Origin of the sequence: Citrobacter werkmanii, assembly GCF_008693645.1 — a bacterium.
In the GTDB taxonomy this organism is placed as follows: Bacteria; Pseudomonadota; Gammaproteobacteria; order Enterobacterales; family Enterobacteriaceae; genus Citrobacter; species Citrobacter werkmanii.
Map to the genome: position 1 here is coordinate 2128063 of NZ_CP044101.1, position 227198 is coordinate 2355260.

At 51.0% G+C, this 227198-nt stretch carries 227 protein-coding genes, 4 tRNA genes, 2 other RNA genes and 10 pseudogenes (2 of these 243 only partly in view); 150 read left to right on the forward strand and 93 right to left on the reverse strand.

What is annotated here, in order from left to right; all coding sequences use genetic code 11:
* From FOB24_RS10755 to torA, 6 genes are all read left to right on the forward strand, one after another.
* Window positions 1–1488: the 3' portion of a heme lyase CcmF/NrfE family subunit gene (locus tag FOB24_RS10755; protein ID WP_150344890.1), read on the forward strand. 468 nt of this gene lie to the left of the window's left edge; the window shows 1488 of its 1956 coding nt (coding positions 469–1956); the start codon falls outside the window, past its left edge; its stop codon occupies window positions 1486–1488.
* Entirely contained in the window at window positions 1485–2042 is a 558-nt protein-coding gene (locus FOB24_RS10760) for a DsbE family thiol:disulfide interchange protein (RefSeq protein WP_038639592.1), read from the forward strand. The genes FOB24_RS10755 and FOB24_RS10760 overlap by 4 nt, the downstream gene beginning before the upstream one ends.
* On the forward strand, window positions 2039–2506 hold the full coding sequence (locus tag FOB24_RS10765; RefSeq protein WP_077223854.1) for a cytochrome c-type biogenesis protein: 468 nt from the start codon (window positions 2039–2041) through the stop codon (window positions 2504–2506). The genes FOB24_RS10760 and FOB24_RS10765 overlap by 4 nt, the downstream gene beginning before the upstream one ends.
* Complete coding sequence (gene ccmI / locus FOB24_RS10770; RefSeq protein WP_150344891.1) at window positions 2503–3369, forward strand: c-type cytochrome biogenesis protein CcmI; 867 nt, start codon at window positions 2503–2505, stop codon at window positions 3367–3369. Before FOB24_RS10765 ends, ccmI begins: the two co-directional genes overlap by 4 nt.
* 225 nt (window positions 3370–3594) lie before the next feature.
* Window positions 3595–4758 carry a NapC/NirT family cytochrome c gene (locus FOB24_RS10775; protein WP_069323301.1) on the forward strand — a complete coding sequence of 388 codons (1164 nt, stop codon included), beginning with the start codon at window positions 3595–3597 and terminating at the stop codon, window positions 4756–4758.
* A 9-nt stretch (window positions 4759–4767) separates the two neighbouring features.
* Window positions 4768–7287, forward strand: a complete 2520-nt coding sequence (gene torA / locus FOB24_RS10780; RefSeq protein WP_087856998.1) for a trimethylamine-N-oxide reductase TorA — start codon at window positions 4768–4770, stop codon at window positions 7285–7287.
* Between the two features lie 148 nt (window positions 7288–7435).
* Here torA and FOB24_RS24695 read toward each other — a convergent pair.
* The 3 genes from FOB24_RS24695 to FOB24_RS10790 all read right to left on the reverse strand — a co-directional run bounded on the left by FOB24_RS24695 (window position 7436) and on the right by FOB24_RS10790 (window position 7887).
* A non-coding RNA gene (locus FOB24_RS24695) (RtT sRNA) lies at window positions 7436–7573 on the reverse strand.
* Window positions 7574–7617: 44 nt separating this feature from the next.
* Window positions 7618–7755, reverse strand: a non-coding RNA gene (locus tag FOB24_RS24700) — RtT sRNA.
* Window positions 7756–7799: 44 nt separating this feature from the next.
* Window positions 7800–7887: transfer RNA gene (locus FOB24_RS10790), tRNA-Ser, on the reverse strand.
* A gap of 235 nt (window positions 7888–8122) precedes the next feature.
* Between FOB24_RS10790 and ghrA the strand changes: the two genes are divergently transcribed.
* The 4 genes from ghrA (at window position 8123) to FOB24_RS10810 (ending at window position 11047) form a co-directional block, all read left to right on the forward strand.
* The gene (gene ghrA, locus FOB24_RS10795; protein WP_150344892.1) at window positions 8123–9061 is read left to right on the forward strand and encodes a glyoxylate/hydroxypyruvate reductase GhrA; all 939 of its coding nucleotides are present in this window, start codon (window positions 8123–8125) and stop codon (window positions 9059–9061) included.
* Between the two features lie 86 nt (window positions 9062–9147).
* Window positions 9148–9885 carry a phosphatase gene (locus FOB24_RS10800; protein WP_038639608.1) on the forward strand — a complete coding sequence of 246 codons (738 nt, stop codon included), beginning with the start codon at window positions 9148–9150 and terminating at the stop codon, window positions 9883–9885.
* Window positions 9886–9908: 23 nt separating this feature from the next.
* Window positions 9909–10463, forward strand: a complete 555-nt coding sequence (locus FOB24_RS10805) for a TorD/DmsD family molecular chaperone (RefSeq protein ID WP_085048538.1) — start codon at window positions 9909–9911, stop codon at window positions 10461–10463.
* Window positions 10464–10564: 101 nt separating this feature from the next.
* Window positions 10565–11047 carry a DUF1097 domain-containing protein gene (locus FOB24_RS10810; RefSeq protein ID WP_038639615.1) on the forward strand — a complete coding sequence of 161 codons (483 nt, stop codon included), beginning with the start codon at window positions 10565–10567 and terminating at the stop codon, window positions 11045–11047.
* A 46-nt stretch (window positions 11048–11093) separates the two neighbouring features.
* On the opposite strand, the gene csgG is transcribed toward FOB24_RS10810, so the two are convergent.
* Genes csgG through csgD form a run of 4 tightly spaced genes read right to left on the reverse strand, consistent with a single transcriptional unit; the run spans window position 11094 to window position 13439 of the window.
* The gene (csgG, locus tag FOB24_RS10815) at window positions 11094–11927 is read right to left on the reverse strand and encodes a curli production assembly/transport protein CsgG (protein ID WP_003036082.1); all 834 of its coding nucleotides are present in this window, start codon (window positions 11925–11927) and stop codon (window positions 11094–11096) included.
* Window positions 11928–11952: 25 nt separating this feature from the next.
* Window positions 11953–12366 (reverse strand): curli production assembly/transport protein CsgF, encoded by a 414-nt coding sequence (gene csgF / locus FOB24_RS10820; RefSeq protein ID WP_016152599.1) that lies wholly within the window; start codon window positions 12364–12366, stop codon window positions 11953–11955.
* Window positions 12367–12391: 25 nt separating this feature from the next.
* A complete protein-coding gene (gene csgE, locus FOB24_RS10825; RefSeq protein ID WP_038639617.1) occupies window positions 12392–12784 on the reverse strand; it encodes a curli production assembly/transport protein CsgE in 393 nt (130 codons plus the stop codon).
* Window positions 12785–12788: 4 nt separating this feature from the next.
* A complete protein-coding gene (gene csgD, locus FOB24_RS10830; protein ID WP_069323303.1) occupies window positions 12789–13439 on the reverse strand; it encodes a biofilm master transcriptional regulator CsgD in 651 nt (216 codons plus the stop codon).
* A 759-nt stretch (window positions 13440–14198) separates the two neighbouring features.
* On the opposite strand from csgD, the gene csgB reads away from it, so the two are divergent.
* The 6 genes from csgB (at window position 14199) to FOB24_RS10860 (ending at window position 18074) form a co-directional block, all read left to right on the forward strand.
* Complete coding sequence (gene csgB, locus FOB24_RS10835) at window positions 14199–14654, forward strand: curli minor subunit CsgB (RefSeq protein ID WP_032939898.1); 456 nt, start codon at window positions 14199–14201, stop codon at window positions 14652–14654.
* 40 nt (window positions 14655–14694) lie between these two features.
* Complete coding sequence (csgA, locus tag FOB24_RS10840; protein WP_006685125.1) at window positions 14695–15144, forward strand: curli major subunit CsgA; 450 nt, start codon at window positions 14695–14697, stop codon at window positions 15142–15144.
* Window positions 15145–15205: 61 nt separating this feature from the next.
* Window positions 15206–15538, forward strand: a complete 333-nt coding sequence (gene csgC, locus FOB24_RS10845) for a curli assembly chaperone CsgC (protein ID WP_038639625.1) — start codon at window positions 15206–15208, stop codon at window positions 15536–15538.
* 149 nt (window positions 15539–15687) lie between these two features.
* Window positions 15688–16008, forward strand: coding sequence for a type 1 fimbrial protein (locus FOB24_RS10850; protein ID WP_085048537.1), 321 nt, complete (start codon window positions 15688–15690; stop codon window positions 16006–16008).
* Window positions 16009–16108: 100 nt separating this feature from the next.
* Window positions 16109–16651, forward strand: a complete 543-nt coding sequence (ymdB, locus tag FOB24_RS10855; RefSeq protein ID WP_038639630.1) for an O-acetyl-ADP-ribose deacetylase — start codon at window positions 16109–16111, stop codon at window positions 16649–16651.
* Complete coding sequence (locus FOB24_RS10860) at window positions 16584–18074, forward strand: phospholipase D family protein (RefSeq protein WP_369711276.1); 1491 nt, start codon at window positions 16584–16586, stop codon at window positions 18072–18074. Before ymdB ends, FOB24_RS10860 begins: the two co-directional genes overlap by 68 nt.
* 20 nt (window positions 18075–18094) lie before the next feature.
* On the opposite strand, the gene mdoC is transcribed toward FOB24_RS10860, so the two are convergent.
* Window positions 18095–19255: a glucans biosynthesis protein MdoC gene (mdoC, locus tag FOB24_RS10865; RefSeq protein WP_069323306.1), complete on the reverse strand. Its 1161-nt coding sequence runs from the start codon at window positions 19253–19255 to the stop codon at window positions 18095–18097.
* Between the two features lie 270 nt (window positions 19256–19525).
* Between mdoC and mdoG the strand changes: the two genes are divergently transcribed.
* The 3 genes from mdoG to FOB24_RS10880 all read left to right on the forward strand — a co-directional run bounded on the left by mdoG (window position 19526) and on the right by FOB24_RS10880 (window position 23886).
* On the forward strand, window positions 19526–21061 hold the full coding sequence (mdoG, locus tag FOB24_RS10870) for a glucans biosynthesis protein MdoG (protein ID WP_087857802.1): 1536 nt from the start codon (window positions 19526–19528) through the stop codon (window positions 21059–21061).
* Window positions 21054–23582: a glucans biosynthesis glucosyltransferase MdoH gene (mdoH, locus tag FOB24_RS10875; RefSeq protein ID WP_038639642.1), complete on the forward strand. Its 2529-nt coding sequence runs from the start codon at window positions 21054–21056 to the stop codon at window positions 23580–23582. Before mdoG ends, mdoH begins: the two co-directional genes overlap by 8 nt.
* Before the next feature lie 76 nt (window positions 23583–23658).
* Entirely contained in the window at window positions 23659–23886 is a 228-nt protein-coding gene (locus tag FOB24_RS10880; protein WP_150344893.1) for a YceK/YidQ family lipoprotein, read from the forward strand.
* On the opposite strand, the gene FOB24_RS10885 is transcribed toward FOB24_RS10880, so the two are convergent.
* On the reverse strand, window positions 23887–24264 hold the full coding sequence (locus tag FOB24_RS10885) for a MysB family protein (RefSeq protein WP_038643106.1): 378 nt from the start codon (window positions 24262–24264) through the stop codon (window positions 23887–23889).
* 689 nt (window positions 24265–24953) lie between these two features.
* Between FOB24_RS10885 and FOB24_RS10890 the strand changes: the two genes are divergently transcribed.
* Window positions 24954–26285 (forward strand): sensor domain-containing diguanylate cyclase, encoded by a 1332-nt coding sequence (locus tag FOB24_RS10890; protein WP_150344894.1) that lies wholly within the window; start codon window positions 24954–24956, stop codon window positions 26283–26285.
* A gap of 64 nt (window positions 26286–26349) precedes the next feature.
* Here FOB24_RS10890 and mdtG read toward each other — a convergent pair whose 3' ends face one another.
* Entirely contained in the window at window positions 26350–27570 is a 1221-nt protein-coding gene (mdtG, locus tag FOB24_RS10895) for a multidrug efflux MFS transporter MdtG (protein ID WP_038639648.1), read from the reverse strand.
* 155 nt (window positions 27571–27725) lie between these two features.
* The gene (locus FOB24_RS10900) at window positions 27726–28646 is read right to left on the reverse strand and encodes a Kdo(2)-lipid IV(A) acyltransferase (protein WP_150344895.1); all 921 of its coding nucleotides are present in this window, start codon (window positions 28644–28646) and stop codon (window positions 27726–27728) included.
* A gap of 220 nt (window positions 28647–28866) precedes the next feature.
* Here FOB24_RS10900 and trhO point away from each other — a divergent pair, with 220 nt between their 5' ends.
* The gene (gene trhO, locus FOB24_RS10905) at window positions 28867–29919 is read left to right on the forward strand and encodes an oxygen-dependent tRNA uridine(34) hydroxylase TrhO (protein ID WP_087857791.1); all 1053 of its coding nucleotides are present in this window, start codon (window positions 28867–28869) and stop codon (window positions 29917–29919) included.
* A gap of 48 nt (window positions 29920–29967) precedes the next feature.
* Here trhO and FOB24_RS10910 read toward each other — a convergent pair whose 3' ends face one another.
* The 9 genes from FOB24_RS10910 to mdtH all read right to left on the reverse strand — a co-directional run bounded on the left by FOB24_RS10910 (window position 29968) and on the right by mdtH (window position 36712).
* Window positions 29968–30543: a YceI family protein gene (locus tag FOB24_RS10910; RefSeq protein WP_038639660.1), complete on the reverse strand. Its 576-nt coding sequence runs from the start codon at window positions 30541–30543 to the stop codon at window positions 29968–29970.
* Between the two features lies 1 nt (window position 30544).
* Window positions 30545–31111: a cytochrome b gene (locus tag FOB24_RS10915; RefSeq protein ID WP_069323308.1), complete on the reverse strand. Its 567-nt coding sequence runs from the start codon at window positions 31109–31111 to the stop codon at window positions 30545–30547.
* A gap of 262 nt (window positions 31112–31373) precedes the next feature.
* Window positions 31374–31487 (reverse strand): YceO family protein, encoded by a 114-nt coding sequence (locus FOB24_RS10920; RefSeq protein WP_003036148.1) that lies wholly within the window; start codon window positions 31485–31487, stop codon window positions 31374–31376.
* A gap of 50 nt (window positions 31488–31537) precedes the next feature.
* Window positions 31538–32656: an N-methyl-L-tryptophan oxidase gene (gene solA, locus FOB24_RS10925; RefSeq protein ID WP_150344896.1), complete on the reverse strand. Its 1119-nt coding sequence runs from the start codon at window positions 32654–32656 to the stop codon at window positions 31538–31540.
* A 114-nt stretch (window positions 32657–32770) separates the two neighbouring features.
* Window positions 32771–33025, reverse strand: a complete 255-nt coding sequence (gene bssS / locus FOB24_RS10930) for a biofilm formation regulator BssS (RefSeq protein ID WP_003036154.1) — start codon at window positions 33023–33025, stop codon at window positions 32771–32773.
* A 340-nt stretch (window positions 33026–33365) separates the two neighbouring features.
* Entirely contained in the window at window positions 33366–33611 is a 246-nt protein-coding gene (gene dinI, locus FOB24_RS10935; RefSeq protein ID WP_006685106.1) for a DNA damage-inducible protein I, read from the reverse strand.
* 65 nt (window positions 33612–33676) lie between these two features.
* Window positions 33677–34723: a dihydroorotase gene (pyrC, locus tag FOB24_RS10940; protein ID WP_038639670.1), complete on the reverse strand. Its 1047-nt coding sequence runs from the start codon at window positions 34721–34723 to the stop codon at window positions 33677–33679.
* 105 nt (window positions 34724–34828) lie between these two features.
* Window positions 34829–35389 carry a lipoprotein gene (locus tag FOB24_RS10945; protein ID WP_038639673.1) on the reverse strand — a complete coding sequence of 187 codons (561 nt, stop codon included), beginning with the start codon at window positions 35387–35389 and terminating at the stop codon, window positions 34829–34831.
* Window positions 35390–35503: 114 nt separating this feature from the next.
* Window positions 35504–36712: a multidrug efflux MFS transporter MdtH gene (gene mdtH / locus FOB24_RS10950; RefSeq protein ID WP_038639676.1), complete on the reverse strand. Its 1209-nt coding sequence runs from the start codon at window positions 36710–36712 to the stop codon at window positions 35504–35506.
* Window positions 36713–36971: 259 nt separating this feature from the next.
* Here mdtH and rimJ point away from each other — a divergent pair, with 259 nt between their 5' ends.
* The 4 genes from rimJ to murJ all read left to right on the forward strand — a co-directional run bounded on the left by rimJ (window position 36972) and on the right by murJ (window position 40895).
* Window positions 36972–37556: a ribosomal protein S5-alanine N-acetyltransferase gene (gene rimJ, locus FOB24_RS10955; protein ID WP_006685101.1), complete on the forward strand. Its 585-nt coding sequence runs from the start codon at window positions 36972–36974 to the stop codon at window positions 37554–37556.
* A gap of 32 nt (window positions 37557–37588) precedes the next feature.
* Entirely contained in the window at window positions 37589–38236 is a 648-nt protein-coding gene (locus FOB24_RS10960; protein WP_069323312.1) for a YceH family protein, read from the forward strand.
* A gap of 1 nt (window position 38237) precedes the next feature.
* The gene (locus tag FOB24_RS10965; protein ID WP_150344897.1) at window positions 38238–39161 is read left to right on the forward strand and encodes a Gfo/Idh/MocA family protein; all 924 of its coding nucleotides are present in this window, start codon (window positions 38238–38240) and stop codon (window positions 39159–39161) included.
* Between the two features lie 198 nt (window positions 39162–39359).
* Window positions 39360–40895: a murein biosynthesis integral membrane protein MurJ gene (murJ, locus tag FOB24_RS10970; protein WP_038639684.1), complete on the forward strand. Its 1536-nt coding sequence runs from the start codon at window positions 39360–39362 to the stop codon at window positions 40893–40895.
* Window positions 40896–40979: 84 nt separating this feature from the next.
* Here the strand turns inward: murJ and flgN are convergent, their stop codons facing one another.
* The 3 genes from flgN to flgA all read right to left on the reverse strand — a co-directional run bounded on the left by flgN (window position 40980) and on the right by flgA (window position 42452).
* Window positions 40980–41402 (reverse strand): flagella biosynthesis chaperone FlgN, encoded by a 423-nt coding sequence (gene flgN / locus FOB24_RS10975; RefSeq protein ID WP_069323314.1) that lies wholly within the window; start codon window positions 41400–41402, stop codon window positions 40980–40982.
* 3 nt (window positions 41403–41405) lie between these two features.
* Complete coding sequence (gene flgM, locus FOB24_RS10980) at window positions 41406–41699, reverse strand: flagellar biosynthesis anti-sigma factor FlgM (RefSeq protein WP_003832153.1); 294 nt, start codon at window positions 41697–41699, stop codon at window positions 41406–41408.
* A 93-nt stretch (window positions 41700–41792) separates the two neighbouring features.
* On the reverse strand, window positions 41793–42452 hold the full coding sequence (gene flgA / locus FOB24_RS10985) for a flagellar basal body P-ring formation chaperone FlgA (RefSeq protein ID WP_150344898.1): 660 nt from the start codon (window positions 42450–42452) through the stop codon (window positions 41793–41795).
* A 157-nt stretch (window positions 42453–42609) separates the two neighbouring features.
* On the opposite strand from flgA, the gene flgB reads away from it, so the two are divergent.
* The 11 genes from flgB (at window position 42610) to flgL (ending at window position 52491) form a co-directional block, all read left to right on the forward strand.
* Complete coding sequence (gene flgB / locus FOB24_RS10990; RefSeq protein WP_038639692.1) at window positions 42610–43026, forward strand: flagellar basal body rod protein FlgB; 417 nt, start codon at window positions 42610–42612, stop codon at window positions 43024–43026.
* 3 nt (window positions 43027–43029) lie between these two features.
* On the forward strand, window positions 43030–43434 hold the full coding sequence (flgC, locus tag FOB24_RS10995) for a flagellar basal body rod protein FlgC (protein WP_006685091.1): 405 nt from the start codon (window positions 43030–43032) through the stop codon (window positions 43432–43434).
* Window positions 43435–43445: 11 nt separating this feature from the next.
* Window positions 43446–44144: a flagellar hook assembly protein FlgD gene (gene flgD, locus FOB24_RS11000; RefSeq protein ID WP_038639698.1), complete on the forward strand. Its 699-nt coding sequence runs from the start codon at window positions 43446–43448 to the stop codon at window positions 44142–44144.
* Between the two features lie 26 nt (window positions 44145–44170).
* Window positions 44171–45406, forward strand: a complete 1236-nt coding sequence (gene flgE, locus FOB24_RS11005; RefSeq protein WP_150344899.1) for a flagellar hook protein FlgE — start codon at window positions 44171–44173, stop codon at window positions 45404–45406.
* Between the two features lie 20 nt (window positions 45407–45426).
* Window positions 45427–46182, forward strand: a complete 756-nt coding sequence (locus FOB24_RS11010; RefSeq protein WP_038639704.1) for a flagellar basal body rod protein FlgF — start codon at window positions 45427–45429, stop codon at window positions 46180–46182.
* A 13-nt stretch (window positions 46183–46195) separates the two neighbouring features.
* On the forward strand, window positions 46196–46978 hold the full coding sequence (gene flgG / locus FOB24_RS11015; RefSeq protein ID WP_006685087.1) for a flagellar basal-body rod protein FlgG: 783 nt from the start codon (window positions 46196–46198) through the stop codon (window positions 46976–46978).
* 57 nt (window positions 46979–47035) lie between these two features.
* A complete protein-coding gene (gene flgH / locus FOB24_RS11020) occupies window positions 47036–47734 on the forward strand; it encodes a flagellar basal body L-ring protein FlgH (RefSeq protein ID WP_016152630.1) in 699 nt (232 codons plus the stop codon).
* A gap of 33 nt (window positions 47735–47767) precedes the next feature.
* Window positions 47768–48844 (forward strand): flagellar basal body P-ring protein FlgI, encoded by a 1077-nt coding sequence (locus FOB24_RS11025; RefSeq protein ID WP_087857787.1) that lies wholly within the window; start codon window positions 47768–47770, stop codon window positions 48842–48844.
* A complete protein-coding gene (flgJ, locus tag FOB24_RS11030) occupies window positions 48844–49794 on the forward strand; it encodes a flagellar assembly peptidoglycan hydrolase FlgJ (RefSeq protein WP_085048529.1) in 951 nt (316 codons plus the stop codon). The genes FOB24_RS11025 and flgJ overlap by 1 nt, the downstream gene beginning before the upstream one ends.
* Before the next feature lie 64 nt (window positions 49795–49858).
* Window positions 49859–51523 carry a flagellar hook-associated protein FlgK gene (flgK, locus tag FOB24_RS11035; RefSeq protein ID WP_069323316.1) on the forward strand — a complete coding sequence of 555 codons (1665 nt, stop codon included), beginning with the start codon at window positions 49859–49861 and terminating at the stop codon, window positions 51521–51523.
* A gap of 14 nt (window positions 51524–51537) precedes the next feature.
* On the forward strand, window positions 51538–52491 hold the full coding sequence (flgL, locus tag FOB24_RS11040; RefSeq protein WP_110498365.1) for a flagellar hook-associated protein FlgL: 954 nt from the start codon (window positions 51538–51540) through the stop codon (window positions 52489–52491).
* A 77-nt stretch (window positions 52492–52568) separates the two neighbouring features.
* On the opposite strand, the gene FOB24_RS11045 is transcribed toward flgL, so the two are convergent.
* On the reverse strand, window positions 52569–53768 hold the full coding sequence (locus FOB24_RS11045) for an MFS transporter (protein WP_137351519.1): 1200 nt from the start codon (window positions 53766–53768) through the stop codon (window positions 52569–52571).
* Window positions 53769–53789: 21 nt separating this feature from the next.
* On the opposite strand from FOB24_RS11045, the gene FOB24_RS11050 reads away from it, so the two are divergent.
* Complete coding sequence (locus FOB24_RS11050) at window positions 53790–54815, forward strand: LysR family transcriptional regulator (RefSeq protein ID WP_150344900.1); 1026 nt, start codon at window positions 53790–53792, stop codon at window positions 54813–54815.
* Window positions 54816–54855: 40 nt separating this feature from the next.
* Here the strand turns inward: FOB24_RS11050 and rne are convergent, their stop codons facing one another.
* The gene (gene rne, locus FOB24_RS11055) at window positions 54856–58083 is read right to left on the reverse strand and encodes a ribonuclease E (RefSeq protein WP_150344901.1); all 3228 of its coding nucleotides are present in this window, start codon (window positions 58081–58083) and stop codon (window positions 54856–54858) included.
* Window positions 58084–58657: 574 nt separating this feature from the next.
* Here rne and rluC point away from each other — a divergent pair.
* Complete coding sequence (rluC, locus tag FOB24_RS11060; RefSeq protein ID WP_167371252.1) at window positions 58658–59611, forward strand: 23S rRNA pseudouridine(955/2504/2580) synthase RluC; 954 nt, start codon at window positions 58658–58660, stop codon at window positions 59609–59611.
* A gap of 82 nt (window positions 59612–59693) precedes the next feature.
* Here the strand turns inward: rluC and FOB24_RS11065 are convergent, their stop codons facing one another.
* Window positions 59694–60278, reverse strand: a complete 585-nt coding sequence (locus FOB24_RS11065) for a Maf family protein (RefSeq protein WP_038639734.1) — start codon at window positions 60276–60278, stop codon at window positions 59694–59696.
* Between the two features lie 197 nt (window positions 60279–60475).
* On the opposite strand from FOB24_RS11065, the gene yceD reads away from it, so the two are divergent.
* The 14 genes from yceD to ptsG all read left to right on the forward strand — a co-directional run bounded on the left by yceD (window position 60476) and on the right by ptsG (window position 73092).
* Window positions 60476–60997 carry a 23S rRNA accumulation protein YceD gene (yceD, locus tag FOB24_RS11070; protein WP_003036239.1) on the forward strand — a complete coding sequence of 174 codons (522 nt, stop codon included), beginning with the start codon at window positions 60476–60478 and terminating at the stop codon, window positions 60995–60997.
* A 16-nt stretch (window positions 60998–61013) separates the two neighbouring features.
* Entirely contained in the window at window positions 61014–61187 is a 174-nt protein-coding gene (gene rpmF, locus FOB24_RS11075) for a 50S ribosomal protein L32 (RefSeq protein ID WP_003036242.1), read from the forward strand.
* A 122-nt stretch (window positions 61188–61309) separates the two neighbouring features.
* Window positions 61310–62389, forward strand: coding sequence for a phosphate acyltransferase PlsX (gene plsX, locus FOB24_RS11080; RefSeq protein ID WP_087857784.1), 1080 nt, complete (start codon window positions 61310–61312; stop codon window positions 62387–62389).
* Window positions 62390–62466: 77 nt separating this feature from the next.
* Complete coding sequence (locus FOB24_RS11085) at window positions 62467–63420, forward strand: beta-ketoacyl-ACP synthase III (RefSeq protein WP_150344902.1); 954 nt, start codon at window positions 62467–62469, stop codon at window positions 63418–63420.
* Between the two features lie 15 nt (window positions 63421–63435).
* On the forward strand, window positions 63436–64365 hold the full coding sequence (gene fabD, locus FOB24_RS11090; protein ID WP_150344903.1) for an ACP S-malonyltransferase: 930 nt from the start codon (window positions 63436–63438) through the stop codon (window positions 64363–64365).
* Window positions 64366–64377: 12 nt separating this feature from the next.
* Complete coding sequence (gene fabG / locus FOB24_RS11095; RefSeq protein WP_006685074.1) at window positions 64378–65112, forward strand: 3-oxoacyl-ACP reductase FabG; 735 nt, start codon at window positions 64378–64380, stop codon at window positions 65110–65112.
* 155 nt (window positions 65113–65267) lie between these two features.
* The gene (gene acpP, locus FOB24_RS11100; RefSeq protein ID WP_000103754.1) at window positions 65268–65504 is read left to right on the forward strand and encodes an acyl carrier protein; all 237 of its coding nucleotides are present in this window, start codon (window positions 65268–65270) and stop codon (window positions 65502–65504) included.
* An 85-nt stretch (window positions 65505–65589) separates the two neighbouring features.
* Entirely contained in the window at window positions 65590–66831 is a 1242-nt protein-coding gene (fabF, locus tag FOB24_RS11105) for a beta-ketoacyl-ACP synthase II (RefSeq protein WP_038639753.1), read from the forward strand.
* Between the two features lie 136 nt (window positions 66832–66967).
* The gene (gene pabC, locus FOB24_RS11110) at window positions 66968–67777 is read left to right on the forward strand and encodes an aminodeoxychorismate lyase (protein WP_069323326.1); all 810 of its coding nucleotides are present in this window, start codon (window positions 66968–66970) and stop codon (window positions 67775–67777) included.
* A 2-nt stretch (window positions 67778–67779) separates the two neighbouring features.
* The gene (yceG, locus tag FOB24_RS11115) at window positions 67780–68802 is read left to right on the forward strand and encodes a cell division protein YceG (RefSeq protein ID WP_150344904.1); all 1023 of its coding nucleotides are present in this window, start codon (window positions 67780–67782) and stop codon (window positions 68800–68802) included.
* Window positions 68792–69433, forward strand: a complete 642-nt coding sequence (gene tmk / locus FOB24_RS11120) for a dTMP kinase (RefSeq protein WP_038639762.1) — start codon at window positions 68792–68794, stop codon at window positions 69431–69433. Before yceG ends, tmk begins: the two co-directional genes overlap by 11 nt.
* Window positions 69430–70434 (forward strand): DNA polymerase III subunit delta', encoded by a 1005-nt coding sequence (holB, locus tag FOB24_RS11125; protein ID WP_150344905.1) that lies wholly within the window; start codon window positions 69430–69432, stop codon window positions 70432–70434. Before tmk ends, holB begins: the two co-directional genes overlap by 4 nt.
* A 10-nt stretch (window positions 70435–70444) precedes the next feature.
* The gene (locus tag FOB24_RS11130; protein ID WP_038639768.1) at window positions 70445–71242 is read left to right on the forward strand and encodes a metal-dependent hydrolase; all 798 of its coding nucleotides are present in this window, start codon (window positions 70445–70447) and stop codon (window positions 71240–71242) included.
* 416 nt (window positions 71243–71658) lie between these two features.
* Window positions 71659–73092 carry a PTS glucose transporter subunit IIBC gene (gene ptsG, locus FOB24_RS11135; protein ID WP_150344906.1) on the forward strand — a complete coding sequence of 478 codons (1434 nt, stop codon included), beginning with the start codon at window positions 71659–71661 and terminating at the stop codon, window positions 73090–73092.
* Between the two features lie 55 nt (window positions 73093–73147).
* On the opposite strand, the gene FOB24_RS11140 is transcribed toward ptsG, so the two are convergent.
* The 4 genes from FOB24_RS11140 to FOB24_RS11155 all read right to left on the reverse strand — a co-directional run bounded on the left by FOB24_RS11140 (window position 73148) and on the right by FOB24_RS11155 (window position 78115).
* Window positions 73148–74926, reverse strand: a complete 1779-nt coding sequence (locus FOB24_RS11140) for an aminopeptidase P family protein (protein WP_150344907.1) — start codon at window positions 74924–74926, stop codon at window positions 73148–73150.
* 14 nt (window positions 74927–74940) lie between these two features.
* On the reverse strand, window positions 74941–76395 hold the full coding sequence (locus FOB24_RS11145; RefSeq protein ID WP_038639774.1) for an AMP nucleosidase: 1455 nt from the start codon (window positions 76393–76395) through the stop codon (window positions 74941–74943).
* Between the two features lie 119 nt (window positions 76396–76514).
* Window positions 76515–77831, reverse strand: a complete 1317-nt coding sequence (shiA, locus tag FOB24_RS11150; protein WP_038639777.1) for a shikimate transporter — start codon at window positions 77829–77831, stop codon at window positions 76515–76517.
* 208 nt (window positions 77832–78039) lie between these two features.
* Window positions 78040–78115, reverse strand: a tRNA-Asn gene (locus FOB24_RS11155).
* A gap of 325 nt (window positions 78116–78440) precedes the next feature.
* Here FOB24_RS11155 and nac point away from each other — a divergent pair.
* Together nac and cbl are read left to right on the forward strand one after the other, a co-directional pair.
* Window positions 78441–79358: a nitrogen assimilation transcriptional regulator NAC gene (nac, locus tag FOB24_RS11160; RefSeq protein ID WP_069323332.1), complete on the forward strand. Its 918-nt coding sequence runs from the start codon at window positions 78441–78443 to the stop codon at window positions 79356–79358.
* A gap of 101 nt (window positions 79359–79459) precedes the next feature.
* Entirely contained in the window at window positions 79460–80410 is a 951-nt protein-coding gene (gene cbl, locus FOB24_RS11165) for an HTH-type transcriptional regulator Cbl (RefSeq protein ID WP_038639784.1), read from the forward strand.
* A gap of 105 nt (window positions 80411–80515) precedes the next feature.
* On the opposite strand, the gene FOB24_RS11170 is transcribed toward cbl, so the two are convergent.
* Window positions 80516–81388 carry a LysR family transcriptional regulator gene (locus FOB24_RS11170; protein ID WP_038639788.1) on the reverse strand — a complete coding sequence of 291 codons (873 nt, stop codon included), beginning with the start codon at window positions 81386–81388 and terminating at the stop codon, window positions 80516–80518.
* A gap of 108 nt (window positions 81389–81496) precedes the next feature.
* Here FOB24_RS11170 and FOB24_RS11175 point away from each other — a divergent pair, with 108 nt between their 5' ends.
* From FOB24_RS11175 to FOB24_RS11220, 10 genes and pseudogenes are all read left to right on the forward strand, one after another.
* Window positions 81497–82687 carry an MFS transporter gene (locus FOB24_RS11175; RefSeq protein WP_150344908.1) on the forward strand — a complete coding sequence of 397 codons (1191 nt, stop codon included), beginning with the start codon at window positions 81497–81499 and terminating at the stop codon, window positions 82685–82687.
* A complete protein-coding gene (locus FOB24_RS11180) occupies window positions 82684–84546 on the forward strand; it encodes an FAD/NAD(P)-binding protein (protein ID WP_150344909.1) in 1863 nt (620 codons plus the stop codon). The genes FOB24_RS11175 and FOB24_RS11180 overlap by 4 nt, the downstream gene beginning before the upstream one ends.
* Window positions 84536–85876, forward strand: a complete 1341-nt coding sequence (locus FOB24_RS11185; protein WP_038639799.1) for a hypothetical protein — start codon at window positions 84536–84538, stop codon at window positions 85874–85876. The genes FOB24_RS11180 and FOB24_RS11185 overlap by 11 nt, the downstream gene beginning before the upstream one ends.
* A 15-nt stretch (window positions 85877–85891) precedes the next feature.
* On the forward strand, window positions 85892–86095 hold the full coding sequence (locus FOB24_RS11190) for a 2-hydroxymuconate tautomerase family protein (protein ID WP_038639801.1): 204 nt from the start codon (window positions 85892–85894) through the stop codon (window positions 86093–86095).
* Between the two features lie 157 nt (window positions 86096–86252).
* Window positions 86253–86891, forward strand: coding sequence for a 2OG-Fe dioxygenase family protein (locus FOB24_RS11195; RefSeq protein ID WP_085048514.1), 639 nt, complete (start codon window positions 86253–86255; stop codon window positions 86889–86891).
* A complete protein-coding gene (locus tag FOB24_RS11200) occupies window positions 86891–88123 on the forward strand; it encodes an ATP-grasp domain-containing protein (RefSeq protein ID WP_150344910.1) in 1233 nt (410 codons plus the stop codon). The genes FOB24_RS11195 and FOB24_RS11200 overlap by 1 nt, the downstream gene beginning before the upstream one ends.
* A gap of 8 nt (window positions 88124–88131) precedes the next feature.
* Window positions 88132–89214, forward strand: coding sequence for an AbrB family transcriptional regulator (locus FOB24_RS11205; RefSeq protein WP_223851240.1), 1083 nt, complete (start codon window positions 88132–88134; stop codon window positions 89212–89214).
* 48 nt (window positions 89215–89262) lie between these two features.
* Window positions 89263–89355: pseudogene (locus tag FOB24_RS11210) on the forward strand (helix-turn-helix domain-containing protein); the annotation flags it as partial.
* A gap of 76 nt (window positions 89356–89431) precedes the next feature.
* Window positions 89432–89656, forward strand: a complete 225-nt coding sequence (locus tag FOB24_RS11215; protein ID WP_317889575.1) for an AbrB/MazE/SpoVT family DNA-binding domain-containing protein — start codon at window positions 89432–89434, stop codon at window positions 89654–89656.
* Window positions 89616–89705 (forward strand): hypothetical protein, encoded by a 90-nt coding sequence (locus tag FOB24_RS11220; RefSeq protein WP_317889576.1) that lies wholly within the window; start codon window positions 89616–89618, stop codon window positions 89703–89705. Before FOB24_RS11215 ends, FOB24_RS11220 begins: the two co-directional genes overlap by 41 nt.
* A gap of 54 nt (window positions 89706–89759) precedes the next feature.
* Here FOB24_RS11220 and FOB24_RS11225 read toward each other — a convergent pair.
* Together FOB24_RS11225 and FOB24_RS11230 are read right to left on the reverse strand one after the other, a co-directional pair.
* Window positions 89760–89835, reverse strand: a tRNA-Asn gene (locus FOB24_RS11225).
* Window positions 89836–89934: 99 nt separating this feature from the next.
* Window positions 89935–91422, reverse strand: coding sequence for an EmmdR/YeeO family multidrug/toxin efflux MATE transporter (locus FOB24_RS11230; RefSeq protein ID WP_121528886.1), 1488 nt, complete (start codon window positions 91420–91422; stop codon window positions 89935–89937).
* Window positions 91423–91582: 160 nt separating this feature from the next.
* On the opposite strand from FOB24_RS11230, the gene FOB24_RS11235 reads away from it, so the two are divergent.
* The 9 genes from FOB24_RS11235 to FOB24_RS11275 all read left to right on the forward strand — a co-directional run bounded on the left by FOB24_RS11235 (window position 91583) and on the right by FOB24_RS11275 (window position 98139).
* Window positions 91583–91658 (forward strand) — tRNA-Asn (locus tag FOB24_RS11235).
* Between the two features lie 436 nt (window positions 91659–92094).
* Complete coding sequence (gene hinT, locus FOB24_RS11240; RefSeq protein ID WP_003030826.1) at window positions 92095–92454, forward strand: purine nucleoside phosphoramidase; 360 nt, start codon at window positions 92095–92097, stop codon at window positions 92452–92454.
* Between the two features lie 2 nt (window positions 92455–92456).
* A complete protein-coding gene (locus FOB24_RS11245; RefSeq protein WP_038639814.1) occupies window positions 92457–92831 on the forward strand; it encodes a YcfL family protein in 375 nt (124 codons plus the stop codon).
* Window positions 92832–92844: 13 nt separating this feature from the next.
* Complete coding sequence (gene lpoB / locus FOB24_RS11250; protein ID WP_038639817.1) at window positions 92845–93486, forward strand: penicillin-binding protein activator LpoB; 642 nt, start codon at window positions 92845–92847, stop codon at window positions 93484–93486.
* Window positions 93467–94291: a thiamine kinase gene (thiK, locus tag FOB24_RS11255; RefSeq protein ID WP_069323338.1), complete on the forward strand. Its 825-nt coding sequence runs from the start codon at window positions 93467–93469 to the stop codon at window positions 94289–94291. Before lpoB ends, thiK begins: the two co-directional genes overlap by 20 nt.
* Window positions 94292–94301: 10 nt before the next feature.
* Complete coding sequence (gene nagZ / locus FOB24_RS11260; protein WP_069323339.1) at window positions 94302–95327, forward strand: beta-N-acetylhexosaminidase; 1026 nt, start codon at window positions 94302–94304, stop codon at window positions 95325–95327.
* A gap of 21 nt (window positions 95328–95348) precedes the next feature.
* The gene (gene ycfP / locus FOB24_RS11265) at window positions 95349–95891 is read left to right on the forward strand and encodes an alpha/beta hydrolase YcfP (RefSeq protein WP_003030817.1); all 543 of its coding nucleotides are present in this window, start codon (window positions 95349–95351) and stop codon (window positions 95889–95891) included.
* Between the two features lie 235 nt (window positions 95892–96126).
* Window positions 96127–97431: an NADH-quinone dehydrogenase gene (ndh, locus tag FOB24_RS11270; protein WP_150344912.1), complete on the forward strand. Its 1305-nt coding sequence runs from the start codon at window positions 96127–96129 to the stop codon at window positions 97429–97431.
* A gap of 168 nt (window positions 97432–97599) precedes the next feature.
* Entirely contained in the window at window positions 97600–98139 is a 540-nt protein-coding gene (locus FOB24_RS11275; protein WP_003030814.1) for a glycine zipper 2TM domain-containing protein, read from the forward strand.
* 57 nt (window positions 98140–98196) lie between these two features.
* Here the strand turns inward: FOB24_RS11275 and FOB24_RS11280 are convergent, their stop codons facing one another.
* The gene (locus FOB24_RS11280) at window positions 98197–100377 is read right to left on the reverse strand and encodes a TonB-dependent siderophore receptor (RefSeq protein ID WP_150344913.1); all 2181 of its coding nucleotides are present in this window, start codon (window positions 100375–100377) and stop codon (window positions 98197–98199) included.
* Window positions 100378–100624: 247 nt separating this feature from the next.
* A complete protein-coding gene (comR, locus tag FOB24_RS11285) occupies window positions 100625–101260 on the reverse strand; it encodes a TetR family copper-responsive transcriptional repressor ComR (RefSeq protein ID WP_038639835.1) in 636 nt (211 codons plus the stop codon).
* A gap of 243 nt (window positions 101261–101503) precedes the next feature.
* Here comR and bhsA point away from each other — a divergent pair, with 243 nt between their 5' ends.
* A complete protein-coding gene (bhsA, locus tag FOB24_RS11290; RefSeq protein WP_029139491.1) occupies window positions 101504–101761 on the forward strand; it encodes a multiple stress resistance protein BhsA in 258 nt (85 codons plus the stop codon).
* Window positions 101762–101847: 86 nt separating this feature from the next.
* On the opposite strand, the gene ldtC is transcribed toward bhsA, so the two are convergent.
* The 3 genes from ldtC to FOB24_RS11305 form a co-directional block, all read right to left on the reverse strand.
* Entirely contained in the window at window positions 101848–102813 is a 966-nt protein-coding gene (ldtC, locus tag FOB24_RS11295) for a L,D-transpeptidase LdtC (protein WP_150344914.1), read from the reverse strand.
* Window positions 102814–102961: 148 nt separating this feature from the next.
* Window positions 102962–106408: a transcription-repair coupling factor gene (gene mfd / locus FOB24_RS11300; RefSeq protein ID WP_150344915.1), complete on the reverse strand. Its 3447-nt coding sequence runs from the start codon at window positions 106406–106408 to the stop codon at window positions 102962–102964.
* A 118-nt stretch (window positions 106409–106526) separates the two neighbouring features.
* Complete coding sequence (locus FOB24_RS11305) at window positions 106527–107591, reverse strand: acyltransferase family protein (protein ID WP_085048507.1); 1065 nt, start codon at window positions 107589–107591, stop codon at window positions 106527–106529.
* A 261-nt stretch (window positions 107592–107852) separates the two neighbouring features.
* On the opposite strand from FOB24_RS11305, the gene lolC reads away from it, so the two are divergent.
* Genes lolC through cobB form a run of 5 tightly spaced genes read left to right on the forward strand, consistent with a single transcriptional unit; the run spans window position 107853 to window position 112757 of the window.
* Window positions 107853–109052: a lipoprotein-releasing ABC transporter permease subunit LolC gene (gene lolC, locus FOB24_RS11310; protein WP_137351545.1), complete on the forward strand. Its 1200-nt coding sequence runs from the start codon at window positions 107853–107855 to the stop codon at window positions 109050–109052.
* On the forward strand, window positions 109045–109746 hold the full coding sequence (gene lolD, locus FOB24_RS11315) for a lipoprotein-releasing ABC transporter ATP-binding protein LolD (protein WP_137347140.1): 702 nt from the start codon (window positions 109045–109047) through the stop codon (window positions 109744–109746). Before lolC ends, lolD begins: the two co-directional genes overlap by 8 nt.
* Complete coding sequence (gene lolE, locus FOB24_RS11320) at window positions 109746–110990, forward strand: lipoprotein-releasing ABC transporter permease subunit LolE (RefSeq protein ID WP_150344916.1); 1245 nt, start codon at window positions 109746–109748, stop codon at window positions 110988–110990. The genes lolD and lolE overlap by 1 nt, the downstream gene beginning before the upstream one ends.
* Before the next feature lie 18 nt (window positions 110991–111008).
* Window positions 111009–111920: an N-acetylglucosamine kinase gene (nagK, locus tag FOB24_RS11325; protein WP_150344917.1), complete on the forward strand. Its 912-nt coding sequence runs from the start codon at window positions 111009–111011 to the stop codon at window positions 111918–111920.
* A gap of 15 nt (window positions 111921–111935) precedes the next feature.
* Window positions 111936–112757, forward strand: coding sequence for a Sir2 family NAD+-dependent deacetylase (cobB, locus tag FOB24_RS11330; protein ID WP_069323348.1), 822 nt, complete (start codon window positions 111936–111938; stop codon window positions 112755–112757).
* Between the two features lie 102 nt (window positions 112758–112859).
* Here the strand turns inward: cobB and potD are convergent, their stop codons facing one another.
* Genes potD through potA form a run of 4 tightly spaced genes read right to left on the reverse strand, consistent with a single transcriptional unit; the run spans window position 112860 to window position 116687 of the window.
* On the reverse strand, window positions 112860–113906 hold the full coding sequence (potD, locus tag FOB24_RS11335) for a spermidine/putrescine ABC transporter substrate-binding protein PotD (RefSeq protein ID WP_121530002.1): 1047 nt from the start codon (window positions 113904–113906) through the stop codon (window positions 112860–112862).
* 27 nt (window positions 113907–113933) lie between these two features.
* Window positions 113934–114713 (reverse strand): spermidine/putrescine ABC transporter permease PotC, encoded by a 780-nt coding sequence (gene potC, locus FOB24_RS11340; protein ID WP_006684943.1) that lies wholly within the window; start codon window positions 114711–114713, stop codon window positions 113934–113936.
* A complete protein-coding gene (potB, locus tag FOB24_RS11345; protein WP_150344918.1) occupies window positions 114710–115567 on the reverse strand; it encodes a spermidine/putrescine ABC transporter permease PotB in 858 nt (285 codons plus the stop codon). The genes potC and potB overlap by 4 nt, the downstream gene beginning before the upstream one ends.
* On the reverse strand, window positions 115551–116687 hold the full coding sequence (gene potA, locus FOB24_RS11350; protein WP_038639864.1) for a spermidine/putrescine ABC transporter ATP-binding protein PotA: 1137 nt from the start codon (window positions 116685–116687) through the stop codon (window positions 115551–115553). Before potA ends, potB begins: the two co-directional genes overlap by 17 nt.
* Before the next feature lie 250 nt (window positions 116688–116937).
* Here potA and pepT point away from each other — a divergent pair, with 250 nt between their 5' ends.
* On the forward strand, window positions 116938–118164 hold the full coding sequence (pepT, locus tag FOB24_RS11355) for a peptidase T (RefSeq protein ID WP_085048503.1): 1227 nt from the start codon (window positions 116938–116940) through the stop codon (window positions 118162–118164).
* A 96-nt stretch (window positions 118165–118260) separates the two neighbouring features.
* On the opposite strand, the gene roxA is transcribed toward pepT, so the two are convergent.
* The 6 genes from roxA to FOB24_RS24590 all read right to left on the reverse strand — a co-directional run bounded on the left by roxA (window position 118261) and on the right by FOB24_RS24590 (window position 123798).
* Window positions 118261–119382 carry a [50S ribosomal protein L16]-arginine 3-hydroxylase gene (gene roxA / locus FOB24_RS11360; RefSeq protein ID WP_038639870.1) on the reverse strand — a complete coding sequence of 374 codons (1122 nt, stop codon included), beginning with the start codon at window positions 119380–119382 and terminating at the stop codon, window positions 118261–118263.
* Window positions 119383–119473: 91 nt separating this feature from the next.
* On the reverse strand, window positions 119474–120937 hold the full coding sequence (phoQ, locus tag FOB24_RS11365) for a two-component system sensor histidine kinase PhoQ (RefSeq protein WP_150344919.1): 1464 nt from the start codon (window positions 120935–120937) through the stop codon (window positions 119474–119476).
* The gene (gene phoP, locus FOB24_RS11370) at window positions 120937–121608 is read right to left on the reverse strand and encodes a two-component system response regulator PhoP (protein ID WP_042309337.1); all 672 of its coding nucleotides are present in this window, start codon (window positions 121606–121608) and stop codon (window positions 120937–120939) included. Before phoP ends, phoQ begins: the two co-directional genes overlap by 1 nt.
* Window positions 121609–121681: 73 nt before the next feature.
* Complete coding sequence (locus FOB24_RS11375) at window positions 121682–122968, reverse strand: site-specific integrase (RefSeq protein ID WP_085048501.1); 1287 nt, start codon at window positions 122966–122968, stop codon at window positions 121682–121684.
* Entirely contained in the window at window positions 122968–123183 is a 216-nt protein-coding gene (xisR, locus tag FOB24_RS11380) for an excisionase family protein (protein ID WP_032943036.1), read from the reverse strand. Before xisR ends, FOB24_RS11375 begins: the two co-directional genes overlap by 1 nt.
* A 66-nt stretch (window positions 123184–123249) precedes the next feature.
* Window positions 123250–123798, reverse strand: a complete 549-nt coding sequence (locus tag FOB24_RS24590; RefSeq protein WP_032944379.1) for a 3'-5' exonuclease — start codon at window positions 123796–123798, stop codon at window positions 123250–123252.
* A 312-nt stretch (window positions 123799–124110) separates the two neighbouring features.
* On the opposite strand from FOB24_RS24590, the pseudogene FOB24_RS24425 reads away from it, so the two are divergent.
* From FOB24_RS24425 to FOB24_RS11400, 3 genes and pseudogenes are all read left to right on the forward strand, one after another.
* Window positions 124111–124272, forward strand: a pseudogene (locus FOB24_RS24425) (Rha family transcriptional regulator); the annotation flags it as partial.
* A gap of 440 nt (window positions 124273–124712) precedes the next feature.
* Window positions 124713–125081 carry a hypothetical protein gene (locus FOB24_RS11395; RefSeq protein WP_150344920.1) on the forward strand — a complete coding sequence of 123 codons (369 nt, stop codon included), beginning with the start codon at window positions 124713–124715 and terminating at the stop codon, window positions 125079–125081.
* Between the two features lie 101 nt (window positions 125082–125182).
* Window positions 125183–125431, forward strand: a complete 249-nt coding sequence (locus FOB24_RS11400) for a hypothetical protein (RefSeq protein ID WP_150344921.1) — start codon at window positions 125183–125185, stop codon at window positions 125429–125431.
* Window positions 125432–125507: 76 nt separating this feature from the next.
* Here FOB24_RS11400 and FOB24_RS11405 read toward each other — a convergent pair whose 3' ends face one another.
* Window positions 125508–125927: a hypothetical protein gene (locus tag FOB24_RS11405; protein WP_150344922.1), complete on the reverse strand. Its 420-nt coding sequence runs from the start codon at window positions 125925–125927 to the stop codon at window positions 125508–125510.
* Between the two features lie 71 nt (window positions 125928–125998).
* On the opposite strand from FOB24_RS11405, the pseudogene FOB24_RS24430 reads away from it, so the two are divergent.
* From FOB24_RS24430 to FOB24_RS11440, 6 genes and pseudogenes are all read left to right on the forward strand, one after another.
* Window positions 125999–126115: pseudogene (locus FOB24_RS24430) on the forward strand (terminase small subunit); the annotation flags it as partial.
* A 229-nt stretch (window positions 126116–126344) separates the two neighbouring features.
* Window positions 126345–126704, forward strand: a pseudogene (locus FOB24_RS11415) (HNH endonuclease).
* A gap of 97 nt (window positions 126705–126801) precedes the next feature.
* Window positions 126802–127196, forward strand: a pseudogene (locus FOB24_RS11425) (primase-like DNA-binding domain-containing protein); the annotation flags it as partial.
* Between the two features lie 252 nt (window positions 127197–127448).
* A complete protein-coding gene (locus FOB24_RS11430) occupies window positions 127449–127694 on the forward strand; it encodes a hypothetical protein (RefSeq protein ID WP_150344924.1) in 246 nt (81 codons plus the stop codon).
* A 148-nt stretch (window positions 127695–127842) separates the two neighbouring features.
* Window positions 127843–128745, forward strand: coding sequence for a hypothetical protein (locus FOB24_RS11435; RefSeq protein ID WP_150344925.1), 903 nt, complete (start codon window positions 127843–127845; stop codon window positions 128743–128745).
* A gap of 460 nt (window positions 128746–129205) precedes the next feature.
* Window positions 129206–129382, forward strand: a pseudogene (locus tag FOB24_RS11440) (phage major capsid protein); the annotation flags it as partial.
* A 594-nt stretch (window positions 129383–129976) separates the two neighbouring features.
* Here FOB24_RS11440 and FOB24_RS11445 read toward each other — a convergent pair.
* The 8 genes and pseudogenes from FOB24_RS11445 to rluE form a co-directional block, all read right to left on the reverse strand.
* A pseudogene (locus FOB24_RS11445) lies at window positions 129977–130229 on the reverse strand (DinI family protein).
* 78 nt (window positions 130230–130307) lie between these two features.
* Window positions 130308–130964, reverse strand: coding sequence for a class I SAM-dependent methyltransferase (locus tag FOB24_RS11450; RefSeq protein WP_150344926.1), 657 nt, complete (start codon window positions 130962–130964; stop codon window positions 130308–130310).
* 465 nt (window positions 130965–131429) lie between these two features.
* Window positions 131430–131558: pseudogene (locus FOB24_RS11455) on the reverse strand (SOS response-associated peptidase family protein); the annotation flags it as partial.
* 321 nt (window positions 131559–131879) lie between these two features.
* The gene (gene purB / locus FOB24_RS11460) at window positions 131880–133250 is read right to left on the reverse strand and encodes an adenylosuccinate lyase (RefSeq protein ID WP_038639900.1); all 1371 of its coding nucleotides are present in this window, start codon (window positions 133248–133250) and stop codon (window positions 131880–131882) included.
* A 3-nt stretch (window positions 133251–133253) separates the two neighbouring features.
* Window positions 133254–133895, reverse strand: coding sequence for a high frequency lysogenization protein HflD (gene hflD, locus FOB24_RS11465; RefSeq protein WP_032940122.1), 642 nt, complete (start codon window positions 133893–133895; stop codon window positions 133254–133256).
* Window positions 133896–133929: 34 nt separating this feature from the next.
* Window positions 133930–135036, reverse strand: a complete 1107-nt coding sequence (gene mnmA / locus FOB24_RS11470; protein WP_003832402.1) for a tRNA 2-thiouridine(34) synthase MnmA — start codon at window positions 135034–135036, stop codon at window positions 133930–133932.
* A gap of 53 nt (window positions 135037–135089) precedes the next feature.
* The gene (locus FOB24_RS11475; RefSeq protein ID WP_038639907.1) at window positions 135090–135551 is read right to left on the reverse strand and encodes an NUDIX hydrolase; all 462 of its coding nucleotides are present in this window, start codon (window positions 135549–135551) and stop codon (window positions 135090–135092) included.
* Between the two features lie 9 nt (window positions 135552–135560).
* Window positions 135561–136184, reverse strand: coding sequence for a 23S rRNA pseudouridine(2457) synthase RluE (gene rluE, locus FOB24_RS11480; RefSeq protein ID WP_069325366.1), 624 nt, complete (start codon window positions 136182–136184; stop codon window positions 135561–135563).
* A 201-nt stretch (window positions 136185–136385) separates the two neighbouring features.
* Between rluE and icd the strand changes: the two genes are divergently transcribed.
* A complete protein-coding gene (icd, locus tag FOB24_RS11485; protein WP_038639915.1) occupies window positions 136386–137636 on the forward strand; it encodes an NADP-dependent isocitrate dehydrogenase in 1251 nt (416 codons plus the stop codon).
* Window positions 137637–137736: 100 nt separating this feature from the next.
* Here the strand turns inward: icd and FOB24_RS24435 are convergent.
* A pseudogene (locus FOB24_RS24435) lies at window positions 137737–137892 on the reverse strand (integrase); the annotation flags it as partial.
* Window positions 137893–137930: 38 nt separating this feature from the next.
* Between FOB24_RS24435 and FOB24_RS11495 the strand changes: the two are divergent.
* The 10 genes from FOB24_RS11495 to FOB24_RS11540 all read left to right on the forward strand — a co-directional run bounded on the left by FOB24_RS11495 (window position 137931) and on the right by FOB24_RS11540 (window position 145714).
* Window positions 137931–138659 carry a MerR family transcriptional regulator gene (locus FOB24_RS11495; RefSeq protein WP_150344927.1) on the forward strand — a complete coding sequence of 243 codons (729 nt, stop codon included), beginning with the start codon at window positions 137931–137933 and terminating at the stop codon, window positions 138657–138659.
* A gap of 204 nt (window positions 138660–138863) precedes the next feature.
* Window positions 138864–139298 carry a nuclear transport factor 2 family protein gene (locus tag FOB24_RS11500; RefSeq protein ID WP_150344928.1) on the forward strand — a complete coding sequence of 145 codons (435 nt, stop codon included), beginning with the start codon at window positions 138864–138866 and terminating at the stop codon, window positions 139296–139298.
* On the forward strand, window positions 139295–140014 hold the full coding sequence (locus FOB24_RS11505) for an SDR family NAD(P)-dependent oxidoreductase (RefSeq protein ID WP_069324322.1): 720 nt from the start codon (window positions 139295–139297) through the stop codon (window positions 140012–140014). Before FOB24_RS11500 ends, FOB24_RS11505 begins: the two co-directional genes overlap by 4 nt.
* Entirely contained in the window at window positions 140011–141267 is a 1257-nt protein-coding gene (locus FOB24_RS11510; RefSeq protein ID WP_150344929.1) for an NAD(P)/FAD-dependent oxidoreductase, read from the forward strand. Before FOB24_RS11505 ends, FOB24_RS11510 begins: the two co-directional genes overlap by 4 nt.
* Window position 141268: 1 nt before the next feature.
* Window positions 141269–141991, forward strand: a complete 723-nt coding sequence (locus FOB24_RS11515; protein WP_069324320.1) for a DUF1365 domain-containing protein — start codon at window positions 141269–141271, stop codon at window positions 141989–141991.
* The gene (locus FOB24_RS11520) at window positions 141988–143208 is read left to right on the forward strand and encodes an SAM-dependent methyltransferase (protein ID WP_150344930.1); all 1221 of its coding nucleotides are present in this window, start codon (window positions 141988–141990) and stop codon (window positions 143206–143208) included. Before FOB24_RS11515 ends, FOB24_RS11520 begins: the two co-directional genes overlap by 4 nt.
* A complete protein-coding gene (locus FOB24_RS11525; RefSeq protein ID WP_150344931.1) occupies window positions 143205–143687 on the forward strand; it encodes a DUF2878 domain-containing protein in 483 nt (160 codons plus the stop codon). The genes FOB24_RS11520 and FOB24_RS11525 overlap by 4 nt, the downstream gene beginning before the upstream one ends.
* A complete protein-coding gene (locus FOB24_RS11530) occupies window positions 143687–144214 on the forward strand; it encodes a hypothetical protein (protein ID WP_150344932.1) in 528 nt (175 codons plus the stop codon). The genes FOB24_RS11525 and FOB24_RS11530 overlap by 1 nt, the downstream gene beginning before the upstream one ends.
* On the forward strand, window positions 144211–144741 hold the full coding sequence (locus FOB24_RS11535) for a DUF3833 domain-containing protein (protein ID WP_150344933.1): 531 nt from the start codon (window positions 144211–144213) through the stop codon (window positions 144739–144741). The genes FOB24_RS11530 and FOB24_RS11535 overlap by 4 nt, the downstream gene beginning before the upstream one ends.
* A gap of 13 nt (window positions 144742–144754) precedes the next feature.
* On the forward strand, window positions 144755–145714 hold the full coding sequence (locus FOB24_RS11540; protein WP_085049540.1) for a YbgA family protein: 960 nt from the start codon (window positions 144755–144757) through the stop codon (window positions 145712–145714).
* 129 nt (window positions 145715–145843) lie between these two features.
* Here FOB24_RS11540 and yibB read toward each other — a convergent pair whose 3' ends face one another.
* The 4 genes from yibB to FOB24_RS11560 all read right to left on the reverse strand — a co-directional run bounded on the left by yibB (window position 145844) and on the right by FOB24_RS11560 (window position 148291).
* Entirely contained in the window at window positions 145844–146701 is an 858-nt protein-coding gene (gene yibB / locus FOB24_RS11545; RefSeq protein ID WP_150344934.1) for a protein YibB, read from the reverse strand.
* A gap of 185 nt (window positions 146702–146886) precedes the next feature.
* Window positions 146887–147129, reverse strand: coding sequence for a DinI-like family protein (locus FOB24_RS11550; RefSeq protein WP_150344935.1), 243 nt, complete (start codon window positions 147127–147129; stop codon window positions 146887–146889).
* Between the two features lie 200 nt (window positions 147130–147329).
* Window positions 147330–147869 carry a cytochrome b561 gene (cybB, locus tag FOB24_RS11555; RefSeq protein ID WP_150344936.1) on the reverse strand — a complete coding sequence of 180 codons (540 nt, stop codon included), beginning with the start codon at window positions 147867–147869 and terminating at the stop codon, window positions 147330–147332.
* Window positions 147870–148018: 149 nt separating this feature from the next.
* Complete coding sequence (locus FOB24_RS11560; RefSeq protein ID WP_085049536.1) at window positions 148019–148291, reverse strand: hypothetical protein; 273 nt, start codon at window positions 148289–148291, stop codon at window positions 148019–148021.
* Between the two features lie 236 nt (window positions 148292–148527).
* Here FOB24_RS11560 and FOB24_RS11565 point away from each other — a divergent pair, with 236 nt between their 5' ends.
* Together FOB24_RS11565 and FOB24_RS11570 are read left to right on the forward strand one after the other, a co-directional pair.
* Window positions 148528–150051 carry an EAL domain-containing protein gene (locus tag FOB24_RS11565; protein WP_150344937.1) on the forward strand — a complete coding sequence of 508 codons (1524 nt, stop codon included), beginning with the start codon at window positions 148528–148530 and terminating at the stop codon, window positions 150049–150051.
* Between the two features lie 166 nt (window positions 150052–150217).
* Entirely contained in the window at window positions 150218–150424 is a 207-nt protein-coding gene (locus FOB24_RS11570) for a hypothetical protein (RefSeq protein ID WP_150344938.1), read from the forward strand.
* A gap of 128 nt (window positions 150425–150552) precedes the next feature.
* On the opposite strand, the gene FOB24_RS11575 is transcribed toward FOB24_RS11570, so the two are convergent.
* Window positions 150553–150843: a Bor family protein gene (locus FOB24_RS11575; RefSeq protein ID WP_038643122.1), complete on the reverse strand. Its 291-nt coding sequence runs from the start codon at window positions 150841–150843 to the stop codon at window positions 150553–150555.
* 330 nt (window positions 150844–151173) lie between these two features.
* Complete coding sequence (locus FOB24_RS11580) at window positions 151174–153261, reverse strand: TonB-dependent receptor (protein ID WP_150344939.1); 2088 nt, start codon at window positions 153259–153261, stop codon at window positions 151174–151176.
* Window positions 153262–153689: 428 nt separating this feature from the next.
* Between FOB24_RS11580 and FOB24_RS11585 the strand changes: the two genes are divergently transcribed.
* From FOB24_RS11585 to FOB24_RS11630, 10 genes are all read left to right on the forward strand, one after another.
* Window positions 153690–155276, forward strand: coding sequence for an ABC transporter substrate-binding protein (locus FOB24_RS11585; RefSeq protein WP_087857711.1), 1587 nt, complete (start codon window positions 153690–153692; stop codon window positions 155274–155276).
* Complete coding sequence (locus FOB24_RS11590) at window positions 155276–156250, forward strand: ABC transporter permease (RefSeq protein WP_085049564.1); 975 nt, start codon at window positions 155276–155278, stop codon at window positions 156248–156250. The genes FOB24_RS11585 and FOB24_RS11590 overlap by 1 nt, the downstream gene beginning before the upstream one ends.
* Window positions 156240–157052, forward strand: coding sequence for an ABC transporter permease (locus FOB24_RS11595; protein ID WP_150344940.1), 813 nt, complete (start codon window positions 156240–156242; stop codon window positions 157050–157052). The genes FOB24_RS11590 and FOB24_RS11595 overlap by 11 nt, the downstream gene beginning before the upstream one ends.
* On the forward strand, window positions 157046–157840 hold the full coding sequence (locus FOB24_RS11600) for an ATP-binding cassette domain-containing protein (RefSeq protein WP_087857710.1): 795 nt from the start codon (window positions 157046–157048) through the stop codon (window positions 157838–157840). The genes FOB24_RS11595 and FOB24_RS11600 overlap by 7 nt, the downstream gene beginning before the upstream one ends.
* A complete protein-coding gene (locus tag FOB24_RS11605) occupies window positions 157824–158414 on the forward strand; it encodes an ATP-binding cassette domain-containing protein (RefSeq protein ID WP_150344941.1) in 591 nt (196 codons plus the stop codon). The genes FOB24_RS11600 and FOB24_RS11605 overlap by 17 nt, the downstream gene beginning before the upstream one ends.
* A gap of 127 nt (window positions 158415–158541) precedes the next feature.
* On the forward strand, window positions 158542–159153 hold the full coding sequence (zinT, locus tag FOB24_RS11610; protein WP_233593786.1) for a metal-binding protein ZinT: 612 nt from the start codon (window positions 158542–158544) through the stop codon (window positions 159151–159153).
* Window positions 159154–159291: 138 nt separating this feature from the next.
* The gene (gene leuE / locus FOB24_RS11615) at window positions 159292–159930 is read left to right on the forward strand and encodes a leucine efflux protein LeuE (protein ID WP_032940118.1); all 639 of its coding nucleotides are present in this window, start codon (window positions 159292–159294) and stop codon (window positions 159928–159930) included.
* A 173-nt stretch (window positions 159931–160103) separates the two neighbouring features.
* Window positions 160104–160466, forward strand: a complete 363-nt coding sequence (yeaR, locus tag FOB24_RS11620; RefSeq protein WP_038640001.1) for a DUF1971 domain-containing protein YeaR — start codon at window positions 160104–160106, stop codon at window positions 160464–160466.
* A gap of 3 nt (window positions 160467–160469) precedes the next feature.
* Window positions 160470–160652, forward strand: coding sequence for a DUF1869 domain-containing protein (locus FOB24_RS11625; protein WP_003832433.1), 183 nt, complete (start codon window positions 160470–160472; stop codon window positions 160650–160652).
* A 218-nt stretch (window positions 160653–160870) separates the two neighbouring features.
* Window positions 160871–161515, forward strand: coding sequence for a hypothetical protein (locus FOB24_RS11630; RefSeq protein WP_085049529.1), 645 nt, complete (start codon window positions 160871–160873; stop codon window positions 161513–161515).
* A gap of 52 nt (window positions 161516–161567) precedes the next feature.
* Here the strand turns inward: FOB24_RS11630 and fdhF are convergent, their stop codons facing one another.
* Window positions 161568–163715 (reverse strand): formate dehydrogenase subunit alpha, encoded by a 2148-nt coding sequence (gene fdhF, locus FOB24_RS11635; protein WP_150344942.1) that lies wholly within the window; start codon window positions 163713–163715, stop codon window positions 161568–161570.
* A gap of 363 nt (window positions 163716–164078) precedes the next feature.
* Between fdhF and FOB24_RS11640 the strand changes: the two genes are divergently transcribed.
* Complete coding sequence (locus FOB24_RS11640) at window positions 164079–164327, forward strand: GlsB/YeaQ/YmgE family stress response membrane protein (RefSeq protein WP_005120370.1); 249 nt, start codon at window positions 164079–164081, stop codon at window positions 164325–164327.
* Window positions 164328–164375: 48 nt separating this feature from the next.
* Here the strand turns inward: FOB24_RS11640 and yoaJ are convergent, their stop codons facing one another.
* The 3 genes from yoaJ to FOB24_RS11655 are packed head-to-tail and all read right to left on the reverse strand — an operon-like array spanning window position 164376 to window position 165624.
* A complete protein-coding gene (yoaJ, locus tag FOB24_RS11645; RefSeq protein ID WP_099530266.1) occupies window positions 164376–164450 on the reverse strand; it encodes a protein YoaJ in 75 nt (24 codons plus the stop codon).
* Between the two features lie 2 nt (window positions 164451–164452).
* Entirely contained in the window at window positions 164453–164551 is a 99-nt protein-coding gene (locus FOB24_RS11650) for a YoaK family small membrane protein (RefSeq protein WP_038640017.1), read from the reverse strand.
* 47 nt (window positions 164552–164598) lie between these two features.
* Complete coding sequence (locus FOB24_RS11655; RefSeq protein ID WP_150344943.1) at window positions 164599–165624, reverse strand: sensor domain-containing diguanylate cyclase; 1026 nt, start codon at window positions 165622–165624, stop codon at window positions 164599–164601.
* Between the two features lie 186 nt (window positions 165625–165810).
* Here FOB24_RS11655 and FOB24_RS11660 point away from each other — a divergent pair, with 186 nt between their 5' ends.
* Window positions 165811–166062 (forward strand): putative hemolysin, encoded by a 252-nt coding sequence (locus tag FOB24_RS11660; RefSeq protein ID WP_087857707.1) that lies wholly within the window; start codon window positions 165811–165813, stop codon window positions 166060–166062.
* A 7-nt stretch (window positions 166063–166069) separates the two neighbouring features.
* Here FOB24_RS11660 and FOB24_RS11665 read toward each other — a convergent pair whose 3' ends face one another.
* The gene (locus FOB24_RS11665; RefSeq protein WP_038640022.1) at window positions 166070–166417 is read right to left on the reverse strand and encodes a DUF488 domain-containing protein; all 348 of its coding nucleotides are present in this window, start codon (window positions 166415–166417) and stop codon (window positions 166070–166072) included.
* A gap of 198 nt (window positions 166418–166615) precedes the next feature.
* Between FOB24_RS11665 and FOB24_RS11670 the strand changes: the two genes are divergently transcribed.
* The gene (locus tag FOB24_RS11670) at window positions 166616–167323 is read left to right on the forward strand and encodes a CTP synthase C-terminal region-related (seleno)protein (RefSeq protein WP_087857705.1); all 708 of its coding nucleotides are present in this window, start codon (window positions 166616–166618) and stop codon (window positions 167321–167323) included.
* A gap of 37 nt (window positions 167324–167360) precedes the next feature.
* Here the strand turns inward: FOB24_RS11670 and FOB24_RS11675 are convergent, their stop codons facing one another.
* Window positions 167361–168548, reverse strand: a complete 1188-nt coding sequence (locus FOB24_RS11675; protein ID WP_150344944.1) for a CynX/NimT family MFS transporter — start codon at window positions 168546–168548, stop codon at window positions 167361–167363.
* A gap of 99 nt (window positions 168549–168647) precedes the next feature.
* On the opposite strand from FOB24_RS11675, the pseudogene FOB24_RS11680 reads away from it, so the two are divergent.
* Window positions 168648–169440: pseudogene (locus FOB24_RS11680) on the forward strand (AraC family transcriptional regulator); the annotation flags it as partial.
* On the opposite strand, the gene FOB24_RS11685 reads toward FOB24_RS11680, so the two are convergent.
* From FOB24_RS11685 to yeaG, 5 genes are all read right to left on the reverse strand, one after another.
* Window positions 169423–169869: a DUF441 domain-containing protein gene (locus tag FOB24_RS11685; protein ID WP_150344946.1), complete on the reverse strand. Its 447-nt coding sequence runs from the start codon at window positions 169867–169869 to the stop codon at window positions 169423–169425. The pseudogene FOB24_RS11680 and the gene FOB24_RS11685 overlap by 18 nt on opposite strands.
* A gap of 136 nt (window positions 169870–170005) precedes the next feature.
* The gene (locus FOB24_RS11690) at window positions 170006–170509 is read right to left on the reverse strand and encodes a YbaK/prolyl-tRNA synthetase associated domain-containing protein (protein ID WP_121528944.1); all 504 of its coding nucleotides are present in this window, start codon (window positions 170507–170509) and stop codon (window positions 170006–170008) included.
* 44 nt (window positions 170510–170553) lie between these two features.
* Window positions 170554–172044, reverse strand: a complete 1491-nt coding sequence (gene dgcJ, locus FOB24_RS11695; protein ID WP_087857702.1) for a diguanylate cyclase DgcJ — start codon at window positions 172042–172044, stop codon at window positions 170554–170556.
* 154 nt (window positions 172045–172198) lie between these two features.
* Complete coding sequence (locus FOB24_RS11700) at window positions 172199–173482, reverse strand: YeaH/YhbH family protein (RefSeq protein ID WP_038640041.1); 1284 nt, start codon at window positions 173480–173482, stop codon at window positions 172199–172201.
* A 202-nt stretch (window positions 173483–173684) separates the two neighbouring features.
* Complete coding sequence (yeaG, locus tag FOB24_RS11705; RefSeq protein WP_038640044.1) at window positions 173685–175619, reverse strand: protein kinase YeaG; 1935 nt, start codon at window positions 175617–175619, stop codon at window positions 173685–173687.
* A gap of 433 nt (window positions 175620–176052) precedes the next feature.
* On the opposite strand from yeaG, the gene FOB24_RS11710 reads away from it, so the two are divergent.
* The 4 genes from FOB24_RS11710 to FOB24_RS11725 all read left to right on the forward strand — a co-directional run bounded on the left by FOB24_RS11710 (window position 176053) and on the right by FOB24_RS11725 (window position 179010).
* Window positions 176053–176799, forward strand: a complete 747-nt coding sequence (locus tag FOB24_RS11710) for a MipA/OmpV family protein (RefSeq protein WP_038640047.1) — start codon at window positions 176053–176055, stop codon at window positions 176797–176799.
* A 572-nt stretch (window positions 176800–177371) separates the two neighbouring features.
* Entirely contained in the window at window positions 177372–177614 is a 243-nt protein-coding gene (locus FOB24_RS11715; protein ID WP_137347174.1) for a hypothetical protein, read from the forward strand.
* Between the two features lie 10 nt (window positions 177615–177624).
* Window positions 177625–177975, forward strand: coding sequence for a hypothetical protein (locus FOB24_RS11720; RefSeq protein WP_042308899.1), 351 nt, complete (start codon window positions 177625–177627; stop codon window positions 177973–177975).
* A gap of 180 nt (window positions 177976–178155) precedes the next feature.
* A complete protein-coding gene (locus tag FOB24_RS11725) occupies window positions 178156–179010 on the forward strand; it encodes an aldo/keto reductase (RefSeq protein WP_150344947.1) in 855 nt (284 codons plus the stop codon).
* Window positions 179011–179090: 80 nt separating this feature from the next.
* Here the strand turns inward: FOB24_RS11725 and FOB24_RS11730 are convergent, their stop codons facing one another.
* Window positions 179091–179975 (reverse strand): D-hexose-6-phosphate mutarotase, encoded by an 885-nt coding sequence (locus FOB24_RS11730; RefSeq protein ID WP_085049519.1) that lies wholly within the window; start codon window positions 179973–179975, stop codon window positions 179091–179093.
* A 198-nt stretch (window positions 179976–180173) separates the two neighbouring features.
* Window positions 180174–181169, reverse strand: a complete 996-nt coding sequence (gene gapA, locus FOB24_RS11735) for a glyceraldehyde-3-phosphate dehydrogenase (RefSeq protein ID WP_003030697.1) — start codon at window positions 181167–181169, stop codon at window positions 180174–180176.
* A 341-nt stretch (window positions 181170–181510) separates the two neighbouring features.
* On the opposite strand from gapA, the gene msrB reads away from it, so the two are divergent.
* Window positions 181511–181924: a peptide-methionine (R)-S-oxide reductase MsrB gene (gene msrB, locus FOB24_RS11740; protein WP_150344948.1), complete on the forward strand. Its 414-nt coding sequence runs from the start codon at window positions 181511–181513 to the stop codon at window positions 181922–181924.
* A 42-nt stretch (window positions 181925–181966) separates the two neighbouring features.
* On the forward strand, window positions 181967–182242 hold the full coding sequence (locus FOB24_RS11745) for a YeaC family protein (protein WP_003030693.1): 276 nt from the start codon (window positions 181967–181969) through the stop codon (window positions 182240–182242).
* A 43-nt stretch (window positions 182243–182285) separates the two neighbouring features.
* On the opposite strand, the gene yajD is transcribed toward FOB24_RS11745, so the two are convergent.
* Entirely contained in the window at window positions 182286–182630 is a 345-nt protein-coding gene (yajD, locus tag FOB24_RS11750) for an HNH nuclease YajD (RefSeq protein WP_003832478.1), read from the reverse strand.
* 94 nt (window positions 182631–182724) lie between these two features.
* Window positions 182725–183978: a glycoside hydrolase family 18 protein gene (locus tag FOB24_RS11755; protein WP_150344949.1), complete on the reverse strand. Its 1254-nt coding sequence runs from the start codon at window positions 183976–183978 to the stop codon at window positions 182725–182727.
* 295 nt (window positions 183979–184273) lie between these two features.
* Between FOB24_RS11755 and FOB24_RS11760 the strand changes: the two genes are divergently transcribed.
* From FOB24_RS11760 to FOB24_RS11795, 8 genes are all read left to right on the forward strand, one after another.
* Window positions 184274–185350, forward strand: coding sequence for a zinc-binding dehydrogenase (locus FOB24_RS11760; protein ID WP_085049517.1), 1077 nt, complete (start codon window positions 184274–184276; stop codon window positions 185348–185350).
* A 26-nt stretch (window positions 185351–185376) separates the two neighbouring features.
* Window positions 185377–186756: an MFS transporter gene (locus FOB24_RS11765; protein WP_150344950.1), complete on the forward strand. Its 1380-nt coding sequence runs from the start codon at window positions 185377–185379 to the stop codon at window positions 186754–186756.
* 17 nt (window positions 186757–186773) lie between these two features.
* Window positions 186774–187817 (forward strand): NAD(P)-dependent alcohol dehydrogenase, encoded by a 1044-nt coding sequence (locus FOB24_RS11770; RefSeq protein ID WP_069324293.1) that lies wholly within the window; start codon window positions 186774–186776, stop codon window positions 187815–187817.
* 20 nt (window positions 187818–187837) lie between these two features.
* The gene (locus tag FOB24_RS11775) at window positions 187838–188674 is read left to right on the forward strand and encodes a ketose-bisphosphate aldolase (protein WP_150344951.1); all 837 of its coding nucleotides are present in this window, start codon (window positions 187838–187840) and stop codon (window positions 188672–188674) included.
* A gap of 4 nt (window positions 188675–188678) precedes the next feature.
* A complete protein-coding gene (locus tag FOB24_RS11780) occupies window positions 188679–189626 on the forward strand; it encodes a carbohydrate kinase family protein (RefSeq protein ID WP_150344952.1) in 948 nt (315 codons plus the stop codon).
* Window positions 189627–189635: 9 nt separating this feature from the next.
* Window positions 189636–190619 (forward strand): NADH-dependent methylglyoxal reductase, encoded by a 984-nt coding sequence (gene ydjG / locus FOB24_RS11785; protein ID WP_150344953.1) that lies wholly within the window; start codon window positions 189636–189638, stop codon window positions 190617–190619.
* A 135-nt stretch (window positions 190620–190754) separates the two neighbouring features.
* On the forward strand, window positions 190755–191513 hold the full coding sequence (locus FOB24_RS11790; protein ID WP_150344954.1) for a DeoR/GlpR family DNA-binding transcription regulator: 759 nt from the start codon (window positions 190755–190757) through the stop codon (window positions 191511–191513).
* 140 nt (window positions 191514–191653) lie between these two features.
* Window positions 191654–193012: an MFS transporter gene (locus tag FOB24_RS11795; protein WP_069324290.1), complete on the forward strand. Its 1359-nt coding sequence runs from the start codon at window positions 191654–191656 to the stop codon at window positions 193010–193012.
* Window positions 193013–193049: 37 nt separating this feature from the next.
* Here the strand turns inward: FOB24_RS11795 and pncA are convergent, their stop codons facing one another.
* Window positions 193050–193688 (reverse strand): bifunctional nicotinamidase/pyrazinamidase, encoded by a 639-nt coding sequence (gene pncA / locus FOB24_RS11800; protein WP_369708910.1) that lies wholly within the window; start codon window positions 193686–193688, stop codon window positions 193050–193052.
* 14 nt (window positions 193689–193702) lie between these two features.
* The gene (gene ansA / locus FOB24_RS11805) at window positions 193703–194719 is read right to left on the reverse strand and encodes an asparaginase (protein WP_038640081.1); all 1017 of its coding nucleotides are present in this window, start codon (window positions 194717–194719) and stop codon (window positions 193703–193705) included.
* A 200-nt stretch (window positions 194720–194919) separates the two neighbouring features.
* On the opposite strand from ansA, the gene FOB24_RS11810 reads away from it, so the two are divergent.
* Entirely contained in the window at window positions 194920–195855 is a 936-nt protein-coding gene (locus FOB24_RS11810; RefSeq protein WP_223851242.1) for a DMT family transporter, read from the forward strand.
* Window positions 195852–196943: a GlxA family transcriptional regulator gene (locus FOB24_RS11815; protein ID WP_150344955.1), complete on the forward strand. Its 1092-nt coding sequence runs from the start codon at window positions 195852–195854 to the stop codon at window positions 196941–196943. The genes FOB24_RS11810 and FOB24_RS11815 overlap by 4 nt, the downstream gene beginning before the upstream one ends.
* Here FOB24_RS11815 and sppA read toward each other — a convergent pair.
* Entirely contained in the window at window positions 196940–198796 is a 1857-nt protein-coding gene (gene sppA / locus FOB24_RS11820; RefSeq protein WP_087856720.1) for a signal peptide peptidase SppA, read from the reverse strand. The genes FOB24_RS11815 and sppA overlap by 4 nt on opposite strands.
* A 174-nt stretch (window positions 198797–198970) precedes the next feature.
* Here sppA and FOB24_RS11825 point away from each other — a divergent pair, with 174 nt between their 5' ends.
* From FOB24_RS11825 to topB, 3 genes are all read left to right on the forward strand, one after another.
* Window positions 198971–199522: an NAD(P)H nitroreductase gene (locus tag FOB24_RS11825; protein ID WP_038640085.1), complete on the forward strand. Its 552-nt coding sequence runs from the start codon at window positions 198971–198973 to the stop codon at window positions 199520–199522.
* A 116-nt stretch (window positions 199523–199638) separates the two neighbouring features.
* Window positions 199639–200682 (forward strand): selenide, water dikinase SelD, encoded by a 1044-nt coding sequence (gene selD / locus FOB24_RS11830; RefSeq protein ID WP_150344956.1) that lies wholly within the window; start codon window positions 199639–199641, stop codon window positions 200680–200682.
* 4 nt (window positions 200683–200686) lie between these two features.
* The gene (gene topB, locus FOB24_RS11835; RefSeq protein WP_137347313.1) at window positions 200687–202633 is read left to right on the forward strand and encodes a DNA topoisomerase III; all 1947 of its coding nucleotides are present in this window, start codon (window positions 200687–200689) and stop codon (window positions 202631–202633) included.
* A gap of 89 nt (window positions 202634–202722) precedes the next feature.
* On the opposite strand, the gene gdhA is transcribed toward topB, so the two are convergent.
* Window positions 202723–204066, reverse strand: a complete 1344-nt coding sequence (gdhA, locus tag FOB24_RS11840; RefSeq protein ID WP_038640089.1) for an NADP-specific glutamate dehydrogenase — start codon at window positions 204064–204066, stop codon at window positions 202723–202725.
* A gap of 252 nt (window positions 204067–204318) precedes the next feature.
* On the opposite strand from gdhA, the gene FOB24_RS11845 reads away from it, so the two are divergent.
* Window positions 204319–204579 (forward strand): YnjH family protein, encoded by a 261-nt coding sequence (locus FOB24_RS11845; RefSeq protein WP_170973239.1) that lies wholly within the window; start codon window positions 204319–204321, stop codon window positions 204577–204579.
* Here FOB24_RS11845 and FOB24_RS11850 read toward each other — a convergent pair.
* Window positions 204539–204952: a pyrimidine (deoxy)nucleoside triphosphate diphosphatase gene (locus FOB24_RS11850; protein WP_190971857.1), complete on the reverse strand. Its 414-nt coding sequence runs from the start codon at window positions 204950–204952 to the stop codon at window positions 204539–204541. The genes FOB24_RS11845 and FOB24_RS11850 overlap by 41 nt on opposite strands.
* A 79-nt stretch (window positions 204953–205031) precedes the next feature.
* Here FOB24_RS11850 and FOB24_RS11855 point away from each other — a divergent pair, with 79 nt between their 5' ends.
* Together FOB24_RS11855 and FOB24_RS11860 are read left to right on the forward strand one after the other, a co-directional pair.
* Window positions 205032–205601 (forward strand): carboxymuconolactone decarboxylase family protein, encoded by a 570-nt coding sequence (locus tag FOB24_RS11855; protein ID WP_069324284.1) that lies wholly within the window; start codon window positions 205032–205034, stop codon window positions 205599–205601.
* Window positions 205594–206217: a CDP-alcohol phosphatidyltransferase family protein gene (locus FOB24_RS11860; protein ID WP_069324283.1), complete on the forward strand. Its 624-nt coding sequence runs from the start codon at window positions 205594–205596 to the stop codon at window positions 206215–206217. Before FOB24_RS11855 ends, FOB24_RS11860 begins: the two co-directional genes overlap by 8 nt.
* 44 nt (window positions 206218–206261) lie before the next feature.
* On the opposite strand, the gene FOB24_RS11865 is transcribed toward FOB24_RS11860, so the two are convergent.
* From FOB24_RS11865 to xthA, 7 genes are all read right to left on the reverse strand, one after another.
* Window positions 206262–207569 carry a sulfurtransferase gene (locus FOB24_RS11865; RefSeq protein WP_150344958.1) on the reverse strand — a complete coding sequence of 436 codons (1308 nt, stop codon included), beginning with the start codon at window positions 207567–207569 and terminating at the stop codon, window positions 206262–206264.
* A gap of 87 nt (window positions 207570–207656) precedes the next feature.
* A complete protein-coding gene (locus FOB24_RS11870) occupies window positions 207657–208289 on the reverse strand; it encodes an ATP-binding cassette domain-containing protein (protein ID WP_150344959.1) in 633 nt (210 codons plus the stop codon).
* A complete protein-coding gene (locus tag FOB24_RS11875) occupies window positions 208289–209824 on the reverse strand; it encodes an ABC transporter permease family protein (protein ID WP_150344960.1) in 1536 nt (511 codons plus the stop codon). The genes FOB24_RS11870 and FOB24_RS11875 overlap by 1 nt, the downstream gene beginning before the upstream one ends.
* Window positions 209797–210966: an ABC transporter substrate-binding protein gene (locus FOB24_RS11880; RefSeq protein ID WP_150344961.1), complete on the reverse strand. Its 1170-nt coding sequence runs from the start codon at window positions 210964–210966 to the stop codon at window positions 209797–209799. Before FOB24_RS11880 ends, FOB24_RS11875 begins: the two co-directional genes overlap by 28 nt.
* A gap of 31 nt (window positions 210967–210997) precedes the next feature.
* A complete protein-coding gene (locus FOB24_RS11885) occupies window positions 210998–211708 on the reverse strand; it encodes a TVP38/TMEM64 family protein (protein ID WP_137347190.1) in 711 nt (236 codons plus the stop codon).
* Window positions 211705–212361: a TVP38/TMEM64 family protein gene (locus FOB24_RS11890; RefSeq protein WP_170973240.1), complete on the reverse strand. Its 657-nt coding sequence runs from the start codon at window positions 212359–212361 to the stop codon at window positions 211705–211707. The genes FOB24_RS11885 and FOB24_RS11890 overlap by 4 nt, the downstream gene beginning before the upstream one ends.
* 223 nt (window positions 212362–212584) lie before the next feature.
* Complete coding sequence (gene xthA / locus FOB24_RS11895) at window positions 212585–213391, reverse strand: exodeoxyribonuclease III (RefSeq protein ID WP_043016615.1); 807 nt, start codon at window positions 213389–213391, stop codon at window positions 212585–212587.
* 444 nt (window positions 213392–213835) lie between these two features.
* Between xthA and astC the strand changes: the two genes are divergently transcribed.
* The 7 genes from astC to ves all read left to right on the forward strand — a co-directional run bounded on the left by astC (window position 213836) and on the right by ves (window position 221566).
* Window positions 213836–215056 (forward strand): succinylornithine/acetylornithine transaminase, encoded by a 1221-nt coding sequence (gene astC, locus FOB24_RS11910; protein ID WP_121528958.1) that lies wholly within the window; start codon window positions 213836–213838, stop codon window positions 215054–215056.
* Window positions 215053–216087 (forward strand): arginine N-succinyltransferase, encoded by a 1035-nt coding sequence (gene astA / locus FOB24_RS11915; protein WP_038640139.1) that lies wholly within the window; start codon window positions 215053–215055, stop codon window positions 216085–216087. Before astC ends, astA begins: the two co-directional genes overlap by 4 nt.
* Entirely contained in the window at window positions 216084–217562 is a 1479-nt protein-coding gene (astD, locus tag FOB24_RS11920) for a succinylglutamate-semialdehyde dehydrogenase (RefSeq protein ID WP_150344963.1), read from the forward strand. Before astA ends, astD begins: the two co-directional genes overlap by 4 nt.
* Window positions 217559–218902, forward strand: a complete 1344-nt coding sequence (astB, locus tag FOB24_RS11925; RefSeq protein ID WP_150344964.1) for an N-succinylarginine dihydrolase — start codon at window positions 217559–217561, stop codon at window positions 218900–218902. The genes astD and astB overlap by 4 nt, the downstream gene beginning before the upstream one ends.
* A complete protein-coding gene (gene astE, locus FOB24_RS11930; RefSeq protein ID WP_150344965.1) occupies window positions 218895–219860 on the forward strand; it encodes a succinylglutamate desuccinylase in 966 nt (321 codons plus the stop codon). Before astB ends, astE begins: the two co-directional genes overlap by 8 nt.
* A 348-nt stretch (window positions 219861–220208) precedes the next feature.
* Window positions 220209–220694, forward strand: coding sequence for an ATP-independent periplasmic protein-refolding chaperone Spy (gene spy / locus FOB24_RS11935; protein WP_150344966.1), 486 nt, complete (start codon window positions 220209–220211; stop codon window positions 220692–220694).
* 296 nt (window positions 220695–220990) lie between these two features.
* Complete coding sequence (gene ves / locus FOB24_RS11940) at window positions 220991–221566, forward strand: environmental stress-induced protein Ves (RefSeq protein WP_069324272.1); 576 nt, start codon at window positions 220991–220993, stop codon at window positions 221564–221566.
* Here ves and cho read toward each other — a convergent pair.
* Window positions 221526–222413, reverse strand: coding sequence for an excinuclease Cho (cho, locus tag FOB24_RS11945; RefSeq protein ID WP_069324271.1), 888 nt, complete (start codon window positions 222411–222413; stop codon window positions 221526–221528). The two genes, ves and cho, sit on opposite strands and share 41 nt — an antisense overlap.
* Window positions 222414–222539: 126 nt before the next feature.
* Window positions 222540–223370 (reverse strand): ammonia-dependent NAD(+) synthetase, encoded by an 831-nt coding sequence (nadE, locus tag FOB24_RS11950; protein ID WP_038640152.1) that lies wholly within the window; start codon window positions 223368–223370, stop codon window positions 222540–222542.
* 199 nt (window positions 223371–223569) lie between these two features.
* Here nadE and osmE point away from each other — a divergent pair, with 199 nt between their 5' ends.
* The 5 genes from osmE to chbR all read left to right on the forward strand — a co-directional run.
* Window positions 223570–223908 carry an osmotically-inducible lipoprotein OsmE gene (gene osmE / locus FOB24_RS11955; protein ID WP_087856706.1) on the forward strand — a complete coding sequence of 113 codons (339 nt, stop codon included), beginning with the start codon at window positions 223570–223572 and terminating at the stop codon, window positions 223906–223908.
* Between the two features lie 301 nt (window positions 223909–224209).
* Complete coding sequence (chbB, locus tag FOB24_RS11960) at window positions 224210–224530, forward strand: PTS N,N'-diacetylchitobiose transporter subunit IIB (protein WP_003030620.1); 321 nt, start codon at window positions 224210–224212, stop codon at window positions 224528–224530.
* An 87-nt stretch (window positions 224531–224617) separates the two neighbouring features.
* Window positions 224618–225976 carry a PTS N,N'-diacetylchitobiose transporter subunit IIC gene (gene chbC, locus FOB24_RS11965; protein WP_006684840.1) on the forward strand — a complete coding sequence of 453 codons (1359 nt, stop codon included), beginning with the start codon at window positions 224618–224620 and terminating at the stop codon, window positions 225974–225976.
* A gap of 54 nt (window positions 225977–226030) precedes the next feature.
* Complete coding sequence (gene chbA / locus FOB24_RS11970) at window positions 226031–226378, forward strand: PTS N,N'-diacetylchitobiose transporter subunit IIA (protein ID WP_038640158.1); 348 nt, start codon at window positions 226031–226033, stop codon at window positions 226376–226378.
* 13 nt (window positions 226379–226391) lie between these two features.
* Window positions 226392–227198, forward strand: the 5' portion of a protein-coding gene (chbR, locus tag FOB24_RS11975) for a transcriptional regulator ChbR (RefSeq protein WP_003030617.1). The gene runs 33 nt beyond the window's last position; 807 of the gene's 840 nt are visible here — the first part of the coding sequence; the start codon lies at window positions 226392–226394; its stop codon lies beyond the right edge, outside the window.

Here is a 227198-nt window from a genome sequence, read left to right on the forward strand (position 1 = left end):
GAAGGCCGCGATCTGAATCCGATGCTGCAGGATATTGGACTGATTTTTCATCCACCGATGCTGTACATGGGGTACGTGGGTTTTTCCGTCGCCTTTGCTTTTGCCATCGCCTCGTTAATGACCGGACGTCTGGACAGCGCCTGGGCGCGCTGGTCGCGTCCGTGGACGCTGGCGGCGTGGAGCTTCCTGACGGTGGGCATCGTGTTGGGTTCTGCCTGGGCATACTACGAGCTGGGCTGGGGCGGTTGGTGGTTCTGGGATCCGGTCGAAAACGCCTCGCTGATGCCGTGGCTGGCTGGCACGGCGCTGATTCACTCACTGTCAGTAACGGAGAAGCGGGGTAGCTTCAAGTCCTGGACCGTGCTGCTGGCAATCCTCGCCTTCTCGCTCTGCCTGCTCGGCACCTTCCTGGTGCGTTCCGGGGTGCTCATCTCTGTACACTCATTCGCCTCCGATCCGACGCGCGGCCTGTTTATTTTGGCGCTGCTGGTGATCACCATCGGCGGTTCGCTGCTGCTATTTGCCATTAAAGGCGGGAAGGTGCGCTCTCGGGTACGCCATGAGCTGTGGTCGCGTGAGTCTCTGCTGCTGGGTAATAACGTTCTGCTGATCGCTGCGATGCTGGTGGTGCTGTTGGGTACATTACTGCCGCTGATTCATAAATTATTGGGGCTGGGTAGTATCTCAATTGGTGAACCATTCTTTAATTCGCTGTTTATCGTGCTGATGATTCCCTTCTCGCTACTGTTGGGGATTGGGCCGCTGGTGCGCTGGCGGCGCGATGAATTGCATAAGCTGCGTAAGCGGCTGCTGGTTGCGGCGCTGGTGTCGATTGTGCTGGCCGTGGTGCTGCCGTGGCTGATGCAGGACCGTATTAAGGCGATGACCGTGCTTGGCCTGCTGATGTCGCTGTGGGCGTTGGTTCTGACAGTGATGGAGGTAGTGGAACGCGCTACCGATCGCCATACCTTCTGGCGCGGGCTAACTCGCCTGGGGCGCAGCCACTGGGGGATGGTGGCTGGGCATGTCGGGCTGGTGGTGACGGTGATTGGCATCGCCTTTAGCCAGAACTATAGCATTGAGCGCGATGTGCGTATGAAGCCGGGCGATAGCGTCGATATTCATCAATATCACTTTGTCTTCCGCGACGTTCAGGACATTACAGGTCCGAACTATTTTGGCGGTGAAGCGGTGATTGACGTCTCGCAGGACGGGCGGCATATCAGCACGCTGCGGGCAGAAAAACGCGTCTACAGCAGCAGCCGGATGGAGATGACCGAAGCCGCCATCGACGGCGGGTTGGTGCGCGATCTGTATGCCGCGCTGGGTGAAGAACTGGATGACGGCAGTTGGGCGGTGCGCCTGTACTACAAACCGTTTGTTCGCTGGATCTGGTTTGGCGGAATGTTAATGGCGCTTGGTGGCGTAATGTGCATTCTGGACCCGCGCTACCGCTTACGTAAATCGCTGCCGGAGAACGCACAATGAACCGCAAAGTCCTTTATCTGCCGCTGGTTATCTTTCTGGTTCTGGTGGCGGCGCTGATGTGGCAACTGCTGCGCAATAGCGACGGCGATGACCCGACGGCGCTGGAGTCGGCGCTGGTTGGCAAACCGCTCCCCGCGTTTCATCTGGCGTCGCTGGAGAAGCCTGACATGATGCTGGACGCGTCCAGTATTATCAATGGTAAGCCGGTGCTGCTTAACGTCTGGGCGACCTGGTGTCCAACTTGCCGCGCGGAGCACCAATACCTGCGTTCCCTCGCGGCGCAGGGTATTCGCATCGTGGGCATTAACTATAAAGACGATCGCCAGAAGGCGCTGGACTGGCTGCAGGAGCTGGGTAATCCGTACGCGCAGGGGGTGTTTGATGGTGACGGTATGCTGGGATTGGATCTCGGTGTCTACGGTGCGCCGGAAACCTTCCTTATCGACGGCAAAGGCATTATTCGCTACCGCCATGCAGGCGATCTGAACGAACAGGTATGGCAGCAGGAAATCCTGCCGTTGTGGAATAAATACAGTCGGGAGGGCAGCGCGTGAGATTTTTGCTAATGACGTTGCTGACGGCGCTGCTATCGTTTCAGGCGCTGGCGGCGATTGACACTTATCCGTTTAAAAATGAGGCTCAGGAGCAACAGTTCCGCCAACTGACCGCGCAACTGCGCTGCCCGAAATGCCAAAACAACAGTATTGCCGACTCCAATTCGATGATTGCCGCCGATATGCGTAAAAAAGTCTGGCAACTGATGGAGGAGGGGCAAAGCAATCAGCAAATTACCGATTATATGGTGGCGCGCTACGGTAACTTCGTCACCTATGAGCCGCCGGTAACGTTGGCGACGCTGATCCTCTGGCTGCTGCCCGCCTGTTTTGTACTGGGCGGCGCGCTGGTTATTTTCCGTTTAAGCCGTCGCCCGCGGGCAGCGCGGGAAACGGAACTTAGTCCGCATGAGCAGGCGCGTTTGCAAGCGCTTCTCGATGAAAACAAAAGGACCCTGAAATGATCGTCGCTTTTCTTATCATGATGATTTTACTGCTGGGGACGGCGGCACTGCTGTTTATTCCCTGGTCAGGCAGACAGCGCGTTGATCGTAATACGATGAATCATATGATTTTTCGTGCGCGTCTTCAGGAGCTTGATGAAGACATTTCTCCGGTAAATGCGGCTCAGCAACAGCAGTTGGTTGAAGATTTACGCTTGAATTTATTGGAAGATTTGCCTGAGTCGCCAAAAACGGATAACAAAAATAGTAGCTATTGGGTGTATATTCTCGGGGTTATTATACTAACCTCTTTATGCGTAGGGGTATTCGTCCGAACGAGTTACGTCCCCCGTGTAATTGAGTGGCAGCAGGTCGTGCAGCAAACGCCGCAACTGATGCAGCGCGTGATGGATCCCCAGGGGAAACCGCTGTCGGAAGAAGAGCTGTTTCGCCTGGCGCTGGGGCTACGTACTCGTCTGCAGCAATATCCGGCAGACCAGCTAAGCTGGACGATGCTCGGTAGGCTACAACTGGTGCTGAATAACCCCGGGGCTGCGTTACAGGCGTTTGATAAAGCGCGACAGTTGGCGCCGGGAAATGCGGATGCGCAACTGGGCTATACCGAAGCATTGCTGCACTCTACGGATCCGAATGATAGCCGTGAAGCCCAGCAGTTGCTTGATACGTTGCTTAAAAATAACCATAACGATGTACGGGTACTCAGCCTTGTGGCGTTTAACGCCTTTGAGCATCAACAATATGATAAAGCGATAGCAGCATGGCAACTGATGCTGAAACTGTTACCGCCGGACGATAGCCAACGAGAGATCATTATTCGTAGTATCGACCGCGCGAAAAAAGAACAAATCGCTACACTGAAATAATCAAAATATATCAACATTTGCGCGAAGGTTTGTTCGATTTGCAATGTGATACCACGCTGAAATTATCGGCTAATCAACCTCTGATGATTAGCCCGCAGAATCAAACTTCCATAAGCATTGTTGGAGTAGAAGATGACGGTAATCGCTATAAATATTTTTATATAGCGATTGTCATGTGGCAAGGACTATTGCGTCTTTATTTTAGGAAAAGGGTTAAATAATAAGATGAGAAAACTTTCACTGGAACGTTCAGGTAGGCGAAAAATTATATTTATCGCCCTGCTGGTTGGGATCATTATTGGTGTCGTGCTGCTGGCGGGTACGGCAACTATCATGCATAAAACCAGCGACACTGAATTCTGCGTGTCGTGTCATACCATGCAACAACCTCTGGCGGAATATCAGGGCAGTGTGCATTTCCAGAACAATAAAGGTATTCGCGCCGAGTGTGCCGATTGCCACGTTCCCCACCAACCGATCGATTATATGCTGACCAAAATTGGCGCCCTGAAAGATGTCTGGGGTGAAATGACCGGCAAAATCGATACCCCAGAAAAATACGAGGCGCATAAGCTCGCGATGGCCCAGAGCGTCTGGGATGGGTTGAAGAAGAACGACTCGGCAACCTGTCGTTCCTGCCACGACTACAAAGCGATGGATATACTGGCGCAAACGCCTGAAGCCCGTAAGCAGCACCCGGTGGCGATCAAAGAGGGCCAAACCTGTATCGATTGTCATAAAGGCGTCGCGCACATTCTACCGAACATGAGTGGCCTGGCGGCAGCAGGGGCGAGCGAACTGGCGAATGCGGCAGCGAAAACGCCGGCAACGGCGACCACGTTGTACACCATTCAAACCCAACCGTTCTGGCTTAGTGAGAAAACAACCGATCATAACGACGGTAACCTGATGGCTTCCACCGAAGTGCAGGTAGTGAAACGTGACGGTGATATGGTACTGGCTGACGTCAAAGGTTGGCAGCAGGATGGCGTCACCGAGGCGTTCTACGCCGCGCGTGGTAAACGCATCATGAGCGCCCTGCTGGGTGAGGAAGCGCGTAAAGCGTTGAAAGTGAACAGCACGGTAACCGATGAAGAGACGAAACAGGTCTGGCATGAAGTCGATCTGCAGGTCTGGCTGCCGGCGAAAAGTCTGATTGGCGATCAACAAAAAATCTGGAGTTACGCCTCCGAACTCATGGCTAACAACTGTACCGGTTGCCACGGTCTTACCGAGTTGAATCGCTTTAACGCCAACCAGTGGATTGGGGTGGTTAAAGGCATGTCCGGTCGTACGTCGCTGACGCAGGAACAGGTTCGTCTTCTGACCCAGTACGTACAAAAACACGCGAGCGACATGCCCGCAGCAGCCGATCAGGACAAAAAATAAGGAGCCATGATGAAAAAGAATAATGACCATGACATGGCGCAGCAGAGCCAGGAAGCAGGTATGAATCTGACTCGTCGCCGTTTTCTGGCTGGTGCCGGAGCTTTAATGGCGGCGCCGCTGCTGGCGGGAATGTGGCCACGCTCGGCGCTGGCCGAAGCGATAAGCCAGGCGCTGCCGCAGTTTGTAGCGTTACGCCAAGCGGAAAGCGGCATTCTGACCGGTGCCCACTGGGGCGCGTTTGAAGCGATTGTCCGCGATGGCAAAATGGTTGACGTTCGTCCGGTGAAAGACGATCCGTATCCGAACGAACTGATTACCATGGCACCTTATCAGGTGTATGCCGAAAACCGCATCAAGTACCCGATGGTGCGTAAAAGCTGGCTGGAAGGCGGCGCGAAAGACTGTAAACCAGAGCTGCGTGGCCGCGATGAGTGGGTGCGCGTGAGCTGGGATAAGGCGCTGCATCTGGTGGCCGGTGAAATCAGCCGTCTGCAGAAAGAGCACGGACCGTCCTCTATCTATGCGGGCTCTTATGGCTGGAAAAGCGTGGGGATGTTCCACAACCCAAGAACGCTACTGCAGCGCATGATGAACCTGGCAGGCGGTTTTGTCGGCTACTCCGGCGACTACTCGACCGGTGCCGCACAGGTAATTATGCCGCATGTAGTGGGCTCTGTTGAGGTTTACGAGCAGCAGACCGCATGGCCGAACGTCATTGAAAACACCGAGCTGGTGGTGATGATTGGCTGTAACCCTATGATCACGCTTAAAAACAGCTGGAACCTGCCGGATCACGTCAGCCAGACTGGTTTTGAAGCGCTGAAGAAAAAAGGCACCCGGATGATCTGTATCGATCCGGTGCACAGCGACAGCGCCCGCATGCTGGGTGCCGAGTGGATTGGCCCGCACAGCTATACCGACTGCGCGCTGATGGCGGGGATTGCCCATACGCTGTTGGTGGAAAAACTGCATAACGCTGACTTCCTGAAAACCTATACCGTCGGCTTCGATAAGTTTGAAGCGTATCTGACCGGTCAGGACGACGGTATTGTGAAAGACGCCAATTGGGCGGCGGACATCAGCGGTGTTGACGCCGAGGTGATCAAACAGCTGGCGCGCGATATGGCAAAACACCGCACCATGATCATGGGCGGCTGGGGCATTCAGCGCCAACATCACGGCGAGCAGGCGCACTGGATGATGGTGACCCTTGCGTCGATGCTGGGGCAGATTGGTCTGCCTGGCGGCGGCTTCGGCTTTAGCTATCACTACTCTTCAGGCGGTAGTCCGACCGCGCGCGGCGGCATTCTCGCCGGGATCTCGGCGGGTAGCCCAACCTCTCCGGCGGCAAAAGACATTACACCGTTCCCGGTAGCGCGTATTGCCGATGCGCTGGCGAACCCTGGCAAGACCATTGATTATAACGGCACGAAAGTGACCTACCCGGATATTAAAATGGTCTACGTGGCGGGGGGGAATACCTTCCACCAGCATCAGGATACCAATAACCTGGTCAAAGCCTGGCAGAACCCGGAGACCGTGGTCGTCAACGAACCTTACTGGACGGCAACGGCGAAACATGCCGATATCGTGCTGCCGGTTACCACGACCTATGAACGTAACGATTTGGACATGGGCGGCGACTACTCGCAGCTCTACGTCTTCCCGCTACGTCAGTGTGTGCCGCCGCAGCATGAAGCGAAAAATGACTTTGATGTCTTTGCCGGTATTGCCGAGATCCTCGGCGTACACGACGCCTTTACCGAAGGTAAAGATGAGATGTTATGGTTAAAAGGCATGTATGACGACATGAAAGCCCAGGCGCGTAACGCACGCGTGGCGCTGCCGCCGTTTGATATGTTCTGGGCGTCCAACAACTATATCCGCTTCCCGATTCCGGAAGAGAATAAACAGTGGGTACGCTTTGCTGATTTCCGCGAGAACCCGCTGCTTAATCCACTGGGTACCCCGTCCGGCAAAATCGAAATCTATTCTGATGCCATTGCCAAAATGGGCTACGAGGACTGTAAAGCGATCCCGACCTGGATGCCGCCTCACGAGTGGTATCGCGGGCCGGAAGCAGCGAAATACCCGCTGTCGCTGAATACCGGTCACCCGATTAACCGTCTACACTCTCAGCTCGACAACACGCCGCTACGTAAGAAGTATGCAGTAGCCGACCGTGAGGCTATCTGGATCCATCCGAAGGATGCCAGCGCACGTGGCATTAGTGCGGGCGATCTGGTTCGTGCCTTTAACGATCGCGGGCAGATCCTGGTTGGGGCAGTGATTACCGATAACGTCCGTGAAGGGGTGGTGCGGATCAGCGAAGGAGCGTGGTTTGACCCGGCCGATCCGTCACAGCCTGGTTCGCTGTGTAAGAACGGTAACGTCAACTGCCTGACCTTTGACGTCGGTTCCTCCAGCCTGGCGCAGGGGAACTGCGGGCAGATGTCACAGTTGCAGATCGAGAAATATACCGGACCGGTGCTGCAAAATACCGCGCATAATGTGCCAGTAGGCGCATAATCGACAGCCGGTTATAACGAACGGCCCCTCTTGCCAGTGGTGAGAGGGGCCGTTTCTTTTAATTCTCACTATGCCAGCAGTCGAACCCCACGGGCGTGCAATATGCGAAAAAAAAGCCCGTACTTGCGTACGAGCTCTTCTTAAAATATGGCGGTGAGGGGGGGATTGACTCGCTTTGCTCGCCCCTTCGGGGCAGCCCGTTCGCGATGCTCCCGGTCTGTCCAGCTGGCTGCGCCAGCAGTCGAACCCGGTCGGGGCTTTTCATCCCCCCGCAGGCGTGCAATATGCGAAAAAAAAGCCCGTACTTGCGTACGAGCTCTTCTTAAAATATGGCGGTGAGGGGGGGATTGACTCGCTTTGCTCGCCCCTTCGGGGCAGCCCGTTCGCGATGCTCCCGGTCTGTCCAGCTGGCTGCGCCAGCAGTCGAACCCGGTCGGGGCTTTTCATCCCCCCGCAGGCGTGCAATATGCGAAAAAAAAGCCCGTACTTGCGTACGAGCTCTTCTTAAAATATGGCGGTGAGGGGGGGATTCGAACCCCCGATACGTTGCCGTATACACACTTTCCAGGCGTGCTCCTTCAGCCACTCGGACACCTCACCATATTGTTGTTCCTGCGCTACCGGAACGGGCGCTAATTTAGGGAAATACCGTCCCGGCGTCAATCAACTTTTTGAAAAAAACGTGCATTTACACAAACTTCAAACAATCTGGAGCTTAAATAAGCGGGAATTGTTTTTTTTGCCAGCATCCTAAAATTTGCTACTCTGAGGATCCCTCGAAAAATGATGATAATAAGTGCGAGAAAGTTCCGCATGGCAATGCTCAGGAGACAAAATGGATATAATTTTTTATCACCCAACATTCGAAACAACCTGGTGGATTAATGCGCTGGCAAAAGCAATACCAGGCGCGAACGTCCGTGAGTGGAAAGCGGGTGATAATGCGCATGCTGACTATGCGCTGGTTTGGCATCCGCCGGTTGAAATGCTCGCGGGACGAAAATTAAAAGCCGTATTTGCGCTGGGTGCTGGCGTCGATTCCATTCTCAGTAAGCTAAACGCTCACCCGGAAATGTTGGATACCTCGATCCCGCTTTTCCGTCTGGAAGATACGGGTATGGGCCTGCAAATGCAGGAATATGCGGTAAGTCAGGTGTTGCACTGGTTTCGTCGCTTTGATGATTACCAGGCGTTAAAAAATCAGGCGAAATGGCAACCATTGCCAGAGTATACCCGCGATGAGTTCACCATCGGGATCATGGGGGCCGGGGTCCTGGGTGCGAAAGTTGCCGAGAGTTTGCAGTCATGGGGGTTCCCACTGCGCTGCTGGAGTCGTACGCGTAAATCCTGGCCTGGCGTGGAAAGCTTTGCCGGTACCGAAGAGCTGGGTGCGTTTTTGAGTCAAACTCGCGTGCTTATCAATCTTCTACCCAATACGGCAGAAACCGTGGGCATCATTAACGCTGGTTTACTTAGCCAGTTACAAGATGGCGCTTATGTGCTGAACCTGGCGCGTGGCGTTCATCTCAATGAAGACGATCTTCTGGCATCGCTGGACAGCGGCAAGGTGAAAGGCGCCATGCTGGATGTCTATAGCCGTGAACCGCTGCCGGAAACCAGCCCGCTATGGAAACATCCGCGAGTGGCGATGACACCGCACATCGCCGCTGTTACCCGTCCGCCGGAAGCGGTGGATTATATCTCCCGTACGATTTTGAGTCTGGAAAGTGGCAAAGCCGTTACGGGTCAGGTCGATCGCGTACGGGGATACTAATGCCAACCCGGCAAGTGCCGGGTTTCCGCTAATAAATGGCGGCGATACCTGCTATCCTTGACGGAAAATGACTACAGGAGAGAGTTATGTATCCCGTTGACCTGCATATGCATACCGTCGCCAGCACCCACGCCTACAGCACCTTAAGTGATTACATCGCTGAAGCTCGTCGCAAAGGCATCAAGCTGTTTGCCATTACCGATCATGGACCGGACATGGCGGATGCGCCTCACCACTGGCACTTTATTAATATGCGCATTTGGCCTCGTGTCGTGGACGGCATAGGGATCCTGCGCGGAATTGAAGCGAATATTAAAAATATTGAAGGCGAAATTGACTGTTCAGGCCCGATGTTCACTTCCCTGGATCTGATTATCGCAGGCTTTCATGAGCCGGTTTTTGCGCCACACGATAAAGAGACGAATACGCAGGCGATGATAGCCACTATGGCCAGTGGCAACGTCCATATCATCAGCCACCCGGGTAACCCCAAATATCCCGTCGATATCACTGCGATTGCTCAGGCAGCGGCAAAATACCAGGTTGCGTTGGAAATCAACAACTCTTCGTTTTTGCATTCGCGTAAGGGCAGTGAGGACAATTGCCGCGCTGTTGCTGCGGCTGTGCGTGATGCCGGCGGCTGGGTCGCGTTAGGGTCAGATTCACATACCGCTTTCACCTTAGGAGATTTCGGTGAATGTCGTAAAATACTCGATGATGTGAATTTCCCGGAAGACCGAATTTTAAACGTTACGCCAAAGCGCCTGCTGACGTTTCTGGAATCGCGAGGCATGGAGCCGATCGCGGAATTTGCTGAACTGTAATTGTTACTAACTGGAATATATTAATGAACGAGTTTTCTATCCTGTGTCGTGTACTGGGCTCGCTGTTTTACCGCCAACCGCAGGACCCTTTACTGGTTCCTCTGTTTACCCTGATTAGCGAAGGTAAACTCTCCGCCAACTGGCCGCTGGAACAGGACGAACTGCTGGCTCGTCTACAGAAGAGCTGCGATATGCCTCAGTTGGCTGCGGATTATAACGCGTTATTTGTGGGAGACGATTGCGCGGTGCCGCCTTATCGCAGCGCCTGGGTAGAAGGGGCTAAAGAATCGGATGTGCGTGCATTCCTTTCTGCCCGGGGAATGCCGCTGGCAGATACGCCGGCAGATCATATTGGCACGCTGTTGCTGGCGGCTTCATGGCTTGAAGACCAGTCTGCGGAAGATGAAAGCGAAGCGCTTGAAACCTTGTTTGCAGACTACTTGTTACCCTGGTGCGGCACGTTTCTGGGCAAAGTTGAAGCGCATGCGAATACGCCATTCTGGCGTACTATTGCGCCCCTGACACGTGATGCGATTGGTGCGATGTGGGACGAATTACAGGAAGAGACAGACGAATAAATGTGATTTAAATCACGCTAAACTGCAACGCAATTTATCAACTTGCATAATTTGTGTGCGCGATCTCATTCCAATGCCGTTTTTCTGCTAAGATGCGCGGCATGAACATACTTCTCTCAATTGCAATCACAACGGGCATTCTCTCCGGGATCTGGGGATGGGTGGCCGTTTCTCTCGGTTTACTCAGCTGGGCTGGGTTTCTGGGCTGCACTGCCTACTTTGCCTGTCCGCAAGGTGGGCTGAAAGGGCTGTGGATCTCGGCGTGTACGCTGCTAAGCGGTGTGGTGTGGGCGTTGGTGATTATTAACGGCAGTGCGCTTGCCCCGCATATGGATATTGTCGGCTATGTCATGACGGGAATTGTCGCGTTTTTGATGTGTATTCAGGCAAAGCAATGGTTGCTTTCATTCGTGCCGGGCACGTTTATTGGGGCTTGTGCAACGTTTGCAGGGCAGGGGGACTGGCGACTGGTCGTGCCATCTTTGGCGCTGGGTCTGGTATTTGGCTATGCGATGAAAAATAGCGGCTTGTGGCTGGCGTCACGCCGTGAAAACAGGATATCGCCAACCCCGACCAGTAAATAAAACAAGCGTGAGGCTCCCCTCACGCTTTTTATGCTGTAATGACCCATCAGGATTCTGGCGGTACCGACATATGGCGGTATTTAACCAGGATGTCATTATCAACTTGTTTCTTATCCTGCAAATCCCACAACCCGCGATCTATTCCGTCATTAATCAGGAAGATAACGCCGGTTTCAATTGCTGACATCAGACAAAGCATAACCGGTTCGTTAGAGGTATAACCAATTTCACCCTCCAACAGACGCTGGTAGTCAATGAAGCGGAACACCCCTGCCTGTACTTCATAAGACAGAATGGTTTTGCTGGTATTCACCGATGAGAGGATCTCACCGGTACTGACGTTAACCACACGCAGGTTTACCGCTATCTGGTCAAGCTGGTATTGCGTATCGGCGCCTATACCGAAATAGCGCGCGCCGACACCACCTGATTTTACGTTGCTTTCATAACCAATAATGGACCCTTCCACCATGACGTTTGCAGCGGTCAGAGACTGGAGTGGGATCCGGTTATTAATGGCAACCGTACCGTTTTCCTGAGCCGCACGAATGATTTTTCGTTCGTTAAGCAAGTTCTGTAACCCCTGACGTTCCAGCGGGACGAACCAACGAGAATCCTTCAATGCGGTGACGAGCATAGCCGTGGCGCTTTGCGGGACGGCGGTAGAGAAGTTACTTGCCGGGTAAGGCTTAAACTGGCCAGTCTCATCCTGAATGTTGTATACCGACACAAATATCTTACCTGTAGGCATGGGCAGATGCGTCAAATCTTTATAGCTTTGGGCTCGGGGCATTAATGTCGGCTTAGCGGCCTCTTGAGGCGGGGCGGTTAAGCATCCGCTGAGTAAAATTACTGCCACCATGATAAGTAAGCGCTGCATGATATTTTCCTTTCGTGGCTCTCATTTAGAAATCGGTTGACTGGTTTTGTAAACCTGACACTTCAATAGTCGAAGTTCTTCCCGTTTTCCTGTCAGTGACATTCAATTGCAGTTGCCCATCCCGGTTGGCGATATCAACGATAAAGTCACTGGTTACCATCCTCCCCGGCTTACCTGTATTGATATTGGTGAGTAAGCCGCCGAGTATTTGCGACTGAATTGCCTGGGTAAAGTTATCCAGTGCTGTTGGGGTTTCGATCCCGTAGTCGCCAGCGCTCGGATCTTTATATGAGTTTTGCGCCTGAGCGCTATTTAACAAAAAAGAGCCGTTGTTTGGATTACCACCAAAGTTAGGGTTGCGGAACTGGAACGTCATGTTTCCGGCCCAACTTAATGGCGAAATTAGCATGAGCAAAACCACTGCATGTTTGACACGCATGAAAGCCTCCGGACAAAATCATGTTTTAGAATTCATCACGCGCTAAATCGCTTGTGCTTAATAGTGTTTGATCTATTTGCCGGCGATTTAATGCTTCCTCAGTTTCTGCCAATGCGAAGACCACTATTTTGTCGAAGTCTCTTTTCGTCGGGAATAAAAAGGTCTGGAAGATAACGTCCTGATTAACCGTTATCGTAATCCAACTTCCCCAACGTGCACTGGGCCTTTCATTAATGGTTAAGTTTCCTGTGTACTTGCTTTCCCACTTGTCACTAAAGGCGCGATAAAAATCATGGCCAATGGAAGAGACAGTGTGGTCAGTTAACAGTCCGGGAACCTCCACCTCTACAGCCGCGTGTAGATTCCCGGCAGCAAAGAACAAATTTGCTGCCACAATCCAGTTCAAATAGCGTTTCATGGCTTTATCGCCTGAGGTTATCATTGGCCCACGAGACCGCCTGCGTACGATTTTTGACAGCTATCTTTTTGAAAAGATTATAAAGATGCGTTTTCACGGTATTTTCACTGATAAACAGCGAACGCGCGATTTCAATATTTGAGGCACCGATACGCAGTTTATTAAGGATCTCTTTTTCACGGTGAGTGAGTAGTGCCGACTCCGTGCTGTTATAACGGTAATTTCCGGAATGCGTGATCAGGTAGCTGGCGAGCTTTTGCGAAAAGTAGCATTCACCGCGCAACACACCTTGCAAGCCGCTGACTACACGTTGTTCATCTTCGGTTGCGTAAAATACACCATTGATATGCGGCCAGTTTTCAATATCCCGATAGGGATAATCATCAGGGGTATTCAACAATAAAGTCTTTATATTGTTGTTTTTTCTGCTTAAATTATCTTGCCAGTAATGGATCAGTTTTTTATCTGCCTCCATCATATCCATTAAAACAATACAGCCGGAGGAAATATCATCCAGAGAACGTTGAATATTATGTAGTTTTCCGGTTAACGCCAGTGATTGCTTTAAATGTTGTAATAACGCAGTTGCCTGCAGAGAAGGTTTAGTGATCAACAATAATGTATGACCATGAATACTATGGACTTCATTAAACATGATGAAACTCCACTTTTTAGTCGCACACCTGACAGCTGCCGCTACTAAAATAGAGGCACCAGAAGTACTGACAGATGTTGCACTGCTGTGTAGAAATAAAATATCGACCCAACGGGGTGAAAATATTAAAACAAATGGACTTCAACTGTTTTCAATCTAGCTATTACAAATCTTAAAGCAAGTGTTAAATATGTTACATAATGTAAATTTATATATTAAAATGTGATTTTTGGGTTTTAATTGAGTTTAGATTTGATAGTAAAGTTGTACATTTCAGCATTATTGCATAGATTTAAAAAATCATACAAATTATGTTATCGCATTGATATTAAACAAATAAATTTATGGTTTGTTAGTTTTACATTCCTAATGAATTCGGATTGTTTCGCCTGGATTTAAGTTGGACAATTTTAGATAGAAAAAAATGATGCTTGTCACGACTTGTACCTATGCCTATCGCAGCACTAAGCTGGGAGGCCCGGAAATCGCGGAAAATGCACTTTTTTGTTACTGCATAGAAATTCACTTGCAGGGTTAAAAAATAAATAGAACCTGTTGTCGCAGCCGTGTTTTTTACTGTTAATTAATACTTTGGTGTGAATCAGGATATAAAAATACCACTGGCGGGTGAGTTATTTAAAATGTTTCAACGGACATACTCTTCATCGTAACGTGACGTTAACAAATGTAAGTCATGTTAACAACAATTTGAGTGGTAACTAATTTAACTTCATGTACGACCAGGTCCAGGGTGACAACATGAAAAACAAGTTGTTATTTATGATGTTTACAATACTGGGTGTGCCTGGGATTGCATCCGCAACAAGTTATGATTTAGCTAATTCAGAATATAACTTTGCGGTAAATGAATTAAGTAAGTCTTCATTTAATCAGGCAGCCATTATTGGTCAGGTTGGCACTGCGAACAGTGCAAATACTCGTCAGGGGGGCTCGAAGCTATTGTCGGTCATTTCGCAAGAAGGTTCTGGTAACCGGGCGAAAACGGACCAGACGGGATCATATAACTTTGCATATATTGATCAGGTGGGTAGTTCCAATGACGCGAGTATTAAACAAGGTTCTTATGGTAATACAGCTGTAATTATCCAGAAAGGCTCTGGTAATAAAGCGAATATTACCCAGTATGGTACACAAAAAACAGCAGTTGTGGTGCAGAGACAGTCGCAAATGGCAATTCGCGTAACTCAACGCTAATCCATTATCGACGTTTAAATCAATCCGATGGGGGTTTACCATGAAACTTTTAAAAGTGGCAGCATTCGCAGCAATCGTCGTTTCTGGCAGTGCTCTGGCTGGTGTTGTTCCGCAATGGGGCGGTAATCATCATGGCGGCGGTAGCAACTATGGCCCAGACTCTTCGTTGAGTATCTACCAATATGGTTCAAACAACGCTGCGAATGCTCTGCAAAGCGATGCGCGTAAATCAGATGTCACCATCACCCAACATGGGCGTGGTAATGGCGCGGTCGTAGGCCAGGGGGCTGATGACAGTACTATTAGCCTGAAACAGACTGGCTTCCAGAACAATGCCACCATCGATCAGTGGAATGCAAAAAATGCTGATATTAGTGTGACCCAGTTCGGTGGCCGCAATGGCGCGCTGGTTAATCAGACTGCTTCTGACTCCAATGTGCTGATTCAGCAAGTTGGTTTTGGCAACAATGCAACAGCTAACCAACACTAATTCAGTTTTCTGACTGATAATAAACAGGGCGTGAGCCCTGTTTTTTTTTCGGGAGAATATGATGCATACATTATTACTCATTGCCGCGCTGACAAATCAAATAACATTCAATACGACCCAACAAGGCGATATGTACACCATTATTCCTCAGGTGACGTTAGCCCAACCCTGCGTTTGTGAGGTCCAGGTCCTTGCCGTTCGTAAGGGGGAGGGAGGACAAAGCCAATCGCAGCAGAAAACAAGCCTTTCGGTCCCCGCTAATCGGCCGATTGAACTAACCAAACTGAGCTTTAATATTTCACCGGGGGATTCGGTCAAAATTATCGTTACCGTTTCGGACGGGCAGTCTCTGCATTTGTCACAACAATGGCCTGACTCAACCAGTCAGCCATAATTTTTGCTGTATTTGCATTAAGGGTGTGGCTGGGAATGCGGCGCTGTTCTATGAATATAGAAACGTACAGCGTTTTTATTTGATCGTAACTCGCAGTGGTGAAGGATCATTCAGATCCCTCAAGGATGACTAATCATTGAGGAACCCTTATGTGCACATTTTTTAAACGTATTTTTAGCGCCAGTTTATGTACGTTATCTCTTTTCACTTTTCCCATAATGGCCCAACAGATCTCGCCCGGCGGCGTTATCCATTTTCGCGGCGCAATAGTTGAAGCGCCCTGCGACGTTAACACCCAACAACAACAGGTCGAATTGTCTTGTATGCGCAATGGCACCACCCGTAATAGTCTCTATAATCATCAACAGGTCACGGCTGCCCCTCAGAATGTGCAGCAAATTGCTACTGTGAAAATGCATTACCTCAATGAACAGAAAAACATGGCGATCCTTAACATTGAATATAAATGAACCATTCTGGCTTAGACATGCAAACTTGTGGTTAAAAAGTGAGATTTCAAGGAAATCCCTGCTGTACACTTGATGAATCGTGTTTTGTCAGGGGGAATTTATGCATTCACGCGTGCATGTGTTACACGGCGATATTACGACGATCGCTGTTGATGTGATCGTCAACGCGGCGAATTCATCGCTACTGGGAGGTGGTGGTGTTGATGGTGCAATCCATCGCGCCGCCGGACCCGCATTGCTGGAGGCCTGCAAACAGGTTATCCAGCAACAGGGAGAATGCCCGACCGGGCATGCCGTTATCACGCTGGCGGGGGCGCTTCCGGCAAAAGCGGTCATTCATACCGTAGGACCTGTCTGGCAAGGTGGAGGGCATCATGAGGCTGAACGTCTTGAAGACGCTTATCTGAACTCGCTGCAATTGGCCTTGGCCAATGGGTATCAATCCATTGCTTTTCCGGCGATCAGTACCGGAGTCTACGGGTATCCCCGCGCCGCAGCGGCAGAAATAGCGGTAAATACGGTGTTAAAATTTATTACCCGTCGTACGCTTCCCGATCAAATATACTTTGTTTGTTTTGACGAAGAAAACGCTCAACTCTACAAGAGACTACTTTCCCGGCAAGGTGACAAGAACACGGACTGATATGACACGACTTGAGCGGGCCATCACGCCACTTTGTGCTAACCACCCAGGAGATTGTGGCATTCTTACGTTGGATGACAGCCTGGATGCCTTTGCTGCTCGCTATCGACTAACAGAAATGGCGGAACGTACACTGGATGTGCAGTACTACATCTGGGAGAACGACATGTCCGGTCTGTTGCTGTTTTCAGTTCTGTTGGCGGCGGCGAAACGTGGAGTGAAGGTTCGCTTGCTGTTGGATGACAACAACACGCCGGGTCTTGATGACACGCTGCGGCTGTTGGATAGCCATCCTAATATAGAAATTCGTCTGTTTAATCCCTTTTCCTTTCGCATTCTGCGCGCCCTGGGCTATTTGACCGATTTTGCCCGGCTAAATCGGCGAATGCACAATAAAAGTTATACCGCTGACGGCGTGGTGACCATCGTGGGCGGGCGTAATATTGGTGATGCCTATTTTGGGGCGGGTGAGCAACCGTTATTTTCCGATCTGGACGTCATGGCTATTGGTCCCGTTGTCAAAGATGTTGCGGATGATTTTGAGCGTTACTGGCACTGCCGCTCTGTTTCAACGTTACAAAACGTACTTGAGATGTCGGAGTCAGATTCTTCGCAGCGTATCGAGCTGCCTGAATCCTGGTATAACGATGATATTACTCGTCGCTATCTGCATAAGCTGGAAACCAGCCAGTTTATGACCAGCCTCGATCAGCAGTCGCTGCCGCTGATTTGGGCGAAAACGCGTTTGCTGAGTGATGATCCTGTCAAAGGTGAAGGGAAAGCGCCGCGCCATTCGTTATTACCGCAGCGTTTGTTTGATGTGATGGGGTCGCCGGGCGAACGCATTGATATTATTTCCGCCTACTTTGTGCCGACTCGGGCTGGGGTGGCGCAGCTGTTGAGAATGGTAAGGAAAGGCGTCAAGATTGCGATTTTAACCAATTCGCTGGCGGCAAATGATGTGGCTATCGTTCATGCGGGCTATGCGCGATGGCGAAAAAAACTGCTGCGCTACGGGGTAGAATTATACGAACTTAAACCTACCCGCGAACGCGTTTCGGTGGTCCACGATCGCGGATTAACCGGTAATTCAGGTTCCAGCCTGCATGCTAAAACCTTCAGTATTGACGGTCGAAAAGTATTTATCGGCTCGCTTAATTTTGATCCCCGTTCAACGCTGCTTAATACGGAAATGGGGTTTGTGATTGAGAGCGAAGTGCTGGCTGAAGTGATCCATAAACGTTTTATGCAGAGCCAGCGTGACATGGCCTGGCAACTGCGCCTCGACCGCTGGGGTAGAATTAATTGGGTGGATCGCGTTTCCGGCAGCGAACAGGTACTGAAAAAAGAACCCGCCACAGGATTCTGGAAGCGGGTTCTGGTGAAGCTTGCGTCGGTGTTACCCATTGAGTGGCTGCTCTGAACCACGCAATGAGAGAAAAATTAACCAGCGACAGCTTTATTTTTATCTTGCTTAACGGCCGGTTTACCCGAAAAGAGAAACTTCAGCACCGGTATGCGCAAATGGAGTTCGTACAGTATCACCGCAATCCCCACCACAAACAGCAGGCCGCACAAAAAGCCCAGTAGATTCGATGAGATATGCGGTGTGATATACGCGCCAAAAAACAGCGTCAAAGGGTGGTGCACTAAATAGATAAACAGTGACGCGTTGACAAAATAGGTCACGCGGGCCGACTGGAAATTCAGCAAACGGTGGCCAAGCGAAAAGACGACGTTCACCATCCACAGTCCCATGACCATGGTGATGACATATTCGGTTTCATACATCCAGGCATCGCCATTGCCATAACGTTGATTGAGCAGGTAAGCGACAAACGCCAATGCGGCGCCTATCGTGCAGCCACGCGATGACCTGGTAAACAGCGCTTTCAGATTAGGGTTGATAAACGCCAGCGCGCCGAGCATAAAGAAAGGTATATAGAACAGCGTTTGCATAACAATAAAATTAAACATGCCATCGCTGAGAATTGAAGGGTAGAGGATGAAAATCGTCCTTCTGACGGCGGCATAACCGACACCCAATAAAATAAAAATCAGCGTTAATTTGGTCATCGACACAGCAGAGGGGTTAGCACCTTCGCTACGCATCGTCTTATTTTTCATCTGGGTAAATACCCACATGCTTACGGTCGTTAAAACCACCAGAACCAGTAAAAACCACAGATGGGAAATAAGCTCCCATGCCAGCGTGTTGTACTTTTCGTACCCGCTGAGAGTATGCCAGCTGTCTGCTTTGCCCTTCACGTATTGCAGCATGATAAATTGTGGCAGCGTAAGCAATGGAATCGCCGTCAGCATCGGGATTCCCACGCGTTCGACACGCACCTTCCACCACCGCTTTAGCGGATAGCGCAAAAATAACATGTACGAAAAGTAACCCGAAATAACAAAGAAGACCTGCATGCGAAATGCATGGATAAAATCGTTAAAAAGGGTCAACCACCATGACGGCTCTGCGCTGTTCACGTGCCAGGTATGGGTGGAGTAGATCAAAGAAATATGGAAGGGGATCCCTAACAACATTAGCCAGGCACGGATGGAGTCAAGAAAATATTCACGTGGTGGTGATACAGGGCTCATAGACAGTTACGTATTCTCAGACTTTTCGTCTTATCCCTAAGACGAATAATGGTTACATTCGAGGCCAACCCTACACGAAGTCCAACAACCTGTCTCCAGGATAAGCACGCAAAGTGAAAACAGCAGACAAAGCTGCTTAAAGCATGAGCCAGCGCGCGAACAATACAGGGATTCAGTTGTCGGAATACCCGATTATCCATTAAAATGGATCGGATCAATATAAGCACACAAAGGGGGAAGTGCTTACTAATTATGAAACATAAACTACAAATGATGAAAATGCGTTGGTTGGGTGCAGCAGTCATGTTAACGCTGTACACATCATCGAGCTGGGCGTTCAGCATTGATGATGTTGCAAAACAAGCTCAATCCTTAGCCGGTAAAGGCTATGAGGCGCCAAAAAGTAACTTGCCCTCCGTTTTCCGCGACATGAAATATGCGGATTATCAGCAGATCCAGTTTAATCGCGATAAAGCCTACTGGAGCAATCTCAAGACCCCATTTAAGCTCGAATTCTACCACCAGGGTATGTACTTCGACACGCCGGTCAAAATCAACGAAGTTACCGCCACTGCGGTGAAAAGAATCAAATATAGCCCGGATTACTTTAATTTTGGCGATGTTCAGCATGATAAAGACACGGTAAAAGATCTCGGTTTCGCCGGGTTCAAAGTGCTGTATCCGATCAACAGCAAAGATAAAAACGATGAAATCGTCAGCATGCTCGGGGCCAGCTATTTCCGCGTTCTCGGCGCAGGCCAGGTCTACGGTCTGTCTGCGCGCGGTCTCGCGATCGATACCGCTCTCCCTTCTGGTGAAGAATTTCCCCGCTTCCGTGAGTTTTGGATCGAACGTCCGAAACCGACTGACAAACGTTTAACCATATACGCCTTGCTGGACTCTCCGCGCGCAACCGGAGCGTATCGCTTTGTCATTATTCCGGGTCGCGACACGGTTGTTGATGTTCAGTCCAAAGTTTACCTGCGCGACAAAGTGGGCAAGCTGGGCGTGGCGCCGTTAACCAGTATGTTCCTGTTCGGCCCAAATCAGCCTTCTCCGGCAACGAATTATCGTCCGGAACTGCATGACTCTAATGGTTTGTCTATCCACGCTGGCAACGGCGAATGGATTTGGCGGCCGCTGAACAACCCGAAACATCTCGCGGTGAGCAGCTTTGCCATGGAAAACCCGCAAGGTTTCGGTCTGTTGCAGCGTGGCCGTCAGTTCTCGCGTTTTGAAGATATTGACGATCGTTACGACCTGCGTCCAAGCGCCTGGATCACGCCAAAAGGTGACTGGGGCAAAGGTAAAATTGAGTTAGTTGAAATTCCGACTAACGATGAAACGAACGATAACATCGTTGCGTACTGGACGCCGGATCAACTGCCTGAAGCGGGCAAAGAGATGAACTTCAAGTACTCCCTGACGTTCACGCGTGATGAAGACAAGCTTCATGCGCCGGAAAATGCCTGGGTACAACAGACTCGTCGTTCTACGGGTGATGTTAAACAATCCAATCTGATTCGTCAGCCAGACGGTACTATCGCGTTTGTGGTGGATTTTACCGGCGCAGACATGAAAAAGCTGCCACAGGATACCCCGGTTACCGCACAAACCAGCATTGGCGACAACGGCGAGATCGTTGAAAACACCGTGCGTTACAACCCGGTCACTAAAGGTTGGCGTTTGATGCTGCGCGTGAAGGTGAAAGACGTGAAGAAAACCACTGAAATGCGAGCAGCCCTGGTCAATGCCGATCAGACGTTGAGTGAAACCTGGAGCTACCAGTTACCTGCCAATGAATAAGACTACTGAGTATATTGACGCAATGCCGCTTTCGGATATCGAAAAAGCGGCTCTGCCGAAAACTGACATCCGCGCCGTTCATCAGGCGCTGGATGCCGAGCATCGTACTTACTCGCGCGAAGATGATTCACCGCAGGGTTCTGTGAAAGCTCGTCTTGAGCAAGCATGGCCAGATTCTCTGGCGAAAGAGCAGTTGGTTAAAGACGATGAAGGACGCGATCAGCTTCAGGCAATGCCTAAAGCAACGCGTACCTCGATGTTCCCCGATCCCTGGCGTACCAACCCGGTTGGTCGTTTTTGGGATCGTCTGCGTGGACGTGATGTGACTCCGCGTTATCTTTCGCGTTTGACGAAAGAAGAACAAGAGAGCGAGCAAAAGTGGCGTACCGTTGGCACAATCCGCCGCTATACGCTGTTGATCTTAACGCTGGCGCAAACGGTGGTAGCAACCTGGTATATGAAGACGATTCTTCCGTATCAGGGTTGGGCATTCATAAATCCGGTCGACATGATGGGGCAGGACCTGTGGGTCTCCTTTATGCAATTGCTGCCCTATATGCTACAGACCGGGATTCTGATTTTGTTTGCCGTGCTTTTCTGTTGGGTCTCTGCAGGGTTCTGGACTGCGCTGATGGGCTTCCTGCAACTGCTGATTGGGCGAGATAAGTACAGTATCTCCGCCTCAACGGTCGGGGACGAACCACTGAATCCTGAACACCGTACCGCACTGATTATGCCTATCTGTAACGAGGACGTTGACCGCGTATTCGCGGGGCTGCGCGCCACGTGGGAGTCAGTTAAAGCCACGGGCAACGCCGAGCATTTTGATGTTTACATCCTGAGCGACAGTTACAATCCTGATATCTGCGTAGCGGAACAAAAAGCGTGGATGGAACTGATTGCCGAAGTGCAGGGCGAAGGGCAGATTTTCTACCGTCGTCGTCGTCGTCGTGTGAAGCGCAAAAGCGGCAACATCGATGACTTCTGCCGCCGCTGGGGGAATCAGTACAGCTATATGGTGGTGCTGGATGCTGACTCCGTGATGAGCGGCGACTGTCTGAGCGGTCTGGTTCGTCTGATGGAAGCGAATCCTAACGCCGGGATTATCCAGTCTTCACCGAAGGCTTCCGGTATGGATACGCTGTATGCGCGTTGCCAGCAGTTCGCGACCCGTGTTTATGGCCCGTTGTTTACCGCCGGGCTTCACTTCTGGCAGTTGGGTGAATCGCACTACTGGGGTCATAACGCCATCATTCGCGTGAAGCCGTTTATTGAGCACTGTGCGCTTGCGCCGTTACCTGGCGAAGGCTCATTTGCAGGCTCGATCCTCTCCCATGACTTCGTGGAAGCAGCATTAATGCGTCGTGCCGGCTGGGGCGTATGGATCGCTTACGATCTGCCGGGTTCTTATGAAGAGCTGCCGCCAAACCTGTTGGATGAGCTCAAGCGTGACCGTCGCTGGTGTCATGGCAACCTGATGAACTTCCGTCTGTTCCTGGTTAAGGGGATGCATCCGGTTCACCGCGCGGTGTTCCTCACCGGCGTTATGTCCTATCTGTCAGCGCCGTTGTGGTTCATGTTCCTCGCGTTGTCTACCGCATTGCAGGTAGTCCATGCGTTGACGGAACCGCAGTACTTCCTGCAACCGCGGCAGCTATTCCCGGTCTGGCCGCAGTGGCGTCCTGAACTGGCGATCGCGCTGTTTGCTTCCACCATGGTGCTGCTGTTCCTGCCGAAGCTGCTGAGTATTTTGCTTATCTGGTGTAAAGGGACGAAAGAGTACGGCGGATTTATTCGCGTCACGCTGTCGTTGCTGCTGGAGGTTCTGTTCTCCGTGCTGCTGGCGCCGGTGCGTATGCTGTTCCATACCGTTTTCGTGGTGAGCGCATTCCTCGGTTGGGAAGTGGTGTGGAATTCGCCGCAGCGTGATGACGATTCCACCCCGTGGGGGGAAGCGTTTATGCGTCACGGTTCTCAGCTCTTGCTGGGGCTGGTGTGGGCTGTGGGTATGGCCTGGCTGGATCTGCGTTTTCTGTTCTGGCTGGCGCCGATTGTCTTCTCGCTGATCCTCTCGCCGTTTGTTTCCGTAATTTCCAGTCGTTCTACGGTTGGGTTACGAACCAAACGCTGGAAGCTGTTCCTGATCCCGGAAGAGTACTCTCCGCCGCAGGTGCTGGTGGATACAGATACCTATCTGGTAATGAACCGTAATCGTACGCTGGACGACGGTTTTATGCATGCGGTGTTTAACCCGTCGTTTAACGCGCTGGCTACGGCAATGGCGACTGCTCGCCACCGTGTGAGTAACGTACTTGAGATTGCACGCGACCGTCATGTGGAGCAGGCGCTGAACGAAACGCCGGAGAAACTGAATCGCGATCGTCGCCTTGTGCTGTTAAGCGATCCGGTGACCATGGCGCGTTTGCATTATCGCGTCTGGAATTCACCTGATAAGTATTCTTCGTGGGTGAATTACTATCAGGGCCTGACCCTGAATCCGTTAGCGCTCAGGAAAAAATAAGCGTTCTGTAATGTGAAAATACCGGCCTGGTGCCGGTATTTTTTTATACTGAATAAAAAGAGTCATGGGGTACCAGATGCGAATAGCGGCAGTGGCGATAATGGTCTTGTTGCTGAGCGGATGCGGCAGCATCATTAGCCGGACCATCCCAGGACAAGGGCATGGCAACCAATACTATCCGGGCATACAGTGGGATGTCCGGGATTCCGCATGGCGCTACGTCACCATCCTCGACCTGCCGTTTTCGCTGGTGTTTGATACGCTGTTGTTACCGCTCGACATTCACCATGGGCCTTACGAGTAGTTATCGTTCATCCCATTCATCAGCTGCGGTCTGACCCTCTTCGGTATCAAGGGGAGGCTCCAGCTGAAATTCACCTTCGTCCCATTCGTGAAGCGTGTTTTCTTCCTGCCACTCCTGACGAATTTCAATCTCATCATAATCACCATCAAAAACGCTTTGCGCCGCTTCACCGCTTAGCATTGGCAGACATTCGCCATCGACATCATCCTCATCGGCAAAGAATTCTGCTTGCCACATAATGTCGCCATCCTGTAGCACGTATTTTTGTACGCTTAGCTGCTGAACACTGGCATCGTCAGCCTCCAGACCTGGGTTATCTGCCAGAAACACTTCACGAGCAGCATCAATAGCCTCTTCCAGCGTGGCATAAAAATACATGTCATTCTTTGCCATAATCTTCTCCTAAGGTGAACAATAAATGGTGATGATTCAATCTATAGACCTCGATCCGCGGAGCGTCAAACCCATTGATTGCAGAGCTAACCTAAATGAATGCCAGCCGTTGGTAGCGACGACAGGGTTTTATGATGACGTCTTCGATTGGTATGGAAAAATTTACAATGCGAGATACTGAAGTTGGCGTAATGGACGACCGCGAATTTGAGAAAAAAAGGTAATGTGTGTGGTTAGCAGTGGCGTAATGAAAATCAAATAAATAAACGATACTGTTATATAAATGAATCTTCAGATTTAATACGTATTTACTCGTGTTTTTGCTTGCAGTAATGCCCATTGTTCTGATGAGAGGATGTCTAACCTTATTAAAATAAAGGAAAAAATATTTATTAATGTAAAGAAGTCACAGAGGTAATTATTGAGAGATACTGAACTCAAGAGGCGGAAAAGTAATGACTAAGTATCCGCCATGTGCAACATCTGTTAATGGCGTGAGGTGTTTTAAAAAAGGACACATAATAATAGATGATTAATACCAGGTGTTATAAATGGATAAAAAATCATTAAATAATAAATGAATAAATATCACTGAAGTTGTACGGCTATATAGATTGCAAATGCTTATGCTTTATTATATAAAATGCCAACTCAAGAATACTCCTAAGGATGTTATGGAAAACAGTAATTCAAATAACAGGAAGTTGATGGCGTTCTATATAACTTGCTTAATCAGCTATATTCTTGGTGGGTTATGTCTTACACAGTTTAAATTAACAATACAAAGTGTTCCGCAAACAATATATTTGATTATCATAGTAGGTTTATTCTTTTTATATGGAATTATTTTCCTGTTTATGTTGTTTCAGTATTTATGCAGAAAAGATCTAACATGTCTCATAGTCTTAGGTATGGCATTTCTTAGCAATAATATTTTCTTTGTGGAAACTATCTATATCGTTCAGGATTTAATCAATGATCACACTTCGATAGAAAAAAGAACTAACGATATCGCTATATTCTATTATTTTCGCCAGTTGAGTTTTATTGCTTTATTATTTGTATCCTTGAAATCTTATAAAGCATCTTCGACAATCCTTGAAACCAAAGAAAGAGAACCATGCTATATAGCGGTAGCATTTTTGATCATGTTGGCTATCGCTGTCCTGGCGCATAGCCTGGCCAGTTATAATCCGGACATGACCCTTGAGATTACGAGCTTAAAACCCGATAACATAACCGTACACTGGCATATTGGCTATATTTACTCTCTGATTGTTGCCTGGGGATTGGTTCTACTCTATTTGGTCATTAAAACCAAAACGCATAATATCTTATGGAAAAGTATCGGCTTACTGTGTTGCTCAGGAATATTAACCAATGTGCTGCTATTAAGTTTAGATGAATATAGTATGTATATTTGGTATATCAGCAGAGGGATTGAGGTGATCAGTACCCTTTGTATAATATCGATCTTAATGTATAACACTTTTATCATTCTAAAAAAAGAAACGGATTCGGCTATCAAAGATGCCATGACCAAAATATACAACCGGAAACTGTTCTATAGATCGTTAAAAGCATCGCTAGCGAAAGGCGTGGTTTGCGTAATGGTTTTGGATATCGACAAATTTAAACGCATTAACGATACCTATGGGCATCAGGAGGGGGATCGGGTAATCATTAGTATTGTTGATATAATCAACAAGTCAGTTAGAGATTCGGATATCTTTGCGCGCATCGGCGGCGAGGAGTTTGCGATTCTTCTTAAGTGCAAGGATAAAGATGAAGCTATTGTCGTTGCAGAACGAATCAGAAGAAATGTTGAGCATGGAACGACTATACCTAATGCATATGATTTAAAAGAAAAGATGACGATCAGCATCGGTGTATATTGTACTAAAGTTGATGATGACTCAGCGGATAAAGTTGTTTCTTATGCGGATGCTGCGCTGTATGACGCCAAAAACTCTGGCAGAAATAAGGTGTGTTACTACTATCATTAAAAGTAAAATGAATACTGCCTGAAAACGCAAAGTTTACTCTTCGGGTTCAGGCAATATATACAAATTATCCAGCGAGCTCGGCACTCCGGCGACGGCGCAGACTATTCCACGAGTAGATCGCGTTAAACAGTACAACCCCCGCGGTCACGCAGAAGACCGCGCGAAAGCCGTAGTTGGCGGATATTGCCGCCCCCATTAATGGTCCCGTTACGTTGCCGATGTCGCGAAATGACTGGTTATAACTGAAAATACGCCCGGCTATTTGGTTGGTTGAGTTATAAACCAGCAGCGTTTGCACCGCCGGGAGCAGAGCACCGTCGGCAGCACCCAATAAAAAACGCAGAACGCCCAATTGCCAGGGAGTTTGTACAAATGACATCGGGATCAGCAGTAGCACGGAAATAATCAGCGCGACGATTAGAATCTTCTCCGGGCCAATCCGGTCACCGAGTTTGCCAAGCCTTGGGGCACTGATTAACGCTGCTACGCCGGGTACGGAGGCAATCATCCCACTAATGAACGCGATATTACTGACGTTCCCGGCTAACTCCCGCACGTATAACGTCAGGATTGGCGCAATAGAACCGGTCGCCACCTGAATGATTAAGGTAGTGACAAACAGGCTCAGCACCAGTTTGGGGTTTTTTAACGAGGCCACGACTTCGCGTATGTGCAGCATCTCTTTCTTGCTTACCGGCTGAAAACGCTCGCGGATAAAAAATAGCGTCAGGATAAAACAGACCAGCAGTACGCTGGCGGTAATGAAGAACACGGGACGCAATCCATAATGGTCCGCGAGTAGTCCACCTGCCAGCGGCCCTAGCAGTGCGCCGCTGACACCGCCGGTAGAGAGCGTTCCCAGCGCCCAGCCGCTTTTATTGCGTGGAACCTGGGTGGCGATCAACGCATTGGCGTTGGGAATGAAACCGCCGAGCAGACCGAGCAGCGCGCGCAGAACCAGGAACTGCCAGATATTTTGCGCCAGGCCCATCAGTAGCATCACAATAGCCATACCCAACGCGGAACGCAGCAGCATGATTTTTCGCCCTTTGCGGTCGGCAAGGCCACCCCAAAAAGGGGAGGCGATGGCTGAAAACAAAAAGGTGATGCTGAAGACCAGACCTGACCACATGTTCAGGGCGCTATGCCCCGTGACGCCGAGACTCTCAACGTACAAGGGTAAAAAGGGCATGACCAGGCTAAATGCTGCGCCGGTTAAAAAACAACCTATCCAGGCAACGGTGAGGTTGCGTTTCCAGTTTATGGGGGCATCTGAGGGTGACATAACGATCCGCAGTGTGATGCGCTGTATGCGCTATCGATTGAATATAAGTAAGCAGACTAATTATGCGCCCGGTTGATAGTTGCTGCAATGCGGATAGCAGTTAAACCTAAAGCGAGTCAGGAGAGGGTTGCAGCCCACTGGACTGCAACCGTGTTTTAGTACAGGGAAGGGGCGCCTTCAGGACGGGTCTTGAAGCGACGATGCAGCCACATATATTGTTCTGGGGCCATCATGATGCATTGCTCAACGATGTTATTCATCCATGCAGCCGTGGTCTCCGCGTCGTCTAACGGCGGTGAACATTCTGGCGGCAGCATAATCAATTGATACCCTTTCCCGTCGGGCTTACGACGAGGAACAAATGGCACCAGGCACGCATTCGACATGCGTGAAAGCATCCAGGTCCCGGAGGTCGTGGCGGCCTGTTCAACGGCAAACAGCGGCACAAACACGCTGGCGCGAGGACCGTAGTCATGATCCGGCGCGTACCAGACCACTTCGCCTTTTTTCAACGCTTTAATCATTCCTTTCAAGTCCTTACGATCAAGCATTGATTTATTAGAGCGCATGCGTCCCCAGGTCTGTAACCAGTCGAGCAGCGGATTGTCATTAGGACGATACACACCGATACCAGGCTCCTGCAGACCAAACTGACGCGCACCCAGTTCCAGGGTCAGAAAGTGCAGACCGACTAACAGGATCCCCCGCTTTTGCGCCTGAACGTCACGGATATGTTCCATCCCGATCACTTCTGTCCAGCGTGAAATGCGCTTATCGGACCAAAACCAGGCCATCCCGGTTTCCATTACGCCCATGCCGACGGACTCGAAGTTCCTGACGACCATCTGCTGGCGTTCCTGCTCACTCATCTGCGGGAAGCACAGCTCCAGATTACGTGAAACGATTTTTGCCCGGCGTTTCATCAAACGTAACGCCAGACGACCTAATGCACAGCCCAACTTATAAAGTACCGGGTAGGGCAACTGCACGATTAACCAAAGGATGCCAATACCCAGCCAGGTTAACCAATAACGTGGATGCAGTAGCGCAGCCGAAAACTTGGGTAAATTCGTCATGTCTATCCTGTCTTCAAACGACCAATTCCCTGTATTGTCGCATTTTTTCGCGCGTATCAAAAATTTGTGACGGGAGAACGGTGATTAAATCGGCAATTGTTGTTGCGTTTTTATCGTGAAGTAAGAAATGTAGCGTAAAATGTGTGGATGTAAATTGGCGATGTTTGCTTTATGATGCCGCCGATTTTCATTTACTCCCTATTTGCAGGATACGTACACCATGCCAGTGTTACACAACCGCATTTCGAACGACGCGCTCAAAGCCAAAATGCTGGCCGAGACTGAGCCGCGCACGACGATCTCGTTTTATAAATATTTCACCATCGATGACCCGCAACATACGCGTGATGCGTTGTACCAACTGTTCACTGCGCTGAATGTGTTCGGGCGTGTATATCTTGCCCATGAAGGCATTAACGCGCAAATCAGCGTGCCGCAAAGCAACGTGGATGCATTCCGCCAACAGCTGTATGCGTTCAATCCCGCACTGGATGGATTACGTCTTAATATCGCCCTGGACGATGACGGGAAATCATTCTGGGTGCTACGCATGAAAGTTCGCGAACGTATTGTGGCGGATGGCATTGATGATCCTGACTTTAACGCCAGCGACGTGGGTGATTACCTGAAGGCGGCAGAAGTGAACGCCATGTTGGACGATCCTGACGCGGTATTCATTGATATGCGCAACCACTATGAATATGAGGTGGGGCACTTCGAGAATGCGCTGGAGATCCCGGCAGACACGTTCCGTGACCAGTTGCCGAAAGCGGTTGAAATGATGCAGGCGCATAAAGATAAAAAAATAGTTATGTACTGCACGGGCGGGATCCGTTGTGAGAAGGCCAGCGCCTGGATGAAACACAACGGATTTAGCAAAGTCTGGCACATTGAGGGGGGGATTATTGAATATGCCCGCAAGGCGCGTGAACAGGGGCTTCCGGTACGTTTCATCGGCAAAAATTTCGTTTTTGATGAGCGTATGGGCGAAAGGATCTCTGAAGATGTTATCGCGCATTGTCATCAGTGCGGAACCGCATGCGACAGCCACACTAATTGTAAAAATGATGGCTGCCATCTGCTGTTTATTCAGTGCCCGGCTTGCGCGCAGAAGTATAAAGGCTGCTGTAGTGAGCTGTGTTGCGAAGAGAGTGAGTTGCCGGAAGAAGAGCAACGACGTCGTCGCGCCGGGCGTGAAAATGGCAACAAAATCTTTAATAAATCCCGCGGTCGTCTGAATACCAAACTGGGTATTCCGGATCCCGCGCAATAAAAATGTTGCCGGATGATGGCTATCGCCTCATCCGGCAACATTTATGCGTTACTTCTGCTGCACACCTTCCACTGAGATAATTAAATCGACTTCCTGTGAAGCAGGGCCGAGATCGGTGGTGATATTGAAGTCTTTGAGTTTAATCTTACCTTGCGCTTCAAAACCGGCGCGCGTACCACCCCATGGATCGCCACCCTGACCGATCAACTTCGCGTCCAGCGTCACTGGTTTGGTGACGCCATTCAGGGTCAGGTTACCGGTGATATCGAGGTCGTTCCCCTCTTTTTTCACGCTGGTGGAGCTAAAGGTCGCCTGCGGGAATTTGGCCACGTTAAGGAAATCCGCGCTACGCAGGTGCTTGTCGCGTTCGGCGTGGTTGGTGTCAACACTGTTGGTGTTGATGGTGACGTTAACCTTATCGGCTGCGGGATTTTTTTCATCAAAGGTGAACGTACCGTCGAAATCTTTAAAGGTGCCGTACAGCCAGCTGTAACCCAGATGCTGAATACGGAAATTAACAAAGGCATGCTGTCCCTCTTTGTCAATTTTGTAATCTGCCGCCATAGCCGATCCGGTCGTGAATAACAGAGAGGCGAGTGTCAATCCCAGCAGGTTTTTTTTCATTTTAAGCTCCATAGTCAGATGACGATTTTCCCAACATGCGATTCAGGGTATCGTCGTTATCGATAAAGTGATGTTTCAGGGCCATAAGCCCATGAAGAAGCGATAAAACCACCACGGTCCATGCCAGCCACAGGTGCAGGCTGCCGGCAAGGTCGGCCTGAGCGCCCGCGTTGGCAAGGGTGGCGGGAATATCAAACCAACCAAATACGCTTATCGCTTTGCCATCTGCGGTCGAGATCAGATAACCGCTGATAACAATCGAAAAGAGCAGGGCGTAGAGCGCAAGGTGACCCATTGCCGCTGCGATGCGGGTTAAGCGGGAATAGCTTGTCAGCGCAACTGGGGGAGGGGAGAACAACCGCCAGACAACGCGAATGACCAGTCCCATCATGAGCAGGATCCCGATGCTTTTATGCAGTTCAGGGGCCTGGTGATACCAGCCATCGTAATAACTGAGCGTGACCATCCATAAACCCAACGCAAACATGCCATATACAGCAATCGCCATCAGCCAGTGCAATGCGACAGACACCACGCCATAGCGCTGTGGACTATTAGTGAATTGCATAAGTACACCGTTAGATATTTCAGGAGTAAATGAAAATGGCGCGTAAAAGACATTAATGCAACTAATAAATAACAATGATGATGATATTTATTTTCATATTCAATAAAATTGATTGAATATTGATGTCATCATCAAGGTATTAGAGAGAATGAGCAAAAGGTGGGCATCATTACACGGTGTTGATAGGGTTTTCTTATTCAGTTTATTGCAATGAAATTTAAGTAAATATCAGTTTTTGTCAATTAGTGTCAGTGCGATCTGGTCAGAAAAACATAATATATATCACATCCATAATTGCCAGCAGCGACCATAAAATAATGTAGAGCATAAGATGCTCACGAATATTATTAACCAGATAGTGAAAGATGCGCCGCATCGATGTTATTCCTGTCATTAAAAATGGCCTCACCACGAGGCCATTAATCATTATCGCGTAAAGCGACTCAGCCTGAATGGCGTCAGGTCAAAGGCTGGCGGTTTGTCCTGCGCAAAGTCCGCGGCTATTTCCCCCAGTACGGAGGCAAACTTAAAGCCATGTCCGCTCAGTCCGGTGATGATCAGGGTATTGTCATGTTCAGGTAGCGTATCAATGATAAAGTCTTCATCCGGCGAATTATCGTAAGTGCAGGATGCACCGTGCAGACAACAGCCAATGCCTGGCAGAACTGTACGCAGGAATGGGAAAGCTTCGGAGCCATCGCAGGCCACAGCGGCAAACGGCTTGCGCTCTTCGGCTGCGTGAATTACCTGTCCGCCGTTGTGCTTACCAATTTTTAGTTCGTCGTTTTCTGCCGGAAAACCGTAGTACTGATCGCCATTTGGCAACTCGCCGGTAAAGGCCGGGAAGTTATTTTTAACGCTATAGCGGCCATCGGCTTGATACCATGCGAACACTTTGCGCACTGGCTGTATCGGCAGTTCCGGTACTAATGCCTGCACCCATGTCCCGGCGCTGACCAGGGCTTTTTTGGCGTGGTAGTCACCGTCGGCGGTTTCTACCGTGACGCCATCTTCACTATGATGAATAGCCGTGACCGGGCATTTAAACAGCTGTGCGCAGCCAGCTTCTTCAGCCAGACGAATCCAGGTTTTAATCGCTAACTCACTACGCAAAAAGCCCGACTCAGCTTCAAACAGACCAATATAATTTTCAGGTACGCGAATCTCGGGCCAACGAGCCATGATGGCGGCGGCATCAAGATGTTCGACGTTGAGTTGCCACTGTTTCGCGCTTTGCGCTGCGGTAGCTAAGAAAGTTGAATCTGCCGGGCCCAGATTGATAACCCCGGTGCGTACAAAAATCGGTTCTTCATTTTGAGTGGAAAGTTCATCCCACAATGTCTGCGCGCGCAGCACCAGCGGAACGTATTTCTCACCTTCGCCATAAGCATGACGAATTAATCGTGTGTCGCCGTGGTGGCTGCCCTGTTGATGCGGTGGCATATGCGCATCGATCATCAGAACGTTCAGACCGGCGCGAGTGGCATAGTATCCGGCTGCGGCACCCACGGAACCGCTGCCAATAATGATTAAGTCGTATTTCATCCGCTTCTCTCTGCAATCGCGATAGTAGCAGGGTAAATAACTGACCTGGAATATTCAACCGGGAAATAAGAAAGGCACCGTTAAGGTGCCTTTTGATGGTTGGATGTATCAGATTTAATGGCGCTGATACTCATTTACCTGGTAATCGCCGGATTCAATTTTGGCGATTCCTGCTTCTAATATCGAAATAAATTGCCTGGCAACATCAGTGGTTAACCAGAGCGTTTGACCAACTTCAGTCCCATCCGGGTCCGGTCGATTCGGGGTCTGGTAGTGCAAACGCAGCATCAGCGCGTCGTAGCTATCAACGGTGCTGATGTCCCATCCTACAAGCGGATGAGTCTGAATGACTTCATTATTCTTTTCCATCATGCCCCCTAATTCGTGTTACTAGACAACGGTTTTCGAGGTTCAATGCATTTTTTTTCTGAAGCAACTTCAGTATATCAATAAATAAGGGTATTCATTGAAAATTTAAAGAGGGCAGCGCATAAATTTATAGTTTTCAGCGTTATCTGACTAATAAAGCAACATGTCATTCATTTTTTTTTAGCAAGTTGCACAATTATTTTGTCGTTCTGGTTAAAAGATAACCAGGAAATTAATATTAAATTAAATGGCCACCAGGGGGAGTCTGTATTTTTTTAAAACTGCGTGTAAAAAAAAAGCCGGGGCGACCCGGCAAACAAACATCACTGCATATCATTATTTATTCATTGATAAACCAGTCATCCGCGCTTTCCCAGGTCTCCTGCAAGATCTCGCTGATGCGTTCTTTGTCCTCTTTGGTCGCGCCAATTACCGACAGATTGTTAGCTCCGGCATAACGGACGGTAACGTTACCCTCGTTATCCGGAAAATGATGATGAATACGGCGGGAGAGTTCACCTGCCAATGCGTCAATCGCACCGGCAGGCAAAGGTGAAGTTTTGGCAATAGTGACTTCAATACGCATAATAGCCCCCTGTTGAATATACTGTTTATTTATACAGTTATTCAGATCAGTTGGCTACATTTTTTTTAGCTTTTTACTGACCAGCGTACCGTTTCGCCACCCAGGAAAGGCACCAGCGAGTCATCTGCCAGCGTAATGCTCTCCGGGACATGGTGCTCCACGCGTTCAAGCTCAATAAAAGTCTCATTCACCGGCAGACCATAGAATTGCGGACCATTGAGTGAGCAGAAGGCTTCAAAATGGCTCAGTGCATTCATCTCTTCAAATACGGTGGCATAGCTGCCCAGCGCGGTCGGGGCGTTAAAACACCCGGCACAGCCGCAACTGGATTCTTTGCGATGACGGGCATGCGGCGCTGAGTCGGTACCAAGGAATGCACGGCTAAATCCGCTGGCGACCAGCTCACGTAGCGCCTGTTGGTGGACGTTACGTTTAAGGATTGGCAGACAATACAGGTGCGGACGAATGCCGCCGACCAGCATGTGGTTGCGGTTAAACATCAAATGTTGTGGCGTAATGGTGGCGGCGAGAAGCTCGTTACCATCCCGCACATATTCGGCAGCATCTTTAGTGGTGATATGTTCAAATACGACTTTCAGCGCAGTCAACCGCTGACGCAGCGGTTCCATCACCGTCTCAATAAAGCGTGCTTCGCGATCGAAAATATCGATATCCGCATGTGTCACTTCACCATGCACCAATAGCGGCATACCCAATTTTTCCATCCGTTCCAGCACAGGCATGATGGCTTCAATAGAGGTTACGCCATGCGTTGAGTTGGTGGTGGCATTCGCCGGGTAGAGTTTCGCGGCGGTAAACACACCTTCGTTGAAACCTCGCTCCAGCTCATTGGGGTCCAATGTATCCGTTAAATAACAGGTCATTAAGGGCGTGAAGTCGTGTCCGGCAGGTACCGCATCAAGAATGCGTTGGCGATAAGCGATAGCTGCATCAACTGTGGTGACGGGCGGTGCCAGGTTCGGCATGACAATGGCGCGGCCGTAAATTTCGCTGGTATAGGGCACGACAGTTTTTAACATGTCGCCATCGCGAAAGTGAAGATGCCAGTCGTCTGGGCGGCGGATCTTTAAAACCTGGGATGGTGCAGTCATCAATATGCTCCGGCTGAGGATTGTCTTTTTTGCCGGAAACAAAGGATAAGCGGAAACGTTTTCGTTTGCACGAAAAAAAAGGGCGCATCAGCGCCCTCTGGTTTATTAGTCGGTGAATGGGATGATGATTTCGCCCGGTTTCACTTCTATACCTTTCGCCAGTTTTTTCGCCAGCGCTTCACCCTGACTGCTGTCGTCCTGCAGAACATAGGCAGGCTGTTGATTAAAGTAATTACGCAGCGACTGGTTTAAATACGGCATCAGCGTTTGTAGTACCGACTGCATTTTTTCAGGTGTGACGGTCGCGTCCACGACTTCCATCTCTTGCAAGTAAATCGCGCCTTTCTCTTTATTGAAGACCGGTAGCGCTTTAAGTTTCAGCTTCATGGTGGCTTTCTGACTGCCAAACAGGGAATTCATGTCCAGATTGGCATCACCCGTCAGAGTCACTTTATTAGGCTCTTCACGCCCTATCTGACTGGCGAGATTGCTCAGTACGATGTGTGCTTCAGCGACGCCGGGCAAACCGATATCTTTTGAAAAGTTATTATGCTTCGCCAGCGCCTGATTAATCTCTTGCTCGCTAACCGTATATTGCGTGAGTTGATTACAACCAACCAACAGGCCGCCGACAATCAGTGCAGCGGCAAAAAAAAGCTTTTTCATGGGAGTCCTCAACATGATGCATATGGCGTAATCGTGACACAAAGCATCATCGAGTACCAGCGCCCCGGGCACCAGCAGAAAAAACTGAAAAGTGCTCGTGCGCCGGATTAGCTATCAGGCATCGGGTTCCAGCATGCCGCGCGTCGGGCGTTTGTGGCTGAATTGCCAGCCCAAAGCCAGGAAGGTGATGAAGCCGATAATACCGAGCATCATCCATGGCAATTCAGGCTGCGCCAGGGCTTTGCCCATATCAAACAGCCAGCCGCCGCCGACATAACCAATTGCGCCGCCGATGGCGAGCCCAAGTCGGCTGAAGCCCATGTAACTTCCTCGCGCCCGTGCATTGGCCAGCGAGGCGCTCAGGGTTTCACGCGCCGGTTCGGCGATGATCGAGCCGATATAGAAGGTGCAGATCAGCGTGAATAGCTGCTGTAAATTGCCGACCAGACCGATGGGCATCATGCTCAGAGACATCACCAGCAGACCGGCCATCAGGCGATGTTCCAGGCGAAAACGTTTTTCACTCCAGCGGGCAATAGGGTAGAGCAGCGTTAACGAGAGGCATGCTTCGATGGCATACATCCATTTCACGGCGGCAGGCGAGCCAGCGATGTCGTTCACCATGATTGGCAGCATTAACATGACCTGTACCGCCAGCATGTAATAACCCGCCAGCGTCAGCACATAGGTGACAAAACGTTTGTCATGCATCACGTGGCCCATCCCTTCACGCACCGGAATTTTCACCGTCGACAATTTCCATGCCGGGAGTAGCCAGGCGTTAAACGCCGCGCACAGAACAAACAAAATGGCTCCTGTCGCGCAGACCAGGCGGAAATCGTACTGTAACAGCCAACTGCCAAGTAACGCGCCAACCACTGCGCCTGCGCTATCCTGCATCATCAGGATAGAGAAAAAACGCCCGCGCTTTTCCGGGCGGATCAGTTTGACCACCAGCGCCGAACGGGGAGGGTCGAACAGCGTGCCGCCCAGCCCGGAAAGAAAACAGGAAAACCACAGCAGCCACGGCTCGTGGGCAATACCCATGGTGGCGAACCCGGCGGCGCGCATCAGCATACCGGTGACGATCATCGGTTTTGCGCCGAAACGGTCAGCAATAGCGCCGCCAAAAATACCCAGACCCTGCTGAATAAATTGACGCAATCCTAACGCGATCCCGACCATAACGGCAGCCCAGCCCATTTGGTCGACGAAGCGAATTGAGATCAGCGGGAAAACGACGAAGAAGCCCAGCACGACCAGCATATTATCGATGAGAAGGAAGTATTTACCCAGGTTCCTTGCCTGCGAGACTTGCGACATTTCCCCTCCCGGGAAAAACTCGTCACTCTGGTTAGAGTTTAAAAGATAAGCATCTCCTATTCTGCGGTGTCGTCATCGCTTTTCCCACCTTTGGCGGGACAATATTTTTTTATCAAAAGCCCGTCTTGATAGAGAGTTTTCATCAAAATGTGTGAATAATTCAAAAAATGGCAATTTGCTCTTTTCAAAGGGCATATTTGCACAGGTATAGTATCGCGAATAGCGTATTGAAGACGTTACGGGAAGGAGTAGGTATAGAATGTTTGGCTATCGCAGTAACGTGCCAAAAGTGCGCTTAACCACGGACCGCCTGGTCGTGCGTTTGGTGCACGAGCGTGATGCCTGGCGTCTGGCAGATTATTACGCAGAAAATCGTCATTTCTTAAAACCCTGGGAACCTATTCGCGATGAAAGCCACTGTTATCCCTCCGGCTGGCAGGCGCGTCTGAGTATGATCTCTGAGTTTCATAAACAAGGCACCGCGTATTATTTTGCGCTGCTCGATCCGGAAGAAAAAGAGATTATCGGCGTCGCGAACTTCTCGAACGTGGTGCGGGGATCTTTCCACGCTTGTTATCTCGGTTATTCCATTGCGCAAAAGTGGCAGGGGCAGGGGCTGATGTACGAAGCTTTAACCTCGGCCATTCGTTATATGCAGCGCACGCAGCATATTCACCGCATTATGGCGAACTATATGCCGCACAATAAACGTAGTGGTGACTTGCTGGCGCGACTCGGTTTTGAAAAAGAAGGGTATGCCAAAGATTACCTGCTGATTGACGGGCAGTGGCGCGATCATGTGCTGACGGCGTTGACCACATCAGAATGGACCCCTGGCCGCTAAGTTTCAGGTTAGCCTGAGTAATGGAGAAAACGATGAAATACGAATTAACCGCCACCGAAGCACGCGTGATTGGCTGTTTACTGGAAAAACAGGTCACCACGCCGGAACAGTATCCGCTTTCTGTCAATGGCGTCGTCACCGCCTGCAATCAAAAAACGAATCGTGAACCGGTGATGAATCTGTCGGAATCGGAAGTGCAGGATCAGCTTGATAACCTGGTGAAGCGGCATTTTCTGCGTACGGTGAGCGGCTTTGGTAATCGCGTCACGAAATATGAGCAGCGTTTCTGCAACTCTGAATTTGGCAATCTGAAACTCAGCGCAGGCGAGGTGGCGCTGGTCACCACGCTGTTGCTGCGCGGCGCGCAAACGCCGGGCGAACTGCGAAGCCGTGCTTCGCGAATGTACGAATTCCGCGATATGGCTGAAGTGGAGTCGACGCTGGAAAAACTGGCGACCCGTGAAGATGGCCCTTATGTGATCCGTCTGGCGCGCGAGCCGGGTAAACGCGAAAGTCGCTATATGCACCTGTTTTGCGGTGATGTTGATGAGCCCATCGCTGCGGCAGATGAACTCCCGGTCGCGTCTGGCGATCTGCAGGCGCGCGTTGAAGCCCTGGAAACAGAAGTCGCGGAACTTAAGCAGCGGCTGGATTCTTTGTTGGCGCACCTGGGAGACTAACGTGAATAAATTACGTATCGGTGTTGTCGGTCTGGGTGGCATTGCGCAAAAAGCCTGGCTGCCCGTACTGGGCAGTTCCGCAGACTGGACGCTGCAAGGCGCGTTTTCACCTTCGCGGGAAAAAGCGCTGCGTGTCTGTGAGACCTGGCGCATACCCTACGTTGACTCCCTGGTGAATCTGGCGAAAACCTGCGACGCGGTTTTCGTCCATTCCAGCACCGCGACGCATTTTGCGGTGGTCAGTGAACTCCTGAATGCCGGGGTCCATGTGTGTGTGGATAAACCGTTGGCGGAAAACCTGCGTGAGGCTGAACAACTGGTCGAGCTGGCCGCGCGGAAAAAACTGACGTTGATGGTCGGCTTTAACCGCCGATTTGCGCCGCTGTATCAGGATCTCAAAGCCATGTTGGGCAACGCAGCGTCTGTGCGTATGGATAAGCATCGTTCGGACAGCGTGGGGCCGCATGACCTGCGTTTCACTCTGCTGGATGACTATCTGCACGTGGTCGATACTGCGTTGTGGTTGGCAGGAGGGAAGGCGCAGTTAAATAGCGGTACTCTGCTGACTAATGACGCTGGCGCGATGCTCTACGCCGAGCACCATTTTTCTGTCGATCAGCTACAAATTACAACCAGTATGCATCGGCGTGCCGGTAGCCAGCGGGAGTGCGTTCAGGCGGTGACCGATGGGGGACTGATTGACGTCACAGATATGCGGGAATGGCGGGAAGAACGTGGGCAAGGTGTCGTACACAAGCCGGTAGCAGGCTGGCAAACGACCTTAGAACAGCGAGGTTTTGCCGGATGTGCGCGGCATTTCATGGAGTGTGTGCAAAATCAGACGGTTCCTCAGACGGCAGGCGAGCAGGCGCTACTGGCCCAGCGTGTTGTCGAAAAGCTATGGCGGGAGGCGATGGCTGAATAACCGCCTGTAACATCTGGCGGTAGTAATTCATTGTAATCCAGGTACTATATGCCAACTCAAAATAACACCTCTTTTCAACCATAGGCTGGCTTGTAGGCCTGATAACACGCTGCGGCGTCGCCATCAGGCACAGTGACATTGCCGGATGGCGATGTTGGTTATACGGGGTTTTGCCTCAGGGTCTGGAATACAACATAGATGAATTTATTAAAGTCGCTGGCAGCCGTCAGCTCGATGACGATGTTTTCACGTGTGCTGGGTTTTGCGCGTGATGCGATTGTCGCCAGAATCTTTGGCGCAGGGATGGCGACCGATGCCTTTTTTGTGGCCTTCAAACTTCCTAACCTGCTACGCCGAATTTTTGCTGAAGGCGCATTTTCTCAGGCGTTTGTGCCTATTCTGGCTGAATACAAAAGTAAGCAGGGTGAGGATGCTACCCGCGTGTTTGTTGCCTATGTTTCAGGGCTGCTGACGCTGGCGCTGGCCGTGGTGACGGTTGCCGGGATGCTGGCTGCGCCGTGGGTGATTTTAGTCACTGCGCCAGGGTTTGCCGACACCGCCGACAAATTTGCCTTGACTACCCAACTGCTGCGGATCACCTTTCCTTATATCCTGCTGATTTCACTGGCCTCGCTGGTCGGCGCAATCCTTAACACCTGGAACCGCTTTTCTATTCCGGCGTTTGCGCCGACCTTTTTGAATATCAGCATGATCGGTTTTGCGCTGTTTGCCGCGCCTTATTTTAATCCTCCGGTACTGGCGCTGGCATGGGCCGTGACCGTTGGCGGCGTGCTGCAACTGGTGTATCAACTGCCGCATCTGAAGAAAATTGGCATGCTGGTGCTGCCGCGCGTGAACTTCCGCGATGCGGGGGCGATGCGCGTCGTCAAGCAAATGGGGCCGGCGATCCTCGGGGTTTCCGTCAGCCAGATTTCACTGATCATCAATACGATTTTCGCCTCATTTCTGGCCTCCGGCTCGGTTTCCTGGATGTATTACGCCGACCGTTTGATGGAGTTCCCGTCCGGCGTCCTTGGCGTGGCGCTGGGGACTATCCTGTTGCCATCGCTATCAAAAAGCTTTTCCAGCGGTAATCATGATGAATATTGTCGTCTGATGGACTGGGGGCTGCGTCTGTGTTTTCTGCTGGCATTACCCAGCGCTGTGGCGTTGGGTATTCTGGCAAAACCGCTGACGGTTTCTTTGTTTCAGTACGGTAAATTTACCGCCTTTGATGCCGCCATGACCCAGCGCGCGCTGGTGGCATACTCGGTCGGTTTGATTGGTTTGATCGTGGTGAAAGTTCTGGCTCCTGGTTTTTACTCGCGCCAGGATATTAAAACGCCGGTGAAAATTGCTATTGTGACGCTGATTATGACTCAGGTGATGAACCTGGCGTTTATCGGCCCGCTGAAGCATGCCGGGCTGTCGCTGTCGATTGGTCTGGCGGCATGTCTGAACGCGTCACTGCTTTACTGGCAGTTGCGTAAACAGAAAATCTTTACCCCGCAACCGGGCTGGGCCTGGTTTCTGGCGCGTCTGGTGATTTCCGTCGTGGTGATGTCAGCGGTCCTGTTCGGGATGCTCTATATCATGCCGGACTGGTCGCAGGGAACGATGTTGTGGCGTTTACTGCGTCTGATGGCCGTCGTGGTGGCTGGGATTGCAGCTTACTTCGCCGCACTTGCTGTGCTGGGCTTTAAAGTGAAAGAGTTTGTGCGCCGGACGGCGTAACCGATAATTGCCGGATGGCGGCGTTACGCCGGATCCGGCCTGCAGAACGCGCTGGCCTGAAAGCTGCGAGCGATCAGGCTGGCATTAAATAGAGAATTTTTTCCCGCCGCGGTGCGCAGCAGAGGTTTGACCGTTTGCGCCATACAGCGCCGGCTCCTGGTGCGGTTTCAGCACTTGAATCGCTTGTTGATTACGCTCAATTTGCCCTTCCAGCAGCCATCCGTTGTGCTGGTTGAGGTCGCGCAAATGCTGCGTTTTTTGAGTGATCGTCTGCCAGCGTTCAGCAATCTCATCGTTGGCGCTGCGCGTGGCGTCATGCTCCAGACGGCGCTGCTGCTCCAGATAATCAAGGGTTGCCAGCAAAGAGCTTTTTTCTTCTGTAATACGCTGTAGCTGGCTGCCGTTGATATATCCGGCGGAAAGCTGCTGCTGCTCAGCATCCATTACCGTTTTCAGGTCATTGAGGACGGTTGTCATCTGATCAAGTATTTCTGACAAACGAGTCATACTTTATTTACTCTGTAAGTAGCTCTGTGCCTCGCGAATGAGCGAGTCGGCAATTTTTCCGGTATCCATTTTCAACTCACCGTTACGGATCGCGGTTTTTAATGCTTCGACGCGTTCCATATTGATGTCATTGGTGCCGGGCTGCATCAGTTTGGCCTGGGCGTCGCTCAGCATGACGCTGGTGCTGGTGGTCGCGGTGGTTTTTTCCTTCCGCGCTTTTTGTACCGGCGCATCGCTGGTTTCACGTGGCTGAACGGTACTGACTGGCTTCAATGGTGAGGTACGATCAATGCTCATTTTGTTTATCCTCATCGAGGGGGTACGCTATAGCGGCCCGCTGTAATCATTGGTTGTTTATCTATCGGCACACGCTAAAAAATCTTTAACCTATTATAGGTTAATAAGAATATTCCCATCAGAATCGACGATGCCGCTCACCACCTGGCCGGAAATCATCCGCACTCGCGCATTCTGTGCGACGGCGGCATTGTTCAGCGCTTTACCTTCGGCATTCACCCGAAAGCCATCGCCGTTGGCGATAACCAGTACGCGTTGGCCAGCTTTGATCCGCCAGGCCTGGCGCAACATTGAAAGCTGTATCGGCTGACCGGGAACCAGATCGCGCAGACTCACCGCGTCCTGCACCTGATTCAAATCTAACACGGCGCGCGGCGGCAGTTGGTCCAGCCGGCCTCGCTTTAACGTCACGCTGGTCGGGGTTAGCGCACTGCCCCGGGCGACGGGCGCGGCGGCAATCACGTAGTTTCCCGTGGCCTGCACATTCACCTGCAAATAACGTTTCTCGTTGGCGCAGCGGGCCAGCACGTTCACATTCCCCCACAGTTTCGCGTTGCCTGACACGCTTAATGCGGGTTGCTCGCAACTGGGCAGTAGGTTAGGCGACGTACGGATAGTGACGACCACCTCATCGCTAAATCCGGCCAGACGTTGGGAAAACCATGCCGTCAGCTGTGAATTCAGGTCTTGCGCCAGCGTCATAGGGCTGAACAGCAGTGCAGCCACAACTATTCCACGTTTAAACGTTTGCATCAAAACCTCGCGCTTTTTCAGGTAGTGGCAGGATTTTACCTGTGTGACGCAGTCATCAACGCAACAAATAGCGACGCATTTTGCGTTTATTCCGGCGATAACGCGCGCGTAATGGGATTTAAGCTGTCGGCTGAATTTTGTCATTTGCGGAGGAGATATGCTCGATAAGCTCGACGCCGCCTTACGTTTTCAACAGGAAGCGCTGAATTTGCGCGCCCAGCGCCAGGAAATATTGGCCGCCAACATTGCCAATGCCGACACGCCGGGGTATCAGGCGCGCGATCTGGATTTCGCCAGTGAATTGAAAAAAGTCATGGTGCGTGGACGGGAACAAACCGGCGGCGTCTCGTTGACGCTGACCTCTGCACAACATATTCCGGCCCAAACCGCTTCTGCTCCCGCTACGGAATTGCTCTATCGCATTCCTGACCAGCCGTCTCTGGATGGTAATACGGTGGATATGGACCGGGAACGTACGCAATTTGCAGACAACAGCCTCAAATATCAAATGGGGCTGACCGCGTTGGGCGGACAAATCAAAGGCATGATGAACGTGCTGCAAGGAGGGAACTAATTCGTGGCGCTGTTAAATATTTTTGATATCGCAGGCTCTGCGCTGACGGCGCAGTCTAAGCGTCTGAACGTGGCGGCCAGCAACATGGCGAATGCGGATAGCGTCACCGGACCCGACGGTCAACCGTATCGCGCCAAGCAGGTTGTTTTTCAGGTTGATGCCGCGCCAGGGGCGGCTACAGGCGGCGTAAAAGTGGCTGACGTTATTGAAAGCCAGGCGCCGGATAAGCTGGTGTATGAGCCGGGTAATCCGCTGGCCGATGCGAACGGCTACGTAAAAATGCCGAATGTGGACGTCGTCGGCGAGATGGTCAACACCATGTCCGCTTCGCGTAGCTACCAGGCAAACGTCGAAGTGCTCAACACCGTGAAAAGCTTGATGCTCAAAACGCTTACGTTAGGCCAGTAAAGGAGACGCACATGTCTGTTGCTGTAACCATGAATGACCCGAGCAATGCAGGCGTTAAAGCCGCTACCGGGAATAGCTCCCTGACGGGCAGTAATGCCGCTGACCTGCAAAGCAGTTTTCTGACGCTGCTGGTCGCACAGTTGAAAAACCAGGACCCAACTAACCCGCTGCAAAACAACGAACTGACCACCCAACTGGCGCAAATCAGCACCGTGAGTGGGATTGAGAAACTGAACACCACGCTGGGGTCTATTTCCGGGCAGATCGACAACAGTCAGTCGCTGCAGGCCAGTACGTTGATTGGTCACGGCGTCATGATCCCCGGCACCACCATCCTGACCGGTAAAGGTACGGAAGAGGGCGCGAAAACCACCACCACGCCGTTTGGCGTTGAGCTGCAGCAGCCAGCAGATAAGGTCACTGCAACGATTACCGATAAAGACGGCAAAGTGATACGCACTATTGATATCGGCGGCTTGAAAGCAGGAGTTCATACCTTTACCTGGGACGGCACCATGACCGATGGCACGGATGCGCCAAGCGGTTCTTATAACGTCTCAATTGCTGCCAGCAATGGCGGAACGCAACTGGTGGCGCAGCCGCTTCAGTTTGCGCTGGTGCAGGGTGTTATTCGCAGTAACGGCGGTAATACGCTGGACCTGGGCACCTATGGAACCACCACCCTCGACGAAGTACGGCAAATAATCTAAGCCCTCACACTTATCAGGAGTAAGTCATGGCCTTTTCTCAAGCGGTCAGCGGTCTGAACGCTGCAGCGACCAACCTCGATGTCATTGGTAATAACATCGCCAACTCCGCTACCTACGGTTTTAAATCTGGTACGGCTTCTTTTGCCGATATGTTCGCCGGTTCTAAAGTGGGCCTGGGGGTTAAAGTTGCGGGTATTACTCAGGACTTTACCGATGGTACTACCACCAATACCGGACGCGGACTGGATGTGGCTATCAGCCAGAACGGATTTTTCCGTATGGTAGACAGCAACGGCTCTGTATTCTACAGCCGTAACGGTCAGTTCAAGCTCGATGAAAACCGCAATATCGTTAACATGCAGGGGCTGCAACTGACAGGTTATCCTGCTACCGGTACACCGCCGACAATACAGCAAGGTGCTAACCCGGCACCGATCACTATTCCGAATACGCTGATGGCGGCGAAAACCACGACTACCGCGTCAATGCAGATCAACCTGAACTCCACTGACAAGGTACCAAGTAAAACGCCGTTTAATCCAAACGATGCGGATTCCTACAACAAAAAAGGCACTGTTACCGTTTTCGATAGTCAGGGTAACGCCCATGACATGAACATTTTTTATGTCAAAAACGCAGAGAGCAACACCTGGGAAATTCACACACAGGATGCTTCAACTGGCGAAGCTGCAAAATCAGCCGGGTTTATGAAGTTTAACAACAATGGTGCGTTTTTAGGGATGAGCGCCACGGCAACCGGTACGCCAGCAGGAACGGATATCAACATCGAAACAGGGCAAATTAACGGTGCAGATACCGCAAAATTCTCCCTGAGCTTCCTGAACTCCATGCAGCAGAACACCGGTGCCAACAACATCGTCGCCACGAATCAGAACGGCTACAAGCCGGGCGATCTGGTGAGCTACCAGATTAACAATGACGGTACCGTGGTCGGTAATTACTCCAACGAACAGCAACAGGTACTGGGCCAGATCGTGCTGGCAAACTTTGCCAACAATGAAGGTCTGGCGTCTCAGGGCGACAACGTCTGGGCGGCTACACAGGCTTCCGGCGTGGCGCTGCTGGGTACCGCAGGCGAAGGTAACTTCGGCAAACTGACCAACGGCGCGCTGGAAGCCTCAAACGTGGATTTGAGTAAAGAACTGGTGAATATGATCGTCGCTCAGCGTAACTATCAGTCGAACGCGCAGACCATCAAAACCCAGGATCAGATCCTCAACACGCTGGTCAACCTGCGCTAAGCGCCTGACGGGATGGCTTAATGGATCACGCAATTTATACCGCTATGGGCGCGGCCAGTCAGACGCTGAATCAACAGGCGGTGACGGCCAGCAACCTGGCAAACGCCTCCACGCCGGGCTTTCGTGCGCAGCTTAATGCGCTGCGTGCGGTTCCCGTTGAAGGTTTGTCTTTACCGACGCGTACGCTGGTGGTGGCCTCCACGCCGGGGGCCGACATGACGCCGGGCCAGATGGACTATACCTCACGCCCGCTGGACGTGGCGTTGCAACAGGACGGCTGGTTGGCTGTCCAGACCGCAGACGGTAGCGAAGGATATACCCGTAATGGCGCCATTCAGGTAAGCCCTACGGGTGAACTCACTATTCAGGGGCATCCGGTAATCGGTGAAGCCGGGCCGATAGCCGTACCGGAAGGTTCCGAAGTCACCATTGCGGCTGACGGGACGATCTCGGCGCTTAACCCAGGCGATCCGGCTAATACGGTTGCGCCCGTTGGGCGTCTGAAACTGGTGAAGGCGACGGGGAATGAAGTGCAACGTGGTGATGACGGTATGTTTCGTCTGACCCAGGCCGCGCAGGCTACCCGTGGCGCGACGTTACAGGCCGATCCGAGCATCCGCGTTATGTCGGGCGTGCTGGAAGGCAGTAACGTCAAGCCGGTTGCCGCGATGAGCGACATGATTGCCAACGCCCGCCGTTTTGAAATGCAGATGAAGATTATCAGTAGCGTGGATGATAACGCGGGCCGCGCTAACCAACTGCTGTCGATGAGTTAACACAGGACATTTTATGATCAGTTCATTATGGATCGCCAAAACCGGCCTGGATGCGCAGCAAACCAACATGGATGTGATTGCCAACAACCTGGCAAACGTCAGCACCAACGGATTTAAGCGCCAACGTGCGGTGTTTGAAGATCTGTTGTATCAGACGATTCGCCAGCCTGGCGCCCAGTCTTCTGAACAAACCACACTGCCGTCCGGTTTGCAGATTGGTACCGGTGTGCGTCCGGTGGCAACCGAGCGTTTACACAGCCAGGGGAACCTGTCGCAAACCAATAACAGTAAAGATGTAGCGATTAAAGGCCAGGGCTTTTTCCAGGTCATGCTGCCTGATGGTACGTCAGCTTATACCCGTGACGGTTCTTTCCAGGTGGATCAGAACGGTCAGTTAGTGACGGCGGGTGGTTTTCAGGTTCAGCCTGCCATCACCATCCCGGCTAACGCGCTCAGCATCACCATTGGACGTGACGGTATTGTCAGTGTGACCCAACAGGGTCAGGCTGCGCCTGTTCAGGTCGGGCAGCTTAACCTGACCACCTTTATGAACGACACCGGCCTGGAAAGTATTGGTGAGAATCTGTACACCGAAACGCAGTCATCTGGCGCGCCGAATGAGAGCACGCCGGGGCTGAACGGCGCGGGTCTGCTGTACCAGGGGTATGTTGAAACTTCTAACGTCAACGTGGCGGAAGAGCTGGTAAACATGATCCAGGTTCAGCGCGCTTACGAAATCAACAGTAAAGCGGTATCGACCACCGATCAGATGCTGCAAAAACTGACGCAACTCTAAAGTGGAGTCCGGTGGGGTGAGAACCTCACCGGCACACTGATTTTGAAGATGACCGCAATGCGAAAATACGCGCTTCACCCATACCCAATTTTAGCTCTGCTGGTGGTTTCACTGACAGGGTGCGCCTGGATCCCAGCCACGCCGCTCGTGCAGGGCGCGACGTCTGCTCAACCGGTTCCAGGCCCGACGCCGGTGGCGAATGGCTCAATCTTCCAGTCGGCACAGCCGATTAACTACGGTTATCAGCCGCTCTTCGAAGACCGCCGTCCGCGCAATATTGGCGATACGCTGACCATCGTATTGCAGGAAAACGTCAGCGCGAGCAAAAGCTCCTCGGCAAACGCCAGCCGCGACGGCAAGACCAACTTTGGTTTTGATACCGTACCGCGCTACCTGCAAGGGCTGTTTGGTAACGAACGTGCCGACGTAGAAGCCTCCGGTGGGAACACCTTTAACGGTAAAGGCGGCGCGAACGCCAGCAATACTTTCAGCGGTACGTTGACCGTAACGGTCGATCAGGTTCTGGTGAATGGCAATTTACATGTCGTGGGTGAAAAACAGATCGCCATTAATCAGGGCACTGAGTTCATTCGCTTCTCCGGGGTCGTTAACCCGCGCACCATCAGTGGCAGCAACTCCGTACCGTCAACTCAGGTTGCGGATGCGCGTATTGAGTACGTCGGCAACGGCTACATCAATGAAGCGCAAAATATGGGCTGGTTGCAGCGTTTCTTCCTTAACTTATCGCCGATGTAAGCGAGGTACCCGGTGTTTAAATCTCTTGTTGGAATGGTACTGGTACTGGCAACCGCCTTTGCGCATGCCGACCGTATTCGTGACCTGACCAGCGTGCAGGGCGTGCGGGAAAACTCGTTGATAGGTTACGGGCTGGTGGTCGGGCTGGATGGTACCGGTGACCAGACCACACAGACGCCGTTTACGACGCAAACGCTCAATAATATGCTGTCGCAGTTGGGGATCACCGTACCAACCGGCACCAATATGCAGCTGAAAAACGTGGCGGCGGTGATGGTTACCGCGCAGTTTCCAGCTTTTGGTCGCCAGGGGCAAACCATTGACGTGGTGGTCTCTTCCATGGGGAACGCCAAAAGCCTGCGCGGCGGAACGCTGCTGATGACTCCGCTGAAAGGGGTCGATAGCCAGGTATATGCCTTGGCGCAAGGGAATATTCTGGTTGGCGGTGCGGGCGCGGCTGCGGGTGGCAGTAGCGTGCAAGTTAACCAGCTCAATGGCGGACGCATCACCAACGGCGCGACCATCGAACGTGAGTTGCCCAGCCAGTTCGGCGGCGGCAACACTATTAATCTGCAGCTCAATAATGAAGATTTCACTATGGCGCAGCAGATTACCGACACCATTAATCGCTCGCGTGGCTTTGGCAGCGCGACGGCGCTGGATGCCCGGACCATACAAGTGCGTGTGCCAAGCGGCAACAGTTCACAGGTACGCTTCCTTGCCGACATCCAGAATATGGAGGTGAACGTCACGCCGCAGGACGCGAAGGTCATTATCAACTCGCGTACGGGATCTGTAGTCATGAACCGTGAAGTCACGCTGGATAGCTGTGCCGTGGCGCAGGGTAACTTGTCGATTACGGTAAACCGCCAGGCAAACGTCAGCCAGCCGGATACGCCGTTTGGCGGCGGGCAGACCGTAGTGACGCCACAAACGCAGATCGATCTGCGCCAGAGCGGCGGCTCGCTGCAAAGCGTACGTTCCAGCGCCAATCTGAACAACGTCGTGCGCGCGCTGAATGCGCTGGGGGCGACGCCGATGGATCTGATGTCCATTCTGCAATCGATGCAGAGCGCGGGTTGCTTACGCGCCAAACTGGAAATCATCTGATGATTGGCGACAGCAAACTGCTGACCAGCGCCGCCTGGGATGCGCAAGCACTGAACGAACTGAAAGCGAAAGCGGGTCAGGATCCGGCGGCGAATATTCGCCCCGTGGCCCGTCAGGTTGAAGGGATGTTCGTGCAGATGATGCTGAAAAGCATGCGTGAAGCGTTGCCGAAAGATGGTGTGTTTAGCAGCGATTCAACGCGTTTGTATACCAGCATGTATGACCAACAAATTGCGCAGCAGATGACCGCAGGCAAAGGTCTGGGACTGGCTGAAATGATGGTTAAGCAGATGACGCAAGGACAAGCGCAACCTGCTGATGATGCGCCACAGGTACCGATGAAGTTTCCGCTGGAAACGGTGACCAGCTATCAAAACCAGGCGCTGACGCAACTGGTGCGCAAAGCCATCCCGAGGACGACGGAAAGTAATGATGAGCCGCTGTCGGGCGACAGTAAAGACTTCCTCGCCCAGCTGTCGCTGCCGGCAAAACTGGCGAGTCAGCAAAGCGGCGTTCCGCATCATCTGATTCTGGCGCAGGCGGCGCTGGAGTCCGGATGGGGTCAGCGGCAAATTCGCCGGGAAAACGGTGAACCGAGCTTCAACATTTTTGGCGTGAAGGCTTCGGGAGGCTGGAAGGGACCAACGACCGAAATCACCACCACCGAATATGAAAACGGCGAGGCGAAAAAGGTGAAAGCCAGATTCCGCGTCTATAGCTCTTACCTTGAGGCGCTGTCGGATTATGTCGGGCTGATTTCCCGTAACCCGCGCTATGCGGCGGTGACCGCAGCTGCAACCGCTGAGCAGGGCGCGCAGGCCCTGCAAAATGCCGGTTACGCTACCGACCCTAACTATGCGCGGAAATTAACCAGCATGATCCAGCAGTTGAAATCGATGAGTGAAAAGGTGAGCAAAACCTACAGCACGAACATCGATAATCTCTTTTAAATAGCTCAAGTCTACCGACCTGCTGCCGATAATAACGAGTATTGAAGGATTACAAGGAACCTCCATGTCCAGCTTGATTAATAACGCGATGAGTGGACTCAGCGCAGCGCAGGCCGCGTTGAACACTGCCAGTAATAACATCTCCAGCTATAACGTCGCCGGATATACCCGACAAACGACAATTATGGCGCAAGCGAACAGCACGCTGGGTGCGGGGGGCTGGGTAGGCAATGGCGTCTATGTTTCTGGCGTGCAGCGCGAGTATGACTCGTTTATCACCAATCAGCTGCGGGCAGCGCAAAACCAGAGCAGCGGTCTGACGACCCGTTATGAGCAAATGTCGAAAATCGACAACCTGCTGTCCAGCAAAACCAGTTCGATTTCGACCTCAATGCAGGACTTTTTTACCAGTCTGCAAACGCTGGTCAGTAACGCCGAAGATCCGGCGGCACGCCAGGCGCTGATCGGTAAAGCTGACGGTTTGGTGAATCAGTTTAAAACGACCGATCAGTATCTGCGCGATCAGGATAAGCAGGTTAATACCGCTATCAAAGCCAGCGTCGATCAGATCAACAACTACTCGAAACAAATCGCCAGCCTTAACGACCAGATTTCTCGTCTGACCGGTGTTGGGGCGGGGGCATCCCCTAACGATCTGCTCGATCAGCGCGATCAACTGGTCAGTGAACTGAACCAGCTTGTCGGCGTGGAAGTCAGCGTTCAGGACGGCGGCACTTACAACGTAACCATGGCGAACGGTTATTCATTGGTGCAGGGCAGCAATGCGCGCCAACTGGCGGCAGTGCCTTCCAGTGACGATCCTTCGCGTACAACCGTTGCGTATGTGGATGGCGTTGCCGGAGCGGTTGAGATCCCTGAGAAACTGCTGAATACCGGTTCATTGGGGGGACTGCTCACCTTCCGTTCGCAGGAACTGGATCAAACGCGTAACACGCTGGGCCAACTGGCGCTGGCGTTTGCCGATGCGTTTAACACCCAGCATAAAGAAGGTTTTGATGCTAACGGCGATGCGGGTAAAGATTTCTTTGCTATCGGCAGCCCGTCCGTACTGAGTAACGCTAAAAATACCGGTAAAGCAGAATTAAGTGCTGAAGTTGATGACAGTTCGAAAGTGCAGGCTACCGACTATAAAGTTGTGTTTAGCGGCGGCAAATGGCAGGTGACGCGTCTGGCCGATAACACCACGTTTGAAGCTAAACCTGATGCGAACGGTAAACTGGATATTGATGGTCTGAAGGTAACGGTTAAGGCTAATCCAACCGGCGCTAACGATAACGACAGCTTTATTCTGAAACCCGTGAGCAACGCTATCGTTGATATGAAAGTCATGGTGACTGACGAGTCGAAAATCGCCATGGCGTCAGAGAAAAGCACTGATCCTGCTGCAGATACAGGTGCAAGCGATAACCGTAACGGTCAGAAACTGCTGGATCTGCAAACCAAGGCAACTGTTGGTAATAAAACCTTTAATGACGCTTACGCCACCCTGGTGAGTGACGTGGGCAACAAAACGGCGACGCTGAAAACCAGCAGTACCACGCAAAACAATGTGGTCAAGCAGCTTTATAACCAGCAGCAGTCGATTTCCGGGGTAAACCTCGACGAAGAATACGGTAATTTGCAGCGTTATCAGCAGTATTACCTGGCTAACGCACAGGTATTGCAAACTGCGAATGCGCTGTTTGATGCATTGATTAATATTCGCTAAGGGAGAGGGACACAATGCGTATCAGCACCCAGATGATGTACCAGCAGAACATGCGTGGCATCACTAACTCTCAGGCTGAATGGATGAAGTTCGGCGAGCAGATGTCGACCGGCAAACGTGTGATCAGCCCGTCTGACGATCCGATTGCCGCGTCGCAAGCCGTAGTGCTTTCTCAGGCTCAGGCGCAGAACAGCCAGTACACGCTGGCGCGCACCTTCGCGACGCAGAAAGTCTCGCTGGAAGAGAACGTACTGAGCCAGGTAACAACGGCTATTCAGGCTGCGCAGGAGAAAATTGTTTATGCCGGTAACGGTACATTAAGTGATGATGACCGTGCATCGTTGGCCACTGATTTGCAGGGTATCCGCGATCAGCTGATGAACCTGGCGAACAGCACCGACGGTAATGGGCGCTACATTTTTGGCGGATATAAAACCGAATCGGCCCCGTTTGCCCAGGCTGATGGTTCCTATAGCGGTGGAACAACAAATGTGACCCAGCAGGTTGATGCTTCCCGTACCATGGTCATTGGTCACACGGGCGACAAAATCTTCGCCAGCCTGACCAGCAACGCCGTACCGGAACCACCGGGTAGCACCCAGGAAAAGAACCTGTTCAAAATGCTGGATAGCGCGATTGAAGAGCTAAAAATTCCTATTGCGGGTGATGATGTGGCAAAGGATAAGGCCGCAGCAGCTATCGATAAAACCAATCGTGGCTTGAAAAACTCACTGAATAACGTGCTTTCCGTTCGCGCAGAATTGGGTACCCAACTGAGTGAACTGAGCTCACTGGATTCACTGGGAGCCGATCGTGCGCTAGGCCAAACCCAACAGATGAGCAACCTGGTGGATGTCGACTGGAATGCGGCGATTTCGTCCTACGTCATGCAGCAGGCCGCACTTCAGGCTTCTTATAAAGCATTTACCGATATGCAGGGAATGTCGTTGTTCCAGCTTAATCGGTAATATCTCTTTTTGAACATATCTTGAAACTGGGTATGTTTGTCTGCCCGCTCCCTTAACACCCAGGAGCGGGCATTTTTTTAGGCTACCGTTGTTTTGCTAAGCGACAGATTTCCCGTCAGCCTTATTACCAGCGCAAGCGCACCGCTGATGGTTGCCAGCGTCACCACACCTTCCCAGTTTGCCAGCGCATAGACCTGACTCCCGAGAACGGAACCCAGCGCCATACCAATGAACACCATAGTAAACAGCAGCGCATTCAGACGGCCCCGGGCCTGAGGCTCCAGGCCATAAACCAGGTTCTGGTGGGCAACCAGGCTGGATTGCAATCCGAGATCAAAACCGACCGCCGAAACAGCAATCAGCAACCACTGCCCCTGTACTGGCAGGGCGGGTAACAAGAACATCAGTGCGAAAGAGACGGTTACCAGCAAAGCACCTAACTGCGTCACTTTTGCTGCGCCCACTTTATCGGCCAGATGACCCGCCAACGGCGCGGCAAGCGCACCGGCGGCTCCCGCGATACCAAACGCGCCCGCCATAGCGCTACCCATGTGATAATGTTCAGATAACATCACCGCCAGCGTGGACCAGAAAGCGCTGAAGGCTATGGACAGAAAGCCCTGTGCCAGCGCCGCGCGGCGCAATGCGGGATACCGTTGCCAGAGCTGCGCCATAGAGAGCATCAATGACGGGTAGCTCAGCGTAGAATGGGCCGTAAAACGAGGCAGTACCTTCCACATAATTACGGTAATCATGGCAATACTGGCGGCGGCAAGTTGGTACATCTCACGCCAGCCAAACGCTTCACCCACCAGTCCGCTAACGGTACGCGAGAGTAAAATCCCCAACAGCAGGCCTGTCATCACCGTGCCCACCGTTTTTCCCTGTTTGCCTTCCGGCGCCAGAATAGCCGCCGCGGGAACGATATCCTGCGCCATTGTTGCCGCCATGCCCATCAACAGGCTCACTATTAGCAGTGAATGTAACTGCCCGGTAAAGCTGCATGCCAGAAGCAGTACGGCAAGAGAGATACTTTTCAGCAGGATTAATGTCCGGCGGTCATAACGATCGCCCAATGGCAATAAAAACAGAATACCCAGCGCGTATCCCGCCTGGGTCAGCGTCGGAACCAGTCCCATGCCGGTAATACTTAAGTTCAGATCCTGACCCATTAAAGGCAGAAGGGGCTGGGCATAGTAGATAGCGGCAACGCTGAATCCGGCTCCTAATGCCAGAACGAAAATGACCCAACGGGAAAGTGCGGTGTGTGTGTTCACAAATGATTCCTCAATCACAGGATGTGCGGCTATTTTTATCCTTCTGCGGGTGGTGCGGTAGCGAGCGCAGTGGTAAAACAGTTATACGTCAGGCGTATGAAGAAACTGGTAATGATAAAAACTGAACGTATAGATAGGGTGGAATTGATGCGCACGTTTGTGCGTATCGTTGAAGCAGGATCGCTTTCGGCAGCGGCAAAACAGATGGGGACAACGCAAGCGACGGTAAGCCGACGGTTGCAATCCCTGGAAACTCTGCTGGGTGTGAAACTGATCATGCGTACCACGCATGCGATGAAATTAACCGACGATGGAGAGCGCGGTTACCAGCACGCCAAAAATATCATCGATGCCTGGCTGGCGCTGGAAGATGGACTTAATGTCACGGAAGATGAACCGGTGGGGACGTTGCGCGTACGGGCGCCGCATGCGTTTGGACAGCAACAGCTCCTTGAGCCGCTGTTGCAGTTTCTTTCGCGCTATCCACAGTTATCGGTGGAGTGGATGCTTAACGACAAAACCGTTGATTTCCTGAGCGATAATATTGATTGCGCGATTCGGGTTGGCGCGGAAGTCGATCCGGCCACGGTTTCCGTTTTACTGGCTGAAGTTCCCCGTAGCATGGTGGCGAGTTCTGTATTGCTGGAGCAATATGGCGAAATTTCGCACCCTGAGCAGTTATCCGTGCTGCCGTGGATTGCAGTGAACACGTTTTTTCAGCATAGCGTTTCGTTGCTACACCAGGCGCGTAATGAACCTGTCACGCTGACTATTTCACCCAGATTAAGTACTGACAGTATTTATGTGGCAAGAAATGCCGCGCTGGCCGGGCTGGGAGTGACGATTGTTTCCAGCTGGATGGTTGAAGAAGATATCGCCAACGGACGTTTAGTTATGCTGCTGCCCGAGTGGCGGGCAGCCTCGTTGCCGGTGCATCTGGTTTATCCATGGGCGCGTTACTATCCGACACGGTTGCGCAAATTTTTAGCGTTAATGAAGGATGTGATGCCACAGTTAACCGGGATGAAACGCGTAGAGCCGATATAAAAAAGCCGACCCTAAGGTCGGCTTTGATGTTGATTATGACTTATTCAACCGGCTGCGGGCGTGTTGCCGGCGCAGTGGCCTGATGCGTGGCGCTGTGTCCACCGGCGGCGCCTTTGCCTTCAAAGGCGAATGGCGGGCGCTGCCAGTCGCTATGACGCGGCGCTTCTGGCACATAATCCGGCGCGGGAGCGCGGGTCATCGGCGCAGTCGCATGGCTGTGAAGGTGCTCGGCGTCAACGCTTGTTGCGACAACGTCAGACTTAACGACTTCAGCTTCTACAACCGGCGCAGCAACAACTTCCTGCGGCGCAGCGACTTCTTCCACAGTCGGCGCTACTTCCGCAACTTCTTCAACCACCTCCGGCTTGGAGACGATGATTTCCGCAGGCTCTTCAACCGCGACTTCAGCTACAGGTTGAGCTTCAGCGGCGATTTCTTCAGCTACAGGTGCGTCAGATTCAGCGATAATTTGCGGTTGTTTTTCAACCGGGGTCGCAATGACTTCCGGATGCGTGGTTTCAACAACGGCAATCTGAGGTTCCGCTACAACTTCCTCTGGCTGCACGGCTTCAACCGGCGCAGGAGTGTCCGCAATGTGCTCAACGGCAGCCGCAGCAACCTGAGGCTCTACTGCGACAGAAGCAGTTTGCTCCTGGTGAATTTCCTGCTCGCGTTGTTCTTCAACCTGCTGATCCTGCGAACGAACGACAGGGTAGCTGATCCATACTTTACCGGACGCCAATTCAGGAGAAGCACAGGCGACGGTCAGCGGCATTGGCGACTGAGTCGGATAACGCTCGTCACGATAACGACGACGACGCTGTCCACTTACGCGCAGATGGCGAGGGGAACGGCGGGAACGACGTGGCATACCGTTGGAGTCACGCGCTTCGCTGTTGTCTTCCTGCTCAGGTGCGACAACGGCTGGCAGATCAACTTTCGCCAGTTCGGTACGCGGAGTCGGTACGGACTGCTCAACGGCTTGAGCGACAACGACCTCAGCTGCCGCAGCGGTAGTTGCCACTTCGGCTTCAACCGCCGTGCTGTCTGTATAACGCACTTTCTGGTTCAACTGACGCTGTTTACGACGGGTCTGAGGCTGACGTACGCGCTCTTCCTGCTCGGTATCCTGCGCTTGTTGTTCAGCCAGGTTCAGCTCTTTAACTTCCTGCTGCGCCTGACGCTTGTCATCGTTGCGGCGACGGTTGCGCTCGCGACGCGGGGTCTGCTGCTCATCACCTGATTTCGCTTTGTCAGCGACATCACTGGATTGCTGGCGATTATCGCGCGCTTCCGCATTTTGCTGCTGGGCCTGACGACGGTTACGACGATTGTCATCGCGGTTTTCGCCATTTTCCGCACGTTCGTTACGGTTGTCACGATCGCCACGGTTATCGCGGTTATCACGACGATCGTTACGATCGCGACGATTATTTTGCCGTGGTTTACGGCGGTCCTGCTGACGTTCCGTCTTCTCTTCAGCTTTCGGTGCAGGTTGTTCAACCGGCTTCGCTTCTTCGTTACCGCCGAAGATAGACTTCAGTGCGCTGAAGAAACGGCTAATCAAACCAGGCTGAGAGGCTGTTGCTGCGGTGGCGGCAGCAGCTTTAGGCGCAGCGGCTTTAACAGCGGGTTCTTGCACGGTTGGTGCTGGCGGCACGTCTGGCATAGCAAAGGTCGCGAGTGCCGGTTGCTCTGGCTGTTTACGCTCGACATACTCTTGTTCTGACGGCAGTTCCATTGCTTCTTCGTGCAGCTTCGGCAGCAAGTAGCTCAGGGTTGGCGTTTCTTCGCCTTTGCGGACGCGCAGCACGGAATAGTGCGGGGTTTCCATCTGATCGTTTGGCACGATTACACAGCGCACGCCATTCTGACGCGTCTCGATGGCGTTGACCGCAGTACGCTTTTCGTTGAGCAGATAAGAGGCAATCGGCACAGGAACGATAGCGTGAACTTCCTGGGTATTCTCTTTCAGCGCTTCTTCTTCAATCAGACGCAGAATAGACAGCGACAGAGATTCGTTGTCACGCACGGTACCGGTGCCGGAGCAGCGCGGGCAGACGTGATGGCTGGACTCACCCAGCGACGGGCTCAGACGCTGGCGGGACATCTCCAGCAGGCCGAAGCGAGAAATATGGCTGATCTGAATACGCGCTCGGTCCTGACGCACGGCTTCACGCAGGCGGTTTTCAACCGCACGCTGGTGGCGAACCGGCGTCATATCGATAAAGTCGATGACAATCAGGCCGCCGAGGTCGCGCAGACGCAACTGACGCGCAATTTCATCGGCTGCTTCCAGGTTGGTGTTGAATGCGGTTTCTTCGATGTCGCCGCCGCGGGTCGCGCGTGCGGAGTTGATATCGATAGCGGTAAGGGCTTCAGTGCTGTCGATGACGATGGAGCCGCCGGACGGCAGACGCACTTCGCGCTGGAACGCGGACTCAATCTGAGATTCAATTTGATAGTGGCTGAACAGCGGGATTTCACCGGTGTACAGTTTGATTTTGCTGCTGAAATCCGGACGACCCAGCGCGGCGATGTGCTGACGCGCCATCTCCATGACTTTCGGGTTATCAATGAGGATTTCGCCAATATCCTGACGTAAATAGTCACGGAATGCGCGGACGATGACGTTGCTTTCCTGGTGAATCAGGAACGGAGCAGGGCGGCTGTCGGCGGCTTTTTGAATGGCTTCCCAGTGTTTCAGGCGGAAGCTCAGGTCCCATTGCAGCGCTTCGGCGGATTTGCCGACACCTGCGGTACGCACAATAAGCCCCATACCATCAGGCAGTTCCAGGCTTGCCAGCGCTTCTTTTAATTCGGTGCGGTCATCGCCTTCAATACGACGGGAGATGCCGCCCGCGCGCGGGTTGTTCGGCATCAGAACCAGATAACTACCCGCCAGGCTGATAAAGGTGGTCAGCGCAGCGCCTTTATTGCCGCGTTCTTCTTTATCGATCTGAACAATGACTTCCTGACCTTCGCGCAACACATCTTTAATGTTGGGACGACCATGGGAGTTGTAGTTAGCGGGGAAGTATTCGCGGGCAATTTCTTTTAACGGAAGGAAACCGTGACGTTCAGCGCCGTAATCAACAAAAGCAGCTTCCAGACTCGGTTCAATACGGGTAATTTTCCCTTTATAGATGTTGGCTTTTTTCTGTTCGTGTCCGGGACTTTCGATATCCAGATCGTACAGACGTTGCCCATCTACAAGGGCGACACGCAACTCTTCCTGCTGAGTCGCGTTAATTAACATTCTTTTCATCGTAACTTACTCATTATTCTTACATTGACGACTAAGCTGCGGGCAGAGTAATGCCTTTCCGGGTGTGAACCGATGGCCTCGTGTCTATTCGCGTCGCCAACCTCACGGTTATCGTCAGCTCAAAGAGGCGCAGAGTGTCGGTTGCCTGTATTTCATACGGAAACACAGCGCAATTATCAGGGGAACAGTCTGGGTGTTACTCTCCAGAAAAGCTTCCTTATTACCGGTAAGGACTGCAACCCGCAGCCCGCTAACTGCCTGAAAGATCAATACGTCTTACGCCATTGCTGCGTTGATGATCGGTCGGGCAAAATTGGGTCATTCCGGAAAAGGTCTTGTTTTAACAAGATTCAACACGGAGACAACCTCATTATTCCACTGCTAACCTTGTTATAGCAAGATGACTTTTGCCATTTATCACCCGGTTACTCACAGTTTTTTCACTTCCGCGTAGTGATTGGTTTAATAACCACCAAATCGGTTATGTCAAACTTAAGTAATAGGGTATAGCAGTTAATATAAGCATAGAAAAATGTGTGGCGCGAATCTTGATGGCTATTTAAAATCGGCCCCCATGAAAACAGAGACTCCAGCCGTAAAAACAGTTGCTATCACTGCTGACGAAGCAGGGCAACGCATCGACAACTTTTTACGCACTCAACTTAAGGGTGTGCCGAAAAGTATGATTTATCGCATTTTGCGTAAAGGCGAAGTGCGGGTGAATAAAAAGCGCATTAAACCCGAGTACAAACTCGAAGATGGGGACATCGTGCGTATTCCACCTGTGCGTGTCGCCGAACGTGAAGAAGAGACTATTTCCCCAAATCTGCAGAAGGTTGCGGCGCTGACTGATGTCATTTTATATGAAGATGATCATATTCTGGTGCTTAACAAACCTTCAGGAACGGCCGTACATGGCGGAAGCGGATTAAGCTTCGGTGTTATTGAAGGTTTACGCGCGTTACGTCCGGAAGCGCGTTTCCTCGAACTGGTGCATCGCCTGGACCGCGATACCTCCGGTGTGCTGCTGGTTGCTAAAAAACGCTCAGCCTTACGTTCGTTACATGAACAGCTGCGTGAAAAAGGGATGCAAAAAGACTACCTGGCGCTGGTGAGAGGCCAGTGGCAGTCGCATGTCAAAACCGTGCAGGCGCCGCTGTTGAAGAACATTTTGCAAAGCGGCGAGCGTATCGTGCGGGTGAATCAGGAAGGCAAACCGTCGGAAACACGCTTTAAGGTGGAAGAGCGCTATGCGTTTGCCACGCTTGTGCGCTGTAGCCCGGTCACAGGGCGCACGCACCAGATCCGTGTGCATACCCAATATGCCGGGCATCCGATAGCCTTTGACGATCGCTATGGCGACCGTGAGTTCGATAAACAACTCGCGGATACCGGACTGAACAGGTTGTTCCTTCATGCCGCGGCGTTGAAATTCACCCATCCGGGGACGGGCGAAGTGATGCGTGTTGAAGCGCCAATGGATAAACAGTTGAAGCGCTGCCTTGAGGTGTTACGTAGCAAAGCCTGATGCGCGTTGCTTATCAGGCCTGCAATCGCGTTATGCGCCGTAGGCCTGATAAGACGCATCGCGTCGCCATCAGGTGGATTAACTAGGCGTTCAGCGGGTTCATCTCTTCCCGGCGCAGCATTTGACACAATGCGATCAGCGGCAGGCCGATCAGCGTATTGGGGTCGCGACCCTCGAGACGCTCAAAGAGAGCAATGCCTAACCCCTCACTTTTAAAACTGCCGGCACAATGTAGCGGGCGTTCTTTGCGCAGGTAATCATCAATTTCCGTTTCGCTTAAATGCCGAAAATGAACGTCGAACGGCTCGACCTCAGTTTGTAAATGTCCGGTGGCTGAATTATAAAGCGCCAGTCCGGTGTAAAACGTCACAATATTGCCACGGGCTTTGAGTAATTGTTGGCGCGCATTTTCTTCTGTTAATGGTTTGCCGGTTATTTCACCATCAAGAACACAAATTTGATCGGAGCCAATAATCAGATGCGCTGGATAACGTTGGGCGAGAGATTGCGCTTTTTGTTGCGCCAGTCGCGAGACTAAATGGCGTGGCGCTTCGCCGGGTAACGGCGTTTCATCCACCTCAGGAGCCGCGCATTCAAACGGAATTGCCAGTTTTTCAAGTAAAGCGCGACGCCAGGGAGAGGTCGAGGCAAGTATAAGTTGAGGCATATTTTTCCTCTCGCATATAGCGTATTGATGAGAGCCATTTTAAACTATGGACTTCGTCCTACAAGCTGGCTGTATTGGCTTGTCTTGAGCGATTTTAAGTCGATGACCCGCAATGTGTGCGAATTATTGGCAAAAGGCAACCTCAGGCTGCCTTTTTCTTTGACTATATGACGTTACAAAGTTAATATGCGCGCCCTATGCAAAAGGTAAAATTACCCCTGACTCTTGATCCGGTTCGTACGGCTCAAAAACGCCTCGATTATGAAGGTATCTATACTTCTGATCTGGTTGAGCGCGTCGCCGATTCTGTGGTCAGTGTGGACAGTGATGTGGAATGCTCCATGTCGTTCGCTATCGATAACCAGCGCCTTGCCGTGATAACCGGTGATGCGAAAGTGTCGGTTACGCTCGAATGTCAGCGTTGCGGGAAACCGTTCCCACTTCATGTTCACACAACATATTGTTTTAGTCCTGTCCGTTCTGACGAACAGGCTGAAGCACTCCCGGAAGCGTATGAGCCGATTGAGGTTAACGAATTCGGTGAAATCGATCTGCTTGCAATGGTTGAAGATGAGATTATCCTCTCCTTGCCGGTAGTTCCGGTGCATGATTCTGAACACTGTGAAGTGTCCGAGGCGGACATGGTCTTTGGCGAATTGCCTGATGAAGCGCAAAAACCAAACCCATTTGCCGTATTAGCCAGCTTAAAGCGTAAGTAATTGAGGAGTAAGGTCCATGGCCGTACAACAGAATAAACCAACCCGTTCCAAACGTGGCATGCGTCGTTCTCATGACGCTCTGACCGCAGTCACCAGCCTGTCTGTAGACAAAACTTCTGGTGAACAACACCTGCGTCACCACATCACTGCCGACGGTTTCTACCGTGGCCGTAAGGTAATCGCTAAGTAATCACGCATGACTCAATGGATTTCCCGCTTCGGTGAGAAAGACAGAGAGCGCACGCGTGATGAAGCTTAGTGAGGCTTTCCCCGGGTAACTGGGGAAACACCTAACCGGGCAGCGACGATACCTTGACACATCTAACCCTGGCGTTAGATGTCATGGGGGGAGATTTTGGCCCTACCGTGACAGTGCCTGCAGCATTGCAGGCACTGAATTCTAATTCGCAACTCACACTTCTTTTAGTCGGGGATCCCGATACAATCACGCCATTACTTGCCAAAGCTGACTTCGAACAACGTTCACGTCTGCAGATTGTCCCTGCTCAGTCAGTTATTGCCAGTGATGCCCGGCCCTCGCAGGCTATTCGCGCCAGTCGTGGAAGCTCAATGCGTGTTGCCCTGGAGCTCGTGAAAGAAGGTCGAGCGCAAGCCTGTGTGAGTGCTGGTAATACCGGCGCGCTAATGGGACTTGCGAAGTTATTGCTCAAACCCCTTGAGGGTATTGAGCGTCCTGCGTTGGTGACGGTTTTACCGCATCAGCAAAAGGGCAAAACGGTGGTGCTGGATTTAGGCGCCAACGTGGATTGTGATAGCACGATGTTGGTGCAATTTGCCGTTATGGGGTCCGTGCTGGCAGAAGAAGTCGTTGGGATTGCTAACCCTCGGGTTGCGTTGCTCAACATCGGCGAAGAAGAAACTAAAGGTCTCGACAGTATTCGGGATGCTTCTGCGGTGCTAAAAACAATCCCTTCCATTAACTATATAGGCTATCTTGAAGCCAATGAGTTACTGACTGGCAAAACTGATGTACTGGTCTGTGACGGCTTTACAGGTAATGTCACATTAAAGACGATGGAAGGTGTTGTCAGAATGTTCCTTTCACTGCTGAAATCTCAGGGTGAGGGCAAAAAACGGTCGTGGTGGCTGCTTTTATTAAAACGTTGGTTACAAAAAAGCCTGACAAGGCGATTTAGTCACCTCAACCCCGACCAGTATAATGGCGCCTGTCTGTTAGGATTGCGCGGCACGGTGATTAAGAGTCATGGTGCGGCTAATCAGCGAGCATTTGAGGTCGCGATTGAACAGGCAGTGCAGGCGGTGCAGCGACAAGTTCCTCAGCGAATTGCCGCTCGCCTGGAATCTGTATACCCAGCTGGATTCGAACTGCTGGACGGTGGCGAAAGCGCAAACTCACGACCGCAAAGATAATAGCGCGTTTGTGAAAGCTGTCAGCGTACCAGCGTTTTGCTCGTGGCGGTATATAACCAAAAAGTGACTGAGCGTACATGTATACGAAGATTATTGGTACCGGCAGCTATCTGCCTGAACACGTGCGTACTAACGCCGATTTGGAAAAAATGGTCGAGACATCTGATGAGTGGATCGTCACTCGTACAGGTATCCGTGAACGCCACATTGCAGCGCCAAATGAAACAGTTGCGACGATGGGCTTTGCCGCCGCAAACCGTGCGCTGGAAATGGCGGGCATCGACAAAGAAGAAATTGGTCTGATTGTGGTTGCCACCACATCATCCACACACGCATTTCCAAGCGCGGCATGCCAGATCCAAAGTATGCTGGGGATCAAAGGCTGTCCGGCGTTTGACGTTGCGGCCGCTTGTGCCGGTTTTACCTATGCCCTGAGCGTTGCCGATCAGTACGTTAAGTCTGGCGCAGTGAAGCATGCGCTGGTCGTTGGATCTGATGTTCTTGCTCGTACTTGTGATCCAACCGATCGTGGAACGATCATTATCTTTGGTGACGGCGCGGGCGCGGTGGTACTGAGCGCATCCGAAGAGCCGGGTATTCTCTCCACGCATCTGCATGCTGATGGTCGTTACGGTGAGTTGTTGACGCTGCCTAACGCCGATCGCGTAAATCCGGATAACCCGATCCACCTGACGATGGCGGGTAACGAAGTATTTAAAGTCGCGGTGACCGAGCTTGCCCACATCGTTGATGAAACGCTGGAAGCCAATAATCTCGACCGTTCTGCGCTGGACTGGCTGGTGCCGCATCAGGCAAACCTGCGCATTATCAGCGCGACAGCGAAAAAGCTGGGCATGTCGATGGATAATGTCGTCGTTACACTGGACAGACATGGCAATACGTCCGCGGCTTCCGTACCGTGCGCACTGGACGAAGCCGTCCGCGACGGGCGTATCAAAGCCGGGCAGTTGATATTGCTTGAAGCCTTCGGGGGTGGATTCACCTGGGGCTCCGCGCTGGTTCGTTTCTAGTATAAGGATTTTAACATGACGCAATTTGCATTTGTGTTTCCGGGGCAGGGTTCCCAGACCGTTGGGATGTTGTCTGAAATGGCAGCAAGCTACCCAATTGTTGAAGAAACTTTTGCTGAAGCATCAGCTGCGCTGGGCTATGATCTGTGGGCGCTGACTCAGCAAGGTCCGGCAGAAGAACTGAATAAAACCTGGCAGACGCAGCCAGCGCTATTGGCTGCATCTGTCGCGCTGTATCGCGTATGGCAGCAGCAGGGTGGTAAAACACCTGCGCTGATGGCAGGTCACAGCCTGGGCGAATACTCTGCGTTGGTATGTGCGGGCGTAATTGATTTTGCCGATGCTGTCCGTCTGGTTGAACTGCGCGGTAAATTCATGCAGGAAGCCGTACCGGAAGGTACTGGCGGCATGTCTGCGATTATTGGTCTGGACGATGCCTCTATCGCTAAAGCGTGTGAAGAGTCTGCTGAAGGGCAGGTCGTTTCTCCGGTTAACTTCAACTCGCCGGGTCAGGTGGTTATCGCCGGGCATAAAGAAGCCGTAGAACGTGCAGGTGCCGCCTGTAAAGCCGCTGGCGCCAAGCGTGCGCTGCCGTTGCCGGTCAGCGTGCCTTCTCACTGCGCGCTGATGAAGCCTGCCGCTGAGAAACTGGCCGTTGAATTGCAAAAAATCACTTTCAACGTGCCGACTGTTCCAGTTGTGAACAACGTCGACGTGAAGTGTGAAACTACCGCAGACGCGATTCGCGATGCGCTGGTTCGTCAACTGTACAGCCCGGTTCAGTGGACCAAAACCGTTGAATTTATGGCATCTCAGGGCGTAGAGCACCTGTATGAAGTGGGGCCAGGTAAAGTTCTCACCGGTTTGACGAAACGTATTGTTGACACCCTGACCGCTTCGGCACTGAATGAGCCGGCGGCGCTGTCTGCGGCGCTAGAGCAATAAAAGAGGAAGCCCATGAATTTTGAAGGAAAAATCGCGCTGGTAACCGGTGCAAGCCGTGGAATTGGCCGCGCAATTGCTGAAACACTCGTTGCCCGTGGCGCGAAAGTTATCGGGACTGCAACCAGTGAAAGTGGTGCGCAGGCCATTAGCGATTACTTAGGTGCAAATGGTAAAGGTCTGATGTTGAATGTGACCGATCCGGCATCTATCGAATCTGTTCTGGAAAATATTCGCGCAGAATTTGGTGAAGTCGATATTCTGGTCAATAATGCCGGGATTACTCGTGATAACCTGTTAATGCGCATGAAAGATGACGAGTGGAACGATATCATCGAAACCAACCTGTCATCTGTTTTCCGTCTGTCAAAAGCGGTAATGCGAGCTATGATGAAAAAGCGTCATGGGCGTATTATCACTATCGGTTCTGTGGTTGGTACCATGGGAAATGCGGGTCAGGCTAACTACGCTGCGGCGAAAGCAGGTCTGATCGGCTTCAGTAAATCACTGGCGCGCGAAGTTGCGTCCCGTGGTATTACTGTAAACGTTGTTGCTCCGGGCTTTATTGAAACGGACATGACGCGTGCGCTGTCTGATGATCAGCGTGCGGGTATACTGGCGCAGGTTCCTGCGGGTCGCCTTGGTGGCGCTCAGGAAATCGCCAGTGCGGTTGCATTTTTAGCTTCTGACGAAGCAAGTTACATCACAGGTGAGACTTTGCACGTCAACGGCGGGATGTACATGGTTTAACCACGATTGAAAAATATTTGCGTTATTAGGGGGAATGGCCTCAAAATAACGTAAAATCGTGGTAAGACCTGCCGGGATTTAGTTGCAAATTTTTCAACATTTTATACACTACGAAAACCATCGCGAAAGCGAGTTTTGATAGGAAATTTAAGAGTATGAGCACTATCGAAGAACGCGTTAAGAAAATTATCGGCGAACAGCTGGGCGTTAAGCAGGAAGAAGTTACCAACAATGCTTCCTTCGTTGAAGACCTGGGCGCAGATTCTCTTGACACCGTTGAGCTGGTAATGGCTCTGGAAGAAGAGTTTGATACTGAGATTCCGGACGAAGAAGCTGAGAAAATCACTACCGTTCAGGCTGCCATTGATTACATCAACGGCCACCAGGCGTAAGTGAACATCTCCAGGCGGTCATTCGACCGCCTGAGTTTTATCTTTTTATCCCACTTGAATTATTTTCCCTCCCTGGAGGACAACCGTGTCTAAGCGTCGTGTAGTTGTGACCGGACTGGGCATGTTGTCTCCTGTCGGCAATACCGTAGAGTCTACCTGGAAAGCTCTCCTTGCCGGTCAGAGTGGCATCAGCCTGATCGACCATTTCGATACTAGCGCCTATGCAACGAAATTTGCTGGCTTAGTAAAGGATTTTAACTGTGAAGACATTATCTCGCGCAAAGAACAGCGCAAGATGGATGCCTTCATTCAATATGGAATTGTCGCTGGCGTTCAGGCCATGCAGGATTCTGGCCTCGAAATTACGGAAGAGAACGCTCACCGTATTGGCGCCGCTATTGGCTCTGGTATTGGCGGTCTCGGTCTGATCGAAGAAAACCATACCTCTTTGGTAAACGGTGGACCGCGTAAGATCAGCCCGTTCTTCGTTCCGTCGACGATTGTTAACATGGTGGCAGGTCACCTGACCATCATGTACGGCCTGCAAGGGCCAAGCATCTCCATCGCGACCGCCTGTACTTCAGGCGTACATAACATCGGTCATGCCGCACGTATCATTGCATACGGTGATGCAGACGCGATGGTTGCGGGTGGTGCTGAAAAAGCCAGTACACCGCTTGGCGTGGGTGGTTTTGGCGCGGCACGCGCGCTGTCTACGCGTAATGATAACCCGCAAGCGGCAAGCCGCCCGTGGGATAAAGAGCGTGATGGCTTCGTGTTGGGCGACGGCGCAGGCATGGTGGTACTGGAGGAGTACGAGCATGCGAAAGCGCGCGGCGCGAAAATCTATGCTGAAGTCGTTGGTTTTGGCATGAGCAGCGATGCTTACCACATGACGTCACCACCGGAAAACGGTGCAGGCGCTGCGCTGGCAATGGTCAACGCACTGCGCGATGCGGCTATCGAAGCGGGTCAGATCGGCTATGTCAACGCGCATGGTACGTCTACGCCTGCAGGCGATAAAGCTGAAACCCAGGCAGTGAAATCTGTCTTTGGCGATGCGGCGAGCCGTGTGATGGTAAGCTCAACCAAATCCATGACCGGTCACCTGTTAGGCGCTGCGGGCGCGGTAGAGTCTATTTTCTCTATCCTGGCGCTGCGCGACCAGGCTATTCCGCCAACCATCAACCTGGATAACCCGGATGAAGGTTGCGACCTGGACTTCGTTCCTCACGAAGCGCGTCAGGTGAGTGGTTTGGAATATACTCTGTGTAACTCCTTCGGCTTCGGTGGTACCAACGGTTCTTTGATCTTTAAAAAGATTTAAGTCTCGTCAGGTGATGCGTTAGCATCGAAATAAAACTGAAAAGGTCCGCTTGTCGGGCCTTTTTTTATTCGGTTTTTCACCCTTGTCCTGTGTTACTCATCCTGCCAAACTAGCGGACCAGATATAAGGAGCCTCCATGTTCTTAATTAATGGCTGCGAGCAAAATCTGCTGGCCGTAAGCGATCGAGCGACCCAATTTGGCGATGGTTGTTTTACTACCGCGCGAATTATCGACGGCGAAATTTGCCTCTTTGCAGCGCATCTTGCGCGTTTACAAGACGCTTGCCAAAAGTTGCTGATCGCTTTTGAACAGTGGTCAGAACTGCAAGATGAAATGAAAATGCTGGCTCAAGGACACGCGCGTGGCGTATTGAAAGTCATTATTAGCCGCGGTAGCGGCGGTCGGGGATACAGCGGCGCAAATTGTCACAACGCCACCCGTATTCTCTCTGTTTCAGCCTGGCCCGAACATTACGATCGTTGGCGCCATGAAGGGATTACGCTGGCGTTAAGCCCAGTGCGTCTGGGGCGTAACCCTATGCTTGCAGGACTTAAGCATCTGAATCGCCTGGAGCAGGTATTGATTCGCTCTCATCTTGAGCAGACGGATGCCGATGAAGCGCTGGTTCTTGACAGCGAGGGATGGGTTACGGAATGCTGTGCGGCTAATTTGTTCTGGCGTAAAGGTAATGTGGTTTACACTCCCCGGTTGGATCAGGCCGGAGTGAACGGCATTATGCGACAATTCTGTATCCGTATGCTGGCACAATCACCGTTCAGTCTTGTCGAAGTGTATGCCGGGTTGGAGGAGATTATGCAAGCCGATGAAATCGTCGTCTGTAACGCATTAATGCCGGTTATTCCCGTGCGTACCTGTGGCGACACGATGTTGTCTTCACGTTTGTTATTCGATTTTTTAGCCCCACTTTGTGAGCACCCGAATTAGTCATGAAAAAACTGTTACTCGTTGTCCTGTTATTGCTGGTTGTGCTGGGCATTGCCGCGGGCGTAGGCATGTGGAAAGTTCGCCATCTGGCGGACAGTAAGTTATTGATTAAAGAAGAGACCATTTTTACGCTGAAAGCGGGTACAGGCCGCCTGGCCCTCGGTGAACAGCTGTATGCGGATAAGGTTATCAATCGTCCGCGTGTCTTCCAGTGGCTGCTGCGTGTGGAGCCTGACCTGTCGCATTTTAAGGCGGGTACCTATCGCCTGACGCCCGACATGACGGTGCGAGAAATGCTGCTATTGCTGGAAAGCGGTAAAGAGGCCCAGTTCCCGTTACGTCTGGTGGAAGGGATGCGCCTGAGTGATTACCTCAGACAACTGCGCGATGCGCCCTATATCAAACATACGCTGAGCGACGATAACTACGAGACTGTCGCTCAGGCGCTGAAGCTGGAAAACCCGCAGTGGGTGGAAGGCTGGTTCTGGCCCGATACCTGGATGTATACCGCCAATACGACCGACGTAGCACTGCTAAAACGTGCGCATCAAAAGATGGTTAAAGCGGTGGATACCGTCTGGGAAGGGCGCGCTGATGGCTTGCCTTATCAGGATAAAAATCAGCTAGTGACAATGGCCTCGATTATTGAAAAAGAAACTGCGGTTGCCAGCGAGCGCGACCAGGTGGCCTCGGTCTTTATTAACCGCTTACGTATTGGCATGCGTTTACAAACCGATCCGACGGTGATTTACGGCATGGGGACACGGTATAATGGCAAATTGTCGCGTGTGGATTTAGAAACGCCAACCGCCTATAACACCTACACCATTACCGGGCTGCCGCCTGGCCCGATTGCCATGCCGGGAGAGGCCTCGTTGCAGGCTGCCGCACACCCGGCAAAAACGCCGTATCTCTATTTCGTGGCAGATGGTAAAGGCGGCCACACATTTAACACCAATCTTGTCAGCCATAACCGGTCAGTACAGGATTACCTGAAAGTGCTTAAGGAAAAAAATGGGCAGTAACTATATCGTCATCGAGGGCCTGGAAGGCGCCGGAAAAACCACTGCGCGTAATGTGGTGGTAGAGACACTTGAGCAACTCGGTATTCGTGACATGGTTTTTACCCGCGAGCCTGGTGGAACGCAGCTCGCTGAGAAACTAAGAAGTCTGGTGCTGGACATTAAGTCGGTAGGTGACGAGGTCATTACCGACAAAGCAGAAGTCCTGATGTTTTACGCCGCGCGCGTACAGTTGGTCGAAACCGTTATTAAACCTGCTCTGGCGAGAGGCGCATGGGTCATTGGCGATCGTCACGACCTGTCGACCCAGGCGTATCAGGGCGGTGGCCGCGGTATCGATCAAAACATGCTGGCAACGCTGCGTGATGCGGTACTCGGAGATTTTCGTCCGGACCTGACGCTCTATCTGGATGTCACTCCAGAAGTCGGATTGAAGCGTGCGCGTGCGCGTGGCGAACTGGACCGTATCGAACAGGAATCTTTCGATTTCTTTAATCGTACCCGAGCGCGCTATCTTGAACTGGCTGCCAAAGATGCCAGCATTCGTACGATTGACGCTACGCAGCCGCTGGAGGCTGTGATGGCTGATATTCGCAATACCATTACTCAGTGGGTGAAGGAGCAGGGCGCATGAAATGGTACCCATGGTTACGACCTGATTTTGAAAAACTGGTAGCGAGCTACCAGACGGGTCGTGGTCACCATGCGTTACTGATTCAGGCGTTACCCGGCATGGGCGACGATGCGCTGATTTACGCGCTCAGTCGCTATTTAATGTGTCAGCATCCGGAAGGACATAAAAGCTGCGGACACTGCCGCGGCTGTCAGCTGATGCAGGCGGGGACCCATCCGGACTACTATTCGCTGCTGCCGGAAAAAGGCAAAAGCACGCTGGGCGTTGACGCGGTACGCGAAGTCAGTGAGAAACTGTACGAGCATTCACGCCTGGGCGGGGCGAAAGTGGTGTGGATCCCGGATGCCGCCCAGTTAACCGATGCCGCCGCTAATGCGTTGCTGAAAACGCTGGAAGAGCCTCCGGCGCAGACCTGGTTCTTCCTCGCCAGTCGCGAACCTGCGCGTTTATTGGCCACGCTGCGTAGCCGCTGTCGGTTACATCACCTTGCACCACCGGCAGAGTCATACGCTATCTCCTGGCTTACCCGTGAAGTGACGGCGTCACCGGAAGCATTGTTGAGCGCATTACGTCTGAGTGCGGGGTCACCTGGCGCGGCATTAACGTTGCTACAGGCTGAAAGCTGGACGCACCGCACAGAGTTCCTCGCCGCGCTGGCGAACACCCTGCAATCAGGCGACTGGTATATCCTGTTAGCGGCGCTCAACCACGATCAGGCTGCCGCTCGTTTACACTGGCTGGCCACGCTGTTGACGGATGCCTTAAAGCGTTCCTATGGGATTTCCCATTTAACCAATCCTGATGCTCAGGATCTCATCTCTTCTATCGCCGAGCGGTTATCCGTCGCCCAGATACAGGCGATACTCGGTGATGTTTGTCATTGTCGTCAGCAGTTGCTGAACGTGACGGGCATAAACCGTGAACTGGTATTAACCGATCTTATTCTCCGTATTGAGCATTACCTGCAACCAGGCACCGTACTGCCTGTTCCTCATCTTTGAGAGAGACATTATGTTTTTAGTCGACTCACACTGCCATCTTGATGGCCTGGATTATCAATCTCTGCATAAGGACGTGGACGACGTGTTGGCGAAAGCGGCCGCACGCGATGTAAAATTTTGTCTTGCCGTCGCGACCACCCTGCCGGGATACCGCAGTATGCGTGAACTGGTTGGCCAACGTGACAACGTGGTTTTCTCCTGCGGTGTGCATCCGTTAAATCAGGATGAAACTTATGATGTTGAAGACCTGCGTCGTTTTGCCGCCGAAGACGGTGTGGTAGCGATGGGCGAAACCGGGCTGGATTATTTTTACACGCCGGAAACGAAGGTGCGCCAGCAGGAATCTTTCATCCACCATATTCAGATTGGCCGCGAGTTACAGAAACCGGTTATCGTGCATACCCGTGATGCCCGAGCCGATACGTTATCAATTCTGCGCGAAGAAAAGGTGACGGATTGCGGCGGCGTACTACACTGTTTTACAGAGGACAGAGAAACGGCGGGCAAATTGCTGGATCTCGGCTTTTATATCTCGTTTTCCGGCATCGTCACGTTCCGTAATGCTGACCAACTTCGTGATGCTGCTCGTTATGTTCCTCTGGATCGTTTGTTAGTTGAGACGGATTCTCCGTACCTTGCGCCGGTGCCGCATCGTGGAAAAGAGAACCAACCTGCCATGACGCGTGACGTTGCGGAGTATATGGCCGTAGTGAAAGGTGTTGCCGTGGAAGAACTGGCGCAGGCAACCACTGATAACTTTGCCCGCCTGTTTCACATCGATGCTTCTCGCCTGCAATCAGTCCGTTAACTGACTTTTTTTAAAGCTCGTAATTAATAACTAAAGCGAGTAAAGTTCACCGCCACAAAATGGGCGGTGAATAACCAGTTAGACACATTCAGAAACTCATTTTATCGGAATGTGCGAATTTTGCGGCCATTCACAACTGAATTGTGATAGCCGTCAAACAAATACAGACTGAATTATTTTACTCTGTGTAATAAATAAAGAGCACTTAGATGCTCTGTCCACGGCGAGGCTCTCCCCCCTTGCCAATGCGTGAGAACGTAGAATACACAAAATCATTCAAGCGGCATCAAGGCGGCAAGTGAGTGAATGACAGGAGCTTACTCGAGTAAGTGACTGGAGTGAATGAGCGCAGCCAACGCTGAGGCGGTTTGAAGGATGAAGTGTATAAGCACAAATACTCAGGAGCACTCCTAATTATGTTTAAGAATGCATTTGCTAACCTGCAAAAGGTCGGTAAATCGCTGATGCTGCCGGTATCCGTACTCCCGATTGCAGGTATCCTGCTGGGTGTCGGTTCCGCTAACTTCAGCTGGCTGCCAGCCGTTGTATCGCACGTAATGGCAGAAGCAGGCGGTTCTGTTTTTGCGAACATGCCGCTGATCTTTGCCATCGGTGTTGCGTTAGGCTTCACCAACAATGACGGCGTATCTGCACTGGCATCCGTTGTTGCCTACGGCATCATGGTTAAAACCATGGCTGTTGTTGCGCCGCTGGTTCTGCATTTACCTGCTGAAGAGATCGCCGCTAAACACCTTGCTGATACGGGTGTTCTCGGGGGGATTATCTCCGGTGCGATTGCAGCGTATATGTTCAACCGTTTCTACCGTATCAAATTGCCTGAGTATCTCGGCTTCTTTGCGGGTAAGCGCTTCGTTCCTATTATTTCTGGTCTGGCTGCCATCTTCACAGGCGTGGTTCTGTCCTTCATTTGGCCGCCGATCGGTACTGCTATTCAGACGTTCTCCCAGTGGGCTGCATACCAGAACCCGGTAGTGGCGTTCGGTATCTATGGCTTCATTGAACGCTGCCTGGTGCCGTTTGGTCTGCACCATATCTGGAACGTTCCATTCCAGATGCAGATCGGTGAGTACACCAACGCCGCGGGTCAGGTGTTCCACGGTGATATCCCTCGCTATATGGCGGGCGACCCGACTGCGGGCAAACTGTCCGGTGGCTTCCTGTTCAAAATGTACGGTCTGCCGGCTGCCGCTATCGCTATCTGGCACTCTGCTAAACCAGAAAACCGCGCGAAAGTGGGCGGTATTATGATCTCCGCGGCGCTGACCTCGTTCCTGACCGGTATTACCGAGCCGATCGAGTTCTCCTTCATGTTCGTGGCGCCGATCCTGTACATCATCCACGCGATTCTGGCTGGTCTGGCATTCCCGATCTGTATCCTGCTGGGTATGCGCGACGGGACATCGTTCTCTCACGGTCTGATCGACTTTATCGTTCTGTCCGGTAACAGCAGCAAACTGTGGCTGTTCCCGATTGTCGGTATCGGTTATGCGATTGTTTACTACACCATCTTCCGTGTGCTGATCAAAGCGCTGGACCTGAAAACGCCAGGTCGTGAAGATGCGACCGAAGACAGCAAAGCGGGTGCGTCCGGCGAAATGGCTCCGGCTCTGGTTGCTGCATTCGGTGGTAAAGAAAACATCACTAACCTCGATGCGTGCATTACTCGTCTGCGCGTTAGCGTGGCTGACGTTGCCAAAGTGGATCAGGCTGGCCTGAAGAAACTGGGTGCGGCGGGCGTCGTGGTTGCTGGTTCCGGTGTTCAGGCGATCTTCGGTACCAAGTCCGATAACCTGAAAACTGAAATGGATGAGTACATCCGTAACCGCTAAGCAGTAAGACGTTGGGGAGAACTAAGGCAGCCTGCGGGCTGCCTTTTTTATTGCCTTAATTGGCCTGAACGCGAATAGGCGCAGTGGCGGCGAACAGCCACGGACGGGCTTCTGCGTTTACGCGTGGGGACAATGTCTCTCTGACCTGCTGGTGGTAATCATCAATCCACTGTTTCTCAGCATCGCTCAGCAGATGCAGTTCCACAAGGTTCAAATCAATCGGCACCAGCGTCAGCGTTGAGAAACGGCAGAAGCCCGGACGGCTGTTGATAATCTCCACCTGATTCTCAATGCGGATCCCATATTGCCCGGCCAGATAATAACCCGGTTCGATGGTGATGATATTGCCCGCGACCAGAGGCCAGGGGTTAACTTTTTTGGCAATGCGATGAGGTTGTTCATGGATAAGCAACTGATGGCCTACGCCGTGCCCGGTTCCATGATCAAAATCCAGTCCCAAATCCCACAACGCCCGCCGACTAAAGGCATCCAGTTGATGGCCCTGAGTACCGCTGGGGAACTGCAGTGAAATAAGTGACAAGAAGCCTTTCAACACGGCGGTGTAGTGCAAGCGTCGCTGCGGATCCTGTGGGCCAAATGCCAGGGTGCGCGTCGTATCCGTTGTACCATTATGATACTGACCACCGGAATCATTCAGGTACATGGCCTGCGAGGTAATTGGCGTATTGGTTTTTTCGCTGGAGTGGTAATGACACATCGCCGCATTGCTGGCAGAGGCTGAAATCGTGCTGAAACTCTGCTCGATAAATCCCGGCTGCTGCTGGCGAAACTCCAGCTGTTTAGCCTGTGCTTCCAGTTCGGTGATTGGATTGCCCGCCGCTTCGCGTAAAGGGACCTCATGCGCCAGCCATGCGAGGAAGTTAACCCAGGCTGCGCCATCCTGTTCATGGCATTCCCGATAGCCTGCCAGTTCAACGTCATTTTTGTGCGCTTTCATTAACGTAATAGGGTCGGGGGCCCACAGGACGTGGCCGCCATGTTCTTCTATGGCAAAACGCAATGCCACCGGAGCGTAGTCTTTATCGACCAGAAAGCGCTTCCCATTTGCCAATTGCTGGCAGCGAGCCAGGAAGCTCTCTTGCGGGGCCAGCGTAAGCGTATCCAACAGCGATGCGGGGAGTTGCTGTGTTTTATTACTATCGACAAACCATTCCAGTTCGCCGCTGCGATGGAGCAGGGCAAATGAGAACGGCACCGGAACCATAGCAAGATCCGAACCACGGACATTAAGCAGCCAGGCAATGTTGTCCGGCAGCGTAATCGCCAGCACATCGGCCTGATGTTGAGTGAGTTGCTCCACGACGCGGGCACGTTTCTGTGCGCAGCTCTCACCGCTGATTTCGAGGGGCATTTCGCGAATGATGCCGCAAGGCGCTGCCGGACGATCTAACCATATCTGGTCGAAGGGATCCTGCTCCAGAGGTACCAGCTCGCAGTGGGTAGCCGACAGCGCTTCAAACTGGCTGTTAACCATCAGCAGCGGCTCAAAGCCGATACGTGTACCCGCTGCAACGTGAGACTGCAAATAGTCTGCCAGCGGTTCGTCGTGTAAATGGTGAATTTCAAAATCATCCAGCGAGACTTCATTGCGCACCTGGACCTGATAGCGCCCATCGACAAATATTAATGCGCGGTCGCGCAGGACCAGCGCGAGTCCCGCTGAGCCGCTAAAACCAGTCAGCCAGGCCAACTTATTATCATGCGGCGTACAATCTTCACTTTGGTGAGCGTCGGCGCGCGGGACAATCATACCATCCAGCCCCTGCGCTACCAGCAGGTTACGCAGGGCGGAAAGAGGAGTTGAGTTGTGCATAGTTACCTCAGGCCTTAACGGAACGGCGGTTCGTTGAATGTACGTAATTTACGGGAGTGCAGTCGATCGCCTTCGGCGCGAAGACGATCGATAGCCCGGATACCTATTTGCAGATGCTCGGAAATGGCGCCTTCATAAAAACGGTTGGCCTGACCAGGCAGTTTAATCTCGCCGTGCAGCGGTTTGTCGGAAACGCAAAGCAATGTGCCGTAGGGGACGCGGAAGCGGTAGCCCTGGGCGGCGATAGTGGCGCTTTCCATATCGATAGCTACCGCACGGCTGAGGTTAAAGCGCAGCGCAGAGGCGGAGTAACGTAATTCCCAGTTTCGATCGTCGGTGGTGACAACGGTACCGGTACGCAGGCGCTGTTTGACCTCTTCGCCGGGCATGCCGCTGACCTCTTTGGTCGCGTCATACAGCGCGCGTTGCACTTCAGCGATGCTCGGAATCGGAATATCCGGTGGGAGTACAGCATCCAGCACGTGGTCATCACGCAAATAAGCGTGGGCCAGAACATAATCGCCAATTGCCTGACTTTCACGCAGGCCGCCACAGTGCCCAATCATCAGCCAGACATCAGGGCGCAATACGGCGAGATGATCGCAAATAGTTTTGGCGTTAGACGGGCCGACGCCGATATTCACCAGCGTGATCCCCTGACCATCAGCGGTAATTAAATGCCAGGCGGGCATCTGGTGTTTCTTCCAGGCGAGATCGGAGATGGCTTCTTCTGGCGCTTCGGTTTCGGCGGTGATCCAGATCCCGCCCGCGCATGACAGCGCGATATACGGACTGTCCGGGTCGAGGATCTGGCTGCAGCCCCAGCGTACGAACTCATCGACATAGCGGGTGTAGTTGGTGAACAGCACAAAGGGCTGGAAATGTTCAACCGGCGTGCCCGTGTAATGACGCAGTCGCGCCAGCGAAAAATCCACGCGTCGGGCATCGAAGTGAGACAGCGGAGAAAATTCCGCCGGATGAAAAATCCCGTCCGCCGTTTCGTCACCAATCTGCGACAATTCAGTGGTGGGGAAATGACGCGTTAATCCGGCGCTCATCGAGCGATCCAACGTCAGTTCTGAACCGTCAATCACATAGGGATAGGGGATTTCATGCTGCGATGGCTCAACGGAGATATGCGCATCATAATCCTGATACAGCAGCGTGAGCTGTTCTTCAAGATAAGGACGAAAGAGCGACGGACGGGTAATGGTGGTGGTATAGCAACCCGCATGGGTAAAACGGCCATAGGCGCGCGTTTTTGGCGGATTAGTGGCGCTGCCATCCCAGGTGACACGAAGTGACGGGTAGACAAAAAGACCGTTCTGGCGGGCGATTACGTCAGGGAGGGTCCCTGTTTCAATATACTTACCAATGGCGCTACGCAGTGATTTAACCGACTGTTCGTACAGCGCGTCCAGTTTATCCAGTGCCTGAGCCGGGGTCAGGCTGGCGCCCTTATTGTTCATGTCTGTCTCCTTGTTCCACAGATATACCGCTCTCCCGATAGTATGTCACAGGAATGTGAAACAAAAGTCAGACGTTAAGGAAGATGGTGCGAAGACCGGATGGCCCTCGCACCGGGGGTTTAACCGTGCTGCTTATCCCGCATCAACAGCGCGGTAGTGGCGGAGATAAGACAACCCGCCATCAGATAAATAGCTACGCTGTGCCAGTCTCCGCCTGAAAATGTCACCAGTGCCGCCGCAATAAAGGGGGTAAAACCGCCGCCAACCACGCTGGCCACCTGATAACCAACGCCTGCGCCGCTATAGCGATAGCTTGCGCCAAATAAACCGGTAAACATAGGCTGCTGTACGCAGACCACCATATCGTGTGCGATGTTGGCCAGCATAATCGCGAAGAACACGATCCAGAAAATAGACTGGGCCTCCAGCGCCATAAAGAATGGGAAGGCGCTTAGCGTCCCGACCAGTGCCCCGGTAATGTAGACGCGACGACGACCAAAGCGGTCAGCAAGCCACGCAAAGCAGGGGATGGTCAGACAGCTCAGCCCGCCGACCAGCAATCCGATATTCAGAAACAGCTCGCGTGGCAGGCCGAGGTTTTGTGTCGAGTAGTTAAGAGCAAATGCGGTGACGATATACATCGTCAGCAGTTCACACAGGCGCAGGGCGATAATTTTTAAGAATGCGCCCGGATGGCGGATTAAGGCCTCGATGACCGGAAGCCGCTTTTTCTCGGGCTGTGGCGCCTGTTGCTGCTGTTCGAACTCGGCCGATTCATCCATTCTGTTACGCATCCACAACGCGCCTAATACCAGCACGATGCTGAACAAGAACGGAATACGCCAGCCCCAACTGAGGAACTGCTCATCGGTAGTTTGAGAGCTAATCAGCGAGACCAGGCCGGTAGAAAGCAGCAGACCGACGCCGTACCCGACCTGTACACCGCTGCTATAAAAGGCTTTTTTATTTTTCGGCGCGCTTTCGACGGAGAGCAACGCGGCTCCGCCCCATTCACCACCCACGGCGAAGCCCTGAATGGCGCGCAGCGTCACCAGTAGAACAGGGGCCCACCAGCCAATGGTGTCAAAGGAAGGAATAATGCCAATCAGCGCCGTGGCGATCCCCATCATCCAGACGGTGAGCATCAGCATACGTTTACGCCCAAGACGATCGCCGAAGTGGCCGAAGATGACCCCGCCTAGCGGGCGGAACAGAAATCCGACGCCAAAGGTAGCGAAGGCGGCAAGTGTTCCCATCGCCGGACTGACCTGCGGAAAAAACTCGCGGTTAAAGACTAACGCAGCGGTAATGCCATAGAGCAGAAAATCATACCAGTCGACCACGGCGCCCGCGAAGCTACCAAGCGCAGCGCGTCGGGCACGGTTGAGCGAAGAGGCGTCCTGTTGGGGACCCGTGGAGGTGAGGGTGGAATCCATAGTTATCCTGTCTGTACTGTCTTTTAATTATTAGTATTTGAGTTGGGTTACACACATTGCAGCCGATAGATTACCGGACGTTATGAGATTACCGCGACAGGCATGAAGAGGAAACGATTATATCCCTCGCAGAGGGCAACATGAATAATTAGACGAATGAGAAAATTGAAAAGCAAAAAGCCTGCTCGAAAGCAGGCTTTTCTGAATTTGGCTCCTCTGACTGGACTCGAACCAGTGACATACGGATTAACAGTCCGCCGTTCTACCGACTGAACTACAGAGGAATCGTGTGAACGAGGCGCATATTAGCGAGGGTGATGAGGGTTGTCAAAGGACGAAATGCAATTGTGCGTTCGTTTGCTGACAAAATCAGCAAAGCGGCGAACTTTCCGCCTTTTTATGCTTTTGCCCCATTCTGGTGCGTATCTACCTTTTCCAGGGCAGCCACAGTCATCTGTATAAGCGTACAAAAAATGTCGTTCTTCACTTTGCTCCTTACCTGACGCGGCGTCAGCGTAAAACGCCGCTTCAGACGAAACTGGCAAGTATTTTGCAATCCTGAATCACATGACTGCCAGCACGGGTTCTGGTATTCCGACAGGAGGCAAAATGAACTTCAGACGACTGAAATATTTCGTAAAAATCGTCGATATTGGTAGCCTGACCCAGGCAGCGGAAGTGTTGCACATCGCGCAACCCGCGCTGAGCCAGCAGGTCGCCACGTTGGAAGGCGAACTGGATCAGCAATTGCTGATTCGTACCAAGCGCGGCGTCACGCCCACGGAAGCGGGGAAAGTGCTGTATACCCACGCCCGAACGATTTTACGTCAGTGTGAACAGGCGCAACTTGCGGTCAATAATGTTGGTCAGACTCTGAGTGGTCAGGTTTCCATTGGCCTGGCACCGGGTACGGCGGCATCATCCATCACTATGCCACTGTTACAAACAGTACGTGCCGAACTGCCCGATGTACTGGTCTATTTGCATGAAAACAGTGGGGCAGTGCTAAATGACAAGCTTCTCAGCGGACAATTAGACATGGCAGTGCTCTATGAGCGCTCGCCCGTGGCGGGCATAAGTTGTCAGCCGTTGCTGAAGGAGGATCTTTTCCTGGTGGGGACGCGTGATTGTCCAGGCCAAAGCGTCGATTTAGCCGCAGTGGCGCAGATGAATCTGTTTTTGCCGCGGGATTACAGTGCGGTGCGTTTGCGGGTGGATGAGGCTTTTTCGCTACGTCGCTTAACGGCCAAAGTCATTGGTGAAATCGAGTCTATCTCGACCTTAACGGCTGCCATTGCCAGCGGTATGGGCGTCACTGTGTTACCCGAATCGGCAGCCCGCGCACTGTGCAATGCAGCAAATGGCTGGATGGCGCGGATTACCACCCCATCAATGAATCTGCCGCTCTCGTTGAATGTGTCGGCCATGGGGAGCTTGTCGCCACAAGCGCAGGCAGTCAAGGAGATCCTGTTGTCGCTGGTTAGCCGACCGATGCTGGAAAACCGTGAGCTGCAGCTGGTGAGCTAAAGCTTATTCCCAAGAGGAATAAGATGCAGGTTTTTATTATTTGTTATGCCGGCCATCAGACTTTAACAATAGCGTAATGTCTGATGTGCCCGGAGCGAAAAGTGAATTTCCAGCAACTTAAAATAATCCGCGAGGCGGCCCGTCAGGATTACAACCTGACGGAAGTCGCGAATATATTGTATACCTCGCAGTCGGGTGTCAGCCGACATATTCGTGAACTTGAAGATGAACTTGGCATCGAAATATTTATTCGTCGCGGGAAACGCCTGCTGGGCATGACCGAACCCGGTAAGGCCTTACTGGGCATTGCCGAACGTATTCTGAATGAGGCCAGCAACGTCCGCCGTCTGGCGGATCTGTTTACCAATGACACGTCAGGTGTTCTGACGATAGCCACCACGCATACACAGGCGCGCTATAGCCTGCCCGCAGTGATTAAAGCTTTTCGTGAGCTTTTCCCGGAAGTGCGTCTGGAACTGATTCAGGGCACGCCACAGGAGATCGAAGCGTTGTTGCAAAATGGCGGAGCAGATATTGGGATTGCCAGTGAACGTCTGAGTAGCGATCCACTGCTGGTGGCTTTTCCCTGGTTTCGTTGGCACCACAGTCTGCTCGTTCCGCACGACCATCCACTCGTCAAGACATCGCCTTTAACGCTGGAATCCATCGCCCATTGGCCGTTAATTACTTATCGACAGGGAATTACGGGACGTTCGCGTATTGATGAAGCGTTTGCCCGAAAAGGGTTAGTGCCGGATATCATACTCAGCGCCCAGGATTCGGATGTGATTAAAACTTATGTGGCGTTGGGACTGGGTATTGGGCTGGTGGCAGAGCAATCCAGTGGCGAGCAGGAGGAGGGCAGTTTGACCCGTCTGGATACCCGGCATTTATTTGATGCCAACACCGTCTGGCTGGGGTTGAAACGAGGACAACTACAGCGCAACTATGTCTGGCGATTTATCGAGCTATGCAACGCAGGGTTATCCGTGGATGAAATCAAACGCCAGGCAATGGAGCCCGATGAAACCGTGATTGATTATCAGATATAAAGCGGGCTTTTCAATATCAATTACGTTTCCACTGGCGCTCTTTTGAGTGCGCCAGTCTTCCACTGACTCTGCGGCCTGCATTGCGCCGTTGTCGGTAGCGAAAAATTAAGCCTCGGTAATAAATGAGACAAAGCGATTAAGCACCCGGCTGACTTCTCGGTTTTTAAGCCATATCATCATAGTGTTCACGTTACCTATCTGTGGGGTAATCGTATGGCTACGGATAGGGAAATTATGTTCATACTGTCTGACTACGCTCTCTGGCAACAGGGCAATCCCCATTCCGGCACTCACGCAGCCAAGGATCGCCTGAAAAGAGCCGAACTCCAGGGGATCGGCATAATCGACTCCCTGCAGCCGCAGCCATTGTCCCAGACGGGAGCGATAGTTACACCCCTTAACAAAGACCAGCGGTCTTGTCACTTTGAGGTCCGCGCCGGTAATGACATTCCGGTGCTCTGCCGCCGTCACCAGTACCAGCGTTTCCTGACATAAAATGTGCAATTGCAGAGGCGAATTTTCCGTGTGCAGTGCCTGATGATCGGCAACGAAAGCGATTTCCAGTTCATTGTTCAGGATGTGCTGCACCAGTACCTCCGTGGGGGAGGTTTTCAGGTTTAGCTCAACGGAAGGCATTTCGCGGTGGAAATTCGCCAGTATCGAGGGCAGACGTACCGCTGCGGTCGTTTCCATTGCGCCGATGCGTAACGGTCCCGCCACTTTTGTTCCATGCATGGACAATTCCGCTTCGTGTAACAGGGCCAGAATTTTGTTGGCATAGCGAAGAAGAAGCTCGCCTTCAGGGGTGATGTAGAGACGATTTTTCTCACGGACAAACAGAGATACGTCAAGGCTGGCTTCCAGCTGTTTGAGACGGGTTGTGACATTCGATGAAACGCAGTGCAGACTACGCGCAGCAGCAGATATGGAACCCGTTTCCGCAACCGTTTTAAACAAGTTAAGCGAGGTACTGTTCATAGAAGGCATTACCTAAAGTGAATGTTTTCGTCATTTTTATTAACTTTTTATTATCATTTCCTTATGTAAGATAACAATCAAACTTAATTCGTCTTTTGAGGCCAAAAAATGGATATCGATCACAGTGCTGTTGGCCATCGTCAGCTGAGTACTGCTGTATTTGGTATGATCGTCTTGACCTTAGGAATGGGAATTGCGCGTTTTTTATATACCCCTATGCTTCCCGTTATGCTTCATGAAGGGCTTTTTACCTTTTCGCAATTATCCTTAATTGCCAGCGCAAACTATGCAGGTTACCTCGTCGGCAGTCTCCTTTTCTCCTTTGGTATTTTCAACGCAGTCAATAAGTTAAGAATGCTGTTACTGGTTTCAGCGTTACTCACAGCCCTGCTGATTTTTTTGATGGCACAAGTGACTCAGCCTGAAATTATTCTGTTAATCAGATTCCTTGCGGGTGTGGCAAGCGCGGGAATGATGATATTTGGTTCAATGCTGGTGCTCCAGCATACCCATAATCCTTTTGTTATCGCCTCACTGTTTTCAGGCGTAGGAATAGGCATTTTTATCGGTAATGAATATGTCATTGCTGGCGTGTCTTACGCGTTAGATTCACACTTGTTGTGGATTGGTGCTTCCATACTTTCAACGATATTTTTCGTCATCCTGGTAATTTTATTGCCGAAAGATAAGCATATGATCCCGCCGGTAAAAGCAGTCGTAAGTGCGGAACCTGAAATCCAGTGGTGGAATTTAGCCTTACTGTATGGTCTGGCCGGATTCGGCTATATCATTGTCGCTACATATTTACCGTTAATGGCCAGGGGGGTTGGCAACACCTTTTTAGCCGACCATATCTGGTCCATTGTCGGTCTTGCCGTTATTCCTGGATGCTATGGCTGGTTATGGGCCGCGCGCAAGTGGAATATATTATCCTGCCTAAGTGTTAACTTAATTGTTCAGGCGATTTGCGTAGTCATGGCCATATTTATTAACTCACCACTGCTACTAACCATTAGCTGTATTGGTTTTGGCGGCACATTCATGGGGACAAGTTCTTTGGTCATGCCGCTGGCAAGAAAAATAAGGGCACCAAAAAAGATTAACCTTCTTGGCCTCGTTACGCTGACTTATGGGGTCGGGCAGATCGTCGGTCCATTAATTGTCAGTGCCTTCCAGAGCAATAAAAATGGAATGACCTATTCCATATTATTGGGTGCAGCCTCGTTATTTATCGCAGCAGGGATTAGCTATTTACAATACAGTAAAGTTAAATATTCAGACAGTTGGAGCAAAGAATGAAAAAAATGACAGTGGCTATACTGGGTATGGGACCGCGTGGTTTAAGTATTCTGGAAAGGATTTGTGCCCTGCATACAGAGTATGCGATTAATGAACATATGCAGATCATTATTATTGATAAAAATGCCATGGGTGTGGGAGCGCATAGTTTGTCTCAGCCCGACCATTTATTAGTTAATACTGTTGCCTGTCAAATAACATTGTTTGGTGATGCGACCGTAAAAAATGCCGGCCCTTTTCGCCCAGGCCCATGTTTTCATCAATGGGCTAACAATCAGGGTTATCGCAAAGTGGGTGATCGCTATATAAAAAGCGAAACAGGTTTAGCTATTGATGCAAATGATTACTTGCCTCGTCGCTTATTGGGAGAATATTTGAATTGGGCGTATGAGAGAATACTAAAAAATCTGCCAGCCAGTCTGACGGTAACGCAAGTAAATCAGCAGGCAACTAATCTTTTTATTCAGCAAGATAAACGATCAGCCATTGTTTTAGAAGATAATCAGAGGATTGTTGCTGACTTTGTTTATCTGACAACCGGCCATGGCGACAATATGAAAACGTTGGAAGATCATTATGTCGAAAAATTTATTGCCAGCAGCAATAAGCAAAATGAACTGCTGGAATATTATTCCACGCCTTATCCGGTTGATAGGTTAAATAATATTCACTCCCGAGCTAAGGTTATCGTCCAGGGCATTGGGTTGACAGCTTATGATGTTATTTCCCAATTAACGCTGGGACGTGGTGGACGGTTTGTGACAGACAATGGGATGCTTCGCTATCACCCTAGTGGCAATGAACCTGATATTTTTATTTATTCCAGACAGACTCTGCCTTTCAGCAGTCGCGGCATGAATCAAAAAGGTATTTCCGGTCAATACCGACCACGATTCTTAACTTCAGCCGCAATTAATGAATTTCGTGTCCAGAATTTAATTCATAATGCCACATCAAAAATAAATTTCATCGAACAAATTTTTCCGTTGCTGCATAAAGAAATGTGCTACGTCTATCGATCTACCCTGGAGGGGAAGTGGCAGGAACCCACGACATATGTTGCTGATGTGCATGATGCCGCGGTTATCGATAGCATACTTTATCCTCATCGCAATCAGGAACATGCCTCCCTGGAAGAATATAGCCAATGGTTTATTGATTTTTTACGCGATGACTTGCATGAGTCTGACAAAGGCAACGTCAAGGGCCCAGTGAAAGCGGCGACCGACATTATTCGTGACGTAAGAGATATTTTGCGAGGGGCTATCGATAATTGCGGACTTGACGCGAAATCGCATCAATACTTCATTGAGCAGATCAATCCTGTCTTTAATCGTATTGCTGTAGGTCCGCCGAAACTGCGTAATGAACAACTGTTGGCATTAATGCATGCCAACATAGTTCGTCTGGCAGGAGGAAAGGATCCCCGGTTAATGATGAATGAATATGAGGGTAAGTTCGAGGTTCATTCTGAATTTAAAGATGAGAGTAGCGTAGTGAAAGCTGATGTGTTGATAAAAGCCAAAATTGCTAACTTTTCGCCGTTGCACGACGTTTCAACGTTGATGAGGAATATGACTATCAACGGCATTGTGCGTCCCTTTATGAACGATGGTTATCATCCAGGCGGGCTGGATATTGATATCAATCAGCATCCGATTAACTGCCTTGGGGAAACGCAAGAATCGATTTGGGTGTTAGGCAATCCAGCGGAAGGGGCTAATTTTTACACTTACGTATTGCCCCGACCCCTTGTCAATTCAAGGTTCCTGGTCGATGCCGGGCGCTGTGTAACCGATATGTATCAACAATTGCACCATCGCAATGTTCAGCATGAGGTTGTCATTAATGCAGACTGAGCAAATCCAGACGCACGGTAATCTCTGGCAAAATCTGCAATCCTCAATGATTGTGATCTCATTGGGTGTTTTCCTTGCATCCTGTGTGCTTGCCGGTAAATATCCCGTGATGTCTGCTTTTGCACTCGTTGCGTCAATATTGTATATCCTGTCAACTTTTTCATTCTGGTGGAAAAAATCATCGGCAAGAAGTGGGATCCTCATTTTTATCGCTTCGATGATTTTTCTACTGACAGCAAACAAGAGTGGGGAACTTAACCTCCTCGCTGTTTTTGTACGATATTCAGACGTCATGCTCTTGCTGGTGGGGATTGCATTACTCCGGCAGGTGATGAACGCGATAAATTTTAACGCTGCGCTGGGGGCATATTTACTGCAGAAAAAACCGTCTCGAGTCACATTGTCTATAACGTTGCTGACCGCTTTTTTAACCTGGCCAATGAGCCTTGGGGCCATTCCACTCCTGCTTGATAGCCTGAAAAAAGTGGTTCAACCGAAGTTTAACCTGGCGAAGATTGTCACTCGTACGGTATGTATCACGATGGTTTTAATGCCGACGACTATTGGTGCGGCGGCGGTATGGGCTGCTATGCCGGATATCCCTCATGTTCCGGCGATGCTGGTCGGCATTCCCCTGTTTTTATTCAGTATCCTGTTAAACCAGAAATCGCGTGTCCAACTGGTTGCCGAAGATAGTCATACGGTTTCTGACCGCGGCAATATGACCTCGATTCTTGCTTTTATCGGCTTGTTTTGGGGAAGCTTTATTCTATCGTTGAGCGTGCTGGGGTTGAATCCTTTGCAGAGCATCACCTTCACGGCGGTTGTTCTTTTTATCGTCAGCCATTTTGCGAATCGCAAAAAGCAGTGGGCGCAACAACTGTCTGAATCTGCTCAGGGGATCTCCGGCGAAGTGGTATTACTCCTGGCATGTAGCCTGTTAACATCGGTATGTATGATGTTGTTTGCAAACATCCCGCAAGGCATTACAGCGTTTGTTAGCGGTCTTACAACTTTTCAGTGCTATGCCATTATTTTATTTGTTCTGCCCTTGCCTGGTATCCTCGGTATTCATCCCCTAATTATATTTAGCGTGTCGTGGTCGATTTTTTCCGACTATCTTTCCGGCAGCGTGGTGGATTATCAGATTTGGATTTGCCTTTTTATTGCTACGCAACTGCTATCTCCGGTATCGATAAACGCAATTTTTGCTGCCAACAGCCTTAATGTTTCTCCCGGCAGAACCAGTTTCCAGATGCATTATGGTTATGTTCTGCTGTTTAACCTGTTTGCGCTTAGCTACCTCGGCGCATTATCCACAATCATTTAGTTTACAGGAGTTGTTATGCCCTACGTAAATATTAAGATCACTAAAGAAGGTGTGACCGATAAACAAAAGAAACAGCTGATGGAAGGTGCGACTCAGCTACTGGTGGATGTGCTTAATAAAAACCCTGCTACAACCATTGTGGTTATTGACGAAGTCGATACCGATAACTGGGGGATTGGCGGCGTACCGGTGACCGAGTTGCGTAAAAAAAGTCAGTAATAGTGAATGTGATGGCGGGGAACGTGCGTTCCTCGCCTGATATCCGCAGTCATCGTATTTTGCCTGGATGCAGGTAATGATATTGGCCCTTGCCGGTGTCATAAGTTGAGAAAAATAACCAACATACATTATTGTCTCTTTTCTGAGGATGTCATATATGCATGCTTATCATCATATACGTTTGGGTAATACCTCGATTAATGTTAAAAAAAGCTTTGATGAGTTGCTACCTGATCCCTGGCTTAAAGCTGAAGATGGGAAATTTCGTTTTCGAAGTTATCTTCAGGCAAAAGCAGGGTGTGAAAAATATTTTAGTTTGTGCGAGGCCGGAGTTTTCTTTCAGTCTGAAAAACTTAATACGTATTCAGGTGGTATCAGCAGAAAGTATCCAGAAATAAAACAGGATGTTGCCGAAGAAATTATGAATCTGGTATTTAGCAAATTACTGCCATTGCTACCGAAGGATAACTATAACGTTGGTATTCATCAAATAAGAATTACAACACATGATCGACAGCCGGGCTATCCTGCTCCGGAAGGTATACATCAGGATGGCTTTAAGTTCATTGCCGTCTATTGCAGCGAAATGGAAAATATCGCCGGTGGCGATACTACGTTAATCCCTCATCACGACGGCGGAAATGACGCAACAACCTTCAAAATTCTGGCGGGGGAGGCGATCATTTTCAATGATGTTAATTATCTGCATTATACCGCACCTATCGTACCGCTGTTGCCCGGGAAAGGATTTCGGGATGTGTTTGTCATTACGTTTGATATCGAGAGTGAAAAATAATGAACATCTTACTGTGTCCACCCAAAATTCTTTTACAACACTCGCCAAACGCCTGGCATGAACTCCAGCAATCAACGCCGTTAGTGATAGCCACCTGCGCCAGTCAAAAAGCGGCGATCTTGCATCATATGGGGAATGATTTTACCTTTCTGTTTTATGAAAACTTTAACGATAATCCTGTGGTAGAACTGGATATTTATCATTATGCACGTTCGAACAACGCCAGCGGTATTTACTTCCTGGCTGAAATTGATGTGCTCAGGGCGGCAAGGATCAGCGATCGTTTAGGTTTAACGCAGGGGCGTGAGAATGCGGCGATCCTGTTTCGCGATAAGTTTCTGATGAAATCCCGTGTGCAGCAATATCAGTTACCGATTCCAGCAATGGCTCGCGTGGGAAATGCGACGGCAATGGCCTCATTTATTGCGCAACACGGATATCCCTGCGTGATAAAACCAAACGATGGACGTGGATCTATGGGGGTGGTGGTTTTAAAAAATGAAGGTCAGTTATTTAAATATCTGGCGCAGATGAAATCCTCTGAATACCATAATCTGTTAATCGAGAAGTTTATTGAAGGTGAGGCTTATCAGATCAACGCGTTGTATCTGCAGGGGAAACCCATATTTATTTCCGCCTCTTGGGCCACGGTATCTTGTCTTGATTTTCTATCAGGGCAAACCTTAGGGCTGGTCATGGAAGATGATAATTCACTACACCAGAAGTTGATTGACTATACAAAATATCTTGCGAAAGAAGTCTTCCCTATTGAGAAAAACACCTTACTTCATCTTGAGGTATTTGTGGATCAGGGCGGTAATATTATTTTCGGCGAGCTTGCCTGCCGGTTAGGCGGATGTTTCGTTAATGAAGAATTAGGTGCGGCGTTTGGCCTCGATCCGCGTATGACATGGCTGAAGGCCTGTCTGAACGAAACGTATCCGCGGGATTTAGCGCAAAGAATACCTGTTATCCGGGTTGGACAACTGAATGTGCCGCCTTCTCAAGGAACCTTACAGGCTATTGCGGATAAATGTCCGTTACCTTTTGTGATCAATTATCGGGCTACAGGTGTTGTCGGACGTCATTACGATGTGATGAAACTGACGAATGGTGAGATTGTCAGTGCTATTGTTGAAGGTGAGTCCAGTCGTGAGATTGAGGAACATCTTGCGATGCTAACGCAATGGGTGATCGATAATACGCATTGGGTTAAAGATACGGTGCACTGAATATATTCATGACGGTGCCGGCGAAAACTATTGTTATCAGAACAACCGGCCTGGAGAGGTACTGGATGAGAGTATTGGCAGGTATTATCCTCTGTTTTCTCGTCGGGCAGGGATTCACTTTCTGTAACGTTCCGCTGGGCATGATGTTTGGTGCCCTTTTTACCGTGCTTATGCTCAAACGTATTGGGTTCTCCGTATCCTCAATGCCGGGGAGTATCACGGTTATCCAGCTTTCTCTCGGAATCTCGATAGGGATTATGTTCAGAGATTTTTCATATGGCGAGCATCGGCAGATAAGCCTTTTGTTTGCTTTGTTATTACTCTGCTTATCTTTACAATTTACCTTGAGTTACTTCTGGTGTGTGCGGCGGTTAGGCTGGAGTAAAGAAGAGGCGCTTTTAGGTGCGGTGCCAGGAGCGATGGCGGCGGTACTGGCGTTAGCCTCCCATATTAAGACGCCGCCACAAAAGATTGTGATCTCGCATTCTCTGCGTCTCATCACCCTGACGTTTCTGGCCGGGTATATCACGCGTGGGGCATCTGCAGATATTCTGGCTGCGACTCCAGCCGTTTTTTTCTCCGGGCACAATCTGCTCTGGCTGACCGGAATGGTATTAGCAGGATATATTGCGGGGAAGTTTCTGGAGCGCTTACATTTCCCGGCACCCTTTATGATAACCTCGCTGGTTTGCGCGGCGGCATTGCACCCTTTATCTTCACAACCACTAATTTTTCCCGATCTCTTTAATCAGATTAGCATGGTGTTGATGGGGATCTTGCTGGGGCATCATTTTACGACTTATTCGATGGCTGAATTTAGTCGTCATCTTTGGTCTTCGGTACAGCTTGTTCTGATTGGACTGGGGGTGACGATAATCATGGCATTTATCTCGGCGCGCTTGCTGGATTATCCCTTCCCGGTGTTGATGCTCTCCTGGGTTCCTGGCAGCGTAGAGTCGATGTCATTTGCCGCGCTGGCGTTAAAAGCGGATGCGAGCTTTGTTATGGCGAATCATATTATTCGTATGCTTCTCATTCATACCGTTCCAGCATTGGTTTTCTTTCGCAAAAGACAGATGAAAGTAGATTAATGTCTTCCTTGAAGAGCAAGGCATTGTTGTGGCGTTGCGGTTATTATTGCGCTTATCCGCCGCTGGCCTAAAGGTGAAGGATTGATTGCTGAAGCGTTAGATGTTGCGTCTGAAAAAATCTGGCCTTCGCGTTATCGCTGATGTCCTTCCGGCGCAGCTTGGATATGGAAGCTGCTCCGCAGAGGTTTTATTAAAATATAATATCCGGAGGTGCTCTATGTATACCACTCGTCTGAAAAAGGTGGGCGGATCCATCATGCTGGCGGTCCCTCCCGCCGTGCTGAAAACGCTGGGGCTGTCGACGGACAGCGAAGTGGGCATGACCATTGATGATGGCTGCCTGATTATTGAACCCCAGAAACAGCCCCGTTATTCGCTGCGACCAGCCCAGAACTATAGATATGGCGGCCCGGAACGGCAAGCGTCTGGAACGCATACCTGACGCCGTTGTCAATGAGGTGCTTGCCAGGCTGGATGTGATTCTGAGTTAACACCAGAGACGCAAAAAAGCAAAAAGCCTGCTCGAAAGCAGGCTTTTCTGAATTTGGCTCCTCTGACTGGACTCGAACCAGTGACATACGGATTAACAGTCCGCCGTTCTACCGACTGAACTACAGAGGAATCGTGTGAACGAGGCGCATATTAGCGACACCACTCAGCGATGTCAAAGCCTGAATCGATAAATTCAATCGTTTGCCGAAATATTCCCCATTTCGCCGATTATTCAGGCGCAACAGGTTGTTTTATGCACTTTTCCTGTTCGGGACGCGGGTATTTCCATAACCAGCGGCCGGTCACCATACGCCAGTAAAATAATGCGGCGCGTACGGCCCAGTCGAAGAACATCCCTAACCAGACGCCGACTACGCCCCATCCTAAAACGATCCCCAGGGTGTAACCTACCACAACGCGACAGCCCCACATGCCCAGCATAGATACCCACATTGCGAAACGGGCATCGCGTGCGCCCTTAAACCCAGCAGGTAATACCCAGGAGGCTGCCCATATCGGCATAAATGCCGCATTGAGCCAAATCAGAATGACTATGACCTCTTTTACGTCCTGATCCTGGGTATAAAACGAGGCCATTACGCCAGCAAAAGGGGCGGTTAGCCAGGCAATGGCAGTTAAACCAATGGTCGACAGCCAGAATACATGCCGTAACTGGATTTCGGCTTGGGCAATCTGGCCGTTTCCCAAACGCCTGCCGGTGATGATTGTCGACGCAGAGCCTAAAGCATTTCCCGGTAGGTTGATGAGCGCGGCGATAGAAAATGCAATGAAGTTTCCGGCAATTACGCTGGTGCCCATCCCTGAGACAAACATCTGCGTTAACAGTTTACCGCCATTAAACAGCACTGACTCGATGCTGGCTGGAATACCGATCCCCATCACCTCCCAGATAATGGCGAGGTTGAGTGGCTTAAAATAACTTTTGAAAGTGATACGTAACGCCGGATTAAAACCAATCATCAGTACCCAAATAATAGCGATCGCACCTATGTAGCGTGAAATGGTTAGTCCGAGTCCGGCCCCCACGAATCCCAGTCCTTGCCAGGAAAAAATCCCGTAGATCAGGATACTGCTGATGACGATATTCAGAATATTCATGCCGCCATTAATCAACAGCGGTATTTTGGTATTGCCCGCACCGCGTAGGGCACCACTACCGATTAACGCAATAGCTGCCGCCGGGTAGCTGAGCACAGTTAGCTCCAGATAGGTAAGTGCCAAAGCCTTAACGTCTGGCGTTGCTTCACCTGCGACAACGTCAATAATCTGTTGACCAAAATAGTGAATGACTGCAGCCAGTACGGTTGCAAAAATCGTCATGATCACCAGCGATTGTCTGGCAGCAGCTCTGGCCCTGCGCCGATCTCGTTTTCCCAGGCTAAAGGCGACTACCACCGTGGTACCCAGATCGATGGCGGCGAAAAATGCCATGATAACCATATTGAAACTGTCGGCGAGACCGACACCTGCCATCGCTTCTTTTCCCAACCAGCTCACCAGGAAGGTACTCAGGACACCCATTAACAGCACACAGGTGTTTTCCAGAAAAATAGGGACCGCAAGCGGAGTGATTTCGCGCCAAAAGAGAACTTTATAACTCTTGCGTTTGGCATACCAGGGCGTGCGGGAAGCGACCTGACGTAAGGCTGCGGAGACGTTCAAAGTGGACCTTAAAGAAGAAAGTTGAAACCTCATTTCAAATGATGAGGGAGAATCCAAAAAGCTGCAAAGTTTTTTCCATTTAAAATGTCTGCAAATGCAACAAACTGTCGAGAGAAGCATCAATTGAGCGTTATTCAGGAAAATGGGGTTTGACAAAAAAAATTTCGCCGCTAAGATTAGCCTCCACAACGATTCCTCTGTAGTTCAGTCGGTAGAACGGCGGACTGTTAATCCGTATGTCACTGGTTCGAGTCCAGTCAGAGGAGCCAAATTTAAAAAGCCTGCTTAGGAAACTAAGCGGGCTTTTTTGCTTTTGTTTGGCTGCCAGGCGAAGTTACCTGGCGAGCTGCTTTTTGAGTTGAGTTATACAGTGTTGTTTTTCCACACTGAGTACCGGCGATTAGCACGCCAGTTGATTGCTCCATGTAATCCCTCTCTATGGGAGACTCATTGAGATTCTCTATAACCACTAACATTCCATACGCATACAGATGATACGGCACAAATGAAGCATCGTTTCAGTACTATGCTTAAGCGATAGCATAGGGAAATGGTTATAAGAGCGGCGCTGACCAGGGTTTTTGCTTAAAAAATCGAGGGTTAAAGTTGAAAGAGCGTGAGTAACTCGCTCATACTCTATACTCGCAGTGTTACCCGGCGTAGCATGGCATAACGCTTGGGCTGTTAATGAAAAAGGAAAACGTCGTGGCAGAAGAAACTATATTCAGCAAAATTATCCGTCGTGAAATTCCATCGGATATCGTGTACCAGGATGAACTGGTCACAGCGTTTCGTGATATTTCCCCTCAGGCACCTACGCATATTCTGATCATCCCTAATATCCTGATCCCCACCGTCAACGATGTGACGGCAGAACATGAGCAGGCGCTGGGCCGAATGATTACCGTTGCGGCGAAAATCGCGGAACAGGAAGGTATTGCTGCGGATGGATACCGTTTAATCATGAATACCAATCGTCACGGCGGCCAGGAGGTGTATCACATTCATATGCACCTGTTGGGTGGACGTGCGCTTGGTCCAATGCTCGCACATAAAGGTCTTTAAGCATGACCAGAGGATGCATTGCACTTTCACTGGGCTTGCTGTTGCTGGCAGGCTGTCGCTCACACCCCGAAATTCCGGTCAGTGATGAACAGTCTCTGGTGATGGAATCAACGATTCTGGCGGCGGGCATAACCGCAGAACAGCCCGTGTTAACAACATCTGATATTCAGGCCTCAGCATCCTCGCGACTCTATAACGAAAGACAAGAATCCGTCACCGTGCATTATCGGTTTTACTGGTATGACGCCAGAGGGTTGGAGATGCACCCTCTGGAAGCGCCACGCAGCGTGACTATCCCGGCTCATTCGTCGGTCACACTGTACGGCAGCGCCAATTATCTGGGGGCGCACAAGGTTAGACTTTATCTATATTTGTAAGGGGTGAATCTTGATGATCAAAATGAATCGCTACGCATTGCTTGCCGCGCTGGCGATGTTTCTTTCTGGGTGTGTGGCTCAACGTGAACCCGCGCCGGTAGAGGAAGTGAAGCCGGTACCGGAACAGCCCGCGCAGCCGCAACAGCCAGTACCAGTAGTACCAACGGTGCCAAGTATACCGCAGCAGCCGGGTCCGATCGAACACGAGGATCAAACGGCGCAGCCAACACCGCGCCAACGTCACTACGACTGGAACAGCGCAATGCAGCCGATGGTAGGTAAAATGCTGCAGGCCGATGGTGTCAAAGCGGGTGGTGTTCTGCTGGTTGATAGCGTGAATAATCGTACCAACGGCTCGTTGAACGCTGGCGAAGCGACTGAAACCTTACGTAACGCGCTGGCGAATAACGGCAAATTTACCCTGGTTTCCGCCCAGCAACTGGCTGTCGCCAAGCAGCAGTTAGGTCTGTCGCCGAACGATAGCCTTGGAACGCGCAGCAAAGCGATTGGTATTGCCCGTAACGTTGGTGCGCAGTATGTGCTCTACTCCAGCGCATCTGGCAACGTCAATTCGCCGGCACTGCAAATGCAATTAATGCTGGTACAAACTGGCGAGATAATCTGGTCAGGTAAAGGTGCCGTTCAGCAACAATAACAGACTGACGCGCGATGAAGTGCTGTCGCGCTACTTTCCGCAGTATCATCCCGTCGTAGCCAGCCACCACGGCCTGAGCGGCGGGAGCTGCATTATCGAATATCAGACCCACCGTTTAGTGCTGCGCTGTCATCACGACCCCGACGCGCCGGAATCGCATTTTCTGCGCCAATATCATGCCTTAAAACACCTACCGGAAAATCTTGCGCCCCGACCTCGTTTTTATACGCGTGGCTGGATGGCAGTCGACTTTTTTCAGGGTAAGGTAGAATCCAGATTACCGGACGCCGACGAACTTGCTGACTTATTGTATTATCTGCATCAGCAACCCCGACTGGGCTGGCGAATCAGTCTGCTGCCGTTACTCGAACAGTACTGGCAGTGCGGTGATCCGGCGCGTCGTACACCACATTGGTTACGAGCGCTGAAGCGGCTAAGAAAAAGCGGCGAGCCCCGACCTTTGCGGCTGGGGCCGCTGCATATGGATGTCCACGGTGACAACATCGTGCGCGGGGCGTCAGGGTTGCGGCTGATTGACTGGGAATATGCCGGAGACGGCGATATCGCCCTCGAGCTGGCAGCGGTGTGGGTCAGTGATGAACTCCAGCACCAACAGCTGGTCAGCGCCTATGGCCGACGAGCACGCATTGAGCCAACCGTTTTGTGGCGACAGGTCAGGCGATGGCGACCCTGGGTAATCATGCTAAAAGCGGGGTGGTTTGAGTATCGCTGGCGACAAACCGGCGATCAACAATTTATCAGGCTGGCCGATGAAACCTGGCGGCAGCTAACAATGAAAGGATGAGGAGAGCAGTGTGGGCCCAGTAATGTTGGATGTCGAAGGGTATGAGCTGGACGCTGAAGAGCGAGAGATTCTGGCGCATCCGCTGGTAGGTGGGTTGATTCTCTTTACCCGAAATTATCATGACCCGGAACAGTTGCGTGAGTTAGTGCGCCAGATCCGTAGCGCGTCACGTAATCATTTGGTCGTGGCGGTTGATCAGGAAGGCGGACGCGTGCAGCGTTTTCGCGAAGGTTTTACCCGCCTGCCTGCGGCCCAATCTTTTGCCGCGCTACACGGTCTGGAAGAGGGCGGCAAACTGGCTCAGGACGCCGGCTGGCTGATGGCCAGCGAAATGATCGCCATGGATATTGATATTAGTTTTGCACCGGTTCTGGACGTGGGACATATCAGCGCAGCGATTGGCGAGCGCTCTTATCATGCCGATCCGCTGAAAGCGTTGGCGATGGCGACCCGCTTCATTGACGGTATGCATGCCGCTGGCATGAAGACCACCGGTAAACACTTCCCCGGGCATGGAGCTGTGACGGCGGATTCGCACAAAGAAACGCCAACCGATCCACGTTCAGAAGCTGAGATTCGTGCGAAGGATATGTCCGTGTTCCGGACGTTAATTACGGAAAACAAACTCGATGCCATTATGCCTGCGCACGTTATTTACAGCGATGTTGATCCGCGTCCGGCGAGTGGTTCGCCTCACTGGTTGAAGACGGTACTGCGTCAGGAGCTTGGCTTCGACGGCGTTATTTTCTCTGACGATCTGTCGATGGAGGGTGCGGCGATTATGGGAAGCTACGCCGAGCGTGGGCAGGCATCGCTGGATGCTGGTTGCGATATGATCCTGGTCTGCAATAATCGTAAGGGAGCGGTCAGTGTGTTAGATAATCTGTCGCCGATCAATGCAGAACGTGTTACACGTTTGTATCATAAAGGTTCATTTTCACGTCAGGAACTGATGGACTCGACACGCTGGAAGACGGTAAGCGCCCAGCTCAACCAGCTTCATGAGCGCTGGCAGGAAGAGAAAGCAGGTCATTAACGCACGTTTGGCGAGGATGCGATGATTATCTATTTACACGGTTTTGACTCTAATAGTCCGGGCAACCACGAGAAGGTGTTGCAGCTGCAATTTATCGACCCGGATGTCAGGCTGATTAGCTACAGTACACGGCATCCTAAACATGATATGCAGCATCTGCTGAAAGAAGTGGACAAAATGTTGCAGCTTAATGTGGACGACCGTCCGCTGATTTGTGGCGTCGGGCTGGGGGGATATTGGGCAGAACGTATTGGTTTTCTGTGTGATATTCGTCAGGTGGTATTTAATCCTAACCTGTTCCCATATGAGAATATGGAAGGGAAAATCGACAGACCTGAAGAGTATGCTGACATTGCGACAAAATGCGTGACCAATTTTCGTGAAAAGAACCGCGATCGCTGCCTGGTGATCCTCTCTCGCCATGATGAAGCTCTGAACAGTCAGCGCTCGTCAGAAGAGCTGCATCATTTTTATGAGATCGTCTGGGACGAAGAGCAGACGCATAAGTTTAAAAATATCTCCCCGCATTTGCAGCGCATTAAGGCGTTCAAGACGTTAGGTTAAGCCTGATGAGCGTCTAAAAAACCAGCTTTCGGGCTGGTTTTTTTGTCCTTAACCTTCCGGTTGTCTATCTTTTCAGCATCAAAACTTGATGCACATCAATTTTGGTATGACCAATGCACCGTTCGTGTTATTCTCACTCTCGAAGGACATTTTCATTATCGTAACTTGTTGTTAATTAAAGGCTATGCCAATAACTTTTAATTAACAATTGGTTAATAAATTTGAGGGGGTCACGTTGACTACACCATTGAAAAGGATCGTGATTGTCGGCGGCGGTGCTGGCGGACTGGAAATGGCGACGCAGCTGGGTAAAAAGCTGGGGCGTAAGAAAAAGGCCAAAATTACGCTGGTGGACAGAAACCACAGCCATTTATGGAAACCGTTACTGCATGAAGTGGCGACCGGTTCTCTGGATGAAGGTGTGGATGCGCTGAGCTATCTGGCGCATGCCCGTAACCATGGCTTCCAGTTCCAGTTGGGCTCGGTGGTTGATATCGATCGCGAAGCGAAGACCATTACTATCGCTGAGCTGCGCGATGAGAAGGGCGATCTGCTGGTTCCTGAGCGTAAAGTGCCGTATGACACGCTGGTGATGGCGCTGGGCAGTACGTCCAACGATTTCAACACGCCGGGCGTCAAAGAGAACTGTATTTTCCTTGATAACCCGCATCAGGCGCGTCGTTTCCACCAGGAGATGCTGAATCTGTTCCTCAAGTATTCCGCGAATCTGGGCGTTAACGGTAAAGTGAATATTGCCATTGTCGGCGGCGGCGCGACGGGGGTTGAACTCTCCGCGGAACTGCACAATGCGGTTAAACAGCTGCACAGTTATGGCTATAAAGGACTGACCAATGACGCGCTGAACGTTACGTTGGTTGAAGCCGGTGAGCGTATCCTGCCGGCATTGCCGCCGCGGATTTCCAGCGCCGCGCACAATGAATTAACCAAACTGGGCGTACGCGTACTGACGCAGACGATGGTTACCAGCGCTGACGAAGGCGGGTTGCATACCAAAGATGGCGAATACATTGAGGCTGACCTGATGGTGTGGGCCGCAGGGATCAAAGCGCCAGACTTTATGAAGGATATTGGCGGTCTGGAAACGAACCGAATTAACCAACTGGTGGTTGAGTCGACGCTGCAAAGCACACGCGATCCTGACGTGTATGCGATTGGCGACTGCGCTTCCTGCGCGCGTCCGGAAGGTGGATTTGTGCCGCCGCGCGCTCAGGCTGCGCACCAGATGGCGACCTGCGCGATGAACAATATCCTGGCGCAGATGAACGGCAAGCCGTTGAAAGCGTATCAGTACAAAGATCACGGTTCTCTGGTCTCGCTTTCTAACTTCTCTACCGTCGGTAGCCTGATGGGCAACCTCACGCGCGGTTCAATGATGGTAGAAGGCCGTATTGCGCGCTTTGTCTACATCTCACTGTATCGTATGCATCAGATTGCGCTGCATGGTTACTTCAAAACTGGCCTGATGATGCTGGTCGGCAGTATTAACCGGGTGATTCGTCCGCGTCTGAAACTGCATTAATATTGACCTCAGGCGTCGGACAATTTCACGCATCCGACGCCTTCCTTCAGAGTTCTCTGAATCATCTCGCTTTATCCCTGCCTTCCGCTATTTTCATCCGTAATCTGATTGGCATTCCTTACCTTCTGTTGCAAAGTTTTTGCTAATAGCAAAAAAGGAGGAAGTCCCGTGAATAAATCAATGTTGGCGGGTATAGGGATTGGCGTAGCTGCTGCGCTGGGTGTTGCAGCGGTGGCCAGTCTTAACGTTTTCGAGCGTGGCCCACAGTATGCACAAGTTGTCTCTGCAACACCGATTAAAGAATCGGTAAAAACGCCACGTCAGGAGTGTCGGAACGTGACGGTCACGCACCGCAAGCCGGTGCAAGATGAAAACCGTATCGCGGGTTCTGTGCTAGGTGCCGTAGCTGGCGGTGTTATCGGCCACCAGTTTGGTGGCGGACGCGGTAAAGATATTGCCACCGTGGCGGGTGCATTAGGCGGCGGCTATGCCGGTAACCAGATCCAGGGTTCGATGCAAGAAAACGATACGTACACCACCACGCAGCAGCGTTGTAAAACGGTGTATGACAAATCAGAAAAAATGCTGGGCTACGACGTGACGTACAAAATTGGCGATCAGCAGGGGAAAATTCGTATGGATAAGGACCCCGGCGCGCAAATTCCGTTGGATAACAACGGACAGTTGGTACTGAATAACAAAGCGTAAAATAGCATTATCCTGAACATTAGCCCCCCATTCGCTCAGGCTGGGGGGCTTTTTTTATCAGAAGATTAAGGCGTAGTTCAGACCAAAGGTACGACCCCGGCCCTTGTATTCATACAGTGACGGGCTGCCATAAGTTGGGCTGTACAGCAGTGGCGCACGTTGTCCCCATAGCGTGGTGTACTCTTCATTCAGCAGGTTTTCCACACTGAAGGTCAGCTTACCTAACGGGAGCTGGTAGCTGCCGATAAAGTCCATGGTGTTATAGCCGTCCAGCTTATTGCCGCTGGCGTCACTCAGATCAAATGTTTGCTGGCTCTGTACACGCAGCGACCACGGTTCAGGCGCCCAGCCGACCCATGCGGTTGCTTTAGATGGTGAAGCCAGAGTGACATCCCATTTCTGCCATTTACCGTTTTGTTTCACTTCGGATTTAATGACGTTGAAGTTGCCGCCCAGACTCCAGTCAGTATCGGCGATGAAATAATCTACCGCACCTTCCAGACCATAAATCCGACGATCGTCGGGCTGTACGTTTATGGTCATATCACTGCGGTTGATAACGATCGATTTATCCGAAGTGGAGTAATAAGCAGCCAGTTGTGTGCGCAGGTTATCGCCCGTGTAACGCCATCCCAGCTCGTACGAGTTAACTTTAATCCCTTCCAGGCGAGAATCCGCCACGTTGACGCTGCGCAGAAGTTGATAATGATCGCCAACCAGAGAATAGGTGCCGTTACCGTAATATTTCCCCGGATCCGGAAGCTCAACGCCTTGAGAGAAGTTAAACCAGGTTTGCTGGCGCTCAGTCAGGTGGGCGAGGATCCCGGCGTTAAACAGGAAGTTATCGTAATCGGTTTTGCCGCCCGGAATGGTATCGGCGGAGTTTGCAAGGCCCGTCGCGATTCCCTGCTGTTGGGCATAGCCAACGAAATCATCAACCCTGTTTTCGGTCCATTGATAGCGTACGCCGCCACTGAGAGTGAAGATATCGTTTATGTCATAGCTGTTTTGCAGGAAAGGCGCGAAGTTGGTGATGCTGTAACCAGGATAACGCCCGGTAGTATAAGCGGTACGGTTGTCCATGCCACCGGAGGGCAGAGAGTAAGCCAGATCGAAGAATTTCTGATTGGAATCGAAGGTTTCATGATCCGCATCGATACCCCACGTCAGTTCCCAGTCATCCATCACCTGGCTGTTGAGGGTAATTTTGGCACCGAACTGGTCGGTATCCTGCTGTGAGGCGGAGAAACTGGTGACCTTGCCTTTGCTCAGCGTAGGGAAGGGGTAGAATTTTAGCGATTCGTCGCGGTAATAGATTTGACTGACCAGGTTCTGACCAAAGAAGTCTGCATCGGAATACTGCAGACTGATCAGATGACGCTCGGTGCCGGGAATACGATCGGAGTTCAGTCCGCTGCTGGTATAAGCTTTACCGTTTCCGGTCACGGCGGACATGTTCTCGCCGAGATCCAGCCCGTAATCTTCATCCCCCTGGCTCTTGTAGTACTGGGTAACCAGTTGTAATTGACGGTTATCATCCAGCTCAATCGTCCCGGTGCCCATCACGTCCAGACGATCGGAATGCTGCAGGCCGGTTTGGGTGTTATCCAGCAGCAGAGCATCGTGGTTGCCGTCATACCAACCGCCAAACCGTTGATACGCGACGGACATACGACCGGATGCACGATCGGTTCCTCCACTCACCGCGGCGGCGACGCGTTCGTCATGATCGTTACTGTTATTAAACCCGCTTTTACTGCCCAGTTCGAGTTCGACTTCACGCTCAGGCTGACCTTTTTTGGTGACGATGTTGATCAAACCGCCGGTACTTCCTCCGCCATACAAGGATGTTGCGCCTGAGATGACTTCAATATGAGCAATGTTAAACGGGTCAATGGAGTCAAGTTGACGGCTGTCGGTACGGGAGGAATTCAGACGGACACCGTCTATCAATACTACGATGGCGCGACCGCGCATGTTCATGCCGTAATTGGTTCGTCCCTGACTGCTGACATCAATTCCGGGGATTAACTGAGCAAGAACATCCTTGAACTCTTTACCACCCTGAACTTGCTGTTCAATTTCGCTTCCTTCAATAACCCAGGTCGTTTGCGCCATTTCTGCCACGGTGCGTTGGCTGCGGTTAGCGCTGACGATGAGATTCTCTTCCTCCGCTGCGATAGCCTGTAGGGTTAAGGATAATAAGAGCGGATTGAGCACCCAGAGACGCTTATGCATTTGTATTCCTTTTAAAAAAGTCGGTCTGTTTTTGTTATTGCGGTAGAGAAACCGATAGTTACATTGGGAAACAGGTGTTAAAACAAATGCGAATATTGCTGATAATAATTGTCGTTATCAATACATTTTTTAAAAAAGATCTGCTAATGCGATGAAAACAATAAGGAATGAAGGGTTATTGGTACAAAAAACCGAGGGCTTTTAGCCCCCGGCGGTGTCATCTGTTCGTGGAAGAGAGAGGAGAGAGTTAAGCTTTGATGAGTTCAGGCCACAGCCGCAGGGTGGTGTGTGCGATCTGCATCAGTTTCTCAAATGACGCGCCTTCACGGGCGCTAATCGACATACCCTGTAAAATGCAGTTCAGGTATTCGGCCAGCTTTTGCACGTCGCAGTGGGCCGGAATTTCGTCACGCTGCTGGCGCTGACGAAGGAACTGGGTAAGCGTCTGTTCCTGCATCGCATGGCGTGATTTCACCGTGTGGGCGATCTCGCGGGAAGAGGCCGCCAGCGTCGCGGACGTATTAATCATAAAACATCCTGCCGGAGTATCTTTACTGGTAAAGCAGGTCGCTATGGCGGTGAAATAGTCTTCCAGTGCTGACTGAAGGCTTTTTTCTTCGCAAAACAGCTGAGCTTCGTGTTTCGCCGCGAAGCGAGTTATATAGCGGTCCAGCACGGCACGAAACAACCCTTCCTTGTTGGTAAACTCCGCATACAGCGTGGGCGCTTTCGCACCCGTTGCTTCCACGAGATCGGCGAGCGATGTCGCTTCATATCCGTGCTGCCAGAAGAGTGTCATGGCCTTATCAAGCGCGGCTTCCCTGTCGAACACTTTTGGTCGGCCACGGCTTTTTTTTGCACAACCTGTCGTTTCAGTTGTCATGGTGCCGATGTACCTTTGTTGGGTTTATTAAATAATCATTATAAAAATATTCCCCGCCACACTCCAGCGGATTAGCGATAAAAATAATTTATAGCTATTAGCATGAAAAATAAGGTCTTTATCTTTTATATAACGATCATTATAAAAAAATGTTGACGTGTGACCTGGATCACATCTATGATTTACCTATCGATCGTTAAGTTAATCATTACGACACCCATTCATCTGCAAAAGGTCACTATTATGAAAAACGTAAAAACTCTGTTTGTTGCTGCTGTTCTTAGCTCACTGTCATTTGCCAGCTTCGCCGCTGTTGAAGTTCAGGCCACGCCTGCAGGTCAACAGAAAGTTGGTACTATCTCTGCAAATGCGGGGACGAACTTAGGTTCTCTGGAAGATCAACTGGCGCAGAAAGCGGATGAGATGGGCGCGAAGTCTTTCCGTATTACTTCCGTTACCGGTCCTAACACCCTTCACGGGACTGCCGTTATCTACAAATAAGATTTAACCCATCGCAATGCCACTGCGAGTTAAATAAAAAACCCCCGCGGAATAAAATCCAGCGGGGGTTTTTTTATGGGTAATGTTTACATCGGTTGTTGAGCCACATCGTGATGACGGGTGACATCGACCGGCATGCCTGAGCGAATCTCCATCGCATGTTCCATGACGGCAGGGTCCGTTTGCGCCGCATTCTTAAAGGTCTGCATTGCGGCGTTCAACACGATCGGCAGCAGTTGCGGGTCATCATTGATCTTTTCTGACAGCGGCTGGTGCACTTCCACTAGTCGCATGCCGTTAGGTTCGACCGAGGCTTTGATCGGCGTGTTAATGATATTGACTTTGGTTCCTGGCTTCACTTGACGGAACAGGGTTTCAATATCATCGTCGCGCAGACGAATACAGCCGGAACTGACACGCATACCGATACCAAAGTCAGCATTGGTGCCGTGCAGCAGATAAACACCGCCGTATGCGGCTAAGCGAATTGCGTGATGGCCCATCGGGTTATCTGGCCCGGCAGGGACAACGGCAGGAAGATCGATGCCGTTTGCTTTATAGCGCGCGCGGATATTTGCCGTAGGCGTCCAGGTGGGATTAGCGCGTTTATCGGAAATGGTGGTTACCATGGTGGGCGTCAGCGTATCACCACCTAACTGGCCAATGCCAATAGGATATACGGTCACCGAATTTGTCCCCGGCTGGTAATAATAAAGACGCAGTTCGGCGAGGTTGATGACAATACCTTCGCGCGGTGCATCCGGTAACAGGGTTTGCAATGGGATAGTCAAAACGCTGCCAGGACGAGGCACGAAAGGATCAACGCCGGGGTTGGCCTGCAGCAGCGCTAAAAAGCCGACGTTGTATTTTTTCGCAATAGCTTCGAGAGAACCGCCATTGTCTTCGACAACGTGAACGGTATTCTGTCCCACCAGACGGCTTCCCGGCGGCGGCAGCGGCCAGGTGTTTGCCTGAGCCGGAAGTGCTAACGCGAAGGTCGCTGCAAGCGTAAAAAAGGCTAACCAGCGAGAGAGTCGATTATTGTTTAACATCACCATAAATCCATTGTTTTTACGTGGTTTTTATTATGTAAAAGTAAACAGGAATTATGGCCGTTTGCTGTGTCGGGAAGTGCAGGGAAGTGCAAAGAGTTTGTAAATTCACAGGCCGGGAGCGTTATGTGCGCTCCCGGCCTGCTCACTATGCTACGGCGTTTTCTTCAAGTTGGCGCATAAACTGGCGTACCCAGTCGATTCGCGTTTTACGCTCGCTCAGATCCTGCATAAATTTCAGCCGGGTTGGACCGTCCAGACGGAAGTGCTGCGGCTGTTTTTGCAGTAAACCAATCAGCCAGACCGGGTTAACGTGGTTTTTCTCTGCAAACTCAATCGTGCCGCCTTTTTCATTGCCTTCAAGCTTTCTGATGCCCAGTTTCTGCGCCTGTTGGCGTAACCGGGCAATATCCAGCAACGTACGGGCCGGGTCGGGCAGCAGACCAAAACGGTCTATCAGCTCGACCTTAATTTCTTCCAACTCGTTTTCGCCTTTCGCACTGGCAATACGTTTGTAGAACGACAGTCGCGTGTTGACATCGGGAATATAGTCATCCGGCAGCAGTGACGGCATGCGCAGTTCAACTTCGGTTTGCTGGCTGGTGAGATCTTCCAGCGACGGTTCGCGTCCCTCTTTGAGCGCATCGACAGCATTTTCCAGCAGCTCCATATACAGCGAGAAGCCGATGCTTTCCATGGAACCACTCTGATCTTCACCCAGCAGTTCCCCCGCGCCGCGAATTTCAAGGTCGTGGGTCGCCAGCGCAAAGCCAGCGCCCAAATCTTCCAGCGAGGCGATGGCTTCCAGGCGCTTTTGCGCGTCGGTGGTCATCGCTTTTGGATGCGGCGTCAGCAGCCAGGCGTACGCCTGATGGTGTGAACGTCCCACACGGCCGCGCAACTGGTGTAATTGCGCCAAACCAAAGTGATCGGCGCGTTCGATGATAATGGTGTTGGCGGTCGGGATGTCGATCCCGGTTTCGATAATGGTGGTGCACACCAGCACGTTAAAGCGCTGATGGTGGAAATCGTTCATCACGCGTTCCAGTTCGCGCTCGCGCATTTGACCATGGCCGATACCAATACGCGCTTCCGGCACCAGTTCCGCTAATCTGTCAGCGGTTTTCTGGATATTTTCGACGTCGTTAAACAGATAATAAACTTGCCCCCCGCGCAGAACTTCACGCAGGATAGCCTCGCGAACCACCAGATTGTCATATTCACGCACAAAGGTTTTCACCGCCAGACGACGGGCAGGAGGCGTGGCGATGATCGACAGATCGCGCATGCCGCTCATCGCCATATTGAGCGTACGCGGAATAGGCGTTGCCGTCAGCGTAAGGATATCGACATCCGCGCGCATTGCTTTGATGCGCTCTTTATGACGAACGCCAAAACGGTGCTCTTCATCGACAATCAACAGACCCAGATCTTTTAGCTTCACGTCCGCTTGCAGCAGTTTGTGGGTGCCGATGAGAATATCGATTTTCCCTTCGGCCACCTGCTCCAGAATCTGCGCTTGCTCTTTGGCGCTACGGAAACGGGACAGCATTTCAATACGTACCGGCCAGTTGGCAAAGCGATCACGGAAGTTGTCGAAGTGCTGCTGAGCGAGCAGGGTAGTCGGAACCAGCACGGCCACCTGCTTGTGGTTCTCTACGGCGAGGAAGGCGGCGCGCATCGCGACTTCGGTTTTACCAAAGCCGACGTCGCCGCACACCAGACGATCCATGGCCAGCGGCTGGCACATATCGCTGAGCACCGCGTTGATCGCCTGCGCCTGATCGGGCGTAGTTTCAAACGGGAAACTGTCGCAAAACAGTTGGTACTGCTCACGATCATGCTTAAAGGCAAAGCCTTCTTTCGCCGCACGCTGAGCATAGATATCCAATAGTTCTGCCGCGACATCGCGCACCTTCTCAGCGGCTTTCTGACGGGCGCGAGACCAGGCATCGCCACCCAGTTTATGTAGCGGCGCATTTTCTTCCGCGCCGCCAGCGTAACGGCTGATCAGGTGCAACGATGACACAGGCACGTACAGTTTGGCGTCGTTGGCGTAGGTGAGCATCAGGTACTCGCCGGTGATACCGCCCGCTTCCAGCGTGGTCATCCCGGCATAACGGCCAACGCCGTGCTCCAGGTGCACCACCGGTTGACCGGGATGCAGTTCGGCGAGGTTACGAATTAACGTATCAGGATTGATGGTGCGACGAGAATCCTGGCGGCGGCGCGCCACGCGCTCCCCGAGCAGATCGCTTTCGCAAATCAGCGCCAGGTTGCGTTTGCTATCAATGAAGCCGTGTTCAGCTGCGCCAATCATCAGATAGCGACCATTGTCGACGGCTTCGTCGAGACGCAATATGCGCTTCGGCGCGATTTTGATACGGGCGAGCAGTTCGCCAAGCGCTTCGCGGCGACCTTCGCTTTCAACGGAGAAAATCACCGAACCGGTGAAGCCTTCAAGGAATTTACGTAACGCATCTAACGGCGCTTTTTGCTGCGCCTGAACCGCGATATCTGGCAACTTCTGGAAGCCGAGGTTAGTATTCGCGGCTTTGTTCGCCAGAGTCTCAGTTTTCAGTTGAACACGGGGCCAGCGTTTAAGTTCGGAGAACAGCTCATCTACGCGCAGCCACAGCGAGTGTGGCGGCAGAAGCGGGCGCATCGGATCAACACCCCGGTTCTCAAAACGCGACAGGGTATCAGCCTGGAAGCGTTCTGCGCTGGTCTCGATATCGCCGGTATTGACCAATAACGTATTGGCGGGGAAATAGCTGAACAGGGGGGGCAGCGGCTCGCTGAAAAACAATGGCTGCCAGTATTCGATCCCGGCAGGTAACGTGCCTTTGCTGACCTGCTGGTAAATATGTTCGGCGTCGCGTTTAACTTCAAAGGTATCGCGCCACTGGCTGCGGAACAGCTCAATCGCCGTTTTATCGGTCGGGAATTCATGCGCGGGCAGCAAATTAATGGCGTCGACTTCTTCCAGTGTGCGCTGGGTGTCGGTATCAAACAGACGCAGACTGTCGATTTCATCATCAAAGAAATCCAGTCGATACGGTAATTCGCTGCCCATGGGGAACAGATCCAACAACGCGCCGCGCGTGGCGTATTCGCCGTGCTCCATCACCTGATCAACATGGCGGTAGCCCGCGCTGTCCAGTTGTTCGCGCAGGGCGTCGCGCGAAAGCCGCTGACCTTTTTTCATCACCAACGCATGACCATGCAGATAGCTGTGCGGACAGACGCGCTGCATCAGCGTGTTCACCGGCACAATCAGTACACCGCGCTGCATCGCAGGGAGTTGATACAGCGTGGAAAGCCGCGAGGAGATAATCTCCTGATGAGGGGAAAAGCTATCGTAGGGCAGCGTTTCCCAGTCCGCCAGGTTCATTACCATCTGGTCGGTAAACTGACGAATTTCATCATGCAGTCGCAGGGCATTTTGCATGTCCGGCGCGATCAGTACGACAGGACCCGCATGACGTTCAGCAATTTCAGCGACCAGCGTCGCGCAAGCTGCGCCGGTCAGTTCGCCTAACTGGCGCTGGTCAGAAGCGCTGGCCGGGAGCGTGTAACGATGTTGTTCAGGCATTCGGTTGTCAGGATCTCGTTTAGATATACATCTGATAAGCAATGTTCTTTATTATCCGTGATCGTTTCTCATAAGCAAATTGATTCGCCCCCTGATGGGGGCAAAAAGCGCGTTAAAATTAGCGCGAGGCCGTCGATAAAGACGGTGGAGAAAAGAGCAAGTCGGCAACGGTTTTTTGCGAAATCTTACGCACCAGCAAGCCAAACAGAGTGCACAACAGCAGGCAGGCGAAGGGATAAACCAGCAGCAGGAGCAACTCGCCGTACGCAGGCCAGGCGGCATGATTGATTTTGGGGATTAGCGTTAAGCTGAACAGCTCAACCAAAATACGGTGGGTGGTATAGATAGCGATAGTATTGGATCCAATCACGCTTAACGGGCTGGATGCGCGCATACCAAAGCGCTGCTCGAACTGATAAAACAGCTTCATGATTAGTACAATAGACAGGAGGGAAAGCAGTAGCGAAATATTTGCCAGCCACGCGACCACGGCGGCGACTACGCTAACCATAAATATGAGCGTATGGCGGCGCAGAGGAACCTCTTTGATCCATACCATCAGCGTTGCGCCAAACCAGGCGCCGAGGCTGTACCAGGGCAGGTTGCGAATCACGCTGTTCATTCCCCACCACGGCGTGGGGAAAAAATTGATCGCCACGCTCAGCACGACAAACAGCGCCAACAGCGGTAATGCCCAGCGGTTGAACATCTTACACAGCACAAAATAGACAATCAGCGCATACAGATACCACAAGCTGGTGCTGGCGGTCAGCATCCCGTGGGTAAAGCCAGCGATTGAACCGGCATACGCGGCGTTGGCGGCATGACTCAGATCGCGTTGCGGAGCCAACCAGTCATTGAGCGAGACTAACGCCAGCCATTGCACGACTCCCCATAGCACCAGTACCCAGGCAATACTCCAGATCCGTTTATCCACACAGGTTGTCCAGGGAACGCTATCGATGTAGCGGCGGATCAAATAGCCTGAAATAAAGAAAAATACCGGCATACGAAACGGCGCCAGGTACAGATTGAGGTAAATCCAGCATTTGCTCAGCATCTCTGAAAGCGGATACTGAAAGGTGGTGAGGTGTGGGTAAAACGTAATGACTGAGTGATATATTACCACCAGACAAATGCATAACCCTTTGATTTGATTAATCCATAATTCTTTTTTATTCATTGAGACAGCGTACCCATGTTGTTTGCTATAGCCTGCCATCCTGCGCAACCCGCTGTACGCTGTAATGCGTAACTGTCTGCATTTTGTTTTTTTTAGGATAAAGATCAGGGACCCGGACTGAAGGGGGAGGGGTAACTACAGCGGATTGATTTATCTATCCTTTTAGGAATAGTGCTGACGAACACTTACGGTTCAGTCATTTACCCATTCCGCTTTCGCTTATATACTCGTGACTTTGCTAACAGCAACCAGACGGATTTCATGTACCAACCTGTCGCTCTATTCATCGGCCTGCGTTATATGCGCGGGCGTGCAGCAGATCGCTTCGGTCGCTTCGTTTCCTGGCTCTCCACCATCGGCATTACTCTCGGGGTAATGGCGCTGGTCACAGTATTGTCAGTGATGAACGGTTTCGAGCGCGAGCTGCAAAACAATATCCTTGGCCTGATGCCCCAGGCTGTTCTCTCGTCTGAACAGGGTTCCCTAAACCCGCAGCAATTGCCGGAAAAAGCGGTGGTGTTGAACGGCGTCAACCGCGTTGCACCCATAACAACGGGTGATGTGGTGCTGCAAAGTGCGCGTAGCGTGGCGGTTGGCGTAATGCTGGGTATCGACCCGGCGCAAAAAGATCCGCTCACGCCGTATCTGGTCAATGTGAAGCAAACAGATCTGCAACCGGGTAAGTATAATGTCATCCTCGGTGAGCAGCTTGCCGGGCAGTTGGGCGTTAACCGTGGCGATCAAATTCGCGTAATGGTGCCGTCCGCCAGTCAGTTTACGCCGATGGGGCGTCTGCCTAGCCAGCGTCTGTTTACGGTGATCGGCACCTTTGCTGCTAACAGCGAAGTCGACGGCTACCAGATGCTGACCAACATTCAGGATGCGTCACGCCTGATGCGCTACCCGGTGGGTAATATCACTGGCTGGCGTTTGTGGTTGAACGAGCCGTTAAAGGTTGACACGTTGAGCCAGCAAACGCTGCCGCAAGGTACCAAATGGCAGGACTGGCGCGAGCGTAAAGGTGAATTATTCCAGGCCGTGCGCATGGAGAAAAACATGATGGGGCTGCTGCTCAGTCTGATCGTGGCGGTGGCGGCTTTTAATATTATTACCTCGCTGGGTCTGATGGTAATGGAGAAGCAAGGGGAAGTGGCGATTCTACAAACTCAGGGGCTAACGCCGCGGCAGATAATGATGGTGTTTATGGTTCAGGGGGCCAGTGCCGGGATTATCGGCGCGCTGCTGGGCGCAGGGCTGGGCGCATTGCTCGCCAGTCAACTGAACAACCTGATGCCCATTATCGGCGTGCTTCTGGATGGCGCTGCGCTGCCGGTCGCTATCGAGCCGCTGCAGGTTATCGTCATTGCGCTGGTGGCGATGGCCGTCGCGCTGCTGTCTACGCTTTATCCTTCCTGGCGCGCTGCCGCCACTCAACCCGCTGAGGCTTTACGTTATGAATAAGATCCTGTTGCAATGCGACAACCTGTGCAAACGCTATCAGGAAGGCACAGTGCAGACCGATGTCCTGCACGATGTCAGTTTTTGCGTTGGCGAAGGCGAGATGATGGCGATTGTCGGCAGCTCCGGCTCCGGTAAGAGTACGCTGCTCCATCTGTTAGGTGGGCTGGATACACCAACTTCCGGCGACGTCATTTTTAACGGTCAGCCGATGAGCAAACTCTCGTCTGCGGCGAAGGCGGAACTGCGCAATCAGAAGCTGGGCTTTATTTACCAGTTCCACCATCTGCTACCGGACTTTACCGCACTGGAAAACGTAGCGATGCCGCTGCTGATTGGTAAGAAAAAACCGGCTGAAATCACCGCGCGCGCGCGCGATATGCTGAAAGCGGTAGGGCTGGACCATCGTGCCGGCCATCGCCCGTCTGAACTGTCGGGCGGCGAGCGTCAGCGCGTGGCCATTGCCCGTGCGCTGGTCAATAACCCTCGTCTGGTGCTGGCGGATGAACCAACGGGTAACCTTGATGCGCGCAACGCGGACAGCATTTTCGAGCTTCTGGGGGAGCTTAACCGCTCTCAGGGCACGGCATTTCTGGTGGTGACGCACGATCTGCAGTTGGCGAAGCGCATGAGCCGCCAGCTTGAAATGCGCGATGGTCGCCTGACGGCTGAACTGAGCCTGATGGGAGCAGAGTAATGGCTTCGCCTTTATCGTTATTGATTGGCCTGCGTTTTAGCCGAGGTCGGCGGCGCGGCGGTATGGTCTCGCTGATTTCGGTGATTTCTACCGTTGGCATCGCGTTGGGTGTGGCGGTGTTGATCGTCGGGTTAAGCGCCATGAACGGCTTTGAGCGTGAGTTGAACAACCGTATTCTGGCCGTGGTCCCGCACGGTGAAATTGAGGCCGTCAACCAGCCGTGGAACAACTGGCAGGAAGCGCTCGATAAAGTACAGAAAGTGCCTGGTATTGTCGCCGCAGCGCCCTATATCAACTTTACCGGACTGGTGGAGAGTGGGGCGAATCTACGCGCGGTGCAGGTGAAGGGCGTTGACCCGAAACAGGAGCAGCGTTTAAGCGCGCTGCCATCGTTCGTGCAGAACCACGCCTGGGATAATTTCAAAGCCGGTGAGCAGCAAATCATCATTGGTAAGGGGATTGCCGATGCGCTGAAGGTGAAGCAGGGCGACTGGGTGTCGATTATGATCCCTAACGCCAGTGCGGACCATAAGTTACAGCAGCCTAAACGCGTGCGTTTGCACGTGACGGGCATTTTGCAGCTGAGCGGTCAGCTCGATCACAGCTTTGCCATGATCCCCATGGAAGACGCGCAGCAATACCTGGATATGGGATCCAGCGTTTCTGGGATCGCGCTAAAAGTTAGCGACGTCTTTAACGCCAATAAACTGGTACGTGACGCGGGTGAAGTCACCAATAACTATGTTTATATTAAGAGCTGGATTGGCACCTACGGCTATATGTACCGCGATATCCAGATGATCCGCGCCATCATGTATCTGGCGATGGTGCTGGTGATTGGCGTGGCCTGTTTTAATATCGTTTCCACGTTAGTGATGGCGGTAAAAGACAAAAGCGGTGATATTGCGGTATTAAGAACCCTGGGGGCTAAAGATGGTTTGATCCGTGCCATTTTTGTCTGGTACGGCCTGCTGGCGGGTTTGTTCGGTAGTCTGATAGGCGTCGTCATCGGGGTGGTTGTCTCGCTGCAGTTGACGCCGATCATCAACGGCATCGAGGCGCTTATCGGCCATCAGTTCCTGTCTGGCGATATCTATTTCATTGACTTCCTGCCATCGGAATTACACTGGCTGGATGTGATCTACGTGCTGGTGACAGCATTAGTGCTGAGTCTTTTGGCGAGTTGGTATCCGGCGCGTCGCGCCAGCAATATTGATCCTGCGAGAGTACTTAGCGGCCAATAACAATAAGAAGGAGCGGTGATGTATTACGGATTTGACATCGGCGGGACCAAAATTGCGCTGGGAGTATTTGATAACCAACGCCGTTTGCAATGGGAAACACGCGTCCCTACGCCTCGCGACAGCTATGAAGCTTTCCTTAATGCGGTCTGCAATCTGGTAATGGAAGCGGACCAGCGATTCGGCGTCAAAGGTTCGGTGGGTATCGGCATTCCTGGCATGCCGGAAACAGAAGACGGTACGCTGTACGCGGCCAATGTGCCTGCCGCCAGTGGTAAACCGCTCCGTGCCGATCTCAGCGCCCGCCTTGACCGCGATGTTCGCCTGGACAACGATGCCAACTGTTTTGCCCTCTCTGAAGCTTGGGACGACGAGTTCACTCAGTATTCGCTGGTTATGGGGTTAATCCTCGGCACCGGTGTCGGCGGTGGACTGGTGCTTAACGGTAAATCTATCACCGGACGCAGCTATATCACCGGTGAGTTTGGTCATATTCGTTTGCCTGTCGATGCGCTGACGCTGATGGGATTTGATTTCCCACTGCGCCGCTGCGGATGCGGTCAATTGGGCTGTATTGAAAGCTATCTCTCCGGTGGTGGATTTGCGTGGTTGTATCAGCATTACTACCATCAACCGCTGGATGCCCGTGAAATTATCGCGCTGTGGGAGCAGGGGGATGAGCAAGCGCGCGCCCATGTTGAACGTTATCTGGATTTACTGGCAGTCTGTTTGGGGAATATCCTGACCATCGTTGATCCTGATTTAGTGGTGATTGGTGGTGGTTTGTCGAATTTTTCCGCTATTACGACGCAACTGGCGGACAGATTGCCACGCCATCTGCTGCCGGTTGCCCGAGTGCCGCGTATTGAGCAGGCGCGGCACGGTGATGCGGGCGGAATGCGCGGGGCCGCTTTTTTACATCTTACCGATTAATACAAAGAGGTTGTTATGCTGTCGCGTCGGAGTCATCGGTTAAGCCGCTTTCGTAAAAATAAACGCCATTTGCGCGATCGCCTGCGTCAACGAATCTTTTTCAGAGACAGAGTGGTGCCTGAATTGATGGAAAAACCAAGAGTGCTGGTACTGACGGGAGCGGGGATTTCTGCCGAGTCAGGTATTCGAACCTTCCGCGCGACGGATGGTCTTTGGGAAGAACATCGGGTCGAAGACGTTGCGACCCCGGAAGGGTTTAGTCGCAACCCGGAACTGGTTCAGTCGTTTTATAACGCCCGTCGTCATCAATTGCAGCAACCAGAAATCCAGCCCAACGCGGCGCATATCGCGCTGGCAAAACTTGAAGCCGAGCTGGGTGACCGTTTTTTACTGGTGACGCAGAATATTGATAACCTGCATGAACGCGCGGGCAGCCAGAATGTCATCCATATGCACGGCGAACTGCTCAAGGTTCGCTGTTCGCAAAGCGGACAGATTCTGGAGTGGACGGGCGATGTGACTGCGGAAGACAAATGCCATTGCTGTCAGTTCCCGGCTCCGCTGCGACCGCACGTCGTGTGGTTTGGCGAAATGCCGCTGGGAATGGATGAAATTTATATGGCGCTGGCAATGGCGGATGTGTTTATTGCCATTGGCACATCAGGCCATGTCTACCCGGCCGCGGGTTTTGTGCATGAGGCGCGGCTGCATGGAGCGCATACGGTAGAGTTAAATCTCGAACCGAGCCAGGTGGGAAGCGAGTTCGAAGAGAAGCATTACGGTCCGGCAAGCCAGGTGGTGCCTGAGTTTGTTGAGAAGTTATTGAAAGGGCTGTGATTTTTTTTGCCGGATGGCGGCAAATGCCTTATCGGGCCTACGCTTCGTATTGATGTAGGCCCGATAAGCGTAGCGCCATCGGGCATTCCTTACAACGCTGAATTAGCGTCCTGCTTTCAGCTTCTGATAATACTCTTCATAAATGGCGCTGGCGGAGCCGACGTCATTTTGCCATTCCCCTTTATTGATGGTATCAGCATCAGGGTAGAGCGTTTTATCGTTCGCCACTTCCGGGCTCAGCAGCTTACGTGCCGCCAGGTTTGGCGTTGGATAACCGATAGTTTCTGCGACTTCTTTCGCCACGTCCGGGCGCAGCAGGAAGTTAATCAGCTTCAGCGCACCTTCTTTGTTTTTCGCATTAGCCGGAATAGACAGACTGTCCATCCAGAAAATACCCCCTTCCTTCGGCCACACCACTTCCAGCGGGGTCCCCGCCTGGCGCGCGACATATGCGGAGCCGTTCCACACCATCCCCAGATTGACTTCGCCTTCCATATACGGGTTGGCCGGGTTGTCAGAGTTAAATGCCGCGACGTTAGGCATCAGCTTCTTCAACTCGTTATAGGCGGCTTCAATCTCTTTTGGATCGGTGGTATTGCCGGAATACCCCAGCTTGCGCAGCGCCATCTGGAAGACTTCACGCGCGTCATCGGTTAACAACAGGCTACCTTTGTACTCCGGTTTCCACAGGTCGGCCCAACTGGTTACGGTTTTCGGGTCGATGGCATCGCTGTTGACGCCAATGGCCGTCGCACCCCAGATATACGGAATGGAGTAGTCATTGTTGGGGTCAAACGGCTTGTTGAGCATTTCCGGATCGAGGTTGTGAAAATTGGTCAACGTCGACTTGTCGATCTTCTGGATCATGCCTTCTTTACGCATTTTATCGACGTAATAGGTAGACGGAACCACCAGATCGTACGCACCGTCTTTATAGGTTTTGAGCTTGGCGTACATGGTTTCATTCGACTCATAGGTCGAATAGATAACCTTAATGCCGGTCTCTTTGGTGAACTGCTCCAGCAGTCCTGGCGGCACATACTCAGTCCAGTTATAGAAATAGAGCGTGTTGTTGTCATTCGCGTGAGCGGCGCTCATGCCCAGTGCCAGAGCACCCGCCGCGAGCAGGTGGCGTGACCATTTTTTCATCATTTAACGTCCCCTGAATTAAGGGCCTTAGCGGCCCTTGGTTTTATCACGTGCAATAAGCTGGCTGGCGATCACCATAACCAGCGACAGAACCAACAAAATGGTCGCCAGCGCGTTCACCTCGGGTGATACGCCGACTTTTACCATTGAGTAGATTTTTAAGGGCAAAATTTCGTAACCCGGTCCGGTGACGAAGGATGAAACGACAACGTCATCCATCGACAGCGTAAAGCTTAGCAACCAGCCTGCGGCCACCGCAGGCATTGCCAGCGGCAGAATGATCTTGCGCAGGATAGTCACTTCACTGGCACCCAAATCTTTTGCCGCTTCCAGCATTCGCACATCAAAGCCTTTCAGACGTGAATAGACCGTCACCACCACAAAAGGCAGACAGAAGGTAATATGCGAAAACAGCAGCGACCAGAAGCCGAGCTGAATGCCAATTAACATAAACAGAACCAGCAGTGAAATCGCCATTACGATATCGGGCGACATCATCACCACAAACAGCATGCCGCTGACAAAGGGTTTACCGCGAAAACGGTAGCGATAAAGCGCGACCGCGGTGAGTGAACCGATCAGCGTGGCAAACGTTGCGGAGAGCACTGCCATCGTCAGGGAGTGTTGCGCCGCCTGCAGCAGGCTGTCGTTGTTCACCAGCAGACCGTACCACTTGGTAGTAAAACCTTGCCAGTTGATGCCAAAGCGCGAGCTGTTAAAGGAGTTCACAATCAAAATAATGATTGGAATATACAGATACGCGTAGATAGCGGTCATAAAACCGCCACGAAGCAGTCGACCGATCATTCGAGTTCTACCTTCTTGTTCAGCAAGCGGGAGGCGCGCCAGTAGACCAGCAGCATCAGCCCCATCACGATAGTCAGCGTTATGCTGGTGGCTGCGCCAAACGGCCAGTCGCGAATGTTCAGGAACTGCACTTTAATCACGTTACCAATCAACAGGTTTTTCGCCCCGCCCATTAAATCGGAAACGTAAAACAGTCCCATTGCCGGCAGCATAACCAGCAGACATCCGGCGATAATTCCCGGCATCGTCAGCGGAATAATGATGCGGGTAAAGGTCTGAAGTTTGCTGGCGCCTAAATCGCGTGCGGCTTCCAGCAGCGGTTTATCGAGCTTCTCAATGCTGGAGTAGAGCGGCATCACCATAAACGGTAGCAGGATGTACACCAGGCCGATAATCACCGCGCTGGGGGTAAACATGATGCGAATGGGGGTATCAATAATGCCGAGCCACAACAGAAACTCGTTGAGATAGCCTTTGGTACTGAGGAAAATTTTGAGTCCGTAGATGCGAATAAGCGAGTTGGTCCAGAACGGAACAATCAGCAGGAACAGCAGCAGCGGGCGCACTTTTTCCGGCAGCTTTACCAAAAACCAGGCAAACGGATAGCCGAGTACCAGACAGGCGAGCGTGGCAATCAACGCCATATTGAGGGAGTGAACCAGTACCTCATAATAGAGCGGATCCAGCAGGCGAGTATAGTTTTCCAGCGTAAAGACCATTTTGACGAAATTAGCGTCGTCACGGGTCAAAAAGCTGGTGCCGATGATCATCAGGTTGGGCAGAAAGACAAATAACACAAGCCAACCGACAATGGTGACGATCACCACACTCTGGAATTTACTTGTGTTCTTCATCAGCCAGTACGACCTCCCAGCTTTCTACCCAGTTAATCGCCATTTTCTGGTCGAGCGAGTGGTCGAAGTCAGGATCGTCTTCATTGAAGAATTCACTGACCATCACCATCTTGCCATTTTCCAGTTCCACAACCGACTCCAGCGTCATGCCTTTGTAGTTGCGTTCACGCACGTAGCCGATAAGACCTTCAATATGATTATCGTCGTTGATCTCATCAACGCGCAGATCTTCAGGGCGCAATAATACGTGCAGTTTTTGCCCAGGCACCACCGCGAAGTTGACGTAAATGTTGCACTCGCGACCTTCCACATTAGCACGAACGCGCTGATCGTCCAGACGCTCAATGACCGTCGCGTTAAACATATTGATTTCGCCGATAAACCCGGCGACAAACAGATTTTTCGGCTCTTCGTAGATTTCGCGCGGCGTACCATCTTGCTCAATCTTGCCATCGCGCATTACCACAATACGGTCTGACATGGTCAGCGCTTCTTCCTGGTCGTGCGTGACAAAAACAAAAGTGATACCAAGCTTACGTTGCAGCGCTTTCAGTTCGTTCTGCATCTGTTTGCGCAGTTTGTAGTCCAGCGCAGAGAGGGATTCATCTAACAGGAGCAAACGAGGTTTGTTGACCACCGCACGGGCAATCGCCACGCGCTGTTGCTGTCCACCAGAAAGTTGATGCGGCTTTCGTTGGGCGAATTCTTCCAGTTGTACCATGCGCAGGGCTTCGGTAACACGAGGAGGGATATCAGCAGCGGGTGTTTTCTGCATGCGTAAACCGAAGGCCACATTTTCAAACACGGTCATGTGGGGAAATAACGCATAGCTTTGGAAGACGGTGTTCACGTAGCGATTTTCCGCCGGAACGTGAGTGATGTCCTGGTTGTCCAATATGATATGACCGGAATCAACCGTTTCCAGACCGGCAATCAGGCGAAGAACGGTTGTTTTACCGCAGCCAGAGGGGCCGAGCAGCGTGAGAAACTCGCCGTTTTTGATGGTCAAATCCAGGCTGGAAATCACCTCTTTGCCATCGAAACTTTTGCGAATTCCCGCTAATTGCACCAGTGGAGAAAGCGAACGCGGTTGTTTATTCAATTTTTTACTCTGTCCCATGTAAACGCAACGGATGGCTGACCGATGCGGGGTTTGTGGTTAACCACCTTGATGACTCTTAATGAGGGCCGTTATTCTACGGCAAACCATGGTAATCGCCAATCCTTGTTGCGAATTACTGACTTAGCCCTATAGTCAGAGTGGGTGTCATGGCGAAATATTCTTACTTGCGGGGATAAAAGTGACCTGACGCAATATTTGTCTTTTATTGCTTATTGATAATGTTGTCACAAAAAGTGAGGGTGACTGCATGGATAAACTACTTGAGCGTTTTTTACACTACGTGTCGCTGGACACCCAATCCAAATCGGGCGTGCGGCAAGTACCCAGCACCGAAGGACAGTGGAAGTTATTACAACTGCTCAAACAACAGCTCGAAGAGATGGGGCTGGTCAATATTTCACTCAGCGAAAAGGGGACGCTGATGGCAACGTTGCCTGCTAACGTTGCTGGCAATATTCCCGCTATCGGTTTTATTTCCCATGTGGATACCTCACCGGATTGCAGTGGTAAAAACGTTAATCCGCAAATTGTTGAAAACTACCGCGGGGGCGATATCGCGTTAGGTATTGGCGATGAAGTTCTGTCGCCGGTGATGTTCCCGGTACTGCATCAGCTTTTGGGTCAGACGCTAATCACTACAGACGGCAAAACATTGCTGGGCGCCGATGATAAAGCGGGCATCGCAGAAATCATGACCGCGCTGGCTGTGCTGATCCAAAAAGAGATCCCGCATGGTGATATTCGCGTGGCCTTTACGCCGGACGAAGAGGTCGGTAAAGGGGCGAAGCATTTCGACGTTGCGGCATTCGATGCGCAGTGGGCCTATACCGTTGACGGCGGTGGCGTGGGGGAGCTGGAGTTTGAAAACTTCAACGCCGCGTCGGTTAATATTAAGATCGTGGGCAACAATGTGCATCCGGGCACCGCAAAAGGGGTGATGGTGAATGCGCTGTCGCTGGCTGCACGTATTCACTCGGAGGTTCCGGCCGATGAAAGCCCGGAAACGACGGAAGGCTATGAAGGCTTTTATCACCTGGCGAGCATGAAAGGGACCGTTGATCGGGCGGATATGCACTACATCATCCGTGATTTTGACCGTAAGCAGTTTGAAGCGCGTAAACGCAAGATCATGGATATCGCCAAGAAGGTTGGCAAAGGGTTACACCCGGACTGCTATATCGAACTGGTGATCGAAGACAGCTATTACAATATGCGCGAAAAAGTGATTGAGCATCCGCACGTGCTGGATATTGCCCAGAAGGCGATGCGCGATTGCGATATTGAACCTGTGCTGAAGCCTATTCGTGGCGGAACCGACGGCGCGCAGCTGTCGTTTATGGGGTTACCGTGTCCGAATCTGTTCACCGGCGGCTACAACTATCATGGCAAACATGAATTTGTGACTCTGGAAGGGATGGAAAAAGCGGTGCAGGTCATTGTACGTATTGCGGAGCTGGCGGCGAAACAAAAATAAATGTAGATGCCGGATGGCGCTTCGCTTATCCGGCCTACGGGATGAGATATTTGTAGGCCGGATAAGCGAAGCGCCATCCGGCGCAGTCACAATGATTTACCCTTCGAAGAACCAATACCCGCTGTTAACCAGTGCGGCCAGCATGGCAAGGAAGGATGGATCTTCCAGCGCATCCTCAAAATTCTCGGCCGTCAGTACGATATGACTGGCAAGGGCTTCAAGGGCAGGACGATGCGGCGAGTCAATTTTCTCACCATTGGCGTAGATATCGTCGCCGATGCGTAATACACGCAATCCACCCAGACGCACTAATACATCCCCTTGCTTCAGGGCATCGTAGATTTCGTCAGGCTGGTACGGTGGCTCTGGCGGGGCAATATCCAGTTCATGACGAGACTGAGAAATAAACTCACCAAACCATTGTTGGAAATGTTCAGGTTGATTAATCAGCCCCAGCATCATTTCGCGCAGCTTGTCCATCTCCTGCGGCAGAACGTCAGCCGGATGATCGCGGGGCGGAAGATCCGGATCGCTGTAATACGTGCTGCCCAGTTCACGCTGCAAAACGTAATCGGCAAATCCGCTAATCAGTTCGCGAGTGTTTGGCGCACGGAAGCCCACCGAATAGTTCATGGCGTTTTCCAGCGCGTAGCCTTCGTGTGGGAACCCTGGCGGAATATACAGAATATCGCCGGGTTCCAGCTCTTCATCAATGATGGCTTCAAACGGGTCGACCTGCAGCAGATCCGGGTGAGGGCAGTGCTGCTTCAACTGTAGTTTTTCGCCCACACGCCAGCGACGACGCCCGGTACCCTGAATAATAAACACATCGTACTGATCCAGATGCGGGCCAACGCCGCCGCCGGGTACGGAGAAGGAGATCATCAGATCGTCAATACGCCAGTCCGGCAGCTCGCGAAACGGACGCATCAGCGCCGCGGTTGGCTCATGCCAGTGATTGACCGCCTGCACCAGCAGCGACCAGTTGTTTTCGCCAAGATGGTCATAGCTTTCGAACGGACCGTGGCTAACCTGCCATTTACCGTCCTGGTGGCTGACGAGTCGGCTGTCGACTTCGCTTTCCATTGCCAGTCCAGCCAGTTCGTCAGGAGAGAGTGGATCAATAAAGTTGTTAAACCCGCGTTTTAAGACCACCGGGCGTTTTTGCCAGTGGCGTTCCAGAAAATCGGGCCAGTTAAGTGTGAGTTGGTATTCCATAATGAGCATCCGCAGGCTGGTATCTGCAACCGATTATAACGGATACTTAACCTCAAGCGTGAAGTCAGTACATATTTATTACATGCGACGATTACTCGTCTTTCTGCCCCGGCTGCTGGCGACCAAAAATAACTTCCATGCGCGCGCCGCCCAACAGGCTGTCACCTGCAATAATCTGCCCGTCATACTGTTCGGTGATTTCACGCGCTACCGCCAACCCGACACCTTGTCCTGGTCGTAGCGTATCGACACGTTGTCCGCGGTCAAACACCACTTCGCGTTTGCTATGCGGAATGCCGGGGCCATCATCTTCAACCAGAATATGCAGTTGATCCTCTGATAGTCGCGCTGAAATCTCGACGAACTCCAGACAATATTTACAGGCGTTATCCAGCACGTTTCCCATCACTTCGACAAAATCGTTCTGCTCGCCTACAAAGCTGATTTCAGGTGAGATGTCGAGATTAATGTTAACGCCTTTACGCTGATACACCTTATTCAGCGCCGAAGTAAGTTTATCCAGCAACGGCGCGACAGGATGCAGTTCCCGGCTGAGAAGGGCGCTACTGCCACGCATGCTGGCGCGATGCAGGTAATAGCCAATCTGCTGGGAAATACGGCTGATTTGCTCGAGCATGATGGGCTCCGCGTCGCTTACGTTCATTTTTTCGTTACGCATCGAGCGCATCGTACTTTGCAATACGGCCAGCGGTGTCTTCAGGCTATGCGTGAGATCGGTTAACGTGGTGCGGTATTTGTCGTAGCGCTCACGTTCGCTTTTCAACAGCCGGTTGAGGTTGCGGACCAGACTGGTCAGTTCACGCGTGGTGGCGGGATTCAGCATCTCACGATGATGTTCTTCAAGCTCACGAACTTCACGCGCCAGCGATTCAATAGGCCGCAGGCTCCACCAGGCGGCCACCCATAACAGTGGGATGACTAACAACAGATTAGCGACCAGCACATAAATAAACCAGCTCCAGACCATATACGAGCGCTTTAACTCAATAGGAATGGTATCGACAACCACAATGGTCAGTTGGGGCATTCTGGCGGTGGCTGGGTAGACATTTACCGCTACCGAGTGGGTCATTTCAGCGTCGTCGTCGTCTTCTCTGACTTCTTTTAACTGCTGCTGGGCGGAGTGATCTGCACCCAGCAATGTGCTGGTGGCGTCGACATTGGCCTCAATTTCATGAAAACCGTTCGTTTTAAGCCAGTCGGGTTGAATACTCTTGGTCAACCACGGGACGTTGCGCTGCGCCCACAGCAACTTGCCGTTTTCATCATAAATCAGCGACATTGTGGGGCTTTGCATATCGAGATTTTCGGGCAACTCGACATTAATTTTACCGTTATCCCATTTCGCCAGGGTATAGAACAGATTGCTCTCGCCGCGCAACAGGCGAAACGTGGTTTTATCAAAGCTGACGCTATAACCCACCAGGGCAACGATGCCGTAGGCCAGTGAGAGCACCAATACCACGCCAGCGGTTGCCAGTAAAAAACGTAGCCGTAGCGATAACGGGAAAAAATGACGCAATAGTTTATTCATTAGCGCAATTCAAAAAGATATCCCTGGCCACGCACGGTGGTGATGACGTCGTCAGGATATTGCGCCTGTATTTTTTTGCGCAGACGTCCCATCAGAACATCAATAGTATGACTTTCACGCAGCTCGGCATCCGGATAAAGCTGCAGCATGAGCGAATCTTTACTGACCACTTTGCCGTTATTGCGGATGAGTGTTTCCATTATGGTGTATTCGAACGCCGTGAGCTTGATAACCTCATCATTGACGGATAACTCGCGGCGAGAGAGGTCCACCTGAAAAGGTGGAAGGGAGATAATCTGCGATGCCAGACCGCTGTTGCGACGCATCAACGCCTGCATGCGTGCAGCCACTTCTTCAATGTGAAACGGTTTGGTGACGTAATCGTCGGCGCCGGCGCTGAGCACTTCCACCTTGTCCTGCCAGCCTTCACGGGCGGTTAATACCAGAATCGGGAGTGAAACATCATTGCTGCGCCAGCGGCGGATCAACGACAAGCCATCTTCATCCGGGAGCCCTAAATCAACGATCGCGATATCCGGCAGATGTTCATTAAGGTAATAGTCTGCTTCCTTAGCATCTTCTGCATCATCCACCTGATGCCCTAAATCCTGTAACTGAACCTTGAGGTGGTGGCGTAATAAAGCATTATCCTCGACAACCAGTACGCGCATCATCGTTACTCCCTATATGAACGGTATGAATAGTTTAACGCTGATTATGTGGATTGAAAGCAGCGCTATGAAATTAAATAACTTTTCTCATGCTCCCCTGCCCGTGGGGGCGTCCTGGGGGCAATGCCGTTGGCATCTGATTGTTCAGCATGTTGACCTGATCCTGGTTCATGTCGCCAATCCACTTGGAGTAAACCTCGTACACCATTCGCGCATCTTCATGTCCCATCTGACTCGCTATGAATGACGGGTTCGCTCCGGCCATCAACGTCCAGCATGCGTAGGTATGCCGTGACTGATAAGGATTCCTTTCGCGGATATTGGCAAGTTTAGTGCCTCGCTTCCAGCCATAGGCAATCGAGTTCTTGGAGAAGTAACTGCCTTTTTTTGACGAATATGCTGTCGGTGAAAAAACGAAGCGAAGAGATTGCTGCTCAGTTTTTCCGATCTCCCGATGGTGAAATCGAATTTCTTGCTTCGGATTAGTGCCGGTGACTTCGTATTGTTCCTTCAGTGCATCCAGAGCAGGTTTAAGCAATGTTATCGTCCTTATTCCGGCATCTGTCTTAGGGGGTACAAATACTCGCTTATTCGTCAAACTTCTGGATACGTGGATTTCACCTTTTACCAAATCAATGTCTTCCCATGCCAGGGCGCATATCTCGCCCGGCCTCATCCCCGTATGTACGGCAACAATAATGATTAATGCCTGGCTACGGGGAAGGGCGGCTATCAGAGCCTGGTACTCATGAAGTAAAAGTGGGTCGGGATCATTTTTAGATAACTTGAGTCGCGACACTCCTTCATAAGGAGCATGCAATATAAACTGGCTTCGGTTTGCGAGCTTAAGCATTTCTGATAAAACTGCCATCTGTTTATTGACTGTTGAGGGCGCGCGGCCCTGCCTGGTCAGATTCGGCATTGCCGGGTTAATAATTGTCCCGGTCAATAACTCCTTTCGGTAATGCAAAATATCGGCATGCTCAATATCTACCAGACGGGTATTTTCTCCGACTACACGCAGTAACGTATTTACGACCGAAGTAAGCGATAGCAGTGTTGCACCAGATACCTCTAAGGCTTTGGTGTCTGTAAAAAAATCACTTAGTTCTTTAAACGTGGTAATTTTTTTGGTTGTGATGAACTTCTTAAGCGCTTTGGATTCCGGGAAACGTTCCGCATAGTCGAACTTACCGAGCTGTATTTCACTTGTTATGAGCGCACGAAGATTTCCAGCTTTTTTGATGTTGCTGCTGTTCACCGTCCAGCCGCGAAGGACTTCGCGGCAACGTTTGCCGCGATAGGTAAATGTGATCCGTATTTTTCCATTATGCAGCTCAACGCCGGTTGGAAAGTCCATCATGCATCCTGTACTAATTGGTTAATCTTTGGATAGTTGTACCAAAGCAGACCTTTAGAATTGTCAGTTTCCCCGAGAGCTGTCAGATGTTTGAAATGCACGCCTTCGATCCACAAATTCAACCGATAACTTTTAATTTGTCTTTCCGACAAGCCGGTCTTTTCTGTTAGTCGCGCTTCAACCATCCACTCTTCGCTGAAAATGAGTTGCGACATACATAACTCCGATGCCGCCAGCCACAACAGTACATGCTGCAGCTGGCTGTAAGTGAAAACCTAAAATCAGTTTTTTGTCAGGCGCTGCCAGATTGCAGATACGTATTTGACCTGATGCCGGGCGTCAGAAAGCGCATTGTGCATGTCGCCTTCAAACGGGATGTCGAAGCGCGGGTTGATACCGACAGATTTACCCAGTTCAACCATGGTCCTTACGTCCCTGTCATTCCAGAACGGAACAGCGAAGGGAGTCTCTGTTAATGCATATGCGCGGCGGAGAATGACGTTATCAAACGAGCATCCATTACCCCACAGCTGAACAGTGTGACTACCGTTAGCAGCATTTTCAGCAATGAAGTCAGCCAGTAGTTCAAGGGTTTCACGCAGCCCCATGGCCTCATCAACCAGAATTGCAGAGCGGGCTTCAGATGATTGTTTCAACCACCACTGAATTGTTGACGCATCCGGTTTCATGCCAAACGACATCGATGATTCAAGACTGACAACCTGGTAAAATTCGGCACCAGTGTTACCAGTTGAAGGATCAAAATATACGGCGCCGATAGAGACTATTGGTGCATCAGGACCGCTGCCCATAGTTTCCAAATCAACCATCAGGTGAGTATAAAAAGCGTTCAGGTGATCCGTATCTATATGGTGAACGGGTTCATTATTCAGGGAAGCTGGAGGCTCACCAGTTGCATCAGTGCTTTCAACTGGCAAAGCTGCTGCTTCGCCCTGAGGCACATCAGGATTGGCTTTGATTTCGCTGTTGTCAGTTTTTTCCATCTGCACATCGCTGGTGGTTTCCTCGGTATTGGCTTGATGTAATTTTTCTTCGACGGCGCGCTGGCGTACCTGGTCTACGACAGAAAGCGCTGGCGCCGGCTGGTTACCCATCAGGCCATCAATGGAGAAAACACCGTTGAACAGTTGAGTTGTCTTATGGCAATTGGTGAGGAAATGCAGCATCGCTACGCCATCAAAGATACTCGATCCAAGTTGAAAGGCACGATTGGAAGTAGGCTGATGAATGAGCTAAAGAAAGAGAAGCGGTTATTGGCTTTGGAACATGAGCACATTATGTAAGTAACTCAGCCAGATTTACTGAAGCCACCATAACAAAACTCGTTTCTGGATGGGCTTGATAATAATGAAGTGACTTAAAGCCCATAGTTTAACTACGAAGTTTAATGCGCCAGTGATTTCTGGTGCGTATGTGAGTGCAAGTTCGATCGTGGCTGGGTTATTCATTCTAATCTCCTAGGCTAAATTTGAGGAGATGAATGCGAGTTTTGTAGCGCCTATCGCTCGCACAGCAGGTAGAAGCAGCAGTCTAGTGTACTAGACTGCTTGAATACTCTGAATTAACCAAAAACTTCCACTCGACTGAGTTGGTATTACAGCAGGCATTCACTGAGTGCCTGCGATAATGATGCCACCCAAAGACTTATTTTTGCGGTTAAAGTTTTTATTTCTTTAGCCGATAGTCCAATTACAGGGACTGCCATGATTTTCAAGGTAATACAATGACTAGTGAATCTAAAAATGCCAACATCAAAAAAATTGGTGAGGGTGTCGCAGTAGGTATTGGAGCAGGCGCTGGTGCAGGAATCGGTTCAGCTATCGGAGTTAGCGGCGCTATAGCTGCCGCAGAGGCAACTGTAGCAACAGCAGTAGCTACAGGCGCATCAGCATCTGCGACTACCGCCGCGTTGGCAACAGCAGGTGGTGGTGCGATTGCGGCTGGTGGCACTGGAATGGCAGGAGGAGTAACGGCAATTGCTACTGCGGCAGCAAGTAGTGCTGTTGTTCCTGTTGTCGGATGGGCTATTGCAGGAGCAGCGGTAACAGGCTTGGCAGCCTGGAGCACATATAAATACTTCATTAAAGACTAATCAAATTCGCTCTGTAAACAAGGCCACTATCGAGTGCTTTTTTAATGGTTTTTCTGCATTGAGCTACACTCATTCTGCTATTAACAAGCAGAGGACACACCATGAGTGATAAACCACTGGCTTATGTAGAAGATGATGGGGATATGGTTGTTATCGATATTTTCGATTCTAAAGTCCACGTGGCTCTTATGAACGTAACTAAACCCGAGCACATAGTTCAACAAATATGGCGGCTATCGACAAAGAATAACTATGAAAGCGAAGCTCTCAAACAGGCATTAGAAATTATGTCCCAAAAGATAGGGATTATGAATACCGCTGGCGACTGGACTTTTGTTGGCAACGCCTAGCTATCAGTCATTTACCATCACAGGCCACCTTCTGGTGGCCTTATTCCTAGGCAGCCCCATCGTAATGGCAATTTATCTAGTTCTGTTGTCTCGCAAACTTAACCGTCACATTCTTACCATTGAGGGTTAGCTTTTTCTCGGTGCCTGGAACCATATCCCCTGACCAATTAATGACATCACGATCTTTCACCGCCTGAATCCTAACTCTATACTTATCTGCCTCTTTGGTCACTTGAGATGTGATTGATGCGGATACTGAATTGTCACTGGAAGAAAGGGGAATCACAAGTCCAAGTCCTTGTGGCGGGTAACGTAGATCATCAATTGTTACCATTACCCAGAACATCTCATTTGGGTCAGGGCAATCTTTAACTGTTTGTTTGGGTTCTCCAAATGCTTCGAAGGATGTCGTATTGCACAACTGTTGATTGCTAGCTGCACTGACTACGCTCGACAAGCAAAGCGCTATGGATGCAACGTACATCTGAAATTTCATAAAACCTCCTTTGTTAGTTCATAAAAGACAATCGTCTTTGTCCAGAAAAACTTGAGCGGAAAAATGAACCTATGGCTAAACCGGACTGGGCAGCACTGCAACACCAGTTCCTCGTAGACCATGCCAAAACGGGTATATCACCGAAGGAGTGGTGCGAAGCAGGGAGACTGATTAACACATCTGCACGTTTAGTTGAAGAGTGGACTGACCCGATACAGGTAGATGATCCTGTTCTAAGCATTACTCAGCATAATCGATATTCATTCTCATTTGGTGGATCCTGTTATGCGATCCAACCTGTTACGGGGCGGCGACCGTGCTGATTCTCGCTATTTATGAATATTCTCCGCTAGTTGCCGTTTCCGTTTTTCTCTCCGATTACAACACAATTTGCATCCGACAAACAGGACTATACCGATGCCAGCACGTGTTAAACGCCCAAGCCGACAAAAGGGTGTGCGGCAATCACCAAGGATGTCAGCGGATATTGTGACCAACATCGACAGCAGCATGCTGGTGACGGCTGGCGGAGTTATCAGTCAGGAAAGAGCAGGCAAGAACGTGGATATGGCTGCCCTGGGAAATTAAACGAGCGCGTATTCTTCAGCGGGATAAATACCTGTGTCAGAACCATCGCCGGCAGAAGATAGCGAAGAAAGCTACCAGCGTTGACCACATCATTCCAAAAGCCCATGGCGGCACTGATGATGATGCCAATCTGGAGCCGCTGGCTGGGAATGCCATCGGGCCAAAACAGCCAGAGAGCGTATCCGATGAGCTATACCCATTGCACATACTGTGGCTCACGACTCCATACAAGAGCTAACTGCCCAGAGACATGGGGTGGTTCATCCCGCCTTGCCAACCTTCGATGCGGCTATTGTATGAACAGCAGAAATCAGAAGAGGCTTTGGCAATCAAACGTGAAGGTGATTCTGTGGTGTATTTCTGCGGCTACCTGATGGCGTCGGTAGTGTGTGATGGGATGTTTATCGGTAATGCTGAGATAGTGCCGTTCAGTCCGCGTCGTTATCTTTATCACGCCTACCTGGCATACATGCGCGCCAATGGCCTCAACAAACAAGTATCGTTAATGCAGTTTGGTACGGACATGCATGGAGCAATGGCTGAATATGGAAAGGAGTATCAGAAACGAAAACAAAGCATGGAATACGCTCCAACGTAACTCTGCATGACGATTCAGACGACTGGATGCCGTCATGTAACAATACTTCTGAAAGTACTGGGGCAGAGCAAAGTTATAGATAAAGTGTTCACCAGTATTTACCTTGTCAAAAAGTCTATCTATTACATGATGTTAAGGGGTGAGTACTTATTTATGAAGTATTCACCCGTTCACCTTTTGATTGTTTTTTAGACTAAAGGGTGAAGAGGAGGGTGAACACTTAAAAGTGATGTGTTCACCACTTAATGAATTGAATTTATTTATGAAAAGTGTAAATGTGAACAGGTGAGCACTTTAACGTATATTTTTTAATTTTATAGCTCTGGAGTCACGACATGCCGATCACATACGAAGAACGTATGGAGCATATGGAGACGTTTGGTTTAACCAGTCTAGAAACTATGCACATTACTGAATATCGAAAAGCACTTGAAGAGGAAGCTTTCTTCTGGGATGACCCGCACGGGTTTGTTATGCACACTTTGTCTGGGGAGCGTGTTGTCACCAATACAGAACAACTTGATGCTTTGCTAAAGCATCTTGAAAGCTATAGGGATAATTTGCCTGAGCCATCGAGATAAACGTGAAATATGTTTTTCAAACGTAGTACAAGGGGGACGTGATTAGAATAAGGAACTATTAATATAGTATGGCGCAGTTTCTATATATAATTAAATATTTAATTGCGGATTGTATTAGATAATGATGGGTGAAAGTGGGAGAGGGGTAATGGATTGGATTAAAGTTCCTAATGGTTTAAAAGAGCGATATGCGTCTATATCTAAAGTATCTTATGGGCTTTTAAAGATGTCTATGCTTGAGCAAATAAATATAAATCCTATGCCAATATCTCCTGGGGGGCATAGCAAATCTTATGAGGTTTTTACAAGTGAGTTCAACGCTATAATGTTGGTTGCTCATTTTTATGAGAATTTGGTGTTTTTTGAAGACAAGCGACTGGAGTTGGAGGGAAAAAATGACTTTCAAATAAATATTCCTGGTTTTTATTTTCAACACCCTTCTTTAAACACGAGAACATCAGCTAGATATAAAGAAAATCCAATTATTTCTGATGTTGTAAGAAAGACCAAACAAAAGTTAAACTACTCAAAAGATCAGTCTTTTGTTCTAAGTCAGTTGCATAAGCTTGAATTTATATCCGTTTTTTCTCATTTAGAAGCTTACGTGGAAAGTTTGCTAGTGGAGTTCATCGGACTTGATCGGAAAAAAGCTGCGGCAAAAGTTAGAAAATCATCGTTGCCAGATTTAATGTCTGAGGTTTTAAATTCAATAAATCCTATGATAATAGAAGTTATCAACTATCTGGACAAGGATGCACTACGATTCATAAGATTCTGTCATAAGCTAAGGAATTTACATACACATAATCTAGGGATTGTTAATGATTATTTTTACAGCGAATGTATTAATGATGAATACTTTGTTCATGATGTCTATGAAGATACGAATGAGCCTGTTCTTGAATATGCAAGAATAAATTTTGAATATTTTGATTATGTCTTTAACGTTGGAAACGTTGTGAATCTATCTTCTATGCTGCAACCTTTCAGACTTTTCTCTAGAGAGATTGTTTTCATTACAGAGGCGTTTTGTAATTCGGGTGGGAAATGATATGGGTTTTTTGAATGGAGCTGGTGCGTTTAAATAATAATGACGCATCAGTTGGTTTTTATATATTAATGGTTTGATTAAAAGATTTTTCTGGTACACGTACATGTTTCTTACTTTTTGATAAAGACAAAAGAGGGAGGCGCTTTGCAAGTGTGCAGTATTATATGTCATCAAAACCACTTAGGATTCTTATAATAATTCATATTTATAGTTGGATTTATAACTTGCACAATTTGGCTCATGTTAGATGATTCATTGTAAATTATCTGTTCATTACCTTTCATGGCTGTTCATTATAAAATTCGATTGTTTACTTCATTCTTTTAATCTTTAGTTTAGTGAGTGGCACTCAGACGTGAGCCGCCACTGTCCATCGGGTTCTTCCGGCTGATCCGCGGTTTTCTCACCGGGTGGACAATTCCTTAAAGCACTGGTTTCACGTCTCAACGTAAACCACTCCATGAAGAAATTACTCGAATTACGCCAGCAAAAAAACGAAATCAAAACGCAGATGCGTACCCAGCTTGAAAAAGCCGACAGCGAAAAACGCAGCCTGACCGATGAGGAAGGCAAGCAGTTTGATGAACTCCGCACCCGCGCTCAGTCACTCGATACTGACATCAGCCGCTACGAAGCTTTCCCTGCGCCTGACGGTGAAAGCAGAAGATAACAGCGACCACCTGGCCAGCAGCCTGATCCTGACCGAAACGGAGCACACCTTCCGCAACCTGACGCCGGGGGGCTACTCCACTATGCAGTCATGCTTGAACGCTTGTTAAGAAAACAACAAATTCCTGATAATTGGGTAAGTGAAGCTAGTATTACACTCGATTTCAATGTTAATACTAAAAACGAGCAGTTGAATAAATGCTCAACCTCAGGTGAACCTTTTCAGTGCTGTTGTCAGATAATTGATGATACTGGTCGTGGTTACTCTTCCGTTGTTTATGGCCGGTGCCAAGTTCACTCATCCGTGAAAGAACTAAAACGACTCAAATACTAACTACATAAAAATCTTCTGAACTTCCGCTCCTCGCTCAAAGCAGACTGTCAGATTTGATTGTGTGCTGCTAGTGAAAACCGTCAACTCAACTCTGAGCTAATACATCTAAATGCTCATAACCGCTAACCTCTTAATACAAACCATCTATGGAATATCTAACCTGATTTGAAGTCCTGGTAGCGGAGTTACTTGTTTTCTTCAAAGCCCACGTACGTGGGCACTAGTGCTTCAGTCCTGAACCAGCCACATATCAGCCTCTTCAAACATTTCCTGAACAGTGCGGCTTATCAGTTCCTTCTCATGCTTGCTGGCGTCAGTGTTGATCGCCGGCAGTGTCATCATTGGTTTAACCCGAACATCAGCATCGGGAAAGATCCGGTAAACCCTCTTGGTCAGTTCGCCCAGAATGATATCATTTGCACTGGGCAGCCCATCAAAATTCCCTTTTATCATAAACGAGTTCTATGAACTTATAAGTTATGTGAGAATGGCTGAGTCTAATGTTTGTCCGATGATGTGAGTTGCTGTAACCATATATGTTCAGGATATGGCCTGGATGCTATTTTTTCCCTGAAGCGGAAAACATCACAACAGTACCCTTGACCTTGGTTTTAACATCCTCGAAATGCTCTGAAAGTATTTGTTTTAACCCTTCTTTGGAATCTTCGGTGTTTGAAAAGATGCCTTTCTGATTGTAAATGCTCATCAGTTTTTGACCGAAAGTATTATGCACAACGCCGTCACCAACAATTGTGGCTCCATAGAGAGTTCCATCGTCCGTTAAGGCCTGCGCCGCATTGCGTATTACACAGGTTTTTGTCGATATATTTCCAGGCAGGCAGTGAAGAAGGTAAAACATTGAAATGGAATCAAATTGATCATGTAATGCCGCGGGATAAGGTTCAAAAACATCATGACAAATTTTATGTTGAATTTTTGACTTCCCAGCCCTTGTTGATGCTGCGTTCAGGCTGGCTTCGTTCAAATCCATTAGAGATATCAGACTACTCTCAGGTGCGTGAGTAAGGTAAAACCCAGTTCCGACACCAATATCCAGATGGTTGTTACCTAAATGTTCCAAAAAGTGCGGAAGAAGGTATTCCTTTGTAGGACATCCCCATGCAAGCCGATTTGATACACTCAAAACCCACCAGTCATAAAGTTTTAGTGTGAGTGGTGTGTAAATTTTAGCTCCATCATCTGTGTTTTTTTTCATTAATTTCACCTTGTTATAGTTTTGAAAGTGAATTAAATCAATAATAGCGATGAATTACAAGGGGTTAAATGATGCCACGACGTAGCGATATTGAGATATCTAGGCAAGCTTTGATACAGCAGGGGCCGAATGGCCGGAAGAACGGTTTCTCCAGAAACTGGACGATGAAAGTGTGTCTGTCAATTAGCTGATAAATGCGGCGACACCACCCAGGCCAGCGTAGCCGGTAAATCGAAAAGCGACTTTATCCAGGGTTTTTTGTCAGTGTCGTTTGGTATTCTGATTGCCACTTTCTCGCGCTGCAGCGATCTGGTTGTCCTGATTGACCGGGAGTTCTCTCATTGCCGGCCAGCCGTTGACCGAAAACTGGTATGATGCCAGGCACTCGCTGGTCAATAATTTGGAATATTGCCGGCACTGAACCTTCCGCCCTTCTGATTTGAGATGGTGTGACATAACATACGCCTTCCTTTTCCATTCGTACCAGCCATCAGCAAAGCAAATTGCACGGCCATGCTGCCAGAGTGGTTTAAACGTTCTGCGGATGGCTGCAGTTTCAGAACGCGCATAAATTAGCGGCAGCTTAGACCACCATCGATTGTTACTTTTTGGGGCAAAAATCAGTTTGGGGCATGATTTGGGGCGATGAAATGACTCATATTGCCCGCAATTGCCCAAGACGGTTTTTTATTAACTAATTGATTTTATGATAATTAACAGTATTTACTGAATTTACAAAATCAGTTTTATAGTCTAGTGTTGATTATGTGTCCGTGGGGATAAACATTTAATAAACCGGGGGAAGGGAGGCTATCACTGGCTAAAAAAGCCGGAAGGCGCTGACGCTTATCCGGCTTCAATATAACATCAACTGGAGGCCGGAACTGACGAAACCGCCGTCCGGCACAAACCCGATTACTTCAGTTCATCAACCATGGTGATGGCGCGACCAATATAGTTGGCTGGTGTCATCGCTTTCAGGCGAGTTTTCTCGTCTTCCGGCAGGGCCAGACCATCGATAAACTGTTTCATACCTTCGGCGTCAACGCGCTTACCGCGCGTCAGCTCTTTCAGCTTCTCGTACGGTTTTTCAATGCCATAGCGACGCATTACGGTCTGAATAGGTTCGGCCAGCACTTCCCAGTTATGGTCCAGTTCATCAAGCAGATGCTCGCGATTGACTTCCAGTTTGCTCACGCCCTTCAGCGTGGACTGATACGCGATCAGCGCATAGCCAATACCGACACCCAGGTTGCGCAGAACGGTAGAGTCCGTCAGGTCGCGCTGCCAGCGGGAAACCGGCAGTTTGCTCGCCAGGTGTTGCAGAACCGCGTTAGACAGACCCAGGTTACCTTCGGAGTTTTCGAAATCGATTGGGTTAACCTTGTGCGGCATGGTGGAGGAACCGATCTCACCGGCGATAGTTTTCTGTTTGAAATGGTTCAGCGCCACGTAACCCCAGACATCGCGGTCAAAGTCAATCAGGATAGTGTTGAAACGGGCGATGCAATCAAACAGCTCGGCAATGTAGTCGTGCGGTTCAATCTGCGTGGTATAAGGATTCCACTGGATGCCCAGCGACGTAACAAACTCTTCGCTGAACTGATGCCAGTCTACTTCCGGGTAAGCGGCGATGTGGGCGTTATAGTTACCGACGGCGCCGTTGATTTTACCGAGAATTTCGACCTGGTTAAGCTGGCGGTACTGGCGCTCCATACGGTAGGCCACGTTCGCCATTTCTTTGCCCAGCGTGGATGGGGTGGCGGGTTGACCGTGGGTACGGGAGAGCAGAGGGATATCGCGATACTGTACGGACAGATCTTTCACTGCGTCGATAAGCTTACGCCAGTACGGCAGGACCACTTCGTCGCGAGCGGTTTTCAGCATCAGCGCGTGAGACAGGTTGTTGATGTCTTCTGACGTACACGCGAAGTGAATAAACTCGGAAACGGCATGCAGTTCCGGGATATCAGCCACTTTTTCTTTCAGGAAATACTCAACTGCCTTCACATCATGGTTGGTCGTACGCTCAATGGTTTTGATGCGCGCAGCATCTTCTTCATTGAAGTTAGCGACGATCGCATCAAGGAAACCGATTGCGTCGGCAGCAAAAGCAGGAACTTCCTTGATCGCTGCGTGCGCGGCCAGTTTTTGCAGCCAGCGTACTTCAACCTGTACACGGAATTTCAGCAAACCGTATTCGCTGAAAATCCCGCGCAGCGCGCTGACTTTATCGCCGTAGCGTCCATCGACAGGGGAAACGGCGGTCAGTGAGGATAATTCCATAGATCACAACTCCGGGGTTAAATGAGCAAGAATTTGTTTTGCCTGAGTCGTCAGGCGATTACGAGAAAACATGAGTTGCAGACGGCCTCCACCAACCTGATGCCAGAGCACTGCTGCACGAATGCCAGCCAGTAGCGAAGCGCGTACTTTGGCCTGAACCTGCGGGCTCTGAAGGATGGCAGGAGAACCCGTAACCTGAATACGCGGGCCGAGTGGGCTGATGACGTCAACATAAATGCCGGCCATTGCGCTCATCAGCGTTTCTGACTGCAAATCAAAATGGTCCAACTGGCGCTGCAAGCCGTTGATACGGTCTCCCAGCGTGTCCATAGCGCCTTTGGCAGCTGACAGCTTACGCTCCAGTACCATCAGGCTTAACGTGTAGCGGGTGAGTTCCGCATTTAGCCCCTGACGACTGCTGGCGTTGAGCACGCCGAGCAACGTTTCAAGGCCAAGTCGCAGGTTAGCTTCACTCCCGCCAAAAACCCCAAGCGTAGAGCTGGGGTTCATGTCGATGATACTGTTGAGCGAAACGTGTAACGCATCGGCATCACAATGCCCCTGGTGCGCCAGTTCTTGCACCAGGCGTGCCGACTGGCATATACCTGCCAGGGCGAGGGTGATGTCATAATAGTTCTTTGCCACGTTCACTGCTTCCTTGTATCAAATGTGTAAATAATTAGACCGGCAAAGGCAGGCGTTGTTCGATAATTCCGCCGCCGAGGCAGACTTCGCCATTGTAAAAGACAGCCGACTGACCCGGCGTTACCGCCGCGACAGGTTCGTCGAAAATGACTTCAATACGTTCAGCATCCAGCGCTTTAACGGTGCACGGAATGTCGGTCTGACGATAACGGGTTTTCACCGTGCAGCGCATGGTGCCGGTGAACGGTTCGCGATCGACCCAATGCAGCTGTTGCGCCACCAGCCCAACGGACATCAGACGTGGGTGTTCGTGGCCCTGAGCGACAACCAGAATGTTGTTCTCAACGTCTTTATCCACCACATACCATGGATCTTCCGTCCCTTCTTTTGTACCGCCAATGCCCAGACCTTTACGTTGGCCCAGAGTGTGGTACATCAGCCCCTGGTGCTGGCCAATCTCTTCACCGTCAACGGTGATGATTTTACCTGGCTGAGCCGGCAGGTAGCGACCAAGAAACTCGCGGAACTTGCGTTCGCCGATGAAGCAGATACCGGTGGAGTCTTTTTTCTTGGCCGTAATTAGTCCGAGATCTTCGGCAATTTTACGCACCTGTGGTTTTTCCAGTTCGCCAACCGGGAACAGGCTTTGCGCGATTTGCTCATGGCCGAGCGTGTAGAGGAAATAGCTCTGGTCTTTATTGCCATCGAGCCCTCGCAGCAGGCGGCTTTTTCCGTCGACATCCGCGCGGCGAACGTAGTGACCGGTGGCGATGTAATCGGCACCTAAATCTTCGGCGGCAAACTCAAGGAAGGCTTTAAATTTGATTTCTTTATTGCACAGAATATCCGGGTTCGGCGTACGACCCGCTTTGTACTCTTCCAGGAACAGTTCAAAGACGTTGTCCCAGTATTCTGCAGCAAAGTTAACGGTATGCAGTTCAATGCCGAGTTTGTCGCAAACAGCCTGCGCATCCGCGAGGTCGGCAGCCGCTGTGCAATATTCCTCACCATCGTCCTCTTCCCAGTTCTTCATGAACAGGCCTTCTACCTGATAACCCTGTTGTTGCAACAACCAGGCTGATACGGAAGAATCGACACCGCCGGACATGCCGACGATCACTTTTTTTGGGCTTTCAGACATAGGAATACTCACGACATTGAACTTCAAGGCGGCATATTCTAGCACGCAGCCCTTTACTTGACACCCTCTGTAAACGGCCAGTTAAATTCGCCGATCGTTGCCAGCGGATAGCGCTCTCCACTCTGGTAACAGAGAATACTCTCGGCAACCAGCGGCGAGCGCAGATTTGGCGCTGAAAGAATCTCTTCTGCGCTGACCCAGCGACAGCAATCTATATCACTGTCATGAGGTTCAGTAGCGCACATATTGGCAAGTTCGATAGAAAACAGAAAACGCAAAAAAGGCGTTTTGTCCGGCGCAATCCATTGATGCATTCGAATGAAGTGCTGCGGTTGCGCGTTGATGCCTGTCTCTTCCCATAGCTCACGAGCGGCGGCCTGCACCAGGGTTTCGTCCGCTTCCAGGTGCCCGGCAGGTTGATTCCACAAAGCTTTGCCGTTGATGGTTTCCTCAACCACTAAAAATTTATCTTCTGCATGCACAATGCAGGCGACCGTGACGTGTGGTTTGAACATACAGCTTCCTTATACAGTTGCATCCCGCCATTCGCCGTTAGCGAGATTTTCCAGTGTGTAATCGCCCATGGCATAGCGTATGAGGCGCAGCGTAGGAAACCCAACATGCGCCGTCATCCGACGTACCTGACGGTTGCGGCCTTCATATAAGGTGACTTTTAGCCAACTGGTGGGAATATTCTTCCGTTCACGAATGGGCGGGTTTCTCGGCCACAGCCAGGCAGGTTCTTCTACCATTTGAATTCCTGCGGGCAGTGTAGGGCCATCGTTGAGCGTTACGCCAGTGCGCAGGGCTTCCAGCGCTTCGGGCGTAGGTTCTCCCTCAACCTGAACATAATAAATTTTCCCCGTGCGCTTGCCGGGCTGCGTTAACCGCGCCTGTAATGCGCCATCGTTGGTCAGCACTAAAAGCCCTTCACTGTCCCGATCCAAACGACCCGCAGCATACACGCCTTGCACGGGAATAAAATCTTTTAACGTTTTGCGTCCCGCTTCGTCAGTAAATTGTGGCAAAACATCGTAGGGTTTATTGAACAAAACCACGCGTTTTGGTTGGTTTTCTTTACGCTGTTTAGTGACTTGTCGTGAGCTGAATCGCTTAACTTGGTGATTTCTAAAAGAAGTTTTTTGCATGGTATTTTCAGATTATATCAATTGCCGCATTATAGCCTAAGAACGAGTGTCTTTCATGGCGACGAACAATAGGGTAGTATTGACACGCTCATTACAAATCATTAACAAAAAATTGCTCTAACGCAGTCGTGCAGCAGGACGCCAATGCACATGCAGCGCGATGACAGACGAGCAAACCAGAAGCGCTCGAAGGAGAGGTGAATGGAAAGCAAAGTAGTTGTTCCGGCGGAAGGTAAGAAGATCACCCTGCAAAACGGCAAACTCAACGTTCCTGAAAATCCGATTATCCCGTTCATTGAAGGCGACGGTATCGGCGTTGATGTAACCCCACCGATGATCAAAGTTGTCGATGCTGCTGTCAAGAAAGCCTATAAAGGCGAGCGTAAAATCTCCTGGATGGAAATCTACACCGGCGAGAAATCCACTCAGGTTTATGGTCAGGACGTCTGGCTGCCTGCTGAAACCCTTGATCTGATTCGTGAATATCGTGTTGCCATCAAAGGCCCTCTGACCACGCCAGTTGGCGGCGGTATTCGCTCTCTGAACGTTGCTCTGCGTCAGGAACTTGACCTGTATGTCTGCCTGCGCCCGGTGCGTTATTACCAGGGTACGCCAAGCCCGGTAAAACACCCTGAACTGACCGACATGGTTATCTTCCGTGAAAACTCCGAAGATATCTATGCGGGTATTGAGTGGAAAGCGGACTCCGCAGACGCTGAGAAAGTGATTAAATTCCTGCGCGAAGAAATGGGCGTGAAGAAAATTCGCTTCCCGGAACATTGCGGTATTGGTATCAAGCCGTGTTCTGAAGAAGGGACTAAGCGTCTGGTTCGTGCGGCGATTGAATACGCCATCGCGAACGATCGCGATTCTGTTACCCTGGTACATAAAGGTAACATCATGAAGTTCACTGAAGGCGCGTTCAAAGACTGGGGTTACCAGTTAGCGCGTGAAGAATTCGGTGGTGAATTGATCGATGGCGGCCCGTGGGTGAAAATTAAGAACCCGAAATCCGGCAAAGAAATCGTGGTTAAGGACGTTATCGCCGATGCGTTCCTGCAACAGATCCTGCTGCGCCCTGCTGAGTATGATGTGATTGCGTGTATGAACCTGAACGGCGACTACATCTCTGATGCGCTGGCAGCACAGGTGGGTGGTATTGGTATCGCGCCGGGCGCGAACATCGGTGACGAATGTGCGCTGTTCGAAGCGACTCATGGTACTGCGCCGAAGTACGCAGGCCAGGATAAAGTGAACCCAGGTTCCATCATTCTGTCTGCTGAAATGATGCTGCGCCACATGGGTTGGGTTGAAGCGGCTGACCTAATCGTTAAAGGTATGGAAGGCGCGATTAACGCCAAGACCGTAACCTATGACTTCGAACGTCTGATGGACGGCGCTAAGCTGCTGAAATGTTCAGAGTTTGGTGACGCGATCATCGAAAACATGTAATCCAGATTCTGGGTTGTGTGAGAACGGGAGCCGAGAGGTTCCCGTTTTTTATGCCTGCAACATTGTTTCCCCAAAACGTTTCCCCAAAAACCAGGCGTGCTCACCCTGTTTTTACTTCGACAACTGTCCAATCCTTACCCCTGTCGTCGTGATATTTGTCTGTCATTTCTCTTGATTTATGTTCCAATAATTTCTGGATATCAATCCCTTGTGTTTTATATCTTCTTTCTGAAAGTGATTGTTGCTCGTGGTTCGTAGTATATTGAAAGTATTCTTGGTTATTCGGTGCTCTGTATGTCCTATTCCATCGGTGAATTTGCGCGGCTTTGTGGAATAACCGCCACAACGCTGCGCGCCTGGCAACGTCGTTATGGACTTCTCAAACCACAGCGTACGGATGGTGGGCACCGGTTGTATAGCGATGACGATATCCAACAGGCGCTTAAAATTCTCGATTGGGTGAAAAAAGGCGTACCGATAAGCCAGGTTAAACCGTTGCTGTCCCGCCCTGGTGCCCGGCGAACGAATAACTGGTTCGCTCTGCAAGAGAGTATGCTGCAGCGCCTGAACGAAGGGAAGATAGAATCTCTGCGCCAGCTTATTTATGATGCCGGCCGCGAATATCCCCGCCCTGAACTGGTGAGCGAGGTGCTGCGCCCTCTGCGAAGCCAGGTCTCAGCTAACGTGCCGGCTATCATGACGCTGCGTGAAATCCTCGATGGTATTATTATTTCTTACACCTCGTTTTGCCTGGAAGGGGATAAGCGTGCGCCGGGCGATAACTACCTGATTACAGGCTGGCATCTTACCGACCCCTGCGAGATCTGGCTTGAAGCGCTTGGTCGCACTGGACAGGGACATCGCATTGATGTGCTTCCTGTACCGCCCGCGATGCTTGCGCCTGAAATTTTCCCCGATCGCAAATGGCTGTTGGTGACGTCCGGCAAACTCACCGTAGCGCGCAAAAAACAGATAGACCTCTGGCAACAGCAGGTCAACTCCCTCGAAGTGATCCCGCTTTAATCCTCTGTCATTAACTTTCTTGTGTGTTGATTGGCCACTACCTTAGTGTCTTACGAATAAATTCTCTCAAAAATACTAAATTTTAATTTGTTGAATTAAATGAATTTATAATTATTTTTTAGTATAAACTTGGACAAATTAAAGTGTTTGTGTAAGTTTTAATTATACCGTCTACGTAATGTGGTTCACACAAGGGTAAGAGCTATGCGCGCACCGCCATCCGTTATCGACAGGTTTGTGGATTACTACGCCAGTTTGGATCGCCAGCCCGTCCCCGCGCTTGTCGGGTTGTACGACGTGCACGCGGTACTTGTCGATCCCTTCGGGGAACATAACGGGCTGTTTGCCATTCAGCGCTATTTCTCGCATCTCCTGGCGAATGTGAATGCCTGCCGTTTTGCCATTGACCCTCCACTGTGTGAGACCGGGCGGTTTGCCGTGACGTGGACAATGTACTGGTCGCATCCGCGTATTGCTGGCGGAGAAATACGATCTTTGCCGGGATGTTCAATGGTCGAGACACATGGCGAGAAGATTTTTCGCCAGCGTGATTATTACGATGCCGGTGAGATGCTCTATGAGCATCTGCCGCTGTTGGGTTGGGCCGTTCGCCACGTTAAAAGGAGGGTGCGCGCATGATGACTGTCCTCATTACTGGCGCAAGTTCTGGGATTGGCGCCGGGCTTGCAAAATCATGGGCCGATGACGGCTGTCACGTGATTGCCTGTGGCCGCAATCCCGAAAGGCTGGAACAACTGCGCCAATCCCACGCCAACATCACAGTACGGCTGTTCGATATGACAGACAGGGACGCCTGTCGCCAGGCGTTGGCGGACTGCAAACCCGAACTGGTTATTCTCTGTGCCGGAACTTGCGAATATCTCGACCACGGCTGGATAGATGCAGGGAAGGTTGAACGGGTGATGGCGGCGAATTATCAGGGCCCCATCAACTGCCTGGCAGCGCTTCAGCCGCAGTTAACTTCCGGTAACCGCGTGGTGCTGGTCAGTTCGATGGCGCACTGGCTGCCGTTCCCACGGGCGGAAGCCTATGGTGCGTCTAAAGCCGCGCTAACCTGGTTTGCCAATAGTTTGCGTCTGGACTGGGAGCCAAAAGGTATTGCCGTGACCGTCGTTTCGCCAGGATTTGTTGATACCCCGCTTACCCGTAAAAACGATTTTCCTATGCCCGGGCAGGTGAGTGTAGAGCAGGCGGTGAAGGCTATTCGCCGTGGCCTGGCGAAAGGAAAAAATAGTATTGCCTTCCCGACAGGTTTTGGCGTGTTGCTGCGTCTGTTGGCCGGGCTGCCTGAGAGTCTCCAGCGCGCGTTGCTGCGCAGGATGGTGCGTTCATGAAAATTGCTATCATTGGCAGTGGTATTGCCGGATTAACCTGCGCCTGGCGTCTGGCCGGACATCATCAGGTGACGCTTTTTGAAGCGGCGTCGACCCCGGGCGGCCATACTGCGACGGTAGATATTGCGACTCCACAGGGGAATTTCGCGATTGATAGCGGCTTTATCGTCTACAACGACCGAACTTATCCGCGTTTTATGGGCTTGCTGAGTGAACTCGGTATCCAGGGGCAAAAAACGCAGATGAGTTTTTCGGTGCATAATACGCAAAGCGGTATGGAGTACAGCGGTCATACGCTGACTTCCTTGTTCGCCCAACGTCAGAACCTGCTCAAACCCGCATTTTGGGGAATGCTGAAAGAGATTGTCCGTTTTAATCGTCTGGCTAAACGGGCATTGAATGATGTCGATGCAAACGCCACGCTACAGACCTTCCTCGACCAGCACCATTTCAGCGCGTTCTTTGCGCGTCATTATATTCTGCCGATGGGCGCAGCCATCTGGTCATCTTCGCTACAGGAGATGCGCCGTTTTCCGTTGCCGCTGTTCTTACACTTCTTTGAACACCACGGCCTGCTGGATATCTGGCATCGTCCGCAGTGGTACGTGGTGCCAGGCGGATCGCGCGAGTACATTCGCGTTATGCTGGCGAAGCTGGGTGAACGTCTGGCATTGCACCTCAATGCGCCTGTTCAGCAGGTTATTCGTCACGACAGCGGTGTCAAAATCCAGTTGGCAGGATCAGTACAGACGTTTGATCAGGTGATCTTCGCTTGTCATTCTTCGCAGGCTCTGGTCGTGCTTGGTGATGCCACCCCCGCAGAACTCGACGTGCTGGGCGCAATTAGCTGGCAGCGTAACGAGGTTGTATTGCATAGCGATCGCCGCTGGTTACCGGTACGCGAACGCGCGTGGGCAAGCTGGAATTACCGCCTGAGTGGGCAAGATCGCGCCAGCGCCTGCGTCACCTATAACATGAATATTCTCCAGGGATTACCCGAAGGAAGCCCGCTATTCTGCGTGACCCTCAACCCGGACACCCCTATTGACGAGCGATTCGTCTGGCGACGCTTTGTCTACGAGCACCCATTGTTTAATCCCGACAGCTGGCGCGCGCAGGCGCGCCGCACTGAGATCAACGGCCTGCGTCGGACCTGGTTCTGCGGGGCTTATTGGTACAACGGCTTTCATGAGGATGGCGTGCGTAGCGCGCTCGATGTAGTACACGGCATTGCCGCAGGAGAGGGGGGCTAAGATGAACAGCTGCCTGTACCACGGTGTTTTGCGCCATCGCCGCCTCCAGCCAGCAACACACCAGTTTAGTTATCAGGTGTTTATGGCGTGGCTCGATTTAGATGAACTCGCACAGCTTCCGGGCGTGGGCGTGAAATGTAATCGCTTCGCCGCGGCCGCTTTTCATGATGCGGATTACCCGCTGGGGGCACCGTTAAGAGAGAGCGTGTTGAATAAGCTTGCCTGCCTGACGGGCGAACATCCCGGGGGGCGTGTAATGCTTCTGACACAGCTGCGCTATTTCGGTTTTCATTTTAACCCGGTCAATTTTTACTACTGCTATGACCGTTCACAGCGTCTGCGCTGGGTACTGGCGGAAGTCCGCAATACACCATGGAATGAGCGACATTACTACGCTGTAGACGCACAGGAAAAGCGTCCGTCGGAAAAAGCGTTCCATGTATCGCCATTTAACCCGATGGATATGGTCTATCACTGGCGATTTAACCCGCCGGGTAAAACGCTGCATATGCATATCGAAAACCACCAGGCAGAGAAGATTTTTGATGCCAGCCTGATGCTCAAACGCGAGCCGTTGACGCAGGCGAGTTTACGCGCGTTGCTGCTACGACTGCCGTTGATGACGCTGAAAACGGTGTTCGCGATTTACTGGCAGGCGCTACGCCTGTGGCTCAAGCGAGTCCCTCTCTACAACCATCCCGTCAGCAGGAGTGAACGATCATGACCGATCCCGTCTTTGCGCTTGAACCTGATGTTCCGCGCAACCTGCGTGTGGCGCGTTGGCTTCTTTTCCGCATGCTGAGCGGCCTTCGCCAGGGTTCTGTCACGGTGCGGGAAGGGGAGCAGACCTTACATTTTGGTGATGTTTCAGCTGAATTACGCGCTGACGTACATATTCTCTCGCCCACGGTGTACTGGCGGGTGCTGAAAGGCGGAAGTCTTGCGGCGGCTGAGGCCTGGATGGACGGAGAGTGGGAAACGCAACAGCTCACGCCGTTACTGCAAATATTTGCGCTTAACAGCACCCTACTGGGACGCCTGGAAAGCGGTTTTCGCCTGCTTGGCCGACCCGCCGAGCGTTTGCGTCACTGGACGCGTCGCAACCATCGGCAACAAGCAAGAGAAAACATTGCCGCGCATTACGATCTCGGCAATGCATTTTACGCGCACTTTCTTGATGAGGATTTACTCTATTCCAGCGCCTTATTCACCCGCCCCGAGCAGTCTTTAGCGCAGGCTCAGCAGGCCAAAATGGCGCGGCTTTGCGAGCAACTGGCACTGACCGCGAATGACCACCTGCTGGAGATTGGTACTGGTTGGGGGGCGATGGCGGAATACGCCGCACGCCATTACGGTTGCCGTGTAACCACCACGACCCTGTCTCAGGAACAGTTTGCCTGGGCGAAAGCGCGGATTGCCCGCGCAGGTTTACAGGAGAGAGTCAACGTCCTGCTGTGCGACTACCGCGACCTGACCGGGGAGTTCGACAAACTGGTGTCGGTTGAAATGATCGAAGCGGTTGGTCAGCGTTATCTGCCGACGTTTTTCCGTACCTGCCAGGCGCGACTGCGTCGTGGGGGAAAACTGGCGATTCAGGCCATTACCATTCAGGATCAGCGCTATCGCGAATACAGCAAAGGCGTTGATTTTATTCAGCGCTATATCTTTCCAGGGGGCTTTTTACCCAGTATCACCGCGATGAGCGGCCTGATGACAAAGCATACTGACTTTGTGGTTCGTAATCTGTTCGATATGGGGCCCGACTACGCCCGGACGCTTGCGCACTGGCGACAAGGATTTGTTCACGCCTGGCATGACATTGAAAAACTGGGATTTGATGAGCGTTTTCGCCGTATGTGGCTGTACTACTTCGGCTACTGCGAAGCCGGTTTTAACGCCCGCACGATCAGCGTGGTGCAACTGACGGCGGAACGTCCATGAACCGCCATTTACAGGTTTTTATCCTGGCTGTCGGGTTCGATCTGTACTGGCTCATGGTGGTGTTATTTCGTGAGCGCGGCCTGGCGTTATGGCTTGGGCTGGCTATTCTGGCCTGCTTCTTGCTGCCGTCTGCGCAACGTCTGTACGCGTTAATGCTGGCAGCGGTGGGTAGTGGTCTGGATGTGCTGTGGGCGTTGACGGGGTTGATTAATTTTCACGGCGAAGCATTGTTGCCGTTATGGATGGTTGCGCTTTGGCTCATGTTCGCTGTCCTGTGGACGCACCTTACCTGCTCGACTACCTTGCCGGGATGGCTGCTGGCCATAATGGCCACCGGTGGTGGGCCGATCGCCTATGTGATAGGAGAGCGTTTGGGGGCCATTACTTTTCTGGAACCAACATTTATTGTTGTTGGCTTAATGGCGGCGGGCTGGCTGGTGTTGATGCTGTTTTTTCATATTTTCATGGGGAAACACTAATGAAACCTGCCTTATTGATACTGCTGGGCGTCATGGCGACGGCGCCTTTTGCCGGTGCCGCTAACTGGTTAAGCTGGCGGAAAGTCGGCGATGCGACGCTCTCCTGGGGACCATTCACGATCTATACCTCACAACTGCGCACGCCGGATGGGCGCTATCGCGGGCTGAAAGAGGATCAAGCACTGATTATCACCTATCAGCGTAATATTGAACGGCAAGAACTGGTTAATGCCACCCGCGATCAATGGCGAGCGCAGGGTATTCTCGGGCGGGAAGCGCAGAGTGAGTCCTGGCTACGCATGTTGAGTGAGATATGGCCAGACGTTGCGCCAGGTACGCAACTGGCTTTTGTATTGCAAGATAAGCAGGGGAAGTTTTGGTATCGCGCTTCAGCGGCTCAAAGGCACTTTATCCCGCTTGGCCCACCGCAGTCGGCGGCGTTCAGCGAAAACTTTCTCTCTGTCTGGCTGGGTTCCCGCACGCAATATCCTGAGCTGCGTCAGCAGCTTACTGGAGGTGAAAAATGAAACGTTTACTGGCCCTGAGCCTGCCCTTGCTGATGCAGGTGGCTGGTTGTAGCGCTGAAATTGCCGACTATCGGCAACAGCAGCCGACGCTGGATATCTTTCAGTATTTTCAGGGAGAAACGCAAGCATGGGGGATGATTCAGGACCGCAGCGGTAAACAGCTTCGTCGCTTCCATGTCGATATTAACGGCGATGTGGTGGGAGACACATTGACCCTCAACGAACGCTTTGTGTACGACGATGGAGAGAAACAGCAGCGGGTGTGGCATATCCGTAAAGTTAGCGCTGATCGTTACGAGGGTACTGCCGGTGACATTGAAGGCGTGGCGAAGGGGCAAGCAGCGGGCAACGCGTTCAACTGGCATTACAGCATGTATGTGAAAGCCAGCGGCAGAACCTGTTTGCTGAATTTTGACGACTGGATGTACATGCAGGATGCTAACCATCTGTTTAATAAAACGGAGATGAAGAAATTTGGCCTCACCGTCGGTACGGTGACGCTTTTCTTCTCCCGTAAAACGCGATAGTGAGGAAGAGGTCATGAAAATGCAACCCATCGTTGGGATCAGCGGCTGTTTAACGGGATCTGCCGTCCGGTTTGACGGCGGGCATAAACGGGCAGAATTTGCGATGGAGAAACTAGCCCAGTGGGTGACTTTCCAGCCTGTTTGCCCGGAGATGGCGATAGGTTTGCCTGTCCCTCGGCCAGCGCTGCGCCTGGTGCAAACGACTGTCGGGGATATTCGCATGCGTTTTAGTCACGCACCTCGCGAAGACGTGACCGACGAAATGGCTGACTTCTGCCAGCGGTATCTGGCAGGGCTGGACACACTGTCCGGTTTTATCGTCTGTGCAAAATCCCCCAGTTGTGGCATGGAACGTGTGCGCTTATATGACGATAAAGGCAATCGTGGGCGTAAAGACGGGGTGGGACTGTTTACCGCCGCGCTGATGGAGAAATATCCGTGGCTACCGGTAGAAGAAGACGGGAGGTTGCACGATCCGGTCCTGCGCGAAAACTTCGTCGAAAGGGTTTTCGCCCTACATGAGCTCAATATGCTGCGCAAAAATGGCCTGACGCGGCGGGCTCTACTGGATTTTCATAGCCGTTATAAATTGCAATTGCTGGCTCACCATCAGGCCGGATATAGGCAAATTGGCCCATTTGTCGCATCACTGCATGAATGGGAGGATCTGGAGGCTTTCTTTGCGGTCTACCGGGATAATTTAATGACAATTCTGAAGAAACCCGCTTCACGTAAAAACCACACAAACGTGCTTATGCACATTCAGGGGTACTTCCGTAATCAGTTAACAATGCGTCAGCGCGGCGAGTTGCGCGAGGTGATCCTTCATTACCGCGCAGGACTACTGCCCATCCTAGCCCCGATGACGTTGCTGAAACATTATCTGGCGGAATACCCGGACGATTATCTGCTGACGCAGAATTACTTTGATCCCTACCCGCAAGAATTAGCATTGCGACTGACTGTTAATTGATCATGACTGAGAAACAGAACCGAGCAGAGTGATAATTTATGTCGTGTTCGAATCTTTAATTACCGCTCTTCGCTCATAGTAGACGTCAGCTTTACCTTTATCGGTATTGTGTATGTCTACAATTTAATCTTATTTCCCGATAAGTGTTACTTTTAACCTTCGTGAAAAAGAAACAAAATCATTCCTGCCATACAGTTTAAACAAATTGAACCATCGGTTCTTACCGAGATGATTTAGTTTGATTAATTGAGGTTTATAATGGTAGCACATTATAAAAATACCCTGATCATCATCCACAATATTGTTTTTAAGCGTTGTTATTTGGCACTGACAAACCAATTCATAAAATTCTTTCCATTTGTTTTGTGTTGCAATAATTGCACCGCCAATAATATAAGAGCGATTATTAATCATGTGATCGAAAACCTGATGAAGCGTTTTGACAGTTAAACCTTTTTTTACTGTGAATAAGTTAACTTTGTTGACGTCAAAACGATAATCCCAGCGAGATAATCCATCTATTACTTTCGCATTACGACAGTAACCAAAATCAACCCATGCAACCATATTATTATTTACAAGGTTTAACTCTATTGCCTTATTTACAAAGTATGTCTTCAGGTTGCAAACTAGTACGTAGTCTGAGGACCAGTATTCAGGGTTTATTAGTTGGCGAGTTTCAAGCTTATTTCTAAACTCATCATTTCTCTGGATCTGAGAAATCCTGTTTTTAATGTGTTGGAATTTTTTATTAATATCTAAGGGGATTACAACAGTACGTTTACCATTTCTAATTTTTTCTATTTTTGGTTTGAGATCGCAGGATGTAAATATAACCATGTCATTATCTAACTCAGACAAGTTTTTAAAATAATTGATGTAGGTATCAGATGTTCTCTCTAGATGAGGAGAGAAACCTTTATCACTCGTCCAGTTTCCCCTCCCGATATCGAAAAATGCTGTAACAATGGTAATAGATGAATTCATTTTTATGTAGTCCGTTTTTCAATCCAATAACCATTTGATTATGGGAAATATATTTTTTACATCTGTAGTAATGTGGTATTCTAACAGTATCAATATGAAGCAGGAAGCATAATGTGCTATGTAAAATGATAAATAATTGTTACCAACCGCGCAGATTGTACTTCTCCGGCAGTGAATTAAGGCGTTTAATCTGAAAGCAGCCACATATCGGCTTCTTCAAACATTTCCTGAACAGTGCTACTAATCTGTTCTTTCTCGTGCTTACTGGCGTCAGTGTTGATCGCTGGTAGAGTCAGCATCGGTTTAACCCGGACATCAGCATCTGGAAAGATTCGCTGTACTCTCTTTCTCAATTCGCCCAGAATGATCTCTTTTGCGCTTGGCAGACCATCAAAATTCCTTTTGTCATAAACGAGTTCCACGAACATTGTTACTTTCCTTTATCTGTATAAACATACAGTACTTATACTGTGTTTTTATCTGATATACAAGGGGCGACGTCAATACGAATTGACGTCGCCTGGTGATGATAATGTAATGAGGAGAGAGAAAGAAACATAAGCATTATGATGACTCATAAATAAACTAATGCTTTCTTGGTGTTTTAGTGCCTATGTTTCTAAGATTATCATTTCAGGTGTTTATGCTCAGGCATCATTCGCAACAGGGTATTGTCCTTCTGTATGGCGTGGTGAAATAATGCCGCGCCAGCATGGGCTGCAATCAGGAAATACCCTATATTTGCCAAAGTTTCATGAATAGTTTTTACGACGGTCTTTATTTCCCCGTTGCTATGAAAGAAAGCGGGAATGTTTAGCCCTAAAAAATACCAACTCTTTCCGCCGTAAGCCATCGTCAAGATACCTAATAACGGTAGCGCCAGAAAAGAGACATAGAGCATGATATGCATTAATTTGGCTGATATCCTCTGCCACTGGGGTGGCGTAGGTACGATCGCTGGATCGTCATACTTATGTTTGAGAATTAAACGTATTATCATTAAACACCAGACAAATATCCCAGCATTATAGTGTGTTTCTTTCATCAACAGATAGGGGGCACTGCCTTTGGGAAACCAACCGCGAAATTCCATTGCGGCATAGGTTATCGCGATTAACACCAGAGTTAACCAGTGCAAGCGAATCTGAAGTCTTGAGAATCTGTTCATTATTTTTCCTCGAATGATACGCCACCACAACCGTATCGTATTAAGCTTAACAAATCCTTATTTTCATTAAGAGATTAGGATTTTGTTATGTCTGCTTCGGGTAACACGATCGGATAGTTGATTGGTGTTCACTGCGAGTTTGTCAGGATTCAATTTTTCGACGAGATTTTGTACGGGAAAACGTGTAGAGCATTGGCTGCTAATGGGTAAACGCCGAGGCTTTCAGTTCTGGCTTTGATTTCCTCAAAAGGAAGTGAAGGAGACGGTTCCCGTCCTCCCCAAAGATTGATCCCTTCCGGAATGTCGTCTCTGCCGTATTCCTCGGCTATCTCAATCGTTTTGCCATTATTAAGTTCGATGACGACGCTTTTTCCATCGACAGGGATCAGATTTCCGCCATCGTCAGTAATAAAAATTTTCATTGGCTCACCTCCTCGTTATGCCTACATATGATAGCAAATTAAATGTGGTGCAATACTGGTATTGCACTGAAAATGTTCAATGATTATTTACTATTAATCAATACGTTATGAAGTGATTTAAAAAATGTGATTGGTTCCATGGCGATTTATGTTGCTGTCTACCATGCTCTGTAGAGACAAACTTGACCCAGTCAACGTTCGTTTTACGTGTTCATTTTTCGCCACAGGATATAAGAATGCGCAAAGCACTGTTACCGATATTTGCTGCGATATGTCTGTTCGTAATCGGCGTTTTTATTCTCAATATGCAACTTTGGTATTCCTCATCGCAGGAAGCTTTGGGGGGCGCTCGATATGCTGCGAAAAATATGGACAACATACTTAATGAAGCTTTCCAGGCAACGGGCACAGCTAAGCGCATCGCTGAAAAGAAATGCGATCTGGAGAGCCAATATCAGCTCGGAACTGAAGCCGCGCTTCGGCCTCATCTACGAACGTTGATTATTATTCGGCAAGGGAAGGTTTGGTGCACCTCACTGCCTGGTAATCGGATCCTGCTGAAGCAAATACCCGTCATACCTGATACAAACTTGCTGCTGGCCCCTGCGCAAAATACGGTGAATGAGATACCTGTTCTGCTTTACCAAACTCATTTTCAAACAAGTAGTATCATTATCACAATAAGTGGAGTGCATATCCGGGGCGCATTGAATGTCCCAATAAAAGGGCTGTCCTATTCGTTGCGGGTGGGCGACAAAGTACTTGGTTCATCGGCGGAAGTGAAAGTCATCAAGGCGAACGCACCGCAGTCTGGTCAGGTGGATTCTGCAAAGTATCCCTTCAGCATTATTTTCGATCAGCCTCCATTATTTAGCTTAAAAAGGCTTGTCACTAATGGTCTGGGAATACTGATTTTCATCCTGCTGATCTCGGCAGCTGTAGCGTATGCTATCGATAAATATTTGAATAAGAATGATACCCCTGAAGAAACGTTGCGCCGAGCGATAGATAAAGGGGAGATAGTGCCTTTTTATCAACCAATCGTAAATGGTCGCGATGGAACGTTACGCGGTGTTGAGGTGCTGGCCAGATGGAAGCACCCACGGGCTGGATATATCTCTCCTGCCTCTTTTATTCCGGTTGCCGAAAAATCAGGTCTGATAGTACCGCTTACTCAAAACTTGATGAAGCAGGTCTCTGCGAATATGAACGCCATCGCCAGCAAATTACCATCCGGTTTCCATGTCGGAATTAACTTCAGCGCATCCCATATTACTTCCCCTGCGTTTGTGGAGGAGTGCCTGCGCTACAGAGGTAGTTTCAGTCGTGATGATCTAAATTTGGTGATCGAAGTGACTGAACGAGAACCATTGCATGTGGATGATGATCTTGTGCAGAGGCTTAATACGCTACATGAAAATGGTTTTGTCATTGCGTTAGATGATTTTGGTACAGGTTATTCTGGACTTTCTTACTTGCATGATCTGCACATTGATTATATCAAGATCGATCAGAGTTTTGTGGGACGGGTAAATGACCTTCCTGACTCAACCCGAATTTTAGATTGTGTACTCGATCTGGCGCGTAAGCTGTCTTTAAGCATTGTTGCAGAAGGAGTAGAAACGAAAGCGCAGCTTGATTATCTTAACAAAAACAACATTGTTTTTCTGCAAGGATACTACTTCTATAAACCGGTCACTTTTACTGAGTTTATCCTTATTCTGCTTTCAAAACCCAAAGTGAAGGTTTTTGTCGAATAAAACGGGAGAAATCTTGTTGATAAAGATGAGAATGGGGGGGATCAGCCGTAGAAATCCTGTGTTTTTCTTTATCGTGAGATAAATCTCAGATCGCGCTATTCAAAAAACATATCCTTAGTCATGTGGTGGTTATTTGCATTTTTACATACAGCAAACGGATAACAGCATGACAGATATAGCATTTACCAGGGCACGCGATTCAAATCGTGGAGTGAAGGTAGTACATAAGAAAATGGTGGATGTGCGCAGTAACGGTAAGTACACAAGCCGCGACCAACTAGCAATTGCCGCTGTTCTGTTTTTAGGCGGTATCGCCGGAGCTATTGTTTTGGCAATGTACTTAATGATGCAGGAGGGCGTTTTTCTGTACTGATTGTTTAATTTTTCTTATGTTTTATTACGGCGTGTATTGAGTCGCTACTACCATCTCTCAGTAATGTTCAATATTATTAACCATCAATTAAGTTAAGCAGGTATTCCTGAAAATACCTGCTTAAAATATCACTTAGAACAATACACTCTGGCTTCACGAGGGGTATAGATGCCAATCGTGATGATGCGCAAGAAAACATCCATACCCGACTCCTGAACTTCAGTGCGAACAACCTTGTCTGCACCGCCGCAAACAGAAGCTGCATCGATGGTTTGTGACTGGCCAATACCATTAATAAAAAAATTCTGTCTGGTTTCCTGTGTGGGTTTTTCTGCAATACCGTTGTTGATTTTAAAGGTTTGCTGAGCGCAACCGGATAAAGCTGTTGCAGCAATAATCGCAATCATTAACTTTTTCATTTTTACCATTCTCAAGTGTTGGATAGTGAGAAAATGATCTTCTTTAATGTCGCTGGTACATATCCGACCAGCGTTTATGCATGGCAGTATTGTGCTGGCTGTTTATCTATTATTTAGTTAGATAAATTTTTTGTTTATGCTTTGTAGGTCATTGTTGATAACTTACGGTATCAACTCACATTTTATTAATATCAACATTAAGCACGCACAAAAATATGGGTGTTTTAATGTTGTTGAGACGGGAATATCTAATTCATATACGCGAGGATGATATCAGTTGCATATTGGCAGGACTATCAGAGATAGTCCTGCCAATAAAACATTTTAAAATTAGAACTGATAGTTTAACGAAACCCAGTAGTTACGACCCGGATTTACGTAGCCGGTAGTGGATTGTGCAGTCTGATAGTAGTCACCTGCGTAGGTGCTATTGCGACCAACCTGATACAGTTTAACTTCGCTGAAGTCTTTATCCAGTACGTTATTGATTGCCGTATTCAGCGTCAGGTCTTTGGTCAGCTTATAAGACATTCCCATATCGAGAACGGTCCAGGCTTTTAAATTCGCGCCTTTGTCGTCATACACCGCCTTTTGTACCGCGCTGAGGTTCTCGTAATTTTCGGTAAAGCGTGGCGCCTTACCGCGATAACGGGCGCTCAACCAGGCGTTCATATCTTCTGTAGCCTGCCAGTTCAGGCGGGCGTTAGCCATATGTTTGGGGGTATAGCTCAACGGTGCGCCTTTATTATCACCATCTTTTTGCTTGCTCTGTGTGTAGGTATAGTTAAGAGATAAACTCAGTACGTCCGACCAGAGAGGGAAGGTGCTGGCGAATTCAATACCATCGGTCCTTGCCTTACCGCTATTGGTATAGCTGTTGGTATTATCATCGATAGAATACGAGACAATTTTATTTTTATATTCGGTATAGAAGCCGGTAACGTTGGCGTTCAGTCCGGCCTCGTTTTCATAATATAGCCCGGTTTCGTAGCTGATACTTTCTTCCGGCTTGAGGTCAGGGTTACCGACAGTATTAACGGTTCCTTGCGCAGTTACGCCGCTAATGCCGTTATGCAACTGGCTGAGTGAGGGCGCTTTATAACCTGTAGTGACACCGCCTTTGAGCGTCCACTCATCGGAGACATCCCAAACCATATAGGCGCGAGGACTCAGGTGGCCGCCAAAGACATCATTATGTTCATAACGTGTACCTGCGGTTAACGCCAGTGAGTCTAGAATATGCCATTCATCTTCCGCATAGGCAGCCCACGTTTTTTGGTGGAACGTCTCGCCGGTATTGGCCAGTACGACACCGTCTTTCATTCGCGCATCCCAGTATTCTCCACCAAGAGTTAACAGGTGTGAGTCACCTAATGGCGTCAGTAGCACCGAGTCCAGAATGACGTTAGTGTTCTTCAGTTCTCGCGCATCACCGGCTCGGCCCGCATTTTCCGGCGTGAGCGCGGAGGAGACCAGTTGTCGGCCTTTGTTCTCGGTTTCATTCCAGCCGAGGGAAGATTTCCAGGTGCCGAACGTTAAAGCGGTATCGTGGCCGAGAGTCACTTTGTTGCGCTCATAGCGCAGCGTTTTATCATAACCTCCCGTCAGGTTGCCCAACTGTCCATCGTCATTGTCATAGCGCTGTCTGGCAGAGTCGAGATCTAACCACAACGTGTTGTTCTCATTGGTTTTCCAGTCCAGGCGCGTGCCGATATTATAGTTCTCAGATTCAGTTGGATAGGGTACGCGAGTAGAGGCGGTATCGCTCAAAGAGGTGACGCTTGAGCCCTGGCGCTGCGTTGTGCTCCCGCGAACCTGCATATCCAGCACGCCTGCGATTAACGGACCGCTGGACCAAAAGTTGGCCACCGTACTGTTACCCCATTTATTACTCTCTTGCAGGTTAACGCCGGTATTGATGGAGGTGCTCCATTTATCGGTACTTTTTTTGGTAATGATGTTCACCACGCCACCGATTGCGTCGGAGCCATACAGCGTCGACATTGGGCCGCGGATCACTTCGATATGATCGATTGCCGCCAGCGGGGGCATAAAGCTGGTATTCATGGCAGAGAAGCCGTTTGGCGTTACATCGCTGCTGCCGTTTTGACGAATACCGTCAATCAGTATCAGGGTATAGCTCGCAGGCATGCCACGGATGCTGATCTCCAGACCACCGGTTTTACCGGTGCTGCTTTCGACATCCACGCCCTCTACTGAACGCAGGGCTTCACCTAAATCATTATATTTATTGGTTTGTAACTCTTGCTGCGAAATCACGGAAACACTGGCTGCTGCATTGGTAATTTTCTTTTCGTAACCGGAGGCGGTGACTACCATGACATCTTCGGCAAAAACCAGGGGGCTGGTAAAACCCATACAGGACAGAACGACAGAGGCAATCGGTTTTAAACGCATAGTCAAACTTCCTTTGTTAAAATTCAAAGGCAGTAAGATAATTGATGAAAATGATAATACAAATAATTATCATTATGGATTTACATAACTTGTCATTTCTGGTGTTTTTCTTGAATAAATATACATAAATTGTCATTGATTTAGCGTAAGGGAATGGCGGTTAAGACAATAGTCTTAATGGTAATTATTAGAATTGAATTAATATGTTATTGAATGAATGGTTGAATTTTAAACAATTTCTGGGGTTCACATCGTACTCATAACGGAGTATCAGAAAAAAGTATGATAATTTTAGAAAATCGTCATACTTTTCTGCGCCGCATCATTTTTTTCGCCAATTCTCTTCGCCATAATCCCTTTCCCAGGAGACTGCTTAACGACGATGCATCGTTAAGCGGCATAAACATAACGCAAATCTGGATAAAATAATGATCAAAGGCAAGCTGGCACTCCTGACGTGTGCATTAACTCTCGCATTAACCTCACCACTCCTCGCCGCGCAGAATGCGGGCGCAGGTCAGACGTTAAAACTGGCGATTGGACCGGAGCCAACGGAAGGGTTTGACCCAATGTTGGGCTGGAGTCATGGCAGCTATTTGCTTTTGCATGCGCCGTTATTAAAACAAAATGCAGATATGAGCTGGGGAAACCTGCTGACGGAGAAGGTGGTGACCAGTGCTGACGGCAAAACCTGGACGCTGACGTTAAAACCTGACCTTAAATTTTCTGATGGGTCGCCGCTAACCGCTGAAGATGTTGTGTTCACTTATAACAAAGCAGCAAAAAGTGGTGGAAAAATTGACATGGGGAACTTCGCTCATGCCAGTTTGAAAGATAACCGCACGGTCGAAGTGACGCTGAGCAGCCCGCAGAGCACCTTTGTGAATGTGCTGGGATCTTTAGGGATTGTTCCGGCAAAGCTTTATAACGAAAAAACATTCGCCAAACATCCGATTGGCGCAGGTCCTTATCGGTTGGTGAGTTTCCAGCCTGGGCAGCAGCTGATTGTGGAGGCTAATCCCTGGTATGCCGGTAAGAAAAATGATTTCAGTAAGCTGGTGTTTGTTTTCCTTGATGAAGATAACGCTTATGCCGCAGCACGCAGTGGGCAACTGGGATTAGTACGTATTGCGCCTTCGATGGCGGTCGCCCCTCAGCAGCAGAATTTGAAACTGTGGGTGCGTGACAGCGTGGAGAATCGGGGCATTGTGTTCCCAATGATTCCTGCAGGTAAAAAAGACGCCAATGGTTATCCGATTGGTAACGATATTACAGCCGATGTCGCGATCAGACGCGCCATCAATTACGCCATTGATCGTAAGCAGCTCGCCGATCAGGTTATGGAAGGTCATGCGATCCCCGCCTATAGCGCGGTACAGGGCCTGCCATGGCAGGGGCAGTCAGTCGCGTTCAAAGATGGCGACAGCGAAAAAGCACGGACGATTCTGGAAGACGCCGGCTGGAAAGTGGGTAAAGACGGTGTACGAGTGAAAGATGGCAAAGAGGCACGCCTGACTTTATGGTATGCCAGCGGTGACAGTACGCGCCGGGATTTAGCTGAAGCTGTACGTGCGATGCTGGAGCCTGTGGGTATCCAGGTATCATTGCAATCCGGAAGCTGGGAAACCGTTGAGCGTCATATGCATGCCAACCCGACGCTGTTTGGCTGGGGAAGCCTGGATCCCATGGAGCTGTTCCATCATTACAGCAATCAGGCTGCGGGCGTGGAGTATTACAACCCCGGTTACTACAGTAATTCTGTCGTTGAAGAGCATCTCAAACAGGCTATTGATGCACCGGACTGGCAAAAAGCGCTGCCTTTCTGGCAACAGGTTGAGTGGGATGGCAAGCAAGGCGCTGGTGTACAGGGCGATGCCGCATGGGCATGGTTATTGAATATTCAGCACACTTACCTGGCAAATCCATGTATTGACTTAGGCAAAGGCGCACCGGAAATTCACGGGAGCTGGTCACTGCTCAATAATCTGGATGAATGGACCTGGACCTGCCGTTGATGAAGTCTGTAGTGGGCCATTTTCTCCGGCTGATGGTGTTATTAGTGCTGGTTGCGGCTGGCACTTTTGTGCTGCTCAGCTTTTCTCCGGTCGATCCGATTCGTGCTTATATTGGCAACGATCTCCTGCACGTGCCACCGGAACAATATGCACGTATCGCCGCTCGCTGGGGATTGGATCAGCCGCTGTGGGAGCGTTTTGGTAACTGGTTTATACGGGTATTGCAGGGCGATCTCGGCTACTCGATGTTGTTTAATGCGCCGGTTGCCAGCGTGATCAAGGAGCGCTTTGCTACCTCGTTTGCGCTGCTTAGCGGCGCATGGCTGCTCTCCGGTATAGTGGGGACGGCAATGGGATTTGTCGCCGGACGCTACCTGAATCGCTGGCCGGATAAAGCAATTTGTCGCCTCAGCTATCTGCTTTCCTCGTTACCGACCTTCTGGATTGGCATGCTGCTGCTGGCGTTATTTGCCGTTCGTTGGCCGGTATTCCCGGTCTGCTGTGCGTGGGAGCCGGGCAACAACAGCGATATGGCGACACTAACCGAGCGTCTGCGCCATCTGGTGCTTCCCGTTTGCGCGCTAAGTCTACTGGGGTTGGGGCAGATTACGCTTCATACGCGGGAAAGTATCGCCAGCGTAATGAAGAGCGAATTTGTCCGTTTTGCGCGCTCTCAGGGCGACAAAGGTTGGTCACTGTTACGCCATCAGGTTCTGCGCCACGCTATCACGCCCGCGCTGTGCCTGCAGTTCGCCTCGCTGGGAGAACTGTTGGGGGGCGCGCTGCTGGCAGAAAAGGTCTTTGCTTATCCCGGACTTGGGCAGGCGACCATTGATGCCGGCTTGCGGGGCGATCTACCGTTACTGATGGGGATCGTCTTGTTTAGCACCGTGCTGGTTTTTATTGGCAATTCACTTTCTACCTGGTTTGTTCACGTGTTGAACCGTGCTCTGGAGCGACCCGATGCTCTATAATCCGACGCCGACGCTTATTCGTCTGGTGCTCTCTTTTAGTTGTCTGCTATTCATTGCGATTTATGGCGCGGCCACGCTGGATAACCCGTTGAATGTGAATCTGCTTGCCCGTCATCTGCCCCCTGATGCGCTGTACTGGTTTGGCACCGATAACCTCGGTCGCGATCTGTGGGTGCGTTGCTTTCAGGGGGCGTTAACCAGTCTGCAAATTGGTATCGGCGCAGCCTTGTGCAGCGGCTTCATTGCGTTAATGATGGCGGCGTTGTCGCGCCTGCATCCACGTCTGGACGTGCTTATGCGTCTGATAACTGATGCCATGCTGTCGATGCCGCATCTGCTGCTGCTTATTTTGATTTGTTTTACGCTGGGCGGTGGGAAAAGTGGGGTGATCATGGCAGTGGCGCTAACCCACTGGCCGCGCCTCGCACTGATTCTGCGTGCAGAGGCCGAACGTGTTGCCCATAGCGATTATCTGACGCTGACATGGCGTCTGGGACATGGTCATTTTTACTGCTGGCGACATCACTATTTACCGGCATTGTTACCCCAATGGCTCACGGGGACATTGCTGATGTTCCCTCATGCGGTGCTGCATAGTGCGGCGTTGAGTTTCCTCGGGTTTGGACTGGCGCCGCATGAACCGTCGCTGGGGCTGCTGCTGGCGGATGCGCTGAGGTTTATCAGTCATGGGGACTGGTGGTTAGTGCTGTTTCCGGGGCTGATGTTATTCAGCCTGGTGATGTTATTCGATCAGCTCGCGAGGGCAGTGCATCGTTTATGGTTGCGAGGTGACATATGTTGAGTTTAAGACAGGTCTCGCTGGACGTGGCGCGTTATCGTTGGTTCGGGGCGAGAAAATGGTCTCCGATGTTGCAGAATATCTCTTTCGACGTTGCGCCCGGCCAGATGGTGGCCTTAGTTGGGGGAAGTGGTGAAGGGAAAAGTCTGCTCCTGCAATGTCTGCTCGATCTGTTACCGGAAAATTTGCGTCTGCACGGCGCCATAACCCTTGATGGCAAAATGCTGAACAGTCATGACATCCGCGAATGTCGGGGCAATACCTTCAGCTATGTCCCGCAAGGCGTTCAGGCCCTGAACCCGCTGCTCTCAATTGAAAAGCATTTGCGCAGAGCAAGTCAGCTCTCCGGCCAAACCTGGAATGCCGGAAAAATAGAAAAATTGCTCCAGCGTAGTCAACTGGAAACCAGCGTATTAGATGCCTTCCCGCGTCAGCTTTCAGGCGGTATGGCGAAACGTGTTCTGGCCTGTCACGCGTCGCTGAGTCAGGCCCGCTATATTCTGGCTGACGAAATTACCGCCTGGCTTGATGCGCCATTGGCTAATCAACTGCTTGAGCAGTTGCGTGGTTTATGTGAGCAAGGGGCTGGTGTTTTATGGGTGACGCACGATCTCACGCTGGCGGCCCAGCATGCGGATCGCATCGTCGCGCTGTATCAGGGAAGCGTGTCGGATAACGTTAGTCGTGAACAGCTGTTGCGCGGGGAAATTAGCGAGCATTTGCAACGTCAATGGCGGGCTCTGCCTGAAAGAAATCAATTATTTGGAGTGCGCGATGCTGTGCTGTCGTGATGTCGTGATTCGCCAGGGAGGGAAGGTGCTGTGGCAAAACCTTTCTTTCGCATTGCACCCCGGTGAACGTATTGGGATTTGTGCGCCCAGCGGAACCGGCAAAACGACGTTGGGACGTGTGCTGGCGGGCTGGCAAAAGCCGACCTCGGGCGACATTCTTATCGATGACCAGCCGCTACCGATGCATCAATATTGCCCGGTGCAACTGGTACCGCAGCATCCGGAATTAACTTTTAACCCACGGCGTAGCACCGGCGATGCGGTTCATGACGCCTGGCGGCCCGACGCGGAAATCCTTACCCGTCTGCATATCAAGCCGGAGTGGCTAACCCGTCGCCCCGGACAGCTTTCTGGTGGTGAACTGGCGCGAATCGCCATACTTCGCGCGCTGGACCCGCGGACCCGTTTTCTTATTGCCGATGAGATTACCGCCCAGCTCGATCCTTCCATTCAAAGAGATATCTGGGGGCTGCTGCTCGAAGAGTGCCAGCGTCGATCGTTAGGCATGCTGATTATCAGCCATCAGCAGGCGCTGCTTGATCAGATCTGCACGCGGGCGCTACCCACGCCGTGATTTTCCCCGTTCCGGTAAGTTACGACGTTGATTAAATGGTTATGTTATATTATAACATTTCACTCGCAAACGATTTGAGGGTGAAATTTTGGCTATTCATTTTAAAAAACTGGCAATCGCTCTGGGGATGATTTTGGTCAGTGGTCAGGTTTTGGCTCACGGTCACCATTCCCATGGTGTTCCGATGAGTGAAACAGAACAAAAGGCGTCAGAAGGCGTGTTTGATGATGATCAGGTACAGAACAGAGCGCTGACTGACTGGGATGGCATGTGGCAATCTGTCTATCCGTATCTGGTCAGTGGCGAACTTGATCCGGTATTCAAAAAGAAAGCGGAGAAAGATAAAAGCAAAACGGCAGAACAGATTAAAGATTATTACCGTCAAGGCTATGCAACTAACGTAGACACCATCGGCATTGAAAATGGTGTGATGGAATTTCATACCGGTAATCAGGTTACATCATGCAAATACGATTATGCCGGATATAAAATCTTGCACTATAAATCAGGCAAGAAAGGTGTACGTTATTTGTTTGAGTGTAAAGCTGCTGATAGCAAAGCGCCTAAATACGTCCAGTTCAGCGATCATATCATTGCTCCGCGCAAGTCAAGCCACTTCCATATTTTTATGGGAAATACCTCGCAGGCAGCCTTGCTCGAAGAAATGGAGAACTGGCCTACCTACTATCCTTATCAGTTGAAAGGCGAAGAGGTGGTGGATGAGATGCTGCACCATTAATCCGGCCTAAGTTAACGGCACATACCCGCCGCCGGTGGCGGGTATTTTAATTAACAACCTTCTCTTTCCATCCCCTTGCGCATTCGTTAGCATATTGTCTTGCAGCAAGTGCATGTGTTTTTTCAGGAAGAGGTTAACGTGTTTGCAGAGTATGGAGTTCTGAATTACTGGACATATCTGGTGGGGGCTATTTTTATCGTGCTGGTTCCCGGGCCAAATACGATATTTGTGTTGAAGAATAGCGTTGGTCGGGGAGTGAAGGGCGGTTATCTCGCCGCAAGCGGTGTGTTTATCGGTGATGCTGTGTTGATGTTTTTGGCCTATGCCGGTGTTGCCGCCTTGATCAAAACCACGCCTGTTTTATTTAATATCGTTCGTTATCTCGGCGCTTTTTATCTGCTGTATCTCGGTGCGAAGATCCTGTACGCCACACTGAAATCAAAGGCAAGCGACGCCGCGGCTGAGGAAGTCCCGTTTGGCGCCATTTTTAAGCGCGCCTTAATTCTGAGCCTGACTAATCCGAAAGCAATTCTGTTTTATGTTTCGTTCTTCGTGCAGTTCATTGATGTCAATGCGCCGCACTCAGGGCTGTCATTCTTTATTCTGGCTATAACGCTTGAGATAGTGAGCTTTTTCTACCTGAGTTTCCTTATTTTTTCCGGCGCGTTTGTGACCCAGTACATTCGTACCAAGAAGAAGTTGGCTAAGGTGGGTAACTCCCTTATCGGTCTGATTTTCGTTGGTTTTGCTGCCCGTCTGGCGACGCTTCAGTCGTAATCATTGGCCCGCTGAATGTGGCGGGCTTCAATTTTAAGCTTTTCTTCCCCACACATATCAGCTAATGGTTATAACCAATAAATGGTATTTTAAATGTATATTTTGAGGCGTACTCTGTACACAGCAGCGGTTCAATATGACTCGCTGGTTGTCGACTGGAAAAGGGAAGAAAAATGCTTCAAATTCCACAGAATCATATCCATACACGCTCAACTCCGTTCTGGAACAAACAAACTGCACCTGCCGGAATTTTCGAACGCCACCTTGATAAAGGCACCCGTGCCGGGGTTTATCCTCGACTGTCAGTTATGCAGGGGGCGGTCAAATATCTCGGCTACGCAGATGAACACAGCCCAGAGCCAGTAGAGGTGATGGTTATTGAGGCCGGTCAGTTTGGCGTTTTTCCGCCGGAAAAATGGCATAACATCGAAGTGATGACCGACGATACTTACTTTAATATCGATTTTTTCGTTGCCCCGGAAGTACTGATGGAGAGTGCAAATCAACGAAAAGTCGTGCGCACTGGCAAGGAGTAAATCATGGGCAAAGCAACCTATACCGTCACAGTAACCAATAACAGCAACGGTGTGTCTGTTGATTACGAGACCGAAGCGCCGATGACATTATTGGTTCCGGATGTCGCGGCAGAAGTGGTCAAAGACCTGGTCAATACCGTCCGTTCATACGATACCGAGAATGAGCATGAAGTCTGCGGATGGTAGTGCTTTCACTTCTGATACCGCTTGAACTGATTGATTCTTAACTTGAAAACCGCACTGCATTTTGATAACGCAGGGCGGTTTTTTATTTGCGTCGGATAGATCGCAGTCCGGAAAAAGATTTCTTAAGAATACCTTAAGAAATTCGCATCGTTTGCTAATAGTTGAACATTCATAGGGGTTATGATCGTGAAATAGTAACAATACAGAACTTCGCGCTTATGAAATTGAATACCCGACTTACATTATCCGCATTCATTCTTGGACTGGTCCTCGTCGCGATCCCGTTCACCGCAAACTGGCATCTTCCTCTGCTCAATGGCGCGGTTGTCACATGGATTGAAAATGGCCAGGCGCTATGGTTATTGTTTGGTGCTGTATTTACTTTCTGCTACATCCGGCCTTTATCGCGTCCTGCAGGCGAGAAGCAATTTTGGCTTTGGGCGGCGGTATGGTGGCTGGTATTACTGGGCCGAAGCACCAGTTGGGGCCGTGATTACTTCCCGGAGCATCCTAAACTGCTGTTCAGAGCTATCTCAGTCGTGTTAATTGCGATGATTATTCTGCCGGTCCTGCTGTCGAAGCACTTACGCCAGGATATTGCCCGGCGCTTGCGTAATGAACCCCTACCGCTGTGGCTACTGGCGATTACCGTCTGCGCATTTTTGATTTCCGATACAGTGGAGCATCATCGCCTGCTGGCGCCTGTCTTTTTGCATAACGCCAGTTACGGCGATTTGATTGAAGAATTGTACGAACTGCCGTTTATGGTGGGATTGTTTCTGATGAACCTCGGTTTTATGCAGCGGGATAAACAGCATGAGTCTGCCGCTATTTGCTTCAGTGAACCGCATCTGGCGAAGTAGTTGGAAAAGGCCTGAGTCTGGAAGGCCAGACTCAGGCGGTCAGGGCGATAATTTACGCAATGGCCTCACACAAGCGTGATTTCATTTCGCTGTACGTTTGTGCGGCATACTTCTCCGCCCATCCCTGATCGGTAATGTGCTCAATTTTGACAGCACAATATTTGGTTTCCGGCGTTTTCGAGATCGGATCAAGGTTATCCTGTGTTAACTCATTACACGCGCCAATCCACCATTGATAGGTCATATACACTGTGCCGGCATTAATACGCTCAGATACATCCGCACGGCTGATGACCTTGCCTCGGCGCGAGCTTACCCACACCAGGTCACGATGACGGATACCCAGTTTTTCTGCATCATCGGTGTTGATTTGAACATACCCTGGCTCATCAGCCAGCGCCTGTAATGCCGCGCAGTTGCCGGTCATGGAGCGGCAGGAGTAGTGTCCGACCTCGCGCACGGTACACAACACCAGCGGATAGTTCTCATCAGGGACTTCAGCAGGAGCGCGCCACGGAGCGGCAAACAGTTTGCCTTTGCCATTCGCGGTATCAAACTGGCTGTGTGCGTAAAGATACGGTGTGCCCGGGTGATCGAGATCCGGACAAGGCCACTGAACATGGCCCATCTCACCCATTTTTTCATAGGTCACGCCATAGAATAGCGGGCACAGTTCGCGCATCTCATCCCAGATTTGCTGATTATTTTGATACTGCATCGGATAGCCCATTTCGCTGGCCAACAGACTGATAATTTCCCAGTCACGTTTAACATCCCCGTAGGGTTCAATCGCTTTCTCAAAACGCTGGAAGCCACGATCGGCGCAGGTAAAGACACCACCGTGTTCGCCCCATGATGTTGCAGGCAACAGGACGTCGGCCATCTCTGCCGTTTTGGTCATGAAGATATCCTGCACGACGATAAAATCGAGCGCGTTAAATCCTTCCCGGACCAGCCCCAAATCAGCCTCGGTTTGCAGCGGATCCTCACCCATGATGTAGTAGGCTTTTATTTTGCCCTCAATCGCCAGATGCGGAACTTCGGTGATGCGCGTTCCGACCTTGTCATCCATCTGAGTAACGTCAATCCCCCAGGCGGTGGCGAATTTCTCCCTGACGGCAAAATCGGTCACGTCCTGATACCCCGGAAACTGGTTAGGCAGTACGCCCATATCACATGCGCCCTGCACGTTATTTTGCCCGCGTACCGGGCCAACGCCGACGTTTGGACGTCCCAGATTCCCGGTCAGTAAGGCCAGGCTCGACAGTCCACGCACCACATCAACGGCCTGGCCAAACTGCGTGACGCCCATCCCCCACATCACGGTTGCCGATGGCGCCGCGGCAAATGTACGCATCGCCTGACGAACCTGTTGTGCAGGGATGCCGGTTAAATGTTCTACGGCTTCAGGGGCATAGTCCTTAACGGTTTCCCAGTATGTTTCCAGACCTTCGGCATGTTTATGCACGTACTCGCGATCGTAAAGCTGCTCTTCAATAAGCACATGGCCAAAAGCGTTGACCAGCGCCATGTTGCAGCCATTTTTTAACTGCAAATGCTGATCGGCGATACGGGCGGTTTCAATACGGCGAGGGTCGCAAACAATGATTTTCGCGCCGTTCTGACGAGCTTTAATCACCCGACGGGCCACTATGGGGTGTGAGTCCGCGCAGTTATAACCAAAGATGAGCAGGCATTTTGAGTTTTCAATGTCGCTGATGGAGTTGCTCATTGCGCCATTGCCCAGCGTTTCCTGTAGACCCGCAACGGAAGGGCCGTGACAGACACGGGCACAGCAGTCGACATTGTTGGTGTTGAGCACCCCACGGGCGAATTTTTGCATCACGTAGTTGGTCTCATTGCCTGTTCCCCGGGAGGAACCTGTCGTCATGATGGCGCGAGGACCATAGGTATTTTTGATTTCAGATAAGCGTTTAGCGGTGTAACGAATGGCCTCATCCCAGCTAACGGGAGTGAATTTTCCACCTTTTTCATAACGGATCATCGGGCGAGTCAGACGGGGAGTCAGAAGGCGGGTGTCGTTCAGAAAGTCCCAACCATAATAGCCTTTCAGGCATAACTGATTTTGGTTCGTTACACCCTCAGCGGCTTCGGCGCGGATGATTTTGTTATTTTCAACAACAAGCTTGAGCTTGCACCCGGCCCCACAGTATGGGCATACACTGGTGATTTTTTTCATCAATAACAGACCTGTTAAATGCTGAAATAGCGCGAATTGTAGACGAAGCCACGTGAATAGATATCACGGGCTACGATGTGTCGTAGTGACGGGTTGTTAAAGCATAAAGCATGCCAAAGATGAAAAACCAGCATTGGCAGGGGTTGCTGCCCAGAGAGCAGAGAGGAATGACTGTCGATTCGTCACTATTGACGAGAAGCGTCAAAAAATATCACCTTTTTGTCGTTGGTCTAACTCTATGAAACATCAGAAAAAGATGAAAATTACAGGTGATGCCGATCACAAATTATAATTTTTCAGCGCTATGCTATGCTTTTATACAACGAGTCAATCGTTAACTTAAAAACATAAGTGAGGAAAATAATGGGCATTATTTCATGGGTGATTTTCGGTCTTATCGCGGGGATTTTGGCAAAATGGATTATGCCGGGTAAAGATGGCGGCGGATTCTTTATGACCATTATCTTGGGGGTTGTTGGTGCGGTGGTTGGCGGCTGGATCAGTACCTTCTTTGGCTTTGGCAAAGTTGATGGTTTCAACTTCGGCAGTTTCGTCGTAGCGGTTATCGGCGCGATCGTGGTGCTGTTTATCTACAGAAAGATCAAAAGCTAACTCAATATACAGAGATGAAAGGCCACTGATATGTGGCCTTTTTATTAGTTACCACCAGCCCAGTTCCGTTCCCAGAACCACGATGATAGCCACGCCAATCATAATGAGCGTTGTTTTTTTCATCGTTATGCACCCGGCGCAGCGTAGCCGCCAACAAAAAACCAGGATAAGAAAACGACAGCGGAAATGAAAATAATGACGGGGAAAATAATACCGAGTCGCATAGGATTATCTGCCAGAGTTATTTAAAGACGAGCCAGCATAGCAGGGCTTAATGTACGACAAAAGTGGTTTTATCCTGTCGCTTTTTATCTTTGTACATTGCGCTGTCTGCCATATGGAGCGCACAGTTTACATCGGTCTCATGCGGATCAATTTCCACCACGCCCAGGCTGGCGCCAGGATAAAACAGATGGATGCTGCCCAAGTGATAGTCGCCGCAAATGCGCTGTTGCAGCTGATTTTTCACCTTTTGCAGGCGCTCACACCGATCGCTTTCATCTTCCGGCGACAGGCTAACGACTAAAAATTCGTCACCGCCCAGTCGACCAAGGATATCATTGTCGCTGCATTCGTGGAGCAGGCGCTGTCCGATCTGGATCAGGAACTGGTCGCCAACTTCATGACCAAAGCGGTCATTAATCAGTTTGAAATCATCCAAATCAATATAGGCAACGACGACCTTCTGTCGGAGATGTCGGGCAAGCGAAAATAGGGTTTCAACATTTTCAAAAATCGAGCGCCGGTTCGGTAACCCGGTCAGCGCATCGGTGTAGGAATGCGCAATCAGCGCGGCGTTGGCTTCGCGTAACTGAGCGACCAGCGACTCTTTTTGAATAGACTGGGCGATCAGGCCGGCAAACAGATTCAGCACCTGTTCACCTCGCTCGCTCAATGCCTGCTGGCGGCGACTGGTGGCGCAGAGCGTACCGTAAAACGTTCCGTCCGGAAGATGAACAGGCGTGCTGAGAAACGTAGTGATTTCCAGCGCGCGGGCTGCGCTGCATTCCGGCCAGCGTGCGGGCACGTTGTCGCTATACAGACAGTTATCTTCGATGGCGCGTTTGCATAGCGTCTCATCCCATGGGACGGACAGCCCTTCCGGGATCTGCATTTGTTTGCTATTGCGCGCGTACAAAATATGCTGCAGGCGAGCATCTAAATCGACCTTGGTTAAATAGGTTGATTCCATCTCTGTCACCACCTCCAGCATCTCCAGAAGTTGCCGAACCAGACTCTCAACAGACTGCTCCGTGGCTAAGGATTGTGAGACTCTGGCGAGGATCATGTCCGACATGAGGTGTAAATACTCCTGAATAATGACAAGGCTGGCGTTGCCCGCATGATAGAACATCAAGGTGAAAGATGAAACACGTGCTCCCGGTTAAAATGTAAACATAAAATTGAAGCCCGGTGGTAAAACATGGAGATATATGAGGAGTCGGGGTAATCTTGCCGGATAACGTTCTTAGCAGGAGTTGATATGAAACTGGCGTCTGTTATTTTGCCCGGCATGCTGGTACTGGCAGGGTGTAGTACCCCACAACCGGAAGCGCCAATGCCGCCGAAAATTGGTATGGCGAATCCGGCATCGGTGTATTGCGAACAAAAGGGCGGCTCGCTGATTGCGGTGCAGACTCCGCAAGGGGTAAGGTCTGACTGCAAACTCCCCGGAGGGGAAGTGATAGATGAATGGGAACTCTGGCGTAGAGATCATCCGGCAGCGGGAAAGTGATCCGCTGTTAGCATTGACGTAGCCATTCAGCCAGCACCAACGCGTGGTTTTGCTGAGTATTCTTCGCCGCATACAGTAGCGTTAAGGTTTGCTGCCGGGCAATCTCTGCGAGGCGCTTCCCTTCCTGCTGCTGTTGGGCCAGTTCGCTACGGTACTGCTGGGAGAAGTGAGAAAAATCAATCAGCTCTGCGTGGAATGCTTTACGTAAATCTGATGACGGCGTCAGCGCTTTATTCCATTCATTGAAAGCAAGGTCGGTCTTTTTTATCCCCCGTGGCCACAACCGATCGACCAGAACGCGATAACCATCGCTTGTTTCTGCCGGGTCATACACGCGTTTACACTGAATATTCATCTTTTCATCCGCTCCATTAAGCCGCCGCGTTGGTATTTAGCATCATTTTTATGACGGTTAAATAAGATCCTAAAACGTGACCATTATAGCATTTTGCCAGCCTGGACTCCCAATTTAAGGGATTGTGATACCGATGAAAAGTCGGTAGGCTGAGGCTCCTTATGTTGTCCCTTATTGTCTGGACATAAGGAAACCTTAATGGACATTTCCCCGATAAAAGATACGCTTCGCATTGCGCTGGTGGGCGATTACAACCCCGATATTGTGGCGCACCAGGCGATTCCCCTTGCCATTGATGATGCTGCTGCCGTGCTGGAGTTGGTGGCTGATTATGACTGGCTAACCACTTCCGATATCAACAGCAGCGAAGACCTGATTGGCTATGATGCCATCTGGGTCGTGCCAGGCAGCCCCTATCGACACCCGGAAGGGGCGCTGATTGCGATACGCTACGCACGCGAGAACAGCATTCCATTTTTAGGCACCTGTGGTGGTTTCCAACACGCCATACTGGAGTATGCCCGAAACGTGCTGGGCTGGAGTGATGCCGCGCATGCTGAAACGGATACCGCTGGGCGAATGGTGATCGCGCCGTTGACCTGCTCGTTGGTTGAAAAAACGGATGATATTGAGCTCCGGGCCAATACGCTGATTGCGAAAGCCTATGGACGCGATGCTATCACGGAGGGGTATCACTGCAATTATGGTGTGTCGGACGCTTTTGCCACCGAGCTTGAGAGCGGCGATCTCCGGGTGACCGGTTGGGATGACGCCGGGGATATTCGTGCTATTGAACTGGTAACGCATCCTTTCTTTGTTGGCACACTCTTTCAGCATGAACGTGGCGCGCTGGCGGGAAAACCCGTGCCGTTAGTCCAGGCGATGCTCCGCGCTGCGCGGGGATAAAATGCCGGGCAGGAGGTTAGCTAACCTGCCCGCTACATTATGCGTTCGCGATCTCCCGATCGCGCCCAGCGCACAGACCAAACACGGCCATCAGCATCGCTAACACGGCGACACCCGCTAATGGAATCAGCCAGCTACCGTTGAGGTCGTGAATTTTACCCATCAAGGGCGGCCCGCAGGCGGCCAGTAAATAGCCGACAGACTGCGCCATTCCGGACAACGCCGCGGCCTGATGTGCGGAACTCGCGCGCAGGCCAATGAAGGTCAAGCCGAGGATCATGGTCGCACCTGAGCCAAAGCCAAACAGAATGGTCCACAGCAAGGCCTGGTCGGGCAGTATGGCGAATCCCGCCGCGCCAACGGCGCACATTACTGAAACCAGGGCGGCGATGGCACGCTGATCCTTAAATCTGTTCAGGACGAGGGGAATCAATAACCCTGGCGCGGCGGTCGCCAGTTGCAGTAAACCGTGCAACGAACCGGCCTGCGCCTCGCTGTAGCCGTGGCTGATTAAAATGGCGGGCAACCAGCCGATGATCACGTAATAGATAAGCGAGTTGATTCCCAGAAACAGGGTCACCTGCCAGGCGAGGCCGGAGCGCCAGATAGCACGGGAATGTAATGCGCGTGAGTTACTCAGGCTGGCATTGCCCGTCTGACGACACTGGGGTAACCAGATAACCAGCGCCAGCAGCGGAAAAACCATCAGTACCATCAGTGCGCCGCGCCAGCCAAATCCATTTAACGCCAGCGGAACAACCATGGCTGAACCCAGCGCTGCCGCTGCGCCCATGGTCAGCGAGTAAGCGCCAGTAAGTTTTGCCACATGCTGGGCATAATCACGCTTAATCAGCCCTGGCAACAGGACATTTCCCAGGGCTATTCCGCACCCGATGATAGCGGTGCCGCTAAACAGCAATCCCGGTGAGGGCAGCGAGCGTATCGTAATACCTGCGCAAATCAGCAGCATAGCGGCAAACAGGCTGCGTTCGATGCCCCAGCGGCGCGCAACGGCTGCGGCCAGAGGGGATACCAGCGCGAAGGCCAGCAGCGGAAGGGTGGTCAACAGTCCCGTTTGGGCAGTGCTCAGACCGTAGTCGGCACGAATTGCATCTAACAGCGGGGCGGCGCCGGTAAAGGTAACGCGCAGCGTGGTGGCAATCATCAGGATACCCGCGATCAGCAAAGCAGCGTTTTTACCGCGGGAGGAAGGCGTATTTATCATTTTTTTCTCATCTTGTCAGGCGAGGCGATACCTTAGCGTTTTTACGCCATGAGTGAATCAAGCTAAAATGACAGTTTATCGCTAAAATCGGACATTCTTATGTTGGGACTAAGATTGGATGGGTATGAACCTGACCTTCACCATGATGCCGCGGTGGCGTTCTGCATTCAGGCCCGGGAAGATGAACTCTTTAGTCCGCTGCATCAGCATCGTAAGGGGCAGTTGATTCTGGCTTTGCATGGCGCGATTACCTGCGAGGTCGAAAATGCCATGTGGATGGTACCTCCCCAATATGCGGTGTGGATCCCTGGTGAAATTTCGCACAGTAACCATGTAACCGTAGGCGCACAATTGTGTTTCTTGTTTATTGAACCTCATGCCGTCGTGATGCCTGAGCGTTGTTGTACGCTAAAGATATCTCCCTTGTGCCGGGAGCTCATTCTCTCGCTGGCGTCGAAAACGGACGACCAACGATTGGAACCGTCAACTCAGCGACTGACGCAGGTGTTGTTTGATGAACTCCCGCAGCAGCCGCAGGAGCAACTGCAGTTACCGGTTTCCGATCATCCGAAAATCCGCAGAATGGTCGCGACAATGGCGCGAGAGCCTGCCCAATGGCAGACGCTGGGGCAGTGGGCCGACGTATTTGCGATGAGTGAGCGCAACCTTGCCCGGCTGGTCGTCAAGGAAACGGGATTGAGCTTTCGCCGCTGGCGTCATCAGCTGCAGTTGATTCTGGCGCTGCAGGCGCTGATCGATGGTCATAATGTGCAGCAGGTCGCGCAAATGCTCGGTTATGATTCAACCACCGCATTTATCACGATGTTCAAAAAAGGCCTGGGGCAGACCCCAGGCCGTTATCTGAGCTGACTTGCTACTGCTTCCCAACAATCAACGAGACCAGACCTGCCGCAATAAGCGGCCCCACCGGTACGCCGCGAAACAGCGCCACGCCCAGCACCGTACCGACCAGTAAACCGGCCACAAGCTGGGGCTGGCTGCCCATCAGCGTGACGCCGCGCCCGCCAAGCCAGGAGACAACCACGCCGACGGCAATTGCGACCAGTGATTTCCAGTTTACAAAGGAGTGAATGAGCGTGGAGGGCGGTAGCGTTCCGCTGGCGATCGGTGCCATTACGCCGACAGTCAGAATAATAATCCCGATGGTCAGTCCCTGTTTTTCAATCCACGGAAAGAACATATTCAGAGGGGTTACACGGACGATGATCAGCACCAGAATTGAAACAGCGACAGTGGTGTTGTGGCTGACAAAGCCCAGAGCTGCCAGTCCGAGGAGGATCAGCAGAGTGACATCAAACATCGTAGTTTCCTTGCCAAAAGAAAAAATAAGCCTGCTTACTGTACGCGTAAACGCGTGACGGAACAGGCTTTATTTAATAATTATGATTTTTTTGAGCTAATGCACGATGCGGCGTTATTTACTGCTAACTCGGCTGTTATTGAACGCGGCGGAACGAAATTAATTCCGGTTGTGCAATTCGCAGATAATCAGCAGTATCCATGATCACGGATTTTTCCAGCATTCCGGCATTGAACGCAATTTCAGAAAAACGTTCAAACAACAGCGGATCGGCGACCAGTTTGAGATTCGGATGAAAACTAAATGGTGGGATGGCACCAAATACGCAACCCGTCAGTTCATCGACTTCCGCCGGGCTGGCGAGCGACGCTCTCAACCCGCCGATATGGCCGGCCAACAGGCTCAGGTCGGCCTGCTGGTCGGCAGAGAGAATCGCCAGAACATGCTGATTAACGCCGTTACCCTTTACTTTACAGACCAGCGCTTTTGCGCCCTGGCCCAATGCAGTACCGCGAATTTCAGAGACCGCTTCACATTTGCCGACGGCTTCATGGCTAACCACGCGATACGTCGCGCCTTGTTCTGATAATAACGAAATTAAACGCTGATGCGTTGCGTTACCTTTGTTCACTTCCGTCATGACTTGCTCCTGGTACAACAATGAAAATCCTGGCTGAAAAATGATTACGCATCGGTGCGCTTTTTCTGTTTGTTCAGATAGAGTTGGGCATCCGATGCTTTGTAAGCATCATCAATGGTGTCATTTGGCTGCATATTATAAATCCCAGCAGAGAAGCTGATTGATATATCTTGCGCAATAATTTGTAAGTTGTAGCGAATCCGTTCCAGCACGCGGTGCGTTAATTCACTGGGATGATCGATGAGGATAATGCAAAATTCATCCCCGCCGAGTCGGATGGCATAGTCGCTTTTGCGAATCGAGGTTTGAATGGCTTTAGCCAGAAGGGTGATAATGCGATCGCCTTCCTTATGCCCCAATGTGTCATTAATGACTTTTAGCTTATCGCAATCAATGGCGATAAAGGTCACGAGGGTTCCCGTGTTGACCAACTGCTGCAAACGCTGTTCGAGCATCGGCGTCAAAATTTTACGGTTATAGAGTCCGGTCATCGCATCGCTGATATTTTCCCGCGTGACGTTGTGATACAACCGAAAATGAGTTCTGACCATATTCAGCAGCAATATCGTTGCCAGAAGATAAAAGGCGAATATTTTCCATGATGAGACGATAAAGTACATAAAATCAAGAGATAACGTGACGCGTATGCCGCCAGGGATGTCCTTTTCGTAGTGAACGTAGCGGAATAAATGGGTCTCACTTTGGTGAACAATAATCTCTTTTCCTGAGCTGATATCCGAGAGCGTCACGTTAAGAAAACGCCAGACGAGAGGGCGGTCACTGGTATAAAAGATATTTTTTAAATTTTCTTTGTTAATATCCACCATCACCACGCCTTTTAGCTTACCGGCATAGTAGACCGGCGTTAAAAAGCTCATCACCTTTTTCTCGGTCAGGTTATCCTCATAAATACTGGAGATCACCGTACGACCAGTGAAAATACCGTCAATATCATTCTGATCGATTCCCAGCGAGCCTTTTTGCAAAAATGTCCAGTTGTGTATCGCAAATTTCCGTGAGTCGATCAGGTCATAGAAATAGACGTAGTTATTTTTCAGATCGACGTAGTAGCGAAATTTATACTCCAGCGTCCCTAATCCCTGCCCATAATCCTTTTGCAGGCGATTGACGTTCACCGCCCGGTCAAAAGAGGGTAACAGGAATACGTCTTCAAGTTGTCCGCTACATTTCGTAGAGGTGGTCTGCAACGTACCGTGTAATGGCAGATAATTATGCGCTGTGAGATTGAGCCCATGTGTACCGTTAACGCTATCGAAAGCATCGCAGAACGCTTTTTGTTGTTCGACAGATGCGGGTCCCTTAGGGGATGAAAATGTGCGCATCAGATGGGCTGCAATACTCTGATTGGTGTACTTATCATAGAGAAAGGAGGAGTCGGCTTTCTCATTGATATAGCGCATATAGGCATTCATTGCCTTATCGCTGGCAATGAGTTCATAAACTAAAAAAGAAGATGTCAAAACAACAACGCTGACTGAGATAAAGAGCCTGAGCGCTTTATGATGCAACTTCATAATGAATTACAGCCCATAGGTTAGAGATGCGATTTTACCACATGCTCCACATTCGCTCTAACGAAGCGGCGGGATAAACCATTGCAAAATGTCACGATCATGATACAGGGTAATGTAATCAGCCGAAGCCTGAGCCTCGGCCGAAAGTGGTTACTTAATTATTGCTGGTGGTACTTTGCTTATGAAACAGTTCGCGGAATACCGGATAAATATCATCCTGATCGCGGATATGCTGCATCGCAAAATTTTCAAAGGTTGATTGTAGATGTTCATATTCACGCCATAAGGTCTGGTGCGCGCGGCGGGTAATTTCGATATAGCTGTAATATCGCACTACCGGCAACAGTTTTTTCGCCAGAATCTCATGACACAACGGTGAATCATCCGCCCAGTTATCACCATCCGACGCCTGCGCGGCATAGATATTCCACTGAGCAGGGTCGTAGCGGTCTTTCACCACTTCATCCATTAACTTCAGCGCGCTGGAGACAATAGTTCCCCCGGTTTCCTGAGAGTAGAAGAACTCATGCTCATCTACCTCTTTCGCCTGGGTGTGGTGGCGAATATAAACCACTTCCACGTTCTTATAGGTGCGGCTTAAGAACAGATACAGCAGAATATAAAAACGCTTTGCCATATCTTTGGTCGACTGATCCATCGAACCGGAGACGTCCATCAGACAGAACATCACCGCCTGGCTGGAAGGATCGGGCCGTTTTTCATAATTCTTGTAGCGTAAGTCAAAGGTGTCGATAAACGGCACGCGTTCGATTTTTGCCCGTAGTTCGGCAATTTCTTTGCGTAACCGTTCCTCTTCCAGCAACTGAGCCGGTTCACTTTTCGCGATGGTCTCAAGATCCGCTTCGAGCGCATGCAGTTCGCGACGCTTACCTGCCGTCATTGCCGTGCGACGCGCCAGTGAATTTTGCAGGGAGCGCACCACGCTGATGTTGGCCGGCACACCGTTAGAGGTAAAACCAGCCCGGTGCGTTTTGTACTCCGTTAGCTGACGCTGCTGATTCTGTTTAAGGTTTGGCAGTGCTAAATCTTCGAACAGCAGATCGAGATATTCATCTTTAGAAATCTGGAAGACGAATTCATCCTGACCCTCGCCATCCTGACTCGCCTGGCCTTGCCCGCTTCCCGAACCGCCGCCTCCGCCCTGTGGACGTTCAATACGGTCATTCTGCACAAAATGGTCATTACCCGGATGCACACGATGGCGCAAGCCACCGCGCCCCTGATGAAACATCGGTTCGCTAATATCATCAGTCGGAATAGAGACAGATTCGCCGCTATCCACATCAGTCACCGAACGCTTGTTAATGGCCTCGGAGATCGACTGTTTAATTTGCGATTTATAACGGCGTAAGAAGCGCTGGCGGTTTACCGTGCTCTTGTTTTTGCCGTTAAGACGCCGGTCAATAAACCAGGTCATAAGCCCCCCGTACTGCATTTGCCAACTTACGCTTCATCCTTCAAGTTGTCTCCGCGTTGGCTGCATTCGCTCACCCAGTCACGTACTTATGTACGCTCCTGGGAATTCACTCATTTGCCGCCTTGATACCTCTTGAATGATTTCGCGTACAGAAGAAATATTGGCCCGGTAAACGGATAAATTTTCCGGGCCATTTATGCTCTTAAGACGATTTACGTACGCGCAAATACCATTCGCACAGTAAACGCACCTGTTTACGCGTGTAGCCTTTTTCCATCATACGGTCGACAAAATCGTCGTGTTTTTTCTGCTCGTCAGTCGAGGTTTTGGCGTTGAACGAAATAACCGGCAGCAACTCCTCGGTATTGGAGAACATTTTCTTCTCAATCACCGTGCGCAGTTTTTCGTAACTGGTCCAGTTTGGATTGCGACCGCTGTTATTCGCTCTGGCGCGCAGAACAAAGTTGACGATCTCGTTACGGAAGTCTTTCGGGTTACTGATACCCGCTGGCTTCTCAATTTTCTCCAGCTCTGCGTTCAGCGACTCGCGATCGAACAGTTGACCGGTATCCGGGTCACGGTACTCCTGATCCTGAATCCAGAAATCCGCATAGGTGACGTAACGGTCGAAAATGTTCTGTCCGTATTCGGAATAGGATTCGAGATAAGCTGTCTGAATCTCTTTGCCAATAAATTCAGCATATTTAGGGATCAGGTAGCCTTTCAGGAACTCAAGATAACGTTCTGCCTGCTCCTGAGGGAACTGTTCACGCTCGATTTGCTGTTCCAGGACGTAGAACAGATGCACCGGGTTCGCCGCGACTTCGGCATGATCAAAGTTAAAGACACGAGAGAGGATCTTAAACGCGAAACGCGTGGACAGACCGTTCATTCCCTCATCGACCCCGGCGTAATCCCGATACTCTTGATAGGATTTCGCTTTGGGATCGGTATCTTTCAGACTTTCGCCATCGTAAACGCGCATCTTCGAGTAAATGCTCGAGTTCTCAGGTTCTTTCAGACGAGAAAGAATGGTGAAACGGGAGAGCGTTTCCAGCGTGCCTGGTGCGCAAGGCGCATGGGTCAGCTCACTGTGATTAAGCAATTTCTCGTAAATTTTGATCTCTTCGGAGATCCGCAGGCAATAAGGCACTTTGACAATGTAAACACGGTCAAGGAACGCCTCATTGTTTTTGTTGTTGCGGAACGTCACCCATTCGGACTCGTTCGAGTGGGCAAGAATAATTCCGTTAAACGGCAGGGCAGAGATACCTTCCGTCCCGTTGTAGTTACCTTCCTGGGTGGCGGTCAGCAAAGGATGCAGCACTTTAATCGGTGCTTTAAACATCTCTACGAACTCCATAATCCCCTGGTTAGCGCGGCACAACGCCCCCGAGTAACCGTAGGCATCAGGATCGTTCTGGGCGTGGTGTTCGAGTTTACGAATATCCACTTTCCCGACCAGCGCAGAGATATCCTGGTTGTTTTCATCGCCAGGTTCCGTTTTGGCGATAGCGATCTGCTCCAGAATAGACGGCCAGACTTTGACGACGCGGAATTTTGTAATGTCCCCGCCAAATTCGTGCAGGCGTTTCGCCGCCCATGGCGACATGATCGTCCCGAGGTAGCGACGCGGGATCCCATACTCTTTTTCCAGGATCTGCGCATCTTCCTGTGGATTAAACAGGCACAACGGATGATCGTTAACCGGGCTACGTTCGCCATTGGCGCTCAGGACATAAATCGGAACTCTCTGCATCAGCGACTTGAGTCGCTCAGCGAGAGATGATTTCCCCCCTCCCACAGGCCCCAACAGATACAGAATCTGTTTCTTCTCTTCTAACCCCTGAGCCGCATGTTTCAAATAAGAAACAATCTGCTCAATGGCATCTTCCATGCCGTAAAACTCTTCGAAAGCGGGATAGCGTGCAATTACCCGATTCGAAAAGAGTCGAGAAAGACGAGGTTCGTGGGCAGTGTCAACCATGACAGGCTCACCAATAGCCATTAATAGCCGCTCTGCCGCGTTGGCATAAGCACTGCGATCTTGCCGACAAGTGGTAAGAAACTCCTGCAGCGTGAACTCTTCGTCCTTGGCAGCTTCGTAACGCTGGCGATAGTGATCGAATATATTCATGGTATGCCGTCCTTTCGTTTTTTAGCACATGTTAAGAGCCGTTCATATGAATAGTAGAGGCCCCTGAAGAGGTAAACTGAACGACGTCGCTGCTGAAGAAATAAGCAACTCTCATGCCATTTTGATGGTCAGGAGATCAACGTATTCGGTGATACACCTTCTAAAATTAAGCGTAGATGGCATTTGCAAAACTTGCCTGGGTGCGCAAATGAATTTCAATGGCATATCAATAACTCATCAGCAAAAAAAGCACATCTTATGTAAAGAAATGGGGCGGGATTCATGTGGTGTTCACTATCCTGCAAGCAAAATGTCATCACTCGCTGAGAAATTAGGGGGTTACATTCCTGGACTAATACGTAAAATAGTTGGGCTGAAGCGTATTGGCGGTTACACTTTGACCGCTACACATTTGAATAAGGAATTATGGATTGTGACCAAACTCAAACTTCTGGCACTTGGCGTGCTTGCCGCAACCGCAGTTAGCACCGCACACGCGGAAAGTCAGTGGACTGTTGGTGCAGGTGTCGGCGTGATTAACAGCCCGTACAAACAGTATGACCGCGATGTTTATCCCGTTCCGGTTGTCACCTATGAAGGCGATAACGTCTGGTTCCACGGTCTGGGTGGCGGCTACTATCTGTGGAATGATACGGCAGATAAGCTCTCCATCATGGCGTACTATGATCCGACGCATTTCAAGCCGGGTGACAGCGACAGCCATGCTTTGCGCCAACTCGACAAGCGTAAAAGCAGCCTGATGGCTGGCCTCTCGTATGTACATAACACCCAGTATGGTTTCCTGCGTACCGCTCTGGCGGGTGATACCCTGGATAATAGCAACGGCTTTATCTGGGATCTGGCCTGGCTCTACCGTTACACTAACGGTGCGCTGACTTTGACGCCGGGTATCGGTGTGCAGTACAGCAGCGAAAACTACAACGACTATTATTATGGCGTGTCCAATCACGAGTCTCGCCGCAGTGGTCTGAAAAGCTACAGCGCTGACGATGGATGGGATCCATATCTGGAGTTGACTGCAAGCTATAACTTCCTTGGCAACTGGAACGTATACGGCACTGGCCGTTATGTGCGTTTGAGTGATGAAGTGAAGGATAGCCCGATGGTCGATAAATCCTGGTCTGGCATCTTCTCGGTGGGTGTGACCTACAAGTTCTGATGCTATTGCGTGTCAAATACAAGCCTGCAGAGATGCGGGCTTTTTTATGCTTCGTGGGGATGAATATTGATCTAAAACATGAGATTGCATTTTTATAGTGGTTTTATGTTTCGCCTGGCCGCAACGATTATTTAACCAGGTATTTCTTTTGCCGTTACTAAAAATAAACCTCTCATTTGATTAGCCTGATAGCTATTGTTTTTTTGCATGAGGTAATATCGCCATGCCTTAATGATTTATTGTTGTGGGTTGTCGTTTTCTGGGTTCATAATTTATTGATAATACTGTGGTTTATTGTATTGTGATGCGCGGGGTATTTATTCTCAAGTGGCATAAAGATAACTGATAACTATTTTGGCTTATTTCGAATGTTAACTTTCAGGTGAAAAAATAAAAAATTAATCATTTGTTTTTATTTTACATCCTTTAGGTATTTGTCTGAAAAAATTAAAATTGACATTAAATATCCTATTGCCGATATTCATTAAACTTTAAAAGTAGTGATAGCAACTCTCGTGGTAAGGCCTTAAATATGCCACGGGGATATCTTGAGTAAAAACCTGGTATAAATAATGAAAAAGTTAATCATGATAGCTGTGATGGGCGGGGTCCTGGCTGGATGCACCAGCGAGGCTTCACGCATGAGTGCATGCGAAAACAAAGGGATCAGCCGCGATGCCTGCTACATCGCCGAACAAAACCGTCAGGCGACAATCAATGCCGCGGCTGAAAAACAGGCCCTGGAAAACGCGCAAAATCTGTATAGCTCTGATGGCACCCATCCCGACCATCACCACAAATACGATAAATACTAAGGTTTAACTCATGAAGAAATTGATTATTATCGCTGCGCTGGTGGCTTCATCTGCTGCGCCTGCTTATGCTATCAGCGAAGCATATCGTCAGCAATTACAGCATGAACACAAAACTCAGGTCAGCGACGCTAATGCCCCGGTGCACGCCAGCAAAACCACATCCGTGCATGTGAATAAGCTGGGCGTGGACTTTAAACGTGGCGCTGATGGTATTGCATATATTAATGGCAACCCTGCGGCAAATGATGAAAATAATGCCGATGCACAAACTTACAGTGCGGGTTTGATTTCCGTCATTGTCTATAAAAACGGAAAAATTAACGCCATGAAAGAGGGCAAATATTTAGGTCGGTTGAAATAAGCGCTGGCTAGTGAAAATTTTGCATTATTTAGGTCCGTGATCTGCATCAGATCCCGGGCCTTTTACTTTAATCGCATTAACGGGCGACACGCCAAATTATGATGGTGCAATTTGTGCACCATAACAGGACACATGTCTGTTGTTTTGCTTTACTGTGGTGCATTAACACAGGAGGGTGCGATGACAGCGAAACAGGTGATGTTTACGGAGCAGGTATCGCTTCCTGCGATTGGGCAGGGAACATGGTACATGGGCGAGGATTCAGCCCGACGTCGGGATGAAGTCGCCGCGTTACGGGCTGGGCTGGATCTTGGCCTGCGATTGATTGATACAGCCGAAATGTACGCAGATGGTGCAGCGGAAGAGGTTGTTGGCGAGGCGCTGTCAGGTCGGCGTGATAGCGCTTTTTTAGTTTCGAAGGTTTATCCATGGAATGCCGCGGGCAAGAAAGCGATTGCCGCCTGCGAAGCCAGCCTGCGTCGTTTGAAAACCGATTATCTGGATCTCTATTTGTTGCACTGGACGGGAGACTTTTCATTTGCTGAGACCGTTGACGCTATGGAAACGCTTATTGCGCAGGGCAAAATCCGCCGCTGGGGCGTCTCTAATCTTGATTACGATGATATGCAGGCATTATGGCAGGTTACGGGTGGACGACACTGTGCAACTAATCAGGTGCTCTATCATTTAGCATCGCGCGGCATTGAATATGATTTACTGCCATGGTGCCAGCAACAGCAGATGCCGGTTATGGCCTACAGTCCGCTGGCTCAGGCAGGGCGGCTACGGGGGAACTTGCTTTCTAACCCAGTGGTCAATGACATTGCGCGCGCCCACAATGCCAGCGCTGCGCAGATTTTACTGGCATGGGTTATTCGTCTTTCGGGGGTGATAGCCATTCCGAAAGCCGCGAATGTGGCGCATGTCGAACAGAATGCCGCGGCACTGGAGATAACGCTCTCTGCCGATGAGCTGACGCAGTTAGATAAGGAATATCCGGCGCCAAAAGGTAAAACGGCGCTGGATATGGCCTGATTTGCCGCATGGCCTACGGCTGAGAGCGGTTTGTAGGCCGGATAAGGCGTGAGCCGCATCCGGCATGGTGCGTAGAGCTGTTAGCGCTTAGCAACACGAATCGTTTGTGCCAGACGAGACGGTTTTTCTTCGGTGGTTTTCTGCGGTGCCGTGGCGTAAGCCGTTTCTACGCAAACAAATGTTTTGTAGCCGTCATCCGGCATGTCGCCCATGCTGACAGACAGCGCCGGGCCTGGGTTCCAGCCCACGACATTCAGATGGTGGTGGTGGATTACGTCAATATTGCGATTCAGCGCATCATCATGAATGACGCTGCACGCTTCCGGATTCAGATAGACACGATCGGTACGGTCCGGGAAGGTCTGGATACCATCAGCCAGTACGTCTTCTTTGGCATCATTCACTTTATCGATCAGACGATCGCCAAGACCGCTGACTTTCACCGCCGCAATATCACCCACATTGAAATAGGTATGCAGCGCGGAGGTGGTTTCAAACTCACCGTGCGCTTCCAGCTCCATCTCGCAGGTGGCGCCCACTTTGAAACGGGCCAGCAGGCAGAACTCGTGCGGCCAAAGCTGATGCGTTTCAGCGCTGCTTTGCAGTTCGAACGTTAGTACGACACCTTTCTCGTCTTCGTTATGCGCCTTCAGCGTCCAGGGCAGGTTACGTGCAAAACCATGAGACGGCAGGCCAGGCTGAGCGGCAGGGCCAAACCACGGCCAGCAAATCGGTACGCCGCCACGCAGCGCAACACCGGTTTTAAACGGCGTATTGTTACTTAACCACAGGACTTCTTCTTCACCGTTTGGTTTCCAGGAAAGAAGATGTGCGCCCTGCAGCGCAAAAGAGGCTTTAACCTGCGGGTGATCGACAACAATGACCTCAAGCTCATCAAGCTGACGGCGGGAGAGTACCGGGGCAATTTGTTCGACTACCGGAAGTGCAAAAATTTTATTAATCATTACGCAATCCTTTTTAACCCTAAATAATTCGGGTTGCAGGACGGCGGCAAGTGAACGAACCCCGATGAGCTTACTGTAGTAAGTGATTCGGGTGAGAGAGCGTAGCCAACACACCTGCAACTCGAAGTATGACGGGTATCTTCAGGCAAAAAAAAGAGCGACCATAGTCGCTCTTACAGATTACTGTTTCATCTCAACTTATTTGGAGATGTGAGCAATCAGATCCAGAACTTTGTTGGAGTAGCCGGTTTCGTTGTCGTACCAGGATACCAGTTTCACGAAGTTGTCGTTCAGTGCGATACCTGCTTTAGCATCGAACACGGAAGTGCAAACTTCACCGTTGAAATCGGTAGATACTACGTCGTCTTCGGTGTAACCCAGAACGCCTTTCATCGGGCCTTCGGAAGCAGCTTTGATTGCTTTCTTAATTTCTTCGTAAGAAGCAGCTTTTTCCAGACGAACGGTCAGGTCAACAACGGATACGTTCGGGGTAGGAACGCGGAACGCCATACCAGTCAGTTTGCCGTTCAGTTCTGGCAGTACTTTACCTACAGCTTTAGCAGCGCCGGTAGAGGACGGGATGATGTTCTGGGATGCGCCGCGGCCGCCGCGCCAGTCTTTGTGAGACGGGCCGTCAACGGTTTTCTGAGTAGCGGTGGTCGCGTGAACAGTAGTCATCAGACCTTCGATGATGCCGAAGTTGTCGTTGATAACTTTAGCCAGCGGAGCCAGGCAGTTAGTGGTGCAGGAAGCGTTAGAAACGATGTCCTGACCTTCGTATTTGTCAAAGTTAGCGCCTTTAACAAACATCGGAGTGTTATCTTTGGACGGACCAGTCAGAACCACTTTTTTCGCGCCAGCAGTGATGTGCTTACGAGCGGTTTCATCTGTCAGGAACAGGCCAGTAGCTTCAGCTACTACGTCAACACCAACTTCGTCCCATTTCAGGTTAGCCGGATCACGTTCAGCGGTAACACGGATTTTTTTACCGTTTACGATCAGATGACCGTCTTTCACTTCAACGGTACCGTTGAAACGGCCGTGAGTGGAGTCATATTTCAGCATGTAAGCCATGTAGTCAGCGTCTAACAGGTCGTTGATTGCAACGATCTCGATGTCAGAGCGTTCTTGAGCAGCACGGAAAACAATGCGACCGATACGGCCAAAACCGTTGATACCTACTTTGATAGTCATATATTCCACCAGCTATTTGTTAGTGAATAAAAGGTTGCCTGTAAAATTACAAAAACCTTACGCAGCGTCAAGCGGAATCGTGTCAATCATTGCGACAAATCAATCTGCTGCCTAAGCTTTGCGCAACTGACTCGCCTCACTCTTCCTTTGGGCTTGAAACCACATGGGGTCGGCGGCCCGAATTTTAAAGGGCAATCAAGATAAAAACGTGATTCTGATCACGAATTGCAGGCTGCCATTTCGCAAGGATCAAGTTTAGAACAAAAGTTCGCACTCCGGTGTTAATGTTTTGTTAGAATCTGTCTCGCGATGTGAGTTTAGATAAAGCGAGATGTGAGCAAATGGCTAATCAACCTTCTCCAGAAGAACTGAAAAAAAATTTAACAGAAATGCAGTTCTACGTGACGCAGAATCACGGGACAGAACCGCCATTTACCGGGCGTTTGCTGCATAACAAGCGTGACGGCATCTACCACTGTTTGATCTGCGATAAACCGCTATTTCGTTCCGAGACAAAATATGACTCTGGCTGCGGCTGGCCCAGTTTTTACGAGCCGGTCAGCGATGAGGCTATCCGTTACATAAAAGATACCTCGCATGGTATGCAGCGCATTGAAATCCGCTGTGGGAACTGTGATGCGCACCTGGGACACGTCTTCCCGGATGGCCCAAAACCTACCGGTGAGCGCTACTGTGTCAACTCAGCCTCTTTGAACTTTACCGATGGCGAAAACGGTGAACAAATTAAGGGTTGAAGAAACGATTCAGCAAATTATTCTACGGAGAGGAGATTTAACATGAATCTTGATGAGATGATCAACAGCATGACGCCGGAAGTTTATCAGCGCTTATCTACCGCCGTTGAACTCGGAAAATGGCCGGATGGCGTGGCGCTAACGGCAGAACAAAAAGAGAACAGCTTACAACTGGTGATGTTATGGCAGGCGCGCAACAACATTGATGCGCAACATATGACGATTGATACCAATGGTGAGATGGTGATGAAGAGCAAGCAGCAGCTAAAGGTTGAATTTGGTATTACGCCTGAGCCTATAGCAACGTTCAAATCCTGATAATCCTGGCCCGGCAGTCATGATGTCGGGCCCGCAGTCGCTGTTATTTTTTGTTCATCATCGCCTTCAGATCGGCAAACGGATTATATTTCGCTTCGCCAACAGCCTTCTGCGCATCTTCTCCGGCAACCACCGTTGAACCATACTGGTCCGCTTCCGTATATTTAGAATGCTCGTGATCGTGACAATACAGGCACAACATTTCCCAGTTGCTACCATCTTCCGGGTTATTGGAGTGATCGTGATCGATATGGTGTACCGTCAACTCGCGCAAATTTGAATAGACAAACTCGCGGGAACAGCGTCCGCAGACCCAGGGGAAGAGCTTAAGCGCTTTTTCCCGGTAACCAACTTCCAGACGAGCGTAATTTTTAGGGATAAAAGCCATAAAAGCTCATGCCTCCAATAGAAAATGAATAGCTGCGCCAAAGGCTGGCGCAGCGGAATTCGGTAATCATAACCTATTGTGTCAGGCGTTGGGATCAGTGTTTGATGCCCAATGAATCAGCCAACTGTTTAGCCAGTTGATTGTTGTCATCCGCACCGTATTCCCAGAACATGGCGCCTCCCAGCCCCTTACTCTTGATGTAGTCGGCTTTGATCGCCACCGAGCGCGGGTTTTCATAGGAGAGGGCAAAGAGCGCATTCCCGTCTGCTGACTGTACCGACAGCCACGGTACTTTCGCCTCATCATCCCAATGCTGGCTAAAGCGCTTCTGCGGATCGTTGATCAGCTTCGCCACGATATCGTTGTACTTCACATAGGTATCTTTGCTCAGATCGACGCCCAGTGATTTGAACAACGCAATTTGTGCTGCTTCGAAATAGGGCTGGGTGGCAGGGTTCTTCTGCGCGTCAGGTTTGCTCCAGTCAATTCCCGGTTCAACGGCGCGTTTTGGTACGCGTCCATAAAAACCAATACCCAGATTCATCTGGCTCGGCTTTAACCCGGCGGCGAGATAGTTATTGACCACAAAATCCGCACTGTACTTATCTGCGGCGGCGACGGTCGGCCATTTCGTCGAATCATACAGGTTGGAGTTGAAATATTGAGTGCCGTAGGCCATGTCATATGTCATCAAATTGATGTAGTCGAGTGATGGCGCAATGGCTTTTACATCCACCCAGCTTTTCGGACTTTCCGCATTCGCGCCCACGGCAATGGTCAGTAGCTTTTTATGCCCTAATGCTGCCCGCAGTTCTTTTAACAGCGCGGTAAAGTTAGCGCGATCGGTTGGTTGGCTTTCGACCAGTCCCCATGCGCCATTGACCGGATATTCCCAGTCGAGGTCGATGCCATCCAGACCGTATTTCTCAATAATTTCCTGCGCAGACTGAATGAATACCGCTCGTGTTTCTTTCGTTGCTGCCGCGCCTGAGAATCCACGCGCCCCCCAACCCCCGACAGAAAGCAGAACTTTCAGATTCGGATTCTGCTTACGCAGCTCCGGGATTTTCTGCAAATCAGCCTGCACTTTCTCTGAAAGCCAAATCTGATGCAGCTTGCTGGCGTCTTTTAGGGCGTCATTGGTTTCGTCTTTCTCGTTGTTGTAGACAAGACCAAACGAATAGTTGAGGTGGGTTATCTGGCGCACATCCAGTTTATTGATATCGCCGCCTGGACCGGCAGTGACATCGCCACCGCCATTAAAGTAGCCAACTGACATCAGTGAATTGGCGGAAACAACGCTGGCGCAGAGCAGGGGGAATGCTGCCAACAAAGGCAATAGTTTCATCGGTGTTCCTCTTTGACATTTAAACAAGTAAACACGCCACGGAAAGGCGTGGCGAAAAAAACAGCTCTTACAGATTAACCGTTTCATAACAGAAAAAATGCGAAGGGGTTCACGGCGTACAGGCGAAGCGGCCTCCACGTTTCTGTAGGTTTCAGTACATCTTTGCACTTATTTGTGATCTGAGTTGTGAAATGCAGATCTTAATCTGTGTTTTAAAGATTTTGTGTTGACCTCAAAAATTACATGGATAAGTATGATGACCACTGATGCAAAACTAAACACAAAGGAAAATTCAATGAAAGCACTGGCAAGATTTGGCAAGGCCTTTGGTGGCTACAAGATGATTGATGTTCCGGAGCCGGTATGTGGTCCGGATGACGTTGTGATTGAAATCAGGGCAGCTGCTATCTGTGGCGCAGATATGAAGCACTATAACGTTGACAGTGGTTCCGACCAGTTTAATTCGATTCGTGGTCACGAATTTGCCGGTCGAATTGTCCAGGTCGGCGACAAGGTTAAGGACTGGAAAGTGGGTCAGCGCGTGGTTTCTGACAACAGCGGGCACGTTTGCGGTGTCTGTCCTGCCTGCGAACAAGGTGATTTTCTTTGTTGTACAGAAAAGGTGAATTTAGGCCTGGACAACAATACCTGGGGCGGTGGGTTTTCGAAATATTGTCTGGTTCCTGGGGAAATCCTCAAAATTCACCGCCATGCGCTGTGGGAAATCCCGCCTGGTGTTGATTATGAAGAGGCGGCAGTCCTGGACCCCATCTGTAATGCCTACAAATCTATCGCCCAACAGTCCAAATTTCTCCCAGGTCAGGACGTGGTGGTTTTCGGTACTGGCCCGCTAGGTCTCTTTTCCGTGCAAATGGCACGCATTATGGGGGCCGTTAATATCGTCATGGTCGGGCTGGAAGAGGATGTCGCGGTGCGCTTTCCTATCGCCAAAGAGTTGGGGGCGACGGCGGTCGTCAACGGTTCGAACGAAGATGTGGTCGCCCGTTGTCAGGAAATCTGCGGCAAAGACAATCTGGGATTAGTTATCGAATGTTCCGGCGCCAATATTGCCCTGAAACAAGCTATTGAAATGCTGCGTCCCAACGGTGAAGTTGTCCGCGTAGGGATGGGTTTCAAACCACTCGACTTCTCCATTAATGATATTACCGCGTGGAACAAAAGCATTATTGGTCATATGGCTTACGACTCCACTTCCTGGCGTAACGCCATTCGTCTGCTTGCGAGCGGTGCGATTAAAGTCAAACCGATGATCACTCACCGTATCGGCTTATCGCAATGGCGCGAAGGTTTTGACGCCATGGTCGATAAAACCGCGATTAAAGTCATCATGACTTACGACTTTGATGAATAACATGTTTATTAAAGGGACGTTATCGCATGGAACAGATTGCAAAACCGCACTGCGGCGCCAGGCTGGACAGGCTGCCTGACTGCCGCTGGCATACGTCGATGTTCGCTATGGTAGCCTTCGGATTACTGGTTTGCTGGAGTAATGCCGTTGGCGGATTAATTCTCGCGCAGCTAAAAGAACTTGGTTGGACCGATAATTCTACCACCGCCACGTTTTCCGCCATTACTACGGCGGGTATGTTTCTTGGTGCGCTGGGTGGCGGAATTATCGGTGATAAAACCGGGCGTAAAAACGCGTTTATCCTGTATGAAGCGATTCATATTATTTCCATGGTAATTGGCGCGTTTTCACCCAATATGACCTTTCTGATCGCCTGTCGTTTTGTTATGGGGGTGGGTTTAGGCGCGTTGCTGGTAACCCTTTTTGCCGGGTTTACCGAATATATGCCAGGACGGAATCGTGGCACCTGGTCCAGTCGGGTCTCGTTTATCGGCAACTGGTCTTATCCGCTCTGTTCACTGATTGCGATGGGGTTAACACCACTGATCAGCGCGGAATGGAACTGGCGCGTACAGTTGTTGATTCCGGCTGTGCTGTCGCTCATTGCAACCGTTATTGCATGGCGCAGTTTCCCGGAGTCGCCCCGCTGGCTGGAGTCTCGCGGACGCTATCAGGAAGCTGAACAGGTGATGCAGGCCATTGAAGACGGTGTCATTCGACAGACAGGTAAGCCACTACCGCCGGTCGTGACAGAAGATGATGACAAACAACCGCGTTCAGTGCCGTACTCCGCCTTATTAACGGGAGTTTTATTAAAGCGGGTGATTCTGGGCTCCTTTGTTCTGATTGCCATGAACGTTGTGCAGTACACCTTAATTAACTGGTTACCGACAATATTTATGACTCAGGGGATTAATCTGAAAGACTCCATAGTCTTAAATACCATGAGTATGTTCGGTGCGCCGTTTGGGATTTTCATCGCCATGCTGGTAATGGATAAAATTCCGAGGAAAACGATGGGGGTGGGGTTATTAGTGTTAATTGCCGTGCTGGGTTATATCTATTCGCTGCAAACCAGCATGTTGCTAATCACATTAATTGGTTTCTTCCTGATTACCTTTGTGTATATGTACGTTTGCTATGCCTCCGCGGTATATGTTCCAGAGATATGGCCGACTGAAGCGAAGCTGCGCGGGTCTGGGCTTGCTAACGCGATAGGGCGTATCAGCGGTATCGCCGCGCCTTATGCGGTCGCTGTATTACTTAATAGTTATGGCGTGACGGGCGTATTTGTACTGCTGGGCGCAGTCTCAATTATTGTCGCTGTTGCTATTGCCACTATTGGAATTGAAACAAAAGGCGTCTCTGTCGAGAGTCTCGGTATTGATGCCGTTACCAGCAAATAATATTGACGGGAAATAAAATGAAAAATTCAAAAGCGATATTAAAAACGCCGGGCACGATGAAAATCATTGCCGCCGATATTCCGGTACCTAAAGAGCATGAAGTGCTAATTAAAGTTGAATATGTTGGTATTTGCGGTTCAGATGTTCACGGTTTTGAATCGGGCCCCTTTATTCCGCCGAAAGATCCCAATCAGGAAATAGGTCTTGGGCATGAATGCGCCGGTACGGTGGTGGCAGTGGGAAGTCGCGTTAGTAAATTTAAACCGGGCGACCGGGTCAACATTGAACCCGGCGTGCCGTGTGGCCACTGCCGCTACTGTCTGGAAGGGAAATACAACATCTGTCCTGACGTCGATTTTATGGCCACACAGCCAAATTATCGCGGTGCGCTAACGTACTATCTGTGCCACCCGGAAAGCTTTACTTACAAGCTGCCGGACAATATGGACACCATGGAAGGCGCTCTGGTAGAGCCTGCGGCGGTAGGGATGCATGCCGCAATGCTGGCGGACGTTAAGCCGGGCAAGAAAATCGTCATTCTGGGGGCTGGCTGTATTGGTTTAATGACCCTGCAAGCCTGTAAATGTTTGGGGGCTACCGACATCGCTGTTGTTGATGTCCTGGATAAACGTCTGGCGATGGCCGGGCAGCTTGGCGCGACGGTCGTGATTAACGGTGCGAAGGAGGACACCGTTGCCTGCTGCCAACAGTTTTCCGGCGATATGGGGGCTGACATTGTTTTCGAAACTGCCGGTTCGGCCATCACGGTTAAGCAGGCGCCATATCTGGTAATGCGCGGTGGGAAAATCATGATCGTGGGCACGGTGCCTGGCGATTCAGCGATTAACTTCCTCAAAATTAATCGTGAAGTATCAATACAAACTGTTTTCCGCTATGCCAATCGCTACCCGGTCACCATTGAAGCCATCTCCTCCGGGCGTTTCGATGTGAAGTCGATGGTGACGCATATTTATGATTATGCAGATGTTCAGCGCGCGTTTGACGAATCCGTCAATAACAAACGCGAGATTATTAAAGGCGTTATTAAAATTAACCATTAATTTAAATAGGGAGAAACACCATGCTGGCAGATATTAAATATTGGGAAAACGATGCTCAGAATAAACATTATGCGATTGCTCACTTTAACGTGTGGAATGCGGAAATGCTAATGGGGGTCATTGATGCGGCAGAAGAGGCTAAATCGCCGGTAATTATCTCTTTTGGCACCGGATTTGTGGGGAATACCTCGTTTGAAGATTTTTCGCACATGATGGTTTCGATGGCGAAAAAGGCCTCGGTACCGGTTATTACTCATTGGGATCACGGACGTAGCATGGAGATTATTCACAACGCCTGGGTTCATGGCATGAACTCTCTGATGCGCGATGCCTCCGCCTTTGATTTTGAAGAGAATATTCGTCTGACCAAAGAGGCTGTGGACTTCTTTCATCCGTTAGGCATTCCGGTCGAAGCGGAGCTGGGCCACGTGGGCAATGAGACGGTCTACGAAGAGGCGCTGGCGGGTTATCACTATACCGACCCGAGCCAGGCGGCGGAATTTGTCGAGCGTACCGGCTGTGACTCTCTGGCGGTGGCGATTGGCAACCAGCATGGCGTATATACCTCCGAGCCGAAACTCAATTTCGAGGTGGTTGAGCGCGTACGCCGAGCGGTTTCTGTTCCGCTGGTGCTGCACGGGGCATCCGGCATTAGCGATGCGGATATTAAAAAAGCCATCTCATTAGGCATCTCTAAAATCAATATTCATACCGAACTGTGTCAGGCTGCAATGGTGGCGGTGCAGGAGAACCAGAACCAGCCATTCCTGCATGTTGAACGTGAAGTTCGTAAAGCAGTAAAAGAGCGAGCGTTGGAAAAAATCAAACTGTTTGGCTCTTACGGTAAAGCGGAATGATAATATGAATAATATCGAGGTTATTTGTATAGGGGCTGCAATTGTTGATATCCCCTTACAGCCAGTGAGTAAAAATATCTTTGATGTAGATTCTTATCCGTTAGAACGTATTACCATGACCACCGGGGGCGACGCGATTAATGAAGCGACTATTATTTCTCGCCTTGGGCATCGTACTGCGTTAATTAGTCGGGTAGGGGATGATGCGGCAGGTCATTTTATTCTCGACCACTGTCGTCGGGAGAACATTGATATTCAAAGTCTGAAACAGGATGCGGATATTGATACTTCTATTAACGTGGGTTTGGTTACAGCTGATGGCGAACGCACCTTTGTCACCAACCGCAATGGTAGCCTGTGGAAGCTGAATATAAACGATGTTGATTTTGACCGCTTCTCTCAGGCAAAGCTGCTGTCGCTGGCGAGTATTTTTAACAGCCCGCTACTCGACGGCGAAGCATTAACGACGATCTTCACTCAGGCGAAAGCACATCGGTTAATTATTTGTGCCGATATGATTAAGCCACGACTTAATGAAACGCTGAACGATATTCGCCAGGCTTTGAGCTACGTAGACTATCTGTTTCCTAATTTTGAGGAGGCAAAACAGCTTACCGGCAAAGAGACGCTGGATGAAATTGCCGACAGTTTCCTGAGCTGTGGCGTAAAAACGGTAGTGATTAAGACCGGTAAAAGAGGCTGCTTTATCAAGCGTACCGATATGAAAATGGAGGTGCCGGCGGTTTCAGGAATTACCGCTATCGACACCATCGGCGCGGGAGATAATTTTGCCTCGGGATTTATCTCCGCGTTACTTGAAGGCAAGTCGCTGCGCGAGTGCGCACTGTTTGCTAACGCAACGGCAGCAATATCGGTACTGAGCGTGGGCGCCACAACGGGCGTAAAAAACAGAAAGCTGGTTGAACAACTTCTTGATGAATATGAAGGGTAATAACGGCAGATGAAAAAGATTCCTTTAGGCAGTACGGATATTATGCTTTCCCGCATGGGATTAGGGACATGGGCCATTGGTGGCGGTCCGGCATGGAACGGCGATCTCGATCTGCAGGTTTGTATCGATACCATTGTCGAGGCGCATCGCTGCGGTATTAATCTGATTGATACCGCTCCAGGCTACAACTTTGGTAATAGTGAAGTCATTGTTGGGCAGGCGCTGAAAAAGTTACCGCGTAATGATATCGTGGTTGAAACTAAATGCGGCATTGTCTGGGAGCGGACAGGCAGCCTTTTTAACAAAGTGGGCGATCGCCAGTTGTATAAAAACCTCACGCCCGAGTCGATTCGTGAAGAGGTCGATGCCAGTTTGCAAAGGTTGGGTATAGAAAGCATTGATATTTATATGACCCACTGGCAGTCGGTCGAACCCTGTTTTACGCCGATTGCGGAAACCGTAGACACACTGAACGCACTTAAGAAAGAAGGTAAGATTCGATCTATCGGTGCCGCCAACGTGGATGCAGGGCATATCAGGGAGTATCTTAAACACGGCCAATTGGATATCGTGCAGGCCAAGTACAGCATCCTTGATCGCGGACTGGAAGCTGAATTGCTGCCGTTATGTCAGCAGCATGGCATCGTCGTGCAGGTTTATTCACCGCTCGAACAGGGTTTACTGACTGGAACAATCGCGCGGGATTATATTCCTGGCGGCGCACGGGCCAACAAAGTCTGGTTCCAACGGGAAAATATGCTGCGGGTGATTGATATGCTCGAGCAATGGCGGCCATTGTGTGAAAAATACCGTTGTACGATCCCCGCGCTGGCGTTGGCGTGGATTTTGAAGCAAAGCGATTTAATCACCTTACTGAGCGGAGCGACCGCGCCTGAACAGGTTCGCGAAAACGTCGAGGCGCTGACCGTTGCCCTGACTGATGGCGATTCATCATTGATGAGACAAATGGCAGAAGCGTTGGATATAAAATAACCCAGCTGGCAATGACCTCTGTTTCTGTGTAAAAGAGTACTAAATCTGTGATTCAGACATGTTCTTTTGAAAATAAACATAGCCTGTGAGATACTAGGGTCTTATTATTACTTTGCAGGAAACAGAGGTGTCATTGTGGCGGCAAAAGACAGGATTCAGGCCATTAAGCAAATGGTGGCTAATGATAAGAAAGTGTCGGTATCTAATTTAAGCTCCATCTTTCAGGTAACTGAGGAAACAATTCGCCGCGATCTCGAGAAGCTGGAAGATGAAGGTTTTTTGACCCGAACATATGGTGGTGCGGTACTTAATACCACCGCGTTGTCTGACAATATTCATTTTTATAAACGTGCAAAGTCTTTTTTTGAAGAGAAGCAGATCATTGCTCGTAATGCATTACCGTTTATTAAAAATAAGACCACAATGGCCGCTGACTCCAGCAGTACGGCGATGGAATTATTAAAGCTGTTAAAGGAAAGAAACGATCTGACGCTGCTAACCAACTCGGCTGAAGCATTTCATGAACTGGCGCAGTCAGAAATTAACGTCGTTTCTACTGGCGGCGAACTGAATAAGAATACGTTGTCGTTGCAGGGAAGGATCACCAAGGAGATCATTAGTCGCTATCATGTTGATATTATGGTGATGAGCTGCAAAGGTCTGGATATGCAAAGTGGGGCGCTTGACTCTAACGAAGCAGAAGCGGAAATCAAAAAAACCATGATCCGCCAGGCGACTGAGGTGGCCCTGTTGGTTGATCACTCAAAGTTTGATCGTAAAGCTTTCGTCCAGCTCGTGGACTTTAGCCATATTAACTACCTTATAACCAATAAGGCACCGGGTGCAGAGTGGATTGCGTTTTGTAAAGAGAATAATATTCAACTCGTTTATTAATTTTAACGTTACTCGTGTCGATATTATTTTAGTTTGCACCTGGATAATGCCATAAAAATCTAATGATGATGGATGGCGCGGCAAAATTACCACTGCCGCGATCGCCATACTTTCTGTTTAGTTGAATTTGAGGCATCCAGATGGAACAATGTGACCCTATCGGTGCAAGATTAGATCGTTTACCCTTATCGCGATTTCATTTTCGTATTTTTGGCATTATTAGTTTTAGTTTATTAGTCACCGGTTTCCTCAGTTATTCCGGGAATGTGGTATTGGCAAAATTAGTCAGTACTGGTTGGTCTAACAATTATCTCAACGCAGCATTTACCTCGGCGCTGATGTTTGGCTATTTTGTCGGTTCGCTAACCGGGGGCTTTATTGGTGATTATCTCGGTCGACGCAAGGCATTCCGCATTAATTTGCTGATTGTTGGGGTCTCTGCTTGCGCGGCAACGTTTGTGCCCAACATGTACTGGCTTATTTTTTTCCGTTGCCTGATGGGGATCGGAATGGGGGCGCTGATTATGGTGGGCTATGCTTCATTTACCGAATTTATTCCGCCTGCGGTACGTGGAAAGTGGTCTGCCCGCCTGTCATTTGTTGGTAACTGGTCGCCGATGCTGTCCGCGGCTGTTGGCGTCGTGGTTATTGCCTGGTTAAGCTGGCGGGTGATGTTTCTGCTCGGTGGCGCGACAATGCTGTTGGCCTGGTATCTGTCCGGAAAGTACTTTATCGAATCTCCCCGTTGGCTGGCTGGTAAGGGACAGAGAAGTGAAGCTGAAAAACACCTGATACTGGTGGAGTCGCAGATTGAGACAGAGAAAAATATCACCTTACCCTCCTGTCAGAGCCAGTGCCTGGCGGTGCACTCTGGCGTGGAAAGTGGTTCATTTTGGCTACTGTTCAAGGGGCCGATGTTGCGCTGTACGCTGGTGGCGATCACTGTGCTTATCGCGATGAATATTTCGCTCTATACCATCACAGTATGGATCCCAACGATTTTTGTTAATTCGGGAATCGATGTGACGAAGTCTATCTTTATGACCGCGATAATTATGATTGGCGCGCCCGTTGGAATATTTATTGCCGCGATGATTATCGATCGTTTTCCACGGAGGCTGTTTGGTTCATTCTTACTCGTTATTATCGCGCTGCTCGGATATTTCTATTCGATTCAAACCGAAGAGTGGGCCATTTTGAGCTACGGGTTGGTGATGATCTTTTTTCTGTATATGTATGTTTGCTTTGCCTCTGCGGTATATGTCCCGGAGTTGTGGCCGACACATCTGAGATTGCGAGGATCGGGTTTTGTGAATGCGGTGGGCAGGATTGTCGCGGTGTTTACGCCTTATGGCGTCGCTATTCTGTTGACACGCTACGGCTCGACCACTGTCTTTATCGTGCTGGGCGTTATGCTGGTGCTCTGCGCACTGATTCTGTTGTGCTTTGGCATCGAAACACGCAAAGTTTCTCTGGAAGAGATTTCAACCCTGGCCTGAAATAACGTGCCGACAGGAGCGATCCTGTCGGCGCCGCTTACGGTTGGGTTTCCAGCCAGTCATCCAGCGTATACAACGTCGCACCCGCCGCCGCCATTTCCATAAAGGCGTTTGCACTGTCCTGGGGGGAAATATTGACGCCACGACAACCGTCGGTAATGACGCTGACGGCGTAACCCAGATCGAGCGCATCCAGAACGGTAAATTTTACGCAATAATCGGTCGCCAGCCCCATGATGATGAGCTCGGCAACGCGATGTTCGAGCAGCCATGCGTTCAGTGCGGTTGCCTGACGACGACCATTATCAAAAAACGCACTATAACTGTCGACCAGCGGGTTTTCGCCCTTAGTGAAGGTTTGAGCAATCGCACGCTGGTTCAGCAAAGGATGCAGGGCTGCCCCTTCGCTGTTTTGCACGCAATGGTCGGGCCAGAACGTCTGCGCCAGGCCGTCCAGTTGCCCCTGACTGTAAGGTTCAACCTGGTGCTGGCTGGCAAAACTACCATGATTAGCCGGATGCCAGTCCAGACTGGCGACGACGGTGTCGCCGCGTGGGGCGCACCAGTCGATCAGGCGGTTAGCAATATCGATGGTGCTGTCGCCTTGCGGGACGGCGAGGGCGCCGCCGGCACAAAAGTCGTTCTGTAAATCGACCAACAGTAAGGCTCGGGCCATGGGCATTGACTCCTTTATTCGTCTGGCGTGAGCTCGCCACGCAGGTTTTGCGACATTGCTTGACGAATGCTCTGCGTGTCCAGCCCCTGACTCAGCAAATAGTGCAGTTTGGTGAGCGTTGCTTCGACCGTCATATCCGCACCGCCGATAACGCCAGCATGCGCCAGCGCGTTCCCCGTCGCGTAACCCCCCATGTTCACCTTGCCGGACATACACTGCGTAAGGTTAACCACCACGATGCCGCGTGAGCTGGCATCTTCAAGCTCTTGCAGAAACTCTTTATTTTGCGGCGCATTGCCCACGCCGTAAGAGCGTAAAATTAACGCTTTAACCGGCTGGCGCAAGAAGTTGCGTACCACATCGGCAGAAATCCCAGGATAAATAGTCACCACGCCAATCGGTTGTGGCGTGATAGGGTGAACAATCAGTTCGCCCGTACCGTGTGGCGCAGGTGGTGTTCCCAGTCGACGGATATGGATACCCGCTTCCAGTAGAGGGGAAAGATTGGGTGAGGCAAAGGCGTCAAAACCATCGGCATGCGCTTTGGTAGTACGGTTGCCGCGAAACAGTCGATTATTGAAGAACAGGGTCACTTCGTTAATCGGATAATTCGCTGCAACGTAGAGCGCATTCAGCAAATTAATTTGTCCGTCTGAGCGTAATTCTGCCAGTGGTATTTGTGACCCTGTCACAATCACCGGCTTGCCGAGATTCTCCAGCATGAAAGAGAGCGCCGAAGCGGTAAACGCCATGGTGTCGGTGCCGTGGAGAATGACAAAACCATCGTAATCGTCATAGTGCGATTTAATGTCTTCCGCAATATGCTGCCAGTCTTCCGGCGTCATATCGGAAGAATCCATCAGCGGATCGTATTCATGGATGGTGAAGTCTGGCATCTCAGGGCGGTGGAATTCTGGCATCAATGCCAGCTGGCGCTGAAGATGACCAGAAACGGGGATATAACCCTGTTCTGAGCGCTGCATACCAATGGTACCGCCGGTATAGGCAACGTAAATCGATTTCTTTTGCATGGGCGTCACAGATTAAGTTGTGCATGAACAGGCGCAGTATAAAGTCCCTCCTGAAAAAAGACAGCGCAAATGACGCATACCGGTTGTCTGATCAATATGTCATTTACGTTCAGTGCGTTGTCCCGATTATACAGTGTGGTTCTCCCCCCTCAGTCCTACAGTATCGACCTTCTTTTACGCGTACTTTTACGGATCGAGAAATGATCAGAAAGAGAATTGATAATGCCGCTATTTTGCTGATGGTGGTGATTTGCGGTGTCTGGGGCAGTCAACAGGTTGCGATTAAATCCGCGGCTGATGATATGTCGCCGTTTCTTCAGGTGGGGTTGCGTTCTGCAATCGCCGCGCTGCTGATTGGACTGCTTTTTCACCGCCGGGATAATATATTTGGCCGCCTGCGTGAGCGCAGTATTGCCAGAATGGGTACTATCGTTGGGCTGCTTTTTGCGCTTGAGTTCGTGTTGGTTTCTGTCGGAATAACGCTGACGACTGCCTCTCATATGGCGCTTTATCTGTACACCGCGCCATTGTTTTCCGCTGTCGGGTTACATATTATTTTGCCTGAGGAACGCCTGAGCCGCCTGCAGTGGTGCGGGTTGGGCATCGCTTTTTTCGGGATTGCCGTCGCCGTGATGTGGGTTGCGCATGACGGGAATACGCAGTGGAGTCTGGCAGGCGATTTGTGCGGGCTGTTTGCGGGCATTGTCTGGGGAACGTCCAGCGTCGTGATTCGCTGCAGTCGTCTTGCTACCATTCCTTCATCGTGTACGTTGTTTTATCAACTCGCTATCACCGGTATTGTGTTATTGCTTATTGGTTTGATGCTGGGTGAAACGACGATACATATGAGCTCGACATTGATGGCTAGTCTGACTTTCCAGACGCTGGTCGTCGCATTTTCAAGCTATCTAATCTGGTTTACTCTGCTGCGTAATTATCATGTTGCTTCGCTGGGAACGCTGGTTCTGATGACGCCTGCGATGGGGATTATCGCCGGCGTGATGTTTCTGGGAGAATCGCTACAGCCTGCGTTTATCGTAGGGGCGCTGTTGATACTGACAGGATTGCTTTGTGTGTCATTACCGTCCCGGGCAATTTTGCGCCATCGCCCGGGTTTAAACCGGAGCCTGAAGTGAAGAAAAACAACATTGCGTTGCCCCCAGGTGGAAAAGCGGATCGCGATATTATCACCGCCATTGATGCGAACCAGACAGCGATGCCCCTCAGGCCGCAATTAAATGTCGGGATTGTACTATGGCCTGAATTTCCTTTACTGGCACTGGCGGGGTTGACGGATGCGCTGCGTCACGCGGCGGATATGGGGGATGACAGCCAGAAGATCCGCTGTTCCTGGCGTTTGGTGAGCGCTACGCCAGAACAGCCTGTTTTAAGCAGTTCGGGCATGGCGATGATGCCGGATAGCGCATTCGTTACCCCGGAGCAGTTCGATTATATCGTGGTGATCGGTGGGCTATTGCGCAGTATGGCAAAAGCGGACCCTGCCGCGCGGCGTTATCTGCATCTTGCCCATCAGCGGAATATCCCGCTGGTCGGTGTTTGTACGGGCAGCTTTGTTCTGGCGCAGGAGGGTTTTCTACAGGGATTAACTGCGGCGGTTCATCCTTGGCATCTGAACGATTTTAAGACGCAATTTCCTCTGTTGACCGCCCGAACCGGCGTCGATTTCCATGAAGAAAAGGGGATACTGACTTGCCCAGGCGGTATCTCAACGATCGGACTGGCGACGGAGCTTATTCGCCGACACTGTGGCCCCGACAGAGCGACAAAAGCCATTTTCCAGATGTCAGTGCCTAACCGAATAGACGGCACTTCCGTGGCGGTTTCCAGAGCGATAGGCTTTACGCATGTGAGCGATAGCCGCTTACGTAAGGCCGTATTTTTGATTGAGAAAGGGTTGGTTAAACCTATCTCCACCCAATGGCTTGCCGCAGAAGTCAATCTGAGTCCACGGCAGTTGACCCGGTTGTTTAATGCTGAGTTTTCTCAGTCGCCGGGGGAGTTTATCCGTAGCGCCCGATTGCGTTATGCCCATTGGCTGCTGATAAATTCTGGAGAGAGCGTAACGGAGATTGCGCTGCGTCTGGGGTTTAGCGACTGCGCGCACTTTATTCGCATGTTTAGTCGGGAATTTGGCTGTACGCCTGGGGATTGTCGGAATACCCGAATCAATGCTGCCCCATCCGGGGCAGCATTTGACGGTTAACGAACGTTGGCGCAGGTCAGGCAAAACGCATAGCGGTTTTGCGGATCGTTAAACGCGGCCAGCTTATCGCTTTCAGCTTTTACCGTACTTGCCGCTGAAGCCAGCGGAGCCGGAAGCATTGCCTGAATGGCGGCGGGCAGCATGGCGCGAACCGAACCTGACATACTGTCCATGACCATATCCACGAATGTGGGTTCGTCCTGGTAATACTCAATGTGCCATTGTTTCAGTTTGGCCAGTTCAGCCGCTTTCGCGACGGCGTCGTCAAAATCCCCCAGACTGTCGACCAGACCGTTGGCTTTCGCATCCTGGCCGGTCCAGACGTGGCCCTGAGCGATTTTGTCAATCTGCTCTGGCGTTGTCTTACGTGCATTCGCGACCAGCGTGATAAAGCGCTTATAGCCGTTCTCGATGCTCAGTTGCATCATTTGCTGTACTTCAGGCGGTAACGCTTTAGTGATGGAAATGTCCGCCAGCGGAGAGGTGGCTACGCCGTCGGTATGTACGCCAATGGAGTCCAGACTGTTTTCCACGGTGTTGATCACGCCAAAGATCCCGATTGAACCGGTCAGTGTGCTGGGGTTAGCCACAATGTAACTGGCTGGCGTGGAGATCCAGTAACCGCCTGATGCCGCCATACCGCCCATTGACACGACGACCGGTTTGCCCGCCGCTTTGGCCGCAGCCAGTTCAGCGCGGATCACTTCGGAGGCGCTGACGCTGCCGCCAGGACTGTTCACTCGCAGAACAATGGCTTTCACCTTCGGATCAAGACGCGCTTCGCGGATTTGTGCGGCAGTGGTGTCGCCGCCCACATTCCCTGGGGTTTCTTCACCGTCCATAATCGCGCCATTCGCGAAGATGACGCCAATGCTCTCTCCGGTATCCGCCGGGGTTTTCAGCGAATAATCGTAGTAGCTGACGGCGCGGAAGTTTTTATCCGCTTTGCTCCAGCCGAACTGTTTGGTCAGCATTTTTTCGACTTCAGCGCTGGAGGCGAGTGCATCCACCAGTTTGTTGTCGAGCGCGTATTTTGCGGTATCGCCCTCGACTTTTGTCAAACCGTCCAGCATCGCTTGCGCGCCGGGGAACACCTGTTGGGCTGGGATCTGACGGTTTGCGGCTACCGTATCGAGATAGTTCTGCCACAGCTCGCCGATCCAGCGGCTATCGGCCTCGCGCGCGGCAGGGGACATATCATCGCGGATGAAGGGTTCTACCGCAGACTTATAGGTACCGACGCGGAACACGTGCGTTGAGACTTTCAGTTTATCCAGCAGGGACTTGTAGTACAGACCGTTAGTGGCAAAACCGTGCAGATCAACGGAACCCTGCGGAGAAAGGTAAATTTTGTTGGCAAAACTGGCGAGGTAATATTGCCCCTGGCTGAAGTTATCGCCCACGGCAAAGACCGGTTTGCCGCTGTCGCGGAATTCCCGCAGCGCTTTACCGATGTACTGCATGGACGGCTGATCGGCCCCGGCAAAGTTTTTCAAATCCATCACGATGCCGGTGATGTTGCGGTCATCTTTCGCCTGGCGAATGGTATTCACGATATCAAACAGGGAGTTTTCCTGCAGTCGGTCAGAACTGGCGCCAAACAGTTGACGACCAATGGCGCTCAAGCGACTGGTGCTTGAAGGCTTGTCGACAATCACGCCCGAGATATCCAACAGCAGCGCGCCACGTTCAGCATGTTCACTGGTGTTGCTGCTACTGACCTGCATCCAGATCCCCACGCCAACCAGCACCAAGAAGATAAAGAACAGGTTAAGCACAAATTCACGGACGAAATTGAGTAATCGCCATGTCCATTTAAAAAATCCGGCAATAAATCGCCACAGGGTTCGCATGTATTCTCCCTACCGATTAACAACACGCCACCCGGTTATCCCGAAAAAGGCGTTAAGATGTGGCTATCGTAATGACCCAACGGGCACTTGTCAGCAGGAATCACCGCCTGTGCTGTAACAAAATCCGCTCACGTGTTAATTTTGTGAATAAATCTCATTGTTGGAGTTAAACAAATGGATGCACTCGAATTACTCATCACCCGTCGTAGCGCTTCTCGTCTTGTCGAACCGGCACCGGCGGGAGAGCAACTGCAAAACATTCTGCGGGCGGGAATGCGCGCGCCAGACCACAAAACGCTGCAACCGTGGCAGTTCTTTGTCATTGAGGGCGAAGGGCGCGAGCGCTTTAGCGCCGTGCTTGAAAAAGGCGCTATTGCCGCAGGCAGCGACGAGAAAGCTCAGGAAAAAGCGCGGACGGCGCCGTTTCGCGCCCCGCTGATCATTACCGTCGTCGCGAAATGTGAAGAAAACGACAAGGTTCCGCTGTGGGAACAGGAAATGTCTGCCGGTTGCGCGGTAATGGCCATGCAGATGGCCGCTGTTGCTCAGGGCTTTGGCGGTATCTGGCGTAGCGGCGCATTAACAGAAAGCGCGGAAGTTCGCGAAGCGTTTGATTGTCGTCCGCAGGATAAGATCGTCGGTTTTCTCTATCTGGGTACGCCGCAGCTAAAAGCGTCCACGACCATTAGCCTGGCCGATCCGAGCGCTTTTGTTCGTTATTTCTGATATCAACGGCAAAACTGTCTGGATTATGAGCAAAGACACCTGAATTCAGACAGTCACTCTTACCACATCATGGAATGAGCGCTACCATATCCGAATTGCAATGACAGGAGATGTCCATGAGCGAGCAAGCTATTCGTTTAACGCAATACAGCCACGGAGCCGGTTGCGGTTGTAAAATTTCCCCTAAAGTGCTGGAAACCATCCTGCACAGCGAGCAGGCGAAGTTCGTTGATCCAAACTTACTCGTGGGTAATGAAACCCGCGATGACGCCGCTGTCTACGATTTGGGTAATGGCACCAGCGTTATCAGCACCACCGATTTCTTTATGCCGATTGTCGATAATCCGTTTGATTTTGGCCGTATTGCCGCCACCAACGCCATCAGCGATATTTTTGCTATGGGCGGCAAACCGATTATGGCAATTGCTATTCTGGGCTGGCCGCTGGATAAGTTGGCGCCGGAAATCGCCCGTGAAGTGACCGAAGGCGGACGCTTTGCCTGCCGTCAGGCGGGTATCGCGCTGGCGGGCGGTCACTCTATCGATGCCCCGGAGCCTATCTTCGGCCTTGCGGTAACCGGCGTAGTGCCGACCGAAAGCGTGAAGAAAAACAGCACCGCCGAGGCGGGATGCAGGCTGTTCCTGACCAAACCTCTGGGCATTGGCGTCCTGACTACCGCAGAGAAAAAATCGCTGCTGAAGGACGAACACATTGGACTGGCGACGGAAGTGATGTGTCGGATGAACATTGCCGGTGCGGCATTCGCCGATATCGAGGGCGTGAAAGCCATGACCGACGTTACCGGTTTTGGTCTGCTGGGACATCTGAGCGAGATGTGTCAGGGCGCAGGCATTCAGGCGCAGATTGTTTACCAGGATATTCCTAAGCTTCCTGGCGTTGAAGAGTACATCGCGCAGGGCGCGGTGCCGGGCGGTACCCAGCGTAACTTTGCCAGCTACGGACACCTGATGGGTGAAATGCCGCAGCCGGTTCGCGACCTGCTCTGCGATCCGCAAACTTCCGGCGGTTTGCTGCTGGCGGTAACGCCACAAGCGGAGGCCGAAGTGAAAGCGGCAGCGGCGCAGTTTGGTATCGATCTCACTGCGATTGGTGAGTTAGTGGAAGCTCGTGGCGGTCGCGCCATGGTTGAGATCCGTTAACTCGATGCGGTTGTTTATTGCCGAAAAACCGAGTCTGGCGCGCGCTATCGCCGATGTGCTGCCAAAGCCGCATCGCAAAGGTGACGGCTTTATTGAATGCGGAAACGGACAAGTGGTGACCTGGTGTATTGGTCACCTGCTTGAACAGGCGCAGCCAGACGCCTACGACAGCCGTTATGCGCGCTGGAGTCTGGTCGATCTGCCGATTGTCCCGGAAAAGTGGCAACTGCAGCCACGTCCTTCGGTGACCAAACAGCTCAACGTTATCAAGCGCTTTTTACATGAAGCCAGCGAGGTTATTCACGCAGGAGACCCCGATCGTGAAGGACAACTGCTGGTGGATGAAGTGCTTGATTACCTGCAACTGGCTCCCGAAAAGCGCCAGCAGGTGCAACGTTGTCTGATTAACGACCTCAACCCGCAGGCCGTTGAACGGGCTATTGAGCGACTGCGGGCCAACAGTGAGTTCATCCCGCTGTGCGTGTCGGCCCTGGCGCGGGCGCGGGCAGACTGGCTGTACGGCATCAATATGACCCGTGCTTACACCATTCTTGGGCGAAACGCAGGCTATCAGGGTGTGCTCTCGGTCGGGCGCGTACAGACGCCGGTGCTCGGCCTGGTTGTGCGTCGCGATGAAGAGATTGAAAACTTCGTCGCCAAAGATTTCTTTGAAGTGAAAGCGCATATCGTGACGCCCGCCGATGAGCGGTTTACCGCTATCTGGCAGCCCAGCGAAGCATGTGAGCCGTATCAGGACGAAGAAGGGCGCTTGCTGAATCGTACGCTGGCCGAACACGTGGTGAACCGTATTAACGGCCAGCCGGCGCTCGTTACCAGCTATAACGATAAACGGGAATCAGAATCCGCGCCGCTGCCGTTTTCGCTGTCGGCGTTGCAGATTGAAGCGGCGAAACGCTTTGGTTTGAGCGCGCAGAACGTTCTGGATATCTGCCAGAAACTGTATGAAACCCATAAATTGATTACCTATCCGCGTTCGGATAGCCGTTATCTGCCGGAAGAACATTTTGCCGGACGTCATGCGGTAATGAACGCAATTAGCGTTCATGCGCCGGATCTGCTTCCGCAACCCGCGGTGGATCCCGATACGCGAAACCGCTGCTGGGACGATAAAAAGGTGGATGCCCACCACGCCATCATTCCTACCGCGCGCAGTTCGTCCATCAACCTGAATGACAACGAAGCGAAAATTTACAACCTGATTGCGCGCCAGTATCTGATGCAGTTTTGTGCGGATGCGGTATTCCGCAAGTGCGTTATTGAGCTGGATATTGCCAAAGGCAAGTTTGTCGCCAAAGCGCGTTTTCTGGCGGAGGCCGGATGGCGCACGCTGCTTGGCAATAAGGAGCGCGATGAAGATAACGACGGGACGCCGTTGCCGGTGGTGGCTAAAGACGATGAATTGCTGTGCGAAAAAGGCGAAGTGGTTGAACGTCAGACTCAGCCGCCACGCCATTTTACCGATGCGACGTTGCTGTCAGCGATGACCGGGATTGCGCGCTTTGTGCAGGATAAAGATCTGAAAAAGATCCTGCGCGCCACGGATGGATTAGGTACGGAAGCGACGCGCGCCGGGATTATCGAGCTGCTGTTTAAACGCGGATTCCTGGTGAAAAAAGGGCGCTATATCCATTCGACCGATGCCGGAAAAGCGTTGTTTCACTCTCTGCCGGAAATGGCGACGCGTCCGGATATGACCGCGCACTGGGAATCTATTCTGACCCAAATCAGCGAAAAACAGTGTCGTTATCAGGATTTCATGCAGCCGCTGGTGGGAACGCTGTATCAGCTTATCGATCAGGCGCGCAGTACGCCGGTACGGCGCTTCCGGGGAATTGTCGCGCCGGGTGGCAGTGGTGGCGATAAGAAAAAGAGCGCGCCGCGTAAACGCCCGGCAAAAAAAAGCCCGCCATCCGAAGAGGCAGGCGTGTAAGTCTGTAGGCCTGATAAGCGTAGCGCCATCAGGCTTTGCCGGATGCGGCACCCGTGCCTTATCCGGCCTACGGTTCTACAGAGACAATATTAAATCACACCCTGGCCCAGCATCGCGTCGGCAACCTTCACGAAGCCCGCGATATTGGCGCCACGTACGTAGTTGGTTTGTTTGCTTTCGCCGCCGTATTCAACGCAGGCATGGTGAATATCCAGCATGATGTGGTGCAGGCGCGCGTCCACTTTCTCCGCTTTCCAGCCCAGACGTGCGGCGTTTTGCGCCATTTCCAGACCGGAGGTCGCTACGCCACCGGCGTTGGCGGCTTTACCCGGCGCGAACAGAACGCCCGCTTCGAGGAACAGGTCGGTGGCTTCGATGGTGGTCGGCATGTTGGCCCCTTCGGCGACAGCTTTCACGCCGTTGGCGATCAGTACGCGCGCCGCGTCGACATCAAGTTCGTTCTGGGTGGCGCACGGCAGGGCGATATCGACCGGAACCGACCACGGCTGCTTGCCTTCGAGATAGGTCAGGCCAAACTCCCGGGCGTAATCCGCCACGCGACCGTCACGGCTGTCTTTGATCGCGCACAGACGCGCCAGTTTTTCTTTGGTAAATCCACTTTCGTCGACCACTGTGCCGCTGGAGTCGGAAGCGGTCACCACCCGGGCGCCAAATTCCATGGCTTTCTCAATGGCGAATTGTGCAACGTTACCGGAGCCAGAGACCGCCACGCGCATGCCTTCAAAGCTGAGGCCATGACGTTTAAGCATCGCTTCGGTGAAGTACACCAGGCCATAGCCGGTCGCTTCCGGGCGGATCAGGCTGCCGCCGAAAGAGAGACCTTTACCGGTAAAGACGCAGGCGCTGTTGTTGGACAGTTTTTTCATCATCCCGGCCATAAAGCCGACTTCACGACCACCCACGCCGATATCGCCCGCCGGAACGTCGGTATCGGGACCTAAATGGCGGAACAGCTCGGTCATCAGCGCCTGGCAGAAACGCATCACTTCACCTTCGCTTTTACCTTTCGGGTCGAAGTCACTCCCGCCTTTACCCCCACCCATCGGCAGCGTGGTGAGGGCATTTTTAAAGGTCTGCTCGAAACCGAGGAATTTCAGGATCGACAGGTTTACGGAAGGGTGGAAACGCATACCGCCTTTGTATGGGCCAATGGCGGAGCTAAACTGCACGCGCCACGCACGGTTAACCTGCACCTGATTACGATCGTCGAGCCAGACTACGCGGAACTGGATCACGCGCTCCGGCTCAACCAGACGCTCCAGCAGCGACATCTGGCGATAACGTGGGTTTTGCTCAAGGAAGGGCCACAGCGTCGTCATCACTTCACGAACGGCTTGCGCGAACTCGGTTTGGTTTGGGTCGCGCTTTTGTACATGGTTAAGAAACGACTCCAGAGAACATGTCTGATCCATAGATATAAAAACCTCTTATGTATTGATATGGTTATATTTTTGATATTTGTGTTAAGTGTTTTGCAGTTTTTGACTATACCACCAGCAGCGTGACGGGACGCAAGAAAAAATTAACCCCGCTAAGTAAATTAATATCGCGGCGTGGGTCATAACCAAAAACGATGACGGGCGGGACTAAAGTTTCTGCCGATTTATACCGTTATACTGAGCATAACTGTCAGTCACAAAGGAAAGAATATGCGCCGTTTAATCATGGCAGGAGCGTTGGTACTGGTGTCCAGCGCGACGCTGGCAAATCAGCTGTATCGCCCGGATGTGCAGGTGAATGTGCCGCCGGAAGTGTTCAGTTCCAGCGGGCAGCGAGCGCAGCCTTGTAGTCAGTGCTGTATTTATCAGGATCAAAACTATTCCGAAGGGGCGGTGATCAAAGCGGATGGTGTGCTGCTTCAGTGCCAACGCGATGATAAAACGATCAGCACGAACCCGCTGGTCTGGCGGCGCGTAAAAGAATAAAGGCTTCTAACAGCGGGATATCGGCAGGCGCCAGCGGATAACGCCGCGCCTCTTCGGGTGAACACCAGACCATATCCTGGTGTTCATACGCATTCAGTTCTCCCTGAAAAGACGGTACATGCCAGGCATGTAAATGAATCAGCCGGTCCGAAACCTCACGTTGATGGCTGGCGATATAGCACCCAACGACTGCGTCGATGCCTAATTCTTCACGCAGTTCACGCACCAGAGCCTGAGGCTGACTTTCGCCCGACTCAACTTTACCGCCAGCAAATTCCCACATGCCTGGCTGATCCGCATCCGGCGAACGCTGAGCCAGTAAAATTTTGCCATCACGTTCAATGATAGCGGCGACCACGTCGAGGGTTTTCATCATATTCATCAAGATCTAACAGCAGAAAATGACATACTATATTTATCTTTGAGTTATCTAAAGTATTCAGGAGTCATCGTTGAACGATCCTCACTCGTGGGTAAGTCCGTTAACGCGTATTCCCTCCAGTTTGCAACCGCTCGTCGCGACGCAGAAAAAACATTATGGCGATGTGCTGCATCCCACGCGTTGGTGGGGGCGGATGCCGTTTCTGTTCTGGCTGGTGGCGCTGTTTGTCGGGTTTCTGGAGCGTAAAAAGGCGCGCTTAACGCCGGTGATGCGCGCATTGTTAATGACCCGCGTTTCTCAGGTATGTCATTGCGCCTTCTGTGTTGATGCCAACAGCTTACGGCTGGCGGAACGCTGTGGCGCGCTGGATAAAGTCTTGCAGGTCGCCAACTGGCAAGAATCAGCGCTGTTTAACGCAGAAGAGCGCATAGCGCTGGCCTATGCGGATGCGGTGACCGCCACGCCACCGCAGGTAGACGATGCGCTGAAAACGCAAATGAAGCAGCATTTTACCGATGACGTCATTACTGAAATGACCGCGCTGATTGCGTTTCAAAATCTCTCGGCGCGTTTTAATGCCGCCCTCGATATTCCTGCGCAAGGATTGTGCGACAGTTTTAAAGGACGCCCGCATGCTTGACCGTCATCTTCATCCACGGTTAAAACCGCTGTTGCATCGCTGTGTGGGCATTATTGATAAACCTGCGATTACCCCGGATGGCCTGACGCTGGTTGGTTTTGCTATTGGCGTGTTGGCCCTGCCATTTCTGGCGTTAGGCTGGTATCTGGCGGCGCTGGTGGTCATTGTGCTTAATCGCTTGTTTGACGGGCTGGACGGGGCGCTGGCGCGGCGCAGAGGGCTAACCGACGCGGGAGGATTTCTCGATATCTCACTCGATTTTCTGTTTTACGCCTTAGTACCGTTTGGTTTTATTCTTGCCGCACCTGCTCAGAATGCACTGGCTGGGGGCTGGCTGTTGTTTGCGTTTATTGGCACTGGCAGCAGCTTCCTCGCCTTCGCGGCCCTGGCAGCGAAACACGATATTGATAACCCAGGCTACGCGCATAAATCGTTTTATTATCTCGGGGGGCTAACCGAAGGCACTGAGACTATTTTGCTGTTTGTTTTGGGCTGTTTGTTCCCGGAATCTTTTGCCGTGCTGGCGTGGGTCTTTGGCGCGCTGTGCTGGATGACGACGTTTACTCGGATCTGGAGCGGATATCTGACGCTGAAAGCGGTTCAGCGTCAGGCGTAATGTCTTGTGTTGCCGGATGCGCTTATCCGGCAATGGTGACCATTTTACTTGCTGCTGTCCGGACCCCGTTCACCGCTGGCGACCGGGTTTTTCGGATTGCTGCTCCACTCATACCAGCCACCGTCGTAAACAGAGACGTTTTTCCAGCCCATCGCGCGGGCATACATAAACGTTTCTGAAGCACGCCAGCCGGTGCCGCAGTAGAAAGAAACCTGCTGGTCTGGCGTGATATTCCACTGTTTCCACATGGCGGCGATATCATCCGCGCTGCGCATGGTGCCGTCCGGGTTATGGAAATCTTCCATATGCGTGGAATCACTCCCCGCGTGGCCCCAGCGTGCGCCTGCGATCTCACCTTTTGGCTTGATGTAGCTATAGCCGCTGGTGGTACCAATAAACTCAGGCCACGAGCGGATGCTGACCAGCGACGCATCCTGGCGATGCAGCAGGCCGCGAGCCTGTTCCGTATTCAGCATCAGTTGTGGTTGGGCAGGGATAGCAACGCCAAAATCAGGAGCCGCTTTCACCGTCGGCGGCGTTCCGCGTTCCACCGGTAAACCTGAATCTGACCAGGTTTGCCACCCGCCGTCGAGCAGACGCACATCTTTCACGCCTGCATACAACATGATTTGCGCCACGCGCGCGGCGGCATAGACATCACGACCGTATAAAATCACCGTGGTGTCGTGGCGAATACCATGTTTTGCCAGCATGGCTTTGAGTTGCGCGTCGGAAACTTTATTCCACAGTGGTTCGCTCTCGACTTCGTTGGTATCAATGTATCCTGCACCGGGAATATGACTGAGCAGATACAGCTTCGGCGCGCCCCAGGCGGCTTCAATCACTTTCCAGTCACCCGATGGTTTGGCGGTCACTTCTTTTCCCTGCTGCAGGTCGTGCAGCCACTGCGGGTAAACCAGTTGTTCGAAGTGCGGCAGACGTTGCAGGCGGGCAGGATCCGCAAGGGCGTCGCTGAGGGTTGAAATATGGCTAAAACCGACTTTCTGCAGGCGGGATTTAACGGTCTGCATCTCGCTATCGCTACCATACAACGCCACCGGCGCATCGGTTTTTAGCTGATGCGCCTTCACCCAGGCATTGAGTTGTTCATCATTCATTTTGTCGAGCCAGGCGGCAGACAGATTCAGTGCGGAGGGTTCGTGTCCGGAAGGACCATTGAGCGTTTGTGGCCAGCCGTTGTAAAAAGCGCTCTGACGGGTATCGATCGCCGCGCCTTGCTTTTGCTGTAACTGGTTGAGGGTGAGCGTCTGTGCTGTTTCAGCAGCCCAGGAAGAAGCGCAAGCGAGCCCTAAAGCCAGTGCCAGCGCGGTCATTTGAGAAACACGTTTCATCGAATAGCCCGACGTTGAAAAAAGAAGACGACATTCTGTGCCGCCGGTTAAGTAAAAACCTTGCGTTAACGCAGCATATCGCCACATTCACGCCCAGTTTTCCATCTGTAATACACGGCCTGCTGACGGGACATCCTGCGCGTCATGCGTAACTTGTACCACCGGAATATTCAGCTTGCGCACCTCGGTAAAGACCCACTGGCGAAAGGTATCGCGTAGCGACGCATCCAGTCTGCTAAAGGGTTCATCGAGCAGCAGCGCCTGAGGCTGAGCCAGCAGGGCGCGCAGCAGGGCGACACGCGATCGTTGGCCGCCGGAGAGCGAGGCCGGATCGCGATGATAAAATCCAGCCAGGTCCGCGCGCGTAAGGGCGTTTTCAACAGTATGGCGTCTGGTGGATCCTTGCAGGCTGGCGGGTAAGGCCAGCAGTAAATTCTGCCCAACGCTGAAATGGTCAAACAACAACGCATCCTGGAACAGAATGCCAATCTGGCGCTGCGCGGTGGGCAGCGTGTCTATACGCCGTTCGTTGAGCCACAGTTCGCCTGAAGCCTGAAACTGAGGAGACAATGCGCCGACCATCCACGAAAAAAGCGAAGACTTACCACTACCGGAAGGTCCCATAATAGTGACGATGTCACTTTTACTAACCTGGAAGTTCACATCTTTCAGTAGCGTTGTCGCGCCCCGGTTCACTGAAAGGCTTTGAACGATGAGCATTAACGGAGTCCTTGTCGAAAGCGGCCAAGCCACGCGGCGAAAAGCGCTGCCAGTACGAAAACGAATAGCGGTAACAGAAGCTGCCATAGCGCCTGTGTCGCTAAAACAGCCGTGCTGCCGCCGCTGCTTAATGCCACCGCCTCGGTGGTCAGGGTGGGATAGCGTCCGGCCCCTAACCATAGCGTTGGCATATATTGGGCAATACTGACCGAGAAGCCAACCGCGAAGGCGATCAGTGCCGGGCGTAACAGCAGCGGGCATTTAACCCGCCAAAATATGCGACCTCGTGTCCAGCCCAGCGTTTGTGCAATCAAAATCAATCGTGGGTCAATGCGTTGCCACGCCGGTTTGAGCACAAACAGCATCCACGGCATCACCCACAGCAGGTGGCCCCAGATGATGGTCGTCATCAGCCCATCTTGTCCGGTATATAACGCCAACAGATACTGTCCGGTGACCAGCGGCAGCGCGGGCAGGATAATGGGCAGCCAGACCCAACGGTGTCCTGTTTGCGGTCCCCATTCCAGCCACGCAAAGAGCATCAGTAACCCCAGCACGCTGGAGATGAGCCCCAGTTGCAGACTATTGCTGAGCGCGTCGCTGTTGAGCGATGAAGAGTTGGCGGAAAGCGCCAGCACCAGGGTGCATACTACTCCGCTGATGGGCAAAAGTTGTACCAGCGGCCGTGCGATTGTTGTGGACGAAAAACGCAGGCGTATTCCGTTTACTGCCGGAATTGTGCGCCGCCAGCCACGCCAGAACAGATAGCCCACCAGCGCGAAGATAAATAGCAGCAACACCAGCAGCAGGCTGGCGAGTGCGCCTTTGGCCTGTTGTTCGGCATCGCCCTGGCTGAGCCATTGCCAGCTCAGCACAGCAAGCGTGGGCGGGTTGCCGGGGCCAAGGACGATGGCCACATCCACAACGGAGAGTGACCAGGCCACGATGGCCAGCATGGCTTTGCCTAACGCAGGAGCGATGGAGGGCAGTACCAGCCAGTTCAGGCATTGCAAACGGCTGTAACCCAGCGAATCCAGGACGATAACCTGTTGTGAAAGTTGTTTTTCACTCAGCAGGGCTGAGAGGATCCACAACAAAAAGGCGCTCTCTTTCACCGCCAGCGTTATGCCAAGCCCAACCCCATAGCGGTCCGGTTGCGCGTTGAGAAAGGGCAGCCACTGCCATAGCATGCCGCCTTCGGCAAAAATCAACAGCATGCTGGTCGCGAATGCGACGTGCGGGATAGCCAGCAGCAAGGGCAGGCGCGTGCACAATCGCGCCCAGCCAGCGCCAGGCCACAAAAAGAGGATCGCCAACAGCGTAATGGTCAGGGCACCCAGAGCCGCGAGGCTTACGGAAACCAGCGTTGCCAGCAACGCCTGCGAGAGTTGAGGATCGTCAAAGAGCGCCAGCCAGTGCGTGGTGCGAAGCGCTGGGGCTAGCAGAGAGAACGTTGCTGGCACCAGCGGCAGATAAACTGCCGTCATGATGCCCCACAGCAACAGAATTAATGCGTACCGTAGCGGCGTAGCCATTCTTGTTCCAGTGCATTTATCCAGGCAGCATGTGGTTCTGGCAGTACGGCAGGGAGTCCTTGCGGGGTATACGCCAGCAGTGCGTTACGCTGTTGGTTTGGCAGTTTTTGCGGATCAAGCACCGAAGGGTCTCCCCAGATAGCAGGGTCAGCTTTACGCAACTGCGCTTCGGGAGAAAGCAGGAAGTTTGCCACGACTTTTGCTCCGGCGCTGGCGCGAGCATTCGCCGGAATAGTGACAAAATGCACGTTGCCGATCATGCCCTGTGAGAAACCAAAACTATAGCTGGTTTTAGGCAATTCGCCGCTGGCCATTTTTTGCTGCGCGTGGGCTGGGTTAAAGGTCAATGATAAGCGCAGCGTACCGGTATTCAGCAACGCATCCATCCGCGCAGGCGTGGGAGGAAAATCTTTGCCTTCACGCCATAGTGAAGGGTGTAGAGCGTCAAGATAATGCCATAACGGAGCGGTAACGTTGGCGAATGTGGCGGCATCGGGCGCAACTTTCAATGCTTGCGGTTCCGTGGTGAGCATAATCAGCAACTGCTCGAGAAAAGCCGTTCCGGTAAAGTCTGGCGGGCGCGGGTAGGTAACTGTGCCAGGGTGTGCCTGCGCAAATTCAAGCAACGCCTGCAGGGATTGCGGCGGCTGGGCGGTGAGATCGCGCCGGGCAATGAAGGTTAGCTGTGCGCCGCCCCATGGCGATTCTGCCCCTTCCGTGGGGATGGCAAAGTCTTCACTGACCGGTTTCCGGGTATCAACATAGCGCCAGTTAGGTAACGCCTGCGCCCACTGGGTTTGCAGCAGACCCGCTTCTTTTAATGTGCGGAAGTTTTCACCGTTTACCCACAATAAGTCGACAGATCCGCCGGTTGTTCGCCCGGACGCCGCCTCGGTCTGGATGCGTTTAACGGCGTCGGCGGCATCCGCCAGCCGCACAATTTTCAGGTTAATGGCATAGTGCGTTTTCATCTCGCCGCTAACCCAGTCGAGATACTGATTAACGGCGTTATCGCCACCCCAGGCGTTGAACCATACCGTCTGACCGCGGGCGTCATTTTTGATTTGCTGCCAGCTGGCGTCCTGGGAAAAAGCCGCCAGCGGGCAGAGCAGCAAACTCAGGCACAATAAGCAGTAACGCATAATATCTCCATTGCTAAAAATGGCGTATGTCTCAGGTTTTTTTCCGTTGACGCTCAAGGTAAAGGCTTCTTGCTCCTGAAATCACCACGCTCAGGGCAAACAGGATGAACAGGCCGGTAACAAACCAAAATGTACCGCCGGTTAACAGGCTACCGGCCCACGAATAGACAATCGTGGCGGGTAACTGACCGAAGCCGGTGGCGAGGAGAAAGTGGCGAAAACGAATCGAGGTCAGGCCCGCGGCATAGCTTACCGGGTCGAAGGGCACAAAAGGTAACAGGCGACAGATGAGAATAGTGTGCTTGCCATAACGTTCGAAAAAAGCGTCCATGTTGTTCAGCACCGTTTTCCCGGTCAGCTTTTCCACCGCACTGCGACCCAAAACGCGGGCAATAAAAAAACACAGCGCTGCGCCGACCATCGCGCTGCTCCAGGACAGTACACCGCCCCAAAACGCGCCAAACAGCGAGGCATTGGCAAACGTAATCACAAAGGCGGGAAGCGGCGCGACGATGGCCTGTAAGATCATCAGGAAGAACGATACAACCGCAGCCTGGGTCCCATACGAACGAATGAAGTTCTCGAGCGCGTGTTGATCCAGCGTAGTAAACGCCGCCAGGCTGCCCCGGAGAAAATCACTGACGCCAGGTATCCACGCCCATGCCATCAGCGCGAGCAGCAGCACAACTATCAATCCTGCCCGGTAATAGTGGGTTAATCGCGCTTTGTTCAGCTTTGTCATTTACCTGCACACTCGTGGCTGGACGACGGATCGATATGTTTATATCTGGCCCAGGCTTTTGCCGCCTGAATAAGAATGAATAACGCCAGGCCCGCAACGCTGAGTTTGCCGATAAATGCCAGAGTCATGCCTTCGCTGGCCAGTTCGTGCGACATCAGCGTATAGATAAAGATGCCGGGCAAGGTGGTTACCGCAGATATCACCGTAAATGACCAGAACGGAATCGCCGTCAGTCCATAGGCGTAATTTTGAATATTATAGGGGAACAATGGTACGAGTCGGGTCAGGATCAGAAAGTCCAATCCGCTATGGGCAATGCCTTTCTCGATTGCCTGAAAAGTCGCCGTGTGCCCAACGTATTTCAGCAGTAGTTCCCGACCAAGCCAGCGAGCCAGCAAAAACGACAGCGCCGAGGCGACGGTTGCCGCCACTAACGAGACAAGCGTCCCTGCCACAGGGCCAAACAGCACACCGCCGACGATCACCAGAATACTGCCGGGGATCAGACACAGCGCAGCGATGATAAACAGCAAGATGTAAAGCGTATAGCCGAACATACCGCTTTGGCGGATGACGTTTTGTAAATGATGGAAATTGGTTATCAGGTCGGTCAGGCCGAAATAATGGAAAACTCCCGCCAGAACGCAGAACAGGACTGTGACAATCAGCAGTCGATATTCTGCGTTATGCGAACTTCTTTTTCATGGGGGTTCTCCTGTAAAACCGAGTGTAACGCAGCGTTTTCGTCAGCGAAAAGTGCGCGCGAAGATATAATAAATTCCCGGACACAACAATGTATTACCGTCGATTTATTGATTTTACACAGAATAAACAGACTCTCCAGGCGAGGCCCGGAGAGTGAATAATCGCAGGAGGTCAGACGCGGAATTTAGCCCATACAGGCGCATGATCGGACGGTTTTTCCATGCTGCGGATCTCATAGTCGATGCCGGTTTCTTCACAGCGCTCCGCCAGTGGGTTGCTCGCTAACAGCAGATCGATACGCAGGCCACGGTTATCATCAAAGCCTTTGGAGCGGTAATCAAACCACGAGAACTGGTCATTTTTTTCAGGATAAGCATGACGATAGGTGTCCACCAGGCCCCAGCCCAGCAGGCGCTCCATCCACTCACGCTCTTCCGGCAGGAAGGAACATTTACCGGTACGCAGCCAGCGTTTACGGTTTTCCTCGCCAATGCCGATATCGAGATCGGTTGGGCTGATGTTCATATCGCCCATGATCAAGACCGGATTGTCGCGTTTCAGTTCAGTCTCCAGATAGTTTTGTAGATTCTGGTAAAACGCGGCCTTGGCCGGAAATTTGGTTTCGTGGTCACGGCTTTCGCCCTGCGGGAAATAGCCGTTGATCACGGTAATGCTGCCCAGAGGGGATGGGATTTCCGCCATGATGATACGGCGCTGCGCTTCTTCGCCATCGCCCGGGAAGCCACGACGCACTGCGATTGGCGTTTCTTTCGTTAGCAGCGCCACGCCGTAATGACCTTTCTGACCATGATAAAAGACGTTGTAACCCAGCTTTGCTACCTCTTCGAGAGGGAACATGTCGTCGTGGACTTTTGTCTCCTGTAAGCCAATCACATCCGGTTGGTGTTTTTCGACAATGGCTGCCAGTTGATGAGGACGGGCACGCAGGCCGTTGATATTAAAAGAGACAAATTTCATAGTCGCTGCCGTTTTGCAAGATGAATAGTGCAAGGATGGTAGCAGAATTTCCGCTGGCTGACTGCTTCTTGTCACCTGATTCCAACAATGATTGCCAATGGTGTTAACGATGGAGCAAAAACTGCACCGTTTTGGCGCGAAGCGCGTCAGAACAGAGCAATAATTTCCGATAAATTTCGTATACGATCACAATTCCAGAATTATATTTGGCAACTGAATAAAACTGCGGTTTTTCCTCTATTTAGTCGCCTGATACGCAAACATATTCACTTTATATGCACATTAAGTGAATATCGCCACGTTGTAACCTATTGATATTCCGTCACCGACCTTTGTTTATGCACTTTTTTTGCTGGCTGGCACGAACCCTGCAATCTACATTTACACCGCAAACACTATATTTATTAACATATAAATAACCTTTTATTTACCGTTGAGGTCGCTATGTCTCTGTCAATTACACGTGAAAATTTTGATGAATGGATGATGCCCGTATATGCCCCGGCTCCTTTTATTCCGGTGCGTGGTGAAGGTTCACGTCTGTGGGATCAGCAGGGTAAAGAGTATATCGATTTCGCGGGAGGCATTGCGGTTAACGCGCTGGGGCACGCCCATCCGGCATTGCGCGAGGCATTAAACGACCAGGCGAGCAAATTCTGGCACACGGGAAATGGCTACACCAACGAGCCGGTGCTGCGTCTGGCGAAAAAGCTGATTGATGCCACCTTCGCCGAGCGTGTTTTCTTCTGTAACTCCGGCGCGGAGGCTAACGAAGCGGCATTAAAGCTGGCGCGTAAATATGCTCACGATCGTTTTGGCAGCCAGAAGAGCGGCATCGTGGCGTTTAAAAATGCTTTCCATGGCCGCACACTGTTCACCGTCAGCGCCGGAGGGCAGCCCGCTTATTCACAAGATTTCGCGCCGCTGCCGCCGGATATCCGCCATGCCGTCTATAACGATCTCGACTCCGCCCGCCAACTGATTGATGACACCACCTGTGCGGTCATCGTTGAACCGGTGCAGGGGGAAGGCGGCGTCGTACCAGCAACAAATGACTTCTTACAGGGGCTGCGTGAATTATGCGATCGCCACAATGCGCTGCTGATTTTTGACGAAGTCCAGACCGGTGTGGGTCGTACCGGCGAACTGTATGCCTATATGCACTATGGCGTTACGCCAGACCTGCTGACGACAGCCAAAGCGTTGGGCGGCGGTTTCCCCATCGGCGCGTTATTGGCGACAGCAGACTGTGCCAGCGTGATGACGGTTGGTACGCACGGTACAACATACGGCGGAAACCCGCTGGCCACGGCGGTGGCGGGCAAACTGCTGGAGATTGTTAACACCCCGGATATGCTCAACGGTGTTAAGCAGCGTCACGACTGGTTTGTGGAGCGTATTGACGCTATTAACGAACGTTTTGGGCTATTTAGTGAAATTCGTGGGCTCGGCCTGCTGATCGGCTGCGTACTGAACGCGGAATTTACCGGGAAAGCGAAACTCATCTCGCAAGAGGCGGCCAATGCCGGAGTGATGGTGCTGATCGCCGGCGCTAACGTGGTGCGCTTTGCGCCAGCGTTAAACGTCAGCGAAGAAGAGGTTGCTAGCGGACTGGATCGCTTTGCGCTGGCCTGCGAACGCATTAAAGCAGGAGGTTCATCATGATGGTGATTCGTCCTATTGAACGTGCTGATATCACCGCGCTGATGCAACTGGCCGGTAAGACCGGCGGTGGGTTGACTTCGCTACCGGCCAATGAAGCCACGCTGATGGCGCGTATCGAACGCTCGCTACAAACCTGGCGCGGTGAGTTGCCGAAAAGTGAGCAAGGCTATGTTTTTGTACTTGAAGACAGCGCCAGCGGAACCGTGGCAGGGATTTGCGCCATCGAGGTGGCGGTAGGGCTTAACGATCCCTGGTACAACTATCGGGTTGGCACGCTGGTGCACGCCTCGAAAGAGCTGAACGTATATAACGCGCTGCCGACGCTGTTTCTGAGTAACGATCACACGGGCAGCAGCGAGCTTTGCTCTCTGTTTCTCGATCCCGACTGGCGTAAAGAGGGCAACGGCTATTTGTTGTCTAAATCGCGCTTTATGTTTATGGCGGCATTTCGTGACCGGTTTAATGAAAAGGTCGTGGCCGAGATGCGCGGTGTAATCGATGAGCACGGTTACTCTCCCTTCTGGGAAAGCCTCGGCAAACGCTTTTTCTCCATGGAATTCAGCCGTGCGGATTTTCTCTGCGGCACCGGACAAAAAGCCTTTATTGCTGAACTGATGCCCAAGCATCCTATTTATACCCATTTCCTGTCTGAGGAAGCGCAAAGCGTAATTGGTCAGGTACATCCGCAAACCGCTCCGGCGCGGGCGGTGCTGGAGAAAGAAGGATTTCGCTACCGTAACTATGTCGACATTTTCGATGGCGGGCCGACGCTGGAATGCGATATCGACCGCGTTCGCGCTATCCGTAAAAGCAGGCTGGTGGAAGTGGCGGAAGGTCAGCCAGCGATCGGCGATTACCCGGCCTGTCTGGTCGCTAATGAAAACTATCAAAACTTCCGCGTCATGTTGGTTCGCGCTGACCCGGATACCCAACGTCTGGTACTGACGGCGGCGCAACTGGACGCCCTGAAATGCCACGCGGGCGACCATGTACGTTTTGTGCGTCTTTGTGCAGAGGAGAAAACAGCATGACATTATGGATAAACGGCGACTGGGTGACGGGGCTTGGCGAGCGTCGGGTGAAAACGAATCCGGTAAGCGGTGATGTGCTGTGGCAAGGTAATGATGCCGACGCGACTCAGGTGATGCAGGCTTGCCGTGCTGCGCGCACCGCCTTTGCCGGTTGGGCTAAACACCCCTTTAGCGCGCGTCAGGCTATTGTCGAAAAATTTGCTTCATTGCTGGAAAGCAATAAAGCCGAGCTAACCCAGATTATCGCCCGGGAAACCGGCAAGCCGCGCTGGGAAGCCGCCACTGAACTGACGGCGATGATCAATAAAATTGCTATTTCCGTGAAAGCTTACCATGCCCGTACCGGAGAGCAGCACAGCGAACTACCGGATGGCGCGGCGACGTTGCGCCATCGGCCGCACGGCGTGCTGGCGGTATTTGGCCCGTATAACTTCCCTGGCCATTTGCCCAATGGCCATATTGTTCCGGCTCTGCTGGCGGGCAACACGTTGATTTTCAAGCCCAGCGAGCTGACGCCGTGGACCGGTGAAGCCGTGACAAAGCTGTGGGAACAGGCGGGATTGCCGCCGGGCGTGCTGAATCTGGTGCAGGGCGGACGCGAAACGGGGCAGGCGCTGAGCGCGCTGGAAGACCTCGACGGTCTGCTGTTTACCGGCAGTGCCAATACCGGTTATCAGCTGCATCGACAGTTATCCGGCCAGCCGGAAAAAATCCTTGCGCTGGAGATGGGCGGCAACAACCCGCTGATCATTGAGAACCCGGAAGATATTGATGCGGCAGTACATCTGACCATTCAATCCGCATTTGTTACCGCCGGGCAGCGTTGTACCTGCGCCCGTCGCCTGTTGGTTAAAAACGGCGCGCAGGGGGATGCGTTCCTCGCGCGTCTGGTGGAAGTCAGCCAACGACTAATGCCAGCTCACTGGGATGCGGAACCGCAGCCGTTTTTAGGCGGGCTGATTTCTGAACAGGCCGCACAGCACGTTTGTGATGCCTGGCAACGTCTTGCGTCGTTGGGGGGGCGCACGCTGCTGGCGCCACGCATGGTGAAAGCCGGAACGTCGCTGCTGACCCCCGGTATTATTGAACTGACCGACGTGGCAAACGTACCCGATGAAGAGGTTTTTGGTCCTCTGCTCGGCGTCTGGCGCTATGACAGCTTTGATGACGCGATTCGTATGGCGAACAACACCCGCTTTGGGTTGTCATGCGGGCTGGTTTCACCCGATCGCAGCCAGTTTGATCAGCTCCTGCTGGAGGCGCGGGCCGGGATTGTTAACTGGAATAAACCGTTAACCGGCGCGGCAAGCACCGCACCGTTTGGTGGTGTGGGCGCGTCCGGTAACCATCGCGCCAGCGCGTGGTATGCCGCAGATTATTGCGCCTGGCCGATGGCGAGCCTGGAATCTCCGGCCTTAACCCTGCCGTCGGCGCTCAGCCCCGGTCTGGATTTCTCTTGCGGGGATAAACGATGAAAGCGCGTGAGGTCAATTTCGATGGTCTGGTGGGACTCACCCACCACTATGCGGGACTGTCATTTGGTAATGAGGCTTCGACCAGCCACCGTTTTCAGGTGTCGAACCCTCGTCTGGCGGCAAAGCAGGGTTTGTTAAAAATGAAAGCGCTGGCTGATGCGGGATTCCCTCAGGCGGTGATCCCGCCTCATGAACGTCCCTATATCCCGGCGCTGCGTCAGTTGGGCTTTTGCGGCAGTGATGAGCAGATTCTGGACAAGGTGGCGCGTCAGGCGCCGCACTGGCTCTCCAGCGCCAGCTCCGCATCACCTATGTGGGTGGCGAATGCGGCAACGGTCTGTCCTTCGGCAGATTCACTGGACGGGAAAGTGCATTTAACGGTGGCGAATCTGAATAATAAGTTCCACCGTTCGCTGGAAGCGCCGACGACCGAAGCGTTGTTACGCTCGATTTTTCGTGATGAAAATACCTTTGCGATTCACGGCGCATTGCCTCAGGTTGCGTTATTCGGTGATGAAGGGTCGGCAAACCATAACCGCCTTGGTGGGGATTATGGCGATCCCGGCGTACAACTGTTTATTTACGGTCGTGAAGAGGGGAATGCGTCACAGCCGAGGCGCTATCCGGCGAGACAATCTCGTGAAGCCAGCGAGGCTGTAGCCCGACTGAATCAGGTCAATCCGCATCAGCTTGTTTTTGCTCAGCAAAACCCGGACGTTATCGATCTTGGCGTGTTTCATAACGATGTGATTGCGGTGTCGAATCGTCAGGTGCTGTTTTGTCATCAGCAGGCGTTTGTCAGACAGCAAACGTTGTTAGAGCAACTACGCCGTCAGGTGGACGGTTTTACCGCGCTGGAAGTCCCGACCGCGGAGGTGTCGGTGCAGGATGCGGTAACGACCTATCTGTTTAACAGCCAATTACTGAGTCGTGACGACGGTTCGATGATGCTGGTTTTACCGCAGGAATGTCGGGAGCATGCTGGCGTGTGGCGATATCTGAGCCGCTTGCTTGCAGATGACAATCCGATCGATGACCTGCGGGTCTTCGATTTGCGCGAAAGCATGTCCAACGGCGGCGGCCCGGCCTGTTTACGCCTGCGAGTGGTGCTTACCCCACAGGAGCTGCAGGCCGTGAATCCGGCGGTTATCATGAACGACACGCTGTTCAATACGCTGAATAACTGGGTTGACCGCTACTATCGCGATCGCCTTGTCGCAACGGACCTCGCGGATCCGCAGTTGTTGCGCGAAGGGCGTGAAGCGTTGGATACGCTGACGCAATTGCTCAATCTCGGCTCTGTTTATCCCTTCCAGCAGGAGAGAACGAGCCATGGATAATTTTCTGGCCCTGACGCTCGCAGGTAGCGCACCTGCGAAAACGCAGGGCACAATTCACGGTTTTGTCTGGCAATGGCTTGGTCACGGGGTACTGGAACTGACACCAACTGCGCCGGTTGAACAGTCGCTGGTGCTTTCTGCGGGAATTCATGGCAATGAAACCGCGCCGGTAGAAATACTTGATTCATTGCTGACCAGGCTGTTTAACGGTGAGCTGGCGCTAACATGGCGGCTGCTGGTCATTCTTGGTAACCCGCAGGCGCTGGCCGCGGGAAAACGTTATTGTCATAGCGATCTGAACCGGATGTTTGGTGGCCGGTGGCAGAGTTTTGCCAAGAGTGAAGAAACGCACAGAGCCCATGAGCTTGAACTGTGTCTGGCAGATTTTTACTCGCGCGCGAAAGAGCCTGTGCGCTGGCATCTGGATCTTCACACCGCCATTCGCGGCTCACAGCATTTGCGCTTTGGCGTGTTGCCACAACGCAATGTTGCCTGGGACGAAAATTTTCTGGGTTGGCTGGGGGATGCGGGGCTGGAGGCGTTGGTTTTCCATCAGACCCCAGGCGGTACGTTCACCCATTTTAGCGCTGAACATTTTGGCGCGCTGGCCTGTACGCTGGAACTGGGTAAAGCGCTGCCGTTCGGGCAAAACGATCTGACCCAGTTTGCACGCACAGCAGATGCGATGGCGCAGCTGCTGCGGGGCGAGCGAGTGTCTACGGTAGAAACATCTCCGTTGCGCTACCGTGTGGTCTCGCAGATTACGCGGCGTAGCGACGATTTTATTCTCCACATGGATAACCAGACGCTCAATTTTACCCCCTTTACCGAGGGAACGTTACTGGCGCAGGACGGAAATGAACGTTTTATCGTCACCCATGACGTTGAATACGTTCTTTTTCCGAACCCAAATGTGGCCTGTGGTTTACGTGCCGGATTGATGCTCGAAAGATTTTGATAAATATAACCGCCCTCAGATTGATTTCTGAGGGCTTATTTTTACGTGCGCTTTAGATTTATTACAGATTATTCCTGGTAAGTTGCTTTCTTAATAATCACAGTTCAGGTATAGTTCTTCATAATCCTTTCAAAATCATCTTGTTGTAATTTTTCATTTCAACTCTGCGCAATTTATTCTTTTTTTCTCCATAATTGATGAATGTTTGTTTTTTACACTTTCATTGTTTTACCGTTGCTCTGATTAATTGACGCTTAAGCCGGTAAAGTTAATCTCGTCAACACGACATCACATTGCATAAGAATCGCATGAATGTCGTAAAAATAACTGAAAGAAAGGATAGAAATTATGCGTAAACTGACTGCTCTGTTTGTTGCCTCTACCCTGGCGCTGGGCGCTGCAAACCTGGCCCATGCTGCTGACACCACAACAACTGCGCCAGCGGATGCCAAACCAATGATGCATCACAACGGGAAGTTCGCCCCGCATCACGACATGATGTTCAAAGACCTGAACCTGACCGACGCGCAGAAACAGCAGATTCGCGAAATTATGAAAGTCCAGCGCGATCAGATGAAGCGTCCGCCGCTGGAAGAACGCCGCGCCATGCACGATATCATCGCCAGCGATAGCTTCGATAAAGCGAAAGCCGAAGCGCAAATTGCGAAGATGGAAGAACAGCGTAAAGCCAACATGCTGGCGCACATGGAAACGCAGAACAAAATTTACAACATTCTGACGCCGGAACAGAAAAAGCAGTTTAATGCCAATTTTGAGAAGCGTCTGACAGAACGTCCGGCGCAGAAAGGTAAAATGCCAGAAGCTGCCGAGTAATCGCCAGTCGTCTACACTAAATCAGTCATGCTGTGTCGGCGTTCAGCGCCGCACAGTGTGCAACAAACTCAAGACCGCCGCTCTTGTCCACAACACGTTTAACGATGTGGGCAGGATCGGCGGTTTTTTCTTTCCCGCCAGGAGAAGCGTTAATTTTTTTGCAAAATACCCTATTCAGCACTAAGGCAAATCAACCCTGTTGCCGATAACGATACTCTGCAGGGTAAATATCACAATGATGATTTATGGCTGGCTGTTCACGGCAGGTTGACGTGCTACGCCTTTCTGGAGGGGTGATGGAATATTTCGATATCCGCAAAATGCCGGTCAGTCTGTGGCGCAATGGGGCGGGAGAAACGCGAGAGATTTGCTGTTTTCCGCCAGCAACACGCGATTTTCACTGGCGGGCGAGTATCGCCTCCCTTGCAGCAAACGGAGAGTTTTCTCTTTTTCCGGGCGTAGAACGCGTGATTACCTTGCTGGAAGGAGGTGAAGTGACCCTGGAAGAGGCGAACATCTTCACTCACACCCTGAAGCAGCATCAACCTTTTACTTTTGCTGGTGACAAGGTAGTAAAAGCAAAGCTGACGGAAGGACGGATGTCGATGGATTTTAATATCATGACCCGACGAGATGTTTGCCAGGCGAAAGTCAGAGTTGCCGATCGCACTTTTACGACCTTTGGTTCTCGTGGCGGCGTCGTGTTTGTTATCAGTGGCGCCTGGCAATTGGGTGAGAAGCTGCTGACGGCCGATCAGGGCGCGAGCTGGCACGACGGTAAACACACCCTGCGCCTGTTGGAGCGCGAGGGAAAACTGCTGTTCAGCGAGATTAACTGGATGCCGGGATACTCTCCGGATTCAGTTCAATAATGTCGTATTTGCCAGACAAAACAGGCCGGCAGAGAATTTTGTAGCCATCATGGTCAAAGCCAGCCGGCATTCTCGCCAGGGTTGTCGCCTCATCCAGCGTTGCAACGGCGCCCAGCCAAAACCAGTTATTGATGATATGGTACTGAGTCATTTCAGCGCGGGTTTCTTGCAGCGCAATGGCATTGTTCCACGGCCAGCAGATGACGCGTACTCTTTCCAGCGCCTCAAGCAGGCGCGAATGATGCGCCTGCGGGCTCTCTTTCCCACAGCACGCTCCGGCGCAGCGCTTTAGCGCTGAGCGAAAGCAGGCTCGCCCACGACTCAGGGGTTCCAGCCCCAACAGGCCGTAGCACAGTTGCTGTTCATCGGCGATGCTTTGCAATGTTTGTAGCGCGGCACGGCGATTGGCAAACAAACCAAACAGATTGGGGGCATGGGAGAAATCAATATCTCGTGCGTAAACAACCTGAACAGTCTGGTCGGTAAGCTGCAGGGCGCAAAGCTGACGATTGCGTCGCAACCGTTTATTAAACAGAGGCTGCTGCTCTTTGATAAGCCGCGCTTCTAACAGTAGGGCGCCAATTTCTCCAGCCGTACAAATCCAGCTAATGCGTTTGGACTGGCGCAGCATTGCCGCTTCGTCCGTGGTACGCAGGTGTGACAACACGCGGCTGCGAATATTGACGCTTTTGCCTATATAAAGCGGCAGGGTGTCGCTTTCGCTATGAAACAGATAGACGCCGGGCACCGCGGGAAGCGCACTCAAAAATGGGCGCAGATGCTCGGGGTATTCATAAATTGCTGCTGCCTCTAATGTCAGGCGAGGGGCTGATTGACGCCGTACCACTTTTCACTCCGCTGCTGGTTATCCATCCAGTATAACAGCTGAGGGGCGATTAAAAAAGCGGCATGATCAGGCTGCTAAGGCCGGAGAGCAGCAATAGGGGTGCTACCCGGCCTTAGGCAGAAAAAATTATGCTTTTTTCCAGAAATCATCAAACACGGTGATGGGTGGGCGACGTTTGTGCTCAGTCTTCAGATACCAACCTTCGATTTTTTTAGCTATTTCAGCATCCAGCGTTTTTCCTTCCAGATAATCGTCGATGTTGTCATAGCTCACGCCCAATGCGGCTTCATCCGGCAGAGAAGGGCGATCGTCTTCAAGGTCGGCGGTGGGAGCTTTCTTATATAAATGCTCCGGACAACCCAGCGCAGCAAGCAGCTGTTTACCCTGGCGCTTGTTCAGACGGAATATTGGGTTGATGTCAGTACCGCCATCGCCATATTTAGTGAAGAAACCGGTGATCGCTTCTGCTGCATGATCGGTACCCACGACAACGCCGCTGGTCATGCCCGCGATACTGTATTGCGCCTTCATACGTTCACGGGCTTTTTCGTTGCCGCGCACAAAATCACTCAGCTCAATTCCCGCCTCACGCAAAGCCTGCTCGCTGGCCAGCACTGCGCCTTTAATATTGACGGTGAGTACGCGGTCCGGTTGTATAAAGGCGATGGCATCCTGGCAGTCCTGCTCGTCAGCCTGAACGCCATACGGTAAACGCACCGCAATAAATTGTAGCGCGTCATTCCCCGTTTCCTGGCGGAGCTCGGAAACGGCCATTTGGCAGAGTTTTCCGGCGAGGGTGGAGTCTTGTCCGCCGCTAATGCCCAACACCAGTGATTTCAGAAAGGGGTAGGTTTGCAGGTATGATTTCAGGAAATCTACGCTTCGACGAATTTCCTCTTCTGCATTAATGTGCGGTTTTGCGCCAAGCGCTTTGATTATCTCTTGCTGCAGAGTCATGCAACCCCCTGTGAAAAATAAAATGATATGTTAAAGCTAACGCGTTGAGGCCCAAACGACAAGGGATGCAGGCCTGATATAACATCATTTTGTTTTAATAGAATTTTCCGAAACGGCCTAAGTATCATCTGATTGCTTGAAAAATGCGTTGTTGTGCTCCAGGCTTACATAACACGCTGAAAAACAAGAGGACGAAAAAATGAACAAGAATCTAGCAGGAATTCTGGGTGCAGCGGCTGTTTTGACTATGCTGGCGGGGTGTACGGCCTATGATCGTACCAAAGACCAATTTGTTCAGCCCGTAGTGAAAGATGTGAAGAAAGGGATGAGCAGGGCGCAGGTCGCGCAGATTGCCGGTAAGCCTTCTTCAGAAGTGAGCATGATCCATGCGCGCGGGACCTGTCAGACCTACATCCTGGGTCAACGAGATGGTAAAGCTGAAACCTATTTCGTTGCTTTAGACGATACCGGTCATGTGATTAACTCTGGCTACCAGACCTGCGCAGAATACGACACCGACCCGCAGGCAGCGAAGTAGTAACAACTGTTTATTGCCTGAGCACTCTGAACAACCGGCCATCGCGCCGGTTTTTTTGTGCCGCACGATCTTATTTATTGCCGCGAATTATTTGCATAAAATGTGAGGGGGGTCATAACGACAGGTCAAGGAGAGACAATTTAGTTGGTCAAGGAAATACCATCCACCGGTACAATCCCGTATACTCGTTTCAGCCACCTAAAAAAGTAATTTAGCTGACGCAGGTTACCCAGAGCATGGATGCAGGTTATGGCTTGCGGAGTGTCTGGTTGACAGATAATCGCACATGAGGATCGTTTTAATGGAAAAGAAACACATTTATCTGTTTTGTTCTGCGGGCATGTCGACTTCATTGTTGGTATCGAAGATGCGTGCTCAGGCCGAAAAATACGAAGTGCCGGTTATTATTGAAGCGTTTCCTGAAACGCTGGCCGGAGAAAAAGGTCCAGCGGCCGATGTTGTGTTATTAGGTCCGCAAATTGCTTATATGTTGCCCGAAATTCAGCGTTTGTTACCCAACAAGCCTGTGGAAGTGATTGACTCGCTGCTGTATGGCAAAGTCGATGGTTTAGGCGTGCTTAAGGCTGCTGTTGCAGCAATTAAAAAAGCCGCAGCAAATTAATTATTTTATTTTAATTTTTCCCGTCAAAGAGTTATTTCATTAACATTCACCGCAATTATTAATTGCGGTATTTAAGGGTATTTTTCTATGAGTAACGCTATTGCTTCACTTGAAAAGGTACTCCTTCCTTTTGCTGTAAAAATTGGAAAGCAGCCGCACGTTAATGCAATCAAAAACGGTTTTATTCGTTTAATGCCGTTAACCCTCGCAGGGGCAATGTTTGTATTAATTAATAACGTTTTCCTGAGCTTTGGGGAGGGGTCGTTTTTTTATTCGATGGGCATTCGACTTGATGCTTCAACTATTGAAACGCTGAATAGCTTGAAAGGCATTGGTGGAAACGTCTATAACGGTACGCTGGGTATCATGTCATTGATGGCGCCGTTCTTTATCGGCATGGCGCTGGCAGAAGAACGCAAGGTCGACTCACTGGCTGCCGGGTTGTTATCTGTCGCCGCATTTATGACCGTCACGCCATACAGCGTGGGTGAAGCTTATGCGGTTGGCGCTAACTGGCTGGGCGGCGCGAATATTATTTCCGGTATTATTATCGGCCTGGTGGTCGCGGAAATGTTCACTTTTGTGGTCCATCGTAATTGGGTGATCAAATTACCTGATAGCGTACCGACATCCGTATCGCGTTCCTTCTCTGCGCTGATTCCTGGCTTTCTTATTCTCTCCATTATGGGGATCATCGCCTGGGCGCTGAACACCTGGGGTACCAACTTCCATCAGATCATTATGGATTCCATTTCAACGCCACTGGCATCGCTGGGTAGCGTAGTGGGTTGGGCCTATGTGATTTTTGTTCCGCTGCTGTGGTTCTTTGGTATTCACGGTTCTTTGGCGCTGACCGCGCTGGACAGCGGAATCATGACGCCATGGGCGCTGGAAAACATCTCTATCTACCAACAGTTTGGTTCCGTAGACGCTGCGCTGGAAGCCGGTAAGACGTTCCACGTCTGGGCGAAACCGATGCTCGACTCCTATATTTTCCTTGGGGGTAGCGGGGCAACGCTGGGTCTGATTATCGCTATCTTCCTGGCATCACGTCGTCCTGACTATCGTCAGGTTGCTAAGCTGGCACTGCCGTCAGGTCTCTTCCAGATTAACGAACCTATCCTGTTCGGTCTGCCGATCATCATGAACCCGGTTATGTTTATTCCGTTCATTCTGGTTCAGCCGATTCTGGCGGCGATTACGCTGGCAGCTTACTACTCAGGCATTATTCCACCGATTACCAACATCGCACCGTGGACTATGCCAACCGGTTTGGGCGCGTTCTTTAACACCAACGGTAGCGTCGCCGCTCTGCTGGTCGCGCTGTTCAACCTCGGTATTGCAACGCTGGTTTACCTGCCGTTCGTGGTAGTAGCCAACAAAGCTCAGAACGTTATTGATCAAGAAGAAAGCGAAGAAGATATCGCTAACGCATTGAAATTCTAAATTTAATCCGGCGTGGCTTCGCGGTCATGCCGGACTTAACCAGAGGAAAAAAGTATGTTGGATATCGAGAATATCGTCGACACGCAGTCAGAAGCAGAAGAACTTGAAGAAGTGGTGATGGGGCTCATCATTAATTCTGGTCAGGCGCGTAGCCTGGCATACGGCGCACTCAAAATGGCCAAGCAGGGGGATTTTGAAGCAGCGAAGACCATGATGGACCAGTCTCGCCTGGCGCTGAACGAAGCGCACCTCGTGCAAACAAAACTGATTGAAGGCGATCAGGGCGAAGGTAAAATGAAAGTCAGCCTGGTGCTGGTCCACGCACAGGATCATCTGATGACCTCGATGCTGGCGCGCGAGCTGGTCACTGAACTGATTGAACTTCACGAGAAGCTGAAATAGCGAGGAGTGCAAAATGCAGCTACAGATTAACGCACCGGAAATCAAAACCGTCTATGAACAGCAGCTGTTTAATGGCAAAAATTTCCATGTGTTCATCTATAACAAAACTGAGAGCATCAGTGGGCTGCATCAACATGACTACTATGAATTTACGCTGGTTTTAACCGGACGCTATTATCAGGAAATCAACGGTAAACGCGTATTGCTTGAGCGCGGGGACTTTGTTTTTATCCCGTTGGGATCGCATCACCAGAGTTTCTATGATTTCGGTGCGACAAGGATCCTTAACGTCGGTATCAGTAAACGTTTTTTTGAACAGCATTACCACCCGCTGCTGCCGTTTTGTTTCGTTGCATCGCAGGTCTATCGGGCGAATAATTCGTTTCTTACCTACATTGAAACGGTTATTGCATCACTGAACTTTCGTGAGAGCGGACTCGATGAATTTGTAGAAGTGGTCACCTTCTATATTATTAATCGGCTGCGCCATCATCGCGAAGAGCAGGTGCTGGATGATATTCCTCAGTGGCTCAAAACCACCGTCGAGACCATGCATGATAAACGGCAGTTTAGCGAGAATGCGCTGGAAAATATGGTACACCTGTCCGCGAAATCCCAGGAGTATCTGACCCGCGCGACCCAGCGTTATTACAGCAAAACGCCGATGCAGATCATTAATGAAATTCGCATTAATTTTGCTAAAAAACAGCTGGAAATGACTAACTATTCTGTAACGGATATTGCTTATGAGTCTGGTTACAGTAGTCCAAGCCTGTTTATTAAAACATTTAAAAAGCTGACGTCGTTTACGCCAAATAGC

Excerpts from the sequence above, each read along its gene's own strand:
- FOB24_RS11175 (WP_150344908.1), top strand. The coding sequence starts at position 81,497 with ATGGATATCGATCACAGTGCTGTTGGCCATCGTCAGCTGAGTACTGCT.
- topB (WP_137347313.1), top strand. The coding sequence starts at position 200,687 with ATGCGGTTGTTTATTGCCGAAAAACCGAGTCTGGCGCGCGCTATCGCC.
- FOB24_RS11230 (WP_121528886.1), bottom strand. The coding sequence starts at position 91,422 with ATGAGGTTTCAACTTTCTTCTTTAAGGTCCACTTTGAACGTCTCCGCA.
- gapA (WP_003030697.1), bottom strand. The coding sequence starts at position 181,169 with ATGACTATCAAAGTAGGTATCAACGGTTTTGGCCGTATCGGTCGCATT.
- FOB24_RS11180 (WP_150344909.1), top strand. The coding sequence starts at position 82,684 with ATGAAAAAAATGACAGTGGCTATACTGGGTATGGGACCGCGTGGTTTA.
- FOB24_RS11665 (WP_038640022.1), bottom strand. The coding sequence starts at position 166,417 with ATGAATATTCAGTGTAAACGCGTGTATGACCCGGCAGAAACAAGCGAT.
- astD (WP_150344963.1), top strand. The coding sequence starts at position 216,084 with ATGACATTATGGATAAACGGCGACTGGGTGACGGGGCTTGGCGAGCGT.
- FOB24_RS10885 (WP_038643106.1), bottom strand. The coding sequence starts at position 24,264 with ATGTATTTTTATGCCACGCTGGAAGAGGCTATTGATGCTGCTCGTGAA.
- FOB24_RS11600 (WP_087857710.1), top strand. The coding sequence starts at position 157,046 with ATGTTGAGTTTAAGACAGGTCTCGCTGGACGTGGCGCGTTATCGTTGG.
- ptsG (WP_150344906.1), top strand. The coding sequence starts at position 71,659 with ATGTTTAAGAATGCATTTGCTAACCTGCAAAAGGTCGGTAAATCGCTG.
- potC (WP_006684943.1), bottom strand. The coding sequence starts at position 114,713 with ATGATCGGTCGACTGCTTCGTGGCGGTTTTATGACCGCTATCTACGCG.
- flgL (WP_110498365.1), top strand. The coding sequence starts at position 51,538 with ATGCGTATCAGCACCCAGATGATGTACCAGCAGAACATGCGTGGCATC.
- FOB24_RS10800 (WP_038639608.1), top strand. The coding sequence starts at position 9,148 with ATGTATCCCGTTGACCTGCATATGCATACCGTCGCCAGCACCCACGCC.
- osmE (WP_087856706.1), top strand. The coding sequence starts at position 223,570 with ATGAACAAGAATCTAGCAGGAATTCTGGGTGCAGCGGCTGTTTTGACT.
- FOB24_RS10775 (WP_069323301.1), top strand. The coding sequence starts at position 3,595 with ATGAGAAAACTTTCACTGGAACGTTCAGGTAGGCGAAAAATTATATTT.
- FOB24_RS11500 (WP_150344928.1), top strand. The coding sequence starts at position 138,864 with ATGCGCGCACCGCCATCCGTTATCGACAGGTTTGTGGATTACTACGCC.
- FOB24_RS10910 (WP_038639660.1), bottom strand. The coding sequence starts at position 30,543 with ATGAAAAAAAACCTGCTGGGATTGACACTCGCCTCTCTGTTATTCACG.
- FOB24_RS11605 (WP_150344941.1), top strand. The coding sequence starts at position 157,824 with ATGCTGTGCTGTCGTGATGTCGTGATTCGCCAGGGAGGGAAGGTGCTG.
- FOB24_RS11430 (WP_150344924.1), top strand. The coding sequence starts at position 127,449 with ATGCCGATCACATACGAAGAACGTATGGAGCATATGGAGACGTTTGGT.
- xthA (WP_043016615.1), bottom strand. The coding sequence starts at position 213,391 with ATGAAATTTGTCTCTTTTAATATCAACGGCCTGCGTGCCCGTCCTCAT.
- torA (WP_087856998.1), top strand. The coding sequence starts at position 4,768 with ATGAAAAAGAATAATGACCATGACATGGCGCAGCAGAGCCAGGAAGCA.
- csgC (WP_038639625.1), top strand. The coding sequence starts at position 15,206 with ATGCATACATTATTACTCATTGCCGCGCTGACAAATCAAATAACATTC.
- ansA (WP_038640081.1), bottom strand. The coding sequence starts at position 194,719 with ATGCAAAAGAAATCGATTTACGTTGCCTATACCGGCGGTACCATTGGT.
- FOB24_RS11375 (WP_085048501.1), bottom strand. The coding sequence starts at position 122,968 with ATGGACTTTCCAACCGGCGTTGAGCTGCATAATGGAAAAATACGGATC.
- FOB24_RS11875 (WP_150344960.1), bottom strand. The coding sequence starts at position 209,824 with ATGGCTACGCCGCTACGGTACGCATTAATTCTGTTGCTGTGGGGCATC.
- pncA (WP_369708910.1), bottom strand. The coding sequence starts at position 193,688 with ATGGCCCGAGCCTTACTGTTGGTCGATTTACAGAACGACTTTTGTGCC.
- flgN (WP_069323314.1), bottom strand. The coding sequence starts at position 41,402 with ATGACTCGTTTGTCAGAAATACTTGATCAGATGACAACCGTCCTCAAT.
- FOB24_RS11625 (WP_003832433.1), top strand. The coding sequence starts at position 160,470 with ATGGGCAAAGCAACCTATACCGTCACAGTAACCAATAACAGCAACGGT.
- FOB24_RS11205 (WP_223851240.1), top strand. The coding sequence starts at position 88,132 with ATGACGGTGCCGGCGAAAACTATTGTTATCAGAACAACCGGCCTGGAG.
- bssS (WP_003036154.1), bottom strand. The coding sequence starts at position 33,025 with ATGGAAAAGAATAATGAAGTCATTCAGACTCATCCGCTTGTAGGATGG.
- cobB (WP_069323348.1), top strand. The coding sequence starts at position 111,936 with ATGCTGTCGCGTCGGAGTCATCGGTTAAGCCGCTTTCGTAAAAATAAA.
- FOB24_RS10805 (WP_085048538.1), top strand. The coding sequence starts at position 9,909 with ATGAACGAGTTTTCTATCCTGTGTCGTGTACTGGGCTCGCTGTTTTAC.
- rpmF (WP_003036242.1), top strand. The coding sequence starts at position 61,014 with ATGGCCGTACAACAGAATAAACCAACCCGTTCCAAACGTGGCATGCGT.
- lolD (WP_137347140.1), top strand. The coding sequence starts at position 109,045 with ATGAATAAGATCCTGTTGCAATGCGACAACCTGTGCAAACGCTATCAG.
- FOB24_RS11640 (WP_005120370.1), top strand. The coding sequence starts at position 164,079 with ATGGGCATTATTTCATGGGTGATTTTCGGTCTTATCGCGGGGATTTTG.
- potA (WP_038639864.1), bottom strand. The coding sequence starts at position 116,687 with ATGGGACAGAGTAAAAAATTGAATAAACAACCGCGTTCGCTTTCTCCA.
- flgK (WP_069323316.1), top strand. The coding sequence starts at position 49,859 with ATGTCCAGCTTGATTAATAACGCGATGAGTGGACTCAGCGCAGCGCAG.
- acpP (WP_000103754.1), top strand. The coding sequence starts at position 65,268 with ATGAGCACTATCGAAGAACGCGTTAAGAAAATTATCGGCGAACAGCTG.
- FOB24_RS11505 (WP_069324322.1), top strand. The coding sequence starts at position 139,295 with ATGATGACTGTCCTCATTACTGGCGCAAGTTCTGGGATTGGCGCCGGG.
- FOB24_RS10960 (WP_069323312.1), top strand. The coding sequence starts at position 37,589 with ATGAAATACGAATTAACCGCCACCGAAGCACGCGTGATTGGCTGTTTA.
- dgcJ (WP_087857702.1), bottom strand. The coding sequence starts at position 172,044 with ATGAAGTTGCATCATAAAGCGCTCAGGCTCTTTATCTCAGTCAGCGTT.
- FOB24_RS11525 (WP_150344931.1), top strand. The coding sequence starts at position 143,205 with ATGAACCGCCATTTACAGGTTTTTATCCTGGCTGTCGGGTTCGATCTG.
- FOB24_RS11795 (WP_069324290.1), top strand. The coding sequence starts at position 191,654 with ATGGAACAATGTGACCCTATCGGTGCAAGATTAGATCGTTTACCCTTA.
- FOB24_RS11435 (WP_150344925.1), top strand. The coding sequence starts at position 127,843 with ATGGATTGGATTAAAGTTCCTAATGGTTTAAAAGAGCGATATGCGTCT.
- FOB24_RS11535 (WP_150344933.1), top strand. The coding sequence starts at position 144,211 with ATGAAACGTTTACTGGCCCTGAGCCTGCCCTTGCTGATGCAGGTGGCT.
- icd (WP_038639915.1), top strand. The coding sequence starts at position 136,386 with ATGGAAAGCAAAGTAGTTGTTCCGGCGGAAGGTAAGAAGATCACCCTG.
- FOB24_RS11395 (WP_150344920.1), top strand. The coding sequence starts at position 124,713 with ATGACTAGTGAATCTAAAAATGCCAACATCAAAAAAATTGGTGAGGGT.
- FOB24_RS11405 (WP_150344922.1), bottom strand. The coding sequence starts at position 125,927 with ATGAAATTTCAGATGTACGTTGCATCCATAGCGCTTTGCTTGTCGAGC.
- FOB24_RS11495 (WP_150344927.1), top strand. The coding sequence starts at position 137,931 with ATGTCCTATTCCATCGGTGAATTTGCGCGGCTTTGTGGAATAACCGCC.
- mdoC (WP_069323306.1), bottom strand. The coding sequence starts at position 19,255 with ATGAGCCCTGTATCACCACCACGTGAATATTTTCTTGACTCCATCCGT.
- FOB24_RS11870 (WP_150344959.1), bottom strand. The coding sequence starts at position 208,289 with ATGCTCATCGTTCAAAGCCTTTCAGTGAACCGGGGCGCGACAACGCTA.
- FOB24_RS11825 (WP_038640085.1), top strand. The coding sequence starts at position 198,971 with ATGGATGCACTCGAATTACTCATCACCCGTCGTAGCGCTTCTCGTCTT.
- FOB24_RS11305 (WP_085048507.1), bottom strand. The coding sequence starts at position 107,591 with ATGAATAAAAAAGAATTATGGATTAATCAAATCAAAGGGTTATGCATT.
- FOB24_RS11590 (WP_085049564.1), top strand. The coding sequence starts at position 155,276 with ATGAAGTCTGTAGTGGGCCATTTTCTCCGGCTGATGGTGTTATTAGTG.
- FOB24_RS11585 (WP_087857711.1), top strand. The coding sequence starts at position 153,690 with ATGATCAAAGGCAAGCTGGCACTCCTGACGTGTGCATTAACTCTCGCA.
- FOB24_RS11690 (WP_121528944.1), bottom strand. The coding sequence starts at position 170,509 with ATGACGGAAGTGAACAAAGGTAACGCAACGCATCAGCGTTTAATTTCG.
- rne (WP_150344901.1), bottom strand. The coding sequence starts at position 58,083 with ATGAAAAGAATGTTAATTAACGCGACTCAGCAGGAAGAGTTGCGTGTC.
- FOB24_RS11570 (WP_150344938.1), top strand. The coding sequence starts at position 150,218 with ATGACAGATATAGCATTTACCAGGGCACGCGATTCAAATCGTGGAGTG.
- selD (WP_150344956.1), top strand. The coding sequence starts at position 199,639 with ATGAGCGAGCAAGCTATTCGTTTAACGCAATACAGCCACGGAGCCGGT.
- FOB24_RS11085 (WP_150344902.1), top strand. The coding sequence starts at position 62,467 with ATGTATACGAAGATTATTGGTACCGGCAGCTATCTGCCTGAACACGTG.
- FOB24_RS11730 (WP_085049519.1), bottom strand. The coding sequence starts at position 179,975 with ATGATTAATAAAATTTTTGCACTTCCGGTAGTCGAACAAATTGCCCCG.
- FOB24_RS11140 (WP_150344907.1), bottom strand. The coding sequence starts at position 74,926 with ATGCACAACTCAACTCCTCTTTCCGCCCTGCGTAACCTGCTGGTAGCG.
- FOB24_RS11400 (WP_150344921.1), top strand. The coding sequence starts at position 125,183 with ATGAGTGATAAACCACTGGCTTATGTAGAAGATGATGGGGATATGGTT.
- FOB24_RS11810 (WP_223851242.1), top strand. The coding sequence starts at position 194,920 with ATGATCAGAAAGAGAATTGATAATGCCGCTATTTTGCTGATGGTGGTG.
- FOB24_RS11530 (WP_150344932.1), top strand. The coding sequence starts at position 143,687 with ATGAAACCTGCCTTATTGATACTGCTGGGCGTCATGGCGACGGCGCCT.
- FOB24_RS11185 (WP_038639799.1), top strand. The coding sequence starts at position 84,536 with ATGCAGACTGAGCAAATCCAGACGCACGGTAATCTCTGGCAAAATCTG.
- rluC (WP_167371252.1), top strand. The coding sequence starts at position 58,658 with ATGAAAACAGAGACTCCAGCCGTAAAAACAGTTGCTATCACTGCTGAC.
- FOB24_RS11450 (WP_150344926.1), bottom strand. The coding sequence starts at position 130,964 with ATGAAAAAAAACACAGATGATGGAGCTAAAATTTACACACCACTCACA.
- sppA (WP_087856720.1), bottom strand. The coding sequence starts at position 198,796 with ATGCGAACCCTGTGGCGATTTATTGCCGGATTTTTTAAATGGACATGG.
- FOB24_RS11475 (WP_038639907.1), bottom strand. The coding sequence starts at position 135,551 with ATGTTCAAACCACACGTCACGGTCGCCTGCATTGTGCATGCAGAAGAT.
- FOB24_RS24590 (WP_032944379.1), bottom strand. The coding sequence starts at position 123,798 with ATGGTTGATTTGGAAACTATGGGCAGCGGTCCTGATGCACCAATAGTC.
- FOB24_RS10760 (WP_038639592.1), top strand. The coding sequence starts at position 1,485 with ATGAACCGCAAAGTCCTTTATCTGCCGCTGGTTATCTTTCTGGTTCTG.
- phoP (WP_042309337.1), bottom strand. The coding sequence starts at position 121,608 with ATGCGCGTACTGGTTGTCGAGGATAATGCTTTATTACGCCACCACCTC.
- fabG (WP_006685074.1), top strand. The coding sequence starts at position 64,378 with ATGAATTTTGAAGGAAAAATCGCGCTGGTAACCGGTGCAAGCCGTGGA.
- FOB24_RS11685 (WP_150344946.1), bottom strand. The coding sequence starts at position 169,869 with ATGTTTGATGTCACTCTGCTGATCCTCCTCGGACTGGCAGCTCTGGGC.
- FOB24_RS11280 (WP_150344913.1), bottom strand. The coding sequence starts at position 100,377 with ATGCATAAGCGTCTCTGGGTGCTCAATCCGCTCTTATTATCCTTAACC.
- FOB24_RS10850 (WP_085048537.1), top strand. The coding sequence starts at position 15,688 with ATGTGCACATTTTTTAAACGTATTTTTAGCGCCAGTTTATGTACGTTA.
- msrB (WP_150344948.1), top strand. The coding sequence starts at position 181,511 with ATGGCTAATCAACCTTCTCCAGAAGAACTGAAAAAAAATTTAACAGAA.
- ves (WP_069324272.1), top strand. The coding sequence starts at position 220,991 with ATGGAATATTTCGATATCCGCAAAATGCCGGTCAGTCTGTGGCGCAAT.
- FOB24_RS10890 (WP_150344894.1), top strand. The coding sequence starts at position 24,954 with ATGGAAAACAGTAATTCAAATAACAGGAAGTTGATGGCGTTCTATATA.
- FOB24_RS11560 (WP_085049536.1), bottom strand. The coding sequence starts at position 148,291 with ATGAAAATTTTTATTACTGACGATGGCGGAAATCTGATCCCTGTCGAT.
- pyrC (WP_038639670.1), bottom strand. The coding sequence starts at position 34,723 with ATGACTGCACCATCCCAGGTTTTAAAGATCCGCCGCCCAGACGACTGG.
- FOB24_RS11725 (WP_150344947.1), top strand. The coding sequence starts at position 178,156 with ATGACAGCGAAACAGGTGATGTTTACGGAGCAGGTATCGCTTCCTGCG.
- FOB24_RS11130 (WP_038639768.1), top strand. The coding sequence starts at position 70,445 with ATGTTTTTAGTCGACTCACACTGCCATCTTGATGGCCTGGATTATCAA.
- FOB24_RS11580 (WP_150344939.1), bottom strand. The coding sequence starts at position 153,261 with ATGCGTTTAAAACCGATTGCCTCTGTCGTTCTGTCCTGTATGGGTTTT.
- FOB24_RS11780 (WP_150344952.1), top strand. The coding sequence starts at position 188,679 with ATGAATAATATCGAGGTTATTTGTATAGGGGCTGCAATTGTTGATATC.
- FOB24_RS11215 (WP_317889575.1), top strand. The coding sequence starts at position 89,432 with ATGTATACCACTCGTCTGAAAAAGGTGGGCGGATCCATCATGCTGGCG.
- FOB24_RS11145 (WP_038639774.1), bottom strand. The coding sequence starts at position 76,395 with ATGAACAATAAGGGCGCCAGCCTGACCCCGGCTCAGGCACTGGATAAA.
- flgJ (WP_085048529.1), top strand. The coding sequence starts at position 48,844 with ATGATTGGCGACAGCAAACTGCTGACCAGCGCCGCCTGGGATGCGCAA.
- flgA (WP_150344898.1), bottom strand. The coding sequence starts at position 42,452 with ATGCAAACGTTTAAACGTGGAATAGTTGTGGCTGCACTGCTGTTCAGC.
- csgE (WP_038639617.1), bottom strand. The coding sequence starts at position 12,784 with ATGAAACGCTATTTGAACTGGATTGTGGCAGCAAATTTGTTCTTTGCT.
- shiA (WP_038639777.1), bottom strand. The coding sequence starts at position 77,831 with ATGGATTCCACCCTCACCTCCACGGGTCCCCAACAGGACGCCTCTTCG.
- purB (WP_038639900.1), bottom strand. The coding sequence starts at position 133,250 with ATGGAATTATCCTCACTGACCGCCGTTTCCCCTGTCGATGGACGCTAC.
- mdoH (WP_038639642.1), top strand. The coding sequence starts at position 21,054 with ATGAATAAGACTACTGAGTATATTGACGCAATGCCGCTTTCGGATATC.
- FOB24_RS11195 (WP_085048514.1), top strand. The coding sequence starts at position 86,253 with ATGCATGCTTATCATCATATACGTTTGGGTAATACCTCGATTAATGTT.
- murJ (WP_038639684.1), top strand. The coding sequence starts at position 39,360 with ATGAATTTATTAAAGTCGCTGGCAGCCGTCAGCTCGATGACGATGTTT.
- lolC (WP_137351545.1), top strand. The coding sequence starts at position 107,853 with ATGTACCAACCTGTCGCTCTATTCATCGGCCTGCGTTATATGCGCGGG.
- FOB24_RS10880 (WP_150344893.1), top strand. The coding sequence starts at position 23,659 with ATGCGAATAGCGGCAGTGGCGATAATGGTCTTGTTGCTGAGCGGATGC.
- astA (WP_038640139.1), top strand. The coding sequence starts at position 215,053 with ATGATGGTGATTCGTCCTATTGAACGTGCTGATATCACCGCGCTGATG.
- nagK (WP_150344917.1), top strand. The coding sequence starts at position 111,009 with ATGTATTACGGATTTGACATCGGCGGGACCAAAATTGCGCTGGGAGTA.
- FOB24_RS11720 (WP_042308899.1), top strand. The coding sequence starts at position 177,625 with ATGAAGAAATTGATTATTATCGCTGCGCTGGTGGCTTCATCTGCTGCG.
- ldtC (WP_150344914.1), bottom strand. The coding sequence starts at position 102,813 with ATGTTAAACAATAATCGACTCTCTCGCTGGTTAGCCTTTTTTACGCTT.
- FOB24_RS11510 (WP_150344929.1), top strand. The coding sequence starts at position 140,011 with ATGAAAATTGCTATCATTGGCAGTGGTATTGCCGGATTAACCTGCGCC.
- pabC (WP_069323326.1), top strand. The coding sequence starts at position 66,968 with ATGTTCTTAATTAATGGCTGCGAGCAAAATCTGCTGGCCGTAAGCGAT.
- rimJ (WP_006685101.1), top strand. The coding sequence starts at position 36,972 with ATGTTTGGCTATCGCAGTAACGTGCCAAAAGTGCGCTTAACCACGGAC.
- csgF (WP_016152599.1), bottom strand. The coding sequence starts at position 12,366 with ATGCGTGTCAAACATGCAGTGGTTTTGCTCATGCTAATTTCGCCATTA.
- comR (WP_038639835.1), bottom strand. The coding sequence starts at position 101,260 with ATGACAACTGAAACGACAGGTTGTGCAAAAAAAAGCCGTGGCCGACCA.
- ymdB (WP_038639630.1), top strand. The coding sequence starts at position 16,109 with ATGCATTCACGCGTGCATGTGTTACACGGCGATATTACGACGATCGCT.
- FOB24_RS11850 (WP_190971857.1), bottom strand. The coding sequence starts at position 204,952 with ATGAAAACCCTCGACGTGGTCGCCGCTATCATTGAACGTGATGGCAAA.
- ghrA (WP_150344892.1), top strand. The coding sequence starts at position 8,123 with ATGGATATAATTTTTTATCACCCAACATTCGAAACAACCTGGTGGATT.
- FOB24_RS11860 (WP_069324283.1), top strand. The coding sequence starts at position 205,594 with ATGCTTGACCGTCATCTTCATCCACGGTTAAAACCGCTGTTGCATCGC.
- FOB24_RS11670 (WP_087857705.1), top strand. The coding sequence starts at position 166,616 with ATGGACATTTCCCCGATAAAAGATACGCTTCGCATTGCGCTGGTGGGC.
- FOB24_RS10810 (WP_038639615.1), top strand. The coding sequence starts at position 10,565 with ATGAACATACTTCTCTCAATTGCAATCACAACGGGCATTCTCTCCGGG.
- FOB24_RS11700 (WP_038640041.1), bottom strand. The coding sequence starts at position 173,482 with ATGACCTGGTTTATTGACCGGCGTCTTAACGGCAAAAACAAGAGCACG.
- lpoB (WP_038639817.1), top strand. The coding sequence starts at position 92,845 with ATGATCAAAATGAATCGCTACGCATTGCTTGCCGCGCTGGCGATGTTT.
- chbB (WP_003030620.1), top strand. The coding sequence starts at position 224,210 with ATGGAAAAGAAACACATTTATCTGTTTTGTTCTGCGGGCATGTCGACT.
- FOB24_RS11775 (WP_150344951.1), top strand. The coding sequence starts at position 187,838 with ATGCTGGCAGATATTAAATATTGGGAAAACGATGCTCAGAATAAACAT.
- mfd (WP_150344915.1), bottom strand. The coding sequence starts at position 106,408 with ATGCCTGAACAACATCGTTACACGCTCCCGGCCAGCGCTTCTGACCAG.
- yceG (WP_150344904.1), top strand. The coding sequence starts at position 67,780 with ATGAAAAAACTGTTACTCGTTGTCCTGTTATTGCTGGTTGTGCTGGGC.
- FOB24_RS11170 (WP_038639788.1), bottom strand. The coding sequence starts at position 81,388 with ATGAACAGTACCTCGCTTAACTTGTTTAAAACGGTTGCGGAAACGGGT.
- FOB24_RS11595 (WP_150344940.1), top strand. The coding sequence starts at position 156,240 with ATGCTCTATAATCCGACGCCGACGCTTATTCGTCTGGTGCTCTCTTTT.
- csgA (WP_006685125.1), top strand. The coding sequence starts at position 14,695 with ATGAAACTTTTAAAAGTGGCAGCATTCGCAGCAATCGTCGTTTCTGGC.
- FOB24_RS11760 (WP_085049517.1), top strand. The coding sequence starts at position 184,274 with ATGAAAGCACTGGCAAGATTTGGCAAGGCCTTTGGTGGCTACAAGATG.
- FOB24_RS10900 (WP_150344895.1), bottom strand. The coding sequence starts at position 28,646 with ATGACGAATTTACCCAAGTTTTCGGCTGCGCTACTGCATCCACGTTAT.
- yeaG (WP_038640044.1), bottom strand. The coding sequence starts at position 175,619 with ATGAATATATTCGATCACTATCGCCAGCGTTACGAAGCTGCCAAGGAC.
- ccmI (WP_150344891.1), top strand. The coding sequence starts at position 2,503 with ATGATCGTCGCTTTTCTTATCATGATGATTTTACTGCTGGGGACGGCG.
- zinT (WP_233593786.1), top strand. The coding sequence starts at position 158,542 with ATGATTTTGGTCAGTGGTCAGGTTTTGGCTCACGGTCACCATTCCCAT.
- FOB24_RS11745 (WP_003030693.1), top strand. The coding sequence starts at position 181,967 with ATGAATCTTGATGAGATGATCAACAGCATGACGCCGGAAGTTTATCAG.
- ycfP (WP_003030817.1), top strand. The coding sequence starts at position 95,349 with ATGATTATCTATTTACACGGTTTTGACTCTAATAGTCCGGGCAACCAC.
- FOB24_RS11650 (WP_038640017.1), bottom strand. The coding sequence starts at position 164,551 with ATGCGACTCGGTATTATTTTCCCCGTCATTATTTTCATTTCCGCTGTC.
- FOB24_RS11885 (WP_137347190.1), bottom strand. The coding sequence starts at position 211,708 with ATGACAAAGCTGAACAAAGCGCGATTAACCCACTATTACCGGGCAGGA.
- chbA (WP_038640158.1), top strand. The coding sequence starts at position 226,031 with ATGTTGGATATCGAGAATATCGTCGACACGCAGTCAGAAGCAGAAGAA.
- FOB24_RS11845 (WP_170973239.1), top strand. The coding sequence starts at position 204,319 with ATGGCAGGAGCGTTGGTACTGGTGTCCAGCGCGACGCTGGCAAATCAG.
- gdhA (WP_038640089.1), bottom strand. The coding sequence starts at position 204,066 with ATGGATCAGACATGTTCTCTGGAGTCGTTTCTTAACCATGTACAAAAG.
- phoQ (WP_150344919.1), bottom strand. The coding sequence starts at position 120,937 with ATGAATAAACTATTGCGTCATTTTTTCCCGTTATCGCTACGGCTACGT.
- FOB24_RS11065 (WP_038639734.1), bottom strand. The coding sequence starts at position 60,278 with ATGCCTCAACTTATACTTGCCTCGACCTCTCCCTGGCGTCGCGCTTTA.
- csgD (WP_069323303.1), bottom strand. The coding sequence starts at position 13,439 with ATGTTTAATGAAGTCCATAGTATTCATGGTCATACATTATTGTTGATC.
- yceD (WP_003036239.1), top strand. The coding sequence starts at position 60,476 with ATGCAAAAGGTAAAATTACCCCTGACTCTTGATCCGGTTCGTACGGCT.
- FOB24_RS11220 (WP_317889576.1), top strand. The coding sequence starts at position 89,616 with ATGGCGGCCCGGAACGGCAAGCGTCTGGAACGCATACCTGACGCCGTT.
- FOB24_RS11010 (WP_038639704.1), top strand. The coding sequence starts at position 45,427 with ATGGATCACGCAATTTATACCGCTATGGGCGCGGCCAGTCAGACGCTG.
- FOB24_RS11630 (WP_085049529.1), top strand. The coding sequence starts at position 160,871 with ATGAAATTGAATACCCGACTTACATTATCCGCATTCATTCTTGGACTG.
- holB (WP_150344905.1), top strand. The coding sequence starts at position 69,430 with ATGAAATGGTACCCATGGTTACGACCTGATTTTGAAAAACTGGTAGCG.
- potD (WP_121530002.1), bottom strand. The coding sequence starts at position 113,906 with ATGAAAAAATGGTCACGCCACCTGCTCGCGGCGGGTGCTCTGGCACTG.
- flgB (WP_038639692.1), top strand. The coding sequence starts at position 42,610 with ATGCTCGATAAGCTCGACGCCGCCTTACGTTTTCAACAGGAAGCGCTG.
- FOB24_RS10945 (WP_038639673.1), bottom strand. The coding sequence starts at position 35,389 with ATGAAAAAGCTTTTTTTTGCCGCTGCACTGATTGTCGGCGGCCTGTTG.
- ydjG (WP_150344953.1), top strand. The coding sequence starts at position 189,636 with ATGAAAAAGATTCCTTTAGGCAGTACGGATATTATGCTTTCCCGCATG.
- astE (WP_150344965.1), top strand. The coding sequence starts at position 218,895 with ATGGATAATTTTCTGGCCCTGACGCTCGCAGGTAGCGCACCTGCGAAA.
- flgD (WP_038639698.1), top strand. The coding sequence starts at position 43,446 with ATGTCTGTTGCTGTAACCATGAATGACCCGAGCAATGCAGGCGTTAAA.
- bhsA (WP_029139491.1), top strand. The coding sequence starts at position 101,504 with ATGAAAAACGTAAAAACTCTGTTTGTTGCTGCTGTTCTTAGCTCACTG.
- flgE (WP_150344899.1), top strand. The coding sequence starts at position 44,171 with ATGGCCTTTTCTCAAGCGGTCAGCGGTCTGAACGCTGCAGCGACCAAC.
- csgG (WP_003036082.1), bottom strand. The coding sequence starts at position 11,927 with ATGCAGCGCTTACTTATCATGGTGGCAGTAATTTTACTCAGCGGATGC.
- xisR (WP_032943036.1), bottom strand. The coding sequence starts at position 123,183 with ATGTCGCAACTCATTTTCAGCGAAGAGTGGATGGTTGAAGCGCGACTA.
- FOB24_RS11025 (WP_087857787.1), top strand. The coding sequence starts at position 47,768 with ATGGTACTGGTACTGGCAACCGCCTTTGCGCATGCCGACCGTATTCGT.
- FOB24_RS10915 (WP_069323308.1), bottom strand. The coding sequence starts at position 31,111 with ATGCAATTCACTAATAGTCCACAGCGCTATGGCGTGGTGTCTGTCGCA.
- FOB24_RS11575 (WP_038643122.1), bottom strand. The coding sequence starts at position 150,843 with ATGAAAAAGTTAATGATTGCGATTATTGCTGCAACAGCTTTATCCGGT.
- yajD (WP_003832478.1), bottom strand. The coding sequence starts at position 182,630 with ATGGCTTTTATCCCTAAAAATTACGCTCGTCTGGAAGTTGGTTACCGG.
- tmk (WP_038639762.1), top strand. The coding sequence starts at position 68,792 with ATGGGCAGTAACTATATCGTCATCGAGGGCCTGGAAGGCGCCGGAAAA.
- FOB24_RS11865 (WP_150344958.1), bottom strand. The coding sequence starts at position 207,569 with ATGAAACGTGTTTCTCAAATGACCGCGCTGGCACTGGCTTTAGGGCTC.
- mdoG (WP_087857802.1), top strand. The coding sequence starts at position 19,526 with ATGATGAAAATGCGTTGGTTGGGTGCAGCAGTCATGTTAACGCTGTAC.
- FOB24_RS11515 (WP_069324320.1), top strand. The coding sequence starts at position 141,269 with ATGAACAGCTGCCTGTACCACGGTGTTTTGCGCCATCGCCGCCTCCAG.
- mdtG (WP_038639648.1), bottom strand. The coding sequence starts at position 27,570 with ATGTCACCCTCAGATGCCCCCATAAACTGGAAACGCAACCTCACCGTT.
- FOB24_RS11245 (WP_038639814.1), top strand. The coding sequence starts at position 92,457 with ATGACCAGAGGATGCATTGCACTTTCACTGGGCTTGCTGTTGCTGGCA.
- FOB24_RS11715 (WP_137347174.1), top strand. The coding sequence starts at position 177,372 with ATGAAAAAGTTAATCATGATAGCTGTGATGGGCGGGGTCCTGGCTGGA.
- mdtH (WP_038639676.1), bottom strand. The coding sequence starts at position 36,712 with ATGTCGCAAGTCTCGCAGGCAAGGAACCTGGGTAAATACTTCCTTCTC.
- FOB24_RS11655 (WP_150344943.1), bottom strand. The coding sequence starts at position 165,624 with ATGTCGGACATGATCCTCGCCAGAGTCTCACAATCCTTAGCCACGGAG.
- spy (WP_150344966.1), top strand. The coding sequence starts at position 220,209 with ATGCGTAAACTGACTGCTCTGTTTGTTGCCTCTACCCTGGCGCTGGGC.
- FOB24_RS11200 (WP_150344910.1), top strand. The coding sequence starts at position 86,891 with ATGAACATCTTACTGTGTCCACCCAAAATTCTTTTACAACACTCGCCA.
- nac (WP_069323332.1), top strand. The coding sequence starts at position 78,441 with ATGAACTTCAGACGACTGAAATATTTCGTAAAAATCGTCGATATTGGT.
- astB (WP_150344964.1), top strand. The coding sequence starts at position 217,559 with ATGAAAGCGCGTGAGGTCAATTTCGATGGTCTGGTGGGACTCACCCAC.
- csgB (WP_032939898.1), top strand. The coding sequence starts at position 14,199 with ATGAAAAACAAGTTGTTATTTATGATGTTTACAATACTGGGTGTGCCT.
- FOB24_RS10920 (WP_003036148.1), bottom strand. The coding sequence starts at position 31,487 with ATGCGGCGCATCTTTCACTATCTGGTTAATAATATTCGTGAGCATCTT.
- FOB24_RS11755 (WP_150344949.1), bottom strand. The coding sequence starts at position 183,978 with ATGAAACTATTGCCTTTGTTGGCAGCATTCCCCCTGCTCTGCGCCAGC.
- FOB24_RS11765 (WP_150344950.1), top strand. The coding sequence starts at position 185,377 with ATGGAACAGATTGCAAAACCGCACTGCGGCGCCAGGCTGGACAGGCTG.
- fdhF (WP_150344942.1), bottom strand. The coding sequence starts at position 163,715 with ATGAAAAAAATCACCAGTGTATGCCCATACTGTGGGGCCGGGTGCAAG.
- trhO (WP_087857791.1), top strand. The coding sequence starts at position 28,867 with ATGCCAGTGTTACACAACCGCATTTCGAACGACGCGCTCAAAGCCAAA.
- FOB24_RS11660 (WP_087857707.1), top strand. The coding sequence starts at position 165,811 with ATGAAACTGGCGTCTGTTATTTTGCCCGGCATGCTGGTACTGGCAGGG.
- FOB24_RS11565 (WP_150344937.1), top strand. The coding sequence starts at position 148,528 with ATGCGCAAAGCACTGTTACCGATATTTGCTGCGATATGTCTGTTCGTA.
- lolE (WP_150344916.1), top strand. The coding sequence starts at position 109,746 with ATGGCTTCGCCTTTATCGTTATTGATTGGCCTGCGTTTTAGCCGAGGT.
- FOB24_RS11880 (WP_150344961.1), bottom strand. The coding sequence starts at position 210,966 with ATGCGTTACTGCTTATTGTGCCTGAGTTTGCTGCTCTGCCCGCTGGCG.
- yeaR (WP_038640001.1), top strand. The coding sequence starts at position 160,104 with ATGCTTCAAATTCCACAGAATCATATCCATACACGCTCAACTCCGTTC.
- rluE (WP_069325366.1), bottom strand. The coding sequence starts at position 136,184 with ATGCAAAAAACTTCTTTTAGAAATCACCAAGTTAAGCGATTCAGCTCA.
- FOB24_RS11675 (WP_150344944.1), bottom strand. The coding sequence starts at position 168,548 with ATGATAAATACGCCTTCCTCCCGCGGTAAAAACGCTGCTTTGCTGATC.
- FOB24_RS11540 (WP_085049540.1), top strand. The coding sequence starts at position 144,755 with ATGAAAATGCAACCCATCGTTGGGATCAGCGGCTGTTTAACGGGATCT.
- FOB24_RS11050 (WP_150344900.1), top strand. The coding sequence starts at position 53,790 with ATGTGCGGCTATTTTTATCCTTCTGCGGGTGGTGCGGTAGCGAGCGCA.
- nadE (WP_038640152.1), bottom strand. The coding sequence starts at position 223,370 with ATGACTCTGCAGCAAGAGATAATCAAAGCGCTTGGCGCAAAACCGCAC.
- mnmA (WP_003832402.1), bottom strand. The coding sequence starts at position 135,036 with ATGTCTGAAAGCCCAAAAAAAGTGATCGTCGGCATGTCCGGCGGTGTC.
- FOB24_RS11770 (WP_069324293.1), top strand. The coding sequence starts at position 186,774 with ATGAAAAATTCAAAAGCGATATTAAAAACGCCGGGCACGATGAAAATC.
- FOB24_RS11520 (WP_150344930.1), top strand. The coding sequence starts at position 141,988 with ATGACCGATCCCGTCTTTGCGCTTGAACCTGATGTTCCGCGCAACCTG.
- fabD (WP_150344903.1), top strand. The coding sequence starts at position 63,436 with ATGACGCAATTTGCATTTGTGTTTCCGGGGCAGGGTTCCCAGACCGTT.
- yibB (WP_150344934.1), bottom strand. The coding sequence starts at position 146,701 with ATGAATTCATCTATTACCATTGTTACAGCATTTTTCGATATCGGGAGG.
- pepT (WP_085048503.1), top strand. The coding sequence starts at position 116,938 with ATGGATAAACTACTTGAGCGTTTTTTACACTACGTGTCGCTGGACACC.
- flgM (WP_003832153.1), bottom strand. The coding sequence starts at position 41,699 with ATGAGCATTGATCGTACCTCACCATTGAAGCCAGTCAGTACCGTTCAG.
- potB (WP_150344918.1), bottom strand. The coding sequence starts at position 115,567 with ATGAAGAACACAAGTAAATTCCAGAGTGTGGTGATCGTCACCATTGTC.
- cybB (WP_150344936.1), bottom strand. The coding sequence starts at position 147,869 with ATGAACAGATTCTCAAGACTTCAGATTCGCTTGCACTGGTTAACTCTG.
- FOB24_RS11550 (WP_150344935.1), bottom strand. The coding sequence starts at position 147,129 with ATGTTCGTGGAACTCGTTTATGACAAAAGGAATTTTGATGGTCTGCCA.
- flgG (WP_006685087.1), top strand. The coding sequence starts at position 46,196 with ATGATCAGTTCATTATGGATCGCCAAAACCGGCCTGGATGCGCAGCAA.
- roxA (WP_038639870.1), bottom strand. The coding sequence starts at position 119,382 with ATGGAATACCAACTCACACTTAACTGGCCCGATTTTCTGGAACGCCAC.
- astC (WP_121528958.1), top strand. The coding sequence starts at position 213,836 with ATGTCTCTGTCAATTACACGTGAAAATTTTGATGAATGGATGATGCCC.
- flgH (WP_016152630.1), top strand. The coding sequence starts at position 47,036 with ATGCGAAAATACGCGCTTCACCCATACCCAATTTTAGCTCTGCTGGTG.
- chbC (WP_006684840.1), top strand. The coding sequence starts at position 224,618 with ATGAGTAACGCTATTGCTTCACTTGAAAAGGTACTCCTTCCTTTTGCT.
- FOB24_RS11190 (WP_038639801.1), top strand. The coding sequence starts at position 85,892 with ATGCCCTACGTAAATATTAAGATCACTAAAGAAGGTGTGACCGATAAA.
- solA (WP_150344896.1), bottom strand. The coding sequence starts at position 32,656 with ATGAAATACGACTTAATCATTATTGGCAGCGGTTCCGTGGGTGCCGCA.
- dinI (WP_006685106.1), bottom strand. The coding sequence starts at position 33,611 with ATGCGTATTGAAGTCACTATTGCCAAAACTTCACCTTTGCCTGCCGGT.